Annotated in this window: 139 protein-coding genes, 4 tRNA genes and 2 riboswitches; of the genes, 43 read left to right on the top strand and 100 right to left on the bottom strand. The window is 32.1% G+C overall.

The annotated features are described in order from the left end of the window. Positions 1 to 77: 77 nt before the first annotated feature. The 6 genes from hemW to Q0873_RS15915 all read left to right on the top strand — a co-directional run bounded on the left by hemW (position 78) and on the right by Q0873_RS15915 (position 4,762). Positions 78 to 1,265, top strand: coding sequence for a radical SAM family heme chaperone HemW (gene hemW / locus Q0873_RS15940; protein ID WP_299109161.1), 1,188 nt, complete (start codon positions 78 to 80; stop codon positions 1,263 to 1,265). Between the two features lie 12 nt (positions 1,266 to 1,277). Then, positions 1,278 to 2,030: a cyclase family protein gene (locus tag Q0873_RS15935; RefSeq protein ID WP_299109160.1), complete on the top strand. Its 753-nt coding sequence runs from the start codon at positions 1,278 to 1,280 to the stop codon at positions 2,028 to 2,030. Between the two features lie 527 nt (positions 2,031 to 2,557). Beyond that, positions 2,558 to 3,769, top strand: coding sequence for an MFS transporter (locus tag Q0873_RS15930; protein WP_299109159.1), 1,212 nt, complete (start codon positions 2,558 to 2,560; stop codon positions 3,767 to 3,769). Then, positions 3,766 to 4,143 carry a VOC family protein gene (locus Q0873_RS15925; protein ID WP_299109158.1) on the top strand — a complete coding sequence of 126 codons (378 nt, stop codon included), beginning with the start codon at positions 3,766 to 3,768 and terminating at the stop codon, positions 4,141 to 4,143. The genes Q0873_RS15930 and Q0873_RS15925 overlap by 4 nt, the downstream gene beginning before the upstream one ends. Before the next feature lie 44 nt (positions 4,144 to 4,187). Beyond that, on the top strand, positions 4,188 to 4,514 hold the full coding sequence (locus tag Q0873_RS15920) for a nucleotide pyrophosphohydrolase (protein WP_299109156.1): 327 nt from the start codon (positions 4,188 to 4,190) through the stop codon (positions 4,512 to 4,514). Beyond that, entirely contained in the window at positions 4,514 to 4,762 is a 249-nt protein-coding gene (locus Q0873_RS15915) for a hypothetical protein (RefSeq protein WP_299109154.1), read from the top strand. Before Q0873_RS15920 ends, Q0873_RS15915 begins: the two co-directional genes overlap by 1 nt. Positions 4,763 to 4,802: 40 nt before the next feature. On the opposite strand, the gene Q0873_RS15910 is transcribed toward Q0873_RS15915, so the two are convergent. The 5 genes from Q0873_RS15910 to porV all read right to left on the bottom strand — a co-directional run bounded on the left by Q0873_RS15910 (position 4,803) and on the right by porV (position 11,106). Beyond that, positions 4,803 to 6,629 carry a LysM peptidoglycan-binding domain-containing protein gene (locus tag Q0873_RS15910; RefSeq protein WP_299109151.1) on the bottom strand — a complete coding sequence of 609 codons (1,827 nt, stop codon included), beginning with the start codon at positions 6,627 to 6,629 and terminating at the stop codon, positions 4,803 to 4,805. A 21-nt stretch (positions 6,630 to 6,650) separates the two neighbouring features. Further along, positions 6,651 to 8,186 carry a glutamine-hydrolyzing GMP synthase gene (gene guaA, locus Q0873_RS15905; RefSeq protein WP_299109148.1) on the bottom strand — a complete coding sequence of 512 codons (1,536 nt, stop codon included), beginning with the start codon at positions 8,184 to 8,186 and terminating at the stop codon, positions 6,651 to 6,653. Positions 8,187 to 8,248: 62 nt separating this feature from the next. Further along, positions 8,249 to 9,313, bottom strand: a complete 1,065-nt coding sequence (locus Q0873_RS15900; protein ID WP_299109145.1) for a 3-oxoacyl-ACP synthase III family protein — start codon at positions 9,311 to 9,313, stop codon at positions 8,249 to 8,251. A 149-nt stretch (positions 9,314 to 9,462) separates the two neighbouring features. After that, complete coding sequence (gene cdd / locus Q0873_RS15895) at positions 9,463 to 9,945, bottom strand: cytidine deaminase (RefSeq protein WP_299109142.1); 483 nt, start codon at positions 9,943 to 9,945, stop codon at positions 9,463 to 9,465. Between the two features lie 81 nt (positions 9,946 to 10,026). Beyond that, positions 10,027 to 11,106: a type IX secretion system outer membrane channel protein PorV gene (gene porV / locus Q0873_RS15890; protein ID WP_299109139.1), complete on the bottom strand. Its 1,080-nt coding sequence runs from the start codon at positions 11,104 to 11,106 to the stop codon at positions 10,027 to 10,029. Between the two features lie 336 nt (positions 11,107 to 11,442). On the opposite strand from porV, the gene gldJ reads away from it, so the two are divergent. Both gldJ and murF read left to right on the top strand, forming a co-directional pair. Continuing rightward, the gene (gldJ, locus tag Q0873_RS15885; RefSeq protein ID WP_299109137.1) at positions 11,443 to 13,164 is read left to right on the top strand and encodes a gliding motility lipoprotein GldJ; all 1,722 of its coding nucleotides are present in this window, start codon (positions 11,443 to 11,445) and stop codon (positions 13,162 to 13,164) included. Between the two features lie 73 nt (positions 13,165 to 13,237). Continuing rightward, entirely contained in the window at positions 13,238 to 14,494 is a 1,257-nt protein-coding gene (gene murF, locus Q0873_RS15880) for a UDP-N-acetylmuramoyl-tripeptide--D-alanyl-D-alanine ligase (protein WP_299109135.1), read from the top strand. Here the strand turns inward: murF and Q0873_RS15875 are convergent. After that, positions 14,487 to 15,338 (bottom strand): N-acetylglucosamine kinase, encoded by an 852-nt coding sequence (locus Q0873_RS15875; protein WP_299109133.1) that lies wholly within the window; start codon positions 15,336 to 15,338, stop codon positions 14,487 to 14,489. The two genes, murF and Q0873_RS15875, sit on opposite strands and share 8 nt — an antisense overlap. A gap of 141 nt (positions 15,339 to 15,479) precedes the next feature. On the opposite strand from Q0873_RS15875, the gene Q0873_RS15870 reads away from it, so the two are divergent. Beyond that, positions 15,480 to 16,217 (top strand): CpsB/CapC family capsule biosynthesis tyrosine phosphatase, encoded by a 738-nt coding sequence (locus Q0873_RS15870; protein ID WP_299109131.1) that lies wholly within the window; start codon positions 15,480 to 15,482, stop codon positions 16,215 to 16,217. A 31-nt stretch (positions 16,218 to 16,248) separates the two neighbouring features. On the opposite strand, the gene Q0873_RS15865 is transcribed toward Q0873_RS15870, so the two are convergent. The 5 genes from Q0873_RS15865 to ccsA all read right to left on the bottom strand — a co-directional run bounded on the left by Q0873_RS15865 (position 16,249) and on the right by ccsA (position 25,119). Further along, positions 16,249 to 18,624: a tyrosine-protein kinase gene (locus tag Q0873_RS15865; RefSeq protein ID WP_299109130.1), complete on the bottom strand. Its 2,376-nt coding sequence runs from the start codon at positions 18,622 to 18,624 to the stop codon at positions 16,249 to 16,251. Positions 18,625 to 18,628: 4 nt separating this feature from the next. After that, a complete protein-coding gene (locus Q0873_RS15860; protein WP_299109127.1) occupies positions 18,629 to 19,399 on the bottom strand; it encodes a polysaccharide biosynthesis/export family protein in 771 nt (256 codons plus the stop codon). 27 nt (positions 19,400 to 19,426) lie between these two features. Further along, entirely contained in the window at positions 19,427 to 21,331 is a 1,905-nt protein-coding gene (locus Q0873_RS15855; RefSeq protein WP_299109125.1) for a nucleoside-diphosphate sugar epimerase/dehydratase, read from the bottom strand. A 72-nt stretch (positions 21,332 to 21,403) separates the two neighbouring features. Further along, the gene (locus Q0873_RS15850) at positions 21,404 to 21,919 is read right to left on the bottom strand and encodes a DUF2892 domain-containing protein (RefSeq protein WP_299109123.1); all 516 of its coding nucleotides are present in this window, start codon (positions 21,917 to 21,919) and stop codon (positions 21,404 to 21,406) included. Between the two features lie 53 nt (positions 21,920 to 21,972). Beyond that, positions 21,973 to 25,119, bottom strand: a complete 3,147-nt coding sequence (gene ccsA / locus Q0873_RS15845; RefSeq protein ID WP_299109120.1) for a cytochrome c biogenesis protein CcsA — start codon at positions 25,117 to 25,119, stop codon at positions 21,973 to 21,975. Between the two features lie 179 nt (positions 25,120 to 25,298). Between ccsA and Q0873_RS15840 the strand changes: the two genes are divergently transcribed. Continuing rightward, a complete protein-coding gene (locus tag Q0873_RS15840) occupies positions 25,299 to 28,067 on the top strand; it encodes a pitrilysin family protein (protein WP_299109118.1) in 2,769 nt (922 codons plus the stop codon). 45 nt (positions 28,068 to 28,112) lie between these two features. Here Q0873_RS15840 and Q0873_RS15835 read toward each other — a convergent pair whose 3' ends face one another. The 6 genes from Q0873_RS15835 to Q0873_RS15810 all read right to left on the bottom strand — a co-directional run bounded on the left by Q0873_RS15835 (position 28,113) and on the right by Q0873_RS15810 (position 33,492). Then, a complete protein-coding gene (locus Q0873_RS15835; protein ID WP_299109115.1) occupies positions 28,113 to 28,991 on the bottom strand; it encodes a phosphatidylserine decarboxylase in 879 nt (292 codons plus the stop codon). A gap of 7 nt (positions 28,992 to 28,998) precedes the next feature. After that, on the bottom strand, positions 28,999 to 31,062 hold the full coding sequence (scpA, locus tag Q0873_RS15830; protein WP_299109112.1) for a methylmalonyl-CoA mutase: 2,064 nt from the start codon (positions 31,060 to 31,062) through the stop codon (positions 28,999 to 29,001). Then, on the bottom strand, positions 31,055 to 32,401 hold the full coding sequence (locus Q0873_RS15825; RefSeq protein ID WP_299109109.1) for a methylmalonyl-CoA mutase subunit beta: 1,347 nt from the start codon (positions 32,399 to 32,401) through the stop codon (positions 31,055 to 31,057). Before Q0873_RS15825 ends, scpA begins: the two co-directional genes overlap by 8 nt. Further along, a complete protein-coding gene (locus tag Q0873_RS15820) occupies positions 32,401 to 32,718 on the bottom strand; it encodes a septum formation initiator family protein (RefSeq protein ID WP_299109106.1) in 318 nt (105 codons plus the stop codon). The genes Q0873_RS15825 and Q0873_RS15820 overlap by 1 nt, the downstream gene beginning before the upstream one ends. Position 32,719: 1 nt before the next feature. Further along, positions 32,720 to 33,325: a uridine kinase gene (gene udk / locus Q0873_RS15815; protein ID WP_299109166.1), complete on the bottom strand. Its 606-nt coding sequence runs from the start codon at positions 33,323 to 33,325 to the stop codon at positions 32,720 to 32,722. A 93-nt stretch (positions 33,326 to 33,418) separates the two neighbouring features. Beyond that, positions 33,419 to 33,492, bottom strand: a tRNA-Thr gene (locus Q0873_RS15810). 180 nt (positions 33,493 to 33,672) lie between these two features. Here Q0873_RS15810 and Q0873_RS15805 point away from each other — a divergent pair. Further along, entirely contained in the window at positions 33,673 to 34,563 is an 891-nt protein-coding gene (locus Q0873_RS15805) for a mechanosensitive ion channel family protein (RefSeq protein ID WP_299109104.1), read from the top strand. A gap of 1 nt (position 34,564) precedes the next feature. On the opposite strand, the gene chrA is transcribed toward Q0873_RS15805, so the two are convergent. The 5 genes from chrA to Q0873_RS15780 form a co-directional block, all read right to left on the bottom strand. Continuing rightward, positions 34,565 to 35,701, bottom strand: a complete 1,137-nt coding sequence (gene chrA, locus Q0873_RS15800; RefSeq protein ID WP_299109101.1) for a chromate efflux transporter — start codon at positions 35,699 to 35,701, stop codon at positions 34,565 to 34,567. A 92-nt stretch (positions 35,702 to 35,793) separates the two neighbouring features. Continuing rightward, positions 35,794 to 36,558, bottom strand: a complete 765-nt coding sequence (locus Q0873_RS15795; RefSeq protein WP_299109099.1) for a glycosyltransferase — start codon at positions 36,556 to 36,558, stop codon at positions 35,794 to 35,796. Between the two features lie 17 nt (positions 36,559 to 36,575). Beyond that, positions 36,576 to 37,067 (bottom strand): hypothetical protein, encoded by a 492-nt coding sequence (locus Q0873_RS15790; RefSeq protein ID WP_299109096.1) that lies wholly within the window; start codon positions 37,065 to 37,067, stop codon positions 36,576 to 36,578. Between the two features lie 2 nt (positions 37,068 to 37,069). Then, on the bottom strand, positions 37,070 to 38,053 hold the full coding sequence (locus tag Q0873_RS15785) for a hypothetical protein (RefSeq protein WP_299109094.1): 984 nt from the start codon (positions 38,051 to 38,053) through the stop codon (positions 37,070 to 37,072). Between the two features lie 177 nt (positions 38,054 to 38,230). Continuing rightward, positions 38,231 to 40,582: a TonB-dependent receptor gene (locus Q0873_RS15780; RefSeq protein WP_299109092.1), complete on the bottom strand. Its 2,352-nt coding sequence runs from the start codon at positions 40,580 to 40,582 to the stop codon at positions 38,231 to 38,233. 223 nt (positions 40,583 to 40,805) lie between these two features. Here Q0873_RS15780 and Q0873_RS15775 point away from each other — a divergent pair, with 223 nt between their 5' ends. After that, positions 40,806 to 41,783: a histidine kinase gene (locus Q0873_RS15775; RefSeq protein WP_299109090.1), complete on the top strand. Its 978-nt coding sequence runs from the start codon at positions 40,806 to 40,808 to the stop codon at positions 41,781 to 41,783. Further along, a complete protein-coding gene (locus tag Q0873_RS15770; protein ID WP_299109087.1) occupies positions 41,773 to 42,474 on the top strand; it encodes a LytTR family DNA-binding domain-containing protein in 702 nt (233 codons plus the stop codon). Before Q0873_RS15775 ends, Q0873_RS15770 begins: the two co-directional genes overlap by 11 nt. A 184-nt stretch (positions 42,475 to 42,658) precedes the next feature. Here the strand turns inward: Q0873_RS15770 and Q0873_RS15765 are convergent, their stop codons facing one another. Beyond that, complete coding sequence (locus Q0873_RS15765; RefSeq protein ID WP_299109085.1) at positions 42,659 to 42,889, bottom strand: hypothetical protein; 231 nt, start codon at positions 42,887 to 42,889, stop codon at positions 42,659 to 42,661. A gap of 384 nt (positions 42,890 to 43,273) precedes the next feature. Here Q0873_RS15765 and Q0873_RS15760 point away from each other — a divergent pair, with 384 nt between their 5' ends. Then, positions 43,274 to 43,876: a DUF1684 domain-containing protein gene (locus Q0873_RS15760; RefSeq protein ID WP_299109084.1), complete on the top strand. Its 603-nt coding sequence runs from the start codon at positions 43,274 to 43,276 to the stop codon at positions 43,874 to 43,876. A 30-nt stretch (positions 43,877 to 43,906) separates the two neighbouring features. Here Q0873_RS15760 and Q0873_RS15755 read toward each other — a convergent pair whose 3' ends face one another. From Q0873_RS15755 to Q0873_RS15745, 3 genes are read right to left on the bottom strand one after another with little or no spacing between them, the layout of a single operon-like run. After that, on the bottom strand, positions 43,907 to 44,611 hold the full coding sequence (locus Q0873_RS15755) for a crotonase/enoyl-CoA hydratase family protein (RefSeq protein ID WP_299109083.1): 705 nt from the start codon (positions 44,609 to 44,611) through the stop codon (positions 43,907 to 43,909). A 1-nt stretch (position 44,612) separates the two neighbouring features. Continuing rightward, the gene (gene crcB, locus Q0873_RS15750; RefSeq protein WP_299109082.1) at positions 44,613 to 44,984 is read right to left on the bottom strand and encodes a fluoride efflux transporter CrcB; all 372 of its coding nucleotides are present in this window, start codon (positions 44,982 to 44,984) and stop codon (positions 44,613 to 44,615) included. Positions 44,985 to 45,005: 21 nt separating this feature from the next. Beyond that, positions 45,006 to 46,016 carry a hypothetical protein gene (locus Q0873_RS15745; RefSeq protein WP_299109081.1) on the bottom strand — a complete coding sequence of 337 codons (1,011 nt, stop codon included), beginning with the start codon at positions 46,014 to 46,016 and terminating at the stop codon, positions 45,006 to 45,008. Positions 46,017 to 46,113: 97 nt separating this feature from the next. Between Q0873_RS15745 and Q0873_RS15740 the strand changes: the two genes are divergently transcribed. The 4 genes from Q0873_RS15740 to clpX all read left to right on the top strand — a co-directional run bounded on the left by Q0873_RS15740 (position 46,114) and on the right by clpX (position 50,016). Further along, positions 46,114 to 46,461: a phage holin family protein gene (locus tag Q0873_RS15740; protein WP_299109080.1), complete on the top strand. Its 348-nt coding sequence runs from the start codon at positions 46,114 to 46,116 to the stop codon at positions 46,459 to 46,461. A gap of 145 nt (positions 46,462 to 46,606) precedes the next feature. After that, on the top strand, positions 46,607 to 47,935 hold the full coding sequence (gene tig / locus Q0873_RS15735; RefSeq protein ID WP_299109079.1) for a trigger factor: 1,329 nt from the start codon (positions 46,607 to 46,609) through the stop codon (positions 47,933 to 47,935). Between the two features lie 124 nt (positions 47,936 to 48,059). Further along, a complete protein-coding gene (clpP, locus tag Q0873_RS15730; protein ID WP_299109077.1) occupies positions 48,060 to 48,719 on the top strand; it encodes an ATP-dependent Clp endopeptidase proteolytic subunit ClpP in 660 nt (219 codons plus the stop codon). 58 nt (positions 48,720 to 48,777) lie between these two features. Continuing rightward, complete coding sequence (gene clpX / locus Q0873_RS15725; RefSeq protein WP_299109075.1) at positions 48,778 to 50,016, top strand: ATP-dependent Clp protease ATP-binding subunit ClpX; 1,239 nt, start codon at positions 48,778 to 48,780, stop codon at positions 50,014 to 50,016. A 78-nt stretch (positions 50,017 to 50,094) separates the two neighbouring features. Here the strand turns inward: clpX and Q0873_RS15720 are convergent, their stop codons facing one another. After that, positions 50,095 to 51,438 (bottom strand): hypothetical protein, encoded by a 1,344-nt coding sequence (locus tag Q0873_RS15720; RefSeq protein WP_299109073.1) that lies wholly within the window; start codon positions 51,436 to 51,438, stop codon positions 50,095 to 50,097. A 128-nt stretch (positions 51,439 to 51,566) separates the two neighbouring features. Here Q0873_RS15720 and dnaG point away from each other — a divergent pair, with 128 nt between their 5' ends. Next, positions 51,567 to 53,579, top strand: coding sequence for a DNA primase (dnaG, locus tag Q0873_RS15715; protein ID WP_299109071.1), 2,013 nt, complete (start codon positions 51,567 to 51,569; stop codon positions 53,577 to 53,579). 216 nt (positions 53,580 to 53,795) lie between these two features. Here the strand turns inward: dnaG and nadE are convergent, their stop codons facing one another. Next, positions 53,796 to 54,584: an NAD(+) synthase gene (gene nadE, locus Q0873_RS15710; protein WP_299109068.1), complete on the bottom strand. Its 789-nt coding sequence runs from the start codon at positions 54,582 to 54,584 to the stop codon at positions 53,796 to 53,798. A gap of 60 nt (positions 54,585 to 54,644) precedes the next feature. On the opposite strand from nadE, the gene gldB reads away from it, so the two are divergent. Continuing rightward, positions 54,645 to 55,601, top strand: a complete 957-nt coding sequence (gldB, locus tag Q0873_RS15705; RefSeq protein ID WP_299109066.1) for a gliding motility lipoprotein GldB — start codon at positions 54,645 to 54,647, stop codon at positions 55,599 to 55,601. Then, positions 55,601 to 55,930: a gliding motility protein GldC gene (gene gldC / locus Q0873_RS15700; protein WP_299109064.1), complete on the top strand. Its 330-nt coding sequence runs from the start codon at positions 55,601 to 55,603 to the stop codon at positions 55,928 to 55,930. Before gldB ends, gldC begins: the two co-directional genes overlap by 1 nt. A 58-nt stretch (positions 55,931 to 55,988) precedes the next feature. On the opposite strand, the gene folK is transcribed toward gldC, so the two are convergent. Beyond that, positions 55,989 to 57,125, bottom strand: a complete 1,137-nt coding sequence (folK, locus tag Q0873_RS15695; RefSeq protein WP_299109062.1) for a 2-amino-4-hydroxy-6-hydroxymethyldihydropteridine diphosphokinase — start codon at positions 57,123 to 57,125, stop codon at positions 55,989 to 55,991. A 133-nt stretch (positions 57,126 to 57,258) separates the two neighbouring features. On the opposite strand from folK, the gene Q0873_RS15690 reads away from it, so the two are divergent. Continuing rightward, positions 57,259 to 57,399, top strand: a complete 141-nt coding sequence (locus Q0873_RS15690; RefSeq protein WP_299109061.1) for a hypothetical protein — start codon at positions 57,259 to 57,261, stop codon at positions 57,397 to 57,399. A gap of 178 nt (positions 57,400 to 57,577) precedes the next feature. Here the strand turns inward: Q0873_RS15690 and Q0873_RS15685 are convergent, their stop codons facing one another. The 5 genes from Q0873_RS15685 to Q0873_RS15665 form a co-directional block, all read right to left on the bottom strand. Beyond that, positions 57,578 to 59,740: a polyribonucleotide nucleotidyltransferase gene (locus tag Q0873_RS15685; protein ID WP_299109059.1), complete on the bottom strand. Its 2,163-nt coding sequence runs from the start codon at positions 59,738 to 59,740 to the stop codon at positions 57,578 to 57,580. A gap of 182 nt (positions 59,741 to 59,922) precedes the next feature. Continuing rightward, complete coding sequence (gene rpsO, locus Q0873_RS15680; protein ID WP_299109057.1) at positions 59,923 to 60,192, bottom strand: 30S ribosomal protein S15; 270 nt, start codon at positions 60,190 to 60,192, stop codon at positions 59,923 to 59,925. Between the two features lie 138 nt (positions 60,193 to 60,330). Further along, positions 60,331 to 61,188: an acetyl-CoA carboxylase, carboxyltransferase subunit beta gene (accD, locus tag Q0873_RS15675; RefSeq protein WP_299109055.1), complete on the bottom strand. Its 858-nt coding sequence runs from the start codon at positions 61,186 to 61,188 to the stop codon at positions 60,331 to 60,333. Between the two features lie 163 nt (positions 61,189 to 61,351). Then, on the bottom strand, positions 61,352 to 62,419 hold the full coding sequence (gene fbaA / locus Q0873_RS15670; protein ID WP_299109052.1) for a class II fructose-bisphosphate aldolase: 1,068 nt from the start codon (positions 62,417 to 62,419) through the stop codon (positions 61,352 to 61,354). Positions 62,420 to 62,513: 94 nt separating this feature from the next. Continuing rightward, positions 62,514 to 64,922, bottom strand: coding sequence for a BamA/TamA family outer membrane protein (locus Q0873_RS15665; RefSeq protein WP_299109050.1), 2,409 nt, complete (start codon positions 64,920 to 64,922; stop codon positions 62,514 to 62,516). Between the two features lie 137 nt (positions 64,923 to 65,059). Between Q0873_RS15665 and Q0873_RS15660 the strand changes: the two genes are divergently transcribed. Then, positions 65,060 to 65,782, top strand: coding sequence for an RNA methyltransferase (locus Q0873_RS15660; RefSeq protein WP_299109048.1), 723 nt, complete (start codon positions 65,060 to 65,062; stop codon positions 65,780 to 65,782). Between the two features lie 7 nt (positions 65,783 to 65,789). Here the strand turns inward: Q0873_RS15660 and Q0873_RS15655 are convergent, their stop codons facing one another. The 5 genes from Q0873_RS15655 to Q0873_RS15635 form a co-directional block, all read right to left on the bottom strand. After that, a complete protein-coding gene (locus Q0873_RS15655; protein WP_299109046.1) occupies positions 65,790 to 67,019 on the bottom strand; it encodes a radical SAM protein in 1,230 nt (409 codons plus the stop codon). 63 nt (positions 67,020 to 67,082) lie between these two features. Next, positions 67,083 to 67,310 (bottom strand): hypothetical protein, encoded by a 228-nt coding sequence (locus Q0873_RS15650; protein ID WP_299109045.1) that lies wholly within the window; start codon positions 67,308 to 67,310, stop codon positions 67,083 to 67,085. 286 nt (positions 67,311 to 67,596) lie between these two features. Then, positions 67,597 to 68,211: a deoxynucleoside kinase gene (locus tag Q0873_RS15645; protein WP_299109044.1), complete on the bottom strand. Its 615-nt coding sequence runs from the start codon at positions 68,209 to 68,211 to the stop codon at positions 67,597 to 67,599. Positions 68,212 to 68,302: 91 nt separating this feature from the next. After that, entirely contained in the window at positions 68,303 to 68,983 is a 681-nt protein-coding gene (locus Q0873_RS15640) for a response regulator transcription factor (RefSeq protein WP_299109042.1), read from the bottom strand. Then, positions 68,976 to 70,583: a HAMP domain-containing sensor histidine kinase gene (locus Q0873_RS15635; RefSeq protein WP_299109040.1), complete on the bottom strand. Its 1,608-nt coding sequence runs from the start codon at positions 70,581 to 70,583 to the stop codon at positions 68,976 to 68,978. The genes Q0873_RS15640 and Q0873_RS15635 overlap by 8 nt, the downstream gene beginning before the upstream one ends. Positions 70,584 to 70,705: 122 nt before the next feature. Here Q0873_RS15635 and Q0873_RS15630 point away from each other — a divergent pair, with 122 nt between their 5' ends. From Q0873_RS15630 to Q0873_RS15615, 4 genes are all read left to right on the top strand, one after another. Continuing rightward, a complete protein-coding gene (locus Q0873_RS15630) occupies positions 70,706 to 71,041 on the top strand; it encodes a hypothetical protein (protein WP_299109038.1) in 336 nt (111 codons plus the stop codon). Between the two features lie 10 nt (positions 71,042 to 71,051). Beyond that, entirely contained in the window at positions 71,052 to 71,891 is an 840-nt protein-coding gene (locus Q0873_RS15625) for a GLPGLI family protein (protein ID WP_299109036.1), read from the top strand. A gap of 65 nt (positions 71,892 to 71,956) precedes the next feature. Beyond that, on the top strand, positions 71,957 to 72,802 hold the full coding sequence (locus tag Q0873_RS15620; RefSeq protein WP_299109034.1) for a GLPGLI family protein: 846 nt from the start codon (positions 71,957 to 71,959) through the stop codon (positions 72,800 to 72,802). A 28-nt stretch (positions 72,803 to 72,830) separates the two neighbouring features. Further along, entirely contained in the window at positions 72,831 to 75,530 is a 2,700-nt protein-coding gene (locus tag Q0873_RS15615; protein WP_299109032.1) for a TonB-dependent receptor, read from the top strand. 81 nt (positions 75,531 to 75,611) lie between these two features. Here Q0873_RS15615 and Q0873_RS15610 read toward each other — a convergent pair whose 3' ends face one another. After that, the gene (locus Q0873_RS15610; RefSeq protein ID WP_299109030.1) at positions 75,612 to 80,405 is read right to left on the bottom strand and encodes a GEVED domain-containing protein; all 4,794 of its coding nucleotides are present in this window, start codon (positions 80,403 to 80,405) and stop codon (positions 75,612 to 75,614) included. Positions 80,406 to 80,487: 82 nt separating this feature from the next. On the opposite strand from Q0873_RS15610, the gene lipB reads away from it, so the two are divergent. Beyond that, entirely contained in the window at positions 80,488 to 81,195 is a 708-nt protein-coding gene (lipB, locus tag Q0873_RS15605; RefSeq protein WP_299109028.1) for a lipoyl(octanoyl) transferase LipB, read from the top strand. Positions 81,196 to 81,248: 53 nt separating this feature from the next. Here the strand turns inward: lipB and Q0873_RS15600 are convergent, their stop codons facing one another. From Q0873_RS15600 to Q0873_RS15515, 18 genes are all read right to left on the bottom strand, one after another. After that, the gene (locus Q0873_RS15600) at positions 81,249 to 81,893 is read right to left on the bottom strand and encodes a YceI family protein (RefSeq protein WP_299109025.1); all 645 of its coding nucleotides are present in this window, start codon (positions 81,891 to 81,893) and stop codon (positions 81,249 to 81,251) included. Between the two features lie 86 nt (positions 81,894 to 81,979). Continuing rightward, a complete protein-coding gene (dtd, locus tag Q0873_RS15595) occupies positions 81,980 to 82,432 on the bottom strand; it encodes a D-aminoacyl-tRNA deacylase (protein WP_299109023.1) in 453 nt (150 codons plus the stop codon). A gap of 19 nt (positions 82,433 to 82,451) precedes the next feature. Then, the gene (rsgA, locus tag Q0873_RS15590; RefSeq protein WP_299109021.1) at positions 82,452 to 83,393 is read right to left on the bottom strand and encodes a ribosome small subunit-dependent GTPase A; all 942 of its coding nucleotides are present in this window, start codon (positions 83,391 to 83,393) and stop codon (positions 82,452 to 82,454) included. 42 nt (positions 83,394 to 83,435) lie between these two features. Continuing rightward, positions 83,436 to 84,188, bottom strand: coding sequence for a DUF5995 family protein (locus Q0873_RS15585; RefSeq protein ID WP_299109019.1), 753 nt, complete (start codon positions 84,186 to 84,188; stop codon positions 83,436 to 83,438). 84 nt (positions 84,189 to 84,272) lie between these two features. Next, the gene (locus tag Q0873_RS15580) at positions 84,273 to 85,355 is read right to left on the bottom strand and encodes a bifunctional 3-deoxy-7-phosphoheptulonate synthase/chorismate mutase type II (protein WP_299109016.1); all 1,083 of its coding nucleotides are present in this window, start codon (positions 85,353 to 85,355) and stop codon (positions 84,273 to 84,275) included. A gap of 12 nt (positions 85,356 to 85,367) precedes the next feature. Continuing rightward, a complete protein-coding gene (locus Q0873_RS15575) occupies positions 85,368 to 86,231 on the bottom strand; it encodes a prephenate dehydrogenase (protein WP_299109014.1) in 864 nt (287 codons plus the stop codon). Continuing rightward, the gene (locus Q0873_RS15570) at positions 86,231 to 87,373 is read right to left on the bottom strand and encodes an aminotransferase class I/II-fold pyridoxal phosphate-dependent enzyme (RefSeq protein ID WP_299109012.1); all 1,143 of its coding nucleotides are present in this window, start codon (positions 87,371 to 87,373) and stop codon (positions 86,231 to 86,233) included. The genes Q0873_RS15575 and Q0873_RS15570 overlap by 1 nt, the downstream gene beginning before the upstream one ends. Continuing rightward, the gene (locus tag Q0873_RS15565) at positions 87,370 to 88,194 is read right to left on the bottom strand and encodes a prephenate dehydratase (RefSeq protein WP_299109010.1); all 825 of its coding nucleotides are present in this window, start codon (positions 88,192 to 88,194) and stop codon (positions 87,370 to 87,372) included. The genes Q0873_RS15570 and Q0873_RS15565 overlap by 4 nt, the downstream gene beginning before the upstream one ends. 246 nt (positions 88,195 to 88,440) lie before the next feature. After that, positions 88,441 to 89,463 carry a UDP-glucose--hexose-1-phosphate uridylyltransferase gene (locus tag Q0873_RS15560; protein WP_299109008.1) on the bottom strand — a complete coding sequence of 341 codons (1,023 nt, stop codon included), beginning with the start codon at positions 89,461 to 89,463 and terminating at the stop codon, positions 88,441 to 88,443. A gap of 2 nt (positions 89,464 to 89,465) precedes the next feature. Continuing rightward, positions 89,466 to 89,906 carry a nuclear transport factor 2 family protein gene (locus Q0873_RS15555; RefSeq protein ID WP_299109006.1) on the bottom strand — a complete coding sequence of 147 codons (441 nt, stop codon included), beginning with the start codon at positions 89,904 to 89,906 and terminating at the stop codon, positions 89,466 to 89,468. Between the two features lie 3 nt (positions 89,907 to 89,909). Continuing rightward, complete coding sequence (gene galK / locus Q0873_RS15550) at positions 89,910 to 91,055, bottom strand: galactokinase (RefSeq protein ID WP_299109004.1); 1,146 nt, start codon at positions 91,053 to 91,055, stop codon at positions 89,910 to 89,912. 4 nt (positions 91,056 to 91,059) lie between these two features. Further along, a complete protein-coding gene (locus Q0873_RS15545; protein ID WP_299109002.1) occupies positions 91,060 to 92,643 on the bottom strand; it encodes a solute:sodium symporter family transporter in 1,584 nt (527 codons plus the stop codon). 2 nt (positions 92,644 to 92,645) lie between these two features. Continuing rightward, the gene (locus Q0873_RS15540; RefSeq protein ID WP_299109000.1) at positions 92,646 to 95,690 is read right to left on the bottom strand and encodes a glycoside hydrolase family 2 TIM barrel-domain containing protein; all 3,045 of its coding nucleotides are present in this window, start codon (positions 95,688 to 95,690) and stop codon (positions 92,646 to 92,648) included. A gap of 52 nt (positions 95,691 to 95,742) precedes the next feature. Further along, a complete protein-coding gene (locus tag Q0873_RS15535) occupies positions 95,743 to 98,778 on the bottom strand; it encodes an aminotransferase class III-fold pyridoxal phosphate-dependent enzyme (RefSeq protein WP_299108997.1) in 3,036 nt (1,011 codons plus the stop codon). Between the two features lie 10 nt (positions 98,779 to 98,788). Then, the gene (locus tag Q0873_RS15530) at positions 98,789 to 99,298 is read right to left on the bottom strand and encodes a GNAT family N-acetyltransferase (protein WP_299108995.1); all 510 of its coding nucleotides are present in this window, start codon (positions 99,296 to 99,298) and stop codon (positions 98,789 to 98,791) included. A gap of 7 nt (positions 99,299 to 99,305) precedes the next feature. Beyond that, the gene (locus Q0873_RS15525; protein ID WP_299108993.1) at positions 99,306 to 101,291 is read right to left on the bottom strand and encodes a trehalase family glycosidase; all 1,986 of its coding nucleotides are present in this window, start codon (positions 101,289 to 101,291) and stop codon (positions 99,306 to 99,308) included. Next, a complete protein-coding gene (locus Q0873_RS15520; protein WP_299108990.1) occupies positions 101,284 to 102,126 on the bottom strand; it encodes an aldose 1-epimerase in 843 nt (280 codons plus the stop codon). The genes Q0873_RS15525 and Q0873_RS15520 overlap by 8 nt, the downstream gene beginning before the upstream one ends. Before the next feature lie 49 nt (positions 102,127 to 102,175). After that, complete coding sequence (locus Q0873_RS15515) at positions 102,176 to 103,174, bottom strand: GntR family transcriptional regulator (protein WP_299108988.1); 999 nt, start codon at positions 103,172 to 103,174, stop codon at positions 102,176 to 102,178. Positions 103,175 to 103,353: 179 nt separating this feature from the next. Between Q0873_RS15515 and Q0873_RS15510 the strand changes: the two genes are divergently transcribed. From Q0873_RS15510 to Q0873_RS15500, 3 genes are all read left to right on the top strand, one after another. After that, complete coding sequence (locus tag Q0873_RS15510) at positions 103,354 to 106,461, top strand: TonB-dependent receptor (RefSeq protein ID WP_299108985.1); 3,108 nt, start codon at positions 103,354 to 103,356, stop codon at positions 106,459 to 106,461. Between the two features lie 10 nt (positions 106,462 to 106,471). Then, on the top strand, positions 106,472 to 108,013 hold the full coding sequence (locus Q0873_RS15505) for a RagB/SusD family nutrient uptake outer membrane protein (protein ID WP_299108983.1): 1,542 nt from the start codon (positions 106,472 to 106,474) through the stop codon (positions 108,011 to 108,013). Between the two features lie 343 nt (positions 108,014 to 108,356). Then, the gene (locus Q0873_RS15500) at positions 108,357 to 109,637 is read left to right on the top strand and encodes a hypothetical protein (protein WP_299108981.1); all 1,281 of its coding nucleotides are present in this window, start codon (positions 108,357 to 108,359) and stop codon (positions 109,635 to 109,637) included. Between the two features lie 1,367 nt (positions 109,638 to 111,004). Here Q0873_RS15500 and Q0873_RS15495 read toward each other — a convergent pair. From Q0873_RS15495 to trxA, 14 genes are all read right to left on the bottom strand, one after another. After that, entirely contained in the window at positions 111,005 to 111,889 is an 885-nt protein-coding gene (locus tag Q0873_RS15495) for a type IX secretion system membrane protein PorP/SprF (RefSeq protein ID WP_299108980.1), read from the bottom strand. 26 nt (positions 111,890 to 111,915) lie between these two features. Then, positions 111,916 to 118,458: a gliding motility-associated C-terminal domain-containing protein gene (locus tag Q0873_RS15490; protein ID WP_299108978.1), complete on the bottom strand. Its 6,543-nt coding sequence runs from the start codon at positions 118,456 to 118,458 to the stop codon at positions 111,916 to 111,918. Positions 118,459 to 118,628: 170 nt separating this feature from the next. Continuing rightward, positions 118,629 to 119,084 carry a hypothetical protein gene (locus tag Q0873_RS15485; protein WP_299108976.1) on the bottom strand — a complete coding sequence of 152 codons (456 nt, stop codon included), beginning with the start codon at positions 119,082 to 119,084 and terminating at the stop codon, positions 118,629 to 118,631. Between the two features lie 15 nt (positions 119,085 to 119,099). Next, positions 119,100 to 120,116, bottom strand: coding sequence for a hypothetical protein (locus Q0873_RS15480; protein WP_299108974.1), 1,017 nt, complete (start codon positions 120,114 to 120,116; stop codon positions 119,100 to 119,102). Between the two features lie 79 nt (positions 120,117 to 120,195). Further along, a complete protein-coding gene (locus Q0873_RS15475) occupies positions 120,196 to 121,026 on the bottom strand; it encodes a hypothetical protein (protein ID WP_299108971.1) in 831 nt (276 codons plus the stop codon). A gap of 181 nt (positions 121,027 to 121,207) precedes the next feature. Further along, positions 121,208 to 121,549 carry a hypothetical protein gene (locus tag Q0873_RS15470; protein WP_299108969.1) on the bottom strand — a complete coding sequence of 114 codons (342 nt, stop codon included), beginning with the start codon at positions 121,547 to 121,549 and terminating at the stop codon, positions 121,208 to 121,210. A 116-nt stretch (positions 121,550 to 121,665) separates the two neighbouring features. Further along, positions 121,666 to 124,632 (bottom strand): histidine kinase, encoded by a 2,967-nt coding sequence (locus Q0873_RS15465; protein WP_299108967.1) that lies wholly within the window; start codon positions 124,630 to 124,632, stop codon positions 121,666 to 121,668. Next, a complete protein-coding gene (locus Q0873_RS15460; protein WP_299108965.1) occupies positions 124,613 to 125,359 on the bottom strand; it encodes a response regulator in 747 nt (248 codons plus the stop codon). Before Q0873_RS15460 ends, Q0873_RS15465 begins: the two co-directional genes overlap by 20 nt. 138 nt (positions 125,360 to 125,497) lie before the next feature. Continuing rightward, a complete protein-coding gene (locus Q0873_RS15455) occupies positions 125,498 to 125,701 on the bottom strand; it encodes a hypothetical protein (protein WP_299108963.1) in 204 nt (67 codons plus the stop codon). A 918-nt stretch (positions 125,702 to 126,619) separates the two neighbouring features. Beyond that, complete coding sequence (locus Q0873_RS15450; RefSeq protein WP_299108961.1) at positions 126,620 to 126,997, bottom strand: integrase core domain-containing protein; 378 nt, start codon at positions 126,995 to 126,997, stop codon at positions 126,620 to 126,622. Positions 126,998 to 127,715: 718 nt separating this feature from the next. Continuing rightward, positions 127,716 to 127,792: transfer RNA gene (locus Q0873_RS15445), tRNA-Asp, on the bottom strand. Positions 127,793 to 127,875: 83 nt separating this feature from the next. Continuing rightward, positions 127,876 to 127,949, bottom strand: a tRNA-Asp gene (locus Q0873_RS15440). A gap of 53 nt (positions 127,950 to 128,002) precedes the next feature. Then, a complete protein-coding gene (locus tag Q0873_RS15435) occupies positions 128,003 to 128,920 on the bottom strand; it encodes a DUF58 domain-containing protein (RefSeq protein WP_299109164.1) in 918 nt (305 codons plus the stop codon). A gap of 70 nt (positions 128,921 to 128,990) precedes the next feature. Further along, positions 128,991 to 129,308, bottom strand: coding sequence for a thioredoxin (gene trxA, locus Q0873_RS15430; protein WP_086031141.1), 318 nt, complete (start codon positions 129,306 to 129,308; stop codon positions 128,991 to 128,993). 422 nt (positions 129,309 to 129,730) lie between these two features. Between trxA and thrA (Q0873_RS15425) the strand changes: the two genes are divergently transcribed. From thrA (Q0873_RS15425) to Q0873_RS15400, 6 genes are all read left to right on the top strand, one after another. Then, entirely contained in the window at positions 129,731 to 132,172 is a 2,442-nt protein-coding gene (thrA, locus tag Q0873_RS15425) for a bifunctional aspartate kinase/homoserine dehydrogenase I (protein WP_299108954.1), read from the top strand. 46 nt (positions 132,173 to 132,218) lie between these two features. Next, positions 132,219 to 133,148, top strand: a complete 930-nt coding sequence (locus Q0873_RS15420) for a homoserine kinase (protein ID WP_299108952.1) — start codon at positions 132,219 to 132,221, stop codon at positions 133,146 to 133,148. Positions 133,149 to 133,245: 97 nt separating this feature from the next. Then, a complete protein-coding gene (gene thrC, locus Q0873_RS15415) occupies positions 133,246 to 134,529 on the top strand; it encodes a threonine synthase (RefSeq protein WP_299108950.1) in 1,284 nt (427 codons plus the stop codon). Positions 134,530 to 134,641: 112 nt separating this feature from the next. Next, the gene (locus Q0873_RS15410) at positions 134,642 to 135,154 is read left to right on the top strand and encodes a hypothetical protein (RefSeq protein ID WP_299108948.1); all 513 of its coding nucleotides are present in this window, start codon (positions 134,642 to 134,644) and stop codon (positions 135,152 to 135,154) included. 47 nt (positions 135,155 to 135,201) lie between these two features. Beyond that, positions 135,202 to 135,516 carry a hypothetical protein gene (locus tag Q0873_RS15405; protein ID WP_299108945.1) on the top strand — a complete coding sequence of 105 codons (315 nt, stop codon included), beginning with the start codon at positions 135,202 to 135,204 and terminating at the stop codon, positions 135,514 to 135,516. 22 nt (positions 135,517 to 135,538) lie between these two features. After that, positions 135,539 to 136,147 (top strand): hypothetical protein, encoded by a 609-nt coding sequence (locus Q0873_RS15400; protein ID WP_299108942.1) that lies wholly within the window; start codon positions 135,539 to 135,541, stop codon positions 136,145 to 136,147. Positions 136,148 to 136,178: 31 nt separating this feature from the next. Here Q0873_RS15400 and metF read toward each other — a convergent pair whose 3' ends face one another. From metF to Q0873_RS15310, 18 genes are all read right to left on the bottom strand, one after another. After that, positions 136,179 to 137,135, bottom strand: coding sequence for a methylenetetrahydrofolate reductase [NAD(P)H] (gene metF, locus Q0873_RS15395; RefSeq protein WP_299108940.1), 957 nt, complete (start codon positions 137,133 to 137,135; stop codon positions 136,179 to 136,181). A 42-nt stretch (positions 137,136 to 137,177) separates the two neighbouring features. Further along, entirely contained in the window at positions 137,178 to 139,859 is a 2,682-nt protein-coding gene (metH, locus tag Q0873_RS15390; protein ID WP_299108938.1) for a methionine synthase, read from the bottom strand. 8 nt (positions 139,860 to 139,867) lie between these two features. Continuing rightward, positions 139,868 to 140,878: a homocysteine S-methyltransferase family protein gene (locus Q0873_RS15385; protein ID WP_299108936.1), complete on the bottom strand. Its 1,011-nt coding sequence runs from the start codon at positions 140,876 to 140,878 to the stop codon at positions 139,868 to 139,870. Positions 140,879 to 140,928: 50 nt separating this feature from the next. Then, a riboswitch (SAM riboswitch) is annotated at positions 140,929 to 141,036 on the bottom strand. 65 nt (positions 141,037 to 141,101) lie between these two features. After that, complete coding sequence (cysM, locus tag Q0873_RS15380; RefSeq protein WP_299108935.1) at positions 141,102 to 141,989, bottom strand: cysteine synthase CysM; 888 nt, start codon at positions 141,987 to 141,989, stop codon at positions 141,102 to 141,104. A gap of 23 nt (positions 141,990 to 142,012) precedes the next feature. Next, positions 142,013 to 142,765 carry a serine O-acetyltransferase EpsC gene (gene epsC, locus Q0873_RS15375; RefSeq protein ID WP_299108933.1) on the bottom strand — a complete coding sequence of 251 codons (753 nt, stop codon included), beginning with the start codon at positions 142,763 to 142,765 and terminating at the stop codon, positions 142,013 to 142,015. 10 nt (positions 142,766 to 142,775) lie between these two features. After that, on the bottom strand, positions 142,776 to 143,108 hold the full coding sequence (locus tag Q0873_RS15370) for a 2Fe-2S iron-sulfur cluster-binding protein (protein WP_299108931.1): 333 nt from the start codon (positions 143,106 to 143,108) through the stop codon (positions 142,776 to 142,778). Further along, on the bottom strand, positions 143,108 to 144,163 hold the full coding sequence (locus tag Q0873_RS15365; RefSeq protein ID WP_299108929.1) for an NAD(P)/FAD-dependent oxidoreductase: 1,056 nt from the start codon (positions 144,161 to 144,163) through the stop codon (positions 143,108 to 143,110). The genes Q0873_RS15370 and Q0873_RS15365 overlap by 1 nt, the downstream gene beginning before the upstream one ends. An 81-nt stretch (positions 144,164 to 144,244) precedes the next feature. Next, complete coding sequence (locus Q0873_RS15360) at positions 144,245 to 144,820, bottom strand: bifunctional precorrin-2 dehydrogenase/sirohydrochlorin ferrochelatase (RefSeq protein ID WP_299108927.1); 576 nt, start codon at positions 144,818 to 144,820, stop codon at positions 144,245 to 144,247. Next, entirely contained in the window at positions 144,821 to 145,588 is a 768-nt protein-coding gene (cobA, locus tag Q0873_RS15355) for a uroporphyrinogen-III C-methyltransferase (protein ID WP_299108925.1), read from the bottom strand. It abuts the gene before it with no gap. Positions 145,589 to 145,599: 11 nt separating this feature from the next. Beyond that, positions 145,600 to 147,702, bottom strand: coding sequence for a HEPN domain-containing protein (locus Q0873_RS15350; RefSeq protein ID WP_299108923.1), 2,103 nt, complete (start codon positions 147,700 to 147,702; stop codon positions 145,600 to 145,602). Between the two features lie 30 nt (positions 147,703 to 147,732). Next, complete coding sequence (locus Q0873_RS15345; RefSeq protein ID WP_299108921.1) at positions 147,733 to 148,083, bottom strand: 4Fe-4S dicluster domain-containing protein; 351 nt, start codon at positions 148,081 to 148,083, stop codon at positions 147,733 to 147,735. A 19-nt stretch (positions 148,084 to 148,102) separates the two neighbouring features. After that, complete coding sequence (locus tag Q0873_RS15340) at positions 148,103 to 149,350, bottom strand: GTP-binding protein (protein ID WP_299108919.1); 1,248 nt, start codon at positions 149,348 to 149,350, stop codon at positions 148,103 to 148,105. Between the two features lie 23 nt (positions 149,351 to 149,373). Continuing rightward, positions 149,374 to 150,279 (bottom strand): sulfate adenylyltransferase subunit CysD, encoded by a 906-nt coding sequence (gene cysD / locus Q0873_RS15335; protein WP_299108917.1) that lies wholly within the window; start codon positions 150,277 to 150,279, stop codon positions 149,374 to 149,376. An 11-nt stretch (positions 150,280 to 150,290) separates the two neighbouring features. After that, entirely contained in the window at positions 150,291 to 150,917 is a 627-nt protein-coding gene (locus tag Q0873_RS15330; protein ID WP_299108915.1) for a phosphoadenosine phosphosulfate reductase family protein, read from the bottom strand. Then, positions 150,914 to 151,168 carry a DUF2061 domain-containing protein gene (locus Q0873_RS15325; protein WP_299108913.1) on the bottom strand — a complete coding sequence of 85 codons (255 nt, stop codon included), beginning with the start codon at positions 151,166 to 151,168 and terminating at the stop codon, positions 150,914 to 150,916. Before Q0873_RS15325 ends, Q0873_RS15330 begins: the two co-directional genes overlap by 4 nt. A gap of 112 nt (positions 151,169 to 151,280) precedes the next feature. Continuing rightward, on the bottom strand, positions 151,281 to 152,450 hold the full coding sequence (locus tag Q0873_RS15320) for an O-succinylhomoserine sulfhydrylase (protein WP_299108911.1): 1,170 nt from the start codon (positions 152,448 to 152,450) through the stop codon (positions 151,281 to 151,283). A 36-nt stretch (positions 152,451 to 152,486) separates the two neighbouring features. Beyond that, a complete protein-coding gene (thrA, locus tag Q0873_RS15315; protein WP_299108908.1) occupies positions 152,487 to 155,891 on the bottom strand; it encodes a bifunctional aspartate kinase/homoserine dehydrogenase I in 3,405 nt (1,134 codons plus the stop codon). A gap of 25 nt (positions 155,892 to 155,916) precedes the next feature. Beyond that, positions 155,917 to 157,209, bottom strand: a complete 1,293-nt coding sequence (locus tag Q0873_RS15310) for a PLP-dependent transferase (protein ID WP_299108905.1) — start codon at positions 157,207 to 157,209, stop codon at positions 155,917 to 155,919. A 133-nt stretch (positions 157,210 to 157,342) separates the two neighbouring features. Further along, positions 157,343 to 157,455: riboswitch (SAM riboswitch) on the bottom strand. Positions 157,456 to 157,768: 313 nt separating this feature from the next. Between Q0873_RS15310 and metK the strand changes: the two genes are divergently transcribed. From metK to Q0873_RS15285, 5 genes are all read left to right on the top strand, one after another. Then, a complete protein-coding gene (gene metK, locus Q0873_RS15305; protein WP_299108903.1) occupies positions 157,769 to 159,022 on the top strand; it encodes a methionine adenosyltransferase in 1,254 nt (417 codons plus the stop codon). A gap of 165 nt (positions 159,023 to 159,187) precedes the next feature. Next, positions 159,188 to 159,637 carry a hypothetical protein gene (locus Q0873_RS15300; RefSeq protein ID WP_299108901.1) on the top strand — a complete coding sequence of 150 codons (450 nt, stop codon included), beginning with the start codon at positions 159,188 to 159,190 and terminating at the stop codon, positions 159,635 to 159,637. A gap of 22 nt (positions 159,638 to 159,659) precedes the next feature. After that, positions 159,660 to 162,002 (top strand): TolC family protein, encoded by a 2,343-nt coding sequence (locus Q0873_RS15295; protein WP_299108899.1) that lies wholly within the window; start codon positions 159,660 to 159,662, stop codon positions 162,000 to 162,002. A 28-nt stretch (positions 162,003 to 162,030) separates the two neighbouring features. Beyond that, positions 162,031 to 163,116, top strand: coding sequence for an efflux RND transporter periplasmic adaptor subunit (locus Q0873_RS15290; RefSeq protein WP_299108897.1), 1,086 nt, complete (start codon positions 162,031 to 162,033; stop codon positions 163,114 to 163,116). Between the two features lie 20 nt (positions 163,117 to 163,136). After that, entirely contained in the window at positions 163,137 to 166,247 is a 3,111-nt protein-coding gene (locus tag Q0873_RS15285; RefSeq protein ID WP_299108895.1) for an efflux RND transporter permease subunit, read from the top strand. Positions 166,248 to 166,296: 49 nt separating this feature from the next. Here the strand turns inward: Q0873_RS15285 and gmk are convergent, their stop codons facing one another. The 7 genes from gmk to Q0873_RS15250 all read right to left on the bottom strand — a co-directional run bounded on the left by gmk (position 166,297) and on the right by Q0873_RS15250 (position 173,726). After that, on the bottom strand, positions 166,297 to 166,869 hold the full coding sequence (gene gmk / locus Q0873_RS15280; protein WP_299108892.1) for a guanylate kinase: 573 nt from the start codon (positions 166,867 to 166,869) through the stop codon (positions 166,297 to 166,299). A gap of 100 nt (positions 166,870 to 166,969) precedes the next feature. Continuing rightward, complete coding sequence (locus tag Q0873_RS15275) at positions 166,970 to 167,368, bottom strand: VOC family protein (RefSeq protein ID WP_299108890.1); 399 nt, start codon at positions 167,366 to 167,368, stop codon at positions 166,970 to 166,972. Beyond that, positions 167,358 to 167,897, bottom strand: a complete 540-nt coding sequence (locus Q0873_RS15270) for a YbhB/YbcL family Raf kinase inhibitor-like protein (protein WP_299108888.1) — start codon at positions 167,895 to 167,897, stop codon at positions 167,358 to 167,360. Before Q0873_RS15270 ends, Q0873_RS15275 begins: the two co-directional genes overlap by 11 nt. A gap of 92 nt (positions 167,898 to 167,989) precedes the next feature. Continuing rightward, entirely contained in the window at positions 167,990 to 168,817 is an 828-nt protein-coding gene (locus Q0873_RS15265) for an AraC family transcriptional regulator (RefSeq protein ID WP_299108886.1), read from the bottom strand. Positions 168,818 to 169,070: 253 nt separating this feature from the next. Further along, positions 169,071 to 172,235 carry a T9SS type A sorting domain-containing protein gene (locus Q0873_RS15260; RefSeq protein WP_299108884.1) on the bottom strand — a complete coding sequence of 1,055 codons (3,165 nt, stop codon included), beginning with the start codon at positions 172,233 to 172,235 and terminating at the stop codon, positions 169,071 to 169,073. Between the two features lie 112 nt (positions 172,236 to 172,347). Further along, positions 172,348 to 172,902: a DUF6252 family protein gene (locus Q0873_RS15255; RefSeq protein ID WP_299108882.1), complete on the bottom strand. Its 555-nt coding sequence runs from the start codon at positions 172,900 to 172,902 to the stop codon at positions 172,348 to 172,350. A gap of 65 nt (positions 172,903 to 172,967) precedes the next feature. Beyond that, positions 172,968 to 173,726 (bottom strand): hypothetical protein, encoded by a 759-nt coding sequence (locus Q0873_RS15250; protein WP_299108880.1) that lies wholly within the window; start codon positions 173,724 to 173,726, stop codon positions 172,968 to 172,970. A 506-nt stretch (positions 173,727 to 174,232) separates the two neighbouring features. On the opposite strand from Q0873_RS15250, the gene Q0873_RS15245 reads away from it, so the two are divergent. Further along, positions 174,233 to 175,105: a helix-turn-helix domain-containing protein gene (locus Q0873_RS15245; RefSeq protein WP_299108877.1), complete on the top strand. Its 873-nt coding sequence runs from the start codon at positions 174,233 to 174,235 to the stop codon at positions 175,103 to 175,105. A gap of 142 nt (positions 175,106 to 175,247) precedes the next feature. On the opposite strand, the gene Q0873_RS15240 is transcribed toward Q0873_RS15245, so the two are convergent. The 3 genes from Q0873_RS15240 to Q0873_RS15230 all read right to left on the bottom strand — a co-directional run bounded on the left by Q0873_RS15240 (position 175,248) and on the right by Q0873_RS15230 (position 175,769). Continuing rightward, positions 175,248 to 175,321, bottom strand: a tRNA-Arg gene (locus tag Q0873_RS15240). Between the two features lie 48 nt (positions 175,322 to 175,369). Then, entirely contained in the window at positions 175,370 to 175,597 is a 228-nt protein-coding gene (locus tag Q0873_RS15235; protein ID WP_299108874.1) for a DUF2007 domain-containing protein, read from the bottom strand. 19 nt (positions 175,598 to 175,616) lie between these two features. Then, positions 175,617 to 175,769: an SsrA-binding protein gene (locus Q0873_RS15230; protein ID WP_299108873.1), complete on the bottom strand. Its 153-nt coding sequence runs from the start codon at positions 175,767 to 175,769 to the stop codon at positions 175,617 to 175,619. Between the last annotated feature and the right edge of the window lie 361 nt (positions 175,770 to 176,130).

Genomic DNA, 176,130 nt, shown 5'->3' with positions numbered 1-176,130 from the left:
CTGATAACTGATAACTGATAACTGATAACTGATAACTGATAACTGATAACTGATAACTGATAACTGATAACTGATAAATGGCAGGAATTTATATACACATACCTTTTTGCAAGCAAGCTTGTTATTATTGCGATTTTCATTTTTCAACATCACTTAAAAAGTATGATGAGATGCTTTCAGCAATAAAATTCGAGTTAATTTTAAGAAAAGATGAATTGAAGGATGAAGTTGTTGAAACCATTTATTTAGGAGGAGGGACTCCGAGTTTGTTAGCTGTTGAGGATTTAGAGTTGTTGCTAAATATTATAAAAATAAATTACACAGTTTTAGAAGACCCAGAGATTACGCTTGAAGCAAATCCAGATGATTTATCTGAAGAACAACTCATTAAACTATCTAAAACTCCTATAAATAGATTAAGCATCGGAATTCAATCTTTTTTTGAAGAAGACTTAAAATTGATGAATCGTGCACATAATGCTGTAGAAGCAAAGAACTGTTTATCAGTAGCAACTCAATATTTCGACAATATTACCATTGATTTAATCTACGGAGTTCCGAACATGACGAATGAGCGATGGAAGGAAAATTTACAAATAGCCTTTGATTTTGGTATTCATCATATTTCGAGTTATGCATTAACGGTAGAACCTAAAACAGCTTTAGAATCTTTTATAAATAATGGAAAAATACCTTCACCAGATGAAACTGTAGCAAAAGAACATTTTGATATTCTGGTGGAAGAAACAACAAATAACGGATTTGTACATTATGAGATTTCTAATTTTGGAAAGCCTAATTACTTTTCAAAACACAATACCTCTTATTGGTTAAATAAAAAATACTTAGGAATAGGTCCTTCTGCACATTCCTTTAACAAAACACATAGAAGTTGGAATGTTGCCAACAATGCTAAATATATAAAAGCTTTAAAAGAAGGGGAGCTTGCATTAGAAGTAGAAGAATTAACCAAAGAAGATCGGTTTAACGAATATTTAATGACCGGTTTACGAACCATATGGGGAGTATCTTTAAATCAAGTTGCTGAAGAGTTTGGTGTTGAATTTAAAGAAACCTTGCTTAAAAATGCCAATCGATTTATTCAGGAAGGATTACTTGTCATTGCGAATGAAATGAAGCAATCTGTTGTAGAGGAAGAGATTACTTCGTTGGATGCTCCTCGTAATGACAATTATGTGCTAAAAACAACTGCAAAAGGGAAGTTTTTAGCAGACGGATTAGCTTCTGAATTATTTATAATTTAAGTACCTTTGGGTATGCAAGCAACTATTGAATATAATTCTAGAAAATATACTATTGATTTATTAAAACCGTTGGATATTTCCATTGCAATAGATACTACCAAACAAAATATAAATGCCTGGTATCTCGATGATCCTAAAATAGCACCAGTAGCTTCAGGAGACTGGGTTGGAAGTGTATCGGAAGGAGCAGATGTAAACTTTAATGATATTGCGTTTAATCCACATTCACACATAACACATACCGAATGTGTTGGGCATATTACGGAAGAAGTATATTCAGTAAATCAGCATCTATCACAGTTTTTCTTTTTAGCAGAAGTAGTAACGATAGCACCAGAACAATTGGAAAATGGAGATTTTGTAATTTCTAAAAAGCAATTGCAACATAATTTAGGAAACAAGAAAAGAGATGCAATTGTAATTCGTACAATTCCGAATCTTTTAGATAAAAAAGAAATGAGGTACTCGAATACCAATCCACCATATATGCTAGAGGAAGCGGCAGAATACTTAAAAGAAAAAGGAATAAAACACCTGTTAATTGACTTACCATCTGTAGATAAGGAAAAAGACGAGGGTAAATTACTTTCTCACAATGCTTTTTGGAATACTCAAGGAGCGCTGCGTTTTGATGCTACAATAACAGAGTTTATTTATGTGCCTAATACTGTAGAAGACGGAACTTACTTTTTAAATCTAATGGTAGCTCCTTTCGAAAACGATGCAACTCCTAGTAAACCAATTTTGTATAAAATCGTAAAGTAGTAGGTTTAGCGATTTGATAAAAATGTACTTATGCGACGACCTTTAACCAAGGTTTGTTATTTACGTTTTTTATAAATGTTTCTTTTTAGGGACCTCTATCTGTTTGGCGAGATTTACTTTATGTTTCATTTATACTTCAAAGATATAACAGGATTAAAGTAGATTCGTCTACTAAAAGATAAAGGGTAATTTTATGTCGATGAATGGAAAGTGAATAGCTTTAAAAGGAACTGAACTTTAGTTGTTTAACAAGCTGTTTTTTATTTAGAATCAATATGAAATAAACGTTAAGAAATAGTTTTTTGTAAAACCTATTTCTTTTTTTTATAGTTTTACTGCTCAATTAAATAGACAAATGACAAATTATACTACATGTAAGCAATGGAAATCTACTGTTAGACACAGGAGGTATCGGGCGACGTATGTATTATAATTATTTTCAAATAAGATATAACTATTACGAAAAGTCCGGCTTCACAGTCGGACTTTTTATTTTTATAAAAAGAAAACAACTAAACTTAGAAACTATGAAAAAACTATATTTTAATTATTTAAACACATTTAAAGGCCTCTCAACTGAGGTATGGTGGTTGGCACTGATTACATTGATAAATAGAGCAGGAACAATGGTGATTCCTTTCTTATCATTGTATTTAACAAAAAGCCTAGATTTTAGTTTAAAAGACGTAGGATGGATTATGACTTGCTTTGGATTAGGATCTGTAATTGGATCTTGGTTAGGAGGGAGGTTAACAGATAAAATAGGCTTTTATAAAGTAATGAAAGTAAGCTTATTTTTAACCGGACTACTATTTATAGCATTACAGTTTGTAACAACTTTTGTAGGTTTTTGTATAGGGATCTTTTTAGTAATGCTAGTTGCAGATACCTTTAGACCTGCAATGTTTGTAGCGTTAAGCGCCTATAGTAAACCAGAGAATAAAACAAGATCAGTAACTTTAATACGTTTGGCGATCAACCTAGGATTTACTGGAGGACCTGCGGTAGGAGGACTTATCATTACATATTTAAGCTATAGCGGACTATTTTGGGTAGATGGAGTGACCTGTCTTTTAGCAACACTTTTGTTAGTGAATGTTTTAAACCCTAAGAAAGCAGTAGAAGTTGATGAGGTAAAAGTAGAAAACCCTAAATCGGTATTTTCAGATAAAGCCTTTTGGGTGTTTTTTGTGAGTATGTTTGTTTTTGGATTTATATTCTTACAATATTTTTCTACAATGCCATTGTATTATAAAGATGCTCACCATTTAACGGAGCTGGAAATAGGCTTGTTAATGGGAATGAATGGGATAATTATTTTTATTCTGGAAATGCCCTTAATTAAATGGTTAGAGAATAGTAAATACTCAAAAGAATTTTTGATGTTTGTTGGACTGCTATTAACAGGAATAAGCTTTGTGGTACTGCTATTAACAAATTGGGTAGGTGTGTTAATTATAGGAATGTTGTTTATGACGATTGGTGAAATGATAGCATTTCCATTCTCAAATGCCTTTGTTATGGATCGAGCTAAAAAAGGAAACCAAGGAGAGTATATGGCTTACTATAGTATTGCATTCTCTATCTCACATATATTCGGACATAATTCTGGATTACAAATGGTAGATAAAATTGGATTTAGTAATACATGGAGTATTATGGCAGTATTATCTATTATAGGGTTGGTATTTCTAATGATACTAATGAGTTTAATTAAAAAAGAAAGAGTTAAAGGATGAATTTAAATCAAGTAACGATTCCGTCTATAGATGTAAATACCTCTGTAGAATTTTATAAAAAACTAGGCTTGCATCTTATTGTAGATGCGAGTCCTAGATATGTTCGATTTGAAATGCCAGAAGGCGAAAGTACTTTGTCTATTCATTTAGTAGAAGAACTTCCAAAAGGAGATGGAGTTACGCTTTATTTTGAGAATGATAACTTAGATGAAATAGTTAAGCAACTTCAAGATAAAGGAATAGAATTTTCTCAATTGCCAAAAGATCAAACATGGCTTTGGAGAGAAGCTCGTTTAGTAGATCCTGATGGAAATAAATTAATTTTGTTCAAAGCAGGAGAGCACAGAAAAAATCCACCTTGGCGAATTAATTAACTGGAAGTTTTATCTTTGAGTTTTTAATTTGAATACTAAGAAGAATGAATATACAAGACGCGCAAAAACAAGTTGACGATTGGATTAAAAACCACGGAGTTCGTTATTTTAATGAGTTAACAAACATGGCTCAATTAACAGAAGAAGTAGGTGAGGTAGCACGTATTATTGCTCGACGTTATGGTGAACAAAGTGAGAAAGAAAGTGATAAGCAAAAAGATTTAGGAGAGGAGTTAGCAGATGTAGTTTTTGTAGTTCTATGTTTGGCAAATCAAACAGGAGTGAATTTACAAGAAGCTTTTGATAAAAAACTAGATATTAAAACAAAGCGAGATCACGATCGTCATCATAATAATGAAAAATTAAAATAATGAGTTTAGCTAAGAATATTAAAAAAGGATTTTTTTGGATTAATGTCTTAAAAATAGCGTTGGTATTTTTACTAGTGGTAGCTGCATTTTCTTTGTTTTTAAAAACAGGAGGAGCAATTTTATCTGGTGATTTTGAAACGGTTTATAATGTACATTTTGCCAATAATCAATGGGTACGATTTTGGTTAAGTAAAATTGTAATTAGTTTGCTTTACGCAATGTACACAGTAAACAAAAAAATGAAATAAATAAAAAACTCAGCAATTTGCTGAGTTTTTTATTTGTTTATTATTTTAATCTGGTTAAGCTTAAATCCTTGTTATATCTAACTAAATATAAACCTTGATTTGAGTAAATTCCAGATTTTTTGCGGTATTCAAATTTATTCTCTAATCGGAATGAAGTACCTTCTTTAAAAGTTTTACTTAACTTTTCTCCAGAGGCTAAACGCATAATAATGTCGTAAGTAATATCAAACCCTTTTACTGCATAATCAGATGGTAATGCATTGTTTTTTTCTAAATACTTTTCATTAAAAACATTTGCTTCTTTAGAGTTAATGTCTGCATACATATCAGTAACATAGGTGAATTGAATTTGAGCTAATTTATTATTATCAATTCTATTATATCCTTTGTTTTTATTTACAGCAAATACTTGAACGATTACATCATCTGGAAAACCAATAGCGCTGTTTAAACCATCTGCAACAGCTACATTGTCACTTGAAGTCATAATTATCCAAGCTTTTTTATTTTCTTTTAAAACATCAGTAAAACGTTCTCTTTTAATATATCCGTCCTTAGGTTTTAATACGTGAACAGTTTTAATAGAATCATGTCTATTTAAACCATATCTTAATTTTTCAACCATCGCATTAGATTCTTTCTTATCATCTCCCACTACAAAAATAGTTTCATTGTTATAGTTATCTTTTAAATAAGATAATATGTAATCAACGTATAAATTCTTATCTGGTGCCGTTTTTACTAATTTCGATGATGAGAAATCTTTTTGACTATTTGAAAAGTGAGGGAAAATAATTGGATTACTTACTCCTCTCGAAAGCTCAATAGCTTCTTCAGAATAAAAAGGACCAATAACAACATCAACATCGTCTAATTGATCAGATTGTACAATATCATCAATGTTTTTTCCTTTTCTACCGGTGTCTAAAACTAAAGCATTTACGTTTACTCCTTGGTTATTTAAAGAGTCAATTGCAATTTCTGCACCTAGGTAAAAATCAGTCACCATATTAGCTAATCTGTTCTTTTTAAAGATTTCTTTATTAGCAATAGTGTCATATTCATTGGCTCTAAAAGGAAGTAGTAAAGCAATATTTACAGCAGCGTCTGAAGTAATAGAGTCAGTGTAAAACTTGTACTCGATTTCCTCTTTTTCTTCCGTTTTAGGTCTAATTTTAATAAGCTGACCAACTTTTAAAACATTGTCTTTAATCTCTGGATATTCAGGATTTAAATAAATTAAATCTTCTTTTGAAATATTGTAGAAACGTGTTAAGCTAAAAATAGTTTCTTTACTCTTAACTTCATGCGTAACATATTGTTTTAAAATTTCATTCTTGTCTACAACAATTGTTCTGGCAGTTGCTTTTACTTTTAAAACTTGACCAACAGATAACTTATTAAATACCAAGTCAGGAAACTCAGGATTTAATTTTAATAATTCATCCTTGGTAATATCATATTCCTTTGTAATTCTATATACTGTTTCTCCTTGCTGAACAGTATGTGTTTCGTAATCTGTAGTTACAACGGTATATACATCTTCGTTATTAGTTTCATTTGGAGTAGTTTCTTGCTCTGTTTGCGTTGTTTCCTCTCCACCACCTTCTTCAGTAGTACTTGTATCTACAGGAGTACTGTTATTAATGTCTTTATTAGGAATAATAATAACGGTGTTTGTAGGAGGAGTAGCACTTACGTCTGGATTTAAACGAAGTAAATCATCTTCGCTCATGTTTAAACGATTTGCAATATCCTCTATGGTTTCTCCCTGTTGAACTTTGTATGAAACATAACGTTTTTGTTGTCCACAAGAAACTGCGATTGTTAATCCGCATAGAAATACTAATAACTTTATTTTTTTCATGTATACACTTTTAAAAAGATGTTATTCCCACTCAATTGTTGCAGGTGGTTTAGAACTGATGTCATAAACTACTCTGTTAACACCTTTTACATTGTTTATTATTTTGTTAGATATTTTTTGTAAAAACTCATAAGGTAAATTTACCCAATCAGCTGTCATACCGTCTGTACTTTCAACAGCACGCAAAGCTACTACTTTTTCGTAGGTTCTTTCATCTCCCATAACTCCAACAGAGTTAACTGGTAATAGAATTGCTCCTGCTTGCCAAACTTTATTATAAAGTCCGTGTTCTTTTAAACCATTGATGAAAATTGCATCAACTTCTTGCAAAATACGAACTTTTTCCGAAGTGATATCACCAAGGATTCGAATAGCTAAACCAGGTCCAGGGAATGGGTGACGACCTAATAATTCAGCATCAATTCCCATTGACTTCCCAACACGACGAACTTCATCTTTGAAAATCATTCGTAATGGCTCTACTACTTTTAATTTCATAAAATCTGGTAATCCCCCCACATTGTGATGACTTTTAATAGTTGCTGAAGGACCTCCATTTACAGATACAGATTCAATAACATCTGGGTAAATAGTACCTTGAGCTAACCATTTAGCATCTTCTATTTGAGCAGCTTCATCATCAAAAACATCGATAAAAACTTTACCAATAGCTTTTCGTTTCGCTTCTGGATCACTTAATCCTGCTAATTCATTCAAGAAACGTGCCGAAGCATCTACTCCTTTTACGTTTAAGCCCATACCTTCGTATTGTTTTAATACATCGGTAAATTCATTTTTACGTAATAATCCATTGTTAACAAAAATACAGTGCAAATTACTTCCAATAGCTTTATGTAATAATACAGCTGCTACAGAAGAGTCTACACCTCCAGATAAACCTAATACAACTTTATCGTTACCGATTTGTTCTTTTAAGTTTTTTACGGTTTCGTCTACAAATGAATCTGGAGTCCAGTTTTGCTCAACCTTTGCTATATTAACTAAAAAATTAGCTAATAATTGTTTTCCGTCCGTAGAATGATATACTTCTGGATGAAATTGAATAGCATAGGTAGTTTCTCCTTCTATTTTATATGCTGCATTTTCTACATCATGTGTGCTTGCTAAAAGAACTCCGTTGGTAGGTAAATTCTTTATGGTGTCTGAATGACTCATCCAAACTTGACTTCCTTCAGAGATTCCTTGGAAGAAATCTTCATTTTCTTTAATGAATGAAAGATTTGCACGTCCGTATTCTCTAGTGTTTGAAGGAGCAACCAATCCGCCAGAAAAATGTGCTAAATATTGAGCACCATAACAAACAGCTAATAAAGGTTTTTTACCTCTTATTTCTGATAAGTCTGGGTGAGGAGCTTCTTCAGAACGAACAGATGATGGACTTCCTGATAGTATTACAGCTTTGAAATTGTTTAAGTTTTCTGGAATTTTATTGTAAGGATGTATCTCACAATAAATGTTTAATTCCCTTACTCGGCGCGCAATTAGTTGCGTGTATTGCGAACCGAAATCTAATATAAGTACGTTGTGTTGTTGCATGCGCAAAAATAGTACTTACAATTTAGATTTTTAGTATTTAAAAATAGATTTTTTAGAAGTTTTTAATAGCGATAAACAATTGCATTGATATTCATTCCAGCACCAACAGAAGCTAAAATAATGGCGTCTCCTTTTTGTACTTCTTGATGCTCAATTTGACCTTTAAGGACTAAGTCTAATAAAGTAGGAACGGTAGCAACAGAACTGTTTCCTAGTTTATGAATACTCATAGGCATTACATCTTTAGGAGGTTGCTGTTTATACAAACGATAAAAACGTTTTATAATGGCTTCGTCCATTTTTTCATTCGCTTGATGAATAAAAACTTTTTTTATTTGATCAATTGAAACACCACTTTTGTCTACTGCAGTTTTCATTGCTTTTGGAACATTGGTGAGCGCAAACTCATAAATTTTACGCCCGTGCATTTTTATATAACGCACATCTGGGTGTTCATTTTTATCGTAAGAATTTCCAAAAAATAAATAGTAAGCTTCATTTTTGGTGAAGGTTTGTGACGCATGACTTATAATTCCACTTTCTTGTTCTTGAGTTGCCTCAACAATACAAGCACCAGCTCCATCACTATAAATCATAGAGTCTCTATCGTGTTTATCTATTACTCTCGATAATGTTTCTGCTCCAATGACCAAACACTTTTTAGCAATTCCAGCTTTAATAAAGGCTTGTGCTTGAATAACACCCTCAACCCAGCCAGGACAACCAAATAGAATATCATAAGCAACACAATTTGGGTTGCTGATTCCTAATCTATATTTAACTCTAGTTGCTAAACTAGGTATAATGTCACTTTGTATAGCTGCGCTTTTAACGTCACCAAAATTATGGGCAAGAATGATATAATCTAGCTCTTCAGGATCAATTTGAGCATCTTCTATAGCTCTTTGAGCTGCAAAAAAACCAAGATCAGAAGCATTGTATTTGGTTTCAGCATACCTTCGTTCTTCAATTCCAGTAATATCTTTAAACTTGTCAATTATGACATCGTTGGTATTGACAAAATCAGAACCGTCTGAGTTTAAAAATCGATTAGAATTAAACTTAGTGTTTTCTTTTTTAATGGTAGGTATATAAGAACCAGTTCCTGTTATTTTTGCTGAAATCATTCGTTAGTTTAGGGAATTTAGACTAACAAATGAACGCTTTTTAATTGTAAAAAACTAATGATGAGCTACTTTTACGATTGTAATAAATAGCAAAGGCTTTAATTATTGAAAGCTTAAAAATAAGTTTTTAAAATAAGAATACAATAACTCTAGAGGTAAGAACTATCAAATGAAAACGGTAATAATGATAATAAAGATTCTGTTTTTACTATTTTACCAACTTCACCCATAAATAAAACTTCCATTGGTTCTTTCTGGTTTATTTCGTATTCAGATAAGGTTTGTCTACATGCTCCACATGGACCAACAGGTTTGTCTACTTTTGAAGTGGTTGAAGCTGCGGTAATAGCAATCTTCTTTACTTTAACACCTGGATACTCTGAACCAGCTTTCCAAATAGCAACTCTTTCTGCGCACATTCCAGAAGGGTATGCTGCATTTTCTTGATTGTTACCAAGTATAATTTCACCATTTTCTAATAGTAGCGCAGCTCCTACATTAAATTTAGAATAAGGAGCGTATGCTTTTTGTCGAGCCTCAACAGCTTTGTTCATTAAATTCTGATCTTCTGATGATAGTTGAGATACTTCATCGTATATAGTAGCTGAGGCGGTAAAGTCTATTTTCTTCATGACAAAATTTTAGTCAAAAAAAGCAGTCGATGTGACTGCTTCTATATTTTCGGTACGAATTTATTAAAAATAAACGAATTTCTAATAATCTTCGAAGATTTCTCCTAAATCAAACCCTAAAGAAAAACGTAACGTATTTTCTAATGGATTATTAATATTAGAAGTATTCATTAAATATGATAAATTTAAAGTAAATGATCTAGCGGTAAAACCAGCACCCATTGTAAAGTATTGACGGTTTCCTTTAACCGCGCTTTCGTGGAAGTAACCAGTTCTTAAAGCGAAGGCATTGTTGTATAAGTACTCAGCACCTAAAGCCCAAGTAACCTCTTGTAATTCTTCACTAAAGCTTCTATCTCCTAATGAAGTAAACATTCCCTCAAACCAACCTCTTGACGATTGAGTACTACTAGATGGTACTAGTAATTTTGTGAATTCTAAGTTTAACCCTAAAATGTTTTGATCATCAAAGATGAAGTCAAATCCACCACCTAATTTAGCATTTGTAGGGATAAAGTTTTCTACTCCTGGTGTATATTCTACTTTAGGACCTATGTTGGTAATGTTAATACCAAAACGGTAACGACCATTGAATTTTCCATAATTTTCTTCAGTTGATTGGTAGTAAGCAGAAACATCAACACCAAAAGAGTTAACTGCTGTTAAGCTGTTATTAACGTCTAAGCTAGAATTAATGTATTTTAAACCAATACCCATAGAGAATTTTTCACTTAATTTAAGAGAGTAAACTCCAGTAATAGCAAATTCACTAGGATTTTCGAACCCTTGTGGTAGCCCACTATCATTGGTTAATTCAATTTTTCCTAAAGAAAAATATTTAATATTAACTCCCCAAGCAGAATTTTCCTTGAAACGATTAATGTAAGATACATCTCCTACAAATATATCATCTGTTAAATTACGTAGCCAAGGCGTGTAGTTTAAACCAATTCCAATTTTACTTTTATGGAATGCAATTTTTGCAGGGTTGTGAAATATAGAATTAACGTCTGAAGAAGTTGCAACTCCCACATCTCCCATTCCTCCTGCACGAGCATCTGTATTAATCAACAAGAAGGGGGTGGCTGTTGTTATTCTATCTTGCGCTTGAGTTTTTGTAACAAAAGCAACAAATAATAATATGAAAGTTAATTTTCTCATGTAAAAGTTGAATTTAGTTTGGCAAATATATAATTTTATTACAGTATTAATAAATCTTAATCCTATATTTCAAGTAGGGTTACAAATTTGCTAATACCTAATAGGTAACAGTTTAGTTTGAAAATACCCTAAAATTAAAAATAATAATCAAAGAAATAACGTAACTATGTATTAGATATTTTAATCTTTTTATTAGTTTCGTAATAATAAAGTAAAAAAACTATCGTTTTTAGTTTGCATGTGAATATGTAAGGTGAATTATATTTTAAAGAGTTTATATTGTAAACTATGATAAATATTGTAAATTGCCACACCCTTAAAAATAGTAAAAGATACATGAGAAGTACATCAAAATTAGTTAGCGTATTAGTAATTGCAGGTTTAGCATTTGCTTCTTGTAAGAGTAATAGCGGAAGTAGAGGAGGTAATAGTTCTTCATTAACAGGTTGGAATTTTAATGATCCTAACTATGGTAATTTTATAAAAGGAAGCCACAAACCAAATAAAGATGTTCCTCCTGGGATGGTACATATAGAAGGTGGGGCTTTTACTATGGGATTAGTTCAGGACGATGTGATGTTTGACTGGAATACTACGCCGAGAAAAATGCATGTGCGCTCATTTTATATGGATGAAACAGAGGTTACCAATGCAGAATATGGTTTATTCATGCAGTATACTAAGAAGGTATTCCCTCCAGAAGAAGCACAATTTAAAAATATTTACGAAGCAGTATTACCTGATACTTTAGTATGGAGAAAAGGTTTAGGTAACACAAACTTATTATCAGAAAGTTATTTAAGACACCCATCTTATGCAGATTATCCTGTTGTAGGTGTTAGTTGGATACAAGCAAATAAGTATTGTAAGTGGCGTACCAATGCGGTAAACTTAAAAATTTTAATGGATAAAGGGATTATCAAAAATATTTTTAAAGAAGACTCATTGAGTTTTTATGGTAAGAATAATTTTGATACCGATACGTATTTAACAGATCCATACGCAATCTTTGATGGTGACTCAACAGTTTATAAGAAAGGATTACCAGTTCCTAAGGTAAAAGGAGAACCTAAAGCACCTAAAGGAACATTTACGGGAAGACAAGTTACATCATCTGATGGTATCTTATCTCAGAAGTTTAGGTTACCTACGGAGGTAGAGTGGGAATATGCCGCTAAAGCTTTATTTGAAAATAGAGAGTATAATAACATTAGAGGAAGAAAGAAGTATTCTTGGGATGGAAAGTATACTAGAGATAGAGATAAGAGAAGAAGAGGAGATCAATTAGCTAACTTTAAGCAAGGTAAAGGAGACTATAGTGGTATAGCAGGATGGAGTAGTGATGGGGCTGATATCCCTAATGCCGTTAGAAGTTATCCTCCAAATGCATTCGGATTATTTGAAATGTCTGGTAACGTTGCAGAATGGGTTTCTGATGTATATAGACCTATTATCGATAACGAAGCAAATGATTTCAATTACTTTAGAGGAAATATTTTTACTAAGAAGTTAATTGATGAAAATGGTAAAGTAGTGATCGTAGGAGATGAGATTGGAGAGGTTGAGTATGATACTTTAGAGAACGGAAGAATTGTGCCAAAGGCATTGCCAGGTAGTGTAAAGTATATTCCAATTACGAAGGAAGATACATATATGAGAAGAAACTATAATTTAGCGAACAACTCTAGTTTAGGCGATGGAGATCAGGCTTCTACTAAGTTTTATGAGTTAGAAAAAGATCAATTAAACCAAGGAACAAGAATGTATAACGCTCCGGTAAAACCAGAAGCTGAAAGAGATTCTTTAGGTAGAGTTGTTGATAATTATAAATATGATGCTAAAAATAGAACGACCTTAATTAGTGATAGATCTAGAGTATATAAAGGAGGTTCTTGGGCAGATAGAGAATATTGGTTAGATCCAGCTCAAAGACGTTACTTCCCGGAGTATATGGCTACAAGTTTTATTGGATTTAGATGTGCTACTGATAAAATGGGACCAATGATGCTGAATGAAAGAAAAACGGCAACTCCTAGATATGTAAAACAAGTGAGATAGTAAATTATACTTACTACTTAATAATATAGAATAACCTCATTGAAATCTCAATGAGGTTATTTATTTTTACAATATGAATATGGAAGGATTATACGAGCTATTTAAGAAGAGTTACTTAGTAGATACAGATACAAGAAACATTAGAAAAGGAACAATCTTTTTTGCTTTAAAGGGAGCCAATTTTAATGGAAACAAATTTGCTGTAGAGGCACTTAATAAAGGAGCAAGTTTTGCGGTAGTTGATGAAGAAGAATATAGGGTAAATGATAAAACCTTGTTGGTAGACGATGTTTTAGAAACACTCCAGAATTTAGCAAATTACCATAGAAGGCAATTACAAGTTCCTATCATTGCATTAACAGGAAGCAATGGTAAGACAACAACAAAGGAGTTGATAAATGCAGTTTTATCTCAGAAGTATAAGACAGTTGCTACTAGAGGCAATTTAAATAATCATATTGGTGTTCCATTGACCTTATTATCTATCAAACCTGATACTGAAATAGGAGTAATAGAAATGGGCGCTAATCATCATAAAGAAATAGCTCTTTTGAGTAGTATAGCTGAGCCTGACTACGGATACATTACTAATTTTGGAAAAGCACATTTGGAAGGGTTTGGGTCTGTAGAAGGGGTTATAGAGGCGAAATCAGAGCTATATGATTTTTTAAAGGAAGATGATAGGACAATTTTTGTAAATCCTTTAGACGTTATTCAAATGGAAAAAACAGAAAGGAGTAATAGAATTTTGTTTTCTTCTTCCATTCAATTCAAAGAAGTGAATCCATTTGTAAAATTGTCTTATGGTAATGTTGTAATTCAAAGTAATTTAATAGGGAAGTATAACTACAACAATATTGCAGCGGCTATTACAATTGGTGAAAAATTTAATATTGAAAGTACTAAAATTAAGGAGGCTATAGAATTATATACTCCAGATAATAATAGGTCTCAAATATTAGAAAAAGGGTCAAACAAGATTATTTTAGATGCTTATAATGCAAACCCTACAAGTGTTCAAGCGGCGTTGGAAAATTTTAAGCTTTTAAAAACGAATCGCAAGGTTGTAATCTTGGGAGATATGTTTGAGTTAGGTGATAATAGTAAGCAGGAACATCAAGATATTGCCAGTTTAGTAGATAAGTTTGATTTTAATGAATCAGTTTTAGTTGGAGAAAATTTTAGCAAAACAAATACAAGTAGTAGGCAATATTTAAATTTTGAGGAGCTAAAAGAGTTTATTCAAGGGAAAACATATACTAACTCAACAATATTAATTAAAGGATCAAGAGGAATGGCTTTAGAAAGAATTTTGGAATTCCTTAATTAATGTTCTTTTTGTGATAATTAACTAAGTTGTCAATAGGTCTTTGAATAATATCTGTTATTTCTAGGTTGTATTTATGAGCTACTTTCTCTAAAATATCTTTGAAGTAAAAAGCGATAGATCCAATAAAATATATTGGAGTATCTTTTTCTTTGTTGTATGGAAGAATACGATACTTGAAAAACTCAACAAAACCTTTTTTAATTAGTTTTTTGATATACTTTTCATCTTTATAATCAAACATGAATTTCGCAAAAGAAGCTAAATACATATTTGGGTTTGTTTCTTTGTAAAGGTTATGTTTGATAACGTCAGCATCTAAATTAAATGACTGTTTAAACTTTTTAGCAATTGTTTTTGGCATTTTACCATAGTAGAAATCTCTGATTAGTTTTTTTCCAAAGTAATTTCCACTTGCTTCATCCATTAAAATATAACCTAAAGATGGAACCAACATTTCCATAGTAAGACCATTAAAATAGCAGCTATTAGAACCTGTTCCTAAAATACATACTATTGAAGGATTTTTTCCGGCACTAGCATATACTGCTGCAAGCATATCTTCAGAAACATTAATTTCAGCATTAAAAAAAATATCTTTAAGCGTGTTTTTAAGAATTTCTGTGGGCTTTTTAGTTCCACAACCTGCACCATAAAAATAAATTTCACGAACACTTTCTTTAATATTAATCAATTGAAACATATTAATGATTCTATTTCTTAATTCTTCTTGCGGAACAACAGCTGGGTTCAATCCTAAAGTACGTACTCTAAATACCTCTTCTTTATTGTCATTAATTGCTATCCAATCTGCTTTGGTAGACCCTCCATCTGCTATTAAAATCATGTTACTTGTGTTTGATATGGTCAAATATAGATGTTCTATTTTTTGTAAACAATAGGCAACAAAAACTCAATCGTTTTCGTTGTTTAAATAGATGTTTTTTTTAATAAAAAGCATAAATTTGTAGGCTTTTAAAATTTTATTATGCTGTTTTTTAAAAAAAAAGAAATACCCTTAAAAGAACTGTTTTCAGAAAACTTTATTGATATTCATTCACATTTATTACCTGGAATTGATGATGGATCAAAGAGCATTGAGAATACAATTGAGTTAATTGAACGAATGAACTCTTATGGTATTAAAAATTTTGTCACTACACCGCATGTTTTGGGAGATGTTTATCCAAATTCATCTGGACTAATCAACGAAAAGTTAGAAGAAGTTAAAGCAGAACTTTTAAAGAGAGGAATGAATGATGTTCATTTTAGGGCAGCTGCAGAATACATGATGGATGAACAGTTTGTAGAGCGATTAAAAAATAATGATGTTTTAACTATTAAAGATAATTATGTACTAGTTGAAATGTCGTATTTCAGTGCTCCTTATAATTTATATGATGTCTTATTTGAAATACAATTAAAAGGTTATAAACCGATTTTGGCTCATCCTGAGAGATATAATTTTTATCATGGAGATTTTAATAATTATTATAAGCTTAAAAAGGCAGGATGTGTGTTTCAATTGAATTTATTGTCTCTTACTGAACAATATGGTAAAGGAGTTCAGAAAACGGCTCAGAAACTACTTAAAGAGAATTTGTATGATTTTGTTGGAACAGATACGCATCATATGAATCATTTAAGATTGTTAAAGAAGATTGGGACTAGAAAAATCAAAAATCAAATAGAGAATTTATTGATAAACAATTCAAAGTTGTTATAAAAAAAAGGGAAGTTTAAAACTTCCCCTTTTTTTATCTATTAAAAATCTTTTTGTACCAAGGTGTATCAAGATCTTCAGCTACTCCGTAGCCATAACCATAACCATATCCGTAGCCGTAGCCGTAGCCACGTTTTAAATCGGTATCATTTAAAACAATTGATAAGTTTGGAAGTTTCTTATCGTTATATAATGTTTGCGGTACAACTAGCATACGTTTATCTAAATAATTAGCTCTTGTAACATACATTACCATATCAGCATGTTTAGCAATAAGCAAAGTGTCAGTAACAAGATTTACAGGAGCAGTATCTATAATTACATAATCATAATTTTGCTTTAATTCATCAAATAATGTTGCTATTTTATTACTCATTAATAGCTCCGCAGGGTTTGGTGGAATTGCACCCGATGCAATAATATCTAAATCTTTAATTTCTGGAATATTAAAAGTTAAAGAATCTAAAGTAATTTCATCACTAGTTAAATAGTTAGTGATTCCTTTTCTATCAGGAATTTCTAAATACTCAGTGATTTTAGGAGCTCTTAAATCCATTCCCGCTAGAACCACCTTCTTTCCCGAAAGTGTAAGTGAAGCAGCAAGATTTATAGAGGAAAAAGATTTTCCTTCTCCACTTGTTGTAGAAGTTACAAATATGGTCTTACCCCCATCATGTTTTACATTAGATAGTATGAAGTCTAAATTAGTTCTAATCAACCTAAATGCTTCTGCTGTACTAGATCTTGCGTTAGAGTTAATTACAATTTTTTCTTTTACTTCAGAATGAGGTATATCTCCTAAAAAAGGAATGTTGGTTAACTCTTCTATATCACGTTTTGTGTGAACTTTAGTGTCTAGTAAGTCTCTTAAATAGATAAAAACAAAAGGAACAATCAAGCCAAACAAAAGAGCAGCAAAATAAATTATTTTCTTTTTAGGACTCACAGGAATTCCAGAGCTATAGGCGTAATCAATAATTTTGGCATTAGGAACAGCATTTGCCGTCAATGATATAGCTGTCTCTTCTTTTTTCTTTAATAGATAAGAATACAGACCTGCAATGATTTCTTGTTGACGCGCAATATCTAAAAACTCTTTTTCTTGAGAAGGAATAGAAGTTATTTTTGAATTAAATCTATTGGCCTCTTTCTTTAAATTATTTACGGTTACCTGCAAAGATCTGACAATGTTATCTAAACTTCTTTTCAATGAACCTTTAAGATTTTCTATATTGATTTTTACCTCAATGAGTACAGTGTTTTTAGTTCCTGCACTTTTTTCTAACTTTTTTCTTTGAGCAATTAATAGATTATATTCATTAATAGACTTTCCTATATTAGGATCACTTAACCCTAAATTAGCCGGTAGATAGTCATTGTTGTCAATTTCATTGGCTAAATCTTTTGCTAAACTTAAATCGGTAGAAGCCTTAATTAACTGTTGACGATTTTCAATATTTGTTTTTAAGGTTAATTCAGCCTCTGACTCAATATCTGTAATTTTGTGCTTTGATTTGAATTTTTCTACTTTTCTATCTATCTGAGCCAATTCATTTCCAATATTTTTAAGACGTTCAATAATAAAGTTATTAGTTTTTATAGAAACTTCCTTTTTATCTTCTATAGCGTCGAAATTATATTGATTTACCAATTCGTCTAAAATGTCTTCAGCTTTTTCTTTTATAGCAGAACGCAATGATAACTTTAAAACACTTGATCTTTTATTAACAATAGAGACGGATATACCTCCAACATATGAATCAATTACTTTATTTATTGGCCTAACAATAATTTTATAAGTTTTATTAATGTCGTTTTGACTAAAAAAAGAAGTTTTATGTAAAATAGCACCAGAAATAGAAGGCTCAGTGATTACTTGTCCAAAATTGTTTTCTGAAATTAATTCATTATTCTTGTTGAATAACTTATACTTATCATTAGAAACGATTTCTAGATTTAATAGAGTGTTTAAATCTTGTAATTTAATACTATCAATTTTATCAAGGTCTAAGTATATGGGCTTTTTTTTATAAACTTCGGATTCTTTAATTCGTCCTTCAGCTATAAGAGTTACGTTTAGTTTAAGTTTAGAAATAACGTCATTTATGAGTTTACGTGATTTTATAACCTCTATTTCATTTTCTATACTATTACCAGAACCACCTACAATACCCAAATCACCAAAAGCAGCTAGCTCTTCAGAAATACCACCCTTTTTATCATTTTTAATTAATATGGTTGCTGTAGCACTATATTGAGGTGTGGAATATCTTAAATAAAGAAAAGCACCTATAAGGGAAATTAGAATTCCTAAAGCAAACCATTTCCAGTGAAACAAATACTTTTCTATTTCCGCTCTAATATTTATTGTGTCGTTATCCTTAATTTGAGGAGAATGTAAATCGTTCATGTTTTTATCTCGTTAAAATAGCAATTAATGAAATTATTACGGAACCAACAGAAACAAATAAACCAGAGTTTCTGTTGTAAGCTGCATCTTGAGAGGATGCTTTATTAGGCTGCACATATACAACATCGTTTTGTTGTAGATAATAGGCAGGTGAAGTAAAAAGATTATTAGACTTTAAGTCTAATGTATAAGTTAATTTTTCACCATTCTCTTCTCTAAAAACTCTAATGTTTCTAACTCCTGTAATGTTTAAATCACCAGATAAACCAAGAGCTTCTAATACCGTAATTCGTTCATTTGGAATTGTATAAGTTCCTGGTTTCTTAACATCTCCTAAAACAGTAATAGTGAAGTTAGAGATCCTAATATTGATGGTTGGGTTTTTAACATAATCAGGGTCTAGTTTATTTTTAAGTAGTTCAATGGCTTCTGATCGAGTCAATCCCGCTATCTTGATTTTACCTAATAAAGGAAAGTCTATAAAACCTTCATTATCTATTAAATATGATTGTTGTTGAGGTGTTCCAACTACATTGTTCGTTGTAGTAGCAAAAGTTACAGAAGGTAAGTTAAACGGTTGAACTGCTTCTAAATCTAACGCAGAAACAGTTATTTGTAGTAAATCATCTGCCTTAAATATAGTTTTGTAATTATTATTAACTAATGACTGGTTGATAGTGTCATTTTGGAAATAAACAATTTCCTTTTTTGAAACACAAGATGTTGTAAATACTAAAAGAAGTAATCCGAGTGCAATTCTTTTCGTTTTGTGCATTGTTATTTTTTTTGCGAAAGTACTAATTTAATTTTCTTTGATTATGTCTAATTCTTGATAAATTGAGTTTTGAGAAACATATTCTGGAACAATTTCTTTCATTAAGGAAACCGTATCAAAATTGTTTATTTTATTGTTCATAGAACAAAGTGTTTCGATTTTTTTAGAAATAGATTTTATGTCAATTTCTTGGGTTTTAGCAATCAATATTTTCTCATGGTAAGTAGGGGTGGTATTTTCTCCATTAGCCAATAATTCTTCATATAATTTCTCTCCTGGTCTGAGTCCTGTAATTTTAATATCTATATCATCAGGATATGTTAATCCAGATAAATGAATCATTCTTTTGGCAATTTCAAATATCTTTACAGATTTACCCATGTCAAAAATATAAATCTCTCCTCCATTACCCATAGTTCCTGCTTCTAAAACTAAACGGCACGCTTCTGGGATTGTCATAAAATAACGAGTAATATCTTTGTGAGTTACTGTTAAGGGACCACCGTTTTCAATTTGTTTTTTAAATAAAGGTATTACTGATCCGTTAGAACCTAAAACATTTCCAAAGCGAGTTGTTGTAAATTTAGTAGAATGATTTTCACGGTTACTTAAACAACTTATATACATTTCAGCAATACGTTTAGTAGCTCCCATAACATTTGTAGGGTTAACAGCTTTATCTGTAGATACCATTACAAAACGTTCTGCTTTATGTTTTATTGCTAAATCAGCTATATTTTTCGTACCTAATACATTAATTTTAACGGCTTCATAAGGCGACTTCTCCATTAAGGGAACATGTTTATAAGCGGCTGCATGAAAAACTTTTTGCGGGGTGTATTTTTCAAAAATTTCATCCATACGTTTTGCATCCCTTACATCGGCTACAAAAGCTGTGAAATTTGAAATACCGTTTTGAATTAACTGCTGTTCAATTTCATATAGAGGTGATTCGGCTTGATCTATAAGTATTAGATGCTTAAGCTTGTATGAACTAAGTTGTCTAGATATTTCAGAACCTATAGAGCCCGCTGCGCCAGTAACCATTACAACTTTATCATTAACTTCTCTACCAACAATTGGGTTGTCAATCGATATAGGTTTGCGATTTAGGAGGTCTTCAATTTTAACTTGTTTAATTTGAGTAGCTTCCAAATCACCATCTATCCACTTTGAAAGTGGGGGTACGATTTTTACTTTTACACCTAAAGCAAGAAGTTTATCTGTAAGTATAAGGAGTTTTTCTGATTTGATATTTTGGATAGAAATGATTATTTCGTCAACCTTTTTGGTGTCAATGAAGTTTTTAGTTAAGTTGTTTCCATCATAAATCTTAATACGATCAATTTTTTTTCCATGTTTTTTTGGATTGTCGTCTATAAAACCTAAAACTTCATATTTGTTTTTAGAATCTCTGTTTAGCGCACCGTAAGTTATTAGTCCCGAATCTCCGGCTCCATATATTAAAACATTTGTGATGTTGTCTAACTCAGTAGAAATTATTTCAAAAAAAGCTTTAAAAACAAATCTACTAATAATTAGTAGTATAACTGAAGTTAAGAAATGTATTATTACAATTGATTTGGGAATAGTAAAAAGAGGGAAAAGCTTTAAAGCACTATTTGCTAGAACTGAGATAATAATTAATAAGGACATTAATGATAGTCCGATGAAAACATTAAAAGCATCTCTTGTTCCCGTGTGTCGTATAATTCCTCGATAAGATCCAACACTAAGAAAACTAAAAAGAGCAACTAAGGCAATAAATGGTAGTTGATAGACTAATTTTTCAGTGTCGAAGTTTAAAGAAGTATTAAACCTTATTGTGTAGGCTAATATAAAAGAAAAGCATACAAGAAAAATATCAATAGTTAAAACTATCCATTTTGATGCATATCTATCTAAAGCCTTTAAAATCCAGTTCTTTAACATTTATGATTTCTTGTTTGTGGTAAAAGTACAAAAACTAAAAAAAATAAGAGGAAATCGTAATTGTAGAGGGATTTATATTCTTTTCATTTGTTGCTTCATCATTTGTATTTGCTCTTTGAGCATACCATGTTTATCTAACTTTTTTGCTTCATTCATTAACATAGTTGCTTCACGTTTTCTACGTTTTGTCATAGCAATACCAGCTAACTGTAATTTAGCCATTGCTAAATCATGATCCATTGCTAATCCTAGCTTAACAGCTTTTTTAAGAAATTTCTCAGCTTTGGTAATGTTGGTTTGAGAAAGCATAATTCCATGTAGGTAATTATAATATCCTTCTTGCTTTTGAGTTAATGCTGCACTAGGATTTTTAATATATGCCAACCATTTTTGTGCACCTTCAAAATCTTGTTTTCTTAGTTTTAAGAATGCTAATAGGATAAATTCATTTTTAAAATATAATAAAATGAAGATTCCAGTTAAAAGTAAAATAGCTAATCCATTACCTATTTCGCCCTGAATAAAATTATAAACAGACCAAGCTAATGTTAATGCTGCTAAAACTAGTTTTATATTCTTATTAAACATATTTCAATTCTTTAAAAGCGGCACAAAAGTACATTTTTATACCCAATTGTACATTATTTTTGATAAAACTTCTTGTATTTAAACCATGAGGCTATTCCTAAGATAGTTACAAACCCAATAGAATAGTATACTGAACTAGGTGTAATAACTTTATCACCACTTGCATAAGAGTGTAACCCTGCTAAGTAAAAGTTAACACCAAAATAGGTCATCATAATAGAAGCAAAAGCAATTATAGACCATAAATTAAAGGTGTATTTACCTCTTAATCCAGGTATCAATCGCATATGTAAAACAAAGGCATATATCATAATAGATATTAAGGCCCAAGTCTCTTTAGGATCCCAGCCCCAATAACGTCCCCAACTTTCATTAGCCCACATTCCACCTAAGAAATTTCCAACAGTAAGCATTACCAAACCAACGGTTAAAGCCATTTCATTAATGATTGTTAATTCTCTTAGGTGTATACTCATTTTCTTTTTATTATTTTTAGTAGTGAATAAAACTAAAAACAAAGCGAAAATTCCTAAAATCATTCCTAAAGCAAATGGTCCATAACTAGCAACGATAATAGATACATGGACATATAACCACCATGAGTTTAATACTGGTTGTAGGTTTGCTATTTCTGGATCTAACCAGTTTTGATGTGCAAAGAATAAAATTATCGAAGCTAAAAATGTGGTAGCTGCTATTGTTAATGAAGAGTTTCTACCTAAAAGTAACCCAAAAAGCATAGTGGCTAGTCCAACGAAGATTATGGATTCATATGCATTACTCCAAGGAGCGTTTCCACTAATATACCAACGCATAGCCAAACCAGTTAGGTGTGCCATGAATAAAATTATAATAATCCCTATAAAAGCTTTGATAACATAATTAACCCAAGGTTTATTATTGAATATTTGAAAGAAAACAAATACAATCATTAGTAAACTTACATAACCATAGTATTTAGAAAGTTTTACAAAAATATTGGCTTTATTATACGCTATTTCCAATTGAATTTTATCTTTCGCTGGAATTACTTCAGAACCAAATTTTCTTTGGAATTTTTTTATACCATTTAATATTTTTCCTGTCTCGGTATAATCTCCAGTTTTCTTAGAGTTTTGTAACAGTTGAAAATAAACAGGTAATGATTGACGAACAAAAACAGAATCTGTTCCTTTAAAACCAGCTTGTAATGTTTCTGGTTGAGATACCCATTTGTTTTCTTGGTTGTTTGGAATAGGGAAAATTCGTAAAATACTCCCGCTTAATGCTTGAGATAGTAGATAAACTCTACGTTCAATTTTAATAGCATCTAACTCAAGCTTACTTTGAATACGTTTTTTTTGAGCTTCTACTACTAAGTGAGAAATTTTTGAAACTCCATCAGGACCATAAAAATCAATAAAACGTGCATATTTTGTGTCTTTAGGTAATCCTAATACCTCTCTAATTTGAGTGTTCCCTTTTTCTAAATAAATAAAAGGTACGTTTATCCAAAACATTGGAGCCTCGGTAATAGAAACTAAAATTTGACTAGGAGTTAATCCTCTAAAATCATCCGTGTGAGCAACTTTTCTAACTAATTCTGAGGCGTAGGTATGTGCAGGTTTCATTCTTCCTCCAGCATCTTGAATAACTAATTCACTAAAAGAATCGGCATGCTCTTTTGAGACAACGGATTTCTGTAAAACAGAATCAATTTGACTTTCGGTTAATTTTTTAGGTTGATGTTGATTGTGTTGAGAAAACCCGATCGTACTAAAGAATAAAAGAAGTACTAATAGTGTAGCTTTCTTTTTTCGAATTTTTGTTAATGATTTTTTTAAATCGGCAAAACGAGTGTTTTTTATAAACAAAGAAGCAATTAATCCGAAGAACAACAAGAAATACCCAATGTAGGTGATAGTAGTTCCCCAAAAATCGTGATTAACAGATAAGTGTGTTTGTTCAACTTCTTCTCCTGCATTGCTATAACTTGCTTGGAATAATCTATATCCTTTGTAGTTTAAAATAGTGTTCATGAAAATCCTAAAATCAAAAGTTTCTTTTTCGTCTATTACGGTAACTTCACTTGCATAAGAAGCCGCATTTTCTGAACCTGGATATTTTTCTAGTTGGAAGTCATTTAGCTTTACATTAAACGGAGTAGTGTATTTTTTTGCTCCATACCAAGCTCTGAAATTTAATTCTCCAAGACTAAAGGTTTCAATGTTGTCTACATTGAATTGTCCGCCTGTTAAAGAGATTCTTTCAGTTTTTTCATTGGTAGTGACATCAAAAACAACAATGTCGTATTTTTTAGGGTCTTTTTCGCCTCTAACTGTTTTTACAGCTCCTTTTGTCGGGTATTGTGGCACTACAAAAGGTAAACCAGAAACGTGATATAGAGATCTTAGCTTAAAGTCTTGAACAGTATCTTTTTTAACAGATCCTTTTTGTTGCGTAGCCATCACTTGAAAGTCTCCATCTGCTTTAGTGATGATTTTTAAAGAGTCATTTCTTTTAAAAATATTAATATTAGCATTTCCATCTTTAGCATCAAAACCAACTAAAATATTATGAACGTTTTGAATAGTCCCTCGTTTAATAAAATGCTCATGTCTGCTTCCGCTAGAACTTTCTACAAACTTTATATGCTCAATACCATTTTCATCTTCGATAAATTTTTTCTCTGCCCATGGAATGTAGTCAACAAGATTAAAAGTAACTTCATGGTTTTTTCCATCTTTTTGGGGTTGAAACGATTCTGTAAAGTTAGCAGTATTTGATCCCCATGCTGAAAGTAATAACTTGTTATGAGTTTCTTTTTGAAACTGATTATCATCAATAACAACATTTAAATAGTTGGTGTCTGAGAAAAAAGTATTGGTGGTTTCTCCTTCATCAATAATCATCAAGCCTTCATAGCTAATATAACGAGTAACTCCCGCTCCAATTAAAATAAATAGAAAAGCGATATGAAAAAGTAGGACAGACCATTTTTCTTTTTTGTAAAGTTTGTATCTAAAAATATTTCCGAAGAAATTAATTACAAAAAAAATCATGATAACTTCGAACCACCAAGTGTTGTAAACTAAAGCTTTTGAAGTTTGAGTACCAAAATCATTTTCGATAAAAGTAGCGATTCCCATTGCTATGGCAAAAACGAAGAAAAGAATAGCCATTAGACGGGTTGAGTAAAGTATATTAAGGAACTTTTTCATTGTAAGAATTACATATAAATAAAAACGATGCAAATTTACGCATTAAAGGATTAATAGCCTTATGATTTGAGTCATTATTTACGGAAATACATAGTGTTAATTTTAAGTTAAAATTATGAAAATCAACAAGGGAATGCTTGCGGTAGAATGTTATATTTGTATGAACTAAAAATTTAATTATGAAAAAAAATCAAACTTTAAAACGGTTTGGGGTTGTGTTAATGGCCTCCTTTTTGACGTTTACAGCACAGGCGCAAATCACAAAAACGGCTAGTGTTGAGGGGATTACAGAGTATAATTTGGAGAGTAACGGCTTAAAGGTGTTGTTGTTTCCGGATAATTCTTCACAAACTATCACAGTAAATATTACGTATAAAGTTGGTTCTCGACATGAAGGATATGGAGAAAAGGGGATGGCTCATTTATTAGAACATTTAGTGTTCAAAGGGACTCCAAATCATCCAGATATTCCAAAAGAATTGTCTGATCATGGAGCAAGACCAAACGGAACTACTTGGTATGACAGAACCAATTATTTTGAAACATTTAATGCTACTGATGAAAATTTAGATTGGGCGCTAGATTTAGAGGCAGATAGAATGGTAAATTCTTACATTGCAAAGAAAGATTTAGAGTCAGAATTTTCTGTTGTACGAAATGAATTTGAATCTGGAGAAAACTCTCCTACAGGAGTGTTAATGAAATCTGTAATTAGTTCAGGTTTTTTATGGCATAACTACGGGCAATCGACTATTGGAAATAGATCAGACATTGAACGAGTTCCAATTGAAAATTTAAAAGCTTTTTATAAGAAGTATTACAGGCCTGATAATGCAGTTTTAATGGTGACTGGTAAGTTTAATACTGCGAAGACATTAAAATTAATAGAAAAGAAGTTTGGGAAGATTAAAAATCCATCTGCTCCATTAAATTATGTAGCAACGATTGAGCCACCTCAAGACGGAGAAAAAAGGGTAGAATTAAATAGAGTAGGAGATTTACAGGTATTATCTGCAATGTATCATACTCCAGCTGGATCTCATGAAGATTATTCAGCTTTAGCAATTGTTGAAGATGTATTGACAGATCAGCCTTCAGGGAGAGTATATAAGGCTTTAATTGATGGTAAAAAAGCATCAGGAATGTGGTCGTTTGCTCCATTTACTGAAGAGCCTTCGTTTATGTATTTCAACGTAGATGTTCCTTCTGATAAGTCTTTAGCAGAAGCAGAAAGCACCATGGTGAATGTACTGGATAATTTAGGAAACAAGCCTATTACAGAAGCTGAGTTAAAAAGAGCAAAATCAAACCTTTTAAAGCAAATTGATCAAGTTTCTAGAAATTCAGCATATTTAGGAACCTATATGAGTGAGTTTATTGGTGCAGGAGATTGGAGATTGGCATTTATTCATAGAGATAGAATTGAAAAGATGACCTTAGCTAAAGTGAATGAGGTTGCAAAGAAGTACTTTATCCCTACAAATAGAACTGTGGGTAACTTTGTTCCTACTAAGAAGCCGGTAAGAGTTGCTATTCCACATACAGAAGGTGTAGAGAGCTTAGTAAAGGCTTATAAAGGGAAAAAAGGATATGGAACAGGAGAGGCATTTGATGTTTCTTATGACAATATTCAAAAAAGGCTAAACTCAGGTAAGTTAGCAGATAGCGGAATTGAGTATGGTTTTATTAAAAAAGATAATAGAGGTAAAACGGTAAGTATCAATTTTGCTTTTAGAAATGGAGCAGAAAAAGATTTAATGGACAAAGGTTTAGCGGCACGTTATACTGCAAGTATGTTAAACAAAGGAACTGCAAATAGAACTAGACAACAGATAGAGGATGAATTAAGTGCTATTAAATCGTCTATATCGTTTAGAGGAAGTAACGGAAGAACTTTTGTGAATATTAGTACTACTGAAGAGTATTTACCAAAGGCTTTGGAGTTAATGACAGATATGTTAAAGAATCCAAAGTTTGATGAAGCTGAATTAGAAAAAATAAAAACTAGAAGTTTAGCTAATTTAGAAAGAAACAAAACAGAACCGACATATTTGGCGTCTAGGAAATCTAGAAGATTAAACCAAAAACGTTCAAAAGGCCATCCTATGTATGTTAGAAGTTTAGATGAGGAGATTAGTGCTATTAAGGAGGTGACGGTAGATGAGTTGAAGGCTTATTATAAAGACTTTTATGGGATTTCTAATAATGCAACTTTAGTGGCAATTGGAAATGTTGATGAAAATATGTTGAAGTCTTATTTCGAAAGTAACTTTGGAGATTTTAAATCTAAATATTCTTTTACACCGGTAAAAGATGCGTATTCGAAGAATAAAAATGTTAATGAAAGTATCAAAACTCCAGATAAGAAGAATGCATTTACTACTGGAACGCTATCGTTTGAGTGTAGTCAAGATAGTGAAGATTATGCAGCATTACAGGTTGCAGGAGAAATTTTCGGAGGAGGGTTCCTTAATTCGAGAATAGCGAATCGTTTACGTCAAAAAGATGGAGTAAGCTACGGTGCTGGTGGAGGAGTTTCTGTTGATGGAAGTAAGGATGATAAAAATTCAACTATGTACATTTATGCTATATATGCACCGCAGAACTCTGCAAAGGTTCAACTTGGATTTGATGAGGAAATAGCACGTTTCATTAAAGACGGTGTAACTGAAGAAGAGGTAAAAGGTGTAATTAAAGGATGGGTACAAGGTAAGGCTGTTTCTCGAGCAAAAGATCGTGAGCTTTCTAGTTTGATTAATAATAATATCTATTATAAGAGAGATTTTGACTTCCATAAGAATTTAGAAGAGAAAGTTAAAAACCTTACTGTAGAAGATGTAAATAGAGTAATTAAGAAGTACTTTAAACCTTTTGATCAGTGGACAGTTGTAAATGCTGGTGATTTTAAGAATATGATTAACTTAAAGAAAGATAAAGTTAAAAACTAAAAAGTATAGATAATTAAAAAGGCTTAGTATTTACTAAGCCTTTTTTTATATTCCAATTTTTTCACCCATTTTAACAGCGGTTTCAATACCGTTTTTGGTGTTTTCTAGGATGTCTTTATCTAGAGATATTTTTTCTTTGTCAATTAATACTACAATAGTAGATCCTCCAAAAGCAAAATAACCCATTTCGTCTCCTTTTTTAACTTCAGAGTTTGCGGTAAATGTTTCTATAATAGCGCCTACCATGGTAGCACCTACCGGTGCAATTAATATGTCTCCTTTATCTTCTGTTTTAAGTTCACAAAATTCACGTTTGTTTTCGCAAAAAACTTTTGTAAAATTAGAAGCTAGTGCATAGGGAGAGACAGAAAAATAATCACCTTTAATTTTTGTCATTCCTGAAGGTGTCCCTTCGTACGGAAAATGATAACGGTGATAATCGTTAGGAGCTAATCTTAAAATAAGAAGAGAAGCATTTTTGTATTTCTCTGCTAATGATTTACTGTTTAAAAATTCTTTCAAGGTGAATTTCCTTCCTTTTACAAAGAAGTTATGTACATCGGCAACATTTTCAAAAGCAATTAATTTCCCATCACCTGGACTAACAAATCCATTTTCTATTGGGCGTGCGTTAGGTTTTAGTTTTCGATAGAAAAAATCATTAAAAGAAGTGAATTCTGAAACTGATTTTTCAGATTCGTTCATGTCAATTCCCAGTTTGTCTACAAAGCCTTGTATTTTTTTTACTGAAGAAGCCTTGCTCATCATTTTTCCATAACGAGAAGATAAGGCCTTGCGCTTTACCATAGGTAATAATGCAACCTTACCAAAAGGGTTTTGATATAAAAGCTTTAAAAACCCTTCTCCAGGTGGAGTTTCGGTTATTAAAGTTCCTGATTTTCTATCGATGTATTGTATTTTCATAGTTCAATTATTCTTCTGTGCTATCAATTAAAATAGTTAGCATGTCTATGGCAGCTTGAGCAATTTTAGTTCCAGGACCAAAAATACCTACGGCACCAGCGTCAAACAAAAATTGATAGTCTTGTGCAGGAATTACTCCTCCAACAATTACCATTATATCTTCTCTACCGTACTTTTTAAGTTCGCCAATTACTTGAGGAACCAATGTTTTATGACCTGCTGCTAAAGATGAAATACCTATAATGTGTACGTCATTCTCAATAGCTTGTTTTGTTGCTTCAATAGGTGTTTGAAATAAAGGTCCTATATCTACATCAAAACCAAGGTCAGCATATCCAGTAGCAACTACTTTTGCGCCACGATCATGTCCGTCTTGCCCTAGTTTAGCTATCATAATACGAGGTCTTCGACCTTCTAATTCCGCAAATTTATCGGCTAGTTGGGTTGCCTCTTTAAATAAAGCATCATCTTTTATTTCTTTACTATACACGCCGCTAATTGTTTTATGTACTGCTTTATGTCTTCCGAAAATAGTTTCTAAAGCATCAGAGATTTCGCCTAAAGTAGCTCTGTTTCTCGCAGCTTTTACAGCTAAATCTAATAAATTTCCATTACCCGTTTTAGCGCATTCTGTTAAATCTTCTAAAGACTGATTAACATTATCTTCATTTCTTTCTGATTTTAGCTCGTTTAGCCTATTGATTTGAGATTGACGAACAGCTTCATTATCTACTTCTAAAATGTGTAAAGGATCTTCTTCTTTTAATTGATATTTATTTACACCAACAATAACATCTTGACCGCTATCTATTTTAGCTTGCTTTTTTGCTGCAGCTTCTTCAATACGCATTTTTGGAATTCCCTTTTCAATAGCTTTGGTCATTCCTCCTAATTCTTCCACTTCTTGAATTAGTTCCCAAGCTTTGTTGGCAATGTTTTCTGTTAATTCTTCAACATAATAACTACCAGCCCAAGGATCTACTGTTTTGGTAATGTGTGTTTCTTGTTGTAAATATATTTGAGTGTTACGTGCAATTCTTGCTGAGAAATCAGTAGGTAAGGCAATTGCTTCGTCTAATGCGTTGGTATGTAAACTTTGTGTTCCTCCAAAAGCGGCAGCCATTGCTTCAATGGTAGTTCGTGCTACATTGTTAAATGGATCTTGTTCGGTTAAACTCCAACCACTTGTTTGACAGTGAGTTCTTAAAGCTAATGATTTTGGGTTTTTAGGGTTGAATTGTTTTACAATTTTAGCCCAAAGCATTCTACCAGCACGCATTTTTGCTATTTCGGTAAAATGATCCATTCCAATAGCCCAGAAAAAAGAAAGTCTAGGAGCAAATGCATCAATATCCATTCCTGCTTCTAATCCTTTTCTAATATATTCTAAACCATCAGCAAGTGTGTATGCTAATTCAATATCTGGAGTAGCACCCGCTTCTTGCATGTGGTATCCTGAGATAGAAATTGAATTAAACTTAGGCATGTTCTTACTGGTGTATTCGAAAATATCAGCAATAATCTTCATGGAAGGAGTAGGAGGGTAGATGTAGGTGTTACGTACCATAAACTCCTTTAAAATATCGTTTTGAATAGTTCCAGAGAGTAGTTCTGGTTTTACTCCTTGTTCTTCGGCAGCAATAATATAAAAAGCTAATACAGGTAGTACAGCTCCATTCATTGTCATAGAAACTGACATTTTATCTAACGGAATCTGGTCAAACAAAACCTTCATGTCTTCCACAGAATCTATTGCCACACCTGCTTTACCAACATCTCCTTGAACACGTTCGTGATCAGAATCATATCCACGGTGTGTAGCTAAATCAAAGGCTACGGAAAGTCCTTTTTGTCCGGCTGCTAAATTTCTTCTGTAAAAGGCGTTACTTTCTTCTGCTGTAGAGAACCCTGCATATTGACGAATAGTCCATGGTCTACGAACATACATAGTAGAGTAGGGTCCACGCAAGTTTGGCGCAATACCTGCAACAAAATCTTCGTGTTTACGATTTTCAACATTCGATTGTTGACTTTTATCAATACTGATATTTGAAAGATCTTTTCTACTCATGGTCTAAACGTTCTTGTTCAAGTTTTTCGGCTAATCTTTTCTGAATGATAGGTTCAATCAACGTTTTTTGATTTCTAACTTTTACAAAAGGATTTACTTCTAAATCATTCTTCATTCTATCCTTTTCGTTTTGAATTTTGTTAGTTCCTAATAAAACAAGTTCACCATTATCAAATTGTTCTTGTTCCTTAGTTGCCGATTCTTTTATTTTTCGTTGAATAACCCCTTCTTTGAGTTGATTTAAAAAGCCTCCAGCTTGTTCTATCAATTTGAAAATTTCTAAGGCCTTTTCTGCTAACTGGTCTGTTAGGGCTTCTATATAATAGGTGCCATTAGCAAAATGTTGAGCTTCTGATAGGTAGCTCTCTTGCTGAAGTGTTAATAGTTGATTTCTAGAGATTCTTTCTCCAAATTCATTAGAGCTATGGAAAATTCTATCATATGCTACATTAGATACTGTATTTGAACCTCCTAATATAGCACTCATGCATTCAGATGTTGTGCGTAACATGTTTACATTATAATCATACAAAGTTTTGTTACGTAAACTTGGTTGTGCAAATATATGGGCTTCAGTTTTTTCTACCTTATATTCTTTTAAAAGAGAACTCCATAAAATTCGAAAAGCTCTTAGTTTGGCTATTTCAAAGAAATAATTACTTCCAACTGAAAAGTTGAAGTGTATTTTTGAAGCAACCTCTCCGCCAAAATGATTTAAATATTCATTTGCATGGGCTAAAGCGTATGCTAATTGTTGTGTGCAGTTGGCTCCTGCATTTTGATAAATAGAAACATTAATAGCTAAACTATTGTTGTTTTTGATAATGTTTTCCAGTTCGGAATGATCATCTTTAAGGTTTTGATACCAGTTACCAGTACTTGCTAGTTTTCCAATGATATCATTGTTGAAAAAAACCTTGCTTGAATTTGTATAGTTAGATACTTCTGAAACAAAACTTGCATCAAGAAATTCAAGTTTAAAATAAATATAAGTTTCTTGAAAATTAATGCCGTTTAATAAGACTTTGAAATCAATTTTTTCTTTGATAAGAAACTCAATTGCAGAAGCTCCTCTTTCTACTGCATCAATAGCTAGAGCATTGGCTTCTTTTTCATTTGAAACTATAATGCTTTGACAAATGGCAAAACCTTTTTTAGGAAGGTTAACTATTTGGTGAGTTCTATCTTCTTTAGCATAAAAAGGTTTTACGGTAATTCCTTCATTAGTTTTCCAAAGAAGGGTGTCGTTGTAGTCGGCACCTTTTAAATCTACTTGAATTTTTTGTTTCCAAGCAGTTGGAGATACTCCTTCAAAATCTTTAAATAAATAATTGTCCATTATTTCTGTATAGTATCAAATTCGATAATGTAGATATCTTCATTATCTTTCTTCATTAAATATTTTTCACGAGCATAGCGCTCTAATTCCAAAGAATCCTGGAGTTTTTTAATGGTTTCTTTGTCTTTAGCAATCCTTTTTTGATGAAATTCAATCCAGGTTTCTAACTCTTTAATTTCTTTATTGAATTCTCTATGAGTAAGATACGAATTTTCGTCAAAAAATAACATCCAAACAACAAATACAGTAAGAATAACTACATAAATATTTGTAGCAATTCTAAAGGTTGGTTTGTTTTTTATGGATTTTAGATTCATATTATAATCGATCGCTAATTACAGTTCTAACGATATCAATAGCAACAGTATTATATCTGTCATTTGGTATGATGATATCGGCATAGTTCTTTGTAGGTTCAATAAATTGCTGATGCATAGGTTTTAGTGTACTTTGATAACGACTAAGTACCTCATCGATGTCTCTACCACGTTCTTTAATATCCCTACGTACACGACGTATCAATCTTTCATCAGCATCAGCGTGAACAAACACTTTAATATCACAAAGGTTTCTGAGTTCTTTATTGTTGAATATTAAGATTCCTTCAATAATAACAACCTTTCTAGGGTGTGTTTTAATGGTGTCTTTTGTTCTATTATGGGCAACAAACGAATATACAGGTTGTTCTATAACTTCTCCGTTTTTTAACTGTTGCAAGTGTTCTACCAATAATTCGAAATCGATTGCTCTAGGGTGGTCGAAGTTTATTTTTGTTCTTTCTTCGTATGTTAAATCATTAGTTTGCTTGTAGTAAGAGTCTTGAGAGATAACACAAACCTCGTCGGCTGGTAATTCATTAATGATTTGATTTACTACGGTGGTTTTTCCACTTCCAGTACCTCCCGCAATACCAATAACAAATATATTTTTCATGTAGTGTTTTTAGATGAAACAAATTTAGGAAAATTAGCGTACAAAAAAAGCGCTAACTTTAAGTTAGCGCTTTTGTTTTTTTTGAGCCGATAGAGGGACTCGAACCCACGACCTGCTGATTACAAATCAGCTGCTCTAGCCAGCTGAGCTATATCGGCTTTTTGCTTTAGCGGTTGCAAATATAGAAGCTTTTTTGAATTTGACAAAACACTTTTTGTGTTTTTTTAAACTTTTTTTTGATTGATTTTTTTATGTGTTTTAATATGAGGTATTTGTGTGTTTGAAAAAGAGGGGGAAAGTTTTGTTATTTTTGTTGTATCATCCTTATAAACCAACCAATGGAAAAAGAAATCGAATTTATAAAACAAACTTTGTATAAATGGAAAGATGATAGTGTGGAGTTTTTGCCTAAACTATTTTTAGCATTATTAGTACTTTGTTTAACTTATTTTTTGGCAAAATCGGTAAGAAGCATATCTGAAAAGTTTTATGGAAAACTCTTTAAGAATAATATGGAGATGGTGCGCTTAATTAGTGCCATATTACATATAGTTATTATCTTTTTTGGAGGTTTTTTATCTCTTGAAATTCTAGGTTTAGAAAGTGTGATAACCAAGATTCTTGCTGGAGCGGGTATTGTGGGAATTATCGCAGGTTTTGCTTTTAAAGATATTGCATCAAATGCCTTTGCTGGTTTTTTATTGAACATGCAGAAACCATTTTCAGATGGAGATTGGGTAACTGTTGATGATAATTTTGGAACTATTACTACAGTTGGTTTAATCACGACAAGTATTAAAACCGTTACAGGAGAAGAAGTTTTTGTTCCCAATCAGTTAATATACAATCAGTCTTTTGTTAACTATTCAACATACAAGAAAAGAAGAGTTGTTATCAAAACAGGAGTTTCATATGGAGATGATTTAGAAAGGGTAAAAGAGGTTGCTTTGGATGAAATTTCAAAGATGGAAAGCCTTCTTAGTAAAGATAGTATTGATTTTTATTTCACTGAAATAGGTGGTTATTCTTATAACTTTGAATTGAGATTCTGGATAAGGTTTTATGAACAAACAGATTTTTTGAGTGCTCAAAATGAAGCCATTATTCGAATTAAAAAACGTTTTGAAGAGGAGCGTTTTTCCATTGCTTACCCTGTCCAAACGTTAGATTTTGATGTAAAAGGTGGAGTTAATATTTTTGATAAAAATTTAAAGGTAAATAAAACTTAGTCTATAATAAATTCAAAAAGAACCCAAGTAAAGAACCTATTGGTACTAACCACATTGAATTCATTTTTTTTGCTTTAACAATGAATAGAATACTAACAAATAGAATACCAATTTCCTTATAACTTATTAAAGTTGTATAACTCATTTTTAATAGTACTACAATCATAATGGCTACTGCAGCAACATTTACAGAGTCTAAAAAGTAGGATAGTGTTTTTGATTGTCGCATTTTAGTAACTAGTGGATTTAACAACAGAACAAAAATAAAAGAGGGTAAAAATATTCCTATAGTGGCTGCTATGGCACCATAAATTCCATTAATTTGATATCCAATAAAGGTAGCTGTAGAAAGTACTGGTCCTGGGGTTAATTGTCCTATAGCAATGGCATCAATTAGTTCTTGTCGCGTCAAGATTCCATTCGCAACAAGTTCTGCATCTAAATATGCAAATAGTACGTACCCACTTCCATATAGGATGGTGCCAACTTTTAAAAAAGACCAAAATACAGATGAAGTACTTATCATTTTTGTAACCGAAAACATTGGAGCTTTTAAAAGTAGGAGAGGAGTGATATTGGCATTAATACCTTTAGTTTGATTTTTAGTGGAGAAGTAAATAGTACCTAGAAGTCCTCCAAGTAAAAGAACAGTTATTTCATTTAAACCTAAAAAAGTTGTAGAAATAACAAGTATACCTAAAAGAGCAAGTTCAATATTTTTTATAGCTTTTTTACCGAGTTTAATAATTGCCATTGTAATAATGACCAATACAGCGGGTTTTATTCCGTAAATAAAGGGAGTAACTTCAGGAAGTTCTCCATAGGTAGTATATAGCCAAGCTAAGAAACCAGTAATTGTAACAGCAGGAAGTATAAATGAGATTCCTGCGATAAATAGTCCTAGAAAGCCTCCTCGAGTATGACCGCAATGCATGGTCATTTCGGTAGAGTTCGGTCCAGGAATTAGATTAGTTGCTCCAACTAAATCTAAAAAATATTGACGGGTCATCCATTTTCTTTTATGAACCACCTCGTTTTCCATCATTGCAATATGTGCAGCTGGTCCACCAAAAGCAACACACCCCATTTTAAAAAACAAAAAGGCAATTTCTTTTAAATGTTTAGCGTTGGTTTTCATTGTACTCTGTATGGTTTTGTTTTTTTATTGTTGTAAGTTAGGCTTAATTCTTATAGGAATATTGATCGTCTAAAGAAAATTATAGAGTTTTTTTAAATGCTTTTGTATTTATTTCTAATGGTGATTAAGTCATATCCTAATTTGAAAAAAAAGTTTAGTTTAACTCTTGAATCTTCTGTGTCTATCCATTTTTTAAGAGGAAGTTCTCGAGCAACGTTCTTCATATTGTATCTTCCTTTGATAGTTATAATTCTATGAAAAATCTCTACATCAAATAACCACCTGGAAATAAATTTTTCTTGAAAAATGTTTTCTGCTAATGTTTTTTCGAAGATTTTACAACCGCATTGTGTGTCGTAAATTTTAAGTTTTAGTTGTTGTGATATCAATGTAGCAACGACTCGACCAATAAGAAAACGAAGCTTCTTTCTTTTTATTTCTGTGTCTATTTTGGCTATTCGAGACCCAAAAACAAAGCATATATCCTTGTTGAGGTAATGGCTTAATTCATAGCATTCTTGTAAAGATGTAGAAAAATCTGCATCTAAATAAGCGATCTTTTGGAAGTCGACCCTATTTAGAGAAAATAGCATTCCTTGTCTTACTGCTTCTGCTTTCCCAAGATTTCTGTTTAGATGTAGGGTTTTTATGTTATTTGGAAAAAGTAACTTAAGTGCATCAAGTTTTTTTTTCGTTAGATCAGTAGACCCGTCATTAACCAGAACTAATAATACGTCATTGTAAAAGGAAAGAAAATATTCTATTTTTTTTATCGAAAGCCTGTTTTCTTCGTTGTAACAGGGTATGATTATTACTAAATTAAATGTAGACGGTGATTTAGAAATATCGTTATTCATAAAAATAATTAGGTCGTTTATTCTTTCTCAATTGGAGATTGTCTATCAGTTGGAATACGTACTGTAAATGAAGGTACTTTTTCTGCAGCATGACATGCCGTACAATTGGTGCGCATCATTTTAAAGTTTTCATTGAAGAGCTTTGCGTCTTTTTGTTGAATTGATTTTTTTACTTCGGGAATCACATAAGTCAAAAAGTTTTCAGCGGAGGCTGCTCTTCTTGGTCTACGTTGTAAGCCTAGTTTAATTGCTTTATTTATTTTTTGCAGTTGATAATTCGCATATTCCCAGTTTTCATCTTGACCTGCCCAATACAATTCTTGATATCTATAGCCCACTTCTACCATGGCTTTATCAAAGCCTCTAAATTGAGTTTCTATTGTGTTTAGTTTTTCTTTTTCCGTACCTTTTATCCATTGCCCTTGTACAGGTTGATAAGCTTCTTTTTTATTACAGGAAGTCAAAAAGTATAAACTTATAAGGATTGTTGTTTTTATAATGAGTTTCATTTTTATAAACTATTTAAGTATTGTTTTACGATATTATAGCCTTCTACATCTAAGGTTGTTGTTCCAATCCATGGCATTTCCCCGCTCCTAATAACGTTGTCGATCTTTCCTTTTTTCTGAGGTATTCTCGTTTGTGATAAAGGAGTGGTATATCTGAAATCATAACCTTTACGAGCTGCTTTTGGTAATCCGGCTGGATTATGACAATGTGCACAGTTCATTTCAAAATACGCTCTACCTCTTTCAGATATTGAATAAGAAGGGTCAAAATAGTTTGGTAGTGTTGGTATTTGTGGGTGATCAAAACTGTTTAGCAGACCTTTATTTTGAAAGTACTGTAGTTGATTTATAGTTTTATTACTTCTTGAAACATTGATGTTCATATTCATTAAGGTTGGACCTAATGGTTTTACAGTTGAAGAATTTTGGTGACATGTTGTACAGTCTCGTTCTGTAGGGACTTTGTAATTCACTGATTTTGAAGCGCCGTTCGCGTCTATCCAACTTACATTTTTACTTAAGCCATCAAGTTTAAGTGTAGCGTCTGTTTGAGAAGCATTCCAAACATAAGTTGCAACATTCCACATATCGGCTTCTTTTATTAAAAGACGAGTCTCAATAATGTTTTTTCCTAGGTTTTGGTCTCTTTTATCTTTATAGTAGTAGAATGTTTTTACTAAGATGGTTCCATTAGGAAAATTGGGAGTACCATTGTCTATTTTTGTGATTTGAGTATTTGCAGGGAGCTTTATTAAACGCTGTTTTTCAGCATAGTTTACAAATAGAGAAGAGGATAACTCAATAAGTTCATAATCTGCCGAAGGCGTTAAGTTATTTGGATTTCCTTGATAGATGTTATAATCTGATAGTTTTTGTCCGAAAGTAATAGTATCTGGAGCAGGAATATAACCTGTACTTTCTGAGCAAGAAGTTAATACTGCAAAAAGTAGATATAGAAGCATAATACTTGAATTTTGTAGTCTCATTTTATTGTTTTTATGCTAATTACATCCATGGGAGTTATGGAATCAAAAAAAATCAATGAGCTACTTGTTTTTTTCAGTAAACAAAAGGAGAGGAGTCTAAAAAGACGAGACCTCTCCCAAATCTAAATAAAAATAAATGTTACTGTTTAGAATGAGTAACTATAGCTTGTGTATAGACTAATGAAACTTTCCAAATTTAATACCAATAAAAAAAGTTTGTGGTTGGTTAGGTCCGTAGATGTAACCAGAATCTCTGCCAGCACCTACTTGAAAGTCGTCTTGATATGCGTTGAATAGATTTCTTACACCTGCTGAAATTGTTGTCATAAAATTCTCGTTAAAATCTATGTGTTTTTCTAATTTTAAATTCATATCAAAAAAAGAAGGTGATTCGTTTAGCTGTAAAAAACCAGAATCACTTACAATTAAAGGTATAATCATACTTCCTGTATATGTACCAGTAAGATCTATATTGAATTTTTTATTTGGAATCCAAGAGGCATTGAAATATCCGTATATATCTGGAGTTCTTACTAGATTGTTAACAATTACATTGTTTTCACCAGGAACAGTTCCATCTGCTTCAAATAATACTTCAGGTGTTTTGTATTTTGAAACTTGAGTTGTACCACCTAACTGAAATAGCCATTTTGGATTGGGTGATATCCCTATTTCAAAATTAGCACCATATACTTTTGCTCCTGAACCATTACGGATTTCTTCTAAAATAGAACCATTAGGTAAGCTTGCTCCTGTGCTTACATTTATAAATGGGTTTTCTAAAGTAGTATAAAAACCTTCTAGTAAGAAATCCATTTGTATTAATCCCTTGGTATTAGAATAATTGAATGAGGCAGTGTATGCATTAGAAAATTCTGATTTCAAATTGTCAGATAGTATAAGAAATTGTTGCTCTCCACCTACATTTGCTATGTGGAAATCTTCATTGTATGCTTGAGGAGCTCTAAACCCTCTGGCATAACCAGCTCTTAACTTTAACTCTTTTGTGAATTGATAAGAAGCTGTAACACGAGGTGAAAACACAGTTTGATTTACGTTAGCATTTCTGTTAATATTTTCAACATTGTATACTCCTTTTACAGAAATGTTATCTAAACGTCCTCCTAAAAGAGCTGTAAACTTATCTGTAGGCTTCCACTCGTATTGAGCATAAGTGCCAAAAGTATTTACGGTTTGATCTATAATTCTTTTATAACCTGCAATACGATCTTCTGTATTAGAATGATTGTATTCTAAACCAGCAGTAATTACATCCTTGTTTTTGAGTGATTTCGTATACTGTAGACCATTTACCCATGATAAATCTTTAGTTTTTCCAAAAGCATTGTTTGCTGTAATACTGTCTTGTCTAGTTCTGGCTCCACCTAAACCACCATAATAGCTGTCTCTGTTCGTGTAAGAGGCTGAAGTGTAAATTTGAAGTTTTCCTGAATCATCTTTACTAAACAATTCATAATCTGCACCACCAATAAACGTGTCATGATTTAATTCTTCTGTTATATCGGTAAATTGTGGAGCTAAGTTTAATCGGTCACCACCTCGTCTGTATTCCTGAATGGCATTTAGGTTTACTGAAAGTCTACTTTTTTCAGTTGGTTTTACAAAAGCTTTAGCTCCAAGAGTAGTATTTTTTAATGTTGTAATTTCAGTAAAACCATCATTGTTGGCATCGTAAGAACCTCTCTTTCTGTAAACCCCAAATATAGAAATGCCGCTATTTAAATCATCAGAAACTAAAGAGGTGTTTAAAGAAAGGTTTTTATCTACTGTGTTACCATCGATTAAAGCAAAGTTAGTACCTACTTCCCAAGTGTTGATTATTGGATCTTTGGTAATTACATTCACTGTTCCGGCAATAGCACTCGATCCATAAAGAGATGATCCTCCACCTCTTACTACTTCTATACGATCAATAATACTTGTAGGGATTTGCTCTAATCCATAAACACCAATTAATGAAGAAAATACTGGTCTACTATTTACTAATACTTGCGTATAGCCACCCGCTAAACCATTTAGCCTAACATCTGTAAAACCACAGTTTTGACAATTCGTTTCTACACGAACACCAGGAGCATAGTTTAAACCATCTGCTACAGATAAAGATTGTGTTGCTGTCAATAATTTTGACTTTACGGTTGATACAACTATAGGAGCAGTCCTTTTTTCTACACGATTTCTAGTAGCTGTTACTACAACTTCGTCCAGACCTAGTATATCTTCAACTAGTTTGATGTCTAGATTAATTTCTTGATTTTTGACATTGATTTTTTTTGTAGCCTTCCTAAAGCCTTGAGAACTAACCTCAATTGTGTGCTCACCTTTAGGAACTTCTAATTCAAATGCACCGTCTTCATTTGTAGTGGTGTGTAATGTGTTGTTTTTTAAATAAACCGACGCGTAGGGAACAGGGTGGTTGTCTGTATCAGTAATTTTACCTGATATCTTTGATTGTGCTATAATTATACACGAAATAAACAATAGTATTGTAGTTAGGTGATATTTCATCTTTTTAAAATTTTCGACAAATGTAATTTTGTTTTTAATTGTTCTAAATAAGAATAGCCGATATTCAATTAAATAGGTTTTAGAATCAGTAAATGAGGGAGTTTCTTCTTTGAATTAAACTTTAAGGGTTTAGTTGAATATTTGTTTAGTTTTACTGAAGACTTTATGTGTTTGGTTGAAGTTGTATCGTTTTTAATAAAATATTGTTTTAATTTTGATGTAAATGAAGTCAATTTATAAACATGTTTTTTATTGGGTACTATATGGTTTACTGCTATATATACTCTTTGAATATGTAATAGAGGCTAGAGATTCAGTTGTACATTCGGTTACGTTTTGGATGTTTCAGTTTTTGGCTTTTTATCTTAATTATAAAGTGTTAATCCCTGTTCTTTTTAAAGCAAAACAATATCTATTGTTTAGTTTTTTAAACTTTGTTTTAATCGCTGTTGGATCTTTTGGAAATACCATAATAGAAGATGGTTTACCAGAAAATGGGTATTATGCTTTTGAAACATTAATGGCGCATTCGGCACCAATATTTATAGGTGTGTTTACCGCTTTCATTTTTTATAATTATTATGAGCAGTTGAAAAATGAGAAAAAAGAAAAAGAGAGAATTACAGCTGAAAAAGATTTTCTAATACAACAGATTAATCCTCATTTTTTGTTCAATACTTTAAATAATATTTACTCCTTAACAAGAGATAATAACCCTAAAGGGTCTGAGGCGGTTTTGCAATTATCTAAAATGTTAGACTATTCATTGTACGGGAATAAAAAAGAATATGTGCCTTTGATGGATGAGGTGAGATACATTACTAATTTTATTGATTTGTTTAAGTTGAAAGATGAAGAAATTAACAATGTATCATTTGATTATAAAAACATTGATGTTCAAAGTAGAATAGCTCCAATGTTGTTGCTTCCTTTTGTTGAAAATGCATTTAAACATGGAAATATAGAAGATTTGAATTCAGGAAAAATTGATATAGAAATCAGTTCTACTTATGATGAGATTCGTTTCCTTTGTGTGAATTCATATAATGAAAATAAAAGAGTGGACGCTACAGGCGGGATAGGGGTAAAAAATGTTTCTAGGAGATTAGCACTATTATATCCAAATAGACATCAATTAGATATAACCAACATTGAAGGAGCGTATAAAGTGTCTTTAAAAATAACTACGAATGGAATTTAAGTGCATAATTGTCGATGATGAACAACCAGCTAGAAAGCTACTTGAAAACTATTGTTCAAAAATAAAGAGTTTACATGTAGTGGGGTGTTATAAATCAGGTTTAGATGCCTTGTCTGTTTTACAAGAAAAGGAAATTGATATCTTATTTCTGGATATTCAAATGCCAGATATCTCTGGTATTGATTTTTTAAAATCTTTAAAATTACACAAAACCAAAGTTGTCTTTACCACTGCTTACAGAGATTATGCTTTGGAAGGTTTTGAGTTGGATGCTGTTGATTATTTATTGAAACCTATAGAGTTTCATCGCTTTTTAAGAGCAATAGAAAAAGTAAAAGAAGTTCATCAAAAGAAAGAAAAGCGAGAGGTAAAAGATGTAGAAGGTAGCTTGATAATTCGTTCAGGAAAGAAACAATATCGAGTGCCTACTTCTGAGATTTTGTATATAAAATCAGAAAGTGAATATGTGAAGTATGTAACTCAAAATCACGGAAATTTAATGGTGCATGGAGCTTTAAAAGAAGTGATGAATTCGCTTTCTAATAGCAACAATTTTTTGAGGATTCATAGATCATATATTGTTAATATGACTCATATAACCTATGTGGAAGGTGGCAGGGTACGTATTAATGGAGAGTTCTTTCCTATTAGTGAAACATATCGACTTGACTTTTTAAAAACCTGGAAGTAGTTATTCGTTTTTTTTTTTTTTTAAGTTAAATCTTACAGATAGCATGTGAATTTTAAGAAAAGACATAAAAAAAACTCACAAGTATCATATAATTGTGAGTTTTATCAAGAATAAAATTGTAGTCATTAGAAATATATATTTCTAATACATACTGTTATATAACGAATGTTATTCTTAAATAGTATTAAGCCGTTAAAGGTTTTCCTTTTAAACGTTTATCAATACGTTGCTTTACTACCGTTAATCGCTTCATTATTTCCATAAGGCTACTTTCTTTAGTTTGCTTGTATACCTCATTGATTTCTAGTATTAAAGCTTTCGCTTCTCTAGAAGCTAAAATTCGATCACTGGTAGTAACGAATTTAAATTTTCTATTTTCAAACTCTTCTGCTCTATCTAATAAATCTGAATTCATACATTCTTAGTTTTTTAAATTAACTTTAGCAATTCAATAATAAATAGTTTAGTAGTTGACTCTTATAATTGTTAAAGCTCTTATTTTTAAACGATATAGCTAATCGAGTAAAATTAAGGGCGACAAATTTATAGTTATTTTTGAATTTTTTATAGTTATTCGCATAAAATTTAATTATAAGGTTATTATTTATTTTTATGCTCTTTTGGAATTAAATTTGACCCGTTTTTTTGTGATTAGCAATTAACTCTCTCCTAACCAAATATAATAAACGATTTTGAATTTTTAAAGCAGATTGCTTAAAAATTAACAATAATTAAACGTTTTTTGGTAATAATGTTAAGGTGTTGTTAGTTTTGTAATTTTAAATGTTAGATAGATTTTATGAAAAAAGTAGTAATTTTATTTTTATTGATTGTTTGTATTTCTTGTAATAGTACTAAAAAAAGAGCATTGAAAGGAGAAACTAGTTTTCAAAAAGTAATGAATGCTAAGTTTAAAGATGCTACCACATCTCCTTTGACTAAAAAGGGACTTAAAAATTTTATAGGCTTAGAGTTTTTTCCTGTGAATGATAAGTTTAAGGTAAATGCGAAATTAACAAAAACACCAGATGCTCCTATTTTTAATTTTCCTACTACAACGGATAGGGTAGCGATGTATAAAAAATATGGAAATGTAACTTTTACCATAGACGGCGAGATTTACGAACTGGCAATTTACAAAGATGAGTTTCCGAAAGAAGCTTATAAGAACCATTTGTTTTTGCCTTTTTTAGATAAAACAAATGGAAAAACATCGTATGAAGGAGGTAGGTTTATTGATGTGTTAACCACCGATGAAAAAGATGGATCGATAGAAATAGACTTTAATGAAGCGTACAATCCATATTGTGCATATAGTGATCGTTATTCTTGTCCGATTACTCCAAGAGATAATTATTTAGATTTGGAAGTCAAAGCAGGAGTAATGGCTTATAAAAAATAAAAACCAGCATTTTGCTGGTTTTATTTTTAGTTATTTAGTAGGAGGTTTTAAACCTTCCTTTGTGTCTTGTTCAATTGCATTCTGAATATTATCCAAATAATGTTTTCTTACTTTTAACTTCGTTTCTTTATGAGCCCTAGGATTTAATTGAGCAAACATCTCTGCAATTTTAATTGCTGTTGGAAGCAAGTGTTCTTGTGGAACTATTTTGTCCAAGAAACCTGCACTTACCGCATCGTTTGGAGTGTATATTTCTGAATTGCTAATACTTCTTTCGAAATAAACAGGAGCTAAACGAGCTTTAGCTATTTCAACACCAGCATTATGCATAGTCATTCCAATCATAACTTCATTTAAGCCTATTTTAAAATTACCTTCTGTTCCTAGTCGATAATCTGCAGATAGTAATAAAAAAGCTCCCTTAGCTATAGCATGTCCATTACAAGCTATAATAACTGGGTGCGGAAATGATAACATTCTATGAGAAAGTTTAGATCCTTTGGTTACCAATTCTAAAGCTGATTCAGGAGAAGCGGTCATTGTCTTTAAATCATATCCGCCTGAAAAAATACCATTTTGACCGGTAAGAACAACTACTTTTTTGTTTTCTTCTGCTTTGTTTAAAGCTTCATTTAAACCGTCGGCAACATCATGAGAAATAGCATTTGCCTTTCCATTGTTTATGGTAATCAAAGCATAATTTTCTTCCTCTTTATACGCTACAAATTCATTCATTCTATATAAGTTTTGTTAAATACATTCCAAAGAAAACAGCTAAAAAACCAATAATAAAGCTCGCAATGGTATATAGAGCAAAGCTCATAAAATCACCCGACTTTAAAAAAACATGATTTTCATAGGCAAAAGAAGAGAAGGTGGTAAATCCACCACAAAACCCAGTAGCTAATAACAAGGTCTGATTTTGACTTAAAGTTTGATTTTTTGCAGCAAGACCTAAAATAAAGCCAATTAGCAAACTTCCTAAAATATTAGCAAGAAAGGTTCCGTAAGGAATGCCAGACTCTGAACTATTTAATAATTTGCCAAGTAAGTATCTGCATACACTTCCAAAGCCTCCTCCTAAGAATACAAGTAATAACTGTTTCATTATTTGCGAATATAAGAAAACCTACTTTTTTGTAGCTTTTTTTATCGCATTGCTAATAGCTTTAAAATGTTTTGGTTTTAAATTATAACCTAATGGAGCATATTCTTTGTAAATAGTTTCACCTGTTATAGAGTTGACAATCTGTATAAATCTATCAGTGTTCATTCTACAATATCTCAAATAATAAAATTCCTCACCGTCCATAATTCTATTACTGATAGTATCTGCTTTTTCTATTTGAAATTCGTACTTGTATTTTTTGAATAAATCCTTGGTGTATTCACTATACATGATTCTATCTTCTGCTGTAAGTGGATTAAACTTCATGTTCAAATAACTTGGAACATATAGTTTTTGTTCGGCAAGCTTAGCGAGTTCCTCAGATTTGTTTTCACTATATAACCAATATGCCTCTCTTGTTTCTAAAAGATTACTTAACTTTTGAAAATAATTTTGTAAAAAGCCTGGGAGATAATTTTGAAAAACTTCCTGACTATACATTTCTTTTACTATGCTTTCTCTTTCACCGCCGCGTATTTGGTTTACAAAATTTTCTTTAGGGCTCAGGTAGGAAATAGCAAGAATATTTGTGTTATTGGAAATTGTTTTTTTATATTTCTCCTCAGTCAATTTATTTTGGCTTCGTAACTTTTTAAATCTGTCTTTTATTTTTCCGTTATCGTATGAAATTAACCTAGTATTAAAATACAAATAGAAAGTGTTTTGTGTTTTTACTTTTGCTCCATATAAATCAATAAAGGAATAATTACCGTTAAGATAATTTTCAATACTGAAATCTTTAAGATTAACTATTTCATAAGGAGTTACCTTCCAACTTTTTTTTAAAATTTTGTCATAAGTCTTGTTGTCGTATACATCTGAGAGTATGAATATAGTTGTTGATTTTTTAAAATTTTCATATACTTCTTTGTCTACTTTTTTACGTCCACTATAAGGTTTAGAACTGAAACCTATTTGCGCATGTAGGTAAAAGCTTGATAATAAAAACAATAGGGTTAATAGTTTTTTCATAATTTAATTTTTGCCTGGCGAAGATACATAAGTCTGACAAAATTTCCTGTTTTTCAATTTGGTATGGTTATCGCTTTAAAAGAATAAAAAGAAATACATGAAAATATTTTTAAAGATTTTATTGACGGCTTTAGCTGTAATTGTATTGGCTAATGTTTTACCTGGTATTGCAGTAACCAATTATGTAACTGCAGTAATCGTAGCAGTAACGATAGCATTATTAAATATGTTTGTGCGTCCGTTGCTAGTGTTCTTTACGTTACCAGCAACAATCGTGACTTTAGGGTTGTTTTTATTTGTAATAAATGCCATTATAGTGTTATTGGCCGGTAAATTAGTGGCTGGATTTGCAGTTAGCGGATTCTTTTCTGCACTGTTATTTAGCGTATTGTTGTCAATTTTTAGATCGGTTTTGTTTTCGTTGTTAAAAGAAGAAAAGAAATAAGATTAATTAATAATATAAGAATCAATAAATAAGGAAATTAGCCTAAATACCGAGAAAGAAGAATTCTTAAGGTAAAAGTCTTGGTTATCAATAAGAAAAGTGGTAATTTTGCAGGCGATTTTTTAGAAACAGATTTATTTTAAAGATGAATATAACAAAAGAAAACATAGATGCGTTAAACGCAGTTGTAAAAGTTGATATTGTTGCTGATGATTATCAAGAGAAAGTAACAAAGGTTTTAAACGATTACCGTAAAACAGCAAACATTCCAGGGTTTAGAAAAGGACACGTTCCAATGGGAATGGTAAAGAAGCAATATGGTAAAGCCGTAATGATTGATGAGGTTAACAAGCTTTTACAAGAATCTTTAAACAAGTTCTTAGTTGAAGAAAAGCTTGATATCTTAGGGAATCCATTACCAAGAGTACAAGATGATTTTAACTGGGATGCTGATAAATTTTCATTCGAATTTGAATTAGGATTAGCACCAGAATTTGATGTTGATTTAAAATCTGATAAAGTAAAGCAGTATAACATCGTAGCTACTGACGAATTAATCGAAAAGGAAGTAGAAAACATTCAATCTCGTTACGGGAAAATGATTTCTAAAGAGGAAGCTACAGAAGAGGCTAATATTACTGGTACTTTTGTTAACGAAGAAAAAGAGATCAATAAGAAATCGACTATTTCTGTTAAAGATATTAAAGGAAAAACAAACTTAAAGAAGTTTGTAGGATCTAAAGTAGGAGATGTTCTAGAATTAAAAACTAAAAATTTATTCGAAGATGAGCATAAATTACAACAGGCTTTAGGTGTGTCTCATGATGATGCTCACGGATTAGAAGTTCCTGTAACTTTTACAATTGAAGAAATTAACGAAACTGAATTAGCAGAGTTAGATCAAGAGTTATTTGATAAGTTATTTGCTGATGGAAGCGTTAAAACTGTTACTGATTTAAAAGGAAAAATCAAAGAAGACGCAGAAAAGCAATTCCAACAACAAGCAGATCAACAGTTATTAAATGCAGTTACTGAAAGTTTAGTAGAGAATACTAAGTTTGATTTACCAAAAGAATTCTTACAAAAGTGGTTACAAACTGCTGGAGAAAAAGAATTAACAATTGATGAAGCAGCTGCTGAGTATGAGAAGTCTGAAAAAGGATTACGTTACCAATTAATCGAAGGAAAGATTATGAAAGATAACGATATCAAATTAGACTATGCTGAATTAGTAGACTATGCAAAAGGATTTATCCGTGCACAAATGGCTCAATTTGGAAACATGAATCCAGAAGAAAAAGAGTTAGATGATATCGCTGGTAGAATCTTACAAAATCAAGATGAAGCTCAAAAGTTACAAACGCAATTAATTAGCCAAAAATTATTGGCTTTTTATAAAGAGAACATGAAGTTTGATACAAAAGAAGTTTCTTACGAAGATTTCATTAAAGAAGTTTATAACGTAGAGAAGTAATTTACGTTACCTCATAACAAAAAACCTGAACGAAAGTTCAGGTTTTTTTGGCAATCAACTGAAACAAAATAGTATTGAAATAGTTCTTATATTTACATTTCATAAATCAGAAAAACATTTTATAATGGATTACGGAAAAGAATTCGAAAAGTACGCTACAAAACATCATGGAATTAGCAGTACTTACTATAATAAAATCACAAGTAGTTTAACCCCATACATTATGGAAGAGCGTCAGTTAAACATCACACAAATGGATGTTTTCTCTCGATTAATGATGGATCGTATTATCTTCTTAGGTACAGGAATCAATGATCAAGTTGCTAATGTAATTCAAGCACAGTTATTATTCTTGGAAAGTGTAGATGCATCAAAAGATATTTCAATTTATATCAACTCACCTGGAGGAGGTGTATATGCTGGTTTAGGTATTTATGATACTATGCAATTTATTAAACCAGACGTTGCAACTATTTGTACAGGTATGGCTGCATCTATGGGAGCAGTTTTAATGTGTGCGGGAACGAAAGGAAAGCGTTCTGCTTTACCACACTCTCGTATTATGATTCACCAACCATTAGGAGGGGCACAAGGACAGGCTTCAGATATGGAAATTACTGTGAAAGAAATAGGAAAGTTAAAAACAGAATTATACAATATTATTTCAAAGCATTCTGGACAACCTTTTGACAAAGTTCATGAAGATTCTGATAGAGATTATTGGATGAAAGCAGACGAAGCTAAGGCGTACGGAATGGTAGATGAAATTTTAAGTAGAAAATAAGATTTAACATTATTGGTCTCATAAATTATTGAAGCCAATAGTTCAGAAAGCAAGAATAATGTCGAAAGAAGAAAACTTACAATGTTCGTTTTGTGGTCGTAAAAAACCAGAAACAGATTTATTAATAGCAGGTTTAGATGCTCATATTTGTGATAAGTGTATTGAGCAAGCTCATGGTATTGTAGAAGAAGAAATTGCAGAGGCAAAAACAAGTGACTTGTCGAGTGATTTAATCTTAAAGAAACCAAAAGAGATCAAGGCTTTTTTAGATGAGTATATCATTGGTCAAAACCAAACCAAAAAAGCAATGTCTGTTGCGGTTTACAATCATTACAAAAGATTGTTGCAAACCAAAGATGATGAGAATGAAGTTGAGATTGAGAAGTCAAACATTGTTTTAGTAGGAGAAACAGGAACTGGAAAAACATTGGTTGCAAGAACGATTGCAAAAATGTTAAACGTACCTTTTTCTATTGTGGATGCTACAGTTTTAACACAAGCAGGATATGTAGGAGAAGATGTTGAAAGTATTTTAAGTAGATTATTACAAGCTGCCGATTACGATGTAGAAAAGGCAGAAAGAGGAATTGTATTTATTGATGAAATAGATAAAATTGCTCGTAAAGGTGATAATCCATCAATAACAAGAGATGTTTCAGGAGAGGGAGTGCAACAGGCACTTTTAAAGTTGTTAGAAGGAGCTGTTGTAAACGTTGCACCGAAAGGAGGACGTAAGCATCCAGAACAAAAGTTTATTGAGGTAAATACTAAAGATATCTTGTTTATTGCAGGAGGAGCTTTCTCTGGAATCGACAAGATTATTAGCAACCGTTTAAATATGCAAGCGGTGGGATATAGTGCATCGGTTGAAGAAGATAAAATAGATCAAGAAAACTTATTGCAATATATCATTCCATCAGATTTAAAGAGTTTTGGCTTAATTCCTGAAATCATTGGTCGTTTGCCAGTATTGAGCTATATGAATCCTTTAGATGCAAAAACGTTAAGAGCTATTTTAACGGAGCCTAAGAATTCAATAATTAAGCAGTATACCAAGTTATTTGCAATGGATGATGTTGAGTTTTCTATGACAGAAGAAGCATTACAGTTTATTGTAGATAAAGCAGTAGAGTATAAGCTTGGTGCTCGTGGTTTACGTTCTTTATGTGAAGCAATCTTAACCGACGCTATGTTTGAATTACCTAGTAGTGAAGAGAAAGAGTTTATCGTAGATAAAGATTATGCTGAAAATAAATTAACAAAAACGGCTTTAACAAAATTAAAAGCAGCTTCGTAAAAAGCGAAAACAACTTATATAAAAAAGCACCTCGATCAAGGTGCTTTTTTTATGTTTTCTATGTGTGAAATTTCTTTCTTATTGAATTTTAAGTGTACTTCTTTTACGAATCCATTCATTCAATTGAGTTGGTGTAATGTTATACTTTTTTTGAATTTCAGCTTTAACTGTCTTAAAATGATCAGAATTTAAAACTAAGTTTTCATATTCATTTACTACAGATTTCTTGAATTTTTCATAGAAGCTAGCTGCATTTTCAACAGGAATTTCTGTTTTGGCCTTTAGTGCATGATTTCCTAAAAGATCAATCCACTTATTAAAGTCGCTAGCTTTAATTCCATATTTTTTCTGTACTTCCTCTTTTTTACTTTGTAAATAAGCATCGTTTAAAACAAGTCTTTCATATTCTTCAACAGTAGACTTTTTAAATTTAGAATGAAAGATGGATGAATTCTTTTCAGGATTAACAGCGTTTTTAACTTTATTGAAGTTAGCGTACTTCTCTATCCATTGTTCTAGTTTACGAGGTTCTAAATCGTATTTCTGCTGTAAAATGATTCTTTTACTTTTTAAATAATCAGGAGACATGGCTAGTTTATCATATTCGGCCACTACTGATTGCTGAAACTTCTCATAATAGTTTGCAGTTGATTCAGTTGCTGGTGCTTCTGCTGGTTTAGTAACAGTTGTAGTCGGCGTAGCTTTCTCTTGGGGCTTTTGAGGTGTACTTACTGTATTATCAACCACAGTTTTTTCTGTAGGAAGGTTAATCACATTTACATTACCACTACTTTCTTTAAAACTAGCTTTTCCATCTTTATACCATCCTTCTGAAAATTGATCATAAACAGCTTTGTTAATAAGAATGTCTCCCATTCTATTACCACTAGCATCTAAATTTTTCATAGCTGTACATCCAGTTACGTCTAACTTTTCAAGATAGTTGTTGTTGCAATATAAATCTCTTAATACAGGTTTATTACCCAACTTTAAATGCGTTAGCTTATTGTAGTCACAACTAATAGAAAACAACTCCGGATTGTTGCTTAAATCTAAAGTTTCAATTTTATTGTCGCTACAATTTAAAAAAGTTAGTTTGGTGTTTTTGGTAAGATTAATTTTTCTAATCTCATTTCCACTACAATCTAATCTAGTTAAATTAGGAAAATGTTCAATACCTGTTAAATCTTTAATCTTCGAATTAACGTTTGTTAGCTTTTTATTATTTATTGCATCATTGATATTCAAGTTTACAATATATTTTACATCGCTCTCTAAAATATCTCCTGTAAGCCCATTAGAATCAAAATTTAGAGCAATTAAAGCTTCTTCTAAACCAATATCTGGAATCTTTATCGTTTCTTGAGCCGATACTGTTAATGAAAATAATGATGTTATAGTTAAAAATTTGAAAAATCTCATAGTAAGGGAATTTGTGCCAAATTTATATATTTATATGTTTTTACCAAATAATGCATGTTATAATCTTAACTTGTGTTTTTGCTGGCAAATACAAAGCAGTATCTTTGTCAGCCAAATTTTAATTGTAGATGATAACCCAACAAACCATAGATAAAGTTTTTGAAGCTTCTCGAGTAGAGGAGGTAATAGGAGAGTTTGTACAATTAAAAAAGACAGGAAGTAACTTTAAAGGTTTGAGTCCCTTTACAGATGAAAAAACACCATCTTTTGTAGTATCGCCTGTAAAGCAAATCTGGAAAGACTTTAGTACGGGGAAAGGTGGAAACTCGATTTCATTTTTAATGGAACACGAACATTTTTCATATCCCGAAGCGATTCGATGGCTTGCTAAGAAATACAATATTGAAATTGAAGAAACAGAGCAGTCCGATGAGCAAAAGGAGCAAATGAATGAAAGAGAAAGTATGTTTTTGGTGTCTAAATTCGCCAAAGACTATTTTCATGATGTTTTGTTAAATACACAACAAGGTAGGGCTATAGGATTATCGTATTTCAAAGAGCGCGGCTTCAGAGAAGAAACCATTGAAAAGTTTGATTTAGGATATTGTAAAGATGAATGGGATAACTTTACCAATGCAGCTTTAAAGAAAGGATATGATTTAAAATACCTAAAGGCTACCGGGCTGACTATAGTTAAAGAAGGAGGTACAACAGAGAAGAAATTTGATCGTTTTAAAGGAAGGGTGATGTTTCCAATTCACTCTATGTCTGGAAGAATATTAGGTTTCGGAGGACGTATTCTAACGAATGATAAAAAAGCAGCAAAGTATTTAAATTCACCAGAAAGTGATATTTACCATAAGAGTAAAATTCTTTATGGGCTTTATCAGGCAAAAAAAGATATAGCAAAGCAAGATAATTGCTTTTTAGTAGAAGGGTATACAGATGTTATTTCTTTTCATCAATCAGGTATAGAGAATGTGGTTGCTTCTTCAGGAACAGCACTGACCCCTGATCAAATTCGATTAATCAATCGTTTAACCAAGAATATTACAGTACTTTTTGATGGAGATGCTGCTGGTATAAGAGCTTCTTTAAGAGGTATTGACTTAATATTAGAACAAGGTATGAATGTGCGTGTGGTAACTTTTCCAGATGGAGAGGATCCAGATAGTTTTGCAAAAGCACACTCGACAGCCGAATTAAAGCAGTATTTAGAAGATAAATCGCAAGATTTTATTGAGTTTAAAGTGTCTTTGTTGATGAAAGATGCCAAGAATGATCCTGTTAAAAAAGCAGGGTTAATTCGAGATATTGTAACCAGTATTTCAAAGATTCCTGATGGAATTCAAAGAGAGGTCTATGTACAGGAATGTGCTCGTATTATGGATATTTCTGAGCAAGTTTTGTTTAATGAATTGGCACAACTGATAAGTAAAGGAAATGTCAAGAAACAATCTTCGGTATTTAATCAAGAAGCTTCAACAGATACAGCAACTTCTTCTGGAAGAGGACAGCAAGGAGGAAGAGGAATGTCTTTGGTGAAAAACCAAAAACAAGGGCCTCCAAAAGTAGATTCATTATTTCTATTGGAAAAAGAGATTATACGAATTTTGTTGTTGTACGGAAATGAAGAAATTGATTTTATTGATTGGATTGAGGTAGAAGGAAAGAATGGTAAAATCGAATTAGAAAAAGAAATTTATACCAATCAAATTTCTAAAGAGCTGTATTTGAACTTGCAAGAAGATGAAATTGAATTTACCAATGAAATTTTTAAAAAAATATATTTCGAGTTAATTCATCAATTAAATCAACAAGAAAAAATAGCTATTGATAAGTTAATTACCCATGTAGATAATGAAGTTGCTAACATGGTAACAACTATTTTAATGGATGAAGAAAAGTATTTCTTAAGTGATTGGTCTCGAAAAGAAGTGACCGTAACAGAGACGGTAAAGATTTTGCCGAAGTTAGTAACGGATGCTATTTTAAACCTTCGACGTGTATTAATAGAAAAGAAAATTGGAGGAATTTTAGAAGACGTAAAAACAAATAATTCACTTCCTGATTTGGAAGAAATCTCCAATTATACCAACTTAAAAAGGCGAATTTTTGAGAAGCTTAACCGCGTGATTTAATATTAAGAAAAGGTAAATAATCACACTTTTTCACCTCGTTTCGTGACTTTTTTGTAATTTAGGGGTCGAAAAGAACAAGAAAGACTATTAATTATGAGAAAATTGCTGCAAATTTTGGAGCTGATTAAACTATTGATTTTGTTACCTTTTGAGGTGACAAATGGACAAAAAAAACACGCCTATCAGAAGATAAAGCGTGCTATGATGTCGGTTAACTTACTTTAACTCTTTAGGTATTTCACATACAGGAATTGGAACCATTTTATGCTGATTAATTCGGTTTAGACGGGTGTATATTTTATATACCTCTAATTCACGATCTTTAAAATCATCATTGGTTTTACCTTGGTCTTGCATTTGCATAGCCCACTCTAACTCATCATATGATGCTCCTATTTGATCCTCATCTGTTCTACTGTCTCCAAATAATCCATCTGTAGGTTGTGCTTTTTGGATAGATTGTGGTACTTCTAAATATGTTGCAATTTCATATACTTCAGATTTTACTAAATCAGCAATTGGACTTAAATCTACACCCCCATCACCATACTTTGTAAAAAAACCTACGCCAAAATCTTCTACTTTATTACCAGTTCCAGCAACTAATAAGCCTTTTAACCCCGCAAAATAATATAATGTTGTCATTCGTAAACGTGCACGTGTATTGGCCAATGCCAAATCTACTCTTGGAGAAGGATCCACTTGTGGTACTACTAATTTAAAATCTTCAAAAGTACTGGTTAAGTTTACTTCTGCTTCATCTACATTGCTAAAACGTTCTCTTAATTGTTTGATATGTTCGTTTGCTCGGTTTACCTGACTTTCTGCTTGATGAATAGGTAATTCAACACACAAGGTTGGTAATCCTGTTTTTGCGCAGAGTGTTGAGGTAACAGCAGAGTCTATTCCGCCAGAAACACCAACTACAAATCCATTTACTTTTGCATTTTCAGCATAGTCTTTTAACCATTTAACAATATGTTCTACTACTTTTGGTGTATTCATTTTAAACTAATTTAATAATTTAGACGTTTTTAAATTTATTAGGCTAATATACTAAAGAATATGCGAAAGTTTTTGTGGAGTTTGGTACTCCTGTTAACACTGATTTCATGTAAAAATGATGAGAAAAAGAAGATTGATGTGTCTCATATAGTAACGGATACAAAAGTAGCTAGATTTGAGGTTGACTTTTATAATACTTCTGAAGAAACACTTCCAGAGTTAAAAAAGAAATACCCTTTGTTTTTTCCGCATAATGTAGATAGTGTATGGATTAACAAAATTAATAATACAGATGAGCAAGAGTTGTTTAAAGAAACTCAAAAGATTTACAGCAATTTTTCCCCTTTAGAAAAACAAATAAATAGTTTGTTTCAGCATATTAAATATTATAATCCAGAATTTATAGAGCCGTTAGTAGTAACAACTATATCAAATATTGATTATAACAACAGAGTGTTATATACTGGAGACTATTTAATTATTTCTTTAGATGTGTATTTGGGAAAAGATCATGAATTTTATGGAGATTACCCTTTATATGTTAAAACGAATAATACTAAAGAACATATCATTGTTGATGTAGCAAATGCTATTGTTAGTAAGCAAATAAAACCTAGTGTAAAAAGAACTTTTATTGAGAAAATGATTGCTGAAGGAAAGAAGATGTATGTACTAGATATGTATTTACCAAATGAAAGTGATCGTGAGAAAATAGGATATGCTATAAATAAGTTTGCTTGGATTCAAGCAAATGAAGAAGGAGTTTGGCGCTATTTTATAGAGAAAGATTTGTTATATAGTACCGATTCTAAATTGAATAAACGTTTTTTGGATATAGCACCTTTTTCTAAGTTTTATTTAGAAAGTGATGTGGAAACACCTGGTAGGGTAGGAGTATGGATAGGATGGCAAATAGTACGTGCTTTTATGAAGAATAATGACGTATCTTTGCGCGAGCTAATGCAGATGAATGCAGAAGAAATTTTTAAAAAATCTAAATATAAACCTAGAAAATAATGGCAATTGTACACGAGTCTGAAATAAAATTTAAAGTAGGATTAGACGAAAATAGAGTACCAGAAGCAATTTCATGGGACGCAGAAGATGGAGGGATAGCAGATGCAGCTTCAAAAGCAATTATGTTGTCTGTTTGGGATCATAAGCAGAAAGATACTTTACGAATGGATTTATGGACAAAAGATATGCCTGTTGACGAAATGAAGCAGTTTTTTCATCAAACCTTAGTATCTATGGCAAATACTTTTGAAAGAGCTACAGATGATCAAAAAATGAGTGCTACAATGCGTGATTTTTGTGATTACTTTGCAGAAAAATTAGAGTTATAAGAGAAATAATCAATTTCTTGTAATAGAAATAAAAAAGCCTGCAATTTGCAGGCTTTTTTTATATGGTAGATGTATGACTATTAATTTTGTCAATAATGAAACGATAGTCTTTAGGGTTGTTAACAAAGTCTAATTCGGATACATCGATAATTAAAATGTTTAGATTCTGTTGTGTCTTAATAAAGTTACTATATCCATCGTGGATTTTTTGTAAGTAACTAGCTTCAATGTTTTGTTCGTACTCACGACCACGTTTCTTTATATTCTGTAATAGCCTTTCTGTATTTTGATATAGATATACATATAAATCTGGTTTTGTAATCTCTTTGTACATCAAATCGAACATTTTTCTATACAAAGCGTATTCATCAGCTTGTAAAGTTACTTGAGCAAAAATGAGTGATTTAAAAATATAGTAATCAGAAACAATAAAATTTTTAAACAAGTCAAACTGGGCTAAATCATCTGATAATTGTTGGTAACGATCTGCTAAAAAACTCATTTCTAGAGGGAAAGCATAACGTTCGTTATCTTCATAAAATTTAGGTAAGAATGGGTTGTCAGCAAAACGCTCCAAGACAATTTTTGCATTAAAATCATCAGAAAGCATATTTGCCAAAGAGGTTTTACCAGCTCCAATATTTCCTTCAATAGCAATGTAATTGTACTTTTCTGAAATTGGAACGGGTCTAATCAATACTTCATCGATTTTCTCAATTTCTAAAGAGTCATCACAGTTTTCTAAACAAATAAACAAATGCTTTTTCTTAATAGGGTGCATAATGTTTCTTGCTATTTCTACTAAGGGAACTAAAACAAACTTACGTTCTAACATTTTTGGATGCGGAACGATTAGGTTCTTTGAGAAAATAATTTCATCATCAAAAAGTAAAATGTCAATATCAATACTTCGGTCAGAATACCCATTTTCTTCCTTTCTAATTCGACCTAATTCTTGTTCAATAGAGAGTAATGTGTTTATTAAAGCATCTGGAGGTAAATAGGTAGAAACTTTAATAGAGGTATTATAAAAATCATCACTATCGAATCCCCAAGAAGCTGTTTTGTATACTGAGGCAACTTGTTGAACTATTCCTACTTTTTCAGCTATTAACTGTATAGCGTCTTGTAGATTCTTAAGTTTATTCCCTTGATTTGTTCCTAGTGATAAGTATGTGATGCGTTGTATCTTCATAATAGAGAGTGCAAAGAAAAGTAAAACTCTAAAAACTTTAAGAATAAAACTAGACTTAATTTTTCTTTTTATTAAAATGGAGATTTTAGGGGGACTTTTTCTTTTTGAGTTGTTATATTATAAAGAATGTTTTATGAAACACTTATACTTTGTTGTAGAGATTGTTAGATTATTGAAATTGTTGGTTTTATTACCGTTTAGATTAGCTAATGGTAGCAAAAAGCAGTTATATAGAGAAATTAAAAAGCAAATAGTAGTACTAGGTTTACTTTAACTAAATAAAAGTAGGGTAAACTAGTTTTGGTTTGTTATACATGTGAATTTCTTGAAAGTTAAAGAGAGTTTTTAATCATTATTGGGGAATTATGTTTTAAAAAGAAGATTTTCTTTAAATATCGAAGAGAGATTAGGGTAAAAAAAAAGCAACCAAATTTGGTTGCTTTTTCTTTTTACTAAGCTTTCTTTTCTTCTTGCTTAGGTTTTTTATCTTGTCTTGGTGGACGTGGTAATAAGGCCTTTCTAGAAACCTTTTCTTTACGTGTCTTTGGATCCACTCCAAAGTACTTCACGTCAATTATGTCTCCCATTTTAACAACATCAGTAACATTGTTAGTACGTTCCCAAGCTAATTCAGAAATGTGTAATAAAACTTCATTACCTGGGGCTTCTGTATATTCTACAACAGCACCAAAGTCTAAGATTTTTACAACTTTAGTTTCGTATACACTTCCTTTTTCTGGTTTGAAAGTAATTGCTTGAATTCTAGCCAATACTTTATCAATACCTTCTTGGTTGGTACCTAAAATTTCTACAATACCTTCTTCTGTAGCTTCATCTTCGTTAATTACAATAGTAGTTTCTGTCTCTTTTTGTAATTCTTGAATATGTTTACCTCCTGGTCCAATCATAGCTCCAATATATTCTCCTGCAATACGCACAGTAACCATTTTAGGAGCGTGTGCTTTAACATCGTTATTTGGAGTAGCAATTGTGTCAGTTAATTTTTCTAGGATGTGTAAACGTCCGTCACGAGCTTGTTTTAATGCTTTTACTAAGATTTCATAAGATAAACCTTTAATCTTAATATCCATTTGACAAGCTGTAATACCTTCAGCAGTACCAGTAACTTTAAAGTCCATATCACCTAAATGATCTTCATCTCCTAAGATATCTGATAATACAGCATAGCGCTCACCATCTGAAATTAATCCCATTGCAATACCAGAAACTGGTTTCTTCATTTGAACACCAGCATCCATTAACGCCATTGTACCAGAACAAACTGTTGCCATTGAAGAAGAACCGTTAGATTCTAATACTTCAGCAACCACACGAACTGTATACGGGCAATCTTCAGGAACCATTCCTTTTAATGCTCTTTGAGCAAGGTTTCCATGTCCAATCTCACGACGAGAAGTACCTCTTAAAGGACGTGCTTCACCAGTTGAGAATGGAGGGAAGTTATAATGTAAGTAAAAACGTTCTTCGTCTTGAATTGTAGGAGAATCTAACATATTAGCATCTCTAGAAGTACCTAATGTAACGGTAGCTAATGCTTGAGTTTCTCCTCTTGTAAAGATAGAAGATCCATGTGTACGTGGTAAATAATCTACCTCACACCAAATTGGTCTAATATCTGTTGTTTTACGTCCGTCTAAACGTAAACCTTCATTTAATGTTAAATCTCTTACCGCAGCTTTGTGAGTTTTTCCGAAGTATTTTCCTACTAAATCTCCATACTCTTCCAATTCTTCTTCAGTAAACATTGCTACAACTTCTTCTTTTACTTCTGAAAAAGCTAAACCTCTTTCTTGTTTTGAAGTACCTTTTTTAGCAATGTCGTAACATTTTTGATATGCTGCGTCGTGAATTTTTTTAGCTAATTCTTCGTTTGTTTCTTCTGTTTCGTATTCACGAGTTTCTTTTTTACCAAAAGCTTCTGCTAAAGCAATTTGTGCTTCACATTGTGCTTTAATAGCTTCGTGCGCAACTTTAATAGCGTCTGCCATTTCTTCTTCAGAGACTTCGTCCATTTCACCTTCAACCATGGCTACGAAATCTTTAGAAGCTCCTACCATAAGGTCCATATCTGCTTCTGCTAATTGTTTATAGCTAGGGTTTACAATGAATTCACCATTTACTCTTGCTACTCTTACTTCTGAAATAGCTGCTTCAAACGGGATATCTGATAGCTGAATTGCTGCTGATGCTGCTAAACCAGCTAATGCATCTGGCATAACTTCAGGGTCGTGAGACATTAATTGAATCATTACCTGAGTTTCTGCGTGATAGTCTTTTGGAAATAAAGGACGTAATACACGATCAACTAAACGCATCGTTAAAATCTCTTCGTTTGAAGGGCGTGCTTCACGTTTCATAAACCCTCCAGGATAACGACCTGCAGCGGCAAATTTTTCTCGATAATCTACTGTTAATGGTAAAAAGTCGATACCTGGGTTTGCTGTTCTTGCAGACACTACTGTAGCAAGTAACATAGTGTCCCCCATTTTTACAACAACTGAACCATCTGCTTGTTTCGCTAATTTTCCTGTTTCTAACGTGATGGTTCTTCCATCTCCCAAATCAATTGTTTGGGTAAATACTTGTGGAATCATACAATGTTTTTCTAAAATTTTTAATTCGTTTTTTAAGTTGTTGTTGTTTGTTGTTCCAATGGAATGCCAAAGAATGACGGATGTTACTTTTGACTTTTCACTATGTGAATTTTCGAAGTCTAAACTACGAAATTTTTATAAAAAAAAAAGAGGCAAGTTGATACCGCCTCTTTTTGTAAGGATTATTTTCTAATTCCTAATTCTTTGATAATCGCACGATATCTGTTGATATCTGTCTTTTTTAAGTAATCTAATAAGCTTCTACGCTTACCTACCATCTTTACTAATGAACGCTCAGTGTTGTAATCTTTACGATTTCTTTTTAAGTGCTCTGTTAAGTGGTTGATTCTAAATGTGAACAAAGCGATTTGTCCTTCTGCAGTACCAGTATCGTTGTTTCCTTTACCGTGCTTTGCAAAAATTTCTTGTTTAACTTCTTTTGTTAAATACATGCCAATATTATTTAAATGATTTTTATGTACATCAATGATTTTTTCATTGAAGTTGCAAATGTACAATTAATTTTTGAAACGGATATGCTTTTGAACCCAATATTAAAAAGAAAAAGCCTGCAAATGCAGGCTTTCTAATTATGCTCTAACAGGTGAATTCTGTATCAAATCTATGTATAAGTTAACCTGCTGTTTTAAATCTTTTCTTTCGTAAATTCCATCCAAGAATCCGTGTTCTAATAAGAACTCAGAACGTTGGAATCCTTCTGGTAAATCTTTTCCAGTAGTGTCTTTTACAACACGAGGACCTGCAAAAGCAATTAAAGCGTTTGGTTCTGCAATATTAATATCTCCTAACATTGCAAAAGAAGCTGTTGTACCTCCAGTAGTAGGATCTGTACATAAAGAGATGTATGGAATTTTAGCATCTGCTAATTGAGCTAATTTTGCTGAAGTTTTAGCTAATTGCATTAGTGATAATGAAGCTTCCATCATACGAGCTCCCCCTGATTTAGAAATCATTAAGAAAGGAAGTTTGTTTTTGATTGAATAATCAATTGCACGTGCAATTTTTTCTCCAACAACACTTCCCATAGAACCTCCAATAAAAGCAAAGTCCATAGAAGCAATTACAATATCTTTCCCCATAGATTTACCAACGGCAGTTCTAACAGCATCTTTTAATCCTGTTTTTTTCTGTACTTGTTTTAATCTATCTGGATATTTTTTAGTGTCTTCAAATTTTAAAGGATCTTTAGACTGCATTTTAGCGTTTAACTCCTCAAATTTGTTGTCATCAAAGAACAACTCGAAATATTCATTACTTCCAATACGCACATGGTATCCATCTTCAGGACTTACGTATAAGTTTTTCTTTAATTCGTCTGTATCAATAATTTTTCCACTTGGGGTTTTATACCACAAGCCTTTTGGAGTGTCCTTTTTTTCTTCGGTTGGGGTTTGAATCCCTTTATCTTTACGTTTAAACCAAGCCATAGTTTAGTTTGTATTATTGTTGTTTGTTAGGGTGACTCTGTATCATTTTTAAAAAAAGAGTCGGCTACAAATGTATAAGTTTTTTACGAACTTTAGTTTTTTCAAATATAAAAAAAGCATCTATAGTGTCTATAGATGCCTTAATATAGTGATTTTGTGAAGATTAAAGTGTGTTTACATTGTTTAAATCTTCAAAAGCCTTTTTTAAACGAGTTTTAAATGTTTGTTCTCCCTCTCTTAACCATTTACGCGGATCGTAATATTTTTTGTTAGGAACGTCGCCTCCTTCTGGATTTCCAATTTGAGTAGCTACATAATCCTTTTTAGCCTCCATGTAATCACGAATTCCTTCGGTAAATGCAAACTGTAAATCGGTATCAATATTCATTTTAATAACACCATAATCTATAGCTTCTCTAATTTCATCTAAAGTAGAACCTGATCCTCCATGGAATACAAAATCAATTGTGTTATGAGGAACATTATATTTTTCAGAAATAAACTCTTGAGAATTCTTTAAAATTTTTGGAGTTAATTTTACATTTCCAGGTTTGTAAACTCCATGTACATTACCAAAAGCAGCCGCTACTGTAAATTGGTCGCTTACTTTCATTAATTCTTCATAAGCATATGCTACTTCTTCTGGTTGTGTATATAACTTAGAAACATCTACATCAGAATTGTCTACACCATCTTCTTCTCCTCCAGTGATACCTAATTCAATTTCTAAAGTCATTCCCATTTTACTCATACGAGTCAAATACTCTTTACATATTTCAATGTTTTCTTCAAGTGGCTCTTCACTTAAATCAATCATATGAGAGCTGTATAATGGTTTTCCTGTTTCAGCAAAATGTTTTTCACTAGCATCTAATAAACCATCAATCCAAGGTAGTAATTTTTTAGCTGCGTGATCTGTATGTAAAATAACAGGGATACCATAAGCTTCTGCCATTAAGTGTATGTGTTTAGCTCCAGCTACAGCACCTGCAATGGCCGATTTTTGATCTTCATTAGACAATCCTTTTCCAGCATTGAATTGCGCACCACCATTTGAAAATTGAATAATTACAGGTGAGTTTAATTCTTTTGCAGTTTCTAAAACAGTATTAATTGTATTAGATCCAACAACATTTACTGCTGGTAATGCAAATTTCTTTTCTTTTGCTAGTTTGAAAATTTCTTGTACTTCTTTACCAGTTGCAACACCAGCTTTTATATTATGAGCCATTTTTGTTAGTTTTTAGTCGTACTTATTTAACACTTCAAATGTAAATAATTTTATACTTATCTGACTAAAAAATAACGATAACGTTTTAGCAATATTAAAAAGGATAGTTAATACCAATGTTGTATACGGCATTAGAGAAGTTAAAATTTTGAAACCATTTATTTCCTGCTAAATAAGGTTCACGAACTTTAAACCCTAAGTCCAAACGAGCAATAAGGAAACTAAAGTCATATCGTAAACCAAAACCAGAACCTACTGCAATATGTTCTAAAGATTTTATTCCACTAAATTTGGCTTCATCTGCTGTAAAAGATGAATTTGTTATATCCCAAATATTTCCTGCATCTACGAATAAAGCTCCTTTGGCACTACCAAATAAATCAAAACGATACTCAAAACTCGATAGAAATTTTAAACTACCAATATTGTATTCTAGTCCTCTTGGAGTGGCTCCAGGCCCTAAATCATAAGTTCTCCATGCTCTTATATCGTTAGATCCTCCAGCAAAATAACTTCTTGAAAAGGGAATATCTGATTTGTCATATGTAATAATTGCTCCTAAAAAGGTTCTGTGTGCTAATACCGAATTACTACCTAGACTCCAGTATTTTTTATACTCTAAGTCTGCTTTAAAATATTGTGCAATAGGAATTTTAAAAACTGTTTTATTTCCGTTAGTATTGGTGGTATTGGATAATAACCCCATAACATTTCCAGAGTTGGTAAGTTTTGCTCTGAAATAAGAGAAACTTGCATCCTTTGTATTCTCTTGGTTATTGTATGTATAGGTGTAAGCAATCTCTGGAATTAAGAAATCTGAAGTAATTATTTGATATCTATTTGTAATATTTAAAAGTGCCGCAATATCTTCACTACTTAATCCACCAGAGTTGCTAAATATTTGACCCGCATAATTGGTAATAGCATCAAAATTACCAGCAACATTTTGAGGAGGAGTAACACTTGGAATTGCTTTTTGACCTAAGACAACAAGTTTTTGATACTCTGAATTATATACATTAAAATAATTACTAACATTTAAGTTCCTAATGTATTGCGTGTTTAAAATATCTAGTTGTATCGATTTTCTTGGATTGAATTTCCAATTATAATTTAAACCAACGGTTATATTTTGTTTATCTAACCCGATGTTTTTTTGCAAGTTAATACCTGCAAAAATCTTTGTTTTAGGAAACATCCTTTTAGGAACTAACTTATTCAATCCAAAAGGCGCCACAAAACGAGGTATTTCTAAAGAAATATCTGTTCCTATTTCCCATCCAGGCCCATTGTTGGAGTTGAAATAAGATCCAGATGCCGATATTCTAAACAATTCAGCTCCTTTAAAAGTATTTCTGTTTGTTAATGAAAATTTAGCTGAAATATCAAAATTACGAATGTTTGAACGTGAGAGTTCAGATTCTATTCCTAAGGTGTATTTTTCAATAGGAGTTAAGAAAATATTAGCTTCCAATTCTTTTTCATTAAGCTCATTAAATTGAATTGACGTGGATTTAAAGTTTTTTAAACTTCTTAAGTGTGTTATCGTTAAACTTCTTAAAGAATCACTATAAATAGCATTGGGTTTTATAAATAGTGACTGATTTAAATATTTTGGATTGTACTTTAATTTATTATGAGCCAAAAAATCCACTCCGTTGTAATGAATAGAATCTTTAAATGGATTTTCTCTTTTATTATAGGAGTAGTCCGTTATAACATTGATTTTTTTAATTTTTTGAATATAGTAGGGGCGACTAACATATTGCCCATTTTCTTCAATAATCCGATCACTAATTTCAAAATCAACATTAGTTTTAGTACTTGATGTATCTATTTCATAGAATCCTACACTTGTATTTTTGTCGAAATGATAGATTCCGTTATTTCTAAACAATTTGGTTACTCTATTAGCTTCTTTAACAAAGTTTCCATCATTATATTGGTCTCCAGAATGTAAAAAACTTTTTTGTTTGTTGGCGTTGTAAATAGAGTCTAGAACTGGAGATTTAATATTTAAGTTGATGGTATCTAAAAACAAGGCGTCTCCTTTATCTATATAATATGAAACTCTTCCTTTTTTTAATCCTAAAGTATCTCGTTTTGAAGATATTTTTGCTTTAAAGTACCCTATGTTTTGGAAATACTTCTTTAAGTTTCTTCGGGTTTTTGTGATTTTAGTGTCGTTTATAATAACAGGTGCTTGACCACTTGTTAAAAACCAATTATTTAAACCTATAAAAGTTTTTGCTACAGAAATACTCTGTTTTTCTGAAAAAGTATTTTTAAAGAAGTTATATGTTTTAGTATGCTTTTTTCCCCATTCACTTGGAGTTTGTGGTCCGTTTGGGTTTCCTAAGTTGTAGAAATAAAGCGATAGAGGTAAACCAATTGCTTTGGCATTTGGACGTTGTAACAAAAGTTCGTCAATGTTAGAATCTGAGCTCTTAACACTGTCAATATAAACATTGTTCTTTGTAAGTAACTGTTGATTTTCTTGCACATGTTTTATTGTGCTACAAGAGCTAATTAGTATTAAAAACAAAAAATAGAAAGAAAGTTTTTTCATTAACTTTACGCCTCGCTTAAAACATCAAAAATAGTGTTTTTTAGTTGTTTTAATTTGTTAAAAATAATTTAATGGGATTATCCAAAAATACACTTAAACTTATAACAAGTTTATCTCAAAAAAAGTATAGGCAAAAGCATAATTTATTTGTTGCAGAAGGAGTGAAAGTTGTAAACGAATTTTTAAATTCTTCCTTTAGAGTTAAGGAACTATATACAACCGATGCTTCTTTGTTTAATTATGAGGAAAGCATTGAGATTTCGGAAGCAGAGTTAAAGAAGATTAGTAAGTTGAAATCGCCTAACAAAGTAATTGGTGTTTTTGAAATTCCAAAGGAGAAAGAGATAAGCTCAGATAAATTTACACTTGTTCTTGATGAAGTGAATGATCCAGGTAACTTAGGTACTATTATAAGGTTGTGTGATTGGTTTGGAATTACGCAATTGGTTTGTTCTAAGAATACAGTAGATTGTTTTAATTTTAAAGTAGTTCAGGCTACTATGGGATCTTTAACTCGCGTACAAATTGTATATACAGATATCATATCCTTTTTATCAGAAACGTCATTACCAACATTTACGGCTGATATGGATGGAGATAATGTATATAAGTCTCAATTACCAGATAAAGCTGTATTGGTTATGGGGAATGAAGCGAATGGTATTTCAAAAGAAGTAAATGATGTGATTCAGCAAAAGCTTACAATACCAAGATTTGGTGATATACAAAAAACAGAAAGTCTTAATGTGGCTACCGCAACTGCAATTTTACTAAGTGAATTTAAAAGAGCTTAGCTTTATCCTATACAGCCAAAGAGGTTGGTTGAGCAAAAGACTCTAAATCCTGTTCGTACGGGTTTTCTTTGTTTGTTAAGCTGGCTAAGTAGTCTTTTATTTCATTAGGGTTAATCGATGTAATATTTTCTTTTTCGTGTAATTCTGGATAACATGAAATGAAGAATTTTTGAACATGAGCAATCAGTTTTATAAGGTCGTTACAATAAATAGAAGCATTGTTAAACCCTTTTTCTTTACTATATCGATGAACTAACCGGCCTCCTTTACAAATTTCGTTCAAAGGGCATTGTTGGCACTTAGCAGAAAGTTTACTGTTGAAATCATTAAAATACAGATTTCCTAAAGGTGTTTGTCCAATATCATGGAAGTCGTGTTTATTGATATTTAATCCTGTTTTTGTAAACCCATTTCCGCAGGCTTTTAAAGAATCTATAGCTTCAATTTCTCCATTAGTTTCTATCACTAAAACAGTCGACTCATTTTTAGTTTGGTCATTAATTCTCATAAGAGAATTTAATAAACCTAGGAATAAAGGAATTTTGAAACGGTTAGGATCATTTATCCAAATATTGAATAAATCAATTAACCAATCTGCCATGAGTGTTTTTTCTTTGTCAAAAGGATAGTTGTCATGTGTGTAATCTGGAATTAAGAAATTTACATAGCTTGCTTCCATTTTTTTGAAACTGTTGTAAATTTCTAAAGGAGTTTCTTCAATATTGATTACACATGCAATATCGGCGAAATTCATTTCGTTTTTTAAAAGTTTAGCATTTTTAAATACGCTATCGTAACTACCGTTTCCCTTATGGTCTACTCGGTACATATCATGCGCCTTTTTGGTCCCATCAACGCTAATGCTTGGAGCAATATCTAACTCTTTAAAAAGAGTAATCCAACTTGTATCTAATAAAACACCATTAGTTTGTAGGTCATAGAAAAAACTAACTTCGGGTAATTCTTTTTGAATGCCTTTTACCTTATCAATAAAATCAATATAAAATTGTTTAGGAGCTAATAAAGGTTCACCACCATGAAATATAAACGAAAACTCTTTTTTATTATATTTTTTAATATAAGTTTTGGTTTTGGCTATTATATGATCTACCGTTTCAGTCGACATAAACTTGGGTTGTTTTTTATATGTGGTATCTCCAAGATTATACATGAAACAGTATGAGCAATTAAGATTGCATCTACTCGCAATTTTTATAGCTAAAGAGTTAAAATTCATAAGTGGTTGTTTGAAGGTTTATAACAAGGAAATTGTAATCATTACAATTTCCTTGAAAGTTTATTAAAGCTTAGTAAGTTTGTGAGGTAGCTCTTGATAACGATCTACACATCTACCTAATGTATCGCTCCAAACCATTCCATCTGGACATAGTTTACCTCCACCACTAGTAGGGTAATAAATCTCTACAGGAACATCAGCTAAAGCTCCTCCTTTAAAGTGATCTAGATTGTTGATTTGTAAATTTGAAAACTTGTCTAATCCCTTAGATAAAAAAAATGTTTTTTTCATTTTAAGTTAATTTTGGTTAATAGCTTACTCTAAATTTTAATTGAAATTTTAAAAAATACATTTTCAGCTTCCTGTAATTTTTTTAAAAGAATCATAACTATTTATAGTTATTCATTTCAATTAGAATTATTACAAATATTGAGGGTTTCTAATCAAAAAAAATGAGAGGGAAGGGACTATTTATAAAAAAAGGGAGTACAATTTTAAAATTATCACGCCTTTAACTTTGTGATAAAAGAAAAGCCCCATGTTTAAACATGGGGCTTTAGCGTATTTTGGTGATTGACTAGAAAAGTCCATTAATTTGAGCATCTATTCTGTCAATTATATATCCTAAATCTTCTTGGTTTTCTACAAAATCCAAATCATCAACATCAATAATAAGTAATTTTCCTTTTGTGTATTTACTAATCCACGCTTCATAACGCTCGTTTAATCGGCTTAAGTAATCAATGCTAATAGAGTTTTCATAATCTCTACCACGTTTGTGAATTTGCCCTACTAAGGTAGAGATATCTGCACGTAAATAAATTAATAAATCAGGAGGAGTAACTAGGTTTTCCATTAATTCAAATAAAGAAGCATAATTGCTATAATCTCTATTGGTCATTAATCCCATAGCATGAAGGTTCGGCGCAAAAATATGAGCGTCTTCATAAATTGTTCTATCCTGAATTATTTTCTTTCCTGATTTACGTAGCTCTAAAACTTGGCGAAAACGACTATTTAAAAAGTATACCTGAAGGTTAAATGACCAACGTTCCATTTCAGCATAAAAATCATCTAAATATGGGTTCTCATCTACAGATTCAAAATGAGGTTCCCAATTATAATGCTTTGCCAATAATTTAGTTAAGGTCGTTTTACCTGCTCCAATGTTTCCTGCTATTGCTACGTGCATAGTTTTTTGTAATAAATTGATTCTTTGTTTTCTTGAAGTTCTCTTTTTAAGAGTTGGTAAAATTACATAAAAAATAGAACTAGAAAAGATTTTAACAAATCAATTTATAACCATAACCACGAACATTCAAAATTTGAATGTTTTCATCCTGATTTAGTTTTTTTCGGAGTTTAGAAATAAAAACATCCATACTTCTGGCGTTAAAAAAGTCATCATCTCCCCAAAGCTTGTTTAAAATGAATGTTCTATCTAAAACTTCATTTTTTTTCTGACTCAGATGTAACAACAATTCCGATTCTTTATGAGTAAGTGTTTGTTTTTGATTCTGAAAAGTTAAGGTTTGTTTGGTATGATTAAAAGTATAGTTTCCAATGCCAATATTTTCCACATCGTTTTTTAGGTTTATGCGATCTAATAAAGCATTGATTCGTACTATTAGTTCTTCCATAGAGAAAGGTTTTTTCAAATAATCGTTACCTCCATGTTCAAAACCTTCGACCACGTCTTTAGTTTGAGATTTAGCGGTTAAAAAAATGATCGGGATGTGTTTGTTTTCCTGTCTAATCTCTTTTGCCAAAGTAAATCCATCTTTTTTAGGCATCATTACATCTAATACCAAAACATCAAAGGGTGTATTTTGATAAATTTTGTAGGCTTCTTCACCATTTAACGCATGTAAAACTTCAAAGTTTCTAGTTTCTAAACTTTCTTTTACAATCTGTCCTAAGCTAGGTTCATCTTCAGCTAGTAAAACTTTCACTAATTTATCCATGGTTCAAAACAATTTTAAAAACAGTATTGTTAGGCTTTGATGTTAAACTAATAGTACCGTTATGTTTTTCGATAATCTTTTTGGTGTAATATAATCCTATTCCAAAACCTTTTACATCGTGTGTATTTCCTTTTGGGATTCTATAAAATTTATCAAATATTTTTTCCTGTTGATTTTTCTCTATTCCTTTACCATTATCAGCAATGGTTATTTCCATTGTGTTTAGCACTTGCTGTAAATGAATTTCAATAGAATTACCACCATATTTGATTGCATTGTCTATTAGATTTGAAATAGCATTTTCAAGATGGAAAACATCAACGTTTGCTTCAATAATATCTTTATTAGATGAAAAGCCAATGATTTTATCTGAAGTGGTAAACTGATGTTTTTTAACCAAACTTTTAGTCAGCTCTACCACATTAGCAGTTTCTTTCTTTAGTAATAACTTTTCACTATCTAGGGTAGCTGTTTCTAGTAGTTTTTCAACCATTAAGTGAAGTTTTTCTATTTGAACAGAAGATATTGAAATGTACTTCTTTGTCTTCTCTTTATCGTCAATAGCGTTAAAACTATTAATAGCCTCCAGTGCAGTAGAAACAGTAGTTATGGGAGTCTTGAATTCATGTGTGATATTACTAATTAGATCATTTTTTATTTCAGCGAGTTCTTTTTGTTGGTTTATTACTTTTAATAAATAAAACAAACTGGAAATTACAGCTAAGGATAAAACAAGGGATAAAAGAATTCCTGTAAGACTTCTTTTTAAAGCTTCATAAGTTGGATTTGTATATTGTATTTGAATACGCTCGTTTTCTTTTAAAAATACAGGAGATGCTTCACTTTCCAATAATAAGAAATTACTATGCACATTTTTAGACGAGTTGAAAATGGTGTCGTGTTTAAAATGATTGATGTTAAAACTTGTATTGATGTTTTTATTTACAAGTATATTTTTAAAAATAGAATCCAGTTCATTTAATTTAATTGAATCATTTTGAATTGAGATCACAATGGTTTTTAAATTTTTTAAAAGCTGCAGGCTATCTGAAGCTTTTTTACCTTTAAAAACTTGTACTTCCTCAATTTGGTTAGGAGATTTGTAGTGAACACCAGTTTTTCCATCTCTATTGAATTGTGTGACCTGCTTAATCTTAAATTCCGATTTAGCAGTATCCATTTTTTGAAGCTTTGTTTCTGTATCTATAATAATTTGCTTGAAAAATGTAGAGTCTAATTTTTGATATTCTTCTTCACTATCTGTACGAAAGCTAAAAGAGGTTATTTTAAAAGAAGGATCTTTGAAAATAGAATCGCTTTTTTTGTTTTTTGCAATAGGGAAAACTGATTTTAAAAGTTGATTTTTCTTTTCCATTCCTTCTTCAGATAGATCATCCTTTTCAACAATTGTAAAGTAATCTTTAGAAATATTGGTGAAGTACCTTTCTACTGAGTCATCCAAACTCTGCTGAATTTCATTGATAACTCGTTGTTTATTTTGTTGGTAGTTTTTAAAATTCCAATAGAACTGAATACCTATTGTAGCAACAATAGTAATACTTATTAAATAGAGTATCCAACGATTTTTTTTTGTATTCATACCTCAAAAGTAAGCACTTATGTTGGTTTTTAAAAAGCGCTTAACACTCGTTAACACTCGTTAACTGAAAAGACTAATTACGAATTTCATATTTGTACTGTAAAAATTAAAAAACTAATCATATGTGTAAAATAGTATTAAGTGTGTTACTCTTCGTTACCTCTTTTTGTTTTGGACAAGAATCTGTAACGGCAGAGATTAAAGAAAGTAAAATTACATCATTGATATATACTGTTGATTCATTGGAAGAATTACAGTCAATTGATTGGGATGATGTAAAAGAAATATTAGAAGATACTGAAGAGAAGGTTACACTTGGATTTCGAGTAAACAATGAGAACTCGAAAGAAAACAAACTAAAATTCAAACATAGCTTTGAAATTAAATCTGATGTAGAAGACATTGATAGTAGTATAAATATCGCAAAACGAATAATAAAAGTATTAAGGAAATTTTAAAATTTAAATCATGAAAAAAATAGTAGGATTATTCATATTAATCAGTTCCATTACTTACGGACAAAACTTTACAGGAAGAGCTACCTATAAAACGCATAGGAAAGTTGATATTAAAATGAATGAAGGTAAGAATGCTCCTAATTCTGAGATTCAAAAGCAATTACATGAACAATTAAAAAGACAGTTTCAAAAGACTTTTACTTTAGAGTTTGATAATTATGCGTCTACTTATAAGCAAGAAGCACAATTATCAGCACCACAACCTACCAATGGGGTACAAATTCAAATTATAGGAAATGGAGGAGGAACTGATGTTTTATATAAGAATGTAAAAGATAAACGCTATGTAAATAAGACAGAGATAAGTGGTAAACGCTTTTTAATTAAAGATAATTTGTCTGATTTAGGTTGGGAAATGACTGGAGAAACTAAGACTATTGGGAAATATACTTGCTATAAAGCAGAGCGAAGTAGAGAAGAAGAACGTAGAAGTTTTTCTGTAAATGAAGAAGGTAAAGAAGAGGATAAGACAGAAAAGGTAACGGTTAAAACAGTTGCATGGTATACTCCTGAAATACCTGTAAGTAATGGCCCTGGATTACATTGGGGATTACCAGGGTTGATTTTAGAAATACAAGATGGTAAACAAACAATTGTTTGTTCAGAAATAGTAATTAATCCGTCTGATAAAGTAGTAATTGAAGAACCAACAAAAGGGAAAAAGGTAACTCAACAGAAGTTTGATAAAATTATGGACGAAAAATCAAAAGAAATGATGGAGCGTTTTAAGAATAAGAGAAAAAGCAGAGGGAATGACGGGAATTCTATTAGTATAGAAATTCAAGGGTAAATTAAACCATTGGTGTTTTCTTTAGTCTTAGATGAGTTATACATCTATAAAGAAAACACCAAATTATGAAAAAATTACTTGTAGGGATTTTCTGTATCTCTTCACTAACTATTTCGGCTCAAAAAGATTTTCAAGGAAAAGCAGTTTATCAGTCAAAGACCAAAATGAATATGAACTTTGGTAATAGACAAATGTCTGAAGAACAGAAAAAACGTATTGAACAACGAATGAAAAGCTTTTCTGAAAGAACCTATGTTTTAAGCTTTAATACTACAGAATCTTTATATAAGGAAGAAGAAAGATTGGGAGCACCAACAGAAGGAAGAGGTGGTAGATTTCAAAGCATGATGAGCAGCTTTTCTAATGGGGTTCAGTATAAAAATGTAAAAGAAAAAGAACTTTTAGAAAGCAAGGAGTTTTTTGGTAAGAACTTTTTAATTGAAGAAGAATTAGAGGATTTAAAGTGGAAAATGACCGGAGAGACCAAGCAAATAGGTCAGTATACTTGTTTAAAGGCTACTGTGGTAAAAAGTATTGATGATGTTGATTTTAGAAGGTTTCGACCAAGGAGAAATAACAATAAAGAAGAGGAAAAAGAAAAAGAATCTGAGATTAAAAGAGAAGTACTTGTTACGGCTTGGTACACACCGCAAATTCCCGTGAGTAATGGACCTGGAGAATACGGAGGATTACCTGGGTTGATTTTAGAAGTAAATGCAGGAAGAACTACTATTTTATGTTCTGAAATTGTGCTGAATCCTTCAGAAAAACAAGTAATCAAGAAACCAACCAAAGGGAAAAAGGTAACTAGAGAAGAATACGATAAGATAGCTAAGAAAAAGATGGAAGAAATGAGAGAAATGTTTCAACGAAGAAGAGGAGGGAACGGTAGAGGAAGAGGACGTTTTTAATTACTTACACGTTTAATCAAACAACAAGATGAAAACAAAATTATTTATAGTCATGCTTATGGCTGTATGGGGGATTAATGCACAAATTTCAGTGACAGGAATTGTGAAGGATAGTATTGGTTCTCCTTTAGAAATGGCTAATGTTATAGCCATTAATACACAAACAAAAAAATTAGATTCTTACGGATTTACAGATGCAAAAGGTAGGTATAAATTGAATCTAAAAAAGAATGCTAATTACAATGTAAAAGTAAGTTACATTGGAATGAAAACTACAAGCATAGATGTTCAAACTCAAGAGTTAAACTTAAAAAAAGACATCCAACTTTCTGCTGATGAATCTTTAGATGAAGTAAATATTACTTACAAAATGCCCGTGCAGGTAAAAGGAGATACCATTGTTTATGACGCAGATAGTTTTAAAAGCGGTACAGAAAAGAAATTGGGTGATGTTTTAAAGAAGTTACCAGGAGTAGAAGTTAATGATGATGGAGAAATTGAGGTAGAAGGAAAAACGGTTAAAAAGGTAATGATTGAAGGAAAGGATTTCTTTGACGGAGACTCTAAACTAGCCACTAAAAATATACCTGCGAATGCTATTGATAAAGTTGAGGTTTTAAAAAATCACAGTGAGATTCAACAATTGAGTAGGGTTACAGATAATGAAGATAATGTTGTTATAAATCTAAAATTGAAAGAAGGTAAAAAGCGTTTTTGGTTTGGGGAAGTTTCAGCTGGAGCCGGACCCGATGAACGATATATAACACATCCAAAGTTGTTCTATTATAGTCCGAAATTTAGTTTAAATGTTATTTCTGATTTTAATAATATTGGTGAAATTCCATTTACATGGAGAGACTATTTTAAGTTTACAGGTGGATTTAGAAATATCGGAGATGGAGGAACTTCATTAAATTTATCAAATGATTTAGGCTTTTTACTTATGCGAAATAACCGAGCAAAAGCTATTGATTCGAAGTTTGGAGCTGTTAACTTTAGTTATTCTCCTAAAAAGACATTAGATTTTAGTGGTTTCGGAATTTATTCTGGAATGAAAACGAATATTGAAGAGAATAGTATTCGAAACTATATTAATCAAGATTTAGTAGAAACAACAAATAATAATACAACTCAACAAAATGATTTAGGTCTGGTAAAATTAAGTACAAGTTACAAACCGAATACCAATAATCAACTAGATTATGATGCGTTTATTAAAGTATCTAAACTATCAGAAAACCAAAATTTAATCTCTAATAGAGTGACTAACGGAACAGAAACGTCTGTGCCTATTACAGAGTTGAATCAACAAACTCCTTTTTCTATCAACCAGAATTTGAATTATTACTATACTTTAAATGAGAATCATATCTTTTCTTTTGAAGGGCAACATTTATGGCAAGATGAAGATCCGTTTTATAATACTCAGTTAAATCAATTGTCTGGTGCTATTGTAAATCCTCTTTCTTTAGGAGTTACAGGACCTTATAACTTAAATCAAAATGAACGTGTTAAAACAAATAAATTAGATGGAAAAGTAAATTACTTTTATGTGTTAAATTCTAAAAGTAATTTAAACGTAACCTTTGGTACAACTCTAAGTAATCAGCAGTTTAATTCTAATATTTATCAAATACTATCGAATTCATCAAGACAAGATTTAGATGATCAAACAGCAAAAAATGATGTAGAGTATTCATTTAGTGATTTCTATACAGGGTTGCATTACAAATTTGTTTCAGGAATTTTCACCTTTAATCAAGGAGCAACTTTACATACCTATTCAGCAAAAAATACACAGTTAGGAACAGTGGTAGATAATAGTTTTACAAAATTATTACCAGACGCTTATATAAAAGTAAATCTAAAAAAGTCTGAAACTTTACGATTGAGCTATAGAATGCAGGTTAGTTTTACTGATGTAACAAGATTAGCAGAAGGGTTTGTATTGAATAATTACAATAGTTTGTATTCAGGAAATAGAGATTTAGAGAATGCACTTTCTCATAATTTCAATTTGACATATTCTAATTTTAATATGTTTAACTACACAAATATTTTTGGAAACATTTCTTATAATAAAAGAATTGATGGTATCAAGGGAAGTTCTATACAAGATGGAATTGATAGGGTTTCTTCTTCAATCAACTCAGCCTTCCCAGATGAAACAATCGCGGCAAATGGACGATTTGAAAAGAGTTTTAGAAAATTTAAAGTAAGTTTAGGAGGAAACGTATCCTATTCTAAATCGAATAATATTTTTATCAATCCACAAACTTTAGTAGCAGAAAATAGAGTGTCTAAAAGTTTCAATCAATCGTATAGAACAAAGTTTAGTACGAACTTTAGAGAAGCTCCTAATTTTGATATTGGATATAACTTTTCAATTAATAACTACGATCAAGGGAATTCTAATAATACGTTTACAACTCATAGCCCTTATATAAACTTTGATACTTTCTTTTTAAAGAGCTTTGTTTTTAATACACGATATACATATAACAATTATAGAAATCAGGAGAGGACTATAAATAATTATAGTTTCTGGGACGCCGATTTAACCTATCAAAAGAAAGATAGCTCTTGGGAATATAAGATTGGAATAACTAATATTTTAAATACGACATCGTTAAACCAAGATAATACGATAGAAAATGTTTACAATAGTACATCTTCATACCTCGTGCAACCTAGGTATGCAGTATTTAGCGTAAAGTATAATTTGTAATAGTTTGAATATTATTCTTAAGGGAATAAAAAAGCGAACCAATTTTGGTTCGCTTTTTTTACTTCTATTTTTAGGTTAAAACTATCTTATAAGAATTTTTCTTGTGATAGTTTTTCCTGCGTTTTCAACTTGTAATAAATATAGCCCACCTCTTACTTTTAAATCTAATTCTTGAGAGAATAAGCTAGAGTTAGAAGGTAAACCTTGCGTAAATACTAATCTACCTTGGAAATCAAACAATCTAAAAGTTGTCATTTCCTTGTCTTTAAGTCTAAAGTCTACTGTTATTTTTCCGTTTGAAGGAATTGGGTAGATTTTTAGGTCTTTAAATAAAGTAGCAGTTGTAGCAAAACCTTCTTCTACTGTAATTGTATAATCTTCAACTTCTCCATTGAAGTCTAACTCACAAGAATTAGGAGCTCCATTAGAAGCAGACTTAGTAGCAATTCTCATTGTTGTGTTACCAAGAACTGCACTTTCAGGAACTGTAATGGTAACTGTTTCAGCATTGCTTGTACCTAAAGTAAAGGTCTCATCAGCATCAAATAAACAGTTTTGATTCCAGTCAATCCATACAGTAGTTCCAATGGTGCTATTGTCGCTATTTAAGTTTACTGTTAAATCGTGCTTGTCACTTCTTGCAACTGTTGTTGAAACTGATTTAAAATCTGAATAACCTGTTGTTTTCGTTGAAGCATTATCAATAGTGTTAAACTTAACATTCGTAATACTTATTTGAGAATCAGTATTACCGTTTGATTTACAAATATTGTCATTTACACTTAAAACAATGTCTATTTCTTTTGTAGCAGAAGCAGATGTACCTGTTAACTTGAATGTATAATCTCCAACAGCAACATTATCTAATCCGCCTACAGTTAAAGTAACTGTACCATTCGCATTAATAGTATTTGAGTTAAATGCTGAAGTTGCATTAGTTGGTAAACCACTTACTGCGAAAGTTACTGTTTCGTTAAAATCGTTGATAGTTTTATAATCTATAGTGTATGCAAATTCAGTAGTAGCTTTGTTACATACAGAACCTCCACCAGTTTGATTTGCTATAGTAAAGTCATTTGTTAAAGAAATGGTATAGTCTTCTACTTCACCATTAAAGTTTAATTGACATGAACTTGGAGTACCACCAGTATTGTTTTTAGTAGAAACTCTTAAGGTAGTAGAACCAATTACAGCATCACTCGGTACAGTAATTTCTAAACCACTGTTGCTCGTAGCTCCGCTACTATTTGTAATAGTACCTAAATCATACGTTTCATTAGCTTCAAACAAACAGTTTTGGTTCCAGTCAATCCAAGCGTATGTAGTTGCCGTGTTGTTACCATCTGAATTTACTTGAACTTCTAAAGTATACTTCTGTCCTTTTTCAAGTTGTGTATTCATAGATGTATAATCAGAATACCCTGTTGTTTTAGTTGAAGTGTTATTAATAGTATTAAACTTAACGTTTGTAACACTTATTTGAGAATCATTATTACCTGTCGACTTACAAATATTATCATTCACATTGAACATAATATTAACATCTTTTGTAACAGAAGTTGAAGCAGCTGTTACCTTCATTGTGTAGTCACCAACAGTAGCTGCATTTAAGTTTGAAACAGTTAAGTTCACTGTACCATTACTGTTTATTGTTGTTGGGGAGAATGAAGCGGTAGCTCCTGTAGGTAATCCAGTAACTGTTAAGTTTGCATTTTCATTGAAACCAAACAATGTTTTAAAGTCTAATTTAAATACTTGTTCATTCGTTGCTTTATTACATATAGATAAATCTCCAGTTGTATTTGTTAATGTAAAATCAGGAGCCGGAGCTTCATCAATTACTAAAGTGTAATCTTCTGTTTCTCCCCATTCCGATTTGTGATCAGCATCACAAGCTCCATCACCATATCCGGTAGTAGGGCTTGCATATTCAATAATTACACGCATTCTTATTTCTCCTAGTACTGCGTTTGCAGGAATAGGAATGTCAAGAGTTGCAGTATCGGTATTAGTAGTAGCTGTATTTCCATCAGCATCAGACTTAGTTCCTAAGTCGTATCTCTCAGTATTTTTATCAAATTTGAAATCTTTGTTCCAGTCAATAAAAATAAAGCAATGGTCTTGGTATCCTGCAGTGTTAAAAGTAACACTAGCTTGATATGATAATGTTCTTTTTACATTGGTTGATACCGAAGTAAAATCTTCATATCCATCTGTAGCATCATTACCAGAGTTATTATTGATGGTATTGAAAGTAACATTTGTTATATGCTCTGTTCCACCAGCATCATCTGTAAAAGTAGAACTACAAAACTCTGGGGTCTCTGTTGTAAAACTGAAAATACTAGAGAAAGTACCTTCATTACAGTCATTTTTAGGTTTTACTCTCCAATAATATTTAGTAACACTTGCTAAAGAAGTTGAAGAAATGAGTGAATTGCTTGTAACGGTTTCATCAATTATAGATGTAGCAAAAGTATTGTCTGTAGATACTTGTACTGTATATGAAGTTGCATTAGAATTAGCAGCCCATTCAAAAGTAGGAGTAAGGCTTACTCCAGTTGTATCATTCGCAGGAGCAGATAAAGGAATTGCAGTAAAATTACTACCAGCAACCTTAAGCAGCGCTTCTGTTTTTTGAGTAACTGATGTAGCGGTAGCGGTTACCTCAATATTATAATCTTGTTGTGCAGCGCCATCAAGATTGCTAACGGTCATTGTTACGTTGCCATCAGCATTAATCGTAGTTGGGTTAAAAGTAACATTTGCACCAGTTGGTGCTCCTGTAGCTGATAAAGTAGCTGTTTCACTAAAACCGTTCACAAAATCGAAGTTTAAAATATAGTTAACTGTGTTTCCTCCAGAGTTACAAACAACCTGAGTATTTGTGTTGTTTGTGAAAATAAAGGTTGGAGTTGTTGAGTTAATAGTAAAACTACTTGAATTTACATTGTAGAAAACATTATCAGCAGCTTCAACCATTATTCGAGCTGTAGTTGTAGGATTGTCTGGGATAACAATGTTTTCAGTTCCATCATTTGTGGTGTTTTCTTTCAATATAATAGGGAAAGTTACTCCACCATCGATAGACAATTTGATATTTACTTTAGCACAATTGATAGGGGCTTGATCGGTAGTACCTTTATTCCAAGTAATAGTTTGTGTGGTACCAGTATTCCAAGTAACTGCTGAGTTAGGAGCTGTTACTGTAAAAGCTGCTGCATCTGTAGTTGTTATTTTAACATCATCTCTGGCTGTACTACCTCCACCTGAATGATTATCACGAACTGTAAAGGCAAAGTTTAAATCTCTAGCTTCCGAAGGTAAAACCTCCCAAGTTGTAGAAGTATTTCCAGCAACCACAGTTGCCAAGGCAGGCATATATCTATTAGGAGTTGTTTTTGAAGGTAATGATCTAAACATTGGTCCACCCTTACTTGTTGGAGCAGGGGGCATTGTTGCTATTTCATTATCTATTTGTTCCCAGTTATATGTTAAAGTAGCAGTTCCATCAGCATCTGTAGCTTTTCCTCTTAACACAAAAGGAGTTGATTTTGGAATACTATAGTCGTTACCAGCGTTTGCTGTAGGAGCACTATTCCCTGTATCGGTTGTAGTTGCACATCCACCAGTATTTACAACATGACTCCACATTTGAGCAATACTAACTGCGTGAAAATGATCGTCACTATTGTTTTGAACATTTGGAGCACAAATACCAGCATATCCCATGATTGTAGAAGCACTACCTGGCTCAACGGCGGTTGAATCCCATCTATTACAAGAATTATTTTGCGTATGCGTTGCACCAAATTGATGTCCCATTTCATGCGAAACAAAGTCAATGTCATAAGGGTCACCAACGGGTTGTAATAAACCAGTAACTCCTTGGGCTTTAAAATTGTCATTACAAACAGAGTTCAAACTTGCTATTCCAGCCAAATCTGCGGTACAAAAGGCATGTCCCATATCATAGTTGTCTTTTCCGATGGCATTGTCAATTATACTTTGTATTTCATTAATTAAGGTTCCTGGCGTATCATTTGTTAAATTATCAGTTGCTGCATCCAAAAAAATAATTTCATCATTGTTATTAGCAATAACCATCCTTACAGCTAAGTCTCTTTCATAAACTCCATTTATTCGTGTCATAGAGGTATTCATGGCAGATAAAACTATGGCTTTTTTCTCGTCATCTGTTGAAGGTGTAGAGGATGATCTATTTATATGAAATTGAGAATACTCACCAGTGGCAGCTATAGCTAATCTATAGGTTCTTAATTTACCGTCATTCGCGTTTCTATAGCTATGAGAAGCAGTTTGCTTAGCGGCCTTTTTAGCAGCGTCTTCAATTTGACATTCAAAATCAGTTTTACTAGGGTTTAAATCACTTCTCTTATAAACAATATATTCTTGTTTATTTTTAGTATAAGGATCTATATAAACTGTACTTCCAGTTGTTGAAAAAATTATTGTATGAAGACCATCTGTACCAAAACTAATTTTAGCGGTAGAAGAAGGATCATCAATACCTTGAGCAGAATATGACTTAATCATAGGGAATTTAGCTGCTAATTCAGGTGCTAGATAAGACGTTTCTTTAACTTTAAATTTAGTTAATTTTCCTTCCGAATTTGGAAGTTTTATGATCAATTCACCTCCTTTTTGAGCGGTAGATTTGGCTAAATGATTTTTAAAATCATTCACATCCAAAGACATTATCGTATATTTTTTAGGGAAGTTTTTTTTGTAGATTATGTTCTTGTTTTGAACAAAATCGTTTTTCGCATCTTTTTTTTCCCAGAAATCTTGCGAAAAACTATTGAATGTAAAGGAAAACACAAACAATAAGAATAGTGTAATATTTTTAATCATGCTTAGAATTTTGATTAGTATAGGGTAAACAGTTGAAAACTATTTTTCCCTACCTTTGGGGCTTATAATAGTGGATAAATTTATGAATAAAAAAATAAGAATCAGTGATCTAGGAAAAAAAGATTATAAAGAGACCTGGGATTATCAAACTGATTTGTTAGAAAATATCATTCAACTTAAGAAAGAAAGAAGGAATGGTAATACTGAAATAATCACGCCAAATCACTTTTTATTTGTTGAACATCCGCATGTATATACTCTTGGGAAATCTGGAGATCTGGAGAACTTATTGTTAAATGAAAAACAATTAGAAGAAAAAGGAGCTACGTTTTATAAAATAAATAGAGGAGGAGATATTACTTATCATGGACCTGGTCAAATCGTAGGATATCCAATTTTAGATTTAGAGAATTTCTTTACAGACATTCACAAGTATTTACGATTGTTAGAAGAAGCAATTATTTTGACTATTGGAGAATATGGTTTAAAAGGAGTTCGAAGTGAAGGAGAAACAGGAGTATGGTTAGATGTGGGTACGCCATTTGCACGTAAGATATGTGCAATGGGGATAAGAGCTAGTAGATGGGTTACCATGCACGGTTTTGCTTTGAACGTAAATGTAAATTTAGGCTACTTTGATAATATCATTCCTTGTGGTATTAGAGGAAAGGCAGTAACATCTATGGATGTTGAATTAGGTAGAAAGATTGATGAAGAAGAAGTAAAGAGTAAAATTCTTTATCATTTTAAAGAACTATTTGAAGTTGAAGAACTTGTATTGAATGTATAAAAAAAGGAGGTTTTCATGAAAACCTCCTTTTTTATATGCTTGTATTTTAAAAATTACTTCTTAGCTTTAATTTCAAAAGACATTTCCATTAAGTCATTGATAAACTTATCTTTTAAAGCAGCGTCAATCTTTTTAGATTTGTAAGTTACTCCAAATTCTGTTCTATCAATACTAAATACATCACTCTTTAAAGTAGCTTCGTCTCCATTTTCAGTTAATGTAACTGGGAATGTAATACTCTTAGTAACATCTTTTACAGTTAAGTTACCAGTTAAATGTAATTTACCGTCTTTTTCTTCAGTACTAGCTACAACAAACTTTGCAGTAGGGAATTTAGCTACATCAAAGAAATCTCCAGACTTTAAGTGTCCTTCTAAATCTTCCTTACCATTACCTGCTTCTAAATCAGTACAAGAAATAGAGTTCATGTCAATAGAAAATTCTCCAGCTTTTAATGCACCGTTTTCAATATCAAATACTCCACTTTGTAAAGAAACTACTCCGTTGTGAGAACCTGTTGGTTTAGTTCCTTTCCAAGTAACCGTTGATTCACTAACGTTTGCTTTGTATGAGTTGATAACGTTTTCTACTTTTTTAACTTCCTTTACTTCTTCTCCAGTTGCTGCTTTATTCTTTTCAGTTTTACAAGAAACCGCTGTTAATGCTAAGAAAGCGATAGCTAAAATTGATTGTTTCATTTTTTAAGTTTTTAATAATTATTTGGAACAAATATAAATAAAATTATTTTCCTTGGAAGTTATTTAGGGTAAACCTTAACGATTTCTTATACTTTGTCTTTAGAATCAATAAGTATCGTAACTGGTCCGTCATTTAATAATTCTACCTTCATATCAGCTCCAAATTCACCTGTTTGTACCTTCTTTCCAAGTTCGTTTTCAATTTGTTGAACGAATTTTTGATATAAAGGAATGGCAATATCAGGTTTTGCTGCTTTGATATAACTGGGTCTGTTTCCTTTTTTAGTAGAAGCGTGCAAGGTAAATTGACTTACTACAATAATACCTCCATTGATATCTTTTACAGAAGTATTCATAACACCATTATCATCATTGAAAATACGCAGGTTCACTATTTTTTTTGTCAACCATTGTATATCTTCCATGGTATCTTCGTTTATAATTCCTAGTAAAATTAAAAGCCCACTTTTAATATCGGCAACTTTTTTACCTTCAATTGTTACACTTGCTTTTGAAACACGTTGAATAACTGTTTTCATTTAATTAATAGGTATTGTGTTATTCCCAAATATCTGTTCTGTAGTTTTCTTCTTCTCCTTCTATGATTTGTAAATAGCTTTTATAGCGGGACCATGAAATCTCTTCAGCTTCTAGAGCTTCTTTTACGGCACAACGAGGTTCATTGATATGGATACAGTTATTGAATTTACAATGTTGTTTTAAAGCAAAGAACTCTGGAAAATAATCTCCTAACTCATCTTTGTCCATATCAACAACTCCAAAACCTTTAATACCAGGGGTGTCAATAATTTGAGCATCAAAACTAAGATCAAACATTTCAGCAAAAGTTGTGGTATGCTGTCCTTGTTTGTGTTGTTCTGAAATTTCTTTAGTTTTTAAATTTAATGTAGGCTCAATAGTATTTAATAAGGTAGTTTTTCCAACTCCTGAATGACCAGAAAACATACTTACCTTACCAGTCATTAGGTCTTTGATTTTATCTACGTTTATATTTTCTGTAGCAGATACTTCGATACATTCATAACCAATAGCTTCATAAATATCCTTTAAATACAATATTTCTGCTTTTTGATCAATCTCATAAGAATCTATTTTGTTAAAAACGAGAATGGTTTTAATAGAGTAAGCTTCAGCTGTAACTAAAAAGCGATCTATAAAAGTGGTAAAAGTAGGAGGGTTATCAATCGTGATTAATAAAAATACTTGGTCAATATTAGCGGCAATAATATGAGTCTGTTTAGATAGGTTTACCGATTTACGAACAATATAATTATCACGTTCATGAATTTTGTTAATCACGCCCGTTTCTTCATTATTATTTGTTTCTAAGGAAAAATCAACCTTATCTCCAACCGCCAATGGGTTGGTGCTTTTAATACCTTTGATTCTAAATTTTCCTTTAATTCTACATTTATATAGGGTGTTTTCAGATTTTACCCAATACCAACTACCTGTAGATTTATAAACCGTTCCTGTCATAGCGCAAAGATGAGAATAAAAATTGAATGTTTTTAGAGGGATTTAAGCTGTTAAGTCTTTAATTTTTTTAGGGATACTTCCTTTTTCAGAAACTCTAATAATCATAAAAATTACTTGTGGAATCAACCCAGGAGCAATAATAATATCTCCTTTTTTTGCTACTTTTTGATCCCTTATAGCAATAGCCTCTTTTTTATCTTCTTCTGGAGTGTTTGCAAAAGCCACAGCAAACTTCCATGCACCATCTCTTGCTAATTCCATACTAAAGTCAACTAAGAAATTATCTACCTTTCTTGTCCACTTTAAAATTTTCCTTAAAAATGGCCATATGGTGGCAAGGTTATTTTCTACATCCGTTACCAAGGAGGAGAGTATTTCATTGATCTTATTAAAATCATCTTTTAAATCTTCGATGTTGTGCCCTTTAGATACTTCAGCAGCAGCAATTCCCAGATCTAAATTAATATGAGCATTCATTCCTATTAATAAATGTTGCAATACGATATACCAGTAATTGTTAGCAATACCAAATGCTTTTTCCCAAGATAAGGTTACCGGTTTGTTTTCTTTGTAGTTATAGTATGCATCTATATATCGCTTTGCAAAAATAATATCTAGTTTTTCCATTCTTTCTCCATCATCAAAAAAGTTATTTTGAATTCCTTCTTTAACTTTAATGGTAACTTTTTGATACAATGCAGCAAAATATCCAAGTGGGCTTTTATTCGCAATAGATTCATCAATGATGTCTTGTAGTATATCTATAACATCATCAATAGTGTGAATTGGTTTCATACAGTTTTTTAAGTTTGGTTGGTTGTATGAAGATACATTTTTTGAAATAAAAAAGACTGTCGAAGGACAGTCTTTTTATACTTATTATTCGTTGATAATCTTTTCTTGATGATTGATACTTTCTTGGTGTATTGCTTTGAACATTCTTAAAACAAATTCTTCACTTAAGCCTCTTTCATCTCCTTCAAGAATCATTTTTCCTAAAATTTCGTTCCAGCGTCTTGTTTGTAAAATAGCAACGTTTTTCTCCTTTTTAAGTTGTCCGATGTTATCAGCAATCTTCATTCGCTTACCTAATAAGTCGATTAACTGATGATCTACTACATCTATTTGAGTACGTAAAGTATTTAAAGCATTTCGGTATTCTGCTTCGGTATCTGTTTCTTTACGAACCTTTAAGTCTACCATCATTTGAATCAATGTTTTTGGTGTGATTTGTTGTTTTGCATCACTCCAAGCATTGTCTGGATCATAGTGGGTCTCTACCATTAATCCATCAAAATTTAAATCAAGCGCAGTTTGACAAATATCAAAAATAATATCACGACGACCTGCAATATGTGAAGGGTCACAAATTAAAGGTAAATCTGGAAAACGATTTTGTAATTCAATAGGAATTTGCCATTCAGGATTGTTTCTATATCTCGTTTTTTCATAGGTTGAGAAACCTCTATGAATAACTCCTAACTTTTTAATGTTTGCAGTGTATAAACGTTCAATAGCTCCTAACCATAAAGGTAAATCTGGGTTTACTGGATTTTTTACCAATACAATTTTATCAGTTCCATTTAAGGCATCTGCAATTTCTTGAATAATAAATGGGCTAACCGTTGTTCTAGCTCCAATCCATAAAATATCAATGTCGTGCTCTAAAGCTAATTTTACATGGTCTTTATTTGCTACTTCGGTAGCAGTTAACATACCCGTTTCTTTCTTGGCACGTTGTAACCATTTTAAACCTAAAGCACCAACACCTTCAAAGTTTCCTGGTCTGGTACGTGGTTTCCAAATTCCTGCTCTAAGTACTGTTGCATCTGTGTCTTTTAATTCATGTGCAATTTTTAATACTTGTTCTTCTGTTTCTGCACTGCAAGGTCCTGCAATTACTAGTGGATGATTTAGCTTGAAATCATCTAACCATGTTCTTAATTCTTTTTTGTTCTCCATTTTGATATTCCTTTAGCGAAGTTCAACTTCTTTAATTCCGTTTAATATTTGTTTTATATGATTTGTGTTTTCCATTTCAGCATAAATAGCCGAAAATTTGTCTTGTTCTAATAGTGTTTTAAAGTATTGTAGGTTTTGAATATATTCTTCTAATGTTTCTATAACGTTGTTTTTGTTTTGTTCAAAAATAGGTGCCCACATAGCTGGTGAACTTTTAGCCAGACGTACGGTAGAAGCAAATCCACTTCCTGCCATATCGAAAATATCACGTTCGTTTTTCTCTTTTTCAATAACTGTTTTTCCTAGCATAAAAGAACTTATATGTGATAAATGCGAAACATATGCAATGTGTTTGTCATGAGATTTTGGATCCATATAACGAATACGCATTCCTAGTTTAGAAAAAATAGCCAAGGCTTTTTCTTGTAACTTAAATGCTGTTTTTTCTACTTCACAAATAATATTTGTTTTTCCGTTGAATAAATTATGAAGCGCAGCAGAAGGTCCAGAAAACTCTGTTCCCGCAATTGGGTGCGTCGCTAAAAAATTTCTTCTGTTCGGATGCTCTTTAATGATATCACAAATTTGTTCCTTGGTTGATCCTACATCTAAGACCAAACAGTTATCTGATATTTCATCTAATACTTTTGGTATTATTGTTAATGAAACATCTACAGGGATTGAAACAATTATAATATCTGCATTACTCAAATCTGAAAAAATAGCTTTTTCATGAATGATGCCTGCTTCAATAGCTTCCTTAATGTGGTCTTCATTAATATCTATTCCATACACAGTAGTATCTTTATATTCTCGCTGAATATCTAGAGCTAAACTACCTCCAATTAATCCTAATCCAATAATAAATACGTTCATTATACTCTACTAATTGCTTCTTTAATTTTTTCTTCAGGAACACATAAAGAAAAGCGAATATATCCTTCTCCTTGAGTTCCAAATACGGTCCCTGGTGCTACAAAAAGGTGTTTGTTGTATAGTAAATCATCAATCATTTCATCAGATTTTTTACCGTTTAAAAGCTTTGCCCAAACAAACATTCCTGAAGTGTTTCTGTCGAAACTACATTCTAACCTTTCAGCTAAATCAAAAATTAACTGTTGTCTTTTTTGATAAATTTTATTTTGAGTTTCAAACCAGTCATTTTCTAATTCTAATGCTTTGATAGCTCCTTTTTGAATTCCGTAAAACATTCCAGAATCCATTTGTGTTTTTACTTTTAAAACCTCATTTAAAAATGCTGGTTTTCCGATGAGTTTACCAACTCTCCAACCTGCCATGTTAAATGACTTACTCAATGAGTTTAATTCTAAAGCAATGTCTTTAGCTCCATCAACTTGTAAAATACTTTTAGGGTTATCATTTAAGATAAAGCTATAAGGGTTGTCATTTACAATTACAATTTGATGTTGTTTACCAAATGCAATTAATTGCTCATAGGTTTCTTTTAATGCTTTGGTTCCTGTTGGCATATGCGGATAATTAACCCACATTAACTTAACCTTGCTTAAATCCTGCTGAGCAAGTTTTTTAAAATTAGGTTGCCAATTATTTGCTGCATCTAGCTCATAGTATACCGATTTGGCTCCAATTAAATTAGTTACCGAACTATATGTTGGATATCCAGGATTTGGAATTAATACTTCATCTCCTTCATTTAATAAAGCTAAAGAAATATGCATAATTCCTTCTTTACTTCCCATTAAAGGAAGTACTTCATTTTCTGGATTTACTGAAACTTGGTATTTGTTTTGGTAAAACTTTGCTACGGCATTTCGAAATTCAGGTAACCCTTGATAACTTTGGTATTTATGAGCCCCTTCCTCAAATAAACTGTCTTTAATTGCATTGATAACAGATTGAGGTGGTTGTAAATCTGGACTTCCAATTCCTAAATTGATAATTGGTTTTCCTTCAGAAACTAATTGACGTACTTCTTTTAGTTTCTTAGAGAAGTAGTACTCCTGAACTGTGTTTAAACGGTTGGCAAACTGTATCATATTCTTCCGTTTTTATATTCTCCTAATACTTTAAAATCTTCCGCCATAATTTCAATAATAGATTTTGCTTTAGCATAATCTTCATATTGATTAAAAGTTACATCAACGAAAAAAGCATACTTCCAAGGAGTTTCAATTTTCGGTAATGACTGAATTTTAGTGAGATTTAACTTACAATCACTCATCATATTTAAAATTGCAGCTAAACTTCCTCTTTTGTGGTCTAATTCAAATTTTAAAGAAGCTTTGTTAATTTCACTTTTTCCATTTTTTGGAGGTTGCGTTTGTAAAATAACAAAGCGGGTAGCATTGTTTTTAATCGTTTGAATTTCATCTTCAATTACTTCAAGGTTAAAAATATCTGCTGCCATTTTTGGTGCGATAGCTGCTACTCCTTTTAAGTTGTTTTTGGCAATTCTTTCAGCAACCGCAGAAGTATCAACGTCTTCAACTAGTTTAATATGCTTATGTTGTTTGAAAAACTCTTTACATTGTAACAAAGCCATTGGATGCGAACAAACCTCTTTTAAATCTTCTATGGTTTGATTAGGCAATGCCATTAAGTGATGGTGAATAGGCAAGTAATATTCTCCTGAAATATGAAGGTTGTTTTTGTCGATTAATGCATAATTTGGAATTATAGAACCAGCGATCGTATTTTCTATGGCCATGATTCCTTGTTCACTTTCTTCTGAAAGTAAACTGTCAACCAAACTATCAAAAGACAAGCATTCATCTATTTGAATGTTGCTGTCATAATAGTTGTTTGCCACAATATGGTGGTTGCTTCCTTGTATTCCTTGAATGGCTATTTTTTTCATTTTGGCGTAAAAAAAAAGCCTCGATACTATCGAGACTTTATATTGTTTATATTTTTTTATGCTATTTAAAAATATGGTATAAAGTCTCTCCTCTTACTAAAATAGTAAAAGTAAAAATAGAAACCTTGCCATACATTTTGTAACATAACTTATCTTCTTGTTTTTGTACGGAACAAATCTTAGAAATAATTTTTATTAAACCAAATTTTTATTCAAAAAAAATAAAACTTCTTTTTGAGGGTGAAATTAATTGATAAAACTACGTAGTTGATTTGCAGCAATTTCTGCGGTGATATCTCGTTGAGGCATACCAAACATTTCATAACCAACCATAAACTTTTTTACTGTTGCACTTCTTAATAATGGAGGGTAAAAACTCATGTGCCAGTGCCAATGTTCATTGTTGTCGTCATTCACTGGAGCTTGATGAATACCACTAGAGTAGGGGAATGAACAGTTAAAAATACAATCGTATGCTTTGGTTACTTTTGAAATAGCTTCTGCAAAAGATTGAGTTTCCAATTCGTTAAGCTCAGAGATGTTTTGCTGTCTTTTTTTTGGAATTATAATTGTTTCGTATGGCCATACTGCCCAAAAAGGAACTAGTGCAACGAAATGTTCATTTTCAAATAGGATACGTTCTTTCTTTGAAAGTTCTTGTTGTAGATAATCTTCCAATAAGGAGTTTTTATGCGAGGAAAAATACTCTTTTTGCTGCGTATCTTTCTTTAAAACTTCATTTGGAATGCTAGACTGTGCCCAAATTTGCCCATGCGGATGTGGATTGCTACAACCCATTACAGCTCCTTTATTTTCAAATATTTGAATGTAGTTGATAAAATCATGTTGAGCAAGTTCAGAAAACTCATGGCTCCATGTATGAACTACTTTAGTGATTTCTGAAATAGACATATCAGCTAATGTTTTGGAATGATCTGCACTAAAACAAATCACCTTGCAAATGCCTATTTCTGAGGTCGCTTTTAATAGTCCATCCTCAAAGGTAAAATCAGGACTATTATTTTGTAATGCGGCAAAATCATTTGTAAAGACAAAGGTGTCTTTATAATTTGGGTTCTTTTCTCCATTAGCCCTACTATTTCCTGCGCATAAATAGCAGTTTTCATCATAGCTATGTTTTTTTTGAGCGACAACCGTTTCTTCTTGCCCTTGCCAAGGTCTTTTGACTCTATGTGGAGATACCAATACCCATTCTCCTGTGAGTATATTGTATCTTTTATGTGAATAATTACTAAGGTTAGTATTCATGGTTAACAAGAAGTATCAGCAATAATTTTCCATGTACCTTTAATTTTTTTAAAGATGATCATGAACACGCCATTTGCATTTCCAACAGAACGGGTTAAATGATATTCTCCCATGACAAAATAGGCTCCTTCATTTATTTTGCTAATGTCATTAATTTTAAAGTTTAGGGTTCCGCTATGTTCTTTTGTTGGGTATCCTTTTTTATAATTAGCTAAAGTTTTATTCCAACCATATGTAATACCACTACTACCGTAAAATTTTAAGGAATCACTTTTCCAATATCCTTCCATAAAACCTTCCAAATCATGATTAGACCAAGCTTTTTCTTGTGCTTTCATAATAGCTAGGATTTCTTTTTTGTCGGTTTCTTCAGATGATTGACTGATTGATTGTTGACATGAAAAGAAAAGTAAAATAGTTGCTATAAAAATGAATGTTCTCATATGTTATATAATTTGCGTTCCGTTGGCTGTTGTAACCTTGTAAACAGAACATTGTTTGTTGAATTTTAATTTGTATTGTTGTTGAATAGTTTTTAAAAAATCGTTTTTTTCTGAAGATCGAATAAGATTGAGTGTACAACCTCCAAAGCCACCACCCATCATTCTAGCACCTATAACAGCTGAAGATTCTTTGGCTTTTTCAACTAAGAAATCAAGTTCCTCGCAGCTGACTTGGTATTGATTGGAAAGTCCTTCATGTGATTCATATAACAAATTCCCTAGTGTTTGGATGTCACCTGTTTCTAAAGCTTTGCTAGCTAATAGAACTCGTTGGTTTTCTTCAATAACATATTGTGCTTTTTTATAGTCTTCTGGAGAAACGTATTCTTTTATACTTTCTAATTGTTTCTTAGAAACTTCCCTTAAAGAGTTTACTTTGAGTAAAGAAGCAATATGTTCACAGGTGGAGCGTCTTTCATTATACGCACTTTCAGCTAGAGAATGTTTTACGTTCGAATTGATAAGTACAATTTCTACATCATTTAAATGAATTGAGAATTCCTTATGGTTTAAATCCGAACAATCTAATAGTAGTGCTTTATTTTCTTTACCAAACATGGAAGCAAATTGATCCATGATTCCACATTGTACGCCTACAAAATTATGCTCCGCTTTTTGAGAAATGTATATCATTTCCTTTTTGGTAAGGTTCAAATTAAACGATTCATTTAAACCAAATGTAATGGCGTTTTCTAATGCTGCTGAAGAAGATAATCCTGCGCCACTTGGAATATCTCCACTAAAAATAATATTGAAGTTAGAAAGTTGTTTGCCTGTTTTTAGGATTTCACCAACCACTCCCAAAACATAATTTTTCCAGCTGTTTTCAGATAGGGGAGAAACATTGTTTAATTGAAATTGAAAACTCTCTCCAGCATCTAAGGCATGTACTGTTGATACATAATCGTTGGTTTTGGAAATAGCTGCATAGATTCCTTTATTAATAGCCGTAGGGAAGACAAAACCTTGATTATAATCTGTATGCTCTCCAATTAAATTAATACGTCCAGGAGAGAATATCAGTAACGGCTCATTCTTAAAATCAGCGATGAATTTATTCTTGATATGTTCCTTAATTATTAGGTTCATTTATTTATGAGAAATAGATGTATGAAAAAATTATAATGACACAAATAACAACTCCCGTTATTGTTACATATTTCCAAGGTGTAATGTTTACCTGTTTTGTGTAAGGTAAAGCAAAAGCTTCTTTTCTTGGGTGTAACTTTCCTATTATTAACATAATCAAAGCATTTAATACAAATAAAATAGCCATTACATGTAAGAAATGCGGATAGTTTTCTTCTCCAAAAACCAAAGGTTTTAAGATAAACTGACTAATAATATATAGTATAGATCCTGATATGATTCCAATTTTTGCAGCGATTGCAGGAACGTACTTGGTAAAGTATCCAACAATAATGATGGTTAAAATTGGAATAGAATAAATTCCATTGGCTTCTTGTAAGTAGTTAAAAATACTTCCTGCATACATTAGTAAAGGAGCTACACACATGGCAAGTATTGCTAAGAATACTCCAAAAGTTTTACCTGCTTTTACCACTTGTTGTTCGCTAGCTTCTTTATTAAAATGTGATTTGTAAATGTCTAAACCAAATAAGGTAACCGAAGAGTTTAAGGCTGAATTAAAAGAAGATAATATGGCTCCAAATAACACAGCAGCAAAAAAACCTACAAGTTCTACTGGTAGTACTTTTTTTACCAATTCAGGATAAGCCTCGTCTGGATTTTCTAAAGAGGTTCCAAACAGATAGAAAGCAATAATTCCGGGTAGTACTACAATTAAAGGTCCCAATATTTTAATAAAGGCGGCATAAATCAATCCTTTTTGTCCTTCTTTTAAATTTTTGGCTCCCAAAGCTCTTTGAATGATTGCTTGATTGGTTCCCCAATAAAATAATTGCACTAACATCATTCCTGTAAAAATAGTTCCGAATGGAATTGAAGACTGACTATCTCCAATAACATTGAATTTTTCAGGAGCTTTTTCCATTAAAGTAGAAATTCCTGTGGTTAAATTTCCATCACCAACCAATATCAATCCGAAAATAGGAATTAATAATCCACCTATTAATAAACCAATGGCATTGATGGTATCAGAAATGGCTACAGCTTTTAATCCACCAAAGATTGCATAAATCGATCCTATAATTCCAATTCCCCAAACGGTAATCCATAATGCGGCTGTTTTACTAACTCCTAATATAGTAGGGATATCAAACATGCTGTTGAGTGCCAAAGCTCCCGTATATAATACAATTGGTAACAATACAATTACATAACCCGATAAGAATAAACCAGAAGTAATAGTTTTGGTCATTTTATCGTAGCGAGTTTCTAAAAATTGAGGAACGGTAGTAATTCCTTCTTTTAAATATTTGGGTAATAACACAACTGCTGTAACCACCATAGCAATGGCAGCTAAGGTTTCCCAAGCCATTACTAAGATTCCTTCTTTAAAAGCAGCCCCATTTAATCCTACAATTTGCTCTGTAGATAAATTGGTAAGGAGTAAAGAACCTGCAATAACCCATCCTGTTAAACTTCGTCCTCCTAAGAAATAACCATCAGAGGTTTTCTCATTGGTGTTTTTACTTTTTACATAGGAGATAATGGCAACGAGTAGTGTGAAAGCTAAAAATGTAATAAACTGCATGATTATATTTTTTTAGGGTGAATTGTAAATGAATATGTATATCTTTTGTTAGCAGGAATGGTATACTCTGGGTGTACTAAACGTCCCCAAGAAGTATCGCCACCAACGCCCATTTGTAGATAATCAATATTCCATTGTATGGTATTTCCAATTTTAATGTCTGCACCATGTTTTTTAGTCACAGGAACTAATCCTGAAGCTGATTTCCCTGCTTCATCACTAGTGAAGTCTAGTTCCTTCATATGAAATGGCCATACACTACTGTTCAGTAATTGGTTTCCAGTAACTTTTAATTTTAATGTGTTAGAAGAAAGTTCTGCCCAACGGATATCTGTTTTGTTTCCTGTTTCTTGCGGACGAGAATATCTATGGAATTGTTCTTGGATTTTACCAGTGTAGATTCCTGTTTTTTGTCCAGTTTTTCTATCCCAATAAGACTCTTCTGGGCCTTTCCCGTACCAAGATACTTCGCTAAAAGTATTTGGTAAGGTTAGGTACATTCCTAATCGAGGTATGTTAGGGAGCTTCTTTTTTAATGCTGTAAAACCGTAGTCAATATGAAGTGTTCCATCATGTCCAATGATATAAACTATCTTTATTCTTCCGATATTTTCTGGTACATCATATGCTACTTCATAAGAAACTCCTGAGTTAGAGAGAGCAGGTGTTTTTAATAGTTTTGCTTTATAGTTATAAGAAGCTTCTTGCCATATTTTTGCCCATTTGTCCATTCCATTTCCTAAATCATTATCTGTAGGAGGACGCCAAAAATTTGGTTTCAAAGGGGAGTTGATAACCGTTTCTCCTTCATATTTCCATGAAATAATTTCACCAGTGTTTGCATCAATGGTGACATCAGATGTGTTATTTTTTATATGAAAGTTTTTTTCTGTTCTATTAATTTTTAATTCATCTTTTGAAGATGTATTTGGAGTATTTGATTGTCCTTTTTGAAGTGTAAATTCATCCCATGCAATTTCATGGCCTTCTGGAAGTCCGTTTTTTTCTTCTTTTTGATGTAAGCTAATTTGTAGTATATATTCTTTAGTAGAATCGAATTTTTGAGGTAATTTTTCTAATTGCCAAGTAAAATTTTGTTGAGGTGCTACATTAATTCGAATTCCTGAAGCTTTTATGGTAGGTTTTCCATCTTCTAAAAGTCTCCAGCTGATAGTTTTATCAGAAAAGTCAGTGAAAAAGTTCTTGTTGGTAAGTCTAATTTTACCATTACCTAGATGTTCAAAATGCGCAGGTTCGTATACTTTTTTTACTTCTGATAAATGTGGATGTGGATTTCTGTATGGGTCTACTAATCCGTTGTTTAAGAAGTTACCATCTGTTGGTAAATCAGGATGGTAATCGTGTCCATAAGCTAAGTAGGGCTTTCCGTTTTCATCTTTGTATTCTAAACTTTGATCTACCCAATCCCAAATATAACCACCTTGAAGGTTTGGATACTTTTCTATGATGTTCCAATAATCTTGTAGGTTTCCTACAGAATTTCCCATGGCATGACAGTATTCAATCATTACCGAAGGTTTATCAGAATCAGATTTTCCATGGTTGATTAAGTACTCAGGTTTTGGATACATTGGACAATAGATGTCTGTGTAGTCCTCCTTTCCAGCGGGTTCATATTGCACAATACGATTATCATCTTGTTCTTTTAACCATTTATAAGTAGCTCTAAATACATTTCCTTCTCCAGCTTCATTTCCTAAAGACCAAGAGTAAATAGAAGGATGGTTACGATCTCTATAATACATTCGTTTAGTACGTGCCATGTGAGCAGGGAACCAACTCATTTCATTTCCTATTTGTGTTTCTTCGGAAATAGCTAAAGGATGGCTTTCTATATTGGCTTCGTCAATAACATATAAGCCATAGGTATCACATAAATCCAACCAATAAGGATCGTTAGGGTAGTGTGAAGAGCGAACCGCATTGATATTGTTCTGTTTCATTAGTAAAATATCTTTTAGCATTGATTCTTTCGAAACTACATGTCCTGTATGTGGATCGGTTTCATGTCGGTCTACTCCCTTAAAATAAACAGCTTTTCCATTAATGAGTACTTGTGCATTTTTAATTTCTACTCGTTTAAAACCAATATTCTTTTTGATAAATTGATTATCGTTTAAAGAGATCTTGAATTTGTATAAATTCGGAGCTTCTGCCGACCATGCTTTTACATTTTCTAGAATTTTGTTTGTGCTAAATTCAATAGTTGTATTGGCTGGAATATTGATGTCTTCTGAAGCGATGATTTCATTTTCTAAGGAAACATCAAGTTTTTGAGTAACCTCTTTTGATGTATCATTGGTAATGGCAATTGTTCCGTTTAAAATTCCATTGGTATAAGAATTGTCCAAAGTAGTTTTTGCGTGATAATCTGAGATGTAAACTTTTGGTCTGCTATATAGATATACGTCTCTTTCAATACCACTCATACGCAGCATGTCTTGACTTTCAACATAACTTGCATCCGACCAACGGAACATTTGTAAAGCAATAAGGTTTACTCCTTCTTTTAAGTATGAGGTGATGTTAAATTCTGTAGGAGTTTTACTTCCTTGTGAATATCCAACATATTGCCCGTTGATATATAAATACATAGCCGATTTTGCTCCAGCAAAATGGAGGATAATATCTTCTGATAAAAATGAATTATCTAAAGTGATGTTTTTTCGATAAGTACCTACAGGATTGTAGTCTTTCGGAGCTTCTGGCCATTGTGTGGTAAATGGATAACGCTCGTCTAAATAAATGGGCTTTCCGAAACCTTCTACTTCCCAATTTGCAGGAACCGGAATGGTAGTCCATTGAGAGTCATCAAAATCTGTGTTATGAAATGTAGTAGGACGTTGTTTGGGATCTTTTACCCAATTAAATTTCCAATCTCCATTCAAGTTTAAGAATCGATTGGAATTTTCTTTCTTTGAAATGTCGTCTGTTTCAAAAGCAAAAAAAGAAGCTCGTGGAGGAAGTTTGTTTTCCTCAAACACTTGATGATTATAATGGTTTTTTTGCTCACTTACTTTTTTCAAAGGTTGGTTTTGACAACTTAGAATAAGAAAGGATAGCAGTATATAGAGAGCCTTAGATTTCATAATTAAGCATATAGTCTTCGTTAAAAATATTGGTTAGATATTGTATCAATTCTTCTGCATTGGCTTTTGAGAATACGATTGGAGGTTTTATTTTTAAAACATTGTTGTCCTTTCCATCAGTGCTCATCAGAATTTTATGATCTTTCATTCTGTTGGCTAAGTAAGAAGCTTGTTGTGTGAGTGGGTTTTTGTTTTTGTCAACCAATTCAAATCCTAAGAAAAGTCCTTGGCCACGTACATCTCCTATAATAGGAAACTTACTGGCAAGTTCTTGCAATTCTGTTTTTAGAAACTCTCCAACATGAAGTGCATTTTCTTGAAGTTTTTCTCTTTTTACGGTTTGTATTACTGCCGTACCAATAGCACAAGAAACAGGATTACCACCAAAGGTGTTAAAATACTCCATACCATTGGCAAAAGAGTTGGCAACTTCTTGAGTACAAGCTACAGCTGCTAAGGGATGTCCGTTTCCTAAAGGCTTTCCAATAGTTATGATGTCAGGAATTACATTGTATAACTGAAATCCCCAGAAATGTTTACCTACACGTCCGCAGCCTACTTGAACTTCATCAGAGATGCAAACTCCACCAGCGTCTCGAATATGTTTGTATACTTTTGGTAAGAATCCTTCTGGTAATTCTACTTGTCCACCGCAAGAAATAATAGGTTCTAAAATCATTCCGCCTACATTTCTCCCTTTTTGCTGAATGTTTTCGATGAGCTTTTGTACTTCTTCAGCATATTTATCTGCAGCATCTGCTTCTGTATATTTTCCTCTAAAGGTATCTGGAAGCGGAAAAATATGGGTGTACTCAGGTGCTCCTGTACCTCCTTTACCGTCAAATTTATAGGATGAAATATCAATACACATATTTGAATTTCCATGATACCCAACTTCAGAAGCAATAATATCACGCTGTTTGGTATGTGCTTTTACCATTCGAATAGCTAGTTCATTGGCTTCACTTCCAGAGTTAACAAAATGTAATACACTAAGCTCTGGAGGTAGGGTTTCTAGTAATTCTTTAGCAAGTTGATTAATATTTTCATGTAAATAACGGGAGTTGGTGTTTAATAAACTCATTTGTTGCTGACCAGCTTTTACTACAGCTGAATGCTCATGTCCAACATGTGCTACATTATTTACAGTGTCTAAATATTTGTTTCCATATTGATCGATCAAATACACGCCTTCTCCACGTACCATTTTGATAGGAATTTTGTATTGAAGACTTAAACTTTTACCTAAATGTTGTTTTCGGTAATCAATTAGTTCGGTGTTATTAGAAGTGTTAGCAATGTTTAGTGCATTAGCATTGAAAAGTAGATTCGGATTCGGACATAAACTTTTCCAAACTTCTTTTTCTGAAAAATAAGCTACTCCAGGAAAATCATTTTCAAAATTGAGCATAGAGAACAATAGTTGGAAATGTAGATGTGGTGCCCAGAATCCATTTTCTTGAGGGGTACCTAAAGTTCCTATTTGAGTGTCTTTAGAAATAATATCACCAACTTTTTTATTTTCTAAACTAGCCAATGATAAGTGTCCGTATAAAGAATAGAACTCAAAATCTGCTGTTTGGTGTTTTAAAATTATAAGTCCGCCATACTCTTTGTATTTGTTATTATCAGTAAGAACAGCAATTTCACCATCCATAAAAGCATGCACAGGCGTGTTTTCTGGTAGCCAGAAATCTACTCCCAAATGTACTGTCCTGCTTTCTCGTCCAGAATTTCCAATACGGTCATATTCCGAAGAAATATATAACGGACGCGCTTCTTCATAACCGCCTGCAATTATTTTTGTTGGATGTTCTTTTTGAAGTTGATTGATTTTAAACTGAAAAATATCAGGATCATTAAAATCAGAAGAATGACCTAGCCATTTACTTTCTATGCTTAAATCTAAAGGTGTAACTTCTTCCTTTTGAATTGTAGGGAAGATATCTGTTAGTTTATAGTTTTGTTGCGAAGCCCAGTTTTCAAAAGTTTTTTGATTAGGGTGAGGAAAGTATCCGCAAGCATCTCTAAAGGTAAAATAGGCAAAGTCTGGATCTATGGTATACCATTTTTTTAGTACTTCCCAAGCAGGTTTTTCAGAAATAAGCAGGTATTTGTTATCAGGTTCCTTTTGTTTGTTTATTGCTGATTTGGTCACAGAAATAACCAAGCGCATGGCAATAGAAATATATAAATATTGCAATTCCTCTTCTAGTAGAGGGAATGTGGTGTGATATCCTTTTATAATTGGTAATGACGCTTCCAACGGATTATTATGATGCATAATAGCATAGGCACAAGTAATGGCAACGTCATTAATTATTTGAGTATGAATGGCGTCTCCATAATCTATAGCGGCTTCAACCTTAGGAGATAACAAATCATTAGAAACAATAACATTATTATCGTTAGCATCATTATGAACTACTGCTTTTCTCAGTGAAGTGTATTCTTTTTGAAGGCTTTTAAATTGTTGCTGAAAATATGCTAGGATATCTTTTTCTTCAGAAGAAAATAAGTGTAAATGTTCTGTTGTCCATAAAGCTTGTGCAACATCCCATTCAAAAGTACGATGTGCTTCTTTGTGGTCAAATCCTTGTAGTGCTTGGGTTAATAATCCACATTGTGTTCCTAAACTGAAGCGCAAATCGTCTAGCTGTGGATTCACACTGCTCCATACTCTCCCAGAAACCCAAGTTAACAATCGTACTTTTCGTTTGCGACCATGATTGTCTATAATTTCAGAGATACTATTTCCTTCAAGATCTTTAATAACCTTAGGACTCACCAATGTTTCATTTTTCTGTTCAATAAACTGTAATAGTTTTTGCTGAAAATCTAAATACCCCTCGTCTTCTTCAGGTCGAGATACTTTTAAAATGTACTGGTAATTCCCTTCAACTTTAATTCTAAAATTAAAATCTAATTCTCCAGGTAGTTCTTTAGCAGCTCCTTTAATGTTGAATAATTTTAAAAGAATAGCTTCTGCTTGGGTAGTAGTTATTTTTATGGTGTTGTAGTTCATGAAAATAAGGCTATAGTAGTTTTTCAAAAGCCAATCTAGTGGCTCCATTTCTTACTTTGATAATACCACAATAGGTATACTTAAGCTTTTTAAGAATGTGTTGCATTCCTAAATTATCAGGATGGGTGTCAATACGCATAGAGGCTATATTCTGTTGTTTTAATTGCTCTTCGCAATAACTAATTAGAGTTGTTCCCATTCCTTTTTGAGTACAGTTTTCTCCAACGGCTATACGGTGAACTACACCATAAATAGCATCGGTACTTGTAATCCAATTACCGTCTATTTCATTATATGTTGGTTCATTGGAAGTGGTTAGCATGTAAGTAGCAATAATTTCATCTTCATTGTTTTCTACCACATAGCTTTCATTATTTTGTATGTCATTAAGTATCTGTGCTTCATTTGGATATCCATCTTGCCATTGATCAATATTTAAAGAAGCCAAAAAGCGTTGCGCATAATGAAATATTTCCATTAGTCGTTGCAAGTCGTTCGTGATTGATTTTCTTATATGCATAGGTCTCTTAATTATTTTGTAACATCATTATTATATGAGCAGCACTCCAACTAAAATTATGAGCGTGCAATCCTTTTCCTGTTAAAGGATGATAATTTTCTCTAATAGCAGGTCCTTTTTCTAAAACACCTTCAGCTCCTTTTAAAATCTGAATGGTAGCTTTGTCAGCTTCAGAGTTAAAACCGTAATTACGTAATCCTTTAATGCCAAAATAAGCTTGGTCTAACCAATTCGGACCTCTCCAATATCCTTTTAAAGGATCAAATTTTTCATGGTCTGCACTCATGGTTTGAAAAGGTACTTTGGTAAAGAACTTAGAAGGTTTCATCATGTTGTTTTTTACTGCTTCAGCCTGTTTGGCGTTGGCAGCATTTGCCCAAAGAGCGGTCCATCCTTCACTGCCTTCACCTTTTATAAAATCCGTTCCTTCTATATTGGTATCATAAAACCAACCATCATTTTGATCATAAAACTGTTTTTGAATTTTATCTTTAAGTGTTTTAGCTTCTTCTTGATATTGTTTTACATCTGCTGTTTTGTTTACAATATTTGCTAATGTTGCTAAAAAGAGTTTCTCTGCATAAAGATACGCGTTGAGGTCAACACTTTCTTGATTTAATGAATACGCGCCCTCACTGTTTTTTAAAATTTTAGAATTGTCAAATCGAATCGCATTATCCATACCGCTTTCCCATTTAGCAGCAACCAAACTTCCATCCGTAGAACCATATTCACAAAGTCCATCTTGGTCATGGTCTCTTTTAGAATACCACCATTGATGGTACTTTTTCAACTTAGGATACATGTATTTTACAAATGCTGTGTCTTTACTTTTTTCAAAAACTTTAACTACAGACCAAGCGGCAAGTGGTGGTTTGGTATCTCTGTAGTTATGTGCTTCAATAGAAGTATCTCTATAAACACAATCGGCAACAAATCCATCTTCATTTTGAAAATCAAACATCAGTTTAATTTGTTTCTGAGCCAAATCAGTATCGTAATACGCTAAACCTACACTGTGTTTCCAAGAATCCCAAGACCAAAATCCATTAAACCATACATAATGGTAGCTAGGAAATAATCCTTCATGTTTTATTTCTCCAGCAGGAATGCACCAATTGTTTTGTAAAGTAAGGTGTGTTTTTGCCAGTACTTGAGCATAAATAGAATCGTTAAATTGAGATTTTCGATTGTTGATTAAAGCTGCTAATTGTTTCTCTTTTTCTTGCTGTCTTTCGTGTAAAAGTTTATCGAAAGAAGTAGTTGTAATTTTCTGTTGTTCTTTTTCCCAAGAGTATTCTGGGAAAATAAAAGTTTGAGAAATGGTTATTGTTTTAGTCTCGTTAGGTGCAAGATTAATTTGTTTAGATTCAGTTTGGTATTGGTTGTTGTTGCAGCTTTTTATATTGTCAGGAAATTTTAAATAACCAATAGCATTGGTTTTTGTTGAAGTTATCTTTATCTCTTTGGCAGAAGAAGATAAGGTTAAGCTATCTCCTAATATAGGAGTGTTTTTCCAATAATATTTAGTCGAAACGTCTTCTCGAGAAATGTTTTTTATTTCAGATTGAATGAATGCAGTATGTCCAGAACTAAAAACTAGTTTTTGTGTAAGTTGTAGGTCTTTTGAGGTGAAAATTTGTTCTAAATGACTATTGTAACTAGTGGTTGTATGATGATTCCATTGTTGATTTTCAATTTCTAATAGAGCTAAATGCTCACTACTCCAAACACCATTTTGTTGCGTCATAAGAAAGGGTCCGGAAAACCCAGTTTGGTCATTTGAACTAGGGAAAGAATAGGCAAACCAAGCACCTTGATCGGAATACATTAAACCATTTTTGTCAAATTTCTTTTTAGGGCTAATGGTATAATCTAATAGATTATTATAGGTCTCAACGAGTTTAAAAGAATTAGTTTCTTTTACGCTAGTTTTTGTGTTGCAACTTGTAGCAAGTACTAGAATACTTATGATGGTGATTAATTTATTCATCTTGTAATTGAATGGTCCATTGGATGTTAAAAGTGTCTTTTGGAGATAGGATTTTTAATCCAACATTATTATTAAAGCTATTGGAAGGACCTGTGATAGGTTCAATAGCTATATGATTGTCTATTTCTGGAGTGTATATTTGAATAAAGTTCTTGTCGAAAGAAGAACTTAGCTTCATAGTGTAATCGTCTGTTTTATAAATTACATGATTGTCTTTTAATAAATAGCAATTATCTAATTTCTGTTTAGATATTTGAAAACTATCAGGAAGTTTACTGTCTTCCATTTTAACCGGAATCATTTGGTCATTGTGTATAATTTCTTTTTCTGTTTTTAGTTTTAAAAAGCTATTTTCTCTATTAGCTGAATAAAAATAAGGATGCCATCCAATGGTAAAAGGAAATGAATTATTATCAATATTTGTGATCATAATTTTTAAACTTAATTCATTTTCAAACAAAGTATATGTGAGGTCTACTTTAAAAAGAAAAGGAAATCCACTTTCTTTTGTTTCTTGAATGTAACTTAGTGTTGTAGAAACACAGTTGGTGCCTTGCTTACTTTCGCTAACTTTAAAAGTTTTGTTATAGAGTAAACCATGGATTGCATTGTTTTTATTGGTGTTTTGCTTTAATCGGTGCTTTTTATTCTGGAATTCATACTCACCATTTAAAATACGATTGGCAAAAGGAAAAAGAATGGCAGAAGCATAGGAGAGTTTATAGTTAACTTCCTCGGAAAAGTTTTTGATAATAACTTTCTTGTTAAGAGTTAAGTTTGATATGCTTCCACCATTTGCTAAGGAAACTTCAACTTTTGAAGTTCCCTTTAGCATAGAGATTGTGGGGGAATCTTTATGTATGTGTTGTATAGTTTGCAATTCTCTAGATTGAATTTCGAATTATTAATTTATTTTCATTTTCAATTTTCTCTCTTTCATTATTAAGAATCATACTCGCCAGTTTTTTACCCATAGCTCTAAAGTCCGTGGAGATAGTTGTGATTCCGTTTTCTACAATTTCTTTTAATAAGGTGTCGTTGTATGATATAATACCAATGTCTTGGGCTATTTTAAATCGAAGTTCTTTCGTCTTTTTTATAATACGTATGAGGTTTCGGTCGTCAGGTATAATAAAAGCATCTCCTTTTTCAATAGAGAAACCTTCTAATGAATCAATATGAATTCCATGAACGCGATTCATTTTACAAAACTTTTCAAAACCTCTTAGTAAACCATCAGGTTGTTTGTCTTCTTGAAAAAGAAAAATCAAACGGTCGTATTTTTTAATTAAGTCAATACCATCCAATAAGCCATTAAAAATGTCTTTTTCAAAAGGTTGGTAGATGGCAGGGTATTTTTTTAACTCCTCATTTGTTTGATCTAATAAATACACTTTCTCTTCTGGAAGATTCTCAAGTATATGAGCAATTCCTTTCAATTTAGCGGGCATAATAATATAGGTGTGGTAATTACCTATATGATCAAAGATTAGTTTTTTAAATACTTCATAGTTGAAATGATGGAAAAAGATATCTACTTCAATATTTTCTCCTAAATTTTTTATGAGTGCCTTATATAGATCTTCCTTAAAAGTATTAAGCTCATCAAAAAGTAAAAATACTTTTTGAGTTATATGAACACTTTCGCTATTTACATAATATCCCTTTCCAGGAATAGATTGTATAATGCCTCTTGTTTTTAATTCATTGTAAGCAAGTAAAACGGTGTCTCTAGATAGTTTGTGTTTGTTTTTTATACTATTGATTGAAGGGAGTTTGTCTCCTTTTTTTACCTTTTTAAAGGTAATTGCATTTTCAATAGAAGAAACTATCTGTTTGTACTTAGGTATACCTGCTTTTTCTTGTATTTGAATGATACTCATAAAACAAATATATAAATTCTTTAAAATAAAACAAACTGGTAGGTACTAGTTTGTTTTTTTTGATTTGGATGTTAAATTAGCTGAGTAGTTTTATTGAAAATAAGGAGTTTAAACCTTTTTGTTTACAATGTTTCTATGAGGTTTTAGGTAAAAAACAAGGAATAATTAATTTAACATTTATGAAACGAAAACAACTAAAAAAAAATCAAATTTTATTTAAAAATAAAATTAAAACCCTACTAGTCTGTTTTTTATTAATGGTTTCGGCGGGTCTTTTTTCACAAGAGAAAAAGATTACAGGAAAAGTAGTTGATAATAACGGAGAGGCTTTAGTGGGAACGTCGGTAATAATAAAAGGTACAACAAGGGGAGTTGATACTGATTTTGACGGGAACTATCAAATTAATGCAACATCGTCGTCGGTGTTAATTTTTGAATTTATAGGATATAAAAGAACGGAAGTTTTAGTGGGGAATCAAACTACGATAAATATAACTTTAGAAGAGGATGTAGAATCTTTAGAAGAGGTGGTAATTGTAGGGTATGGAACTCAAAAGAAAAGTGATTTAACAGGTGCTATCGGGCAGGTGAAATCTGAAGAATTAACAAAAGTAACTACAACGACACCAGCTCAAGCTTTACAAGGAAGAGTTGCTGGTGTTAGTGTGACTTCTTCTAGTGGGTCTCCAGGTGGAGCTCCGGGTATTTTAATTAGAGGGATAGCTTCTTTTGGAAACAACCAGCCTTTATATATTGTAGATGGGGTAGAGGCTGATAGTTATTTTATAGATCCTAGAAATATTGATTCTATAGAAATATTAAAAGATGTTTCTTCTACAGCAATATATGGTACTAGGGGAGCTAATGGGGTTGTTATTATTACAACTAAAAAAGGTAAAAGAGGTAAGATAAATGTTGAAATAGAGCAATCGTATAGTGTAAATACACAGCGTAAGAAACTTAAGTTATTAGATGCTGATGGATATGTAAGTGTTCATAGGCAGATGTATGAGAATGCAGGTAACGCATTGCCAGCTTATGTAACCAATCCACCTAATGTAAATACAAACTGGATTGATGAAACACATAGAGGTGGGTATCTTAATTTGCTGAATGCTAGAGTTTCTGGAGCTTCAGGAAATTTGAATTATAGCTTTGGTGGTAATTATGCTGATGAGCAAGGTTTGTTAATTGGTTCTTCTTTTCTTAAAAAAGGATTCTTTGTAAATGGAACTTTAAAGTCAGATAAAGTTACGTTGTCTGCAAATATTAACTATACAGAAACAAAAAGAAATCCGTATAAATTTTCTTTAGGGGAAACTTTTAGAATTTCTCCTTTAATTCCAGTATACGATGATACAAAAGAGTCTGGATTTGGGTATAGAGATGGGCAAATAGGAGATCATAGAAACCCTGTTGCTGATGATCATTTTAGACAGCGTTATACCAAGTTTAGATATCTCTTAACAAATTTTAGTGCGCAGTACGAAATATTGAAGGGTCTGAATGTTAAAGCGAATTACTCTTTTTCTGATCGAACTAATTTTGATTTTAGTTTTAACCCGGCATTTAGAGCGAGAGATAATGATACTAGTGAAAACAATATCTACTCGTTTATTTCTGAAAATGATGGTTTTTTAAGAAAAATCAATCAGTTATATACTGCTAATTACAATGTAGATTTTGGTAAGCATGATTTTAAATTATTGGCAGGTTATCAGCGTATTTCTACGCTTACACAATTTAACTATGTGCAAGCTCAAGGGTATAAAGAAGTTAATGGTGTGAGAGAGGCTGTTGAATTGTTGGATAACAACTTTAACACGCTAAGTGCATTTAGTTCGGCACAGGCTACATTTTCAGGGTCTGGTTCAAACGGAAGGTATAATATAGTTTCTCAATTTGGAAGATTTAACTATACATATGATGATAAATATTTATTTCAAGCAAGTGTGCGTAGAGATGGATCTTCTAAGTTTGGTAAAAACAGGAAATACGGAGTTTTTCCTTCTTTCTCAGCAGGATGGAAGATTTCAGAAGAAAAGTTTATGGAGAATCAAAACGTGTTTAGTTTCTTAAAGCTTCGTGCAAGTTGGGGACAGGCGGGTAATGATTCTGCATTAGGTTATTATGGTCATCAGGTGTTGATTAGACAAGGTAGTAGTCAAGGTAATGGAGGATATGTTTTTGGTGATCCTCAACTTTCTGCTTCAGGAAGTATTGTAACAGACTTGGAAAATTTAGATTTACAGTGGGAAGAAAGTACTTCTACTAACATTGGTTTAGATTATGGTCTTTTAAACGGAGCGTTAAAAGGTGGTATCAATTACTATAAGACAATAAGTGATAAGGTGTTGTTAACACGAGAGTTACCTGGAAATGCGGGGATTGTGAATAATCCAATAGTAAACTTTGGTGAATTTCAAAATAGTGGTTTCGAGTTTGACTTAGATTATCGTACTAAAATAAACGAGGTTAATTTTTCTGCTACTGCAACATTTTCGACTTTAAACAGTGAAGTGACTAGACTGGGTAATGAGTCGCAAATTCTTAGAGGAGCTGGTCTTTTATTTGGAGCTGATCATTTTGTAAATCAAACAAAATTAGGATATGAGCCAGGTGCTTATTTCTTACCAGTGGCAGATGGTATTTTTCAATCGCAAGCGGAAATCGATGCTCATGATCCGTCAGGAACGCTTCAGCCAAATGCTGCTCCAGGAGATATTCGTTTTGTAGATCAAAATGGAGATGGAGTATTGGATAGTAAAGATGAGGTTTATCAAGGAAGTGCGTTACCAAGTTATGAGTATAGTTTAAACTTAAATGCCGATTATAAAGGAATCGATTTCAATATTTTCTTTCAAGGTGTTGGAGGAAATAAGATATACAATGGAAACAGATTTCAATCTATAGGTATGGATAGTGGTCGAAACTTTGAAGCAGTAACTTTAAATGCTTGGACACCAACAAATACGAATACAAATATTCCTAGAGCTGTTTTAGGAGATCCAAATGGGAATAATCGCGCTTCTACAAGGTTTTTAGAAAGCGGGAGTTACCTAAGAATAAAAACAATTCAATTAGGATATTCTTTCCCGCAAGAAATATTAGAGAAGGTTCATATTAATAAGCTTCGTGTATATGTGACGGGGCAAAACTTATTTACGTTTACTGATTATAGCGGATTAGATCCAGAAGTAGGAGGGTCTGTGCTTTCTAGAGGTATTGATAGATCGCTATATCCACAATTCAAGTCAGTTATTTTAGGATTTCAATTACAATTATAAGACAAACAACATGAGAATTTTTAATAAAATTTTAGCAATAGCATTAATTACAGGTTTAATGTCGTGTAATGATGATGAATTTTTAGATCAGAAATCACCGGATGAATTAACTTCGGCTTCTTTTTGGAGAAATGCAAAAGATGCAAAAGAAGGTTTAACGGCGGCGTATTCTGAATTAGAATCAAGAAGTAATTTTTGGGATGGTTGGCAAGAAGGAAGACCAGTAGTTGAATATTTTAGGTCAGATTATTCTTTGCCTGGTCCGGATGCTGCTAACTACGCGCACTGGATGTCTATTTTCAATTTTAATTATACAAATGGACATATTTTCATAAAGGTTTTGTGGGATACTAATTATAGAGGTGTAAACTTTGCAAATCAGGTGATTACGAAAGTGGGGCAAATGACTCCTGATCAGATTACCGATGCTGAGAAAAAGCAAATTATTGGAGAGGCTACATTTTTAAGAGGGTATTATCACTTTAAATTATTAACATTATTTGATCAAATAATTATAAGAGAAGAGTCTCCAACAGCTACTACATTAGATATGGCGTTGTCTACAAGATCAGAAGCTTGGGCTGTGATTATAAATGACTTTAAAAATGCAGCTACAATGCTTTCTGATAAAGGAGTAACCGAGGTTGGAAGAGCTACGAAAGGAGCGGCTTTGGCTTACTTAGGAAAGGCATATTTACATAAAGCAGGAGATGCTACATCAGCTGAATCGTCAGATATTCAAAATGCAATAGATGCTTTTAAACCTGTAGTAGATGGAAGTACTGGTGGTTATTCATTGGTGAGTGATTACTTTAGTTTGTTTAATGGAGAGAATGAAAACAATTCTGAATCGGTTTTTGAATTACAATTTAAAACTGGTGATGCTACTTCGTGGAATGCTACCCGTTTACATGCATTTATTGGAGATTGGTCAATAGGTGGCTGGGGTGGTTTAGAAGCTACGAAAGCATTAGAAACGGTTATGAAATCTGAGGGGAAAATTGCAACGAATGGTTTGTATGATAATCGACTTTATGGAACACTTTATTTTAGAGATGATTATTATAATGATGCCGCTACTCCAAGAATGCAAGGGTATACATGGGATCAGTTAATGGATTGGCAATACAATAGTACAAATGCTGGTAAGGTGTATTATAGAAAATGGTTGCCTAATTATGTGTGGAATAATAGCTATATAGGATTGAATGTTACATTAATGCGTTATGCAGATGTCATGTTGATGTATGCTGAAGCATTGAATGAGGCAGGATCAACTTCACAAGCGATACCATTGATAAATGAAATTAGATCAAAACATGGGTTAATGCCAGCCATTACGGCTACCACTCAGGAGGATGTAAGAAAGCAAATTATCCATGAAAGAACCATGGAGTTGTCATTAGAATCGGTTAGGTTCTTTGATTTGAGAAGATGGGGAATGTTAGATCAAGCGATGCAAGCAGCAGGAAGAACTGGGTTTAGTACTGCAGATCATGCGTATTTACCAGTACCACTTTCGGAGATAAATAATAATAATGAAGTTAATTAAATGTAGAATTTTTTAAACGTTTTTATTTTATAGGGTTTGAATGTAAGAAATGGCATTGTCTGGTTAATCTAGATGGTGCTATTTCGTTTTAAATCCTATTCAGTAGCGATAAATAAATTAGGTGTAAAAAGAAAAAGCTCTTCAAAAAATTTGAAGAGCTTTTTGCGGTCTGGACGGGACTTTTAATTATTGTTCGAGGTTGTATGTTGTTTTTAAAATCGTAAACAATAGCCTTTTAATTATTGATTTTTATGTTTTTTTTTGATTCTTTTAAATTAGTTTAAAAATATATTTTGTTTCCCCTATATATTCCCCTTTATGTATATTTGTAACAAAAAATAAAATGTATTTTTATTTAAAAGAACCAAAGTCAATTAAACCTACGTTAATTTATTTAATATATCATTTAAAATCAGAGAGGAAGAACTTTAAGTATAGTACAGGTCAAAAAATACTTCCATCCGATTGGGATTCAAACTCTCGTTATCCAAAATTAAAAAGAGGAGGAGTGGGTAAAAAGTCTAAACAAATATCTCTTGTTTTAGATAATTATAAGGATTTGTTGGATGATACAATTGTTCATTATGAGATAAAGAATAAAAATTTACTTAAAGAAGAATTAAAGTTAATTTTTGATAAAGAGTTTAAATACAAGGACGCTTTATTAGATATTGAATTATCACAAATTATTAGTGAAGCTATTCAATCATTTATAGATAGTAAACAACAAAATGGAGCAGTTACTAAGAATTGGAAGATAAAGTATACTAACTTAATGAAAAAGATTATTTTGTTTGATGACTATCGAAATAGAATGACAGTTTTTAAAGACCTTAATAGTAGTTGGTTAGATGCATATTGCGGTTTTTTGCGTGATTTTCCTAGGTTAGTAAATAAAGAGAAGGCAAGAAGTATAAAAACTAAAGTAGGGAAGGTTGGTTATAATGATAATTCACTACAAAGACATATTGTTTTTCTATTTACTTTTCTAACATGGGTAAAAGAAAATTATAAGATAGAAATACCTAATTTAAAAAATCCTGTAAAAGGGTATGATACAGATGATATTCATCTAACAGAAGAAGAGGTGCAAAAATTAGAAAACGTAAGATTAAAAGAAGAAAGATTAGAAAGTGTAAGAGATGTTTTTTTGATAGGAGTGTATTCAGGACAACGTTTTTCAGATTATTCTATTTTTGAACAAGCAGATGTTAAAAATGATATGATTATAAAGAAGTCACAAAAGACAGTTGTTGAGAGTTTTGTTCCATTACATGATAAACTTAAAAACCTTTTAGATAAATACGATTGGAAGATTCCCAAAATATCAGGGCAGAAGTTCAATGATTACATTAAAGAGGTTTGTGAACAAGCTGAAATAAATGCTGAGGTCAAAAAAACTACTTATAGAGGAGTATCAAAGGTTACACAATATTATGATAAATGGGAATTAGTAAGTAGTCATACAGCAAGAAGAACTTTTATAACCTTGTCTTCAGAGAAAGGGGTGCCAGATCACATAATTATGAAGATAGTTGGGATAAAAAAAGCAGATACATTATTAAAATATAAAAAGACAAACCAAGATACAGTTAAAGATTTTATGACTAAAATGTGGGCTTAGTTTTTGAAGCATGATATTGTTTATTTCGTAGTAAGTTTAAAAAAAGACAAGAAATGTTTTTTTATGGTTTAAGTATTTGATATAACCTTATATATTTGGAACAGTAAAAAGTAAATTGCAGATTCAAATATTTTTTTATGGAAAAGCTATGTTAAGTATTGTTTTAATGCTATTATCTGTGTTCTTGTATACGCAAGAATTACCTAAAATTGTACCACTATCAACTGATTTGTCTAGTTTAGGTAATTTTTTTGAGACACCAGTTTCTCTCAATACTGGTATACCAAAGTATAAGGATACTCTATTACTTCTATTGGAACTAAGGACATTAGTTTCTCTATAAATTTAAGATATCATTCTGGAGGTTTTAGGGTGTCAGAGATAGCTTCTAGTACAGGTTTAGGTTGATCTATAAGTAAAGGGGTATAATAACCAGAACTGTTAGAGAGTTACCTGATGATTAATTAAATAGATACTTTTCGCCTCCTTTACTTTATGAAACTTTTAAACAAGTTTCAGAAGAATTAAGGGCTAATTATATCGGTGCTACTTATAAAATTAATTAGATTACGAATAAGACATTAAAATAGAGTCTAATTTTGAAGACACAAACACTAAATTAATAGTGTTTTAAAATAATAACTATATCAAGTTCACTTTTTGCTGACGTTATACAGTTTGTTGATTTTAAGAAGCCTAAACGATTTTTAACCAGAGAAGAAGCTTTGTGCTTTGAGGAGATTAAAACTCCCTATAATTTTAGTTGTGAAGATAAAAAGCTAAATAAAATTAAAGATGTTTTTTATTTTTCAGTGTTTAACTGGGATGCGTTATGGAGAATTAAAAAGAGTAAATAAAAGAACAATTAATAATAATGATTGTATTGTTTTGAAAAAAGAAAAAAATCGCTCTAAACCGAATAGGAAAGTTCCTTTGATGTCAATATCTAAATCAATATTGGAGAAGTATAGTTGTAATCTACCACTTATGTCTAATCAAAAGTATAATGATTATATCAAAGATATTTTAAAGGAAACGGGATTTACCAATGAGGTTGAATATACAAGAACTAAAGGGGTAGAATAGAAAACTTTTATTAAACTATTTTATAAACGTATTTCAACTCATACAGCAATAAGAACTTTTATAACAATAATGAGAAATAAAGGTATTGCTGATAAAACTATTATAAGTATCAGTAGTCACAAAGATTTAAAAACCTTTAACATGTATCATCAAGTTGATAACAAAGCAAAGGTTAATGATGTTAAGTCTGTTTTTGAGAATTTTTGAAGGGAAAAATCAGTAAAATAGAAAAACCCAGTCATTACAACTGGGCTTTAAAAAAAGGGAAAGGGAATTACCTTTTAAAAACTAAACTTAAAAACAAATTCATGAGAACCGCTACTATAGGTCGAAATATCGTTAGTAGCATGTTCATAGGCATATCCTAATTTAAACTCTTTAATAAATTGAAACATTAAAAGACCACTAAAAGATTCTTTTAATCGGTGAGATACACCAAATTCTACTTTATCTAAAAGACTTACTGTGGCAGTTAAATCTGCAGAAAGAGGAACACCAGAAACATAACGTGTCATAAACGATGGTGTTAGTTTTAATTTATACTCACCTTGTAAATCAAATGTATATCCAGCTCCTAAATAAATATGTGGTTTATCAGAAGCAGAAGTAACTACGTTTCCTTCTTTTTCATATCTTTTACTTTGCAATAAAACAGGAACTGATAAACTTGCATAGTAATTTTTTCCTTTTAAATATGCCCCAGCTCCAAAATTTGGATTAGTACGATTTACATTTTGATTAAAAAGTGGATCGTTAATATTTAATGAATTTAAATCTGTATTAAAGAAAGTAGCTCCTGCTTTTAATCCTAAAAATAAAGTATTACTTTCTGATAATTTTAACTTATAAGAAAAATCAACATATACATCTGTTTCTTTGGTTACAAATACTTGATCGTTTACAATAGATAACCCTAAACCTACATTTTTACCTATAGGATAAGATAGTGATAGTGTTTGGGTAGATGGCGCATCTTTTATACCTACCCATTGCCCTCTTATTAATGTTGTTAATTCTAACCCATCATTAGCCCCAGCATAAGCTGGGTTAATGATATTCATATTTAGGTTATACATTGTAAATGACGGATCTTGTTGTCCTTGTACTTTGACACATACCATTATTACTAATAAAGCAAGTGTATATTTTATATTATATAATTTCATTTGTATTTTATTTTAGATTGATTTTTTTAGTAGTTTATATATAACCAACCTTGAATTGTACCAAAACCAGGTTCATTTAAATTAATAATATATAAGTATGATCCTACAGGTAATTTTTCGTTACTACCTCCTCTTTGGTTTGATTTTGCATCCCAGTCGTTTTGGTAATTATTAACTTGATACATTTTTTCTCCCCAACGGTTAAAAATTTCTATTTTACTATTCGGATAATTATTTATATTTTCTATTACCCAAGTATCATTTACTCCATCTCCATTTGGTGAAAAACCTTTGCTTAAAACAATTTCTTTACTATCACATGCATCTGAGATTCCATCATTATCTTCATCAAGTCCTGTTATAGTTACAACAGCTGTTTTTGTAGCGCTGTTTCCGCTATTATCAGTTACTGTTAAGGTTACTGTTATATCTCCTAAATTAGGACAACTAAACGATGTTTTGTCTAAGCTCATTGCTGCTATTCCGCTACATGCATCGCTACTTCCATTATCAATTTGCTGTGGAGTAATATTTAAGTTTCCGTTGGCATCTAAAGCTGTTGTAATATTTTGAGTAATAACAGTTGGTGCTACTGTTTCAACAACAGTTACTGTAGCTGTGGCATTTGCTGTATTTCCAGAATTATCAACAATTGTTAAAGTAACTGTATTAGCACCTAATTCACTACAAGTAAAACTGGTTTTATCTAAAGTTCTTATAGCGATTGCACAATTATCTGTACTTCTGTTATCAATATTTGCTACAGTTAATGTTCCTTGTCCGTTTGCATCTAATTGTAGGGTGAAATCTTGTGCTACTATTGTTGGAGCCATTTTATCTTCAACGGTTACAGTTGCTGTAGCTGTTGCACTTGTACCAGAATCTGTTGCTGTTAAAGTAACTGTGTTCGTTCCAATATTAGAACAATCGAATGTTATTTTGTCTAAACTTAATGTAGGATTACTGTTACATCCACTTCCTGATCCGTTATCAACTTGTGCTGGAGTTATGGTTGCACTTCCGTTTGCATCTAACTGAACTGTAATATTTTGTGTTACAGCTGCTAATTGTGCATTCGGATTTTGAGTTACCGTAACCGTTGCTGTAGCTGTATTTTGGTTACCAGAAGTATCTTCAACAGTTAATGTTACTGTATTTGCTCCTAAATCGTTACAAGTAAAGTTTGTTTTATCTAAACTCATTGAGCTTATCGCACAGTTATCATACGAACCATTATTAATATCAGCAGTAGTAATGTTTGCTTGTCCGTTAGTTCCTAATTGCACTGTAATGTTTTGTACAGCTACTATTGGTACAATGCTATCTATAACAGTTACCGTTACTGTAGCGTCTGAACGATTATTTGAAGCATCTGTTACAGTTAATGTTACTGTGTTTGCACCAATATCTGTACAAGTAAAACTTGTTTTATTTAGCGTTCTTGTAGCGATTGCACAATTATCTGTACTTCCATTATCAATATTCGCTACAGTTAATGTTCCTTGTCCGTTTGCATCTAATTGTAGGGTGAAATCTTGTGCTACTATTGTTGGAGCCATTTTATCTTCAACGGTTACAGTTGCTGTAGCTGTTGCACTTGTACCAGAATCTGTTGCTGTTAAAGTAACTGTGTTCGTTCCAATATTAGAACAATCGAATGTTGTTTTGTCTAAACTTAATGTAGGATTACTGTTACATCCACTTCCTGATCCGTTATCAACTTGTGCTGGAGTTATGGTTGCACTTCCGTTTGCATCTAACTGAACTGTAATATTTTGTGTTACAGCTGCTAATTGTGCATTCGGATTTTGAGTTACCGTAACCGTTGCTGTAGCTGTATTTTGGTTACCAGAAGTATCTTCAATAGTTAATATTACTGTATTTGCTCCTAAATCGTTACAAGTAAAGTTTGTTTTATCTAAACTCATTGAGCTTATCGCACAGTTATCAGACGAACCATTATTAATATCAGCAGTAGTAATGTTTGCTTGTCCGTTAGTTCCTAATTGCACTGTAATGTTTTGTACAGCTACTATTGGTACAATGCTATCTACAACAGTTACCGTTACTGTAGCGTCTGAACGATTATTTGAAGCATCTGTTACAGTTAATGTTACTGTGTTTACACCAATATCTGTACAAGTAAAACTTGTTTTATTTAGCGTTCTTGTAGCGATTACACAATTATCTGTACTTCCATTATCAATATTCGCTACAGTTAAGGTTGCTTGTCCGTTTGCATCTAATTGTAAAGTGAAACCTTGTGCTACTATTGTTGGACCAAAGTTATCAACTGCATTAATTGTAGTAACAGCTGAAGCCACATTGTTTATACTATTTGAACCTTGAGCTACATTTGCTGGTACTTGTAATGTAACAGTTGTACTACAAATGCTTGTTGGTGTTACTAATACCGTATACTCGGTACCGCTTACCGCTGTAAAGTTACTTAAACTAGCTCCTGTTGCTTGAATATCACTCATGTCGAAACCAGTTACTGCACTACTAAAATTAATAGTTGCTGTATAAGCTCCTGAAATATTAGCGGGCGAATTTACGAATGTTGGAATAGGAGCTTGAGGAATTAAGCTAAACATAGCGGTTACTGTTTTATCAGCATCCATATTAATGTTTACTGGGTTGGTAGTTCCTGTAACGTCGCCACTCCAACCATCAAATTGATATCCTGTTGCTGGTGTTGCTGTTAAAGCTACTACTGTTCCGTCGGCATAGGTTCCGTTTGTTGGGTTTGGGTTGGTTGTAACTGTTCCGTTTGTTGCATTGATGGTTAAGGTACGTTGAGGACTACAATTATCACTCCAACTTGCCGTTGTATCTTTTTCCCAACGTGAACTTGCTGGACTATTTGGTGGTGTAAAATTAGAGTCATGTTGTATACAGGTTAAACTTGTGTTTCCGCGAGCATCCATTGCTGGGTTTCCGCTTCCACCCCCATTTGAAGCATCATAAAAGTTAGTATTATTTCCATTAGCTACATTTAAACTGGTTAAATTGTTATTACTAACATTTAGATAATTAATAGCACTATGTAAACTAATATCCAAACTTGTTATACTATTATTTTGTAAATAAAGATGTATCAAATTAGGATTTGAAGAAATATCTATAGTTGTAAGCTGATTATTATGTACTTCTAAAGCAACTAAATTAGGATTTGAAGAGATATTTATATTATTAATTGAATTATTACCTACTCTTAAAGCTAGTAATTGAGTATTTGCTGTAATATTGATATTTGTAAGTTGATTATTTGCTGCTTCTAAAACTTGTATAGAAGTAAATGCCTCAATACCCGTTAAGTCTGTAATATTTTGATTACTCACATTTATAGTTCCTGTAAAAGCAGTTGCTTCGCTACATTGTATTTCGGTGTCGCCGTTGGTATTTATAGCTGTGTTACCAACTAAAGCAGCTTTAAAATTTGCATCTGGGATGCTTATTAAACATTGTTGACTAAACGTAGCGGTTACTGTTTTGTCAGCATCCATGGTAATGTTTATTGGGTTGGTAGTTCCTGTAACGCTACCACTCCAGCCATCAAATTGATATCCTGTTGCTGGTGTTGCTGTTAAAGCTACTACTGTTCCGTTGGCATAGGTTCCGTTTGTTGGGTTTGGGTTGGTAGCTATGGTACCATTGGCTGCGTTAAGGGTTAAAGTACGTTGAGGGTTGCAATTAGTACTATAACTAGCACCTGCATCTTTTTGCCAATTTGTAGGTGGTGTAAAGCCTGCGTCTATTTGTATACAAGTTAAATTAGCGTTATTAAGAGCATTAAAAATATTAATATTAGCATTATTACTATTTGCTATATTTAAATTGGTTAATTGATTATTAGCACAAGCAAGTAATGTTAATGCTGTATTTTGACTTACATCTAAACTAGTTAACTGATTATTATAAACCTGTAAAGATATTAACATAGTATTTTGACTTAAATCTAAACTAGTTAATTGATTATTATAACAGTAAATATATTGTAGTAATGTATTTTGGCTTACATCTAAACTAGTAATTTGATTATCTTGAAGATAAAGTTGTGTCAATGCTGTATTTTGACTTACATCTAAACTGATTAATTGATTACCAGCACAACGAAGCATTGTTAATGCTGTGTTTTGAGTCACATTTAAACTAGTTAATTGATTTTCACCACAATCTAATTCTGTTATATTGGTAAATGCTTCAATACCTGTTAAGTCTGAAATATTTTGGTTACTCACATTTATAGTTCCTGTAAAAGCAGTGGCTTCACTACATTGTATTTCGGTGTCGCCGTTTGTGTTTATAGCTGTGTTACCAACTAAATAGTTTTTGAAATTAGTATCAGGGATGCTTACTAAACATTGTTGACTAAACGTAGCGGTTACTGTTTTGTCAGCATCCATAGTAATGTTTATTGGGTTTGTATTTCCTGTAACGTCGCCACTCCAGCCATCAAATTGATATCCTGTTGCTGGTGTTGCTGTTAAAGCTACTACTGTTCCGTCGGCATAGGTTCCATTGGTCGGGTTCGGGTTTGTAGTAACCGTTCCGTTTGTTGCATTGATGGTTAAAGCTCTTGTTATAGGTGCTGTTGCTCCAAATTCATAAGCCCCCATATCTACTGTGGTATTAAAAACACGTTGATTACCTGCTAAGTCGGTAGTTCCAATAACAAAAGTATTATTGCCTGCATCAATAGCTGGTGAGCCTGATTGTAATGTATAGTCGGTTGTACTTGTAAATAAAGGGTTTGATGACAAGATACTTGTTGTACCTGAGGTTAAATTAGAAAACGCATTTTCGTCAATAGAATTGTTAACCGTTAAAGTAACAGGTAATGTTTTATGCGCTCTATTAACAGCTGTACTAGCTGTTGTGTTATTTGGATTAACACTGATACGGTTATGATAAAAAATACAATTATTTATAGCTGCAGTTATTTGAGAGTTACCATTTTGTTCTGACAAAGCAACTGGACCTTTTTGAGAATTAGTCGCTGACCCTCTATCAAAATTATTTGCGAATGTACAGTTAGCTATCGTAGCTGTAATTTGAGATGATGCACCAATTGACCTAATCCACATTGCGCTACCAGATAATCCTAAAGTTGAACCAGCATCAGTGGATTCATTATTGTTAAAAAGAGAATTTGATACAGAGATATTGAGAGTAGCGTTGGTATCAGTTAACAAATATAAACCACTACCGTAAACACTTAAATTTTTATTAAATACACATTTTTCTATTACAACATTGGCAGTAGCATTAAAGTATGCAAAAATGGCTCCTCCAGAGGTGGATACATTACTCTTAAATTTACAGTTCTTTACAGTAAAACCATTTACAGCAGGGTTTACAATAATTGCTGAACCTCTGTTATTTTCGTTAGTGTTTAAATCTGCATGACCATCGTTTATTTGTATTCCGTCTAATAAAATATTATTTCCATTAATTTTTGCGACGTGGTAACTATTGTCTCCACGATTATATCCAGTAAAAAAGACGCCAGAATCATCTCCGTTAATGTCGCCAGATAATATAGTTACATTGTTATTTATGTCTCTTTGATTTATATGTGTTTCATTACCAGAAAACCCTCCGTAAATTTTTATATTATCGTGTATAATATCGAACGATGCCGTCCTTGAATTTGTACTTGGTTTATATGCTCCTTGCGCTATCCATATCTGATTTGCTGGACTACTAGCTAATATAGCATCTTGTAAACTTGTATAAGCATTTGCCCAAGATGTACCGTCGTTATTACCTGTGGCATTTTGGTTTACATAAGTAATTAGTGGAAGCTCACCATATAAAGAAGCTATATCTGCATCTGATAATGCGGTATTATAAATTCTTATATTATCTAAAGTTTCTATAAATTTATTATTTCCTTCAGAAATTTTAACCGTTTCTAAAGCAGAGTTTACATAAACTAAGTTTACTGAAGAAGCTCCACCATCACGAGTTGTTGCTTCTTGTACACCATCTATGTAGATAGTTCTTCTAAGCCCATGAGCAGGCGTTCCATTAAAGGAAAAACTTTCTCTACGAAATACAATTGCAACGTGATGCCAATTATTATCTGCAACTATGGTTGAAGACTCAATAACTCTTATAGGAGTTGCTTGGTTTCCGTTTTTTAAAAAGTTAGAGGTTAATTTAATTTTTCCATTAACTAATTCTGTAAACCAACCGTAATTTCCAAATCCAGAAGTACCAGTTTGTTGTATAATATTTTGAGGTGTACTATTTACAGTTCCTGTTTTTATCCAAAAACTAATAGATGCATCCTCTCTACCTACAACTTGAGATCCATCATCTCTTGTTCCACCGTCAAAGGAGTCTCCATTTAATATTAATGCATTATTAGCAGTACCTAAAAAATCTGTAGTTGATACTCTTGCTGTACCTGTTGGAGATAAATCATTAATCCCTGGAGTAGTTTGATTCACTAAACTTCCGTTTGTAAATTCATAAGATTTTATTAAATCTGTAGTTGGTATTTGCCCATAAGATAAGCTGACAACCAACAACATAAAATAAAGTAGTTTGTTTTTCATTTTAAATAGTTTATGTATTTTATAAAATCAAAAGAACAATTATAATATGAAGTGTTAATAATTCGCTTTATGAATGTCAATTTGGCTTTGTTAATGAAAAATTAGTAAAACTAAAACCCTCAAAATTCAATTGAATTTTGAGGGTTTTATAATTTGTAAAAGATTATAAACTAATTAGCTATTTGTAAAATAAAGTCTTTAATTTTTTTCTGAGACATTGAAGCTACTTTTGAGCTATTTTTACTGTAAAAGTTACTGTATGCAAAATCGGTCCAATCTGAACCTTGTTTATTAGCAGGCATTACCATTACAAAGCTTTCTTGATCGTACGAAATTAGAAAAAGACCAATATTATTATAAAAAACAGGTCTGTTTAATTCTTTACTTTCCGCTTCTTGGTATTTGTAAATTGCAGGTATACATTTTTTACAAGCAGCCACAGCTACTACTTTTGTAGTACCTAATAAGCTATATTGAAAAAATTTGGTTTTAGTTTGCTTATTTCCAATAGTTCTTTCTCTTTCAAGTAAATGATAAACACCATCAATAGCCTTGGTAGGTTTTTCATTTTGAGTATATACTGTAAAAGGTAATATAAATAAGAGAATATATTTAAAAATTTTCATACTATTTTATAACTATTAATTAATAGCTATGATAGATCCACATCCTGAATTTGCACTATAAACTTTAGTATTGGTAGTGCTATAATTATTACTTCCGCCAGATTTTGTTTTTACCTGTAAGTAAGCATTAGAATCACAACTCCAAGTTGCTGTACTACCACTGTCAATTCTAGTACCTTGATTACGACTACCAGATTTACCTATATAAATGGTACTCCCTGTATTGTTGCGAAGTGTTACTGTGTTTTGTGCCTTTGCATCTTGATAGTTTTGCTCGTTTTGCTTTATTCGTCTTTGTAAATCTTTGTACTCTGGCGTTGCTTTTATTGAGTCGTTGTAACGTTTAATTTCGGCATCTCCTGCATTACGTGCTGCTTTTATTTTAGCAGTATCATTTTTATCTTTTGCAGTAAGTGTATAAGCTGCTTGCTTTGCTTGCATTGCTTTTACATAATTGGTGAATTTTTCTACAAGATTTACACTTTTTAAATATTTATGCGTTGGGCTAAGTCCGGCACTGTTTAGTTTATTTTTCATTCTAGCTAAAAATCCACCTTTCTTTTTTTTCTTTTTAGTAGTGGTTTTACCGTTTTTAACCAATGCATATATTTTTGTGATGTCATTAACAGATGGCAAGTTGTTATCTGAAATTTTATCTAACACAAAAATAATGTCGTCTATAACAACATACCCTTCTTTTGTACGGGTATGTTTCATGCTCATAGTAAGAGGATAACTATCCATTCTACCATAATCACTTAATTCTGTTTCGCCAATTTCTCCCCAATCTTTTGCTACTGGTTTTCCAACAAAACCTACAGGAATTCCATTAGCTATACGTACTATATTTACTTTAACTTTAGGTAACGATCTTCCAAAATTACAAGTACCACCTCCGTTTGGTGATATTTCAGTAAAACCTTCGTAAATTGCATTTTCTCCATTAGCTTCAAGAGCTTTAAAGAATGATTTTTGCGCTTGTAGTGTTATGCTAAGTAAAGCACACATACTAAGTAAAACTATTTTTTTCATCTATTTAAGTTTTTGTAGTATTTTGTTTTAATGAGAGTTTATTATTGCTTGCCAAATGTCCATAATGGGCTTTCATGATTTATTTTATGATGTTGATTTTTTTATACGGGCTATACCTTAATTCACCTGTTGAAGAACCTTTTAGTCTTAAAAAATACTCTCCTGTGTTTGGAATTACATTGTTAAAATTCGACGTACTAAACCAATAGCCTACAACGTTATTACTTGTTACAAATCTATGTGTTGCAACTTCTCCTAATTTATTTAAGTTTAAGTCATATATTTCAACACTTAAAGTTAAACCATTGGCAAGTACCCAAGACCCGCCAAAGAAAAAATCGAAACTTTGTCTTGTAGGTAAGTTTAATTCGGTTAAAACTGCAGCGCTTGTGGTTCTTTCTGCAGAAAAGAAAAAAGTATATAAAAAACCATCTTCATCTCCATCTACCATAATATAAGGTCTGTTTGGTGAAGTCGGAGGAATACTAATTTCTAATTCAGTATTACTTTCTTTTTCTACAATATACGCTTTGTAACTATCTACTTTAGCTTTAAACTGTTCTTTTACAAAATCTAATATATTAACAGTAGCATTTGTATCATCTATTTTAGAAAACTGTAGCGGTAACGTATATTCTTCTTTTAATATATCTCCTTTAATTTTTATTTCATAATTGTAAGCACTATTATATCCTTCAACAGATACTTCTGCAGCCCATCCGTTATTAAGTACATTTCCTAAATCATAAAGGAAATAGGTATCTCTAAAGTTTAAGTATGTTTTCGTAAAATAAGCTTTTGTAATGCTTCTTTCTTTTGAAGTTTTATCAATGTTATCATCATTACCTCCGCAAGACATGAATTGTAATCCAATTATTAATGTGAATAATCCCTTTTTTAAATTTTTCATTTTTTTATTATTTAAATAGATTTCTACAATAATAATTGTAGAAGTTTATTTAGAACAATACACTTTATGAATGGCAAATTGAGTTTGTGAAAGAAAAAAATACTAGCATCAAAAATTGTAAATCCTTTACTTTTAAGTAAAGGGTTTATAATAAAAACATAAAAAAATGTATGATAATAAATTAGTCTCGGTAAATTTTTACAACTTCTGTTTCAGCTCCTTTTGAATCTTTTGCAACAACGGTTATTTTTATATTTTTAGTATTAATTAATGCAATGGTAGCTTTTCTTTCTTTGAGATTAGACTCTTTTAATACATCGTCTGCAAATACATTATATGTTACTGTATCTCCATCAGGATCGATAGCTTCTGTCCATGTGATAGGTAATAAACCATTATTATCAACCCTTCCAAAGGTTATAGAAAATTCTATTGGTGGATTATTTACAATAGTATCATCACTACTACATGATAGCATTAGAAATACAAATAAACAACTAGTAATTAATTTTAAATTTGTCATTCTTTCCTGTTTTAAGTTTGAAATGCAATAGTAATTGTTGATGCTTATTTAAAGAGAAACTAATCAATGAATAGCAAATTGGGTTTGTGAAAGAAAAATTATATAATTTTATTTCATTAAAATAGCTTTTTAAAAGGCATAGAAACAATAACTCTAGTTCCTTGAGAAGCGTTGTTTTTATGTAAATCTTCAATTACATAACCTACTTTGGTAGCGTATTGTTTTTGGAAAATTTCTAAGCGTTTTTTTATAGAGCTTAAAGCAAAAGATTCGTGGTGGTTACCTTGTCTAATTTTTATCTCCTTACTTTTTTCTCGTCCTACACCATTATCAGTAATAATGCATTGTAATACTTCATTAGTAAAATTAAATACTACAGAGAGTTCTTTTTTTCCTGCTTGATGCATTAGACCATGTATCAAAGCATTTTCAATAAACGGTTGAATTAATAACGATGGTATCTCTAAAGCTTCTATTGAATCAAAAGAAATAGTATAGTTAAAATCGTCTCCAAAACGAAGTTTTTCTAATTGTAAGTAAATGTTTAAGAATTCGATTTCTTTTTCGATTGGAATAAAATCTTGATTGGAATAATTAAGTGTGTTACGTATTAATTCAGCAAATAATACAATGTAGTCATAAGAAGTGTCCGTATCTTGTTTTAAAACTAAATCTTGTATAGAATTTAAAGCATTGAATATAAAGTGCGGGTTCATTTGTGAGCGCAATGCTGTTAAATTTTGAGAAATTAATTCTTTTTCTAAGTTTATTTTTTCTAATTGTACAAGACGCTCTTTTTCTTTATTTCTTATTTTTTGTTTAAAGTAAAGCACCACGCTGCCCAAAATAATCATTGAACTTCCTAATATAAACCACCAGGTTTTCCAAAACGCTTTTTTTATGGTGAATGTTAACTCTTCGATGTGATATTCATTTTGGTTTCCTTCAATATATGGCTGTACTTGAAATGTGTATTTTCCTGATGGTAAACTGTTGTAATTTACAGTACTTACTCCAGTTTCTGTTGTAAACCAATTATTATTTATTCCTTTTAATCGGTATTTGTATTTCCCGTTTTGATTAAATGAAAATCCTTTAACATTAAAGCTTATTTTTATCGTATTTTGAGTATAGTCTAAAATATATTCTGATTTTATCGGTGTATTTTTCTCATTAATTTGAAGTTCGTTAAAGTAAACATCTGGATTATATGTTTTAAAAGTTTTAGTCTTGTCTAAATAAAATAATCCGATATTAGACGCGAAAAACACATGGTTGCCAATAAATTCTATACCCGAAATATCGTAAGAAGGAACACCTTCTTTTTTGGTTAGCTTTTTAAATTGTAAGGTAGTTGCATCAAACTTTTGGATGCTATTATCTGTGGCAATCCATAGTTTATTTTTATGGGCTTTAATTGTTGAAATATTATTTGAGGTTAATCCATTTTTAATGGTGTAATGTTTTACTATAGAATCATTTTTTATTCCTAAAACACCCTCTTTAAAAGTACCCACCCAAATAACGCCATTGGCAGTTTTAGTTATCGATTTACAGTAGATTGAATTATTTTTATATTTAATTTCTTTAGGAGTCCAAAGACTGTCATAAACCATTAAACCATCTACATAAGAAATATATACTTCTTTAGTTTTCTTATTATAGAAAGAGGTATAAGTTCTTTTTTCTTCAGAAGTAAAATTAAGTATTCCTTTATTTGATTTTAAGTCTGATTCCTTAAATAATTTGGCTTGCAAATGATTTGTGTATAGTAAATCACCTTTGTCTAAATTTAAGAAACTTTTGGCATTATTAAATGTCCTAGTTTTTATGTTTTTAAGCGTTTTATAATTTATTACATAAGAAGATTGATCTTTACCTACAATAATATTTCCACTTGGGTGGTATATAAGATTTGAAACTCTATCTTTAGTAGGTAGGTTTATTATTTTTGACTGATGATTATTAGTGTTATAAAAACCAATATTACCATTTTTGATTCCAAATAATAAGGTGCTATCATTTATTTTATCTAAACAACTAATGTTTTTATTTATAGTTGAGATATTCCCTTTTTCAATATTAATATTCGGAATTATATAAATACCCGTGTTTAAAGTAGTGCACCAGTAATTATTATCTTTATCTTTTATAATGTTAGTAACATCTATATTATTTAAAAAATGGTTTTTTAAATAAAAATGGTTTTCAATGTATTCATATACCCAAACTCCGTTTCTAGTTCCAAACCAAATTTTATTATTGGTTGTATATGATTCATAAATTTGTAGGTTAGCTATTTCTTTCAACCCCTTTACAATCTGAATTTTTTTTTTTGCAGTATTAAATTGAAAAAAAGTATTGGTATTATCTCTATTTTGTCTTAAAAACATAGAATCTCCAATGTTAAATATTTGAGACTTTTGTTGAACAATTCTACGACCTTTATTGTTTTTAAGGTCTAAATTTATTTTTATTAAAGTTTTAAGGGTGTTGTCTGCTGAAATTTCGGAGATGAAATCGTCAGAACTCAAAAAAATAGAGTTATTAGATACAAAAGGATTTCCATAACGCTTTGTAGAGTCATTAATAACAGTAATAGCTTTAGTTTTTATGTTTATTTTATAAATCTTTATTGCTGTAAATACCCATAAATAATTTGGTTTAACAACAAAGCTTGCTAATTCTCCTTTTAACTGCTTTTTTAAATCTATAAAAAGTTTTAATTGATTATTTTGTGTGTAAAAAAACTGTCCAGAAATATTATTACACCATATATTACCTAAATAATCTTCTTGAACATTAAAAGTTGACAGCCCTTTTTGTTGGGAATTGGTATAACTTTTATATGCTTTACCATCATAACGAAATAGTCCCTTATCTGCACATAACCATATAAAACCTTTACTATCTTCAAGAATGTCATAAAACTCTTTATCTGGTAATCCTTCTTTTTCAGAGAGGTTTACTGTTACCGGTTCTTGAGACAGTACTAAAAAAGAGGTAAAAAAAAGGATCAGTATTAAAACTTTAGATTTGAAATACGATATTTTGGACGAAAAATTATTTAAGAACTTTTTCAAAATCTTCTATCTTGTTTCTTGATATTTTCGCTTTAAGACTACCGTTTGCTAAAGTGACTAGTAGGTCTGTTTTATGTAATAATTCAACAAAATTTAAGTTGATAATCCATCCTCTATGAGAACGGAAAAAAGAAAGTTCTTTTAAAAAGATTTCTTCAAAATATTTAAGGTTTTTACTAGTAGTGATTTGTTTGTTTTCTTTTAAATGAATTATACTATATGCGCCACTAGCTTCAATAGCTACTATGTTTTTTAAATCAACAATATGTCTATTTCCTAATTCTGGAATTACTATTTTTTTATAATTTTTATCTTTTATAGTTTTTAATAATGATTGGTAATCAATTAATTGATTTTTTTGTTTTAATTTTTCTTCTAATTTTTCAAGTGCTATATTTAGTTTAGTTCTATCAATTGGTTTTACTAAATAATCAATAGCATTTAGTTCAAATGCTTTTATAGCGTATTGATCGTAAGCAGTTACAAAAATAATTTCAAAATCTATTTTATCAAAAAACTTTACAATTTCATAGCCTACGTAATTAGGCATCTGTACATCTAAAAAAACAACGTCTGGTTGAAGTTCTTTAATTTTTTTTACACCTTCTTCTAAATTACGACAAGTAGAAATGATATTTATGTTTGTTGTAGCTCTATTTAACAAGTTTACTAAAACATCTCTAGCTCTTTGCTCATCATCTATAAGTACTGCTTTTATTTGAGTCATAATTACAAAAGTAAAAATAGCTAATTACTTATAAGGAAAAGACTTTATGAAAGAAAAATTGGGTTTGTAAACTTAGGCATTCAATATTGCTTTTTACTTTAATTAAAAAGTAATAGTAAGATATCTCTAGGGTTGGTTTCAAGATTCGCTAGTTTCTGTAAGGTTGTTTAAGCGTAATTCTCTATATAGTTTTGTAATAAAGGGTTGTCCAAAAACTATATAATCGATATTTTCTCCTAATTTAAAAAGCTCTTTTATCTTTTTAAACCTTTTAATAAAATCATCTCTCTTATTTTCTTCTTGAATACCCCAATTTCCTTCTATTTCGTTTTGTGTAAACAAAAATAATTTTCCATCTTTTGTTGTTAGATCTGGTGATTGATTAGAATATCTAGTGTGATTTTTTATTTAGCAGGTATCTTTTTCTTAAAACCCCACCAAAAATGCCTTATCGATGGATTTTAGGAAGATAGAATGCAATTTTGCGTAAAATTGCGTTTTTTACACAGTTACTATTTTATCTAGTTTTAGATAATGTTAATTTTGTGTACTTGTTTGGTATATAGTTGTTTTATGTGTTTTTTAGTGCTAAAAAATTTCATTTTGCAAAACCTTGCGTTTTTTGCGTTTTGCGGTATTTGGGAGATTAAATTACTGCTTGTAATTATTTAATATTCTGTTTTGTAGGTGTTTTAAGTTTGTTGGAATAGATTTGCGTTTCCTTGCGCTTTCTTACGTTTCTATTATTTGTATCGTCCTGAAATCCATCGATAAGACATTTTTATTGATATTGAAGCTTGTATATTAGTACCTTAAGAATGTTTGGATTGTCTTTTGCGTTTCCTTGCGCTTTTTTGCGTTTTTCTTGTAACTGTATCGTCCTAAAATAGGTTTACACTTTTTTAGCTTAATCCTAATATAAGTTTACAAATTATTTTTAATCCTAAAATACCTTTACAGTATTTGTTTTTTGATAATAGTTTTTCCATTTTCTACTATATTTAATTTATCTTATTTTTATGTTTTAAATTGTTAATGAAATGAATAAAAAAATTACAGGTTTTATTTTCTTAATTTTAGCTTCTACTCTAGTAAGCTACTTCCTGTTTAAAGTATCTTTAAAGTCAAATAAATTTATTCCTGTTTTTAATCAAGTAATAAATGACCCAAGTGTAATACCATTTATATTTATTTGGTTATTATTTTATTCTCCATTTTTTATTATTATTTACTTTTTATTCAAGTTTGGAATAAAATGGGTTAAGTAGTAGACTTTCTGTAATAATTCTTCCATTTTTTATCTCCTTTCTTTAATTGTTTTGAATGTACCTTCTCTGGTACTAAATTCCCTATACTCATATGTGGTCTTTCATTATTATATAAATTAATTACTTGTTCTAATAATCCTCTTGCTTGCTTAAACGTAGCGATCTCATAACAGCTCAAATACTCTTCTTTTAATATACCGTTAACTCGTTCTGCAATCGCATTTTCTAAAGGATCTCCATTTTCTGTCATACTGTATCGTCCTAAAATAGGTTTACACTTTTTTATTTGATGTGATGCTAATGGTTTTTTAAGTAATAGGTGTAGTTTACGTGTACCTAACATTTGTAACTCTCTTCTTATTTCTAACACTAATTCTAATACAATTTGCTCTTCCCTAATTTGTTTTTCACTTGACCAGCTTTTCGATAGTAAGCTTGCCAGCTCTTAACAAACAGTTTACAAAGACGACCGACACTTATCTTTATAAGTCCTTTTTCTTGAATCATTGTTACTGTTTGGTACCACGCTTTTTTCTAATTGCAACCTCAAATTCTTTTTCTGCATAGTCTATCAAGGAGTTTAATCCATAAATTAAAACATTAGCTTGTTCTAAAGCTCCTTCCAATTCCTTTACTCTTTTTTAAGCGCAGGGAAACTTTGTTTTTGTTCATCTGTCATAGAAGGTAAAGATATTAAGCCTTTTTCTAAACGCTTTCGAAAATATCGAATCCATAAAGTAATAGTTTGTACACTGGGTAGCTCATGCTTAGAGACTAATTCCGTTTTATCTTTTCCTTCATATAAAACTTGATAAACAATGTAATCTTTAAATTCTTCTGTGTAATTCTACCTGTCTAAAATAATTTTTTCTGTTATTGTTTCCATCTTTTTTGATTTAAAAAATGTAACGGTATTTCAGTACAAGACAAATTATTTTTAAATAAAAAATCGCAGAAAATTTCTCTAGTATAATGTTTAAGGAAGTGTAGATTACTTGTGTAGGGAAGAACCGAAAAAATATTAATTTCCCCGTGGTTTTCCCCTAAAAAACAAAACCTCTTGATTTTCAAGAGGTTTAAGTTTTTATTGGCGGTCTGGACGGGACTCGAACCCGCGACCCCATGCGTGACAGGCATGTATTCTAACCAGCTGAACTACCAGACCGTTGCATTTAGCGAATGCAAATATAAAATTGATTTTCGTATTTGCAAATATTTTTTTTAAGAACTTACTCTTTCGAGATTTTGCGGTCTGGACGGGACTCGAACCCGCGACCCCATGCGTGACAGGCATGTATTCTAACCAGCTGAACTACCAGACCGTTGCGTTTAGCGGGTGCAAATATATAACTTTTTTATTGTTTAAAACAAGGAATTATGAAAAATTTTGTCGAGAAATTAAATAGCTTGTAAGTACTTCGTTGAATCCCAGATTAATGTCTACTGGAACATAATCAATTTTATATTGCAAACATTTATTTTTTAATTCAGAAAAGTGCTCTTTAATGGCTTTTTGATATTGCTCTTGCACATTTTCAGTGTATAAATTAATCTCTTGTTGGGTTTCTACATCGATTAATTTCTTAGGAGTACTGTCAAAATCAAAATTGAATTCGGTTTTACCATCGTAGGTATGAAATAAAACTAGTTCGTGTTTATTGTACTTAAGATGATGTAAAGCCTCGAATAGCTGCTCCGATTCAATATTTGTTTGAAACATATCCGTAAACAAAAATATTAATGATCTACGATGTATTTTTTCAGCGATCTCATGCAAGTATTTATAAGTTTCGGTAGATGTAGTAGTCTTTGATACTAAAAGTTGCTCTAATTGGTTTAAAAGCATTTTTCGGTGACGTTCACTGCCTTTTTCAGGAGCGTAGTATTCATATTCATTTGCATAAATACTCAATCCAACTGCATCGCGTTGTCTTTTTAGAATTTCCATTAATGAAGCAGCCGCAACACTTGAAAAACCAATTTTATTCAAATTGTTAATTGATTGGGTTTTAACCACAGGATAGTGCATAGAAGCAGAGTTGTCTACGATAATATGACAACGTAAGTTGGTTTCTTCCTCATACTTTTTAGTATAGAGTTTTTCAGTTTTGGCAAAAAGTTTCCAATCAATATGACGTGTGCTTTCTCCTTTGTTATACAGTTTATGCTCTGAGAATTCAACAGAAAACCCGTGAAACGGACTCTTATGCATTCCAGTAATAAAACCTTCAACAACCTGCTTTGCTAATAAGTCTAAGCTTTTTATATCGGTAGAAATCGTACTTAAGTTCATCATATAGGTCGAAAATAAAAAAAGGTTTAGCATAAGCCAAACCTTTTACAATGTTTTATTTGATATACTACTATAAAGCAGCATCAATTTTATCAGTATAAGTCTTCTTTGGAGCTGCACCAACTTGCTTATCTACTACCTCACCGTTTTTAAAGATTAAAACAGTAGGGATGTTTCTTACTCCATACTTAGCAGCAAACTCTTGGTTATTATCTACATCAACTTTACCAACAACCGCTTTACCGTCATATTCATTGCTAATTTCATCAACGATAGGAGCAACCATTCTACATGGTCCACACCAAGCCGCCCAAAAATCAACTAAAACTGGTTTGTCTGATTTTAATACTACTTCTTCAAAAGATGCATCTGTAATTTCTAACGCCATTTTATAATATTTTAATTATTTATTTTGTCTTAAGTTTTCTTACACAAAAGTAAACAAACTATTTTAGAATGCAATTTTAAGAAAATTACTTTTTATTATAGGTTAATTGGATTAATTTATTGAACTGTATTATTTTACCATTTTATTTAGGAAAATTAACTAAATCTAAAAATAGACTTGTTTGTCTAAAAATAATTTATACATTTGGAGCAATGTTAGCCGAAAATAAAAATATAAGTATCTCAAAAACTGCTTCTTTAGCGGTTGGTATTTTTATTGGCACAACAATTATTACTACAACGGGTACCCTTTAGGGGGTCTTTTATTTACATATAATCTTATTGGTATATCCATATTTTCGAAAGAATCGAAAAGAGATGGTGATTTTTCAAAAAACACATACATAATTTAGTTAAAATAAAATGAAAGTTTTAAAATTTGGCGGTACTTCGGTAGCCAATCAACAAAACATTAAGCAGGTTTTACAAATCGTAAAACAAGCTTCACAAGACGAAAAAGTATTCGTAGTTGTTTCTGCATTTGGAAAAACTACGAACAAATTATTGGCAATTGCGCAAGAATCTTTGGTCGATGCAACAAAAATTGAAACATTAGTTTCTGAATTAAAAGAACACCATTATACGGTAATTGAGAGTTTAATTTCAGAAAAGAATCAATTAGAGGTAAAGCAGCATATTGATACTCTTTTCTCTGAATTAATAGCGATATATCAAGGGGTTTCTTTGTTGAAAGAGTTGTCTCCAAATACACTAGCAAAAGTATCTAGTTTTGGAGAACAGTTATCTTCATATATCATAGCCAATGCAGCAAAAGAAAGTTTGAATGCTGCTCATAAAAATAGTAGGGAGTTAATTATTACCAATAGTAACTATTTAAATGCTCAGGTACTTTTTGAAGAAACCAATTCAAATATTACACGTTTTTCAAAAGAGAACACAAGTCAAGTAGTTGTATTAGGTGGATTTATAGCTTCAAATAAAGATGGAGAAATTACTACCTTAGGAAGAGGAGGGTCTGATTACTCTGCCGCTATATACGCAGCTGCATTGGAAGTAGATGAACTTCAAATTTGGACAGATGTAAGCGGAATGTATACTGCGAATCCAAGAGTGGTAAAGCAAGCTTTTGCTATTTCAGAAATATCGTATGAAGAAGCAATGGAACTATCGCATTTTGGAGCCAAAGTATTGTATCCGCCAACAATTCAGCCTGTATTAGAAAAAGAAATTCCAATAAGAATTAAAAATACTTTTGAGCCGGAAAGTAATGGAACTTTGATTAAAAAAGTATCTGAAAACAAAAAGACAGTCAGAGGAATCTCTCATATTGAAAATATTAGTTTGCTTACTCTTGAAGGTAGTGGCATGGTAGGAGTTCCAGGGGTATCAAAGCGCATGTTTGAAACATTGGCGTTGCACCATATCAATGTGGTATTAATTACACAAGCATCTTCCGAGCATTCTATTTGTATTGGAGTATATGATGAAGATGCCGATACGGCAAAAGTATTGTTAGATGAAACATTTCAATTAGAAATGCATCAGCATAAAGTAAATCAAGTACTGGTAGAAAAAGGCTTGGCAATTATTGCTTTGGTGGGGGATCATATGAAAAATCATCAGGGTTTAAGCGGACAAATGTTTAGTGCTTTAGGAAAGAATAATGTAAATATTAGAGCGATTGCGCAAGGAGCTTCAGAAAGAAATATTTCTGCGGTAATAGAAAGTATAGATGCTAAGAAAGCATTGAATACTTTGCACGAACAGTTTTTTGAAGAAAAAATTAAGCAGCTAAACTTATTTGTTACTGGGGTAGGAAACGTAGGAGAGAAGTTTTTAGAGCAGGTCAATCAACAAAAAGCATTTTTAAAAGAGAATTTAAAGCTAAACCTAAGAGTTATTGGTGTATCAAATTCTAGAAAGATGGTGTTTGACGAAGAAGGTTTAAATTTAGATAATTGGAAACAATTATTGGCTGAAGGTGAAGCTAGTACTATTGAAAGCTTTTTTGAAAAAACAAAGAGTTTTAATCTAAGAAATTCAGTTTTCGTTGACAATACGGCTAATGCGAATGTCTCTGAAGTTTATGAACACTATTTAAGAAATAATGTAGCGGTAGTTACTTGTAATAAAATAGCCTGTGCATCTAACTTAGAAAACTATAAGAAATTAAAAAGGATTTCAAGAAAATACAATGCGCCATTTTTGTTTGAAACCAATGTAGGAGCTGGATTACCAATTATAGATACCTTAAAGAATTTAATAGCTTCAGGAGATCGAGTGCACAAAATCCAAGCAGTATTATCTGGAACTTTAAATTTTGTGTTTAATAATTTTAATGACTCTGTTACTTTTCATGATGTAGTAGCCGATGCACAAGCACAAGGATATACTGAACCAGATCCGAAAATTGATTTAAGTGGAATTGATGTTGCTCGTAAAATATTGATCTTAGCACGTGAAAGTGGATACGAATTAGAACTTTCTGATATTGTGAATAATTCATTTTTAGCTGAAGAAAGTTTAAATACTGGAGATAACGAAGCTTTTTATAAAAGTTTAAAAGTGTATGAGCACAATTTTCAGCAGTTGTATAAGGATGCCAATGATAAAAATTGTAGATTGAAATATGTAGCTGAATTTGAGAATGGAAAGGCAAATGTAGGATTGCAACATATTCCGTCGGACCATCCATTTTATAACTTAGAAGGAAGCGATAATATTGTATTGTTCTTTACAGATAGATACCCTGTGAACCCATTACAAATAAAAGGAGCAGGAGCAGGAGCAGAAGTTACAGCTTCAGGAATCTTTGCCGATGTTATTCGTGTAGGTAATGAGTAAAAAGCAGAAGTTTCAATATTAAGAAAACGATACATAAAGCAAAAAAATGAACTATATAAAAATATTTGCACCGGCAACTGTAGCCAATGTTTCTTGCGGATTTGATTCTTTAGGGTTTGCTATTGACAATGTAGGAGATACCATGACCTATACAAAAACGGAGGAAAAAGGGGTAAAGATAACCGAAATAACAGGAGCCGACCTAACATTTGATGTAACTAAAAATGCAGCAGGAGTAGTAGCCTTGGCAATGCTTAAGGAGAACCCTGTAGATTTTGGAATTGAAATTACCATACATAAAGGATATGCGCCTGGTAGTGGATTAGGAAGTAGTGCTGCCAGTGCTGGAGGAGCCGCGTTTGGCGTGAATGCATTGTTAGGAAATCCGTTTTCTAACCTAGCATTAACACAGTTTGCCATGTTAGGAGAAGAAGCAACTTGCGGAAGTCCGATAGCCGACAATGTTTCAGCAGCTATTTATGGGGGCTTTGTATTGGTAAGAAGTTATACACCGTTAGATATTGTGAGTTTGCCAGTGCCTTCGGAGTTGAGATTGGTTGCCATTCATCCTCAAGTTGAGGTAAAAACAAAAGATGCAAGAGATGTGCTTCCAAAAGAAATTCCTTTAAAAAGTGCAGTAACCCAATGGGCAAATGTAGGAGGACTGGTAAGCGGATTGTATTCAAACGATTATGAATTGATAAGTAATTCTCTAACAGATATTATTGTTGAGCCAGTTCGCAAGCAATTGATTCCGCATTTTGATAAAGTAAAAGATGCAGCTCTAAAAGCAGGAGCATTAGGTGCTGGAATTTCAGGATCGGGACCAACAATTTTTGCTTTATGTAGAGGGAATGAAGTAGCGGCAAAAGTATATTCCGTAATTAAAGAAACCTATGAAGAAACTGGAATTAATTTCCATATGATTCAATCAGGAATAAATACACAAGGAATTCAAATTCTAGAACAAAAATAATATAGATCATTACGAGTAAAAAGAATGAACGAAGTGCTCCTTCAAAATGAAGGATATTTACTTTAGAATTTCGCAATGATAATTGAAAAACAACACAATGAAATATTATAGTTTACATCATAAATCACCAAAAGTAAGCTTTGAAGAAGCGGTGGTAAACGGATTAGCACCAGATAAAGGTTTGTACTTTCCGGAAGGTATCAAACCTTTACCGAAAGAGTTTATAGAGAATATAGATAACTATTCCAATGAAGAAATTGCCTACAAGGCCATTGAGCAATTTGTAGGAGATGAAATACCAAAAGAAGTATTAGAAGGAATAATTAAAGAGACCATTAATTTTGATTTCCCAGTAGTATCTGTCAAAGAAAATATAGGGTCATTGGAGCTTTTTCATGGACCAACCATGGCATTTAAAGACGTGGGTGCTCGTTTTATGGCACGATGCTTAGGCTATTTTAATAGAAATACAGAGAAGGAAGTAACGGTATTGGTAGCTACTTCGGGAGATACTGGAGGAGCTGTTGCACATGGTTTTTTGGGTGTAAAAGGAGTAGAGGTAGTGATTCTATATCCTAGTGGAAAAGTAAGCGATATTCAAGAAAAACAGTTGACTACCTTAGGACAAAACATTACAGCTTTAGAGGTAGATGGTGTGTTCGACGATTGTCAGGATATGGTAAAAACAGCGTTTTTAGATGCTGATATCCAAAGAACTTTAACCTCTGCAAACTCTATCAATGTTGCCCGATGGTTACCACAAATGTTCTATTTTTTCTTTGCATATAAGCAGGTGTATAAACAACATAAGGAGGTAGTGTTTTCGGTACCAAGTGGAAACTTTGGAAATATCTGTGCAGGGATTATGGCGAAGAAATTAGGATTACCAATTAAACATTTTGTAGCAGCTACGAATGTTAATGATACCGTACCTAATTATTTAGAAAGCGGGAAATACGAACCGAAACCGTCTAAAGCAACCATTTCAAATGCTATGGATGTTGGAAATCCGAGTAATTTTATAAGAATACAAGAACTGTTTGATAACGATATTGAGCAACTAAAAAAAGCTTTTTCATCGTATTCTTTTTCTGATGAACTAACAAAAGAAACCATGAAATCTATTTATAAAGAAAGTGGTTATATAGCAGATCCGCATGGTGCTGTTGGATATTTAGGATTGGAGAAATACGGATTAAAAGTCAATGCAATAGGAATCTTTTTAGAAACCGCACATCCCGTAAAATTTTTAGATGTGGTGGAAGATACGCTGGCTATTAAAGTAGCTATTCCCGAACAGATCAAAGAAGTAATTGATAAAGAAAAAAAATCTATAAAGATTGGTGCTTACCAAGAGTTGAAAGCATTTTTAAATGCTTAGATTCTTTTAAAACTTAGATAAGAAAAAATATAAACTACGCTGATTTAGGTCAGGGTAGTTTTGTTTTTTAGAAAAGGGCTATTTTAGAGATTAAAAAAATATAATTATTTCAATGAAAAAGCTTTATATCTCTATAATTATTGGAACTTCTATTTTTACCTATTTATGTTTCAATCCGCTGGTTGTTTTTGTAAAAGAAGAAATAAATTTATTCTTAATAGAAAAAAAGTATAAAAAAGGAGATACAATTAAAGTCTTAGATCGTTTAAATTTTAATGAAGGGCATTGGGTAGCTTATTTGGTAATTAATATGGAAGATTCTAAAGATATTGATAATCGAATACCAATAGGCAAAATATTGAAAACTGAAAACTTAACCTTACTTAAAGAAATGAAGAGGAATTGGATGTTTAAATACACTGGAGGTGATTTAGCAACTGTTCAAAGTCAGATTAGATTTTATAAAGATGATAAGTTTATTTTTGGTAGTAATATAGTGTTGGATAGAACGTTTGAAGCATTACATAACACCAGTTTTGGCTGTGTTTATCCAATAGAAGAAGGGATTGTGGTAAAATATTGTATGCAATTTGAAAGAGTGTTTTACCCTTTCGTTATACTTTAATTTTTTGAAAAGAGTATTAAAAAAAGGTGAATATGAATGAATTAAATATGATTTCAGAATGGAAAGCTCCCATTTGGCATCAGGATTTTGGAAACTCATTATTAGAACTTAATCTTCTTAAAGAAGTTTGTAGTTATATAATTAGAAATTTTGATATAGATTATTATTTTAAGTTAGATTGTTTTGAAGAAGGTTATATGGCTATTGAAGCTATAAAAAATGAGACTTTAATATATACTATTCAGGTAGTTGATGTAGATTCTAATAAAATAGGTTTGTTTTTTGAGGAGGGAGATGATGTTTATATATACAAAATCTCTGATTTAAATAATCCTGCTCTACACGATGCAGTCATTCGGTAGTAGTGTCTAAAATAAATTTAATATGAAGAGATTGGTAATAATATTATGTATTGGATTGTTTATTTCATGTAAAGATTCTAGGATTTCAAAACAGACGCTAATAGGAAATTGGAAAAGTGAAAAAATATCTTTGGAAATCACTGAAGATAGAGTTATGAGAATAGAAAATGGGAAAGAAATAGTTTATGATAATTATTCTATATCCAATGATACCTTAAAACTTTTCCAAAAATCGAATATTGAATTGCATTTAATTTCTTTAAAAGAAGAGAAATTAATTTTTAATCCAGTTGACGCTTTCAAAAAAGATATTCAATTAATTGACCAGACAGTATTTACTAAAACATTAAAAGAAAAGAACGTTTATGAAAAAGCTTTTTTCGATAAAAAACTATTAGAGGGAGTTTGGGCAGAAAATACTGAAGAGAATGCTTTGTTTTTTGTTGAGAATGATTCTATTACATATGTTGAAAGCTTAGGTAATTCTTATCCATTAAAGTTAAAGAAGGACACTTTGTATATACATTTTGATGGTTTTATGTATAAAGGAGAAGTGCTTAAATTAAGTCAAGATAGTTTAGTATACAAAGGGGAGAATGAAATAATTAGATTGTACAGACGGAAGGAATAAAAAATCTTTAAAAAGGAAACAACCAAAGAAGTTAAAAAACTTCTTTGGCTATGGCTTTAATATTACTTGATTTTCCCATAGAGTAATAATGCACTACAGGAACACCTGCTTCTATTAATTCTTTACTTTGTTGAATAGCCCATTCAATACCTACTTGCCTTACATCTTTATTGGTTTTACAACCTTCAACAGCTTCTACTAAATCTTGTGGTAAGTCTAACCTAAAAATTTGTGGTAATATTTGTAAGTGACGTTGTACAGCTAAAGGCTTAATGCCTGGGATAATTGGAACGGTGATCCCAATTTCTCTGGCTTTTTCAACAAATTTGAAATATTTTTTATTATCAAAAAACATCTGAGTCACCACATAATCTGCTCCTGAATCTACCTTTTCTTTTAACCTTTTTAAATCACTCTCTAAACTTGGAGATTCTAAATGTTTTTCAGGATACCCAGCAACACCAATACAAAAATCGGCTTTATACGGTGTTTCAATAATGTCATGTAAGTACTTTCCTTTGTTTAAATCGGCTATTTGTTTTACCAAATCAGCAGCATATTTGTTTCCACCATTAGAAGCCTGAAAATATTGTTCATCTTTACGAGCATCACCACGTAACGCCATGACATTGTCTAAGCCTAAATAATGACAATCTACCAATACATATTCGGTTTCTTCTTTGGTAAAACCTCCGCATAAAACATGTGGAATCGCATCTACATTGTATTTGTATTTTAAAGAGGCACAAATACCAACTGTTCCCGGACGCATTCTAGTTATTTTCTTTTCTAACAGTCCATTTTCTTTAGGAATATATATATGCTCTTCTCTTGAGGTAGTTACATCAATAAAAGGAGGCTTAAATTCCATTAAGGGATCTATATTGTTATACAGGTCTTCAATATTTTGTCCTTTTTGAGGAGGGACAATTTCAAATGAGAATAAGGTTTTTCCTTTCGCTTTTTTTATGTGATCTGTTACTTTCATAAGATTTCTCTTTATTCAGAGTAGTATGTGTTGTTGTGTTTTTTAATTGTTTGCAATGTTTGGGTGTAGCCATTTTCTAGCTTTGTCAAGCGGAATTCCCTTTCGCTCAGCATAATCTCGTACTTGATCATCAGTTATTTTTCCTAATCCAAAATATCGAGCTTCTTCATGGGCAAAATAATACCCAGAAACAGCAGCTGCGGGCCACATGGCAAGACTTTCAGTAAGGCTTACTTCAATGTTTTTTTCCACCTCTAACAATTCCCAAATAGCTTCTTTTTCTAAATGATCCGGACAAGCAGGATAACCAGGAGCAGGTCGGATTCCTTTATAAACCTCTTTGATCAATTCATCATTAGATAAATTTTCTTCGGAAGCATAGCCCCAGTGTTTGGTTCGTATACGGTGATGTAAGTATTCTGCAAAAGCTTCTGCAAAACGGTCTGCGATGGCTTGTACCATGATTGCATTATAATCATCATGAACGTCCTTGTACTCCTGAGCAAGTTCATCGGCACCAAAAATAGCAGTGCAAAAAGTTCCGATATAATCTGTTTGTTGACTGTCTTTTGGAGCAATAAAATCAGCTAAGGCAAAACTTGGTTTTCCTTTTTGCTTTTTTAATTGTTGTCGAAGAGTTCTAAAAACAAAAGTTTCTCCTCCTTTTTTAGTAACCGCGATATCGTCATCATTGATAGTATTCGCTTCAAAGATTCCAAAGATAGCTTTGGGTTTTAGCGCTTGTTTTTCAATAATCAATGAAATCATTTTTTGAGCGTCTTCATACAAACTTGTTGCTTGTTCACCCACCACTTCATCTTCTAGAATATTTGGGAATTTTCCATGCAAATCCCAAGAACGAAAAAACGGACTCCAATCAAAAAACGGAACCAATTCTTTTAAACTTATCTGTTCAAATTTTTGAATTCCTAACTCTTTGGGTTTAGAAATTTGTGTGTTTTCCCAATCAATTTGATATTTATTTTCTCTAGCTTCCTCAATAGAAATATAATGTTTCTCTTTACCGCGTTTTAAAAACTTGGTTCTAAACTCTTCATAGTCCTTCTTAAGTTTGGCTACATACGCATTACTGGTTCTTTTGTTTAATAAATCACCTACAACAGTTACCGCTCTAGAGGCATCGTTTACATGCACAACCGCATTTTTATATTCTGTATCTATTTTAACAGCAGTATGTGCTTTGGAAGTGGTTGCACCACCAATTAACAACGGAATATCAAAATTTTGACGTTCCATTTCTTTGGCTAAATACACCATTTCATCCAGTGAAGGAGTAATCAATCCGCTTAAACCAATAGCATCTACATTTTCCTTTTTGGCCGTTTCAATAATTTTTTCAGGAGCCACCATAACCCCTAAATCAACGATTTCATAATTGTTACAGCCTAAAACAACACTTACAATGTTTTTTCCGATATCATGAACATCACCTTTTACAGTAGCCATTAGAATTTTTCCTAAAGCTTGTTGTTCTTCACTTTTTTCTGCTTCAATGTATGGGTTTAGGTGAGCAACCGCCTTTTTCATTACTCGAGCAGATTTTACTACTTGTGGTAAGAACATTTTTCCAGAACCAAACAAATCACCCACCACATTCATTCCCGTCATTAAATGACCTTCAATAACATGTAAAGGCCTTTCTACACTTAAGCGCGCTTCTTCTGCATCTTCTACTATAAACGCATCAATTCCTTTTACCAAGGAATGTGTAATTCTATCTTGTAAGGGCAGATTTCTCCATTCTAAAACAGTGGTGTTATCTTCTTTCTTTTTGCCTTTTACAGTTTCAGCAAAATCTAATAAACGTTCGGTAGCATCATCTCTTCTATCTAAAATAACATCTTCAATATGTTCTAAAAGATCAGCAGGAATATCGTCATACACCTCTAACATAGTAGGGTTTACAATCCCCATATTCATACCTGCTTTGATAGCATAGTATAGAAATACCGAATGCATGGCTTCTCGTACTACATTATTTCCTCTAAATGAAAAGGAAACATTACTTACCCCACCGCTTACACTTACATGCGGTAAGTTCTCTCGTACCCAACGAGTGGCTTCAATAAAATCAATGGCATTTTTACGATGCTCTTCCATCCCTGTAGCCACAGGGAAAATGTTTAAATCGAAAATAATATCCTCAGGAGGGAAGTTGACTTTATCTACTAAAACACGATAGGAACGCTCAGCAATTTCAATTCTTCTTTTATAATTATCTGCTTGCCCAACTTCATCAAAGGCCATGACAATTACTGCTGCACCATATCGTTTTATTTGAGTAGCTTCCCAAATAAATTTTTCTTCACCTTCTTTTAAAGAAATTGAATTTACAACCGATTTTCCTTGTACTACTTGAAGTCCGGCTTCAATAATTTCCCATTTAGAGCTATCAATCATTATAGGAACTCTGGCAATATCCGGTTCGGAAGCAATTAGGTTTAAAAAACGAACCATGGCTTCTTTCCCATCAATCAAACCATCGTCCATATTAATATCAATGATTTGCGCACCTCCATCTACTTGATGACGTGCAATGGCCAAGGCTTCATCAAATTTTTCTTCTTTGATTAATCGAAGAAATTTACGAGAACCTGCAACATTGGTGCGTTCTCCTACATTGATAAAATTATTTTCAGGAGTTATAATTAAGGGCTCCAGTCCCGATAATTTCATATATCTTCTTTGTTCACTCATCTTCATGTACTCTTTTACAATGCTGAGCTAAGTTCAGCATGTGGACGCGGCTGATATCTTGCTGCAACATCTGCAATTGCTTTGATATGAGCAGGGGTAGTACCGCAACATCCTCCAATAATATTGATCAAATTTTTCTTTAAATATTCTTCTATTTGTGTGGCAGTTTCTTCAGGAGTTTCATCATACTCTCCAAAAGCATTGGGTAACCCTGCATTTGGATGTGCTGATATTGCCAAGGTTGTTTTGGAAGCAATGGCTTCTAAATGGGGTTGCAATAAATTTGCTCCTAAAGCACAGTTAAAGCCCACAGATAGTAATGGAATATGTGATATAGAAACTAAAAAGGCTTCTGCCGTTTGCCCAGAAAGTGTTCTCCCAGAAGCATCGGTAATAGTTCCTGAAACCATGGTTGGAACATCTATTTTTCGTTCATCCTTTACCTCTTCAATAGCGAATAAAGCAGCTTTAGCATTTAAGGTATCAAATACCGTTTCTACCAATAAAATATCAGCACCACCATCTAATAAAGCTTCTATTTGTTGTTTATAAGCGATTCGTAATTCATCAAAAGTAACCGCTCTATATCCAGGGTCATTTACATCTGGAGACATACTAGCGGTTCTGTTGGTAGGACCAATTGAACCAGCAACAAATCGAGGTTTGTGAGGTTCTTTAGCATTGAATTCATCTGCTACTTCTTTAGCTATTTTTGCCGATTCATAATTTAGCTCATATACCAAATCTTCCATTTGATAATCGGCCATAGCAATAGTAGTTCCAGAGAAGGTATTGGTTTCTACAATATCTGCTCCAGCAGCAAAATATTTTCTATGTACTTCTTTTACTGCTTCGGGTTGGGTGATAGACAATAAATCGTTATTCCCTTTTAAAGGAGTAGGATACTCTTTAAAACGTTCTCCACGAAAATCTTCTTCAGTAAATTTATATTCCTGAAGCATGGTTCCCATAGCACCATCTAGTACTAAGATACGTTTTTGTATTTCTTTAAAAATGTTTGACATTCCTGATAATTTAGTAACATGTTATCAGGAAAAGAGAAGTGAAATTCTTTTCGTTATCTCCCCATAAATCTTATGGTAGAATTTAGCACCTTCTTTGTTTGCACAAAGGGTTGCTAAGGTTTCAAAGGGTCTATTCCCTCCACCTTTCTTGATAACATCAATTAAGTTAATGAACTGTGGGCAAATTTATTAGATTATTTTTTAATTACCCAATAAAAAATAACTATTTGTATAAGTTCGATGATAAATATCGATCTCCTCTGTCACATACAATCGCTACTACCACACCTTTCTCTATAGAATTCGCTACTTTTAGAGCCGTTGCAAAAGCTCCACCACTACTCATTCCAGCAAAAATTCCTTCTTGATTTGCTAGTTTTAAGGTACCTTCTTCGGCTTCTTGCTGTGTAACTTGTAATATGGTATCTATTTTTTGAGGTTTAAAAATTGCAGGTAAATACTCTTCAGACCATTTTCGTATTCCTGGAATTTTTGCTCCTTCTTTGGGTTGTACTCCAATAATTCTAATATCATCATTTTGTTGTTTCAAATAATCTGAAACTCCGGTAATAGTACCTGTTGTTCCCATAGCCGATACAAAGTGTGTGACTTGTCCTTCAGTATCTCGCCATATTTCTGGTCCAGTAGTAGTAAAATGCGCTTTTGGATTATCGAAATTATCAAATTGATTTAATCTAAAGTATCCCTTTTTATATTTTAATTTTAATGCATGGTCTATGGCTCCTTCCATACCTAACTCAGTAGGAGTTAAGATAACTTCAGCACCATAAGCTCTCATGGTTTTTACACGTTCAACAGTAGCGTGTTCAGGCATGGTTAACACCATATTTACTCCTAAAACTTTTGCCATTAGAGCTAAGGCAATTCCAGTATTACCACTAGTAGCTTCTACTAAAGTGTCTCCTTTTTTAATGTTTTTCTTTTTAAGAGCTTCAGAAATCATAAAATAAGCAGCTCTATCTTTAACACTTCCACCAGGATTGTTTCCTTCTAGCTTTAATAGTAGTTTTACATTTGGATTGTTAAATGAATTGGTAACTTCTACTAAAGGGGTGTTTCCTACGAAATCAATTATACTTTTTGTTTTCATTAATGGTTGTTTTTTAAGTAAAGTCATTTTACATACGATTTTCTGGTGGTAATTTTATTTTCTGATTCATAAGTAACTATGGAAGCTTTTGGAATGGATGAGGTTACACATACATTCGCTCCAATAATACTGTTTTCTCCTATGGTTACATCTCCGCCTAATATGGTTGCGTTGGCATAGATGGTTACATTATTTTCTATCGTTGGATGTCTTTTCGTTGCGGCCAATTCTTTCTTTACTTGAATTCCACCCAATGTGACTCCTTGATATATTTTTACATTGCTTTTTATAATGGTTGTTTCTCCAATAACAATTCCAGTAGCATGATCAATAAAAAAAGATGCTCCAATAGTAGCCCCTGGATGAATATCTACCCCCGTAATACTATGTGCATATTCACTCATCATTCTTGAAAAAGTAAATTGGTTGAGTTTGTAAAGCTCATGACTTAGTCGGTAAATAGCTATTGCATGAAAACCAGGATATGCCAAATACACTTCTTCTAAGCTTTTACAGGCAGGATCGCTCTGTTCAAATGCAATGGCATCTAAATCTAATTTATGGCGTATGCTCAAAAATTGTTCTTGATATACATACCATAATTCAGAAGCATTTTCTATGTGTAGCTTGTCACTAATGGTTAAGAAAAGCTTTTCTATTTTTTCCTGATTATCGGTTTTGTAGTTTTCATCAAAAAGAGCATAGAAGAGATGTTTGGTAAATACTTCTACGGTCTCTTTTAAACAGAGGTGATAATTTTTTACTGAGTTGGTCACTACGGTCATTTTATACTTCTGGTGCTAATTCTATTTCTAATCCTTCTAATTGTGTTGTTATTTGAATTTGACATCCTAAACGGCTGTTGTCTTTTACATCGAAAGCTTCCGCTAACATTGCGTCTTCATCATCGGTCATTTCAGGCAGTTCATGTGTTGAGTTCACATAGCATTGACATGACGCACACATAGCCATTCCGCCACAAACTCCAATGGTTCCTTCAGGAGCTAGTTCGTATGATCTTACTAGCTCCATTAAATTCATTGCCATATCAGTCGGTGCAAGTACCTCATGGATTACACCTTCTCTATCGGTTATTTTTATGGTTACGTCTTGTTCCATTATTGAATTGCTTTTACCACTGCTTTTGGTGCTTCTTTTTTGGTTCCATCAAACCCTTGTACACCACCAACAGTTGTATATTTCATTACATATTTTTTATCTGGGTGAATTCTTTGATAAGCACTCTGACACATTAAGGTAGCCTCATGGAATCCACATAAGATTAATTTTAGCTTTCCTGGGTAGGTGTTTACATCACCAATAGCGTAAATACCAGGAACGTTGGTTTGATAGTCTAAAGAGTTATTTACTTTAATAGCATTCTTTTCGATCTCTAGTCCCCAATTGGCTATAGGTCCTAATTTTGGAGCTAATCCAAACAATGGAATAAAATGATCGGTATCTAAAATAAATGGCTCTTTTCCTTTTTGTTCTACCACAACTCCTGTAACGTGCTCTTTTCCTAAAACACCTTTTACTTCAGCAGGAGTAATCAAGTTGATCTTACCAAGATTTTTTAATTCTTGTACTTTTTCTACAGAATCTAAGGCTCCTCTAAATTCATTTCTTCTATGAATCAATGTTACCGATTTTGCAACATCCGTTAAGAAGATAGACCAATCTAAAGCAGAGTCTCCACCTCCAGCAATCACTACATCTTTATCTCGATATAGTTCTGGCTCCTTAATCATGTATTCCACACCATTATCTTCATATTGCTGAATATTTTCTATTTGGGGTTTTCTTGGTTCAAAACTTCCTAATCCACCTGCAATGGCTACTACAGGAGCTTGGTGTTTAGTTCCTTTATTGGTAGTAACAATAAAAGTTCCGTCTTCTTGCTTTTCAATAGTATCAGCACGTTCTCCTAAAGTAAATCCAGGTTCAAATTGCTTAATCTGTTCCATTAGATTTTTGGTTAAGTCACCTGCTAAAATTTCAGGATATGCTGGAATATCATAAATTGGTTTTTTAGGATAGATTTCAGAACACTGTCCACCTGGTTGTGGCAAAGCGTCTATTAAATGACAGCGTAACTTTAATAATCCTGCTTCAAATACTGTAAATAATCCAGTAGGTCCGGCTCCAATAATTAATATATCTGTTTGTATCATTTCTCTTTTAATTTTGTCATTACATTGGTAAAAGCACAGCAATTATATGTTTAAGGTTGCTTGATTTTATTTACAATGACGTTAGCGTATTAGGTTTTCGGTTAACTTATTTAGTGTCTGTACTTTTTCTTCAAAGTTTCCTTTGATTGTTTTTCTATAATCGTTCAAATTTTGAACCAGTTGGTTAATGTCTTCTGGTATTACTTCTTCGAAAAACTGTCGTAATCGTTTTGCTGTTGTTGGCGATTTTCCATTGGTAGAAATAGCCACCTTTACATTTCCTTTGGTAACAATTCCTCCCATATAAAAATCGCAATATGGTGGATTGTCGGCTACGTTGACCAACTTATGCTGTGCTCTACAATCATGGTATACTTGCATGTTTACCTCAGGATTATCGGTAGTAGCAATAACAATGTGTTTTCCTTCTAAATAATCTTTATCATAAATACCATTTAGCATGGTAGTATTTCCTGTTTTTGCTACAGCAATGGTTTCTTCTCGGTAAAAAGGAGCTACCATAGTAACCTTAGCATCTGGACTCGATTTTAGAAGAAAAGACAATTTTTCTTCTGCCACATAGCCACCACCAACAATAAGTACTTCCAATTCTTTTGTCTTTAAGAAAATAGGATAGAGGTTGTTTCTTTCTTCCATTTATACTACTTCTTTAAAGGCTACCTCTTGTTGAATTTGTAAAAGCTGTTGTCTGTGATTCACAACATCTCCTAAAATGATAATAGCAGGGTTACTCAATTGATTGGTTTGTACAACTTCTTCTATAGAGTTTACCGTTCCAATACCAATTTTCTCATGCTTGGTAGTTCCATTTTGAATAATGGCTACAGGTAAATCTCCTTTTTCTTCTTGTTTAAATAAAGAAACAATCTCAGGAAGTTTTCCCATTCCCATTAGAATAACTACCGTTGCATTAGATTTAGCAGCTAGTGCTACATCGTTAGACAATTGGTGTTGTTTGGTAGTTCCAGTAATCACCCAAAAACTCTCCGCACTCCCTCTTTTTGTTAAAGGAATGTTTTGGTAAGCAGGTACCGCTAATGATGATGATATTCCTGGAACAACTGCGACTTCTATTCCATGTTTCGCAGCGTATTCCATTTCTTCAGCCCCTCTACCAAAAATAAATGGATCTCCTCCTTTTAAACGTACTACATGACCATGAGAGTGTGCTCTAGCAACAATCAATTCATTGATTTGCTCTTGTTGATAGCGATAGCAACCTCTTCGTTTTCCAACAAAGATTAATTCTGTCATTGGATGTACGTAACTTAATAGTTCAGAATTTACTAATGCATCGTATAGTACTACAGATGCAGACTCTAAGGCTTTGATCGCTTTTAAGGTGATTAAATCGGCATCACCAGGACCAGCTCCTACTACTGTTAATTTTGGTTGCGTATTCATTGTGCTCTCTTTTAACTTTCGACTACAAGTTTTCTATATGCATCTACTGTTTTGTAAAAAGACTTTGCTTCTTGCAAGTACTTTTTAGCAAATGCTTCTGTAGGTTCATTTTTATTTATTTGATATATTAAATCTGAAAATGTACTTGGAAGTGCTACTTTATTTGTACTTACAAATACATCATCAAAGTTTTTTATAATTCCCGCTTGGGTATTGGTTTTTTGTCCTTCTGAGGTTAATAATGCTTTCGCAGTATTTACAATAGCTGCGTATGAATGGTAAATACTATCTGCCCACTGCTTCTCGTTAAAAGCTTCTTTAGAGTTATCTAGTTTTTCTTCACTTTCAAACAAAAGCGTAGCCACTAAATCAATTACAACCCCGGCACATTCTCCAACTCCAATAGCTTTTACATAATTTTTATCATGACCCCAATCAATAAAATCATCTTCGCTTAAATTGCTAGTGTCTGAAAGCTCTTTTAATAGCTCATAGAAATAGGTTTTTCCATTTCTATCATAATAAGCTAAGAAGTTTTCATTTTCCTCTTTTCTTGATTCGAAATCATTTAATAAAAGTCTTAAAGCTTGTGGACCTCTTTTACTAGGGATTTTTACCAGCTTATCTGAAAAACGCCCTTGTCCATCACCTACAACACCACCTCCAATTAAAACCTGTAGGGCAGGGGCTAATAAGTTTCCAACTTTAACAGACATTCCCTGAAAACCAATATGTGCCATATTGTGTTGTCCACATGCATTCATACAACCACTAATTTTAATAGTGATTTCTTTATTGGTAATGTATTGTGGGTATTCTGTTTTAAAAACACGTTCTAATTCTGCTGCAATACCAGTACTACTTGAAATACCTAAATTACAAGTATCGGTACCAGGACATGCAGTAATATCTGTAGTGCTATCATATCCAGCCTCTACAAAACCTAATTTTTCAAGTTCAGTATAAAAGAATGGTAATAGTTCTTCTCTTACATGGCGTATCAGTATATTTTGACGTAAGGTAAAACGCAATTCATTGGCTGCATATTTTTTAATTAAATCAGCTAACAATCGTGCTTTATCTGTATAAAAATCACCTAAGTGCACTTTAATACCTACAGCAAAAAGTCCTTCTTGTTTCTGTGGAATTACATTCGTGTGTTTCCATGCTTCATATGCCTTATTATCTGTAATTTCTACAGCAGGAACGTCATTAGTTTCAAAAGTGATTGGTTGTTCAAACGGAACTGTTTCAATAGGATATGTTTGATATGCCAATGCTTTTTTCTCTTCTTCTACTAAGGTTAAAAAAGCATCTAAACCAATCCCTTTTACTAAGAACTTTAAACGAGCTTTGGCTCTTTTAGTTCGTTCTCCATGACGATCAAATACACGTAAAACACCTTCAATAGTTGGAATTAACAAATCCTCTTCTAAAAATTCATACATCACATCAGCCTGACGAGGTTGAGAACCTAATCCACCTGCTAACATCACTTTAAAACCTTTTATTTCGGTACCATTGATGTTTTTGGTTTTTGCAATAAAACCTAAATCATGCATAAAGCTTAAAGCAGTGTCTTTTTCTGTGGAAGAGAAAGACATTTTAAATTTTCTTCCCATTTCTTGACAAACAGGGTTTCTCAAGAAAAATTGAAAAGTAGCATGTGCATATGGGGTTACATCAAAAGGTTCATTCGGATCAATTCCTGCAGTTTCTGAAGCCGTAACATTACGTACCGCATTTCCACAGGCTTCTCTTAGCGTAATATCATCCTTTTCTAATTGTGCCCAAAGCTCTGGAGTTCTATCTAAACTCACATAATGTATTTGAATATCTTGTCGTGTTGTGATATGCAATCTACCACGAGAATATTCATCTGATACATCTGCAATTCTATGTAATTGCTCACTGCTTACCTTTCCATAAGGTAATTTGATACGTATCATTTGAACTCCTAGTTGACGTTGGCCATAAACTCCTCTAGCTAAACGTAGACTTCTGAATCGTTCTTCATCGATTCTTCCTTCTTTAAACAATCGAATTTTACGCTCTAATTCGATAATGTCTTTTTCTACAACTGGGTTTTCTATTTCTGTTCTAAAACTTTGCATGGTTTCTAGTAATTCGCTTTGTAAAGCTTTTTATTCGTTGTGTAAAAATTGTTGCTTTTGAAGCAATTCTTCTTCTGTTTCAACATGGTCTTCATCAGGAACACAGCAATCAACCGGACATACGGCAGCACATTGTGGTTCTTCATGAAAGCCTTTACATTCTGTACATTTATCTGGTACTATAAAGTAGTATTCATCAGATATAGGTTCTTGTTCTAAAGTAGCATCTGCTTCGTTACCATTAGGTAATGTTATACTTCCCTCTAAGGCAGTACCTTCACTATATTTCCATTCCATTGCCCCTTCATAAATGGCTGTGTTAGGGCATTCTGGTTCGCATGCACCGCAATTGATGCATTCATCGGTTATAATTATTGCCATCGTCTAAATAGTTTAGGAATTATTTGATAAAACCAATACCAGAAGTATTATTTGTTCTTGGATTGATGAGTATAAATGTTCCATTAGATTTATTGTCTTTGTAACTATCTACGAACAACTGTTTACTCACCTTTAACGATACCTGTCCAATTTCATTTAAACTTAATTGAGAAGGAGCTATTTCTTCTCCTGAAAAATCAGTTTTAACTAAGGATGCTATATTGGTAATTTTTGCTTGTGCATCGTTTATTCCGTGTTTTATATAATATTTTTCTGAAGCCTGTAAAGGAGTTTTGTCCATCCAACAAATCGTTGCTTCGAGTTGTTTAACAGCTTGAGGTTCTTCTCCAGATTTTACAATCATATCGCCTCGACTAATGTTAACATTATCTTCTAAGGTTAAATTGATAGAACTTCCTTTTTGAGCTTCTTGATATTCTTGATTGAAAAAGTGAATGCTTTTTACTTTAGATTTTGTTGCAGATGGTAAAATGGTAACTTCATCTCCTACAGCAATACTATCTCCATATAGTTTACCCGCATAACCTCTAAAGTCATGATACTCTTCCGTTTTTGGACGTACTACTGTTTGTACTGGAAAACGTGCTTTTGCATCTTTCTCTATAGTTTGCGTATCTAAATCTTCTAAATGATCTAATATACTTTGCCCGTTATACCAATCAATTCTTGCAGATTTAGAAACTACATTATCTCCGTGTAAAGCAGAAATAGGAATAAAGGTGATCTTTTGATCTTGGTATTCGCTTTTAGAAGCTAAATATTCTATTTCTCCTTTAATTTCATTGAATTTTTGCTCAGAAAAATCAACCAAATCCATTTTGTTTACCGCTACAATTACATCTTTTACTCTCAGTAAATTATTGATAAAAAAGTGACGATACGTTTGTTCTACAACTCCATTTCTTGCATCTACTAAAATGATAGATGCTTGAGAATTAGATGCGCCTGTTACCATATTACGAGTATATTCAATATGTCCAGGAGTATCGGCTATAATAAAGCTAGTTTTTGGTGTAGAAAAGTAAATATGAGCTACATCAATGGTAATTCCTTGTTCGCGTTCTGCTACCAAACCATCGGTTGCCAATGAGAAATCTAAATAGTCAAAACCTCTCTGTTTACTTTTCTCTTCTATAGCTTGTAATTTATCATCGGTAAGCGATTTTGTATCATACAAAATTCTACCTATAAGTGTACTTTTACCATCATCTACACTTCCTGCTGTTGCTATTTTTAGTACATTCATTTGTTTCGTTCTTTAGTGTTGTTTTAGAAATACCCTTGTTGTTTACGTTTTTCCATGGCTGCTTCAGATCGTTTGTCATCTATTCTAGCGCCTCTTTCTGATATGGTTGATTCTCTAATTTCATCAACAATCGTATCAATATCAATTGCTGTTGATAATACCGCTGCGGTACAGCTCATATCACCTACAGTTCTAAAACGTACCATTCGTTCTTGTACTTCTTCATCTTCATCTCTATAAACAACTTCATCATTAACAGACCATATCAGTCCATCTCTAACAAAAGTTGCTCTTTTATGAGCAAAATAGATAGAAGGAATTTCTATGTTTTCTTGTTGGATATACGACCAAACGTCTAATTCTGTCCAGTTTGAAATTGGAAAAACACGTACGTTTTGTCCCAAATCAATACGCCCATTTAGCATGTCGAATAATTCTGGACGTTGGTTTTTTTCATCCCATTGACCAAAATCATCTCGCACAGAGAAAATACGTTCTTTGGCTCTTGCTTTTTCCTCATCTCTGCGCGCTCCGCCGATACATGCATCAAAACCAAACTCTTCTATGGCATCTAATAACGTTTCAGTTTGTAACATGTTTCGGCTCGCGTACTTCCCTGTTTCTTCTTTAACCTTACCAGCATCAATGTTGTCTTGTACATTACGTACAATGAGCTCAACTCCTAATTCTTCAACTAACTTGTCTCTAAAAGCAATAGTTTCTGGAAAATTGTGTCCAGTATCTATATGCATTAAAGGAAAAGGAATTTTGGCTGGGTAAAATGCTTTTTGAGCAAGTCGCACCAGTGTTATGCTATCTTTTCCCCCAGAAAATAACAACACTGGCTTTTCAAATTGTGCGACAACTTCTCTTAAAATATATATAGCTTCACTTTCTAAAGCTCCAACTCTAATGATATTCGTATTCATAATGCTATTTTTTAAATATGTAAACCACATTCTCTATTGCTTTCAACTTTGGTTGGGTCGAAATATTTAAACTCATTTGGTAATTGATGTTCCTCTAAATAGGTATCTAAATCTGCATCTGACCAGTGATAAAATGGACTTACTTTTAAAATACCGTCTTTGCTATAAGAAAGAATTCCAATATTATCTCTAAAAGCAGTTTGTCCTTTTCTAAGGTTTGTGAACCAAACTTCTGGCTGATGTTCTTCCATGGCTCTTTTAAAAGGCTCTAACTTTACCTGCTCAGTAAAAATTGAATGCTTAGGATCATCAATTGTTGGAAGTCCTAAGGTTTGATTTCTATGTGCAACCGTTTGCTTTGGAACATATAGTTGAACATTTAAATCAAGTTTTTCAATCACTGCTTCTGCATGTTTATAGGTTTGCGGAGTGTTATATCCGGTATCGCACCAAACAACTTTTGTTACAGAATTTACTTGTGTTACTGCATGTAAAATAGCTGCTTCATAGGGTCTGAAATTGGTTGTAAGAATTGTTCTTTGTTGCAAATCAAATGCCCATTCCACTATTTCCTTCGGAGCTAGCTTTTCCAGTCCTTTATTTAATTCTTCAATATTTAATTGCTTTTCTAATCTCATTTTTTGCCCCATTTTATTGTGTTCCAAAGTCTTTCGTGAAAAAAGTAGAGTATCATTTTTGTTCCTAATTCAATGCCTCCTATGGAGAGTGCTGTAGTTACTTTTCCTGTGATAATCCAAGAAATAAGGATCGTATCTATAGTTCCTACAACTCTCCAGCTAATAGATTTAGCGATGCTTCTGATAGGTTTTTCAGACTCTTTATCACGCTTAAAATTTTTATCGTTATCAATTACTTGTTCTAAAATCATTTTTAAAATTCTATTACCCTATAGGATTAATAGGTTTTTAAGTTTGCAAATGTAAGCTTACATTTTAATTGACCAAATCTTTTTTAAAAAATTAACAATTGCTTAATGATTGTTAAATATTGGAAAGGGCAGAAGAGAGGTCTTTGATAACATCTTCTACGTTTTCTAATCCAATCGAACATCGCACCAAACCATCAGTAATACCAACTTCTAACCTGTCTTCTTCGCTTAATTTACTGTGTGTTGTAGAGGCAGGATGTGTAACGATGGTACGAGTGTCTCCTAAATTCGCAGAGAGTGAACACATTGTAATATTATTCAAAAATGTTCTTCCTGCTTCAATACCTCCTTGAATTTCAAAAGCGACGATATTACCTCCCAATCTCATTTGTTTTTTCGCTACTTCATATTGCGGATGCGATTTTAAAAATGGATATTTTACCAAGTTTACTTTTGGATGTTCTTCTAAAAACTGCGCTACTTTTAATGCGTTTTCACAGTGTTTCTCTACACGCAATGAAAGTGTTTCTAAACTTTTAGAAAGTACCCAAGCATTGAAAGGGGACATTGCGGGTCCTGTATTTCTTGAGAATAAGTATATTTCTCTAATTAAATCTGCTTTTCCAACAGTTACACCTCCTAAAACTCTTCCTTGACCATCAATTAATTTTGTAGCAGAGTGAATCACCAAATCAGCTCCAAATTTAATAGGGTTTTGAAGGTAAGGAGTGGCGAAACAATTGTCTATTACCAATAGTAAATTGTGCTTTTTGGCAATCTTACCAAGCAATTCTAAATCTAAAATATCCACGGCGGGATTGGTTGGTGTTTCAGCATATAAAATTTTGGTATTTGGTTGTATCAAATCCTCTATTTTATGAGCTTCATTTACTTTAAAATAGCTTGTTTCTATATTCCACTTCGGAAGGTATTTGGTAAACAAACTATGGGTTGATCCAAATACAGATCTTGAGGAAACAATGTGATCTCCTGCATTTAGTAAAGCACCAAAAGTAGAGAACACAGCGGCCATACCAGTAGCAAAAGCGTATCCAGCTTCCGCTCCTTCCATAGCTACAATTTTATTGGTAAACTCTGTTGTGTTTGGGTTGGAAAAGCGGCTGTATAAGTTCTTCTTTTTTTCTTCTGCGAAAGAAGCTCTCATGTCTTCAGCATCATCAAATACAAAACTAGATGTTAGGTATAACGGAGTGGAATGTTCAGAAAATTGTGAACGTTCTGTTTGCGTTCTGATGGCTTGTGTTTCGAAATTTGTGCTCATTTTGTTTGTTGAGGTTTGTTACCTGATATTATTTAGTTAGTTGTTTGTTTTTGCTAGTCGTAAGATGTCTCCAAAAACACCTCTGGCTGTTACTTCTGCACCAGCACCGGCTCCTTGAATTACGATAGGTTGCTCTCCATAGGATTCTGTATAGATTTCAAATATGGCATCCGATCCTTTTAAACTTCCTAACGGAGAGTTTTGAGGAACAGATACTAGTTTTACATCTAATTCTCCCTTTGATTGCTGAAGATCACCATGTAAATCACCTATATAGCGTAATACATGACCTTCTTCTTGTTTGTCTTTTTTCTCTTGGAAATAAGTATCGAGATTAATAAGACTTTTTAAGAATGCTGAAGCCGAGATTTTTCTAAGACTTTGTGGAATCAAGTTTTTAATATTAATGTCTTCAAATTCATTTTCTAAATCCAATTCACGTGCTAGAATCAATAACTTTCTAGCCACATCATTTCCACATAAATCTTCTCTAGGATCTGGTTCTGTGTATCCTTTATCAATTGCTTCTTGCAAGATTTTTGAGAAGGGTTGATCTTGCGTTGAATAATGATTGAAGATATAACTTAATGACCCAGAAAAGACTCCTCTAATTCGTACAATATTTTCTCCAGAATCATGTAATAATTTAATGGTGTCAATTAAAGGTAACCCAGCACCTACATTGGTTTCATAGAGATAGTTCTTTTTATTTTTCTCTAAGGTGTTTCTTAATTTTTTATAGAATTCATAAGAAACTGTATTGGCAATTTTATTCGAAGAAACTAAATCAAAACCAGCTTCAACCAAGGAAATATAATTTTGGGTAAATCCTTCGCTTGCGGTGTTGTCCACTGCAATTAGGTTTTCTAAATGATGTTCTTTAGCATATGCAATTACCTGCTGAATTAAGTCGTCTTTATTTTCTGTATTCGTTAAATCTTCTTGCCAATTTTTAGAGACTCCATTTTTATTTAATAGTGCTGTTTTAGAGTTGGCAATAGCGAAAATATTCAAATGAATTTTACGCTTTTCTAGTATGTTATTAGCATTGTCTAGAATTTGATTGATTAAAGTACCTCCTACTAAACCTTTACCAAAAACAGCAATGTTTACTTTTTTAGCTACTCCAAATACTTGTCCGTGAATAACATTTAAAGCTTTGTGCAAATGTTCTTTCTTTACCACCAAACTCACATTTTTCCCGGAGATAGTGTTGTTGAATAAAAGAGGAACAATTTGGTTTTTGATGAGTGCGTTAAAAGGTTGATGAAATTCACTAAGATTTTGCCCGATGATAGATATTACCGAAACATCATCAAGAATTGAAATCTTGTTTACATCTTTGGTGTAAAAATCATTTTCAAACTCATTTTCCAGCGCTTTCACTGCTATTTCAGCTTTGTCCTTATCAACAACAAGTCCGATACCTCTTTCTGAAGAACCTTGTGAAATAATACTAACGCTTACTCCCTGATGACTTAATGCTTTAAAAATTCGAGCATCAACACCTACTTTACCTAACAAGCCTCTCCCTTCAAAATTAATCAGTGCAACATTGTCTAAAACAGATAAAGATTTGATTCCTTCTGAATTGGATTTTGCAGTGATTAAAGTTCCTTTATCTTTAGGTTTAAAGGTATTTAAGATTCTTAGATTGATGTTTTTTTCCAATAAAGGAATAATGGTTTTGGCATGTAAAATATTGGCTCCAAAATTGGCAAGCTCATTAGCTTCTGAAAAAGACAACTCTTCAATTTTTTTAGCGTCTTGAACGAAATCAGGGTTGGCTGTAAAAATTCCATCTACATGTGTGTAGTTTTGTAGCTCTTCTGCATTTAAATAATTAGCTAATAAAGATGCCGTATAATTACTTCCGTTTCTTCCTAAGGTTGTGGTTTCATTTTTGACAGTAGAAGCAATAAAGCCTGTTATTATGTTAACTGTACCACCGTTGTGTTTTTTAAAATGTGCATGTACATTTTCTTTAGAAAGCTCAATGATAGGCTGCGCATTTCCGTAATTTTCATCTGTTTTTAAAAGTTCTCTAGCATCTGTTGGATTTGCTTTAATACCTTTTTGTTCGAGTAATTCTGCAACCGTTTTTATTGATAGTAATTCACCTTGGGCTAAAATTTCATCTTTAATTTTATTACTGTAATCTCCTAATAAACTTACCCCTTCAAAGAGTTTTTCTAATCGTTCAAACTCTTTTGTATAATCTACTAAAGGTGTAATTAGAGATTGCTCTCTTTTAAAGGCTTCTAGTTGCTCAATATAAGCTTGGTTTTTGGAAGCTTTTTCTAGAATGCTTTCTAAAGCATCTGTAGCTTTTCCTCTGGCAGATACTACAACAGCAATCTGCTCTCCGTCATTAATTTTATCTTCTATGATTGAAATAACTTTATGAATTCCTTCATTCGATAAAGACTTTCCTCCGAATTTTAAAACTTTCATTTTTTTAGTGGTGCTATTTTTATTAAAGATTGGTGTTACAATCTTTTTAAGTTGTTCGTATTCTATTAAAAAGGCATCATGCCCATGTACTGAATGTATTTCATTATAAGTAACATTCGGATGAACTGTGGCTAGCTCTTTTTGGGTTTCTCTATTCTCTTCCGCAGTAAAAAACAAATCAGAATCTACTCCGATAATATGGATGTCGGCTTCAATTTTTTCTAACACATTAACGCCTTCTCTTCCTCTGGTTACATCAATAGTTTTGAGTAACTGATTCATTAATTTATAAGAAGCTAATTGATATCTTTCTTGTAGTTTTTTTCCATGGTGTAACAACCAGCTTTCTACATTAAAGATTTGTAATTCCTCATTTTTTGTACGCTGAAATCTATTTTTAAAAGATTCTGGCGTTCTATAACATAACATGGCATGCATACGCGCATCATGAACAGGATTGTTAGAATTGGTTAAAAACAATTCTTGTATTTGGCAATTGGCAATTAACCAATCGGTTGATTTCCAGTCTGTAGCTACTGGGATTAAATGCTGTGTTATTTTTGGATTAATCACTACCATCTCCCAGGCAATTCCACCACCTAAAGAACCTCCTATTAAAGCAAAAAGTTTATCGATGTTTAAAACTTTTAGTCCTAACAAGAAAATATTTGCGATGTCTCTAGCTATAAAACTTTTGTAATCTTCGATAAGAAAATCATCAAAGCCATTACCTGGAATATTAAAGCAAAGTATGGTATAATCTTGTGTATTTATGGTTTTGTTTTCTCCAATAAGATCACTCCACCAACCATCTTTACCTGCAACATTACTATTTCCTGTTAAGGCATGATTAATTAATACTACAGGTGCAGTACCCAGTTTTTTACCGAACAACTGGTAACTTAAAGGGAAATTTTCATACTGGGTACCACGCTCTGTAACATAGCTGTCAATAATTAATTGACGTAAAGTTTTAGATGCACTCATTTTTTACGTTATTGAGAAGAGGTAATTACACTAAAACTTCTTGAGCTACTTTGGCAAAAGCTTCTTTTAAATCTGATTTCAAATCATCAATATTTTCAAGTCCCACCGACAATCTGATTAAATCTTGGGAAACACCAGTGCTTTGCTGTTGTTCTTCCGATAATTGTTGGTGTGTTGTACTTGCTGGATGAATAATAAGAGACTTGGTGTCTCCAATATTTGCTAGTAAAGAAAATAGTTGTGTATTATCAGCAATAATTTTGGCAGCATCATATCCACCTTTAGCACCAAAGGTTACAATTCCACTTTGTCCTTTTGGTAAATATTGATCTGCTAAGTTTTTATAAGAACTACTTTCAAGTCCTGGGTAATTTACCCAAGCTACTTCGTCTTGTTGTTCTAGCCATTTGGCTAATTCCAATGCGTTTTTACTATGTTGTTGAATTCTTACTTCTAAAGTTTCCAATCCTTGAATGATTTGAAAAGCATTGGTAGGGCTTAATGCACCACCAAAATCTCTTAGACCTTCAAGAATTAATTTAAAAGTATAGGAAGCAGCTCCTAAAGTTTCATAATATTTTAAACCATGGTAGCCTTCTGAAGGTTCTGTAAATTCAGGGAATTTTCCATTAGACCAGTCAAAATTCCCTGCATCTATAATTACCCCACCTAAAGAATTTCCTTGCCCACCAATGTATTTTGTTAAGGAGTGTATTACAATGTTTGCCCCGTGTTCTATTGGGTTTAAAAGGGCAGGAGTAGCCACTGTATTGTCTACAATAAAAGGAACTTGCGCCTTTTTAGCGTATCCAGAAATAGCTTTTAAGTCCAATACATCTAATTTTGGGTTTCCTAGAGACTCCACAAAGAAAGCTCTGGTATTTTCTTGTACTGCTTTTTCAAAGTTTTCAGGATTAGAAGCATCTACAAAAGTGGTTGTAATGCCTAGTCTTGGTAAGGTAACGTTTAACAAGTTATAGGTTCCTCCGTAAAGGCTACTTGATGCTACAATATGATCTCCAGCTTTTAATAAGGTTAATAGACCTGTTGAGATGGCAGCGGTTCCAGAAGCAAATACTACGGCACCAATTCCTCCTTCAAGAGAAGCCAAACGATCTTGTAAAATTTGATTGGTAGGATTATTCAATCGTGTGTAAATAAATCCTAGCTCTTTCAATGAAAATAAATTAGCAGCATGATCTGAATTATTAAACACATACGAAGTGCTTTGATAAATTGGAACAGCTCTTGTGCCTGCTGTTTGTGTTACATCATGTCCTGCATGTAATGCATTTGTTGCGAATTTTTGCGTACTCATTTTTCTTGTTTTTTGAGTTAATAAAAAATTAAACCAAAAGCCAACAACACATCTTTTTTAAGATGTTGCTTACTAGAAAAATGTTATTAAGAAATTATAAGAAGTTTTGTAGTTGAATTTAAAAAACTTCTTTTGGTTATCTATCCACGAGTAATGTACTCTGGTAGAATTTAGCACCTTCTTTGCTTGCGCAAAGGGTTGCTAAGGTTTCATCGGGTCTAATCCCTCCGCCTTTCTTGATAACATCGTCAATAAGTGTTTGAACTTTTACGAGTACAAATATTCAGTAAGAAAAAAATAATATCCAAATTTTTTGTGTTATTTTTTTTCGTCTAAAGATTTATATACTACGTATATAGAATTTCAATTTTAATTCTTTTTTAACAAAAAGCTTTTTTAGATATGAATTTAATCGATAAATTTGCACCTGATTTTTGAGGAAAAATTTGTTCTGATTGCAACCTCTATAAAAAATGCTAAAGCAGTAATTTCTTACTTCTTTACACGACCAAGCAATCCAGATTAATTTAGTACTTTTAACAACTAAAAAAAGAAGTTTATGTCATATTTATTTACTTCAGAAAGTGTTTCTGAAGGACACCCAGATAAAGTAGCGGATCAAATTTCTGATGCTTTAATAGATAATTTTTTGGCTTTTGACCCCGAATCCAAAGTTGCTTGTGAAACTCTTGTAACTACTGGTCAGGTTGTATTGGCAGGAGAAGTAAAATCAAGTACTTATTTAGATGTTCAAAAGATTGCTCGTGAGGTAATTAACAAAATAGGGTATACCAAAGGAGAATATATGTTTGATGGAAATTCTTGTGGAGTATTATCTGCAATTCACGAACAATCAGATGATATTAACCGTGGTGTAGATAGAGCTTCTAAAGAAGAGCAAGGAGCAGGAGATCAAGGAATGATGTTTGGATATGCTACCAATGAAACGGATAACTACATGCCATTGGCTTTAGATTTATCACATTTAATTTTAAAGGAATTAGCAGAGTTACGTAGAGAAAATAAAGAGATTACTTATTTACGTCCAGATGCTAAAAGTCAGGTAACTATTGAGTATTCTGATGATAACGTACCGCAACGAATCGAAGCAATTGTAGTGTCTACACAACACGATGATTTTGATGAAGATGAGGCAATGTTAGCGAAAATTAGAAAGGATATTGTTGAGATTTTAATTCCTAGAGTAAAGGCAAAATTATCTGCTGAAAATCAAGGATTGTTTAACGATGATATTAAGTATCATATCAACCCTACTGGAAAGTTTGTAATCGGTGGACCTCACGGAGATACTGGTTTAACAGGTCGTAAGATTATTGTAGATACCTATGGAGGTAAAGGAGCGCACGGAGGTGGAGCTTTTTCTGGAAAAGATCCATCAAAAGTAGATAGAAGTGCTGCGTATGCAACACGTCATATTGCAAAGAATTTAGTTGCCGCTGGAGTTGCTGATGAAGTATTAGTACAAGTATCATATGCAATTGGAGTAGTAGAGCCAATGGGTATTTTTGTAGATACTTACGGAACTGCAAAAGTAGACTTGACAGATGGTGAAATTGCTGCTAAAGTTTCTGAAATTTTCGATATGCGTCCACATGCAATTGAAAGCCGTTTAAAGCTAAGAACACCAATGTATAGCGAAACTGCTGCTTATGGTCATATGGGACGTGCAAATGAAGTGGTATCTAAAACTTTTACACAACCAAATGGAGATAAGAAAACCATGGATGTTGAATTATTTACATGGGAAAAATTAGATTATGTAGCTAAAGTAAAAGAAAGCTTTACGATATAATTTTTAATAAAATATAATTCAAAACACCTCTTTAAATTTAAAGAGGTGTTTTTTTATGGTCTAGTTTTAAAAGTGATAAACGAGGCTAAGTTGTTTATTATCAGTTTTTATTTTTGGTTTCCAGTATTGGAAACTAATTTGTATATTTGCCATAAATTTTTTAAATTGAACTCAGCAGATCGCAAAGAAATATTAGAATTATATGCTACTGCTTTTAAAGTAGATAATTATCCTCCCACAGCTGGTAAGATTTTAGGTTTATTGTATACCTCTAATCAACGTTACTTTTCTTTTGAAGATTTAATCAATGAAGTTGATGTAACGAAAAGTGCCATTAGTAAAGCCTTAAAATTTTTAGAAACAACTGGTGAAGTCAGTTTTATATATGATAAAGAGAATAAGAGGAAACGCCTTTTTTATTTAGACATCGTATCTGTACAAGAGCAGTTGTATCACAATGTAAACGCTTATCATACACAAATTAAATTGATGGAAGAATCATTAAAATTGAGAAATAAGGAAAACAAAGACCTAAATTCTTTTATGAAAACTTCTATTGAATTTTACAAAGAGGTATTAAACTATTATGAAGAAAGACTTAAAAAACATTTTTAGAAACTAATCAAACCAACTATATATGAAAAAACAAATTTTAAGCTTGTTACTGCTATGTTTAGTGTGTACGCTAAATGCTCAGAAAAAAACATACAATATTGGTTTTTTATTTGATGAGGTAAATGTAGAAGCAAAACCACTTTTAGAACAATTAAAGAAGGAAATAAAAGCAGTGGTCGGAGAAGACGCAACCATTGTTTTTAATTCCAAAAATCAATTGGTAAGTGGTTATGATATTCAAAAAGCAAAAGCAAATTATAATGCGTTGCAACAAACAAGTGATTTGATCATCTCTTTTGGAGCTTTTGATAACTTAGTAATTCGTCAAGAAAAAACATATCCGGTTCCGGTAATTACTATAGGAGGTTTGAGTAGTGAAGTTTCCGGATTGGATCAACAGAAAAAGACTTCAGGAATTCACAATTTAACTTATATCGTTTCTAATGATAGTTTTTCAGATGATATCAAAACCTTTCAAAAACTTACCAAGTTTAACACAGTAGGTGTTGTTGTTGAAAAACCAATAACCGAGTTAATTGATTTTAATGCTCTTTTCAATAAGAGTTTAAAAGGAGATGATATTAACATCAAACTAATTCCATATACCACTTTAGAAGATATTTATACGAATTTAGATGGAATCGATGCCTTACAACTAGCAGGTGGATTCTCTTTAAAAACTTCAGAAGTAAAGGAACTGGCTCAAAAATTAATAGAGAAGAAGATACCATCGTTTAGTTCAGTTCGTAAATCAGATGTAGCCAATGGAATTTTAGCAACCAATCAGGGCGAAGATAATTTCAATACATTCTTCCGAAGAATTGCACTTTCTATAGAATCTTATGTAAACGGAACCAATTTTTCTGAATTACCTGTGCTATTAGATTTTAATAACGAATTAACGCTAAACTTTAATACAGCTCAAGCTTTAAGCGTCCCGTTGCGATACAGTTTAATCGGACAAACAGAATTTATTGGAGATGTAAATAACAATCCGTCAGCTCAAAAAGTATATGATTTGCCAATGGTGATTAATGATGTACTTAAAAACAACTTATCACTACAAGCAACAGAGAAAGATGTATTGGTAAATGAGCAGAATGTAAAAACGGCTAAGAGTAATTATTTGCCAAGTGTAACGGCTACTGCCACTGGAACCTATATTGATCCAGATATTGCAGCAATTAGTAATGGACAAAATCCAGAGTTTGGTACTTCAGGAAATGTAACCTTACAACAAGTGTTGTTTTCGGAAAGTGCCAATGCGAATATTGGTATTCAAAAAAGTTTGGCAAAAGCACAGCGAGAAAAGTTTAATACAGAGCAGTTAGATGCTGTTTTTAATGGAGCCAATGCCTATTTCAATACCTTGATTTTAAAAGCGAATTTGGATATTCAAATGCGCAATTTAGATCTTACAAAAAAGAACTTAGAGATTGCTGAAGAAAATTACAATGCAGGTCAGTCTGGAAAAACAGATGTATTGCGTTTACAAAGTCAGCAAGCACAGAATACACAAGCCATGATTGAAGGGATCAATAGATTGAATCAGAGTTTTATTGGAATCAATCAATTAACCAACAATGCAACCGATTTTGATATCGATGTCAAAGAGGCTACACTAAATCAAGAGTTGTTTCAGCAGTATAACTACGATAAATTCATTGATATTTTAGATTCACCTGTTCAACGCGAACCTTTTGTAGAATTTTTGATTGAGGAGGCTTTAAATAATGCCCCAGAATTAAAGCAATTAAATTACAATTTAGATGCTGTAAAGCGTCAAACAAAATTATATGGTACTGGACGTTTCTTACCAACTTTATCCTTACAAGGACAGTATAATTATCAGTTTTCACGTTCTGGAGTGGGAAGCACATTTCCAGCAGGATTTCCTGCAGCACCGAACGGAAACTATAATGTTGGGGTTAATTTGAGTTTGCCAATTTTTAATAAAAACACCAATACTATTAATAAGCAAACGGCTATTATTCAGCAAGAACAATTACAAATCAATTCAGATAATGTGAAGTTGGCTATTTCAGCAAATGTTAGAAATGGCGTATTGAACTTAATCAATCAAATTTCAAATATTGAATTGTCAAAAGTTTCTGAAGCATCTGCAAAAGAAGCTCTAGAACTTACACAAACGTCATATTCAACAGGAGCGGTAAATATTGTACAATTATTAGATGCACAAAACAACTATTTAAATGCACAATTGGCAAAGGCAAATGCTATTTACAATTACCTAATAACCACCTTACAATTAGAACGCTATTTAGGGTACTATTTCTTACTGCATACAGAAGAAGATAATACCAAATTCAATCAACGTTTCTTAGAGTTCTTAAATAAAAACTAATTCAACCAACCAACAATACATCAACACCATGAAATATATCATTCAACTAGTAGTATTAAGTGTTTTTTCTTTACTGTTTCTTTCATGTGGTAAAGAGAAAAAAGAAGTACAGCAATCATTGAGACCTGTTAAATATCAACAAATAGGATATTTAGGAGGAGATAAAATTCGAACGTTTAGTGGAACAGCAAAAACCGATAAGATTATCAATTTAAGTTTCCGTAGTTCAGGTATTATTACCGAGTTTAATATGAAACTAGGTCAAAAAGTTCGTAAAGGACAATTGTTAGCAAAACTAGATAATGTACAATCAAGATTGTCATTTGAGCAAGCAAGAACACAGGTAAACAGTGCACAGTCGCAAATGAATACGGCAAAGTTAGGGTTGAATCGTGTACGTTCTTTATATGAGAAAGGAAGTGCTTCTTTAAGTGATTTTGAAAATTCGAAGAACAGTTATAAAACGGCGCAAGAAGCATTTAATTCTGCTAAAAGAGGATTGGATATTCAGGCAGAACAAATAAAATTTGGGTTTATCTATGCACCAGATAGTGGTGTCATTGCTTCCGTAAGTGCTGAGATTGATGAAAATGTAAGTCCAGGACAAACCATTGCAACCTTAAATGCTGGAACAGAAATGGAAATTACTTTGGGATTGCCAGAAAGTGTGATTAATGGTGTAAAAGAGAATATGAAAGTAGATGTAACTTTTACGGCACTCGCGGATAAGAAATTTGTAGGAAAGGTTACAGAGGTAGCACCAGCGGTAAGTGCAAATACTGCTACATATCCGGTGAAAATAGCGGTGACCAATCCATCAGATTTAATTAAAAGTGGAATGGCATCGAATGTAACCTTCGACTTTGGAAATCATACACTAGATAATAAAGTATTGGTAGCTCCAGCAAATGCTGTGGGAGAAGATAGTAATGGAAATTTTGTATTTGTTGTCAATGGAGAAGGAGAGAAGGGAACGGTAAAAAAACAAAAGGTAACTATAGGAAAGCTTACTTCAGAAGGATTTGAAATAACTTCAGGATTAAATGCAGGACAGAAAATAGCTACAGCAGGGTTGCAAACTTTGTTAGATGGGCAAGAAGTAAAATTGAATTAATCTAACAAAAACCAGCCAGTATGAATTTAGCAAAATTCTCTATAGATAAGAATAGAATTACCCTAATGGTGCTAGCTACCATTGTAATTATGGGGCTCGTAATGTATTCAGGATTATCACGTGATAGTATGCCTCCATACACAGTACGTGTAGCAACGGTGGTTTCTATATTCCCAGGAGCTAGTCCAGAACGTGTGGAGCAATTGGTGACCGATAAGATTGAAAAAGTAGCACAGGAATTACCAGAATTAAAAGATGTAAATTCTACGTCTCGTACAGGATTATCGGTGGTTTCAGTAACCTTAAAAGATGAAACCTCTCCTGAAAAACTACAGTCTGTTTGGGATCGTTTACGTCGAAAATTAAACGCTATTCAAGGGTTACCACAAGGTGTGAATCCGAATTTGAACGATGACGGAATTGGAGATGTATATGGTATTGTAGTTGGATTAACTTCAGACGGTTTTAGTTATGCTGAAATGAAAGACTATGCCGATGATATCAAAGATGATTTGATTCGTTTACCGGATGCAGCAAAAGTAAGTATGGGAGGAGCACAAGACGAACGTGTATTTGTAGAGTTTGACAATACTCGTTTAAAAGAATATGGTTTGTCCGCTTCGAAACTGCAACAAATTATTTCAACAACCAATATCTTAAACTCAGGGGGGCAGGTAAACGTAGGAGATGAACGTATTATTTTAGAGCCTACCGGAAACTTTAATTCGGTAAGTGATATTAGAGATATGTTGGTACCTGTAGGAAACGGATCTCAATTGGTAAAACTAGGAGATATTACTACGGTTAAAAAAGGTTATGTAGACCCATCGAGCCAGGAAGTATTTATCAATGGGAAAAAAGCCATTTCATTACACGTTAACTTAAAGAAAAACTCGAATGTAATTGAGTTAGGAAATCAGGTCAATGGTGTTGTCAATGAATGGCAGAATAGATTACCTGTAGGATTAGAATTAACCCGTGTATCGTCTTTAGATACCTATATTGATGATAAAGTAGATAACTTTATTAGCAACCTAATGCAGTCTATTGCGATTGTATTAGTGGTTATGTTAGTGTTTTTAGGGTTCCGAACTGGTTTTGTAATTGCAAGTTTGATTCCGATAGTAACCATCATGACTTTGATGATTATGGGGCTGATGAAAATAGGATTGAATCAGGTAACATTAGCAGCCTTAATTATGGCGTTAGGAATGCTGGTAGATAACGCCATTGTGGTTGCGGAAACCATTATGGTAAAGCTCGAACAAGGGGTTGATAAATATAAAGCGGCGGTAGATGCGTTTTCAGAATTATGGATGCCTTTATTAATTTCTACCTTAACTACATCGGCAGCCTTTTTAGCCTTTTATTTGTCACCAACCTCTATGGGAGATATTGTAGGGCCTATTTTCGTGGTTATTTCGATTGCTTTATTGTCTTCTTGGTTTATCGCACTAACCGTAATTACCTTGTTCTGTTATTTATTCTTAAAAGTAGCACCAAAAGGAACTAAAAAACCTAGTTTGATTGATCGTGTGATCAATAGCTTAAAAGTAGGGTATAAGGATTTAATCATGATAGCACTTCGTAATAAATACAAAGTGATTATAGGAATCTTTATTGCCTTTTTTGCTTCCTTATATGGTTTCGGATATATCCCGTTTGTATTCTTCCCAGATAGTGATCGAAATATGATTACGGTAGATATTAATTTACCACAGGGAACAAAAATTGAACGTACCAAAGAAGTGGTGACCGCTTTGGAGAAATACATGATTGATAACTTAAAAACCAAAGAGGGTCGCGAATTAGGAATCGTAGATTGGAGTGCCTATGTTGGAGAAGGACCAGAGTCGTATGATTTAGGATATTCGCCAGATGAAGCGAACTCAAACTATGCACATATCTTGGTGAATACCTCTTCGTTTAATGAGAATAAGGAAATGATAGCGCAATTAGATAGTTATGCGTTTAACAATTTTCCGAATGCAGATATTCGTGTGAGTACCCTATCTAGTGGTGGTGCAAGTACTCCGATTGAAATAGAAGTTTCAGGAAACAATCCAGATGAATTAGCGAAAATTTCAGAAGCGGTAAAACTAAAACTTTCAAGCATCTCAGGAACTAAAAATATCAAAGATAACTGGGGACCAAAAAGTAAGAAGTTTTTAGTAAAAGTAGATCAAAGTAGAGCGCAAACAGCTGGCGTTTCAAGTTCTGATATCGCTACTTCATTAACTACGGTATTAGACGGATTTCAAACAGGGGAGTATCGAGAAGATGATAAATCAATTCCAATTGTCATGCGTGCAGATGCATCGCAACAACAATCCTTAGCTTCTTTAGAAACCTTGAATGTATTTGCACAATCGAGTGGTAGAAGTGTTCCTTTATTACAAGTAGCAGAGATTATTCCACAATGGCAATACGGTAAGATTGTGCGTAAGAACTTACGAAGAACCATTAATATTACAAGTAAGTTAACAGCGAATGGAAATGCTACTGCAATTACCAATGAAATTACACCTTGGTTAGATGAGCAAATGAAAACTTGGCCATCTGGATATACCTATGAACTCGGTGGAGAAGCAAAACAATCGGCAGAAAGTATGGGATCTGTCATTGGATACCTACCAATTTCTGGATTTATCATTGTATTGTTATTGATTATTCAGTTCAATTCGTTCCGTAAAATGTTTATGGTAGTATTAACCATTCCATTAGGAATAATTGGAGTGGTGATAGGTTTATTGACCTTCCAAGAACCGTTCGGATTTATGCCTTTCTTAGGAGTGATTTCTTTAGCAGGAATTGTAATTAACAATGCCATTGTATTGATAGACCGTATGGAGATAGAATTGGCAGCAGGGCGTAGTGAACAAGATTCTGTAATCGCAGCCTGTTTACAGCGTTTTAGGCCTATTTTATTGGCAACGTTTACAACAGTATTAGGATTGATTCCATTATATCTTTCAGGAGGTGAAATGTGGGAAGGAATGGCCGTAAGTATTATGATCGGACTCTTATTTGGTACCATTATTACCTTACTATTCATTCCATCATTATACAGTGCTTTATTTAAAGTGAGTTATAAAGGCTATGACTTTAACGAGCAATTATTGGAAGATTAAAAAAGTATAGTATCATATAAAAGATCCACCTTTAGGGTGGATTTTTTGTTTATTGATTTAAAAAGGAATGTATAATTTGTTCTGCTTCTTTGTAGGAAGTTTCAGGGTTGTCATTTACCAAAATAACATCAAAATCTTTGGCATATTCCATTTCTCTTTTGGCTTTGCCTAATCTCGTTTGAAGTGTAGCTTCGGTTTCTGTTTTTCTATTTCTTAAACGATTTTCTAATTCTTCTATAGAAGGAGCTTTTACAAAGATGGAAAGAGCTTTATCTCCGAAGTATTTTTTTAAGTTTATACCACCAATAACATCCACATCAAAAATAATTACTTTGTCAGCCTTCCAAATTCGTTGTACTTCAGATTTTAGAGTGCCATAAAAATTATCTTCATACACTTCTTCCCATTCAATAAATTCATTAGCAGCTATTTTTGATTTAAACTCTTCTACCGATAAGAAATAATAATCCTTATCGTTAGATTCAATATTTCTTTTGGCTCTGCTACATGCAGAAATAGAAAAAGATAATTGATTGTTTACAGAAAGTAAGTGTTTGACGATAGTTGTTTTTCCTGCTCCTGAAGGTGCTGAAAAAATAACAACCTTCTCATTTTGTTTCATGCTATTTTTTTAAGATTGATTTTTAGCAAAAATACAATGAAAAATTTTTTGGAATTGAAAAACCTGAAACAAGTTTGGTTGTTTCAGGCTCTTAAATGTTTTAGAAATTATAACTGGAAATTTCGATTAAGTTTTGATCTGGGTCTCTTACATAAATAGAGCGGATGTCTCCTAAAGCTCCAGTTCTTTTAACGATGTCTTGATGCATTTTCAAGTTGTTGAATTCTAGAATTTCTTTGACCTCATTTAGAGGTGCTGAAGTTATAAAACATAAGTCTGCTGTACCTGGCAACGCAATAGTGGCTTTGGGTTCAATTTCATTTCCTTTAACATGTAAATTGATTTTTTGATCCCCAAATTTTAATGCTTTTCTATTATCTCCAAAAGAAGTTAAATCCATACCTAATACTTCTGTGTAAAAAACAATTGTTTTTTCTAAATCATTTACTGTTAAGACTAAATGATCTAACCTTTGAATAGGTGTCTTTTTATCTTTCATAGTACATAACTATAGAAGACTTAGTTATAGTATTTGCATTAAGATAATAACCTACTATTGCTGGATTTGCGTTCTTGTCTAAACCAAGTTTATCTGTTTTTAAAGCATAAACAGTTATAACATATTGATGTGGTCCATGGCCTTCAGGTGGACATGGTCCTCCGTAACCAGGTTTACCAAAGTTTGTAATGCTCTGTATCGCTTTTTGGGGTAATAGATTTGTTGAAATATTTCCTGCACCTGATTTAATTTTATTAATATTTGCAGGAATATCAAAAACTACCCAATGCCACCAACCACTACCAGTAGGAGCGTCTTTGTCGTACATGGTAATAGCAAAACTCTTAGTTCCTTTTGGAGTATTGGCCCAACTAAGAGCAGGAGAGGTATTGTCGCCTGAACAACCGAATCCATTGAACTCTTCTTTTTTGGTTGCTTGCCCTCCAATATCTGAACTGGATAATGTGAATGTTTGTGACCAAATAATACTTGGTAATGTAAATGCTAATAAGATAAGTACTCGTTTCATTTGCTTAGATTTTTAATTATTCTCTTTGCAAATTTCAGAATGAAATGAATATTTCTGTTAGCTGGTTTAGTTCAAAAAGTATACTAAAAAGTTCATTTTGAATGTTGTTGAAATTGTTTAGGAGTTACTCCGTATTCTTTTTTAAAGGCACTTATATACCTTGATAAACTACCAAAGCCATATTTTAAATAAATGTCAGAAGCTCTTAAATACTTGTCTTTTAAATCGCTCTTAGATAGTTCTAATCGTCTTTTTTTTATCCATTTAGAAGGAGTAGATTGGTATTCTTGATAAAAGGCTCTTTTAAATGTAGATAAGCTCATATTACATAAAAAGGCTAACTCATCAACAGATAAGCCCTTGGTTATATGTTTTTCAATTACTTGACGTAAATTAGAAGAGTATCTGTCGGCTTTTAGAAAAGAGAAAAACTCATCTCCATAGGTTTCATAGCAGTAGATTAGTAGTTCTTCAATTTTAGCTTGTTGCATTCTATCTGAAGGAAGAATATTAAGAGATTTTATATAGAGTTTGATATAATTATCAAATGGTAAAACTCTGTATAATTTAGCGTTATTATTTTTTTCGTGGTTTACATTTATATTATACTTGCTTATGAACTGAAGTAAAAAATCGTTTGAAAAAGTAATAAGTTTGCTTCTATAATTGGAACTTGTAGAAAGTGTTTCAGTCATTAAACAATTACCTTTTTTTACGATTAAAAAGTTTGAAGCTAAGATTTCTTCACTTTCATTTGAAGAATATATTTCCTTAACACCTTCCATTAAAAAACTTATGGTATAAAAATCAAACGACACCCTTTGTCTTGAAGAGATAATATGATGTTCATAATCGATTATGTAAGCATCTTTTTTAACTTCCTCACTTATTAGCTGTTCAGGTATGTTGACTATGCTCATTATAATTTTTATTGTAAATATACGAAGTCCTAATTTCCGAAAAATTTTTTGTTGGTTTGTTTTAACTTATTACCAGAACACAAATTTGAGATAGATAAAACGTTGTTGTTAAACATGGGTTGTGAAATGTAGAGAAGCTACTTTGCTATTTGCGTAACAAGATAGATTTTTAGCATATGTAAAATGTTAATAAAATTAAGGGTTAGTCAATTAAGACTAACCCTTATTTAATACAAATACTAGTTTTTATAAATTAATGTATTACTAATTTATGGGTTTCTGTTTTTTTGTTCATATAAATTTTGAGCAAATAAATACCAGCTTTCAAATTAGCAGTGTCGAGTATCAATTTTTCATTGTCAAATATTCCTTTTTTTACCAAGACATTTTGATAGTTATGCAATTCAAATTTATATGAATTCTCTTTTTTAGACTTGGAACTTATTTTTCCAATACGGTTTGTTTTTGGAGTTGTTAAGTGATTTTTAGAAGCAAGGTTTTCAATTGTTATACTGCTGTTTTTAGACGTAGGATTAGGATATACCCTGAAAGCAAATCCACCACCATTTAAATTGGAGCAATCTTTGGCGTAAACATAGATTAAAGTACTGGTGCTTCCACAATCATTATAGGTTGTTAAGGTTGCTGTAAAATTCCCCGTTCTATTTGCCATAAAATTTATATGGGTATTTGGAGTTACAACCGTATCAAAAAAAAGTAAGTTAGGGTTGTTAGATGTTATTTCATATCTAGTGGCCCCAGGTGAAACAGGAAGTTTAAATTCATCTTCTTGTAAAAATACATAAGCACAAATATTTGCATCTTGGCTCACATATGCTTTAGGTTTTCCAATCCAGATTTTTTTAGTTAAAGTTCTTTGTGGACCACATTCAGGAGTGCCAATTATAGCCTTTAAGATTACCTCTCCACTTGAAGAATTATCTTTTTTAGATAAGGTAATGTTATTGTTAACAATAGATTGGTTAACTAAATTGGCTCCTTGTGCTATGCTCCAGCTTGGTGTTGCGTTTCCAGGAAAAATGTATGTTTCAGAATTACAAATGAAATCTTTACCTTCAATGGATACATCAGAGCAAAAAGAAGAGCAATCAGAGGTTATAATATTTGTTCCTGTTATTTCTGCAGCCAACCAATTACCATTTCGAGCGTTAAATTCTAAATGCCTTTCATTATTGTTGTTTGGGTTATTTGTTGCTTTAAAAGCAGTTATGAAGTTGTCAAAAGGACTATTTAATGGAGCAACGGGTGGATTAGCACCTACATAGGGTAGTAAATAATCTTGATTCGAATTGGCTGAAATACCTAAAGCACTAGGAGAAGGAACTATTGTAAATTTATCTTTTACAGTTAAGCCGTTAACGTTTAGTTGCCCAGTATAAGACCCAATATCAATAAACCCACCACCATAATTGTCGTAGTGGTTGTTTACTGAATTAGGCTGGTTTACATTTTTATTTACAATATTGGTGGTTACAGAAAACAACCATAAAATTTTCTTTGTATAAGATACACGGAAATGATGTATTCTTCTTCCTCCAGATGAATATAAGGCTCTGTCTTCTAGTGAAACTCTAAATGTTGAGTTACCCGGAATTAAACCTAATAAACTAACCTTAAAAAAATCATAATCAATTAATGCTCCAGCTAGAGCACCACCTATAGGTAACACAATTAAACTTGCTAGGTCTTGCAAAAAAGATAAAGATTTGTTGTAGTTGTATTGTATTAATGGATCACCAGCATTAAAATTTTGCGTACTACCGCATTCACTTCCATTGCTTATGGCAATATTGCGAATACCGTTTTGACTGGGGTACCCTTTAGCATTAAGTTCGTTGTAGAAACTGGTGTGAGTTGAATTGTCTAAACCATACCTATTGGTAGCTCTATTTATAAGCATTTGCTTTGTTGCAGGTTGATCTAAAAGACTAAAATACTTATAGGCAGGGTCTTGTAAGGTGGTTATTCTAATTAATGTATACAATGGCGCTTGTACAATTTGATTTCTTAAATTTCTATACATGTATTGTATAGATAATGGAATGTTTGCTCCTTGCTGTGGAGAATCTTGCGATACAAACAAACGTACTTGATGTGTTAAGTTTCGTTGCTCCATGTCACGTAATGCATAACGAGATACAACACCACCCATACTTTGCCCAATAATTACATTTTTCTCAGTACTACCACTCAATGTTTTTTGTTGGTTTACCCACTTTATCACTTCTTCAACTACCAATGCATTACGTTGTATATAATCCATACCGTTATCCCAATTCACAAAAATTAAATCGTATTCTTGATCTCCATTGGAACCAAGAGATTGTCCCGAAATTAAAGATTTTAAACTACTTTGTGAATTAAATATATTGCTTTGAAAATTTTGAAAATCTTCTGAGGAATATTTTGTTTCTGGGCTAAACAAAGTAGAAAAATCCCATCCTTCTACCACAATTAAAGGTTTGGTAATTTTACAATCATTGCCAGCATCATCAATAAATATGCGTGCCTTACCTTGTTTATTGGAGTAGCTTTGGCTACTTTGTATGTCTAAAAAACTAACTCCATTCATGCTATTTAAATTACAAAGGTTTTTATTTGCTGTGCCCTTATGCAATAAGTTATCTACTGCAAACGGAGTATTTATACCTTCTTTTATAATTATCTTTGAATGGCTGTATAATACTTGTCCATTGGCGAGTGTTAGTTTGTATTTCCAGATTTTATTTCCTTCCTGTGAATAGTTTACAGAAATGAGTTGGTTAAAAGGGAGTATTCGATATCCATTACCATCGTTAAAATCGGCTTCAATTTTTTGAATTTCACTAGCACTATTGCTGTATAAAATACTTTGCGGTAACTTTACTTTTAGTTGTAACCCTGTATATACCTGTATAGGTGTGGTCATTGCAAAAGTTTTTAAAGTTTGATACGGATTTTGCCAGACCCCATTGATATACTTATCGTAAAATTTACCATTGCTATAGGTAAGTTTACCAGAAGTAGTAGCATTGTTTACAAAACGACTGTAGTTAAAGTACAGGCCTGCCAAGGCAATATGACTATCAGAACGTTCATTGAACCATTGTTGGTCTAGTACATCCGGACTTACAAAACCAAAACTTACATTATTAATGCGCCCCATTAATAGGGTTTTGTAAATTTCTTTATAGCGTTTTGCACTTACATAGTTTTGTGAGCTTAAAGTACCGTTAAAAGCAGGTACATCTGTAAATTCCATGGCCATGTCTAATAAAATGCCATTTGGTACTTTGTTTTTGTTAAGTTGCCCAAACATGGTGTTCATTTGGGTTGCAAATGTGGTGTTAATTTCTTCTTGTGAAGTAGCTAAGGTGGTATACAAAACCAACCCTAGCCAAAGTAGAATTCTTTTCATATTTTTGTAGTTAAGGTTAAATAATGGTGAGAAAGTTGTTTAACTGTGTCTTGAAAGATTGCCTACCTTGTAGGTGGTCTTTCTTTTAGTTTGTTTTTACATAAGCAATCATTTAAGGTGTGTATATCATATCAAATCTTCCATCTCGTATTTTTATAATTTCTCCATTGGAATTGACAGCATCAAACCAGAATGTTCCCGAAATAATCGATTGAGAAGAATCTATTTTACTAATTAGTATTTTTCCTGTAACTTCATTTGTTGTGGTGAAATCAGGATTTACAAAGTCAAAATAAGTAGCAAAAGCGTTATTGCCACTATCTAATAAAAGATCGTAGGATTGTCCTTCTTTTAAAGAAATGTTTTTAGAGCCTATGTTAACTCCTCTAAGGTTTTCTTTTTGATTGTTAGAGAAACCTAAGCTAAAGTGCCATTGATTATTTACAAATTGATAAAAACAGGTTACTACAGGGTTCCCAAGAGGGTTATTAGTCCTAGGCAAAAAAACTTTACCATCGACCAAACACCCTACTGTATTTGCTCCTGTTTGCGTAATAGGTGGAAGTTCGGTTTGAGGCTTAATAATGTCGTCTGTACTACAACTTGTTAATACTAATAGGGCAAAAAACATTATAATATTACTTTGTAATTGTTTTAATTTTTTCATGATATTTCGAGGGTTTTTATTGTACATTTCTTATTTCGTTTTCTTTAAATAAAAAGACAAAAGCATTAGTAGTCATAGGAAATATTAAAGTTTTTATTTTTCTCTAAAATTTCAATTTCTTTTTTTATGTTCTCAAGATTTCCATTCTTTCGTTTGGTAACTATTACTGTGTTTTTTCCGATAATAGTTACCACATTAAACTCATTATTTAAGGAATTAGCAAACCTTTCTTCTTGAATTGGGTAAACATACTTATTGGGGAATCCATAGGGTACATGTAAGCTAAAGAAAAAGTTGTCATCCTTACTTGTTGAAGAAAAATTATTAAGCGATATAATTGATTTTTTTGATTTAAGTGGTATAAAATAGTCTATTTCTAATGTACTTTCTTTCTCTACAATATCATCAATACGATATTTGTCATATTCTGCACTTACCCCTTGTTCAACTTCAGAGGGTTTTAAGAAATCATTAGTCAATGACGTTTCAAGATTTTTATTATTTATTCTTAACTCTAAATTTCCTCTTCCTCTATCTGTTTCAGAATCATGTAGGTAAACTACCATCTTATAGTATCCGTTAGAATCAGTTATAGATTTCCCTATTTTTCTTTTAATGTAAGCAAATTTGTCTTTGTGCCAATAATGAAGACTTATTTCCACATTTTTTACTCCCTCTCCACCATCTTTAAATACTTTTCCTTTTATTGTAGTACATTCATCATAACACATTAAATTAGAATCATCATCGTCTTTAATACAAGATTGGAATAGAAATAGAATTAAGAATGATTTTAATATTAATTTTAAATTGATTGAATACATATCAAGCCATAGAATTAAAAAAATATGATACTAAATAACAACAAAAAAGAAACTACTACAAAACTTAGTGTTTGATATTCAAGAATTAAAGCTTGATATTTATGAATTTCAAGAAATTGTTGTTTTTGTAAGGTGTTAATTTGCAGAAAATAAGATTTTACGTTGTGTATAAAATGATTACATTTGAGATTGATGCTAATTCTAAAAAATAATTGTTTTTGAAAATTGAAAATTTTTTTAATCTATTTCTTATCATAAGTTCAATACATGGATTTATTTTTTGTGCGGTTCAATACTTTTCAAAACAAAGAAAGACTGCTACATTTATTTTTATCAATCTTTTAGTTTTGTCTATTTCTTTGAATAATTTTCAATCTTGGGTCTTAGTCAAAGATTTTTTTAGAGGCGATAATTTTTTAAAATATTTTGAAATTCCTTGGCACTTTTTAATAGCACCTTTTTTTTATTTGTTTCTAGTTAATTATTTAGAAGTTGAAAAGAAGAAAATGAACATTTTAAAAATTATAATACCAACTTTTGTATTGTTTTTACTTGTTCGATTAGGTTTTTACTTTAATGATAATAATGATGGAGTTTTAGTTTCTTCAATATTTAGAAAATATGTTGTTATAGAAGAAATAATAAGTAGTATTTTTTCTTTATCAATATTTATTTATGCTTTTAAAATATATAAGTCAGTCAGAGGATTAAAAGAGCAGAACGATATAAATAATTTTGATAATTTAAAATGGATTGGTGGTTTTTTTACTTTAGGTTTATTGGTTTATATATTTTGGTTTATTCCTTTATTAATAACCATTGTTTTCGATTTTAAAGTTTTTATGCCGTCATATTACCCTCTTAGAGTTTTTACAACTATTTTAATATACTGGTTAGGGTATCAGAGTGTATTACAACTTCGAGTTTTGAAAGAAAGAAAATATTTGCGAAAGCATTTGACAAAACCAAGTAATTTGAGTTCAAATAATGAAGTTTTAGATAAAAAGATCAAAAATGAAATACATATTTCTCAAGAAGTTGTTGATAGTATTTTAAAAGGATTGGAAGATTTTGAGAACGAAAAACAATATACCTTACAATCCATTACACTGAATAGTCTGGCTAAAAAATTAAATACAAACACAAATTATTTGTCAAAAGTAGTAAATCATTATAAAGAAATGTCGTACACAAACTACTTGAATACTTTAAGAATTAATAATATTGTTGAAGAGCTTTATTCCAATCCTAAAATAAGAAAATTCACCATAAAGGCTATTGCACAGGAAGCTGGTTATAGTAATTCAGATTCATTTTCAAAGGTGTTTTATAAATTAAAGGGAGAAAATCCATCAGAGTTTATAAAGAAATTGAAATAGATCTTATTTGTCTAATAAAACCTTTTTAAAAAAATAGATTTAGAATAATTAATTAGGTGTTTAAAAAAAGAAATGATATGAGTAATCAAAACTATAAAACATTAAAAAACCCTTTAAAACTAAGTTTTAAAGGGTTTTTTTGTGACCTCGGCAGGATTCAAACCTGCAACCTCTTGAGCCGTAATCAAGTGCACTATTCAGTTATGCTACGAGGCCTAATGCGTTTGCGGGTGCAAATATACAGCTATTTTTTAATTGCAAAAATTATTTTTCAATTTCTTTTCTGAAATTTTCAATTACATTTTTAGCTCCCTCAAAATCAGTGTCAAAAATATGAAGTTCGGCAGAATCACCAAAGGTTCCAAATCCTGCAAGTCTTCCAGATTCTTTATCATCTTTGATAATAGAAGGAATGCTAATTTGATTTAATAAATAAGCCAACCTGTTTACTAAAATCGAGGTTCCTGTAAATATTTTAATATGTTCTTTCATAACGTTTAGGTTTTAAAGGTTAATCTAATGCATTCATGGTAACAAAAGCGCGCCATCCAATAATTGCTAATTGAAATTTAGATGCTTTTGCAATATCTAACTGTCTTTTCGTAAAAGACGGTAAAAGAACTTTGTTTAGTTTGGCTAAAAACTTAAATAATTGTTTTTTCATTAAGTAGTTGATTTACTATCAAAAATAATGAAAATTTCTGTAAAATCAGTGCTTTTGCACCTTGGTAGCTGTTTCTTTTTCTTTCTCTAATTTTTGGTAGGCTATTGCCGCGTATGTGTCCATAGCAATTTTACTTTTTCATAAGCGGCTCTTTTTCATAGCAATTTTACTTTTTCATAAGCGGCTCTTTTTCATAGCAATTTTTACTTTTTCATAAGCGGTTCTTTTTCATAGCAATTTTTACTTTTTCATAAGCGGTTCTTTTTCATGGCAATTTTACTTTCTCATAAGCGGTTCTTTTTCATAGCAATTTTTACTTTTTCATAAGCGGTTCTTTTTCATGGCAATTTTACTTTCTCAT

It is taken from the genome of uncultured Tenacibaculum sp. (assembly GCF_947498805.1).
Classification (GTDB): domain Bacteria; phylum Bacteroidota; class Bacteroidia; order Flavobacteriales; family Flavobacteriaceae; genus Polaribacter.
Note: the sequence above shows the minus strand (reverse complement) of the source record. Positions and strands in the feature narration are given on the sequence as shown.

Bases quoted from the DNA above. Each gene is read 5' to 3' on its own strand.
- Q0873_RS15820 (WP_299109106.1), bottom strand. From the start codon at position 32,718: ATGAATCTAAAATCCATAAAAAACAAACCAACCTTTAGAATTGCTACA.
- Q0873_RS15660 (WP_299109048.1), top strand. From the start codon at position 65,060: ATGGGATTATCCAAAAATACACTTAAACTTATAACAAGTTTATCTCAA.
- Q0873_RS15570 (WP_299109012.1), bottom strand. From the start codon at position 87,373: ATGATACAGTTTGCCAACCGTTTAAACACAGTTCAGGAGTACTACTTC.
- Q0873_RS15790 (WP_299109096.1), bottom strand. From the start codon at position 37,067: ATGAAACTCATTATAAAAACAACAATCCTTATAAGTTTATACTTTTTG.
- clpX (WP_299109075.1), top strand. From the start codon at position 48,778: ATGTCGAAAGAAGAAAACTTACAATGTTCGTTTTGTGGTCGTAAAAAA.
- Q0873_RS15760 (WP_299109084.1), top strand. From the start codon at position 43,274: ATGAAAAAAGTAGTAATTTTATTTTTATTGATTGTTTGTATTTCTTGT.
- Q0873_RS15920 (WP_299109156.1), top strand. From the start codon at position 4,188: ATGAATATACAAGACGCGCAAAAACAAGTTGACGATTGGATTAAAAAC.
- chrA (WP_299109101.1), bottom strand. From the start codon at position 35,701: ATGAAAACCAACGCTAAACATTTAAAAGAAATTGCCTTTTTGTTTTTT.
- Q0873_RS15295 (WP_299108899.1), top strand. From the start codon at position 159,660: ATGAAAAAACAAATTTTAAGCTTGTTACTGCTATGTTTAGTGTGTACG.
- Q0873_RS15755 (WP_299109083.1), bottom strand. From the start codon at position 44,611: ATGAATGAATTTGTAGCGTATAAAGAGGAAGAAAATTATGCTTTGATT.
- dtd (WP_299109023.1), bottom strand. From the start codon at position 82,432: ATGAAAACAGTTATTCAACGTGTTTCAAAAGCAAGTGTAACAATTGAA.
- Q0873_RS15840 (WP_299109118.1), top strand. From the start codon at position 25,299: ATGAAAAAAAATCAAACTTTAAAACGGTTTGGGGTTGTGTTAATGGCC.
- Q0873_RS15385 (WP_299108936.1), bottom strand. From the start codon at position 140,878: ATGTCAAACATTTTTAAAGAAATACAAAAACGTATCTTAGTACTAGAT.
- Q0873_RS15690 (WP_299109061.1), top strand. From the start codon at position 57,259: ATGAAACACTTATACTTTGTTGTAGAGATTGTTAGATTATTGAAATTG.
- Q0873_RS15930 (WP_299109159.1), top strand. From the start codon at position 2,558: ATGAAAAAACTATATTTTAATTATTTAAACACATTTAAAGGCCTCTCA.
- cysD (WP_299108917.1), bottom strand. From the start codon at position 150,279: ATGAATACGAATATCATTAGAGTTGGAGCTTTAGAAAGTGAAGCTATA.
- murF (WP_299109135.1), top strand. From the start codon at position 13,238: ATGAATATGGAAGGATTATACGAGCTATTTAAGAAGAGTTACTTAGTA.
- Q0873_RS15875 (WP_299109133.1), bottom strand. From the start codon at position 15,338: ATGATTTTAATAGCAGATGGAGGGTCTACCAAAGCAGATTGGATAGCA.
- Q0873_RS15490 (WP_299108978.1), bottom strand. From the start codon at position 118,458: ATGAAAAACAAACTACTTTATTTTATGTTGTTGGTTGTCAGCTTATCT.
- Q0873_RS15230 (WP_299108873.1), bottom strand. From the start codon at position 175,769: ATGAAAAAACAATTATTTAAGTTTTTAGCCAAACTAAACAAAGTTCTT.
- Q0873_RS15925 (WP_299109158.1), top strand. From the start codon at position 3,766: ATGAATTTAAATCAAGTAACGATTCCGTCTATAGATGTAAATACCTCT.
- gldB (WP_299109066.1), top strand. From the start codon at position 54,645: ATGCGAAAGTTTTTGTGGAGTTTGGTACTCCTGTTAACACTGATTTCA.
- thrC (WP_299108950.1), top strand. From the start codon at position 133,246: ATGAAATATTATAGTTTACATCATAAATCACCAAAAGTAAGCTTTGAA.
- Q0873_RS15245 (WP_299108877.1), top strand. From the start codon at position 174,233: ATGAACATTTTAAAAATTATAATACCAACTTTTGTATTGTTTTTACTT.
- accD (WP_299109055.1), bottom strand. From the start codon at position 61,188: ATGGCTTGGTTTAAACGTAAAGATAAAGGGATTCAAACCCCAACCGAA.
- Q0873_RS15600 (WP_299109025.1), bottom strand. From the start codon at position 81,893: ATGAAACAATCAATTTTAGCTATCGCTTTCTTAGCATTAACAGCGGTT.
- Q0873_RS15910 (WP_299109151.1), bottom strand. From the start codon at position 6,629: ATGAAAAAAATAAAGTTATTAGTATTTCTATGCGGATTAACAATCGCA.
- Q0873_RS15610 (WP_299109030.1), bottom strand. From the start codon at position 80,405: ATGATTAAAAATATTACACTATTCTTATTGTTTGTGTTTTCCTTTACA.
- Q0873_RS15835 (WP_299109115.1), bottom strand. From the start codon at position 28,991: ATGAAAATACAATACATCGATAGAAAATCAGGAACTTTAATAACCGAA.
- lipB (WP_299109028.1), top strand. From the start codon at position 80,488: ATGAATAAAAAAATAAGAATCAGTGATCTAGGAAAAAAAGATTATAAA.
- Q0873_RS15625 (WP_299109036.1), top strand. From the start codon at position 71,052: ATGAAAAAAATAGTAGGATTATTCATATTAATCAGTTCCATTACTTAC.
- rpsO (WP_299109057.1), bottom strand. From the start codon at position 60,192: ATGTATTTAACAAAAGAAGTTAAACAAGAAATTTTTGCAAAGCACGGT.
- Q0873_RS15325 (WP_299108913.1), bottom strand. From the start codon at position 151,168: ATGATTTTAGAACAAGTAATTGATAACGATAAAAATTTTAAGCGTGAT.
- Q0873_RS15530 (WP_299108995.1), bottom strand. From the start codon at position 99,298: ATGCATATAAGAAAATCAATCACGAACGACTTGCAACGACTAATGGAA.
- Q0873_RS15500 (WP_299108981.1), top strand. From the start codon at position 108,357: ATGTATTTTTATTTAAAAGAACCAAAGTCAATTAAACCTACGTTAATT.
- Q0873_RS15560 (WP_299109008.1), bottom strand. From the start codon at position 89,463: ATGAATACTAACCTTAGTAATTATTCACATAAAAGATACAATATACTC.
- Q0873_RS15505 (WP_299108983.1), top strand. From the start codon at position 106,472: ATGAGAATTTTTAATAAAATTTTAGCAATAGCATTAATTACAGGTTTA.
- Q0873_RS15870 (WP_299109131.1), top strand. From the start codon at position 15,480: ATGCTGTTTTTTAAAAAAAAAGAAATACCCTTAAAAGAACTGTTTTCA.
- Q0873_RS15310 (WP_299108905.1), bottom strand. From the start codon at position 157,209: ATGAGTACGCAAAAATTCGCAACAAATGCATTACATGCAGGACATGAT.
- Q0873_RS15475 (WP_299108971.1), bottom strand. From the start codon at position 121,026: ATGAAAAATTTAAAAAAGGGATTATTCACATTAATAATTGGATTACAA.
- Q0873_RS15535 (WP_299108997.1), bottom strand. From the start codon at position 98,778: ATGAACTACAACACCATAAAAATAACTACTACCCAAGCAGAAGCTATT.
- rsgA (WP_299109021.1), bottom strand. From the start codon at position 83,393: ATGACAGGAACGGTTTATAAATCTACAGGTAGTTGGTATTGGGTAAAA.
- Q0873_RS15545 (WP_299109002.1), bottom strand. From the start codon at position 92,643: ATGCAGTTTATTACATTTTTAGCTTTCACACTACTCGTTGCCATTATC.
- Q0873_RS15775 (WP_299109090.1), top strand. From the start codon at position 40,806: ATGAAGTCAATTTATAAACATGTTTTTTATTGGGTACTATATGGTTTA.
- Q0873_RS15615 (WP_299109032.1), top strand. From the start codon at position 72,831: ATGAAAACAAAATTATTTATAGTCATGCTTATGGCTGTATGGGGGATT.
- Q0873_RS15635 (WP_299109040.1), bottom strand. From the start codon at position 70,583: ATGAATACAAAAAAAAATCGTTGGATACTCTATTTAATAAGTATTACT.
- Q0873_RS15935 (WP_299109160.1), top strand. From the start codon at position 1,278: ATGCAAGCAACTATTGAATATAATTCTAGAAAATATACTATTGATTTA.
- Q0873_RS15770 (WP_299109087.1), top strand. From the start codon at position 41,773: ATGGAATTTAAGTGCATAATTGTCGATGATGAACAACCAGCTAGAAAG.
- Q0873_RS15740 (WP_299109080.1), top strand. From the start codon at position 46,114: ATGAAAATATTTTTAAAGATTTTATTGACGGCTTTAGCTGTAATTGTA.
- Q0873_RS15320 (WP_299108911.1), bottom strand. From the start codon at position 152,450: ATGAGCACAAATTTCGAAACACAAGCCATCAGAACGCAAACAGAACGT.
- Q0873_RS15900 (WP_299109145.1), bottom strand. From the start codon at position 9,313: ATGATTTCAGCAAAAATAACAGGAACTGGTTCTTATATACCTACCATT.
- Q0873_RS15495 (WP_299108980.1), bottom strand. From the start codon at position 111,889: ATGAAATTATATAATATAAAATATACACTTGCTTTATTAGTAATAATG.
- gldC (WP_299109064.1), top strand. From the start codon at position 55,601: ATGGCAATTGTACACGAGTCTGAAATAAAATTTAAAGTAGGATTAGAC.
- Q0873_RS15745 (WP_299109081.1), bottom strand. From the start codon at position 46,016: ATGAAAAAACTATTAACCCTATTGTTTTTATTATCAAGCTTTTACCTA.
- Q0873_RS15650 (WP_299109045.1), bottom strand. From the start codon at position 67,310: ATGAAAAAAACATTTTTTTTATCTAAGGGATTAGACAAGTTTTCAAAT.
- Q0873_RS15340 (WP_299108919.1), bottom strand. From the start codon at position 149,350: ATGAATGTACTAAAAATAGCAACAGCAGGAAGTGTAGATGATGGTAAA.
- Q0873_RS15580 (WP_299109016.1), bottom strand. From the start codon at position 85,355: ATGGAGAACAAAAAAGAATTAAGAACATGGTTAGATGATTTCAAGCTA.
- Q0873_RS15420 (WP_299108952.1), top strand. From the start codon at position 132,219: ATGAACTATATAAAAATATTTGCACCGGCAACTGTAGCCAATGTTTCT.
- Q0873_RS15470 (WP_299108969.1), bottom strand. From the start codon at position 121,549: ATGACAAATTTAAAATTAATTACTAGTTGTTTATTTGTATTTCTAATG.
- Q0873_RS15865 (WP_299109130.1), bottom strand. From the start codon at position 18,624: ATGAACGATTTACATTCTCCTCAAATTAAGGATAACGACACAATAAAT.
- Q0873_RS15360 (WP_299108927.1), bottom strand. From the start codon at position 144,820: ATGGAAGAAAGAAACAACCTCTATCCTATTTTCTTAAAGACAAAAGAA.
- Q0873_RS15265 (WP_299108886.1), bottom strand. From the start codon at position 168,817: ATGAGCATAGTCAACATACCTGAACAGCTAATAAGTGAGGAAGTTAAA.
- thrA (WP_299108954.1), top strand. From the start codon at position 129,731: ATGAAAGTTTTAAAATTTGGCGGTACTTCGGTAGCCAATCAACAAAAC.
- scpA (WP_299109112.1), bottom strand. From the start codon at position 31,062: ATGAGTAGAAAAGATCTTTCAAATATCAGTATTGATAAAAGTCAACAA.
- Q0873_RS15720 (WP_299109073.1), bottom strand. From the start codon at position 51,438: ATGAGATTTTTCAAATTTTTAACTATAACATCATTATTTTCATTAACA.
- Q0873_RS15620 (WP_299109034.1), top strand. From the start codon at position 71,957: ATGAAAAAATTACTTGTAGGGATTTTCTGTATCTCTTCACTAACTATT.
- Q0873_RS15915 (WP_299109154.1), top strand. From the start codon at position 4,514: ATGAGTTTAGCTAAGAATATTAAAAAAGGATTTTTTTGGATTAATGTC.
- Q0873_RS15850 (WP_299109123.1), bottom strand. From the start codon at position 21,919: ATGTTTAATAAGAATATAAAACTAGTTTTAGCAGCATTAACATTAGCT.
- Q0873_RS15285 (WP_299108895.1), top strand. From the start codon at position 163,137: ATGAATTTAGCAAAATTCTCTATAGATAAGAATAGAATTACCCTAATG.
- Q0873_RS15345 (WP_299108921.1), bottom strand. From the start codon at position 148,083: ATGGCAATAATTATAACCGATGAATGCATCAATTGCGGTGCATGCGAA.
- hemW (WP_299109161.1), top strand. From the start codon at position 78: ATGGCAGGAATTTATATACACATACCTTTTTGCAAGCAAGCTTGTTAT.
- crcB (WP_299109082.1), bottom strand. From the start codon at position 44,984: ATGAAACAGTTATTACTTGTATTCTTAGGAGGAGGCTTTGGAAGTGTA.
- porV (WP_299109139.1), bottom strand. From the start codon at position 11,106: ATGAGAAAATTAACTTTCATATTATTATTTGTTGCTTTTGTTACAAAA.
- Q0873_RS15515 (WP_299108988.1), bottom strand. From the start codon at position 103,174: ATGAGTATCATTCAAATACAAGAAAAAGCAGGTATACCTAAGTACAAA.
- Q0873_RS15275 (WP_299108890.1), bottom strand. From the start codon at position 167,368: ATGAAAGATAAAAAGACACCTATTCAAAGGTTAGATCATTTAGTCTTA.
- tig (WP_299109079.1), top strand. From the start codon at position 46,607: ATGAATATAACAAAAGAAAACATAGATGCGTTAAACGCAGTTGTAAAA.
- Q0873_RS15525 (WP_299108993.1), bottom strand. From the start codon at position 101,291: ATGAATAAATTAATCACCATCATAAGTATTCTAGTACTTGCTACAAGT.
- cdd (WP_299109142.1), bottom strand. From the start codon at position 9,945: ATGAAGAAAATAGACTTTACCGCCTCAGCTACTATATACGATGAAGTA.
- Q0873_RS15460 (WP_299108965.1), bottom strand. From the start codon at position 125,359: ATGACTCAAATAAAAGCAGTACTTATAGATGATGAGCAAAGAGCTAGA.
- dnaG (WP_299109071.1), top strand. From the start codon at position 51,567: ATGATAACCCAACAAACCATAGATAAAGTTTTTGAAGCTTCTCGAGTA.
- Q0873_RS15765 (WP_299109085.1), bottom strand. From the start codon at position 42,889: ATGAATTCAGATTTATTAGATAGAGCAGAAGAGTTTGAAAATAGAAAA.
- Q0873_RS15575 (WP_299109014.1), bottom strand. From the start codon at position 86,231: ATGAACGTATTTATTATTGGATTAGGATTAATTGGAGGTAGTTTAGCT.
- Q0873_RS15585 (WP_299109019.1), bottom strand. From the start codon at position 84,188: ATGAAACCAATTCACACTATTGATGATGTTATAGATATACTACAAGAC.
- nadE (WP_299109068.1), bottom strand. From the start codon at position 54,584: ATGAATACACCAAAAGTAGTAGAACATATTGTTAAATGGTTAAAAGAC.
- Q0873_RS15855 (WP_299109125.1), bottom strand. From the start codon at position 21,331: ATGTTAAAGAACTGGATTTTAAAGGCTTTAGATAGATATGCATCAAAA.
- cobA (WP_299108925.1), bottom strand. From the start codon at position 145,588: ATGAATACGCAACCAAAATTAACAGTAGTAGGAGCTGGTCCTGGTGAT.
- Q0873_RS15655 (WP_299109046.1), bottom strand. From the start codon at position 67,019: ATGAATTTTAACTCTTTAGCTATAAAAATTGCGAGTAGATGCAATCTT.
- Q0873_RS15685 (WP_299109059.1), bottom strand. From the start codon at position 59,740: ATGATTCCACAAGTATTTACCCAAACAATTGATTTGGGAGATGGAAGA.
- Q0873_RS15485 (WP_299108976.1), bottom strand. From the start codon at position 119,084: ATGAAAATTTTTAAATATATTCTCTTATTTATATTACCTTTTACAGTA.
- Q0873_RS15520 (WP_299108990.1), bottom strand. From the start codon at position 102,126: ATGCTAAAGGGAACTTCAAAAGTTGAAGTTTCCTTAGCAAATGGTGGA.
- Q0873_RS15435 (WP_299109164.1), bottom strand. From the start codon at position 128,920: ATGAACTTAAGTACGATTTCTACCGATATAAAAAGCTTAGACTTATTA.
- Q0873_RS15645 (WP_299109044.1), bottom strand. From the start codon at position 68,211: ATGCACGTAGCAATAGCAGGAAACATTGGAGCAGGTAAAACGACCTTA.
- gldJ (WP_299109137.1), top strand. From the start codon at position 11,443: ATGAGAAGTACATCAAAATTAGTTAGCGTATTAGTAATTGCAGGTTTA.
- gmk (WP_299108892.1), bottom strand. From the start codon at position 166,869: ATGAAACAAAATGAGAAGGTTGTTATTTTTTCAGCACCTTCAGGAGCA.
- Q0873_RS15365 (WP_299108929.1), bottom strand. From the start codon at position 144,163: ATGATACAAACAGATATATTAATTATTGGAGCCGGACCTACTGGATTA.
- ccsA (WP_299109120.1), bottom strand. From the start codon at position 25,119: ATGAAAAAGTTCCTTAATATACTTTACTCAACCCGTCTAATGGCTATT.
- clpP (WP_299109077.1), top strand. From the start codon at position 48,060: ATGGATTACGGAAAAGAATTCGAAAAGTACGCTACAAAACATCATGGA.
- Q0873_RS15290 (WP_299108897.1), top strand. From the start codon at position 162,031: ATGAAATATATCATTCAACTAGTAGTATTAAGTGTTTTTTCTTTACTG.
- Q0873_RS15400 (WP_299108942.1), top strand. From the start codon at position 135,539: ATGAAGAGATTGGTAATAATATTATGTATTGGATTGTTTATTTCATGT.
- thrA (WP_299108908.1), bottom strand. From the start codon at position 155,891: ATGAGTGCATCTAAAACTTTACGTCAATTAATTATTGACAGCTATGTT.
- Q0873_RS15405 (WP_299108945.1), top strand. From the start codon at position 135,202: ATGATTTCAGAATGGAAAGCTCCCATTTGGCATCAGGATTTTGGAAAC.
- Q0873_RS15260 (WP_299108884.1), bottom strand. From the start codon at position 172,235: ATGAAAAGAATTCTACTTTGGCTAGGGTTGGTTTTGTATACCACCTTA.
- Q0873_RS15805 (WP_299109104.1), top strand. From the start codon at position 33,673: ATGGAAAAAGAAATCGAATTTATAAAACAAACTTTGTATAAATGGAAA.
- Q0873_RS15410 (WP_299108948.1), top strand. From the start codon at position 134,642: ATGAAAAAGCTTTATATCTCTATAATTATTGGAACTTCTATTTTTACC.
- Q0873_RS15640 (WP_299109042.1), bottom strand. From the start codon at position 68,983: ATGGATAAATTAGTGAAAGTTTTACTAGCTGAAGATGAACCTAGCTTA.
- Q0873_RS15630 (WP_299109038.1), top strand. From the start codon at position 70,706: ATGTGTAAAATAGTATTAAGTGTGTTACTCTTCGTTACCTCTTTTTGT.
- Q0873_RS15565 (WP_299109010.1), bottom strand. From the start codon at position 88,194: ATGAAAAAAATAGCCATTCAAGGAATACAAGGAAGCAACCACCATATT.
- Q0873_RS15785 (WP_299109094.1), bottom strand. From the start codon at position 38,053: ATGAGACTACAAAATTCAAGTATTATGCTTCTATATCTACTTTTTGCA.
- Q0873_RS15250 (WP_299108880.1), bottom strand. From the start codon at position 173,726: ATGTATTCAATCAATTTAAAATTAATATTAAAATCATTCTTAATTCTA.
- Q0873_RS15255 (WP_299108882.1), bottom strand. From the start codon at position 172,902: ATGAAAAAATTAAAACAATTACAAAGTAATATTATAATGTTTTTTGCC.
- guaA (WP_299109148.1), bottom strand. From the start codon at position 8,186: ATGCAACAACACAACGTACTTATATTAGATTTCGGTTCGCAATACACG.
- folK (WP_299109062.1), bottom strand. From the start codon at position 57,125: ATGAAGATACAACGCATCACATACTTATCACTAGGAACAAATCAAGGG.
- metK (WP_299108903.1), top strand. From the start codon at position 157,769: ATGTCATATTTATTTACTTCAGAAAGTGTTTCTGAAGGACACCCAGAT.
- galK (WP_299109004.1), bottom strand. From the start codon at position 91,055: ATGAACCTAATAATTAAGGAACATATCAAGAATAAATTCATCGCTGAT.
- Q0873_RS15370 (WP_299108931.1), bottom strand. From the start codon at position 143,108: ATGGAACAAGACGTAACCATAAAAATAACCGATAGAGAAGGTGTAATC.
- Q0873_RS15555 (WP_299109006.1), bottom strand. From the start codon at position 89,906: ATGAGAACATTCATTTTTATAGCAACTATTTTACTTTTCTTTTCATGT.
- Q0873_RS15860 (WP_299109127.1), bottom strand. From the start codon at position 19,399: ATGCACAAAACGAAAAGAATTGCACTCGGATTACTTCTTTTAGTATTT.
- Q0873_RS15780 (WP_299109092.1), bottom strand. From the start codon at position 40,582: ATGAAATATCACCTAACTACAATACTATTGTTTATTTCGTGTATAATT.
- Q0873_RS15795 (WP_299109099.1), bottom strand. From the start codon at position 36,558: ATGAATAACGATATTTCTAAATCACCGTCTACATTTAATTTAGTAATA.
- Q0873_RS15270 (WP_299108888.1), bottom strand. From the start codon at position 167,897: ATGAAACGAGTACTTATCTTATTAGCATTTACATTACCAAGTATTATT.
- metH (WP_299108938.1), bottom strand. From the start codon at position 139,859: ATGAAGATGAGTGAACAAAGAAGATATATGAAATTATCGGGACTGGAG.
- Q0873_RS15510 (WP_299108985.1), top strand. From the start codon at position 103,354: ATGAAACGAAAACAACTAAAAAAAAATCAAATTTTATTTAAAAATAAA.
- Q0873_RS15480 (WP_299108974.1), bottom strand. From the start codon at position 120,116: ATGAAAAAAATAGTTTTACTTAGTATGTGTGCTTTACTTAGCATAACA.
- fbaA (WP_299109052.1), bottom strand. From the start codon at position 62,419: ATGGCTCATAATATAAAAGCTGGTGTTGCAACTGGTAAAGAAGTACAA.
- Q0873_RS15825 (WP_299109109.1), bottom strand. From the start codon at position 32,401: ATGGACAATTATTTATTTAAAGATTTTGAAGGAGTATCTCCAACTGCT.
- trxA (WP_086031141.1), bottom strand. From the start codon at position 129,308: ATGGCGTTAGAAATTACAGATGCATCTTTTGAAGAAGTAGTATTAAAA.
- Q0873_RS15235 (WP_299108874.1), bottom strand. From the start codon at position 175,597: ATGAAAGAACATATTAAAATATTTACAGGAACCTCGATTTTAGTAAAC.
- cysM (WP_299108935.1), bottom strand. From the start codon at position 141,989: ATGAAAACAAAAAGTATAATTGATTTCGTAGGAAACACCCCTTTAGTA.
- Q0873_RS15330 (WP_299108915.1), bottom strand. From the start codon at position 150,917: ATGAGATTAGAAAAGCAATTAAATATTGAAGAATTAAATAAAGGACTG.
- Q0873_RS15350 (WP_299108923.1), bottom strand. From the start codon at position 147,702: ATGCAAAGTTTTAGAACAGAAATAGAAAACCCAGTTGTAGAAAAAGAC.
- metF (WP_299108940.1), bottom strand. From the start codon at position 137,135: ATGAAAGTAACAGATCACATAAAAAAAGCGAAAGGAAAAACCTTATTC.